The organism is Pseudomonas sp. C2.3V, assembly GCF_058536325.1.
In genome coordinates this window covers 345,214-575,899 of record NZ_JBZUBN010000002.1, presented here as the reverse complement: position 1 = coordinate 575,899, position 230,686 = coordinate 345,214, and the positions used below count along the sequence as shown (strand labels likewise).

The following is a 230,686-nucleotide window of genomic DNA, read 5'->3' as shown; positions in this document are numbered from 1 at the left end:
TTGCCTGCCCGTTCTGATGCGCTTTTACATGGCTCCAAGCCATTTGCTGATAGATACCCGCAGGCCAGACGCCTATGCAATTGTGGGTGAGCCGTCATCAGTTGATAACGATTTCAGCGGTCTCATAACTTTGATATAGGGAGATTTTTCAATGCCTGCGCTCAAACCCCTCGCTCTTGCCGTACTGGCTACCCTCACCCTGCATGCTCATGCAGAAAACAACACGGTAGATCTTAATCAGGACGGCGAAAACAACACCTCCACGATCGAGCAGAGCGGTACGTCCAATAACTTTACGCAAACGCAGACAGGGCAAAACGGTTACGGATTCATTGAGCAATCCGGTACTGAAAACAGCGGCACGGTCTATCAAGAGGGCGTTGGCAACAGGACGCAATTTATCCAGGAAGGCGGAAGCCTCAACGTTGGGCAGATTTACCAGTCGGGCAATGAGAATACGGCTTATATCACTCAAAGTGACTACGAACATCGCGGTATGGGGTTTCGTGGCAAGGCCGATCAAGATACCGCAATCATTGAGCAAAACGGCACGGCAAACAACGCTGGCATCAACCAGACCCTATCGTCTTACAGCAATGCCTCCATACGCCAGAATGGCGACAATAACGATGCTAACAGTGAGCACTACAGCTCCAACTACGGAACTCAAACGACAGTTCAGGAAGGCAGCGGTAACAGAAGTGACATCTTCCAGTCCTTCAGCGAGTACCCAATCGCCTCGGTTTATCAGTACGGTAATAACAACGATGCGCGGGTTTCTCAGCTGATCGATAACAGCGTCGCGCTTGCTACCCAGGAAGGAAATGGAAATAGCATCAGGCTGACGCAGAACAGCATCTTTGGGGAACCCTCTGCAAATAATGCTACTGCACGTGTCGATCAGTCCGGCGACCTCAATAAAGTCGATATTACGCAGGGCGGGACCTACAACGAAGTCAATGTATCGCAAACAGGTAACAGCAACGTTGTAGGCGTGGCAGGAGAGACGTCCTACAACGTGGCCCAGACAGGTAACCGCAACTTCCTGTCATCGGTTCAGGACGGAACGGGTAACGAGCTGTACTTCAACCAGAACGGCGATGACAACGAACTGTATGTATCACAGTCGGGTGATGCCAACACGATTACGGCTACGCAAACCGGCATAGGCTATTCGGCCATTCTCTCTCAGAATGGCTCAGCCAACAGCATGAACGTAACCCAATCTTCTCAGGGCGATATGGCGACCATTACCCAGAGCGGTACGGGTAACACTGCGACACTGACACAGCGTTAACCGCTGACGCTGGCCCGGTTCAGGCGCCTTGCGAAAGGCCTCTGAACCGGGCTCTTATCCTTAAATACAGGTTCCCACAGGGTCTACCGGCGGCGTATTGTCATCCTCCGCAGGCATCTCGTCCGGGTGAGTCTCGTCTGGAACACCGTCATCGAAATGACGATGAGGATCGTTGTCCATCAGCTGTACTCCGGGTCAGTCGGATTCTTTTGAGGAAGACGCTCATCGGGGGCATGCTCACGCTGATCATCACCGATTGGCTCATCCTGTGATGAAGGGGTTGGATCGATTTCCGGGTCGTCCGGTGCCTTTTGGAATTCAACCATCAGTCTTCTCCTGTGCAGTGGGTGCCCTTTTTGTTGGGCAAGTCAATGGCCACTTTGTTCAGGCTGGCTGAGCGCTTGGAGTTATTGCAGCAGGGATTGAAGACGAGGATCCGTACTTTACTGGACTATTACACGTCTCCTGCACCAGCGAGCCGACGTCTGACCCCTAGCGACTTGGCAAACCTTTTCTATGCTTTGGAATATACCGTTCAGGCATCAAGGAGCCTTCATGAATATCGACACCCTGTTCAATGAGATTCACAACCTGCCCAGCGTGCCCAAGGTCGCCCAGGATCTCATCCAGCAATTCGATAACCCTTCCTCCAGCCTGGACAGTGTTGCGCGTAATGTAGAGCGGGATCCCGTTATTGCCGCCAAGGTATTACGCCTCGCCAATTCGGCCCGGTTCAAGGGTGCTCGTGATTCGACCAGCATCGAAGATGCCACCATGCGCCTGGGCTTCAATACGCTTCGTACGTTGGTTCTGGCGTCCGCCATGACAGGCGCGTTCAAGGTGGACTCAGGCTATAACCTAAAAGCGTTCTGGACTCACAGTTTTCGGGTAGCCAGTATCTGTCGACTCCTGGCAAAGCAGCTGGGCAAAGACCCGGACACAGCCTTTACCTGTGGCATGATGCATAACATTGGTGAGCTGCTGATTCAGGCGGGTGCGCCTGACTATGCAGCCACGCTGAACAAGCAACCTAAAAGGGACGCTACGGGACGAGCAGCGGATGAGACCGTGCAACTAGGCTTTGGCTATCCAGAAGTAGGGGCAGAGCTGGCAAAGCGTTGGCAATTACCCAAGGTCATTCAACAAGCGATCGCTTATCAAGGTCGTCCCACCCAGGCACCTGCCGAGGCGGACGATTACCCACGCATTGTGGCGCAAGCAGTAGCGATCAGCGATGTCTACGAAGCCCATGGTGCCACGCCTGAGGCACAGCAGCATCTGACCGGCCCCCTGTTCAACGGACTAGATACAGACAAGCTGTTTGCTGCCTTACCCGACGTGCTTGAAGCCGACAAAGCGTTTGCCGAACTGATCGGCTGAACCCTGCCCGGCAGCCATGTGCTGCCGGGTATCACCTCAGCTTAACGGTCAGGTCGCCGGAACGACAAGATCGCCGCCGGGCCGGCGAAAGCCCAGCATGTTGCCATAACGCATGACCCCCCAGGTTTCCACGACCGGACCGGAGCGCAGCATCATGCGGACTTTGACTTCACTCTGGTAACTGGGAATGACGGTACAGGCCTTGGCCTGCTCGCCAGGGATATGGAAGGTGTTCTGTGGATCCAGAGCGGCCTGCGGGCAACGGTCAAAGCCGAAGACCGGCACTTCTGCACCATTCACCACGATCTTGAAGCCGGGGCCCATCGTGATCACAGGAGGCAGATCAGCCCATGCAAGACCACTTGTTACACCAAGGGCCACGGTTGCCGCCAACATACGGATTGCCTTCATAGACTGGCTCTCCTCTACCTATAAAGCACTACCACTTAAGACTAGAACCGCTAATCACGGAGGGGTTCCCCTAAGTCTTGTAGAGCAGGCCCAACGGTCCTGACGATACGGCGTTCATGTTTCAACTGATCGTGTTACCGGTCAAAACCCAAACGCCGCCTTGTAGTTGAAGGCTATGCTCATCAACTAGACGCTGGATTGAGCTATAGGAGACACAGGAAAAAAGACTTTTTTCAGGAAATCTTGCATGCGTTTGATAGGCAAAGTGACGTGCAAGAAAACAAAGCGGAACGCTCTTTTTGAATAAACGAAAGGCTGAATCGGCTATGTCTATGCCTATCTGACTGCCTGGTTCAGTACCAGAAAGATCGCTCAGGATCGCAGTACAGACATTGGATAATCAGCCCCGCAATGCGTTCTATCCGACCCAAAGGTTGAGCTGTAAGACTAGCGCATTAACCAAACCGGCTGAGCTTGTGCTTTTCATGAGCTAACCATGCGCTTTATGGCTTACGCCGGCGTTCTAGCTCGTTGCCAATAGCATTTCCGCAACGCCAGCTACGGGCTCTCACATCCATACCTGGCGGTGTCAGGAGGGGCTTGCAACCATGCGTACCCCTCCTGAAGGCTGATTACGTCCGAAATCCTCCGATCAATCCATGTAGCTCCTCAGAAAGATGCTCCAGACGTACGGCATCTGTACGAGCCGCTTGAGCCAACCGCTCTACCACCAGGGCGTCGTCATGAATATGCGAAATATGTCGATTGATATCTTCGGCGACCTGATGCTGCTCTTCGGCAGCCGCAGATATCTGTATGTTCTGATCGCGAATATTGTCGACCGAGCAGCGGATCTGCTCAAAGCTAACCCTGGCTAACTGAATGCGCTCGACGCTGTTATGGGACATCGACAAGCTGTTTTGCATCTGTTTCGTGACTTCCTGGGTGCGCCGCGCCAGACCGCCCAAAAGCCCGTCAATCTCTCCGGTTGAATCAGACGTGCGCTTGGCTAACGCTCGAACCTCATCGGCCACTACGGCAAAGCCTCTGCCCTGCTCGCCTGCTCGAGCCGCCTCGATGGCAGCGTTCAGGGCCAGCAGGTTTGTCTGATCGGCAATCGAGCGGATTGTGTCGAGGATGGCATTAATGTTCTTGCTGTCCTGCTCAAGAACAAGCATCGCCTGGGTAGCCTGCGCGAGGTTGTCACTTAGCTGCGAAACACTTCCTGTAGCCTCGTCGATCTGTAGTTGACCATTATGTACCTCGCGGAAACCGGTATCTGCCGATACCGCGGCCTGACTACAAGAGCGCGCCACTTCGTTGGCTGTAGCAACCATCTCATTGAATGCAGTAGAAACAAGCTCTACGGCTTCGCGTTGCCGGCCTGCAGCATCGTTGATCTGATGCGCGACGCGTGTACTGTCGTGGGAGGCTTGCTGCAACCCTGTCGATGCACTGCTGACGCGCTGCACAAGCTGACGGATTGTGTCCAGGAACTGGTTGAACCAACGCGCAAGCAGCGCTGTTTCGTCCTTGCCACGAACGGTCAAACTCCGGCTTAAATCACCCTCACCCTGTGCAATGCCCTCCAGCCCATCGGCTACGCTGCGGATTGGCTTTGCAATCAAACCGGCGAAGCTGGCGCCCACCAGAGCAAAGATAATAACCAAAACCGTAGCGATCAAAGCGATCTGCCAAGTAAGGCTCGACGTTCTAGCCATCACCTCGTCGCGCTGAATCAACCCGATGAAGCGCCAGCCCAGGTCTGGCGAAGACCAGACATTTGCCATGTACTGCACACCATCAAGTTCAACTTGCTGCAGTCCACTCGTAGCGCTCGCCAAGCGAGCGTATTCATTACCTAAATCCTTTAGCGACTTAAAGTTATGCTCTGCATGGCTGGGATCGACCAGTACGTTACCATTGTCTTCGACCAGCATAAGGTAGCCGCTATCACCCAACTTGATCTGTTTAACCAGGTCGGTCAGCTGCTTGAGCGACACATCCAGCCCAAGCACGCCAACTGGCCTGCCCTGAGCATCGTCTATGGTGCGTACGGTTCCCATTAGCACCACATCGTCAGGTGCCCAGTAATACGCTGATGTCCGTACCGTTTTGCCCGGATTATCCATGGCGGTCTTATACCAGGGTCGTACCCGTGGATCGTAATTGCTGAGCTTAGGATCGTCCGGCCATAGTGCATAGCCGCCATCAGCCTGCCCTACTGACAAATAGGCCGTAGCGGGATGCGTAGTGGCAAATCGAGTAAAAAGATCAAGCATTACCGCGTTGCTGCTGGGTGTTGGCAGTTGATCAGCATTGGGCTGCATATAACGTTTGAGTGGCTCTGTATTTGTCACAGCGGGCAGCTTGGCGAGATACTCAACGTTCTGGCTGATGCCGGCAAAAAATTGCTGCATAGCATTGTCGATCTGGCGAATTTCACGACTACTGCTATCAATGAAGTCGTCCTGAGCCTGGCTGCGCAGGTTCATAGCCACAACGACCGCTATCAGAAGCACAGGTGTACAGGCAATGGCCGCAAATGCGCAGGTAAGTTTTTGTTTGATATTCATAACGGCCTTGCTCCAGCGAAAGCAATAGGTGGTATTTGCCAATCAAGGTGGGGCAAAGGAGTAATGAAAGACTCGATTGGTATGAAAGTTATCTGCTGGAAGCTTGATAGCTGTAGGCCTAACAACGTTTTTAAACGTGTGCAAATGCAACCTTGAGGTCAATGAGAAAACCAAGCTATCTCGAGGACAATATCGATAATTAGAAAGATAGCTCTGCAATATTTTTAGTAGTACCCCACTAGTTCAGCCAAATCGTTTTAGTCTGTACATTTAAATATTTGGCGCCAAGGTTACCGCAGAGCGCTAATTACGCAGCGCAAATAGCATCTAACCATGACGGATTGAAATTGAAGCCTGAAAACCGTGTCTATCAACATGCATCTTCTTGAGGACGACCGTATGGATGGGCACGAAAACTATGAAGCACTGACGGGCAAGTCGTGGACGGCAGCTGTGACAGAGTGGAATCAACTTGAGCAACGGGTACAAGAAGCAGCCACTCAATATCTCGAATGCGCAGCACCTCATCAATCGGATGAACGGAAACAGCTCGAAACGGCCTTGAGATCACGACACAGCGAAGCGGACGCGTACTGGAAAAAGATGTGGGAAGATCTTGATCGCTGTTAGCAAAAAGCCCGGTCATATAACCGGGCTTCTATTCGAGTATTCGACTACAAGGGACGATTTACATCGTCATCATCCAAAGTATCGTCTGGCATAGCGGGATCAACCACATCGCCACCAATACCTGTATCGTCTGGTTTAAGCGGATCAGGGCTTTGCGCTGTTAGTGGAGCGTGCTCATACGTAGCCATGGTGCATCTCCTTTCTTATAAGGCCAAAGCGGCCTTATAACTTGGAGTCGTCAAACCAAGAAGTGTTCGCACCACCGTTTCCGCTCGTCTAATTAGCTGAACAATAAAAGCTCGGCATAAAACCGAGCGTTCATCTACGCAGATCAGTCCAGCAGGCTATAGGTAATCGTCGCTAAACATAAAAAGGTCAGAATCCCAATTCCCAGCGCTATAGGCATACACATCATCCCAAAGGACAGGTATTCAAGCAGCCAACCCATAATGCCAAATAAAAGAAAAAGAACAGCTGCACCTACCGCTAATGCGCTTCCTTGTCTTACCAAGAAACCACCGCCTGACCTGACCATAATGATGCCTCTGCAGGAGCAGCGATTGCTGCTGTGCAGAGATATCATGTTGTGACAGGATTCACATCAAATACTGTATTAACAATCCGACCGTTAATCTGATACCTCAAGCCTTGCATTGGCAGGACTTGAGGTAACCCTCTATCAGATGCCACCTTCTTCATCGGCCTCGTCAGGTGCCTGGTCAGGGTCCAGTGGTGCCATCTCGTCATCGTTCGCACCTACTTCATCACCCGGACCTAATGGATCAGAGCCCTGCATCCGCCATGTGTCGATTGGTTGAGTATTCATATACACCTCGAGTGGGGTCCTAAATGACCCTATCGTTGGACAGCACTTGTAGGGCTTCATTGAATCCGTGAAACGCTTTGAATCAAACGGTCTTTATGAATACCCAAGCCTTGGCGGCCTTAATGCTCTGGTTCCGCTACTGGTTGATCCAAAGTATCTAGCGATGCAAAGACCTCTCGGGCTGCGAACAGTCCGTTCAATGCCGCTGGGAAGCCTGCATAGACCGCCATCTGCATGATGGTTTCAATGACTTCTTCACGCGAAACACCTACATTCAGCGCGCCCTGGATATGTACTTTGAGTTGAGGCGCTGCATTCCCCATAGCCGTGAGCGCCGCCACCACTGCAATTTCTCGACTTTTAAGGTCAAGACCGGGACGAGAGTAGATGTCTCCAAACGGAAACTCGATTAGATAGCGTGCAAAGTCCGGAGCGATGTCAGCAAGACTGGCGACGACGCGCTCGCCTATCTCACCATCGATTTCCTTTAACTTCTCAAGTCCGCGTTCATAGCGCGTTGCAGTGTTCATCAGGCGTCTCTCCATGGTAGCTAAGGGTTATGTCAGGAATGCTCCAGCGCCTGGTAGTGCTCGACCTTGGCTTGCAGGGCATCGGCAGACTTTTTCATGGCCTCGATCTGGGCAAGTACCTCCGCCAAGTGATCCTCCAGCAAGCGACGGCGCTCGGATACGGTTGAGTCTCCAACAGCACGCAACTTTGCGAAGGTCAGCATTTTTCCGATAGGCATCTGGGTGGTACGCAGCCTTAGAAGAAAACTGATCCAGGCCATGTCTGATGCTGCGTAACGCCGTTGGCCGCCAGGGGCTCGGCCAACAGGCGCAATCAACCCGATACGCTCGTAGTAGCGCAACGTGTGAGCCGTCAGACCAGTACGCTTGGCAACTTCATCTATCGTTAAATTCGAGTCCATGGAGAGGATCCTAGAGGTTAGAGTGCGCTCTAAGTCAAACACTTTTTTCTGCTCGCCGACACCTCTTCATGTTATGCCGCAATCGTCTGGAGACCGCTTGCTACAGACGCGGCTGCCCTATCCCTCGAAGGACTTGCGAGGCCAGCCACTTAAACTGATTACGGAGGCTGTCGTAGGAGGCGCTGCCGGCCATGTTGCGGGACATCACGACAGTGCAGGTGCGGCGGCAGGATGCGCGGTTGGCCATCACGAGGCCAATAAGAAGGACAAAGCCAAAGATACCCAGTCGGAACAAGAGATCCAGTGCCGCGCAGTCAGGCTCCTCTCAGGCGGCACCGGCTGATAAATAAACAAGATCGCCATAAGAGCACTGCCGGTACAGTAACCGGCAGGCAGCTGAGTGTCTTTTAAAGGTAACGTCTTTGATACCCGCCTGTTGAGCCTGAACGTCTGTCTTTGACAAACGTTCAGATGACTCAAACACTAGCCGGATCGGCTGATAACGATAACCAAGCGTAGCTCAGCAAAACCGAGTCAATCGATTACACGTGCGGTTTACACCAACCTGAACCGACCTACCAGCTTTTGCTGGTGCTCAGCCAGACGCGCCAGCTCCAGACTGGTTGCGGCAGTCTGCTCGGCACCTGCGCTGACTTGGATAGCCACATCGTTGATCTCCACGATGTTGCGGTTGATGTCCTCCGCTACGGCGCTTTGCTCTTCCGCAGCCGCAGCAATTTGCAGGTTTCTATCGTTGATACTGGCTACGCCCTCGGCAATCCTGGTGAGCATATCACCGGCCCGCTCGATGTTGGAGGCGCCTGCGCGAGCCTTGCCTACAGTCTCCTGCATCGATTGAGTAGCGCGATCAGAGCCTGTCTGCAGGTTTGCAATCATCTGCTGAATATTGCCAGTAGACTCTTGTGTCTTTTGAGCCAGCATACGTACTTCGGAAGCCACCACCGCAAAGCCCCGACCGTGGTCGCCGGCCCGCGCCGCTTCGATGGCTGCATTGAGCGCCAGCAAATTGGTCTGGTCCGCAATGCCGCGGATCACATCAAGCACCGTGGAAATGGAGTCGCTTTCTCGCTTCAGGTCGCTGATGATGGCTGCGGTCTGATCGGCCTGCGCAGACAGTTCGCGTATGACACTGATCGTGCTTTCCACTTCACGTCGCCCCTGGCTTGTGCTCTGGTTGACCTCTTGTGACATGCTGGCGGCATCGCTGGTGCTCTGAGCCACCTCCCGCACGGTCGCGCTCATCTGGTTGATCGCGGTGACAACAAGCTCAGTACCCTGGCGCTGGCGCTCAATGCTCTTGCTGGTCTGAAGTGTGACCGCTGAAGACTCTTCCGCGGCCGTCGCAACTTGCGTGGTGGCGTTACCAATCTCTTGAATCACCTGACCCAACTCGTCAGCCATACGATTGAGGTTATGGGTAATCTCGCCAAATTCGTCCTTGCCCTTGTAATCGGATCGCGCAGTAAGATCGCGTTGCGAAAGTGCCAGCAGCGCATTGTTCACCGCTTTTACGGCAACGCTGATGTTGCGAATGATCAGGTAGGACAGCACCGAGACGACCAACAGCGCAAGCACTGCGACACCCAGCGTTGTCCACAGAACGGCTGACGCATGATGCTGCGCCTTGGCCGCCAGGGCGCCCACCTGCTGTCCCAACTCTTCCTCTACTTCACCCATCAGATCGATTCGGCTCGTCGAAGTTTTGAACCATCCTTCGGCCGACACACCCAGTGACTGACCGATCGGCGTCTCGAATGCCAGACGCTGCAGACGTGCGACCTCAAGCGCGCTGGGCTGCTGCATCTTTTCATCAAGCTTGCGCACAAGCGCCTCAGACGCGTTACGTCTGAAGGCCTCGGAGTAGGCGGAAAACTCACCCAGGTTACGGCTGAAAGCTGATAGCAGATCAGAATCGAACCGATCCTGGTTGAACACGACACCTAGCATGGCCCGCTCACGACCTGCCCGCTCCTTCATCTCGATGAATTCATTAAGCGAGGATAACGCTCGGGCAAGCGATGGCTCATTCACATTGTGCTCCAGTGAATGAGTGAATCCAATCAGCGTTTGAATGACTTTGGTAAACCGCGAGCCTGATTCACGGTTGGTGATGCCCAGCGTATCGATCTGGTCACGGGTGGCTTTCAAACCATCCAATCCAGCCATGGCATCGCGAATCTCACTGGCGCTTCCAGAAAGCGCGCGCAAGGCCGCCATAGCTTCATCCGTCTGCTGACGCATGCGAGGCAGCATATCCCGCATTGCATTTCCCTTGCTGCCCAGATAAACACCGCTTGCGCCGCGCTCACGCTGCAGCACAGTAATTAACTGACTTACCTTCTGGGCAACCGTGCTCGCTTCCACCGTTCGATTCATCTCCTGCAAGGTCTGGTAGCTATCAACCACCTTCGCCGTCGCGAGCCATAGGAAGCCGAGAAGTGGGCATATGAGAATCAGCAGAAGCTTGAAACCCAACGGGATGTTTCGGAGCACGATGTTCACCTCAGAGTCTGCTTCGATATCAATGGTACGAAGCTCAGTCGATTACCTGCCGTCGTGCTTTTATGGCTGCACGTTAAGCAGGATGAGCGCAGCCAAAGGCTGCCCTTGCAAGGCATCACATTCTCTATCGAACCGATAGAAAAAATCTTTAGAAAGAATATGTGTCCAAGCCCTATAACGCTCGATGTCTGTATCGGCGGATAATTTGCGCGTCTGGCTCGTGCGCCATAGCCTTCAGCCGGAGCTTGCATTGATGATCGGGGAAAACGATATGCTCCGCATGGCCGCCGACGAGATGACTGACCTGTTTCCCTGGAGTAAACCACCGACGATGTCGAAAGCCAGGAAAGTACTGTTGTTGCTCATGATTGTGAGCGCTGCCCTGGGTTATCTCGGGCTTCGTGCCGCTTCAACTCCGCGCGAGGCTCAAGCGGGAACTACTGATGTCGCTCAGCGGCAGCAACTGATTCATGCACTTGTCTCGAACAAGAAAAGCCCTATCAAGGAAGCCCGCTGGGTTACACCGTCCCTGCTGCAGATAGGTGTTGTCGATGATCATACCTTGCAGTTCCGGCTGGCCGAATCCGTTTGCCTGAGTGCCAAACAGTACGGTACGCCCGCAAAGCTTGTCAGAGTGGTGGATGCAGCAAAACTGAGGCAAGGTGGAAAGCTGGTAGAGCTTGGGCAGGCCGCTTGTCAGTAGATAACCTCGTGAAGGTCGTATAGACGAGAAAGCCAACTCTCAAGCGTGCCCCGATCAACACAATCGGGACACGGCGAATCTGGAATGCTGAGCCGTTTAATATAGCCGTTAATCGGCCTGGTGCCTTCCGGTTGATGTGAGAGATGCCACCTTAATTAACGGTTGATCAGCCCGTATTTACGGAGCTTGCGGTACAACGTATTGCGACTGATACCGAGCCGCTCAGCCACATGCCCCCGATGCCAGTGCTCAGCCTGCAAGGCTGCAACCAGGGCATCACGCTCCGCTGTCCCCAAAGGGTTACATGCATTTTCTGCAGGTGTCTCCAGCGGCAGCACGGCTGCCACATCCCTGAGGCCGATCCAGCACCCTTCGCTCAAGGCTACAAGCGTTCTCAACAGGTTTCTCAGCTGACGAATATTGCCGGGCCATGGCTGCGCCAGTAGCGCCTGCCTGGCTGCCGGTTCCACTCGAATTTCTTTGCCACGAGCCTCTTCTCGGAGCAGATGATCGATCAGCTCAGCCTTGTCGCTTCGTTCTCGCAAAGGCGTCAGGGTGACTTGCAGGCCAGTCAGGCGGTAATAGAGATCTTCCCGAAACTGACCCGCCGCCACCAGCGCCTTGAGGTCTCGATGGCTGGCACTGATCAGGCGAATATCAAGCGGCTGTGGTACGGTACTTCCCAACGGAACGACATGACGCTCCTCTAGAACACGCAGCAGCCGGGTTTGAAGGGCAAGCGGCATATCGCCAATTTCATCAAGGAACAGGACGCCGCCATTGGCATGCTGGAGCTTGCCTGCCATGCCCTCTTTACGTGCACCGGTAAATGTTCCGCCGCAATAACCAAACAGCTCGCTCTCGATCAGCGCCTCGGGAATGGCCGCACAGTTGAGTGCGATAAATGGCTTGCCTGCACGTGAACTGGCACGGTGCAGCGCAGTAGCGAAAGCCTCCTTGCCAGTCCCGGTCTCCCCATAGAGAAGAACCGGCACATCATGCTCCAACACCTTGAGCGCCCGATCGAACGCCGCATGTAGTGCATGATCGGCGAGACATAGCCCCTCGATCTTTGCGCGGCGAACCGGCGGAGGCGTTACAACCGTACGCAGCTGTATGCCCCGTACCTGTGCATGAAGCAGCACGCCACGCAAAGTGCATATCGACCAATAGGTACTGGGTTGTGGCTGCGCATAGGCCAGGAGTTCATCGAGTCTAATGTCGAGCACGCCTTCCAGCGACTGACCCAGTAACGCCTCCCGGCGGGTAGCCAGTAGGTTCAGGGCAGGCTCGTTAACCGCGGTAATCCGGCCCCCTCCATCGAATGCCAAGAGCCCCTCGCTAAGCAGACCGAGAAACTCGGGCTGGGTATGGAAGCGCAGCAGGTAGTCCTGCTTACAGTGCTGCAGGAAAAAGCCATTTTCGATCAGTTTTGCCGAAAGTGTCGTGAGCGCCATCGTATGAAACTGGCTCTGCCGCGATTGCTGCTCGCGAACCGTAGAAACATTGAGTACCGCCTGGAGGCTTCCGGCCGGATCAAAGACGGGCATCGCCGAGCAAGTCAAACCCGTATGGCGACTGCGAAAGTGTTCCTCTCGAAAAATCGTGATGGGTTGGCGCTCAACCAGACAGGTACCCACCCCGTTGGTCCCCTCGATATCTTCGTTCCATACCGCACCAAGCCACAGGCCAGCACGCTCGAGCAGAACTTGCTCTGCCTCATGGAAGACGCTTTCAATCACCACGCCCTGGGCATCGGTCAACAAGATCGTGTGTCCTGCCCCGCCCAGCTGCTGGTAAAGGGTGTTCATCTGCCCACGGGCCAAGCCAAGGAGGTTACACAGCGGCTCTCGGTGATCAACCAAGCGCGGCTGCTCTATGACGCAAGGTGCCTGGGGACTGGCAGGATCCAGCTGGTAGTGCTCAAGGCAGCGCTGCCAGGAGCGTACGACAACCGGGTCTGTAGAGCCTGAAGGCAAGCTGTCTTGTGCTTTTGAAAAAGGAGGTATTGAAGTATGAGGCCTTTGGGACATTCTTGTTGTTCTCCCCTATGCAGGCGGCAAGATGCAACGTTCAGTGTAGGTCATTCAAGCCTCCAAGGCCGGTAGGCCAGAAGCGGTACAAAATGTCACCCCTTAGGCCAGGACCGATACACGGGCTGACCTGGGATAGCCGCAACCGTATCGGCAACACCACAGCAGGTAAGCGTTTTCCAAACCTGGCCTTATCCTTGCTCCACTCTCCTATGTATTCCCCTGCACAACAACAACGATCAGGAGAGTCCATTCATGCGTTACGCCTTTTTCTGCAGCAGGAACGTTTTCGCCCTGCCATACGGTACGCCAAGGCCATCCATTATCGATTCAAGGGAGCAGCACGCTACGCCCGCTGAACAATCCCTCCTACGCCGGCGTGCCTGGTACCGGGAAGCCCTCACCCTCTTACCCGTTGCACGGTTTAACTAACCCCGTCACGACAGACCTGTTTGAGCCGACGCGGACTTGCCGACCCGGGGCGGACTGCGCACAACAACAATTAGTCCGGGAGGAGACACCTATGAATATTCATATTGATCCTACAGCCGTATCGCAAGCGCAATCCCCCACAGCCCAGCTCTCCAACTGGATAGAGCGCTTCGGCAGCCGCCTTGCTGCACGAGACATCGATGGCACACTTGAGCTGTTTGCCGATGACTGCTACTGGCGTGATCTGGTGCTGTTCAGCTGGAACCTGATTACGCTGGAGGGCAAAAACGCGATTCGTGAAATGCTTGAGGAGCGCCTCGAACAGACCCAACCTGATCACTGGACACTGGAGGGCGAGGCGACTCTAACCGACGGTGTACTCGAAGGCTGGATCCGTCTGGAAACAGACGTTGCCCGTGGTAAAGGTTATGTGCGACTCAAAGACGGGCTGTGCTGGACACTCCTCACCACCATGCGTGAACTCAAAGGGTTCGAGGAGCCTTCCGGGCGGCGTCGCCCCATGGGTGCAACGCATGGACATGGTCATACCGACAAGCGCAACTGGCTGGAAAAACGCCGTGACGAGGAGGCAGCCCTAGGTATCACCGAACAACCCTATTGTCTGATCATCGGGGGTGGGCAAGGCGGTCTGGGGCTTGCCGCACGGCTCAAGCGCCTTGGCGTTCCTACCTTGATCGTCGACAAGGCTGAACGACCGGGCGATCAATGGCGTGGTCGCTACAAGTCGCTTTGCCTGCATGATCCCGTCTGGTACGACCACATGCCGTATCTGCCCTTCCCTGATCACTGGCCCGTCTTTACGCCCAAAGATCAGATCGGCGACTGGCTGGAGATGTATTCCAAAGTCATGGAGCTCAATTACTGGGCAAAAACCGAATGCGTCAAAGCCTCTTATGACGAGGCTGCGCGGCAATGGACCGTAGAGGTGGTACGTGACGGCAAACCGATTACGCTTAAACCTACCCAGCTGATTCTGGCAACCGGTATGTCGGGTGTGCCCAATATTCCCGTTTACCCCGGCGCTGAGACGTTTGCCGGGCAGCAGTATCATTCCAGCCAACACCCAGGAGGCGATGCCTGGCGTGGCAAACGAGCAGTCGTTATTGGGGCCAACAACTCGGCCCATGACATCTGCGCCGATCTTGTGGAAAACGGTGCGGACGTCACCATGGTGCAGCGCTCCAGCACCCATATCGTACGCTCCGATTCGTTGATGGAAATCGTCTTCGGCCCCCTCTACTCCGAGGATGCCCTTGAGCAGGGAATCACGGCAGACAAGGCCGACATGCTGTTCGCTTCCCTGCCCTACCGTGTGCTGCCTGAATTTCATCGCAAGGCCTTCGACCGTGTTAAGGAACGAGACAAGGACTTCTATGAGCGGTTAAGCGCAGCCGGTTTCATGTTGGACTTCGGGGACGATGAGTCCGGCCTCTTCCTCAAATATGTTCGCCGCGGCTCAGGCTATTACATTGATGTTGGGGCGTCGGAGCTCATCGCCAATGGCACTATCAAGCTCAAGAGCGGGAAGGGACTGGGCGTCGATCATATCGAGCCAGACGCCGTAGTCCTGACCGATGGTAGCCGATTACCGGCTGATCTCATCGTCTATGCCACCGGCTACGGCTCGATGAATGGATGGGCCGCCAAGCTGATCTCACAGGAAGTGGCTGACAAAGTAGGCCGGTGCTGGGGGCTTGGGTCAGGTACCACCAAGGACCCAGGCCCATACGAGGGAGAGCTGCGTAATATGTGGAAGCCTACCCAGCAAGACAACCTCTGGTTCCATGGGGGCAATCTTCATCAGTCCCGACATTATTCTCTGTATTTGGCTCTCCAACTCAAGGCACGCTTCGAGGGGCTGAATACCTCGGTCTACAAACTTGCGCCAAGCTACCACAAGGGCTGATCGGCTTGCGCCAATCGTTCAACATTGCGGTCTTGCATGCTTTCTCCAGGCAATGTGCAAGACCGTCTCACGATACGCCGGATATCCGTAGGGCGCTTGAAAATGCAGATCAATGCAGGTGTCCCTGTCATGCTCTTGACTAGCAGCTTGTCCGGACTGGTCGGTGCCACTTATATAGGGGGTAGATGATTAGGCCGCAGGGCATAACGCCGCTACAGGCGGGCGTCAAGTAAGACAGGCAGCAAGACGGGCCTTTCCCTGGCCCGCCTTGCTGTTTTGCTATGAGTCGCAGCTCAGTCCTTGATTCAACTCATCGCTATTCGCTTACGCCAGTTGTGTATCGAGGTTGGCACCATCCCCCTTGTAATCTTCATGCTCGACGTCGTCAAAACCGGGCGACGGCAAATGCCCTCCGTCTGCAAAGAACTCATATTCCTCTTCACGGTACTCGAAGATACTGAGATCTTCCGGTGCGTCACGCTGGCCGTAGTTGTACATATATTCATCCAGAAACTCGAAGCGCTGTTTGCCATCGGCGGTGAGCAGGTTCTGATCATTCAGATCGTTGATCAGGCTTTGCAAATCTTCGCGATGAGCATCCATGCGGTTGTTGTGCTTGATGTCCTCGACGATCAGGAAGGGCGTCAGCGCCACCGTCAATGCTGCGCCAACCCATAGGAGCGGCCCCGCCAGGGCACGAGCGGCGTTGGCTCCCATGACCGCGGCCATTTGTGCGCCGCCACCGGCAAAGTTGAAGGCGCCCGCAGCAACAGTAATAGCACCCTGCGCCACGGCGACCTTGTCATTGCTGTTAAGACCTGACTTGATCTTCAAGCCACCCAGCACAATGTCAGCGACCCCGGTGAAGGTATTAGCGCCTGCATCCATGACCCGCAGGAATGCCGAAACGCCACGGCTGGTAGGGGTGCTGCCCTTGAGCCCCGGATTTTTGGCAAAGCCGTCACGGAAGCCTTCGTTCAGCGTTGTCCATTGCTCCGGCGTCAGATCCATTTTTGCTGCCAGCTTCTGCTGATCGGGAACAGGGGCCGCATCAATCGCTGCGTTGAAGCCTTCATAGATCTTTTTCAGATCACCCTCCACAAGGCTCAGGTTTCTGCCAGAACCTTCCGGTACATCCTTACCAAAGATCTGCGGCAAGGACTTGTCCAACCCCATCATCTGGTTGATCTTGGTCCCCCAGATGCTATCGACGATATTACTGCCCAAGTTCACAAAGTGCTGCCCTGCGCCCAAGACACTGACAAAGTCTTTTGCAATCGCCAGGCGCTCCTCTGGAGTATCCGCCAGCGTGCCGCCCTTGCCTGCAATCTGGTAAATCCCGGAAGCCAGGGAAATCAGACCGCCTGCAGACCCCAACGCACCGTTGCTGTTGAGCTCGGTAATGGTTTTGAGCATGCTGCCATGGGCGCCCTCACCCAAGGTCTTGTAGACGTCTTTGCTCATAACCTTGTTGATGTCATCCGCCGTCACGACCCCGTTCTTGCTAAAGGTCGCCCCCAATTCCTTGAGTGCTTCGCCAAATGCTTTTGCAGTCTGCTTGTTACCCAGGAACTCCTGTACGAAGCGCTCGGTTTCCACGGTGCGCCGCGATAGGTCGATGCCGCCTTTTTTCAGTGCGGTCAGGAGCGTCTTGATGGTGTCCTGGGTAGCTAGAACTGTGTTTTCGTCGTTGATTCCCGAGGGATCGGCCAGCAGCTTGTCGAGATCAATTGTCGTGGCGTCAATCATCATGTGCTGGGAAAACTGCGCAGCCTTGTCCGGGTCGAAGGCCGCCAGCGAAGCATAGGTCTTGCCGATGTCAGCCTCCGCCAGTTCATCCTTGCCATTCTTCTTGAGTTCGGCGATATAACGCGAGTACTCCTCGGAGAAGGCCATGGTCTCGAGTTTTTCGCGCACCGCGTCCTTGTTTGGCAGTGCGTCCAGGGCCTTACTTTGTTGAGCCTGGAAATCCTTCTGTACGCTTTCCGAGCCGAAGAGCTTGCCGACCTGTTCGTCCACCTTGGCCTTATCAATGATGGAAGACAGGTCTTTACCGCTCACCTTGGCTGTACCCTGTCCCATCGACATGTCCAGCACGACCATGTCCAACCCGTTCTCGCTGGCGCTCTGAGCACGCAAGGCGTTATAGAGCTTGGCGCGGTCATCGTCCTTGGCAATGCTGCCGTTGTCGATTCCCTTTTTCCAATCGGCGAGCAGGTTCTGCCACGTCAGTTCGCTCACGGTAAGTTTGCGGTTCTTGTCCGCTGGATCAGTTGTGGTGGTTTCCAGGTTGGCGACATCCGTTTCGGTATCTGGTGGCAGGCCTGCACTTTCGCGTGCAAAATCGATTTTCCCTTCTTCGGTAAGCTCTGGCCCCTTGAGATTGGAGAAACCGTACTTGCCAAAATCCTGAAGTCGGCCGGCTTCAGTGCCATTTTCTGCTTCGCCGCCCTTGGTGATGCCATTGATCTTGCCATCGCCAATATCGCTACCAGAAAGAACCTTGCCTTCACCGTCGTAGCGCTCGATGTGTTCGAGCACCTGTGAAGCCCGGTAGGCTGCATCGGCATCTTTTTCAAAATCGCCGACTCGCTCCTTGAGCATATCCTTGATGCCACTCTGGTTTCCCAGATTCTTGAGTAGCGGATCGCTGTCGATAATATGCTGGGCCGAGCGCTTATCGTTCGGAGGCAGCTCCCATACGATGCCTAGCTTCTCGGCCTGCTCACGGGCCTGCTTGTCACCCGCTACCGCTGCAGGGTCCTTGAGCTCACCTTTCAGGCTAGAAAAACCGTACTTACCAAAATCCTGCAGCCGACCGGCTTCAGTGCCGTGCTTCGCCTCACCACTCTTGGTAAAGCCGTTGATACTGCCATTACCCACGTCTTTTCCGGCAATCTTCTCACCAGAGGCGTCCAACGTTTCTACATGCTCCAACACTTGTGCAGCCCGGTAGGCTGCATCGGCGTCCTTTTCAAAATCACCTACCTGCTCCTTGAGCATGTCCTTCACGTTGCTCTGGTTGCCCAGGTTCTTGAGCAAGGGATTGGAATCAATAATGTCTTGCGCGGAGCGATCATCACCTTCCGGCCGCTCCCAGCGGATACCCAGCGCTTCTGCCTGCTCGCGAGCCTTATCGTTATTACCAGCTAAAGAGACCTGATGGAGCTCGCCCTTCAAAAAAGAGAACCCATACTTGCCAAAGTCTTGTAGGCGGCCAGCTTCAGTACCGTGCTTTGCATCGCCCCCTTTGGTGAATCCATCGATTCGATCATTATCGACATTGCTGTCACCGATGATGCGATTGCCGTTTTCATCGATCTTCACTACGTGCTCAAGCACCTGGACAGCCCGGTATGCGGCGTCAGCGTCCTTCTCAAAATCGCCCACCCGCTCCTTGAGTTTGTCCTTCACCCCGCTCTGGTTGCCCAGATGTTTGAGTAGCGGACTGTCATCAATGATTTCCTGCGCCGAACGCGTATCGTCCTTAGGGCGTTCCCAGCGGATGCCGACCTCCTTGGCATCTTCCACTGCCTGATTCCAGGCTTTGTCTGACTCCGAGCCTGCTGGCGGGTTATCGTTATTACTTACAGCCTTGACGGTCATTGCCTATTCCTTCTTATGGTGGACCAGACAAGTCAGTGACTACATGAGCTTACGTAAACAGGCCGCAAAACTCCCTACTGGTTAGACTGGGCATGGATGAGGTATGGCTATAGGGTTCGGCCTCTCACCAGGATGCTATCGTCAATACATAACGAAGCACCCCGAGCCAGATGCCGGCTCCGACAAACCTCGCCTATCAAAAACCTTCACGATGAAAATACAATGACACTGCTGATTGCCGAGCACAGGCAATACCGCAGATAACGGCTAAGTTCCGTCGCTTAGAGAGGATTTTTAGAAGCAGGCCTGTAGGCTGAGCGCTGCAGACAGAGATGTAACAAGCAAATGATGGCCGGGTACTAACAGGCTTATCCTGCGTAACCTCTGGATGGAGCCATAAAGAAGGTTCAGTGCGATACCAGCAAGCGGCGCAGTCAGTGCCACGCCGGGTGGGTTATAGCCGCTATCAACCCAATACCACGTGCGGTAAAAACCGGCTGGAGTCCTTGGTAATAAGGCTGTCATCTTCTCTGATGCCGATACCCGAAGCTACATCGGCAATCACCCAGGAGCCGATTAGGGTGTAACTGTCACCAAAGCGTGGGAGCGGTGAAAAAGCCTGGAGTATGTACGGCGCGTCCGTATAAGGACCATCCTCCCTGACAACCTGATCCTCATCGGTGCGGATTTCAATGTTGGCACCCTCCCGCGAAAAGAAGGGTTTGCGCACCCAACCTTTGGGAACCGGCTTTGCTGGATCAGCATCGACCATGCACGGCAGCAGATTGGGGTGTCCCTCGTTGAATCGCCACAACAGCGGCAGAATACCCTTGTTGCTGATCAAAGACTTCCAGGCGGGCTCCACGAACTGCGTATCACATCGTGGTACGGCCTTGCCAAACTCTTCGTTGAAGATATGCTCCCAGGCATGGAGCTTGAAGAGCCGCTCGATCCAACGTCCTTCAAGGTCTACGAAACGCCCCTCAGCCGTCAGCCCGATATCCTCCACATTAATATGCCGCGCATCGATTCCGGCGTGTGCCGCCATTCGACGCAAGAAATCTGTCGTACCGCGGTCCTCGACCGAGCCCGACATGGCCGAAAAATAGAAAGCCCCACCGACAGGAAATGCAGCAAAGGCACGTACCAGGTCTTCGGCGATGGTATTGAACTGATTTGCCTCAGGCGGCAACACACCACGGGCGATCTGATCTTCAAGCCATAACAGCTGCACGGATCCTGCTTCAAGCAATGAGGTAGGCGTATCCATGTTGGCTTCCAGCAGTTTGGCCGGCCCGCTTCCGTCGTAGGCAAAATCGAATCGCCCATACAAATGCGGGTGGCCTTCCTTCCATGAGCTGCGGACCAGATCGAAAAAGGCCGGGGGAATGGCGAGACCTTCGAGCAGCTCTTCGCTGTCGACAACCCGGTCGACGACATCCAGGCACATCTCATGCAGTTCCCGGGTCGGCTGCTCCAGATCGAGGGTGATCTGGGCCTCGGTGAACTGGTAGTAACCCCGTTCATCCCAATAGCGCTCGCCATCGATCGTGTGAAAGTTGAAGCCTTCACGCTCCAGGGTCTCGCGCCAATCCGGGCGCTCTTCGATGCTGATCTTTTTCATGCTCGAATGTCCTTAGCTACTGCTGTATCCACCGCTGCTCTTGCCACCCCAGCCGCTACGAGCGCTGGCCTGACTGCCAAAGCCTCCGCGAGAGATGGTGGAAGATACGGCTGACCCGGATGTTCCCGAATTTCGACTCAGGCTTCTGCCCAGAGTGGATGAGGTATAGCTGTTGGTAGGACTGGTCCTGGCCTGCGTCGAACGGCTGAATGTCTTACCCTGCTCGATCTGGCGCGAAAGCGTCGAGTTGTAATAATTGCCGCGGTTGTCCCGCGCCTGGTAAATCGGCTGCGAGTAGTAGTGGTTGTTACCCGAGCCACTAAGCATGTTGCCGATCAGGAGTCCCATGAGCAGGCCGTTAAGGTGACTGCCCCCACCACCTCCGCCGCCGCTTTGATTGTTCGCCTGCTCGACAGCCTGCTTGGGCAGGTCTCCGGACATGGCCAGTTCAAAGCCCCCCAGCTTGGGCATGTACCTGCCATCGGATGTCGCCTGGCAATAACCGGGTACGAAGTCGGCATCGCATGACGCCTGATCGTCGTAGGTCGGCGCGATGCGCTTGTGATCAGCCATCGCCTGCATATAGGCATCCGAACAGATATCGACCGGAACCTTGGCCTCGACGCACTGCTGCACGGAGCTGAAGTTCTGGCTGGCGCTGTAGGTGGCGGTATTCTGTGACTTGCCACAGGCGACCAGCGCCAGCGGCAGGGTACTGGCCAATACCAGCTTGACGGAACTGCGTTTTCTCATCGGTTATTCCTCCTGGCTCAGACCGACGGCGTCATGCAGGCGGAATTGATAAAACCGATACTGATTGCGACAGAGGCTGAATACACTGCCGCAGCCGTTTCACCTCGCCCGATACGAGCAGAAAGGTCCTTCACCACCAGGCTGGTGCCAAGGAAGGTCAACAGCTGAACGACCGCAGCGATGACGACCCAGACCACAAAGTCCAGAACGCTTACGCTGTAGGCAATGATGTTGCTTGCTGGCAGGGCAAAGCCGATCAGCGAGCCACCCAAGGCAATGGCAGCCGCAGTGTTGCCCTCGCGAATGAGCGCAAATTCCTTGTGTGGTGTGAGACGGGTATAAATCAGCTGGAACAAGGCAAACAGGATAGCGGCAACAACAATATAAATGATGAAGCCCATTACCGCGCCGGCGTTCAGGGATAGACGAAGTGCTTCAAGCATGGAGATTTCCTTATCAGAGGACCTGAAGGTCTGTAGGTTGTAGCGTTACGCCAACGGCCGTCGACAGCGAGATGACACCCTCATCATCTTCCTCGACCGACAGGAGCAGAAACTCCCGACGATTCACCAGGCCGATTTCACGTGCGTAGAGCATGCAATTATGCCGGATTCGATAAGACTGCTCTGGACTTTTGACGTACTCAAGGAGCGGCGTCAGCTCAGTCTGGCCGTCTTCCGTTCCCCATTGGCGTTCATACTCCTCGCCGTCGAGCTCATAGAGTGGCATACCCAGCTTTGCGCCCGGCCCCGAGAGGCTTAGCAACTCGGCCTTGCTGTTGATCGTGGTGACGCTGTGATAGCCAAAAAGAATGATGTCCTGGATGTCATCATTGCTAGGGCCGTTCATGACTATCTGGAGGAAATAATCCTCATCGTCCAGATAGAAACGCAGCAGTCGCATGGACTGGCCAAGGTCGATATTACCCACCGCCCAGACCTTTTCATCCCCTGGCAGGGTAACGTGCGAGTGCCCGTCGAGCAGCAGCTTCAGGGATTTGTCCAGGCATATCATCCGCTCCCGGGTCAGCCCCAGCGGGCTGGCGTTGGTGATAGGTGCAGAACCTGCCCTTTCCTTGGGGAGCGGCGCCTCCATGCCTAGCGCCCTCTTGATCCAACTCATAAAGCACCTCCTGTTTCCTTATTGTAGAGATTATCTGGCATCGGCCAGCAATGTCTTCGAATGCATGATCCACCCGACCACTATGCCTGCAACGGCACCGGCGATGTGGGACTCGAACGAAATACCCGGCACGGGTAGAAAACCAAAGACTAGCCCGCCGTAACCCAGCAAGGCGGCTGCGGCAATCAACAGACTCAAAAGGCTCCGCTGAAACCACGCGCGGGCCAGAACATAGGACCACAGACCGAAGATAAGCCCACTGGCTCCTACATGAATACTAGGCCGACCCAGCAGCCAGACCAGCAGTCCGCCCAACACAGCAATCAGCACGAGCACCCGAACATAGCGCTCGAGGCCTTCGTTGGAAATAAGCCAGCTGAGCACTACAAAGGGCGCAAGGTTACTGAGCAGATGCCGGATGGAGCCGTGCAGGAAAGGAGCAAACAGGAGACCCTGCAAGCCGCTAAATGTACGAGGGATGATTCCGTGGTGTACCAGGCTGTTCGCCGTCAAGGTATTCACTAGCTGAACCAGCACCATGATCCCAGCCAGCATGAGAATAACCGGCAGGCATTTTCCTGTTCGCATCGATATCTCTCATGACACAAGAGAGTAGCCGGAAGAATCCGGCTACTCTTCTGCCTGCAACGCTTATTGTGCAGAATCTGAAGATTGCTTGGCCTTCAGGCGAGCCAGGACATCAGCACCGCCCCCTGACTTGGACCCGATCCCGGCTTCCTGCAGACGGCGCTCCAGATCACCGCCGTTGGAAGCGCTGGCAAGTTCTTCAGCGGCTTGCAGGCGAGCATCCTGCTCGTCCTGACGGGCCTTGATCCGGGCCAGCGAATCTACAGCCGTTTCCAGGGAACCATTGGCACCACCTGTAGCGGCAGCTGTTGCCACTCGTGCCTTCTGAACGGTTTCCCGCGCCTTGGCCATCTCGACTTGCTGCTTGAGCCCCTTGATCTGCGCTTCGGCCTTGATGACCTGAGCATGCAGGGCTTCTGTCTGCTTGCCGAACTGATCCGCCAGCACCTGCTCCTGATCACGCTGGGCCTCGATCTCGGCTACCTTGTTTGCACACTCAGTCGCCAGACCTTCCTCGCCTTTCTCCAGCGCAGCCATCGCCTTGCCTTCCCAGTTCTGAATGTCCCCCTTGAAGGCATCCAGACGTTGCAGCGATAGCTTGTGCTTGGCCTTGATATCGACCAGGCCGTTACGAGCCCGCAGCAAGGCGGCTTCGGCATCACGGATTTCCTGGTCAAGAATACGGATCGCCTGCTGATCGACAATTGCTTCGCCCACTTCAGAGGCGCCACCGCGAAGCGCGGTTACTACTTTTTTCCAAATGCTCATCTGTGTACTCCAATGCGAATAAAGGGTCAGGCCTTGATATGATCTTCGAATGCTTCAGCAGCACGAATCACGTTTTCCGCCAGGGTGTAGATCTCCTGAACGATGACCGTCAGGGACGAGGCCGCGCTCAAGGCACCAAACATGCAATAAATCTCTGTACCGTCTACCGATTCGATACCTACCGAGGACAGGGGGAACATGTCCCGGCTACGCAGCAGCAGGCTGTTGAACTCAACGGTATCCTTGACTTTGCCTGCCTCGAACAGCGTCGCATCGACTAACACCTGATCACCGGAGACCGCCAGGTAAATCGGCAAGTCGCCATACTCAGTCATGGTAAGCTTGATGCTGGGCACCGCACCTTCAGCAACGGTCAGAACAATCTCGCCCTTCTCAACCACCTCAAGCTCGGCCAGGGCCTTGTGCAGCGAGCTGATACTCCAGTTGGTGTTCTCGGTCATAAAGTCCTCCAGTTTGACTTTCTCGCCCAAAAAGGGCTGCCGTAGCGCTTTCTCGATACCCCGAAGGGCGTTAACGTTTTCAGGAAGAATCCAGAACTCACGCTTTACCAGACCTGCCTCACGTAATCGTGTCCGCATTTCGCGCACATAATCAGCAGTCGTTTTACCCTTGCCGGAGCCTGCCTTGGCCATAGCATCATCCGATGGTTTCTTGCGAGGCATCTGACCTCCCAGACTCATTACATGTAAGAAAATCTACTCCTGAATCCAGGGCAGTGCAATACTTACATGTAAGTATTTTTGACCATTACATGTAATATTATTTTGCCTGAACCTTTTCAGGCCTAGAACAGTGGAAATCTCAGTAAACGCCTTTACCGCCATTACGGCGATAGAACAGGCAACCACGGTGATTGTTCTGAGTCGGTTCTCAAGAAGGGTATCGCGACACGTTAGGCACGCGAACTCCACGCTTCAGGAGCACTCAATTATCTCGTACCCATCATGAGGACTCGCCATGAGAAAGATAACTGCTTTTCTAACAGCCTCACTACTGACTGCCAGTGTAGCCTGGGCTGATCAGCCGGGTGCTGACTGGATCAGCAAAGATCAGGCGGAGGCTGCGCTCAAGGCTGCCGGCTATACAGAGATCACCAAGATCGAAGCGGACGATGGGCATTGGGAAGGAGAAGGCACCAAGCAGGACGGCATGAAGTATGAATTTCATGTAGACCCGCACAGTGGCAAGATCACTAAAGACGAAATGGACCATTAACGCCTACTCGTGTGCCTACCTACGCCGGTAGGCACACACTTCACACCGTGCTTCTGTGACGTGTACGCCTCTGCCCTTTCTTCCGAACTTGAACAGTGGTTTAACCGCTAGGCCGCCTGTACACCACAAATAGGCAGATATGCTTATGATAGGTGTCCCCTTTCAGGAAGACGGCCATGACGCAAAAGACATTATTATTGACGGGCGCGAGCCGTGGCATCGGCCATGCCACGGTCAAGCACTTCAATGCAGCGGGCTGGCGCGTATTTACCGCTTCACGCCAGAACTGGGCGGCAGACTGCCCCTGGTCCGAAGGATTGATGAACCATATCCATCTCGACCTCGAAGACATCGATAGCGTTGAGCAGAACTTGGCGCTGATTCACGACAAACTGGGTGGTCGTCTTGACGCGCTAGTGAATAATGCTGGCATCTCACCCAAAAGCGAGACCGGCTCACGGCTGGGTGTGTTAGAAATGGGCTACGCCGATTGGATCAAGGTATTCAACGTCAACTTATTTTCTACCGCCCTGCTGGCAAAAGGGTTGTTCAACGAGCTCAAGGTCGCCAAGGGTTGCGTCATCAACGTTACCTCCATTGCTGGGTCGCGAGTTCATCCATTCGCCGGCGTAGCCTATGCAACGTCCAAAGCGGCCCTTTCGGCGCTGACCCGGGAAATGGCCTACGACTTCGGCCCGCATGGCATCAGGGTAAATGCCATTGCTCCGGGTGAAATCGATACCTCGATTCTTTCACCCGGAACGGAAGAAATCGTTCAACGCGATATTCCACTTCATCGCCTGGGTAAGCCCGAGGAAGTGGCCTCCTTGATCTATTTTTTATGTACAGGAGGCGCGTCGTACATTAATGGCTCCGAGATCCATGTCAATGGTGGCCAGCATGTTTGAAGCGCAGGAAGGCCGGAGTAAAAGCTGCTACGGCTTTTCTCTGAATCAACCAAGTCGGCTCAACCGAGTGGATCGTTTACCCGAGCGCTCCTTTGGAATGCCTGAAGGGAACGGAGCTGTTGGCCGTCCTCGTTAAAGTTGGCCGGGTCTAACCATCCTGTAAACGCGTTACGCAGTACCGGCCATTCAGTGTCAATGATTGAAAACCAGGCCGTATCCCGGCTCCGTCCCTTGTAAACCAGAGCCTGCCGGAATACCCCTTCAAACTGAAACCCCAAGCGAAGCGCAGCCTGGCGCGAGGGCTCGTTCAGGCTATCGCATTTCCACTCGTAACGCCGATAGCCCAGGTCCTCGAAGGCATGATACATAAGCAGATAATGTGCTTCGGTTGAAAGTATCGAGCGCTTCATGAGTGTGGAGAAAGCAACATGACCAACCTCCATAACGCCATTGGCAGGATCTATCCGCATCAGGGACAACGTCCCAACCGCGCGACCGCTTCGTAGATCGACCACCGCGAAGTGCATCGGGTCCTCACTCGCAGCAGCCTGCTCGGCAAACCGGTAATAGTCCGCTTCATGAGTGAAAGGGCCGGACAGCATATAGGTCCAGTCTCTGCCGTCTTCTGCATGACCATACGCCTCGTACAGGTCGGATGCGTGGATCTCAGCATTGAGTGGCTCAAGGCGACAATAGCGACCCTCCTTTACCGTACGAGACGGCCGCAAACGCTCTGTCCACTCTGCCAGAGGCTGCCCTATGGGTTGTTGATACGCGTTCCGTATTTCTTCCCGATTCATCATCTACCTGACCAACAGTTGAATGAGCTATAACGGTATTCAGGATATGGTTCTGCCAAAAGAGCCACATTTGAGCTTTTTTATAGAGCCAGACACTTAGCTGATGAGTACGATACGTGAAACCCTGTTGCTGTTTGACACACCACTCTCTCGAGCCCCATCAGCGGCGTCGTTGCAGGCACAGCTCTATGAACGACTTCAATCAGCTATTTTGAAGGGACAGCTAGCGGCAGCCACTCGGCTGCCCGGCTCACGTGAACTGGCCAGTGCGTTATCAATTTCACGCAACACGGTTATTGCCGTATATGAGCAACTTTCCACCGAAGGGTATGTTCATGCGAGCCCTACCGGTACCCGAGTCGCGAGATTGTCCGAGAGGCCTGTATCCGCTGTAGATGATACGCCATGCACGGTCGGACTGGCCCGACGCATTGAGCAGATAGGGGATGCCTCAGCGCTCGCCGAATCCAGTGGTGCACTCCGGCCTGGTATCCCGGCACTCTCCTACTTTCCGCTCTCTACCTGGCGACGGGTGTTGGATCAGGAGATCAGCCGTGCAGGCGCTTCGGGTCTGGGCTATGGAGATCCGTTGGGTGAGCCACGTTTACGCGCCTCGCTAGCACGTTATCTCTCGCTTTCACGCGGGGTTAACTGCACGGCAGAGCAGATCATCATTACCGAAGGAACCCAGGAAGCCCTGGCGCTATCTGTTCGCCTGCTGACCAATCCAGGCGATACGGCCTGGATTGAAGATCCCGGCTACCGGGGTGTAAAGACTGCAATGCGTGCAGGTGATCTACATATCGTTCCCAAACGGGTCGATACAGAAGGGTTGGCAGTAGCAGCCGCTGACTGGGTTACTGCTCCACCTCGCCTGATCTACACTACTCCCTCTCATCAATATCCCATGGGGTCAGTGCTTAGCGTAAGCCGGCGTCTGGCATTGATTGAGCAGGCACGAGCGCATGGCGCCTGGATCATTGAAGATGATTATGACAGCGAGTTTCGCCATTTCGGTGAGCCTGTAAAAGCCATGCAAGGCCTCGTCCTGAATGCGCCGGTGGTGTATATCGGCAGCTTCAGCAAAACCATGTTTCCAGCGCTTCGCCTGGGTTTCATGGTACTGCCTCACTCACTGATGGTAGCGACCCGCGCCTCCCTGACAGAAATGCTGCGTGGAGGACATCGTCATGAGCAGTTGGCGATGGCGTCCTTTATCGAGAAGGGACATTTCAGTCGTCATCTAGGCCGCATGCGGCGCCTGTACCGTGAGCGCCAACAGATCTTGCGCACCGCGCTCCAGCAGTTCATCCCTATGCCCTATGAACTCATGGGTGGAAATGCGGGAATGCATCTGACGTTACGTCTACCCGCACATTGTTGTGATCAGAAGGTAGTTGAAGCGGCTAGTCGCTACAATATGGCTCCATCGGCTCTGTCACGTTATACCTTGTCACCGCTGCCCGAGGACAACGGCTTGGTAATTGGATATGGCAATACGGCGACGGAACTGTTTGCTCCGCTGGCCAGCAGACTTGGGCAACTTCTTAAAAGCGCTTGATTACTGATGTTGCTGAAGGGTTCCAGTCACGGCCCAGGCTTAACGTTATCTCTTCCGTATCCATGCAGATCTACCGTACGAACTTGAAAGAGCCCCTTGCACCTTAAAGATAATCTAAGGCTGGCTATAAATTGCCTCACTTCACTAGCATCCGGTCAGGCTAAGGCGTCAGCATGTAGCTATTGAGCTAAACCACTACATTTCGTCTGTTCCGCCTCGCTTTTTTTGCAAAAAAATGAATTTTTTTACTGAATTTGTCCTTCTACGGCCCATGCGGCATGGACAAATCACTATCAGCATTGCACCCTTGGGTCGGAGCTTCTCTAACCGCCCTACCTGAAGGAAAAAGTGATGGCCAAGGCCTCTGATTTGATCGTACGTTGTCTGGAAAACGAAGGTGTGGAATACATCTTTGGTATTCCTGGGGAAGAAAACCTGGACCTGCTGGACTCGCTCTCCCGTTCCAGCCAGATCAAACTGATCCTGACACGTCACGAACAATCCGCCGGATTCATGGCGGCGACCTATGGTCGTCTGACCGGTAAGACCGGCGTGTGTCTGTCGACGTTAGGCCCAGGCGCCACAAACCTTGTGACTGCAGGCGCCTATGCCTACCTGGGCGGCATGCCGATGATGATGATCACCGGGCAGAAGCCAATCAAGAAGTCCAAGCAGGGCCGTTTCCAGATTATCGATGTCTGCGGCATGATGGACCCGATTACCAAGTACACCCACCAGCTGGCTTCTGCCGACAATATCCCTTCGCGTATTCGTGAAGCGATCCGTCTGGCTGAAGAAGAAAAGCCCGGTTCGGTTCACCTGGAGCTTCCAGAAGACATCGCGGCTGAGCAGACTGAAAGCACCCCGATTCCACCCAGCCTGACCCGCCGACCCATCGCTGAATACAAGTCCATCCAGGCGGCCATATCCAAGCTGGAAGGCGCACGCAGCCCAGTCCTGGTCATCGGTGCGGGGGCTAATCGCAAGATGACGGCGCGCGTGCTGCGTCAGTTGATTGAAAAGACGGGTATTCCGTTCATTACCACCCAGATGGGTAAAGGGGTGGTGGATGAGCGTCATCCCCGTTTCCTGGGTAACGCGGCGCTGTCGGCCGGTGACTTCGTGCACCGTGCGCTGGAGTCGGCTGATCTGATCGTCAACATTGGCCACGATGTCATCGAGAAGCCACCGTTCTTCATGGTGCGTGGAGGTACGGAGGTCATCCACATCAACTTCCGTTCGGCCGAAGTCGATCCGGTGTATTTCCCTCAGGTAGAAGTGGTAGGCGATATCGCCAATGCCATCTGGCAAATCAAGGAAGCCATTGAAGTTCAACCAACCTGGGACTTCGACCGCCTGTTGACCATTCGTGAAGCCAACGAGGCTCATGTCTCCGAAGGTTCTACAGATGACCGCTTCCCGATGTACCCGCAGCGTATGGTCGCAGACCTGCGCAAGGTACTGCCGTCGGATGGTATCGTGGCGCTGGATAACGGTATCTACAAGATCTGGTTTGCCCGTAACTATAAGGCCTACATGCCCAACACGGTGTTGCTGGATAACGCACTGGCTACCATGGGTGCGGGACTGCCTTCTGCCATGGCGGCACGCCTGGTTCATCCACAGACGCCTATCGTTGCTGTCTGCGGCGACGGCGGCTTCATGATGAACAGCCAAGAGCTGGAAACTGCAGTACGTCTGAAGATGAACCTTGTGGTCATCATTCTGCGTGATGACGGATACGGCATGATCCGCTGGAAGCAGGCACAGATGGGCTTTGAAGATTATGGTCTGGACTACGGTAACCCGGACTTTGTCCGTTATGCCGAAAGCTATGGCGCTCAGGGCCATCGGGTGGAAAGCGCTGCGGAATTCGCCTCATTGGTTGAGCGCTGCGTGAACACACCAGGCGTACATGTAATCGATTGCCCGGTCGATTACTCCGAAAACGACCGCATTCTGCACCAGGAAATCAAGGAGCGCAGCGCTCAGGTCTAAACAGCACTGTACCCGATGAAACCAAACGCCCCCGTACTAACGGGGGCGTTTGGTTTGAGAGTCTGGAAGGATGGGTATGGCCCCACCTTTTCACCCTATCGCGCCGGCGCCTCATGAATCAAAGCGATCCGGTTACTGCTGGCCGCTGCCCAATCTCAAACTGATCAAAAAATGATCAACTCTGTCCAGCCCTTGCCGTATATGGGCTAGCCGTAATTATCCACAAGCATATTCACTTTATAAGTGGAAAACCTATCAGGCTGAAACACTGAAAATCCGCAGCCCGGCCTGTTAGCTCACTCCCACACCGACGCCTTATTGATTCGGATCAACGTCCTGCACGGCAAAACGCTGAACTTCTGGTCACAAGCGGGTTACTAAATCGTAACCGAAGGACAATGTTATCGATCCCTCTAGAAAGGAGTGCTGATTTGAGCAAGTTAGAGAATGTCCCGAAGCGTAAACGCATTACGGCTACGTATGTCATAACGCTTGCGATCTTGGGAATCCTGTTTGCCATCGTGGTCAACAAGTTCATTCTGCCCAAGTCCGAGACCTTTGATGGCGATGCCGTCAAACCCAGACCTTCAGTCAGCGAATACATTACTCAGGCCCAGCCGGACGTCTGTAAGGATGAGGCAGCAGATGCGCCAAGTCCTAAATGCGTCTCAGACCTTGCTCTTAAGGCCAAAGAGCAGGGCTATGACTTTAATGAAGTGGATACTTACCTGAAGCAGCGCTTCCCTAACGTTCAGCGTTAACGAAGCAGCCTGGAAGCGCCAGTCCTTCTCAGGAACGCTTCCCCAGAACACCAGAGCGCCTGCAGACATCTACCGCAGGCGCTCTGGTTTTAAAACATGAAACAGGACGTAATTGATCAACGATTACGGACGGCACCCAGCCGGATCAGCCGGTTACTGCGGTCAGATGCTCATGCAGAATGACCGAGCCGATACCGATTAGCACTACCCCGCCAATGATCTCGGCCCGCTTGCCGATGACAGCCCCCATCACGCGCCCCAACATGACGCCGATAGTCACCATGATCATGGTCGCTAAGCCGATGGCCAGCGCCGCGCCAATGATATTGACGTTGATGAAAGCAAGCCCCACGCCGACCGCCAGAGCATCGATACTGGTGGCTACCGCCGTAATGGCGAGCAACCAGAACGAGTGCTGAGTGGGCTTTTCCTCGGCCTCTTCTGCTTCTCTCACGCCAGACCAGATCATGCGCAGACCCAGACCTAACAGAAGCGTAAAGGCAATCCAGTGATCCCACTCTTGTACAAACTGAGCAGCTGCAAGGCCGGCAGCCCAGCCAATGACGGGGGTAATGGCCTCGATGGTGCCAAAGATCGCTCCGGTGCGCAGCGCTTCTCGCAAACAAGGCTTATGCAGGCTGGCACCTTTGCCCACCGCAGCGGCGAACGCATCCGTGGACATGGCTAAGGCAAGTAAGACGAGAGCAGCTGGATTCACGATTTCCGTACCGATCGGGCTAACGTCCAATGACATATCCACGCGCCCGATCCTGAACGCAGATATATCAATGGTCTCGCCAACCGGGTGGTCGTTTATGCCACGGCATGCATGCCGAGAATGTTGACATAAACACTTTCGAAGCATTCGAAAGCAGGCTACTCCCCAAAGAAGCCGCCACAATACACAAAGAAATTTATCAAGTCTATCAGATAGATAGAGCTAATCTTTTTAGCCATGGCTATGTTTTGTCGTCACCTTATAGGCTCGAAAGGGCCTCACGCACCTTGAGCCTGTATAACCTCAGCGTATACCTCTCCTTCTGGCACAGGCGTCAACGTACCGCCAGCCGTGCGGCTCGGTGCCATATGCCTGACACACTTGCGCCGTATTGTGCTCAGCACCACTGGAGCAGCTGCCATGGGCTTGCGACCGGTGCACTCACTTCCTGGACGGAGAAGATAACAATGAAAAAAGTACGGCCTCTCTGGGTCGCGCTGGCGGCTGCGCTGTCCACTCATGCGCTGGCGTCTCCCAATAACACGCTGGTAGGCTGGGCTGTCATGCCACCTGATACGTTTTCCGATGGGCCTACTTCTGGCCAGTTCATCAGTCCAAATCCGTATGGCACCTTTGTGCCGCCTTATCAGGGCCGCCAGCCCGTACAGGGGTTTTCCGCGGTGTTGCCAGGCGCTGATGAAAACAGTTTTCTGTTCCTGACAGACAATGGCTTCGGCACTCAGGCCAACTCTGCCGATGCCCTGCTGCGTCTGTATAGCGCACGGGTTGATTTCAAGACCCGCCGCGGCGGTACCGGTACGGTTACCGCAAGCAATGCTCTGACCGGCATGCCTCTGGCTCGCTTTACCGAGCCGTCGCGAATCACGCTCAACGATGTCAACCGTAAACTGACCATGCCTATCCAGGCGGATTACGCTCACTACTACAACAAGAGCACCAATCCCGAAGTGGATCCCGCCATTCAGTTCTCTCGCCTGATCACTGGTGCTGATCTGGACGTCGAGTCCGTGCGCCGAGACAAGAACTGTGCATTGTGGTTTGGCGATGAGTTCGGACCTTATCTGGTCAAGACAGACGGCTCAGGAACCGTATTGCGGAGCGAAATCCCACTTCCGGGCGTTTACGCGCCGGAAAACAAGGACGTTGTGGCAGGAAAGGCCACAGCCAACCTGGGCGGCTCGGGCGGGTTTGAGGGTATGGCTATCAACCCCCGTGGTGACAAATTGTATGCCCTACTGGAAAAACCGGTGACAGGTGATCCGGCCAACCAGCTGCGTATCAACGAATTCGACATCGATCATGAGCGCTTCACTGGCGTTACCTATTTTTATCGTACCCAAGCTGCTGGCAATGCTATTGGGGACATGACAGCCATCGACGATAATCGCTTTCTGGTCATCGAGCGTAACGGCGGCACAGCCACCAATGGCGTCCCGTTCAAGCGGATCTACCTGATCGACACCCGTGCCGTGCCTAATGGCGGCGTGGTACGCAAGACCGAGCTGGTCGATCTGATGCACCTGGACGATCCAGACGACCTGAACGGCGATGGCTCAAATGTATTCACGTTCCCCTATGTCACCATCGAAGATGTGCTGCCGCTGGACGAGCGCACCCTGCTGGTGGTCAACGATAACAACTTTCCGGGCGGTGGTGGTCGCGAGCGGGCAGCAGACGCGACCGAGTTTCTTAAAATCCGTCTGGCCCAGCCTATTCCAGGCATGTGGCCGCCACACTTGTTACAACGCACCAGTAATGCACGGTGCGGTCTGCCTTTGAAAATGGCCAGAAACGGCCAGTAAACCAGAAGCGCTCCGAAGCATTCCTCGGAGCGCCTTTACCAGACTTACAGCTCCGTGTTTCCAGACGAACCACGGGGCCGTTCACGGCAGCTGAAGCTTGCTGCCGACTCGATATCGCCGGTGCCGTTGTACAGGGCAATACGCGGGTAAGGACACAGTGGGCGTGTCCGTGCAGGTGACCAGTCCGCCGGAACGTCAGCATTCACTCCGCCTGCATTACCTATGCCGCGTGCGGTGGCAATGATCTCTTCTGGCGCCCTGCCCTTTTCAACCCAGTTGACCAGAGGCGTCAGCATGTCGAATTGATCGGTGGACGGTCCGCCTTGGCAATGTCCCATGCCCGGTACGGTATACAAGCGGGCAAAGCGCTCTGCTTGACCGCGATTGCTTTTCTGGAGCCCTTCATACCAAGCCACGGTATCGTCGACCGAAAAAATAGGATCGCTGACACCGTGATACACCATGACCTTGGCTCCCCGCTGTCTCAGTAACTCAAGATGGGTAGGATTCGGGGGTGTCATGAATCGCATGGCGGATTCGATGTAGATCGCATTGGAACGTGTGATTCGTGCGAGCAGATCATCAATGGAGCTGTTGAGGGCCAGCGACTTGCCATCGAACGTCGCCGGGCTTACCGGCGGTACGCCAAATACAATACCCACGGCCAATGAGTCACGGCTGATAGGCGACTCGAACTCCCAGGAAGCTACATCCTTGGTCGCAAGACCGCTGTCATAGGGGAAACTCGAATAGAATCGCTTGCCCACCCGCGTTGTAGCTCCCTTGAAAATAGGGTCTATGGCACGCTTCTGCGCAATGCTCAGGCACTGACCGTTGCGCTCACCCCGACAGGTAGGGACATCTCGCCACAGACTGAACGTACGCTGGCAGCGCGGGTAATCCTGCACAAGCCCATCGATAGCACCATCCAAGGCATCGCAACGTGCCAGGACGCGTTTTGCAACCAAAGCACGCTCCTGGGCAGTGAATGCAGTAGACAGGTCATTGGGATCCGTGGCGACCTTGGCATACTGCTGCGCCCCAAAGATACTGGCTACCGCTGCCAGGGGAAGCCGATAGCCCGGTGCGCCGGCCAGGAAGCCATCGTAGTCGTTCGCCAGCCGATTCATGGCTACAAAGGTATGCCGACCGCCATTGGAGCATCCACCGAAGTAGGAGTGTTCAGGCCGCCTGCCATAGGCTATCTGTAACGCCTGCTTGGCCATGGGCGTCAGCCTCAAGGCCGCCTGATAGCCATAGTCGAGACGGGCCTGCGGGTCGATGCCAAATGTCATGTTCTGTTGCGCCGTATGACCGGCATCGGAGCTCAGAACGGCAAAGCCTTTATCGAGGGCATTAGTGACCGGCCCTCCGCCCAGCCCGCCTGTAGCGGTAACTACACTGCCATCCAGCCCGCCATTGGCCTGATAGAAGAACCGTCCGTTCCAGGCCAGGGGCAAGCGCATCTCAAAGCCAACGGCATAATGGGCGCCATCGATACCAGTTCGAGGATTCATGCGCCCCTGAATCAAGCAGTGGGCCGCAATATCATGCCCGCCGACCTTGAGCTCACCGGCATCAATCCGCGTGGCTGTGTCAATCAGAGTGTTATCAAGCCTGGCAAGCTTGCTTGCCAGCGAGGTGCAACTACCTTGCAACGAGAGGGTGGAGTCAGCGCTGGCGAGGGGAATAACAAAAGCTAAAGCACTCAGGCAGCCGGCAACGGCCAGCGTCTTGTGGGTAATGGTTCGCTTCATGGTGCGTCCTTCTTGTGTTTATTGTCGGAGCAGTCAAAGAGCAATCACAGAGGCGACTCCGGATAACAGCAGCGGTTACCTCTGTCTAATAGTTAATATAATTAACTATTAGACGCAAGCGAATCTGCGTAGACAAATGCATTCAGCCATTGACGATCAACCTGATCACCCGCAGAACATCTTCACGGCTCGTCGGCTCTTGCTCAACGGAGCGATGTATGGTCAGCCCTTCGATCAGAGCATCTAGCGTTCTGGCAGTGCGTGCATCGAAATGCTGCGCCAGTGCCCGCTGACTGCGAAACATCCAGTCCTGCATGATCGACTTCATTGCGGGGTTGCGACTCGCGTAGGCGTAGAGTTCGTAGGAAAGCGTCATGACACGACCATTGTCTTCCTGCCAGAAATCGCCACAGATCACATTGGCCACGGCGTCGAGAGCTTGCTCGGGTGTCTTGGCTACGCCCAGGAGAGCATCGAAGCGGGCAGAAATGGACCAGGCAAAACGGGTGAACGCTTCCTTGAGCAAGTGCTCGATGCCGTCAAAGTGATAAGTCATCGAGCCCAGTGGCACATCAGCCACGGCTGCAATGCGGCGGTGGGTAGCGCCTGACACGCCATCACGCGCGATGACCTCCAGAGTGGCATCAATGATGCGACTCCTTCGCTCAGGATCCAGACGTCGTTCAGAGGGCATGCCGTGTCAGTCTCCGAAAACAATGCAACGTAACCGTATAGGTCGGGTGGACGGATGGAACGAACAGGCTACCATGTGTACGAACGTACACATAAGCCCTGATTTTGTTTTATCTAGGATGGAGTAAATCCGTGACTCCCGCGATTCGGCGCAGACGTACCGCTCTGTTTGTACTGTTTTTGATCCCCGGACTCCTATTGGCGTCATGGGTAACCCGGACACCCGATATCCGGGACCTGCTGAGTGCCTCGACCAGTGAAATGGGCATGATCCTGTTCGGCCTGTCATTGGGCGCCATGCTCGGCGTGCTTGCCTCGGGCCGCCTGGTGAGCCGCGTGGGTACCCGACCGGTCATTGGTGGTGGGTTGGTACTGGTATACCTGGGGTTTCTGGCCATTGCTGGAGCCTCCACTGCCTCGCTGGCCATGGGCGTGTTTGCCGGGCTTTTTTTGTTCGGCCTAGGCCTGGGCCTTTCGGACATTGCCATCAATATCGAGGGCGCCGAACTTGAAACCACCACACGCAAACCGCTTCTGCCCGCGCTTCATGGCTGTTTCAGCCTTGGCACATTGGCAGGCTCTCTGATCAGCCTGGGACTGACTCATCTTTCGCTACCGGTCTTCTGGCACCTTATTCTCATGGGCGCGGCAACCCTGCTTCCCTGCGTCTGGGCGTGCCTCGCCATCCCCTCAGGTACCGGGCAGACGCAGACCGCCAAGACAGAGCAGCAGTCGGTCACGCCTTTCAAACCCTGGAAAGACAAGACGCTGATCATGATTGGTCTGATTGTACTGGCGCTTGCCCTGGCGGAAGGCTCCGCCACTGACTGGCTGCCGCTATTAATGGTCGATGGACACGGTTTTGATCCGGCGTCCAGCGCACTCGTGTATGCCGGCTTTACCACCGCCATGACGATAGGGCGCTTCTCAGGAACCTATATCCTCCAGCGATTCAGCCGAGAGGCCGTCATACGGGCCAGTGCCCTGTCCGGTGCGTTGGGTATTGGCCTCGTGTCGTTCTCTGACAACCCCATCTTGGCGGCGGCCTCCGTACTCTTCTGGGGGCTTGGCGCATCGCTGGGTTTTCCGGTGGGGATCTCTGCTGCCGGCGACTCTGGCGAACAGTCGGCCAAGCGGGTAGCGGCCGTTGCAACTGTGGGCTATCTCGCCTTTCTGATCGGTCCGCCCTCGCTGGGCTTCATTGGACAAGCCTACGGGTTACGCATGGCCATGGTGGTCGTGCTGGTATTGGTGGCGGCAACGGTCCTGCTGGCACCTGCCGTACGGGACAGTCGATTGCATCCGGAACGTCGAATCAAGGAAGCCTGCCATGAATGAACGCGAAAAAGCGGCCGCCGGCCTGCTCTATGACGCCAACAATGATGCCGAACTTATCCAGCAGCGCCTGGAGGCCAAGGTTCAGGTTCATGCTTATAACCAACTTGATCCTCGGGACCTTGAGGGCAAAAAGCGTATTTTGAAAACGCTGTTGGGCAAGACAGGGGAGCACGTCCTCATCGAAGCGCCCTTTCATTGCGATTACGGCTATAACATCGAGCTGGGAGAAAATTTCTATTCCAATGTCAATCTGGTGATTCTGGACTGCGCCAAGGTCAGCATTGGCTGCAACGTATTCATAGCGCCCAACGTAGGACTGTACACGGCTGGCCATCCGCTGGATGCAGAACGACGAAACCAGGGTCTGGAATATGCGCATCCCATTACCATCGGCGACAACGTCTGGATTGGTGGGGGCGTTACAGTGTTGCCAGGTGTGACGATTGGCGAAGGCGCTGTCATCGGCGCAGGTAGCGTCGTAACGAAAGATATCCCGGCTCATGTGGTGGCGGTAGGTAATCCCTGCCGGGTGCTGAGAACAATAGACAACGCCGATCGTACCAGCCCTCCTTCGCACTGACCCCTGGAGCCCGGATCATGTGGAATCACTGCAAATGGTTGAACGAGCCCAGCCGCTGGGCACTTGAGAATGATCACCTGCGCGTGATAACGGATGCGCGTACCGACTTCTGGCGCGAGACCTACTATGGCTTTATTCGAGACACCGGGCACTGGTTTCATGTCGCCGCGGGAGCTGACTTTACGGCAATGGTGAAGATAGAGGGTCGGTTCAGCGAACTCTATGATCAGGCAGGACTCATGATCCGTCTGAACAACACCACATGGTGTAAAGCGGGCATAGAGGTCAGTGATGGCCAACGCCTCATCGGTAGTGTGTTGACGCTGGGCCATTCGGACTGGGCTGTAGGTGCACTGCCGGGCGAGCCTGATACCTTCTGGCTCAGGGCGACCCTCAAGGACAACGCCTTGAGAATTCAGTATTCGCTGGATGGGCAAGAGTGGCCATTGCTAAGGCTGACCTATTTTCCAGGCTCCAGCGCCGTTGAAGTCGGACCGTTCTGCTGCACGCCCGAACGCGCTGGCCTGGAAATCGTATTCTCGGACTTTACCGTTGGGCCTGCACTGGACAAGCCGTTGCATGATTTGAGTTGAACGCCCTTATAAAAGGTCAGCCGTGCTTGGCTTCCACGAAGCGGCGAAAGACGTCCAACGTTTCGCTGCTGACATGGTGTTCGATACCTTCCGCGTCACGTCGGGCAACGCTTGGATCCACTCCCAGGGCCAGGAGGAAGGACTCGACAATGTGGTGCCGTTCACGGCTGGCTTGGGCGAGCGCTTCCCCTTCCGGCGTCAGGAAGATGCCCCGGTACGGCTTTTGGACGACATAGCCACAGGTGGCAAGACGCTTGAGCATTTTCGCGACCGTAGGCTGGGCGACGCCAATCCGGGTGGCGATATCAATCTGGCGCGCCTCGCCGTGGGCATGGATCAGGTCTGAAATCAGTTCGACGTAATCCTCAATGAGTTCCTGCCGATGCGCTTCACGCACCTGCTGAAAGCCTTCCATGTGTACGGAAGCCTCTACCAGGGGTTTCATCGATACCGCTTCTCCTCGAACTTTGCTCACCACACATTCTCCAGAATGAATCAAGCGCCCAATACACACTAGTAGGGCCGCCCTATTCTGACCGATCCCCTCTGCAACGCCAAAATGTTTAACCGTCAATCCTTGAAATAGATAAGTTTTATTGCCCGTGCTTGGAAACTTAGCCTAGGCTAAGTTTCATATGTATTACGTTGTACAATCCTTGCGAGCGTTCATTACATGAAAGAGTCGGCCACTTATGCAGCACTTTCCTGGGGTGACAGGGAAGAACCGCGCCCCAGCCTGGGAGGAATGAACGCCAGCGTGCCTGTTCCTGCAACCGGGCACTGGCTGCGTCGTCTCATGGCTTTTATCGGCCCTGGCTACATGGTAGCCGTGGGCTATATGGATCCGGGCAACTGGGCAACCGACCTCGCGGGCGGCTCCAAGTTTGGCTATATGCTGCTATCAGTGATCCTGCTGTCCAACCTCATGGCTATTCTGCTCCAGTCGCTGGCAGCGCGGCTGGGTATCGCATCGGGGTTGGATCTTGCGCAGGCCTGCCGCCATCAATACTCCAGGCCAGTCAATTTCCTTCTCTGGATCGCCTGCGAGGTAGCAATCATTGCCTGCGATCTGGCTGAGGTAATTGGCACCGCCATTGCCTTGAATCTATTGTTTGGCATTCCTTTGGTCTGGGGCGCCATCATTACCGCCGCCGATGTCTTCATCATTCTGCTTTTGATGCGCCGTGGTTTCCGCTGGCTGGAAGCCTTTGTCATCGCCCTTTTGACCATTATCTTTGCCTGCTTTGGCGTTCAGATGATGCTCGCACAACCCGCCGTGGGCGAGATTCTCCAAGGCTTTTTGCCCCAGGCAGAAGTGGTGATGAATCCAGAAGCCCTTTACCTGGCCATCGGTATCATCGGTGCGACCGTGATGCCGCACAATCTGTATCTGCACTCCTCCATCGTGCAGACGCGTGCCTACCCCCGTACGGAAGAAGGTCGCCGTCAGGGTATTCGTTGGGCGGTAACGGACAGTACCATCGCCCTTATGCTGGCCCTGTTCGTCAATGCGGCCATTCTGATTACAGCAGCGGCTGTCTTTCATCAGGCAGGTCGTACAGACGTCGAAGAAATCGATCAGGCGTACCACCTGTTATCACCGATGCTGGGCGTAGGTATCGCCTCGATACTGTTTGCGATAGCGCTATTGGCTTCAGGGATCAACTCCACTGTGACGGCCACCCTGGCGGGCCAGATTGTCATGGAAGGCTTTCTCAACCTGCGTCTGCCAGACTGGGCACGTCGCCTGATCACTCGCGGGCTGGCCATCATTCCAGTCGTGGCGGTTACCATCCTGTACGGGGAAAGCGGCACGGCAAAACTGCTGGTCCTGAGTCAAGTTGTTTTGTCCATGCAGTTGCCATTTGCAGTGATACCGCTGGTACGGTTCGTATCAAATCGCACACTAATGGGCAGTTTTGCCATTAGTCGTAGCGTGGCGGCACTGGCATGGTTTATCGCCCTGCTGATCGTTGCGTTGAACATCAAGCTGCTCTTCGATGTACTTACCGGCCAGGGAGGCGGTATCTTCTAGCCTTACGGCGAGCAGCGGCCAGGTAATACGCCAGGCTGCATACAAAAAAGCCAGGACCGTCTCCGATCCTGGCTTTTTTGTATCAGGTGTTTTTTCTAATCGTCCTTCAGCGCCCCTGAACAGCAGCGGCAGGTACCCGGTTGGCCGCCGCATGGCGTTTGCCCACCAGATTACCGATGGCGACCACGATCAGGGCCAGCAGGCCGGTTGCCATGATTTCCATACGGTGCGCCTCGCTGAACAGCATGACGGTCAATGCGCCAACGATGAAAACAATAACTGCCCAGGTCAGGTAGGGGAACAGCCACATGCGAAACTCGATCGCCTCGCCATGGGCTTCCAACTTGTGACGCAGACGCAGCTGGGAAATGGCGATGACCAGATAAACCAGCAAGGCAACAGCGCCGGAGGTTGCCAGCAGGAAGCCAAAGACGGCTTCAGGCATAGTGTAGTTTGCAATGGTACTCATAAAGCCTACGGCCGTGCTGGCCAATACAGCCGAGCGGGGGACGCCGTTTCCCGAGACACGCCCTGTCATTGCAGGTGCATCGCCACGACGGCTCAGCGAGAACAGCATGCGTGAGGCGGTATACAGGGCCGAGTTCAGACAACTGGCTACTGCCACTAGCACCACAACATCCACGATCAGCTTGGCGTGCGGGATGGACATCACCTCAAGCGCACGCTGATACGAACCTACGATAGGCAGTTGGGGGTCATTCCACGGAACCATGGAAACAACCAGGAAAATCGACACCAGATAGAACAGTGCAATACGCCAGATAACCGAGTTAGTCGCCTTGCTGATTTGTTTGGAAGGATTCTTGGACTCGGCCGCAGCAATGGTCACGATCTCGGTGCCCATGAAGCTGAACATTGTCGTAAGCAAGGCACCCAGCACTGCGCCAAAGCCATGGGGCATAAACCCACCGGTCATTTCCATCAGGCGCCCCAGGCCGCTGACTTCCCGTCCTGGCAGCCCACCGGCCAAGGCAAATGCACCCAGCGCAATGAACGCAACAATAGCCATAACCTTGAGCAGCGCGAACCAGAACTCGAACTCACCGTATTTGGCAACACTAAACAGATTGGTAACGGTAAGAAGCGCAGTGATAGCCAGTGCAAATTGCCACGTAGCCACTACAGGGAACCAGGAGTTCAGAATGGACGCTGCCGCAACGGCTTCAAGGGGGATAACCAATACCCAGAACCACCAGTACAACCAACCGATTGTGAACCCTGCCCAACGTCCAATGCCGCGTTGCGCGTAAGAAGAAAAAGAACCCGTGTCCGGCGAGGCTACCGCCATCTCGCCCAACATGCGCATAACCAGTACGACAAGGGTGCCTGCCAGTGCATAGGCCAGCAGAACAGCGGGACCTGCAGCGGCAATGGCGTGGCCGGATCCTACAAATAAACCGGCACCGATTACCCCAGCGATTGAAAGCATAGTGACATGGCGGGGTTTTAGAGCGGGTGAAAGGCTTTTTTCATTATGTACTTGGCTCATAGGTGCTACCTAAAGCGGAAAAACCCTTCAGCAGCAATATATGAGCCAGCTACCAAACACCTTTGCTAAATGCCATAAATTGGAGCGAACTTCCACCAATGTGCACGATTTTTAAGCTTAATCCTTGCTATAAGCTTGCTGAATGGTTTCACCCATATAAATAGCTCGCACTTTAATTGTGCTTATAACGGTAACAATGTGTGCAACCCGCATCAAAAAGGTGCATAGATTGGTAGCACCCTGGTTGCACCTTTGCAAGACAACTAAAGAAAGCCTCGCCTTAATGGCAAGGCTTTTCCTAAGTCAGATTCTGAAACTTGAAACGAGCTGATCGAGGCGATTGGCCTGTTGTTCCAGGGCATGGCAAGCGCCCAGGGTCGCGTTCAGGTTTTCCACGCCCTGCTGGTTGAGCGAGTTGATCTCGGTAATGTCGACATTAAGCGACTCCACCACCGCGCTCTGCTCTTCCGTAGCGGCCGCCACCGATTGGGTCATGCCATCGATATCGGTAATGCGCTCGGCTACCGAGCCCAACCGCTCGTTGGCTTTTTGCGCGATGGTCATGCTGTCCTCGCTGAAGCGCTGACTTTCGGTCATGGTGGAAACCGCTTCGCTCGCCCCGGTTTGCAGCTCCTGAATCATGCTCTGGATCTCTCGGGCCGAACTCTGGGTACGATGTGCCAGACCACGCACCTCGTCCGCTACCACCGCAAAACCACGCCCGGCATCGCCTGCCCGTGCAGCTTCGATCGCAGCGTTGAGCGCCAGCAGATTGGTCTGCTCGGAAATGCCCTGGATCACTTCCAGGATATGTCCGATGCGGGTGGTCTTCTGGTTCAGCTCATCGATACGGCCGCAGGAGGCGCTGATGTTGGCGGATAGGGTTTCCATTGCCGTCAGGGTCTGGCCCAGTACGCGGCGACCCTCCTCGGCCTGCTGCCGGGCACTGGTAGCCTGTACGGACGCATCGGCAGCGTTGCGAGCGATCTCCTGTGTAGCGGCGCCCAACTGGTTGATGGCTGCCGCCACGCTTCCGGTACGTCCGGCCTGGTTGTCCGAGTTGTGCAGCGAGGAGTTGGAGGCCGCCAACACCTGACGGGAGACCTCGTTGAGCTGACGGGTACTGGCCGATACTTCGCTGATCGAGCCATGGATACGCTCGACAAAGCAGTTGAAGGCAGCGGCCAGCACACCAAACTCGTCCTGGCTATTGATGGCCAGACGCCGGGTCAGGTCGCCCTCTCCTTGTGCGATGTCCTGCATCGCCTGGCTCATGGTCGTGAGCGGACGCATCAGCACACGGATCAGCACACCCAGGAGCAGCATGATCAGCACAACGCCAATCACCATGGCCAGCACGGCCGAGGTTCTGAACTCCTTGAGCGGGGCGTAGGCTTTCTCTTCATCAACCATCAGGCCCAGGTACCAGTTGACCGATGGCAGACCGGTGACCGGCTTGAAGACCATAAGCTGAGGCTTGCCGTCCAGCTCGACCCGCTTGAGCGCGCCATCCAGTGCAGGCGCACCGGCGGGAAACAGCTCAGCGAGGTTTTTCATCACCTCCTCTTTTCTGGGGCTGACCAGTACCTTGCCTTCGCTATTCACCAGAATCGCATGACCGATACCGCCCAGGTCGAGCGAATTGACGATACCCACCATCGTCTGCAGACTCAGATCGCCTCCCAGAACACCCGCCAGTTGCCCCTCATGCATGACGGGTGTGGCAAGGCTCATGATCAATCCGCCCGAAGCGGCATCTACATAAGGCTCGGTCAGAATCGAACCGGCTTTGGTTTGGGCGCCCTGATACCAGGGGCGTGTTCTCGGGTCATAGCCGGCAGGCATACTGATAGAGGGTCGAACTGTAAACGTACCGTCCGCCTGCCCCAGATAGGTCAGGTCAAAGCTTGAGGTATATGCTTTCTGCTCCAGCACTGCAGTGAATGCCTGAGGGGCAAGATTACGCTGTACCGCCTGCGCCTCTCCTTCAAGCAGCGTGATACGCCCACTTACCCAGTTGGCAATATTGCTGGAGGCACTGGTGCCTAGTTCATTGAGGCGAACGGTCAGGTCCCGGGTGATTGCCGTACGTTGCAGATAATCGTTGTACGTCATGAACAACGAGAAGGCAGCAATCAGCACTACCGAGGCCGTTGCCAGGATCTTGTGGCTGAACTTTATTCTACTGAGCATACGACTCGGCCCTACTGAAGGTGGGGATATATAAGGTCTGGCTAACAGATTTCTGTTTGGCTATAGAGGCTATCGGCCAGTCACGTGCGGTCTTCAGCGGCGCGATAATATTTTTCTACAGAGCGACGAGGATTGGCCTACTGTTTTCTTAAAGCCTATGACGACTCGGCCGATGTAGCCTAAGCAGTGGGATGGCCGGTACGGTCGCGGCAGAACCTTGGGCGCTCCGTCCGGTCAGTCATCTAGGATTGACAGAGGCGAGGTTCTCATGACGTATGCAGCAGCACGAGCGCTCAAGGTCGCGGTCTACGGCGCGCAGAGCCCGCTGGGCCAGGCGTTGATCAACGAGTTGCTTAATCGCGAACATAAGGCCGTGCCGCTACAGGCGGATCTCAAGGCATTACCGCCCCGCCCCTATCCCCAATCGACTCCTGGCCATATGTTCAGCGCCTATAAGGTCAGCCAGGGGGTGGCAGGAATGAAGGCAGTCGTCGCGGTACTGGAACCGCCTCGCGTAGTAATTGAGGTCGAAGATCCCAACTACCTGATCGATGCTGTGGCTGCACTCATCAGCGGCCTACGCAAAGGCAAGGTATCCCAGCTCATGCTAGTGGGTGATTTCGCTGCGCTGGAAGATGAGGATGTCGACCCTCGCTGGCGACGTGTCTGCCAGAAGATTCACGAGCAGCTCGATACCAGCCCGCTTCACTGGACGCTGGTCAACTGTCCCATTTTGGATGAACGGGAATCCGACGACTCGACCAGTCTCGAAGAAGATTATGAGCTTCTTCATCTCGCCGCCGAGGTCGCCGATGTACTTGAAAAACCCGGGCATAGCGGTCGCCAGCTGAACCTTGATCCCTGACCGGCTCGTTCGCTGGCCTGAGGCAGCATGGCCGCCTCTATCAAACAGAAAGCTGGACACTTCTTATACGCACCGCTTCACAAATCCATCAGTTGTGATATACCACGCGCCCCGTTACCCATGAGCAGGAAGCAGGAGTCATCATGGACCCGTACTGGAAGCGTTATATCCGCTGCATCAAAAACCCGGACAGCCTGGGAGAGATTCGCTGGAACAAGAACGCGGCCGAATCCTATGCCTGGCAACTGCTGCTGGAAAACCTGATCACGGAGGATCAGTACGCGGCATTTCTGGAACAGGAAAAAGCTGGCCGGTATATCGATGAGGATGTCGTTGAGCCTCAGCAGGGCTCACAAGCGAGCTAAGCCTCGCTCTTAAAAAATTGCTCTTATCAGGCAAATAAGACTATTTATTCTTGATTTTAGCTATTATTTAGCTATTAAATAGCCACTATAATCGAAACCTTGGGATATTTTATTTCCCTGAACTTTGCACACGTTCGCCGTTTCGCTTGTTCCAAATAGCAGTACGTGACTCCCCGCACAGTCACTCCTTATAAATACCGCCTCCTCCTCGCACAATGCGTCCCCGCAAACGCACCAGGATGCCGTTTGCAGCCCACACCTGTTGTTTAACTCTCATAAATATATGGAGGATAGGGTCTTGTTCACCCGTTCCCTGAAGCTTGCCACACTCTTTGCTGGATGCATCGCCAGCGCACATTATGCCGCTGCTGCTCAGAGTTCTGAGGCTTCTTCGTGCACCATTCGCATGTTGTTCGTTGGTAACAGCTACACCTATGCGAACAGTTTGACGACCACCCTAATGGGAATGGCGTCACGCGCCCACGATAGCGCATCATCGTCTTGCACCATCGAGGCGGACTCGATTGCCAAACCCTCATATACCCTTGAGCAGCACTGGAACAGTGGAGCGGTACAAAGCAAGCTGGCAAGCAACACCTATGACTATGTAGTCCTACAGGAGCACGCTGCTCGGCCATTGCTTCAGCCAGAACGACTGGAAGAATACGCACTGAAATTCAATGACCTGATTCGTGCCCACCATGCCAAGCCGATTCTGTTCGAAACCTGGGCCAACGAGAATCAACAGGGTAAGCAACCACAGATCTATAAGGAGTACGTGAGCCTGGCGCGCAAGATGGGCGCCCAACTCTCCCCTTGCGGTGAGTCTTGGAAGGGTACGTTTGCAAGCGATTCAGTGGCCAAGCTGTACATAGCTGACGGGCGCCATGCCTCTTTCTCAGGCGGGTATGCCTGCGCCGCCTCCTTCTACACCTTGCTATTCCGTCAGAAGCCTCTTCAGCCCAGCGCAGAAGAGGCCAATATCCTCGCGTCGGATAAGACATCCGCACCGGAGCTGCACCAGGCGGCTCACCAAGCCGTCGGTAAGCTGGCTCCCGATGTACGCGGCTGGTAAGCGCTTGGTCATCTACTGATCGCGCATACCGCAGGCCAGTCTCTTGCAGACTGGCCTGTTGCAGGAGAGGTGTGCTGACTAATGGACAGTAATGGCAAAACAAGACTGGTTACGTCCTGCGGCCTTGGCCTGGTAAAGCGCTGTGTCAGCCGCTCTGGAATAGTCGACACGCGTATCGTCTGGTCGAGGAAAGCGGCATTCAACGCCAATGCTTACCGTAAAACGCAGCGTTCCGCTGTCCGTCTTGATGCCAAGGGAGGCCATGTCGACTCGAATACATTCGACAAGCGTTGCCATTTCAGTCGGGGTGCGATTCATGAAGAGTAGAATGAATTCCTCTCCACCAAAACCCGCCGCATGATCGCCTGCCCCCTGGGTATGATTCAGCAATACCTGCCCAACCTTGACCAGACACTCGTCACCTGTCGAATGACCATAGGTATCGTTAATTTGCTTGAAGTGATCGATATCGATCATGACAACACTCAGCATTTGCCCAGTTGCCAGGGCCTGTGCAAGCGAGGCGGTAAAGTTTTCTTCAAAAGCACTTCGGTTCTGTAACTGGGTCAGGGCATCCAGTCGGCTCAGGCGTGACAGCTGAAGGTTTGCCTCCTCCAGGGCCAGGGTCCGCTCCTTCACCCGCCGCTCGAGTGCTTCGTTGGTTTCCTGCTGAAAAATCAATAGTTTCTCTTGTGCCTGCAAGGTTGCCAACCGCTCTCGTGCCAGATGCTCGCTGGTTCTTATGGCCTCCTGCTTTGCCTGTATTCGTGCTGCACGCTCACGGTTTATCCGCTCGGCCAAGGCCATCGACAGCAACAGGAACTCAAGCGCGAACCCCAGCATCTGGACATACAACGGATTGACCCACCCTTTGCTCAAGCCGGACATGACCAGCGTCATATATAAGGTGGCTAGATTGAGCACTATCCAGGCGATGGTGAAATAACGGGCCGATACATGGCCTCGCCACCACAAGGCAAGGCCAACCCATAGCCCCGTGAGGCAGCTGAGAAAGACCATGACATCGATACCGAGAAACGGAATGAACGCAGGGTCGATCGCGATAATCAGCGAGGCGCCAAGCCAATAGATCAGGAAGCTTTTACACAAGACTGAAAAGAAGCGGCTGTGGCTGGATAGCTGAAGAAAGTGCTTGATGAACTGGGCGGCACCGGCCATGCAAAGCGAAATGGACAGAACGGTGGCACGCACTGCCAGTTCGGTCCATTCCGGCCACAGATACAACCGTCCAAAGCCGGTCGCACAGACCATATAGAAGATGGCACCAGCCAGATAACCGCTATACCAGAGATAGGCCCGGTCCCGTATGAAGACATAGAGTGATAGGTTGTAAGCCAGCATGATGACTGCTGCGCCCAGAAAGGCGCTCAGGCTCAGGGCTGTTTGCGTATAGATGCGTTCATACGCGGCAGGAGACATGATCTCCATCGGAATGGTCAGCGGCTGGCTCGCCCGCATGCGACCGTACAGAACCATGGCCTGATTGGGCGGCAAGTCAAGCGTAGCGACCGGATAAGGGCCGCGGGTGGCTTGCCTACTCAAGGGTATGCGATTACCAAGCGATTCGACTGAAGACCACCGCTCCAGAACAGGATCGAACAGGCGCAGCTCAAGCTGATCGATCAGAGGGGTTTCGGCCACCAGTAACCATCGGCGAACCTCGGACGAGGGGTTTTCCAGCCTTAATCGGATCCAGCTACCGTCCTGCTGATACCCAAGGCTGATTAATGCCTTTGCGTTCGGCTGCCACGCGCTATCAGGTACAGCGTAGCGAATAGCCTCGAATGTCTCGGCGAAGGGGTGCAACAGATAGTCCGTCTGGTAGCCTGCAGGATAGTTATCCTGATTATCCAGAACCAATACGCGTCCTGGTGCAGCAGGTGCTTCTGCTGCCAACGTGGAGCAAGCGATCAGCACCACGGCGAGCGACGTAATACCTGCTGAACAGGACAGCCTTCGAAGGCAAGCGTGTAATACAAAAAGCAAAGCGCCCATCGAAGAACCTGTCATACATCATCAAGAATAAAGCAGATCGTCAGCCCTACGAGTGGCTTGTCACTATCCGGCTCCATAATGAGCCGGTTACCAGCCAGCTACTTAACGGCGGCTCATTCAACACCCAACCTTTCCAAACGGTGTGCCTGTACCCGAGAAACAAAACCGCCGATCAACATGGCGGATGTTCCACTGACAAGCCCGGCCCCTTCCAGCGCAATCATGAAACCATCAATCTTGGCAGCGGCCAGCTCCAGCTCAGATACATTCCGGGCGGTACGCAAAGCGTCCAGAAAGAAGTAGAAGCTATCGATATTGGCGGCCGGCAGTCGGGCACCGCAAATATTGTCCAGCCGGTTTTGCAGTTGATAGCAATCGAATTCGGTCAAGATCATGGATGTCTGCCCCTACCCAGTCGAACTGCCAGCTGATGTCTAGATGACACTTCGACTACAAGGAACGAAAACGTTTCCACTCGATATGACTGAACACTGCCGCTCTGCTTGCACTACCTGATGTATTGCAACAAGCATAATGGCACTCAGCCATCACCGTAATCATCAATGAGCGCCACTGGATAAATGGAGCAGCAGAGGTGACGGCATGACAACAATAGACTGAACGGCTAGTACCTTTGGCATGTACTGGTGTATCGATTTAACTTTTTCACGCACTCATGCACGTATTGCCTGATATTTCCAACTCGGGATACGCAGGCTGGTAGGTAAAAAAACGGCCCTCCACGGGCCGTTTTAATGTCAGATGCGGTTCAGGCCAACTGATAAGGCTCCCGCTCGGGATGATTGGACAGCGATTCGTTGGGCGTCTGGCTATGAAACGTTTTAAGCGCCTGGAAAACAAATAACAAGGCAGTCATACCCTCCTGATATTCGAAGATACCTTGCAAAGGCCAGATAGAAAGATGGGCCAGGAATACAGCCAAGGTAAAATCCAGACTGGGATTCAGCCGCTTGGCCACTTTGAAATACACCAGGAAGCTGACCGGAATGATCGCGATGGTTAGAAAACCAAAGCGGAACAGCGTACCGATCACACCTACATCCGAAAGGAAGAAGTAGTAACTGAAGTAGTGCTTGAAACCATCATTCCACATCAGGCTCAGACTACCGCTGGGTACCCAGTTGTACTCATGCAGATGATCCATGATCTGGGCGATGGTAGCCTCGCGCACATTATCCGTAGCGCCGTTCTGGGCAGATTGCATGTAGAAATCGATATTAACCCCGAAAAGCTCGAGCAGGTCAGGGTCGATAACGAAGGGGGAAACGAGCAAGCCGCCAATCACCGCCAGCTTTACGGACTTAACCCGCAGACACAGGAACGTAAAGATGATGCACAGGAGAATGACCTGCCGGGTCTGTGTGACGAACACCAGTGTTGCAAGGTAAACGAGCGCCAGCAGTCCATAGCGAAGACTGGAGCGAGGGCTGCCGTCGATAGGTGATTTTCCTTTGCCCCAGAAGTAGATGCTCAGGCAGTAGCCAATGATTAGGGCAAATGCCCCGGTCGAGGCACGGCCCGGTCGGCTGAGGTCCAGGTCCATCCCATCTCGCAGATCTGGCAACACCTCGAAATAGCACAGCCAGGACAGGACAACAGCCCCTAGCGCCACGATCAGAATGCAATTTTCAAACTGTGCCGCCGACACACGTTTGGCCAGGTACAACAAGGGAATGACACTAAAGCAGAGCAGTACCCTGCGTTCTTCGATTACCCCATAGACCAGCGGCTGACCATAAAAGAGCTCGGCAAACAACGCCGGGAGGAAGGTAAAGGTAAAAGCCGAAAACAGACAGAACAGGAACGCAACACTGTAATCTTTTCGCTCAGCTCCAACGGTTCCCACCAGAAACATGGCGCTGAAACCCAAACAGGCGGCCAGATAAAGCTCTGTCAGGTATTTAATACCAATAGGGTTCTGGGGATTCTGCTCAAGCAGCCCGAAATGCAGCACAAACGCCAACCCTAATAAACCACAGTACAACGTATTTGTACTTACTTTCTTCATTGACTACCCGTCCTATTACCTGGACATGACGTGCCGCCTGATGCGGCTACACAACCGATACGCAATCCTTGATTGCACCACTCTGAAACACCAACAACCTACCGCGCTCAAGCCGTGGGGACACACCTGCTACTAAAGTCACTGCTCAAAAGCGCGAACGCAACCGATCGACTTACAGCATCAAATGGTTACATTTGTACATACAAAAAACTTAAATTTACTTGACAGACCTTGATGCAAACAGTCGGACTCCAGGATCTAAAAGAGTTCAATAAGGCGCAATGAAAGCCATCAAGGCGATGCATAAAGGGAGAAGTCGCTAACACTTAGGGCTGAGAGGAAGCGAGAAGATACTGCGCCCAGCAGATACAGGGCGCTACGGAAGAGCCCTATACGTAATAGAGCAGAACAGCGCGCCTGTAATGCCAGGCGGCGAGTTCATTCAACAGTAATGGAGGTGACACAAGTTAACCCTGAATGACAGCGTTGAGCTTTTCCTCCGTGTCGACATCCTCGGCCATGACCAGCTTGCCCTGGGCATGACATGGCAAAACGATAGATGCGAGGCTGCTCAAATAAGGGACATTGCCAGCCGCTTGACGATAGGCATGTCGAGCCTGATGGTGTCGGTAGGAAATTGGCGGACATTAGCCAAAGAACACTACAGCGCTTGCAAGAACAAAGGCAAACAGTCCGATATAGGCCAGAGGCCGATCAAGGCGAACAGTACGTGTCGCCTTATAGCTGCGCCCCATGTGCCCTAGCACAAGCGCTACGATCAACATCCCTGCTGCAATGAACATTCCTGTTAAACCTGTACTCAAACCGCTGCGCTGTTCTATTTCAGCGCTTGCCATTGACAAACGTCCCGAATAACGGGCTCAGATCGCTGTTATCCGACGATTGGGCCGCATTTATCTAGCAATTTTGACTCAGACGTCTATCTGAATGCCAGTACGGAATTGCGCCTAGGCGAAGGAGACCAAGGTCGCCATGTTTGTGGATTTTCTTTCTAATGCCGCTCTACTTCTGGCGCTCTGCTGGCTACGGGACTACCTCTGGCGTACCTGGCCACACAAGGTACTGTCATCGGAACTGATTGTTGGATGTGCAACGGGTCTGATCTGTATTGCCGTCATGATACATCCCGTACCGATTGGCCTCGGGATCTTTGTAGATGCGCGGCTGGCCATACTGTCGGTGACCGCCCTGATGGCAGGCCCCCTGGTTGCCAGTATTGCAGCAGCAATGACGGCACTGTATCGGTTCTGGCTAGGCGGCGTAGGGGCCTACCCCGGCGTATTGAATGCCTTCATGGCGGTGGCGTTAGGTCTCGCTTATCGCATGGCCTACCACCGAGGTTGGATCAGACAAGGCCCTCTTCAGGTACTGTTGCTGGGCGGTGCGGTACATGCCCTCGCCCTGCTCACGCTTACCCTCGTATATGGCCCTTTCGGCCAAGCGGCTCAACGTACCATGCTGGCCATGATGCTGACGATGCCCCCTACAGGCCTGCTCGTCTGGCTTCTGTTTCGTGACCAGGAGAAACGTAACCAGGCTGAACAGGCTCTGGCGCGAAGCGAAGCCCGGCTGAGCGCCATTACCCAGGCGATTCCTGACATCCTGCTGGTTATCGATCAGGACGGTCGCTTTCAGGAGGTCGTCTCGTCCTCCCATGATGCCAAGAAGATCAATGAGCACTTGGCGAAGGTGGGCCAGCGATTGCAGGATGTGCTGCCTTATACCCAGGCGAACTACCTGACCACCTGGGTCAGAAAGGTCCTGAAAAGCCCGACACCTCTCACCCTGGAATACCAGCTCAGCTCTCCTTCGGGGGAACGCTATTTCGAGGGCAAGGCCCAGGCGATCGCTTCGGATGCAGAACATAAGCAGGCGATCGTCATGGTAACTCGTGATGTCACGGCCAGGCATGAGTACGAAGAGCAGATCCGTCGGCTGGCGTTTTACGACACCCTGACCGAACTTCCCAATCGGCGCTTTTTCCTGGAGCGGCTCAAAACGGCCCAGCTTGCCTGCCAGCGACACGGACACAGCGGCGCCCTGCTATTCATCGATCTGGATAACTTCAAAAACATCAATGATCTGTATGGCCACGATGCCGGCGATACCGTCCTCAAGGAAGCAGCACACCGTCTGAAACAGATCGTGCGGGTAACTGATACCGTGGCTCGTCTGGGAGGAGACGAGTTTGTCATCCTGCTGGAAGGCTTGTCGGAAGACGAGCAAGCTGCCGCGCACCAGGCAAGTCACATCGGCCAGCAGGTGCTGTCGGCCCTGGAGCGTCCTTTCGAATTCGAACAAGGTAATCAGACTATTAGCGGTAGCGTAGGCATTGTGTTGTTTGACAGCAGAAGTGCAAGCCACGACTTGCTTCAGCAGGCCGACATCTCTATGTATTCAGCCAAGAGCCACGGCAAGAATGCCATTCGCTTTTACGATCCGAGCATGCAAAGCAGCATTGCTGCCCGCCTGCAACTGGAGCAACAGATCCGGCAAGGGCTGCTCGACAATGAATTCCGCGTTTACTATCAGCTTCAGTGGAGCGATCAGAAAGGGCTTATCGGCCTTGAAGCGCTTCTGCGCTGGCAGCATCCGGATTGGGGCCTGGTAGGCCCTGCCGCCTTTCTGGAAGTCGCAAGCAACACAGGATTACTTACCGAACTGGACCGCTGGCTGCTCGATGAGGTGTGCTCGCAGTTGCTTGCCTGGTCAAAAGAGCCTTCTCTCGCCCACCTACCGGTTTCGGTCAATGTCTGCGCGTCCCATCTACGGCAATCCAGTTTTGCCACTGAGGTCATGGACGTCTTGAAACACAAGCATATCGACCCTGCCCAGATCAAAATCGAGCTGACCGAGGCAACTCTGATACTGGACCTCGACCAGGCCTGTTCGCATATCGAAACACTTAGAGGACAAGGTGTTCGCTTCGCCCTGGATGACTTCGGTACCGGGTACTCATCACTCAACTATCTGCAGAAGCTGCCCATCGATCAGGTCAAGATCGACCAGAGCTTTGTGCAACGGCTGCCAGGGTCGGAGAGTGTTGCCATCATCCAGGCCATTTCCGGTCTGGCTACGACCTTTGGCCTCGATATCGTAGCAGAGGGTGTGGAAAGTGAAGCACAGCGCCAGCTGCTGGCCGAAAATGGTTGCACCACCTATCAGGGCTATCTGTTCGCTAAACCCTTGCCGGCTCGAGACGTAGTCCGTGCGGCGGAGCTGGCCAGCACCTGAAGGGAGTGATTGCCAGGTGTGGCAGACCAGCAGTCAAATCCTGCCGCTGGTCTGCCATAAATATTTAATGATCGTCTGCCTTTCATTAAATCCTGTGGGCGCCGATAAATGAACCAAGCCTCCCCTTTCGGCCGCTTACTTCAAGGATCAATCATGTTCTTCAAACGCCTCAAACAGGAATTGGCCGCCCTGCGGGAAAGCCTCTCGGTTGTACAACAGGTCAAACAAAGCCTCGACACATCGATGATCGGCTTCACCCTGAATTCACGAGGCGTGATTGAACAGGTTAACGATCAATTCATGCTTGAAATGCTCTACAAGAGCCATGAGATCGTCGGCCGCAATATTGATGAGCTGGTTCCGGTGCATATCAAGCAAACCGATATCTATCGCCGGATGAAGGTTGCGCTACAGAAAGGTGAGCATTTCAGTGGCGTTGTTCGTCTGCTCAGGGCAGACGGTAAGGAGGCCTGGCTACGCTGCCTATGGCAACCGATACGCAACGCCTCGGGTCAGGTTGATCAGTTTTATATCTACGCCAACAACCTGACCCGTACGATCGAGACTTCCCGCGAGCACGAAAGCCTGATCAAGGCCCTGTTACGCTCTACCGCCGTCATCGAGTTCAACCTGAACGGCGAAGTGATTACCGCCAACGACCGCTTCCTCAGTGCCATGGGTTATACGCTGGATCAGGTCAAGGGCAAGCATCACCGCCTGTTCTGCGAGCCTGCCGAATACAATTCGTCTGAGTATCAGGATTTCTGGGCCAAGCTCAATCGCAGCGAGTTCGTCAACGGTCGCTTCAAGCGCGTGGACCGATATGGTCATGTCGTCTGGCTTGAGGCCTCCTACAACCCCATCCTCAATGCCGAAGACAAGTTGTGCAAGATCGTGAAGTTCGCAACGGTCGTCACAGATCAGGTCAATCGTGAAAACGCTGTCATCGAGGCAGCCGGTATCGCCTACGGTACGTCGCAACAAACCGATGCTGCAGCCAAGAAGGGCGCAGGCGTAGTCAACCAGACCATCGGTATCATGCAGCAGCTGTCCAGGCAGATGGAACATGCTGCTGAAGGCATTGAGGCATTGGATAAGCAGTCGCTCGTAATCGGCTCAATCGTCAAGACCATCAGTGGCATTGCCGAGCAGACCAACCTGCTAGCACTCAACGCGGCTATTGAAGCCGCCCGCGCAGGTGAGCAGGGCCGTGGATTCGCGGTAGTGGCCGATGAAGTGCGTCAACTGGCAGCCCGAACGAGCAAAGCAACCGAAGAAATCGTTGGCGTCGTGCAGGAGAACCAGGCCCTTGCTCAGGAAGCCGTCTCCCGCATGTCTGAAGGCAAGAACCAGGCAGAACAGGGTCTGGCGCTGGCCTCTGAAGCCGGTGTGGTCATCGTTGATATCCAGGACGGTGCCCAGCGTGTAGTTGATGCAGTGGGCCAGTTCAACCAACTGACAACATAAGCCACACAGCGTCTTCTCGCATAAAAGGGCTCTGCGGGTGACTGTTTGCAGACCGCGTGTTGGGCCGTACCAGGCTCTATGGAGCTTGGTCTGGAGCTGAATGTATACAGTTCGTCCAATAACGTAAAAAGCAACCCAAAAAAATTTAATTTTTTTTGGGTCAGCTAAGTCCATGCCAGCAAAAGATTTTTTTACACGTCAATGCAATATTACGGAAATATTTGCGTGCCATTGGGCAGAACCCCCTAGAGGGAACGAGCGGTCATCATTAGAATGCGCGCCCCTAACCCATGGAACTCGAACCGGTAGCGGCTAAAGTCGTTATCAGGCAGTCCATGTGCGCACGGCGGCCGGCAGTCCACACGATATGTCTTGGCCCTGTGAAGTCGAATTACTCATTGAAATTGACAGATCTCCTGTGAGAAGGCCTCGCGCGTACTGACAGGAGGTAATACGCCATATCGATCTGATTATCCCACGAGGACATGATGGACGTTACCCAATTTGATACGCTTATCCAGCTGCTTGAAACGCTTCCCCTGCATAATCTGACCGAAGCCCAACTGGACCGTCTGCATGCTGCAGCCGATGTCTGTTTCTGTGAAGTTGAAGAAGAGTGGGACAAGCGGGAAAGCACGACGGTAGTCGCCTGATACACCTTGCTTGACTACAGGGAGACGCCTCCCCTGTCTGAATCGCCCGCCGGTTGTTTTTATCTCCATCTCGTGACAAGACGCTCAGTCTGAAAACACAGCGGCTCGAGGATCAAACAAAGCCGCCCCTGGGTCAGGGGCGGCTTTGTCGTTTCTGGGTATACCGATCAACTCTGCCTATCCACTCTCACAAATAACTGCTTCATACGCTGGGCTTTACCGGGTCCACTAAGACATTTGACCCTCAACAGGTGTACGGAGACGTACCGAACCCAACAATTCTGTAATCCCGCCGACGCAGTGCGGCACGCCCTGGCGTACCGCACTGCTGCGTTCAATGCTTCACAGGCACCGGGCACAACCGCAAGCGGCCGGAACTATAGCCAATCGCCAGGACCTGATCATCTTCGCTCCAGGCCATGGAGCTTACACCCGCCTCGTCCAGCAAGCCTGCCAATGGTTCACCACGGGCCAGATCAAAAATAATTGTGAGACCATTGTCTCCACCGGAGGCTAGGCGGCTGTCTGCATGGCTGAACACAATAGAGCTGATTGGTTTGGTATGTACGGGCAGTACTACCGGCTTGCTGCTTTGTGGCCCCCCACCTGAACAATCCCAAATAATCAAAGATGCCGCACCGCCTGTTGCGAAGTAGCGGCTGTCAGCACTCCAATCAAAATGCCTGACCTTGGATGGGTACCCACTCATGCGAAAATCTTCGCCGCTTTTCAGATACCACAGGTGAATAGCATTGTCCTGGCATCCGGCGGCAATGAACCGCTGATCTGGACTGACCGAGAGACTCAGCAAAGAGTCTTTCCAGGGGAAGTGCCGCAGGGGCTGCTCACGCTCCGCAGACCATTGGTTGACCAACCCATAGCAGCTGCTGAGCAGGGTAGCATCGGCCAGCCATAATAACCCTGTGACCGTACTGGCGGTCTGTCCAAAGCTTTGCTCCAGCTTGCCTTCGGCGGTCCAGAGCTGGATCTGCCGGCCGGCAGCCGAAGCCAATCCGCCCTCGGCTGACCAGCATAAAAATTCGACCCAACTACGTCCGCTATCCAGCTGATGTACTTTACTGCCCGTAGCGGGCTCCCACAGGATAATACCGCCCCGCTGCCCACCACTGGCCAAAAGGTTACCGTCAGGTGACCACGCCAGTGCACTGGTCGCCAGCCCATGCACCGCATGACGCCATACTTCGCAACCATTAGCCGTGTCATACACCGCAACCGAACCGTCCGCATAGGCCGTCGCCAGTTGGGTATTGTCTGGCGACCAGACCAGCGTGTTGATGTGCTCGCCACCCTCCACTTGCCAGAGGCTCTGCAGACGTTGTACCGCTGTGGAGTCACTCATGCCAGGCAACCTTTCAGTCCTGCTATCAGCTCTTCGCGGTCCAGATTACGGCCAATGAATACGATTTCGCTCTGGCGTTTCTCATTGGGCTGCCACAACCGATCCGGGCCTCCATCGAGCAACATATGAACGGCTTGGAAGACGAATCGGCGATTCTCCTGTGCGATGTTTAGAATGCCTTTGGTTCGCAGGATGTCCTGCCCCTTTCGAGCCAATAGCGGACCTAGCCATTGATTGACCTTTGCCTCCGACAGCGCCCCTTCCAAGGTAATGCCAACAGAGCTGATTTCTTCATCATGGCTATGGGACGCGGCAAACTCGCGTTGACTGCTCGGCTCAAGGCGAACGCCGGACTGCTCCAGTCGCAGCCCAAACTCTTCAGGCCCATGCTCGGTTATCAGAGCATAGTATCCCGCCGCCGGAATCAGCAGATTTACCGTCTGCTCTGCGTCGTCTTTCGGTACTTTCAAATTGACGGCCTGGCGACTAGGCACCAGCTTGGTACCTGCACGGACCTTTTTGGCCTCTCGATCAAAGGCTCCTTCGGCAATAACAACAGCCCTGTCCAGATCATCCTCACTATTACCATTGACAGGCATCAGCAGCGCGCCAAGGAAAGGATCGGGTCCTGCCCCATAACGGAGCTCGGTAATGCCCGCCGGCAAATGCCAGATTCCAGCCCACTCAAACGGATATTCCTTTTGTAGAAAGTCTGGCCGTTGGTCCAACACCCGTTCCAGATCAAAGCCGCCCACGTTCATGACAGTAGGAATATCGACTTTGGCATTGACGGTCCGATGGATACGAGCCAACGAATTCATCTTGCGGATTCGTGTTTCCAGTTCGTCCAGCCTGGCGGGCTCGACCAGATCCGTCTTGTTCAGCAGGATGACATCGGCAAAGGCAATCTGCTCTCGTACCTCACTGCTGTCCTCCAGGTGCAACCAGACATGGTGAGCATCGACCACGGTAATGATGCCGTCCAGCTGGAGCTGCGCTCGGATTTCGTCATCGACAAAGAACGTTTGCGCCACCGGGCCGGGATCGGCCATGCCCGTGGTCTCCACCAGAATATGATCGAACTTGTCACGGCGGTTCATCAGGTTGCCCAGGATCCGGATGAGGTCACCCCGTACCGTGCAGCAGATACAACCGTTATTCATCTCAAAGACTTCTTCGTCGGCATTAACCACCAAGGCGTCATCAATGCCGATCTCGCCAAACTCATTTTCAATCACAGCAATACGCATACCATGCTGCTTGCTAAGGATGTGATTGAGCAACGTCGTTTTGCCTGAACCCAGAAAGCCGGTCAGCACCGTGACAGGGACGCGTAGATCTGACATAAAGCACTCACTCATAAATGTTATGAGATAACGTAACCTATCAAATAGCTAGCGTCTATATGCGCTTGATGGGGTTGATTAGCTAATTCACTGTCCCTAGTCGGGAAAAACGTCCTGTTTCATCGCATAACATGTAAGTGTCATGTATTCCCTTTCGAGCAAAGGCTTCATGTTTTCTGGATTCATCGTTTCTGCCTCAATATAAGAAAGAACCGCCGCCCAGAACAGCCGTTGCGATACCAATAGGAAGATCGTCGGATGTGAATAAGGTATGCGCGGCCATGTCAATCCATAGCAGAAACAGCCCGCCTAGTAGTGCTGCCACCGGTAAAGGTTGCCGATGTTTGGCCCCGATAAACCGCCTCGTCAGATGTGGGAGCATTAGTCTGACAAATCCAATGGCGCTGCTGACCACCACCATGACGCCTGAAAGCAAAGAGGCGCAGATATAGGCTAGCAAGGGAAACCTGGTTTACTCAGGTATTACTGGCTTACTGAGTAAGGTTGAGCTGATAACTGAACTGCTCTTTCAACTATCCTTCGCCATCAAAGGCCATCTGCCATAGGTCATAGCTGCCGTAGCCCAAACGTAGATGATTTTGGATCGGCTCTTGCAAGGACTGTTTTGACAGGACGTTGTCCACTACACCAGCCGCGACTTCGCCATGAAATAGAGAGGCGAGTCCCCATAGCAGCTCAATCAGCCCAACTGATTACAGGTCCGTTGGAAACGTAGCCATCCCGTAATCGATATAAAGGCTCGTTCCGTCATGGAGCTGAATGACCAAACGTTACTCTGTAAAACCACGACGTTCATGCAGTGCCGTACCACCCCATATCAATAATAAAAGGGCGACCGTGAAACGCGTCTTAACAGATAGATTTACATCCGATGAGCCTCCTCCCCCGTCTATTACCGAAAGGCTGCCAGGCCTCTCCGGAGGCGTAAGACTACTCAAGGGGCTGTTACATTTTCGGTTTTAAGCCTGTCGCCGGGTTGCACTCAAAACCAGGCGCCTACCGTCGCGTCTGGTAATGTTGACGGTGTCTCGGCAGCCATAACTGAAAAATGAAAAGATAACGTTGCCAGGCCATGCAGCACGCTTCATGGGATACGTCCACGGTATAAATTGAGAGGATTAACAATCCAATAAGTCAACTAAATCAGTTACGTTATGACGTATTATTAATGAAGGAGTGTAGGCCCGATCTAAAATTCAGAAGCCTGCTGCCAGCTCCTAGGCAGAGTGTTGTCTCAGCGAGACGCAATCCTTTCGGCTCTGATGATAGTGCAAAACCATAGGTATACTAAGAATTGCCTCGTCTTCTGCATTCCCGAGCCACCTTATCCGTCCAGATAGAATCATTTGCTTGTAAGCCCCTCTTGGACAGCGCTACCTTAGACGGCTATATCCCGGATGTACGACTCATAACAACAACGCACTGATTAACCTATGCCCAGAACAGGTTCCCGTACCACTGGCCGCCCTACGCTGGCTGAAGTAGCCAGACTGGCCGCTGTTTCGCCCATTACTGCATCACGAGCCCTGCGAGGGGTTGCCACGGTTGCGCCCGAGCTGGTCGAAAAAGTCCGCAAGGCCGCCCGTGCCCTGGGTTACGTTGCCAACCCTGCCGCCCGCACCCTGGCCTCCGCACAAAGTCAATCCGTTGTGGTGCTGATCCCTTCGCTGTCAAACCAGCTATTCATTGAGAGTCTGGAAGCTATCCATCAGGTTTTAAGACCTCACGGGCTGGAGGTACTGATTGGCAATTATCACTACTCGCCTGAAGAAGAAGAAAACCTGATTCGCAATTATCTGGCGTATCAGCCCAGGGGAATTCTGCTGACAGGCTTTGACAGAACGGAGCATGCCCGTCAGCTACTGGCTGGTAGTCGCGTTCCTTGCGTACATATGATGGAACTGGATGCGGATACGGCTACGTGCAGCGCTGGTTTCTCCCAATATGCTGCGGGAGCAGCGGCGGCCCGGCACCTGATTGAGCGTGGCCGCCAACGCATTGCCTATATTGCGGCCCAGCTCGATCCACGCGCGCTAAGGCGTGGCGATGGATTCCGGGAAACCCTACAGCAAGCCGGCATGTATGATCCTGCTTTGGAGATACTTGATGTCCGGCCCTCCTCGATCGAATTGGGAGCTACCTTGTTCACCGATCTCATGCACCGGCATCCTGACGTGGATGGGATCTTCTTTTGTAACGATGACCTGGCACACGGAGCGATCTTTCAGGCCCAGCGCCAGGGTATTTCCATTCCCCGCCAGGTTGCCCTGGTCGGCTTCAATGATCTGCCGGCCTCGGCCCACATGGTGCCACGCCTTACGTCCATCCGGACACCCCGGGAAGCCGTAGGTCATCAAGCCGCCATGTTACTCCTGGACCTGATGGCAGAACGTACCGGACCAACCCAGATCGACCTGGGATTTGAATTGGTCGTGCGGGAAAGTAGCTAGACTGGGTGATATAGGGCCATCTGTTGGAATGCATGCTCATACGCAGCGGTTAGTAGGGCTTGTCTGATCCCGCCCCTTGTACGATCGCCACGCCAGAGCTGGTACCAAGGCGGGTAGCACCCGCCTCAATCATGGCAACGGCGGTGGCGTAATCCCGAACACCGCCCGAAGCCTTGACTCCCATATCAGGCCCAACGACCCGGCGCATCAGGCGAACATCTTCAAGGGTTGCGCCCTGATGACTGAAGCCGGTAGACGTCTTTACAAACGCAACGCCCAGCTCCCGACAGATCACACAAGCCTGCTCCTTCTGCAGATCATCCAGCAGGCAGGTTTCCAGAATGACCTTGAGCGGAGCGGAACCGCAGGCAGCAAGTACCTGTGCAATGTCGCTGCGGACCTCTTCCAGCAAACCATCCTTCAACCAACCGATATTCAGCACCATATCGATCTCCTGAGCACCGTTTACAATGGCACGTTCGGCCTCGAACGCCTTGGTTTCGCTTAACCCTGCTCCAAGCGGAAACCCCACTACAGCGCACACACGCGACGGAGTCTCTTTCAGGTATTGAGCCACATAGGGCACATGCGCCGAATTTACGCATACGGAATAAAACCCATACTGCTGCGCCTCTTGGCACAGCTGCCGAAGCTGTTCGCGCGAGGCATTGGCAGCCAGTAACGTGTGGTCGATGTAGTGAGCAAGGCTAGCCGGTTCGATAGTCATGGCGTTACGTCCGTAGCGGTCGCATTAAAGACGCGTACGTTAAATAAAAAACGGCCTGCAAGGCAAACGCCTGCTGCCTGCTCTTTTTCCCCTCACTCTCAAGATGACCGGACAGTCATATAATCCTTGTCTATAGTTGCCTAGGACTGGCGCTGCGCTTGTTCGACATCCTCGCAGGGACGTCGAACAAGCGCAGCGTGCTCCCCTACCTCATAAGAAAAGCAAGAAGGTCCTATGCGCATCACGTTGCTTCGAAACAGCCTGCTTACCCTGTGTGTAAGCCTTTCCACTGCCGTCGCTGCCGATTCGGCTGTTGCACCCGGGGCACCGGGTAAATCGCCCTTTTGGTCGTATTCAGGCAAGACTGGCATCGGAACGTCCTATGAGCAATACCATAACGGGGCTTATTCCAGCGATGCCGCGACAGGACAGGTGTCCAGGGTGTGGTTTTCCCTGGCCAACGGCATCGTGACAGAAACCATGTTCGGCCTGATACATGAGGCACAGCTGCGTGCAATGCAGGTAGTGGTAAAAGGACCTGACTTTGTCGATCTTGAAGAAGCCGATACGACCAGCGAAACGCACTATCTCTCTACCGACAGCGAGGGCAGACCTACGTCCTTGGCCTACCGGCTGATCAATCGCGCCAAAAACGGCCAGTATGAAATCGAAAAGCATGTATTCACTGATCCAGACTCCGACGCATTGGTCATGCGAGTCATCTTTCGCAGTACCAACCCTGCACTCGAGGCTTATCTCCATATTGACCCTGCCATAAATAACAGCGGAAGCGGTGATCATGCCTTTACAGAGCGAAACGCACTGTATGCCCAGGAACAGGAAACCACTCTGGTGATCAAGGCTAGTCGTGATCTGGAGCTACCAACCGTGGGCTTTGCCGGAGTCTCGGATGGGCTTGAGGAGTTGCGCAAGAAAGGATCGCTCGAGTCACGCTATACCACTACCGGCAATACACCCGGCAATGTAGCCATGATGGCCCGGATACCCCGTACGGGGGACTTGACCACCATCGATGTCGTAGTCGGATTCGGTCGTACTCGACAGGCTGCAGACCAGGCAGCCGATAGCACCTTGCAGCGTGGCTACGAACATGTGCTTGCGCACTATAACGGTGAGGGAGATGCTATAGGTTGGCAGGACTATCTGGCCTCGCTGACCAGTCTGCCAACGATGCGGCAACAGACGACAGATAACGGCAAGCTGCTCAATGTCAGTGCGATGGTGCTGAAAGCCCAGGAAGACAAGACTCATGCAGGCGCTCTAATCGCCTCGCTGTCCAACCCCTGGGGTGAAACGGTACCCGCTACCAAAGGCACTACCGGCTACAAGGCCGTCTGGCCACGGGACTTTTACCAATGTGCCATGGCTCTGCTGGCTCTGGGCGATACACAGACCTCCAGGGTAGCGTTTGAATATCTGAAAAAGGTCCAGGTCACAAAAGACACACCTCCCCTGCAGGCAGATGGCTCTGCCTATATCCATGAGCAAAAGCAAGAGAGTGCCCAGAAAAGCGCTGAGTCTGGAGCAACCGGCTGGTTTCTTCAGAAGACCCATGTCGACGGCACGATTGAATGGGTAGGTGTTCAGCTCGATCAAACCGCCATGCCGATCATGCTGGGCTACAAGCTCTGGAAAAATGGCGTGCTTTCTGACAACGACATCACCCGGTGGTATCGGGAGATGCTCAAACCGGCCGCGGACTTCCTGGCTCAAGGTGGGCAGGTCAGGCTGGGCTGGAATGACTGGACCGTAAAACCTCCACAAACACAGCAGGATCGCTGGGAGGAACAATGGGGCTACTCCCCCTCTACCACCGCGGCCGTCATTGCAGGTCTTGTAGCCGCATCGGAACTGGCCACCCAGGCAGGTGACCAGGAAGGAGCCAAATCCTACCTGGATACTGCCAGGCGCTACTCCAGTCGTATCGAATCCAGCATGTTTACACAAAAAGGTGTTTTTGGAGACAAGCGCTATTACCTGCGGATCACACAAAACGATAACCCTGACGACGGCGGGATGCTGCTGGACAACAACAGCCGGCCAGGCCTTCCAGAAAACCAGATACTGGACGCGGGCTTTCTGGAGCTTGTCCGTTACGGTGTTCGTCCTGCCACAGACACCCACATCGTCAATAGCCTGAATGTACTGGACAATCAAGCCATTCCGGAAAACCTCAGGGTCAAGTACACCTTTACTTACCCGGGCGTTTCAGGAGAATTTCCCGGCTGGAGACGCTACGGAAATGATGGCTACGGTGAAAGTGAGACCACGGGTATCAATTATCCCGCGACTGAAGAGCCGGTCATGAACTCAGGGTTGCGTGGCCGTGTCTGGCCTATTTTCACAGGCGAGCGCGGCCATTACGCTCTGGCACTTGCAAAAGCGCAGCAGCCGGGTGGAGAAAAGATCTTATCCGAGGATCAGTTAAAGGGAATCCGTGACACCTACGTCAAGGCCATGGAGCTTTTTGCCAACCAGGGGTTCATGCTTCCCGAACAGGTATGGGACGGCGTGGGTAATAATGAACGTCATCAATATACCAAGGGCAAGGGGACTGACAGCGCAACGCCCCTGGCATGGTCCCATGCCGAGTATGTCAAATTGGTGCGTTCGCTCAGTGATCAGCGTGTGTGGGACCGTTACCCCGTTGTCTCAGAGAAACTCCAGCCATAAGGCCGGAATACGGTATGCTGAGCGGGATACACTTCATCCTGACAGTTCCATTGAACAGAATGAAAAGGAGTTCACGCTGTTGGATGAGAAAAAGACCTTATTGGGCATCAGGTTGTCTGTTGAAGAGCCTTATCTCTTTGGCAGGCTTCCTATACCATCCGGGATGAGAGATAACGCATAATGGAAAGCAAGGCCGCGATTCCATCAAGACAACTGACTACTCTGGAGTATTTGCATGAATAAAGGGGAATTGATCGATCAAGTGGCTGCAGCAGCAGGCCTAACCAAGGCTCAAGCTCAAGCAACTGTGACCGCCATCACCGACACTATCAGCCAGGAATTGGCCAAGGGTAACGATGTTGCTCTGGTTGGTTTTGGTACCTTTACCGTCAAAGAACGCGCCGCCCGTGAAGGCCGCAATCCTCAGACTGGCAAGACCATTAAAATCGCAGCTGCCAAAGTGCCTGGCTTCAAGCCTGGCAAAGGCCTGAAAGACGCTGTGAACTGACAGACGTCCGACGCGGTAACAAAAGGCCTGCTTGAAGCAGGCCTTTTTCATTTCTCAGGGCTTATACCCTGTCCGGGCCCGGTAGGTGCTTTCAACGAATAATGGACTGACCTCCAGGCCAGGACGCGACCTCCCCCACAATTCGTCCTCATCCATATACAGACCGTATTCGGGAAGTACAGGAATTCGCTGGCTGCTCTTGTTGCTGCGCCGTAGTGCAATGCGGTTTTCGATATTGAAATTCTTTAACCCCACCACCTCTGTAGGCTGCTCACCCGCCAAAAAGAACAGGGGTAGGTTGGCGTGCAACATGGCGTCGTAGCGAGAGCGATGACTGAAAAACACATTGACTCTTGGGTGAGGCGCTACCTTCTCGACCTTTACCAGCCGGGCATGATCGGCCAGATTGAAGATCACCCTCAAGGCCGCGCCTGCTGGTGTCCCTTCAATATCGCTCCCCTCACGCTGTGCCTGTAGCTGAGCCAGCTTCTCCAGCCGACGTCTCACCTCCCCCACGGGTACTCGCTTGGTCTTGCCGGTATGGCCTGCCCAGGTAAAGCTCAACAGCCGCGGTGTCGCATCAAAGGCCTGTATATGACGTGTCAGTTGTTTAAGGCTGATACTCGCTCCCAGGGCCTCTCTTACCAAACGGGTACGCGCCGTCTCAGCCAGTCCCTGCTTCAGCCTTACACGCTCAATAGCAGCCTCTACAGCCCCTTTCATTTGATTGACCTGTCGTATCGGCCCCAGCATTGATTCGCTCAGCAGAAACCAGCCTGGCAAACGCCTGACTGTTCCCGGAGCCTGATCGGCTTCCCGTTCGAACTGCTGAAGTACTGCTTGGCTGAGTTCAATGGCCTGCCTACCTCGCACGGACACGGGAGTAATCGCTTTCGGTGCAGCTTGCTCAGTGAGTGTCGGCAATGACCACACCTCACCTGAAACCACACAGGCAGACCATCGCGAATTCAAATCGGCGACAGCCTGCTTAAGGTGCATATAAGCAGTTTCGATACTTTCAGGCATTTCTTTTAATACCACTCCTCATATATACCTCATATTAACATCTGTTTATCGTTGTTACTTTACCTATACCCTGGAATGAAAGCTTTTAAAGTCAATATGAGGTATCTGCAAGCTTAATCGTATAAAGTCCTGTATGGAGTGGTATTATTACGAGTATAATAGGTGCAAGTGATTCCCTTCCTGATAGACAAACATGCTGAAGTCATGGCTCTTTCAAACAGTATGGATTGTCTCGACTGTGCAGGCCGAAACATGGGCCTGTGTAATCAATAATCCCAGGACCGTTTATTAATATTGTCAGCTTGAGGTAGAACGCGACTTCTATAGGAGGTTCTACCCTCTCATTTCACCCACGTTCTGCCTTCTGTACAGACTCATGAGCTTCGCTCAGCACTGTAAACAAATCGCTTTACCCATAAAAATACACTTTAGTGGGTTAAAAGATGGTTATTTAAGGTTAAAGAACGGTTAAGGGCTGTGGATATAACTGCTAACTTATTGATATGTAAGGGTTTTATTGAGTATGCGGAAACGTCAACATGACGTTTATATACGTCAACATGAGGTATGCGTCCGTCAACATGACGTATAGATGCGTCATGTTGACGTATATCGTACCCTAAAGTCCTTCTTAACAACGTAACTCATTGATTTTTAAACACTTTTTTAATGCTCAATACCTAAGTCATTATGAGGTATAGATACGTCATAATGACGTATCATATGTCATTATGAGGTATGGTTTTCCATAAGTTACTGATATTTAAGTACTTTGTTCCATTGCTCAATCGGTCTGACAGACCATTTTGAGGCCATCAAACAAGGGTGAGCCCTCCTTTTTTGGTGATAACTCTCTAATTTTTAAGCGGTTTTTAACTTTTCCCTAGGCTTGCAGTACCTTCGCTCCGTTTACTTAGCTAATACAAAGGCAATGTCAAAATGAGGTATTTTTGAGTAAGTCATTGATTTTTAAGGGCTTTTTATAGAATTGACGTAGAGTAAGTAGTCATTTGCTTAAAATGTCGCCAATATCTTTAGCGCATAGTTGTCAAGCCATGCCCTTTCGCTGCTTAAAAGCTACCTCATCCTGACATGCAGCTTGGAAAACCTTCGGTTTCAGCAGAAAAACTACCTCATCCTGACATTTTCGCCGTCTTTTACTCTTACAAGATCCTAAAATGGGTCCTCGACCGCTATAAAACCCCTGAATTAAATGATTTAGCGGCATGAATCGGTGCTAATAGGCATACAGGATAAAATACTTAATAAAAAAACGGAGCCACTAGGCTCCGTTTTTTGAGAGTTTTACGTTATTCGCTCTTTAGTAAGGGCCTGTTGTTTCGGACTACCCTTACAATATTGTCTTTGCCTATATCCCATTCCTTGAGAAAATCGATGTTCTTTAACTCATCGAGTGCGTCCCGCAACATCTGTTTGAACTTTGCCTCTGTCTTGGCTTTGGATCCACATGATTCCCGGATGGTTTCTACCTTAATGCCATAGGGCTCGCGATGGGTACCATAGAAGCCATGTAACCACTTAGCCAGCGGACGTAGTTCCAGGCGTGACTGCCAATCGAGACGTGTTGTATACACATCGGCTGCAAAGAGAATAGCCATTTCTGGCTCAATTTCGACATGCCACGTGTCGCTCAAATCACCTTCTTCTGTTGTGTACTCAAAACGCCGCAATAGAGAGACGCCCACGCCTTTACCCAGGCGGGTCGATTCGATACGAACAGACGTCGCTTTGAGGCGCTCCAATACATTCAGGAGCTTTTGGGTGTAGTCTTTTCCTCTCGGCCAGCGCAATTCCTTCTTCATTTCCGAAGGGCGGAAACTCACTCGGTTGCCAAGCTTCTCTGTACGAGCCATATGGACAACCTGCAGCCAGACATCCATATCGTCTTCCTGGCGAAGTTCCTGGCCGGTGTAGTAGATTCTTGCGTTACCGTAACAGTGCAATTCACGCCCATTGATGAACTCGCGGGCCTGGTTTCGGTTACCAACCGTAAACAGCGCACTACGCAGCATTTCATTGGGCGCACTGCGTAAATCATCTGCCCATAATGGCAGTTGATTGACCTTTTCCTCGATTACCTTTTCAGCGCGCTGTTGTATGCGAGTAAGTGCTGTTTCTCGGGGGGGCCTGCCTTTACGCTCCGTTTTTTCAGGAGCGGCTGGCTCTTTCTCATCACTCACGAGGTTCTGCTCCCTGTTCAGCCAGATTACTGATCAGAGCTCTTAGCTCTTTGAGTTGGTCATCGCTAAATGTTTTGCGGTCCAGCTCAAATATCACCCTGTCCTTCTTGGTGGAAACGCGTGCGACCTTTCGCTCACCAATAACGATATCTTCACTGGGCGTCGAAGCCTTGGGTGCAGAGACTGATTTGGTCAGCAAGTCTTCACGAATACGTTTGGCCAGCCCAGCTTGTGCCAGTTTTCCGTTGGCCAGATCTCTAAGGGCCTTGTTCAAGGCAGACTCATAATCAAGACCTGCTGCCTGAACTTCCTTGATAACAGGTTTCAACGCATCTACTGCGTTCGCGCCCAGCATTTTGGGGTTGGCTTTGAGCATATTAAGGCTCGACTCTGGCAGAGCGCCAAAAGCCATGATGCGGTAGAGCTGAGATTTGCTGATATCCAGTTTGCGCTGCAAATCATTGACTTGAGTAAACGAGGTGCGCATTCGGGTAATAGCATGGTACTTCTCAAAGTCCGAAAGGTCCTTGCGATGTATATTTTCGAACAGACTGCGCAGTGCGCTTTCGAAATCATCGACGACTTCTACCAGGGCATCGATATATTTCTTGCCAAGCTTTTTGTGAGCACGTAGTCGGCACTCTCCGGCAATGAGCTCATAGCGCTCACCAGCGATTCGAACGTTGATTGGACTTAACAGCCCTTCCTCTTCTATCGATAATGCCAGCTCTTCAATATATTCCTCGTCAAAAACCAGGCGAGGTTGATAGGGGTTAGCGTCAACCAGATCGACAGGAATCGAGCGCGGTACTCGATGGGACTTTAAATTCTCTACCTGCTGAACAGCCGAATGACGAGATATCTGGCTGACCAAGCCTTGAGCGAGAATGGAGCCCAACTTTTGCTTGGGTGCGTTTTGCGAGGAGGTCGATTTCTTTTCCATAATATGCTCTTACGCTGCGGTCTCTTTGTCGATGTACTTGGCCAATTCCTTATATTGCTTGGCCACCTTGTTCGTTGAGTCGAACATCCGCAGGGAGGTTTGAACGGTTGATGACTGGTTGATCTTCGTTGTTGTTCCTATCTTTACTGGAACAAGCTTTCCAAATAGGCCCATCGCTTTTTGTTCAATGTTTTGACAGACCAGCTGACGATCATCATGACGAATCAGCAATGCGCCTAAGTTGATCAATGTCGGGTTGATCCGCGTGATCTGCTGAACTCGTTTGGTCAGATCAGCGAGGCCGTACAAGCCATAAGGCGATCCTGACTCTACGGGAATCAATAAATGGGTCGCCGCGGCCAATGCATTGGAAGTCAGAAGCCTAAGGCTAGGCGGGCAGTCAATGATGATGTAATCCGCTTTACCCAGTAGAGGCTGAAGCCGGTCCCGTAATACTTCATTAGGGCGAGGCTCCATGCGAAGTGCATCGTCTGCATTATCCAGAGCCATGCTTCCATAGATAAGTGCAACGCCATCGATCCTGGTTTCGTCATGAACAAAGTAGGTGAGTGGTAGTTCAGGATTCGTCAGTAATTCGGCTGTTGTATAATTTATCTCAGCAGGGTGAGACATCCCGATATGTTGACTTGCGTTAGCCTGGGGATCCATGTCTACGACACAAACCAGTTTTCCCATTTGTGCCAGGTTATCTGCCAAGTTGATACAGGTTGTCGTCTTGCCAACTCCGCCTTTGTGGTTGGCGATAGCGATTACAACCGTTTTCTTCTCTTCTTTCTGCACAGCCGATCCACTCCGGGCCATTTTCTATCCTCTTCGTTGAGGCCATGTGTTGGAGTAATCGTAACAGACAAACATACTGCTTTTAACGGTTATTTGGCTTTGGTCAGGATGTTTTAGGTCAATATCTCATTAAGAGTCCCTAGTAGGGAAAATACTGAGGTTTGGTATGCCTAGAGGATTAGGAGAGTCCCTAGTAGGGAATTAATGTTATAGGAAGCTACGACCTGTTCTTTGCGTTTATTAAATTCTTTTAAAGTCTATTTATACGATAGGGCAATATGCATAATTATTAAGTCCCTACTAGGGAATCTATTAAGCGTGACTCAGCAGATATGGATAGCTGTTCTATCGACAGGGTAACCAAATAACTTTCCAAATGAACGCTTTGTCTTGCTTAATCTTATTGAGACTCGCAAGCGGCATGCCTTGTTGGACACGGGTAGGTAAGCTAGGGTAGACGTAGTAACCTAGGATAAATAAGGATGCGCTGAAAGACGTGGCGTAGCCGCTGTGTTAAAGCAGACATGGCTTAGGGAGGTCAAGCTATAAAAAAACGCCCTGCAGGCGTTCTTTTATAAGAGGATATGAGGTAACTACACACCTCATACTGACATAGCATTAGCGAGTCCGACTGTTACGTCTGGAGTTCAGTCGCTCAGACCAGTTTCCCAAGTCTTGTAGGGAAACATTGTCATCCCAGGCGTTTAGGGAGAATCCCTTATTGGTAAGCTCTCTTCTTACTTTACATAAGTAAAGACGCAGCGCACGCCGATTGGCGTAAAACAAGGGCACCAGTCGTTCTGACCTGTATACGATGCGACCCGATTCGTCGGATGCAGTAAAGGTCATAAAACCGAGAGTTGTTTTGGGTGTGAAATGACAGACAAGGGGCGCTAACCCTGCGCAAATCATTTCCTGAGCCTGCTCATGATGAGGCACTACCATATCGCTTACCGTCCTTGTGATATGTGAGAACCACTAGACACTTTCGATGGGGTTAAGTTCCTGCTTCTTATAAACCGTAGACCAGGATCGTCAGTATTGACAGGCAGAGCAGGTCGCGGGGGATCAAAGGTCGGAGCATGACGTCATTGCTTGGGGCTGTCATACGGTTTTACCCAAAAGAAATCGAGCTTTCAGCCGATAAATGATTCAACAAACCTAACTGCATAAGTGTGTAGATCCAAGATGACTCTGACAGAACTGCGCTATATCGTAACGCTTGCCCAAGAACAGCATTTTGGCCGTGCCGCTGAGCGCTGCCACGTCAGCCAGCCAACGCTGTCAGTAGGCGTCAAGAAGCTTGAAGACGAGCTTGGTATTCTGATTTTTGAGCGCAGCAAAACCAATGTTCGCCTTACACCTACCGGCGAAAGCATTATTGTTCAGGCGCAAAAAGTCCTGGAGCAGGCGCAAGGTATTCGTGACCTTGCCAAGGCCGGTAAAAATCAACTGAGTGCACCACTTAAAGTGGGTGCTATTTATACGGTAGGCCCGTATCTCTACCCTCATTTGATTCCGCAGCTGAATCGTGTTGCGCCGGAAATGCCCCTCTATATAGAGGAAAACTTTACACCGGTTTTGCGTGACAAGCTGAGAACAGGCGAGCTGGATGCAATCATCGTTGCGTTGCCTTTTAGCGAAGCGGATGTACTGACCAAGCCGCTTTACGATGAGCCGTTCTATGTGATGATGCCGGCGAAGCACCCCTGGACAGAGCTCAAAACCATCGAAAATGCAAAACTGGACGAAATGAGCCTCCTGCTGTTAGGGGAGGGGCATTGTTTCCGAGAACAGGTGTTGGAAGCGTGCCCAACGATCAAGAAACCAGGTGTGGAGTCCAAGCATACCCAGGTCGAGTCCTCATCTCTGGAGACGATTCGTCATATGGTTGCCTCGGGCTTGGGCGTGTCGGTGCTTCCCCTCTCTGCTTTGGAAAGCCACCATTACGCACCAGGAATGATCGAGATTCGACCATTCAGCGCTCCCGTGCCTTTTAGAACAATTGCAATTGCATGGCGTGCAAGTTTTCCACGTCCCCAGGCCATTGATGTGCTTGCCGATTCTATCCGGCTATGCTCGGTTAATAGGGACTAACAACGACGCTCACGTAGCCTGTTTCTCCTACAGGCTACCGCTATTTCAGCCTGTGGGAGCTTGGGGCCTTGCACCTAAACGCTACCTGCTAATTCTTATAGACAGACCTTTTACTTTTGTCTGATCAAGCGGTGGGTCGTAAATTCTACTAATCAAGGTGACTGAGCTAGGTCTTGCCCAAACGAACCGTGCAGCCAGTAAAAAGATTGAGGCGGCTTGTATCAAGTAGTGAAATTAACCTGAAGTATTAGGCCCTCCTTGGTGTTGCCTAAAGGGGAGAGTTATCCGTGATACTTAACGGTATGGCGGATAGGGTATAGCCATGATGTAGCAGCGGACATCAAGCGGGGCACTAAGTGGAATGGCCCATGTTCCACCACAGGACTGTTCTAACCTTCAAGACGGCGCGATTAAATACGACCGGAAACAAACAGGCCGATCTCTTTACCGGCTAGCTATTCGCTTGGTAGCCCCATCTTTATTGACATCGCATGCTTATGTCAGAATGACGTATCAGCCTTCTCTTATAGGTTTGGATAAATAACCCCTTTAGAGAAGCAGGTTAAAAGACATGCGACTCTTGTGCTATAGATGGATCAAATCCTTTCATATTCAAAAAGATAACGATGTTCTGACCCTCAAAAGCGGAAGGTAAAGTGGTTTGTCTGGATATGTTTCACTTTTCTAGGTGTCAGGATGAGGTATCGCCCGAATGAAAAAGCCTATGCTCGGGCTGTTTTAGAAAAATTACTGCATTTTCAATTTCTTCACTCAAGGCAGTAAAGACGTGGGCTCTGGTCAGCGTATGGCCAAACCGGACGTGTTGTACATTACAGAAATGAGCCTGTGATACCACCTGAATGACCAATGTCAGGATGAGGTATAAAGGATAACGCTAGATGGAGTGCGGTTATCTAGACCTTTCTAGTTGGATCTAGATAACCTAGACGTTGACCCTCAGCTTAATCTGTACTCTTGGCTCAGGGCACGGTACATAGTGATTTCCTGGCGTATGCGTTCTGTGATCTGCTCAGGTGACAGCGAGACAGGAGACCTCAGCATTTGGCTTTGAAACGTACTGAGCTCATGAGTACTTTGCAGAAGTGCCATGCTTTAAATGGCGGGACGGATAGGGCGGAGGAGGGCCTTGCGCGGCTCATGCTTAAGGAGCAGCTCAGGAGCAATTCATGACTGATATCTTTACGCTGGAAGCCTGTGCCTTTAATGCCTGGCCTGCACAAAAGACGGTCTTTCACGAGGGGTGGGTGCTGCGTCTGGCAGGCGGCTATACCAAGCGCGCTAATTCGGCCAATGCCTGGCAGCCAACGGCCTCGTTCGATAGCGTACGGTCCTATATCGAGTCGCTGTACCGCCGGCAGGGTTTGCCTGTCATCTTTCGATTGACGCCTCTGGCAGGTGATGCGCTGGGCAGGCAGCTCGAAGCGGCGGGTTATGAGCGGGTCGACCCTACCGAGGTGATGACGCTGGGCTTAGGTAATCTAAAAGAGAGCCAGGGTACGGTCACGCTTGAATCCTTGCGTACACAGGCCTGGGGTAACGGCTTTGCCTTGCTCAGCGGCCTGGATGCGCCCCGTCGCCAACACCATGATACCTTGCTGGACGCTATCGTCTGGCCTGTGGCCTACGCGACGGTTTACAGAGAAGGGCAGCCTGTTGGCTATGGCTTGGCAGTGGCGGAAGGTGACTGGGTGGGCCTGTTTGATCTGGTGGTAGCGCCAGCCTGGCGTGGGCTTGGTCTCGGGCGTCAGCTGGTTAGCGCACTGTTAGCGTGGGGAAAGCGCCAAGGTGCCCGACAGGCATACCTGCAGGTAACAGACTCAAACACCTCTGCAATAGGCCTTTACCACTCGCTCGGCTTTGAGCGTCGCTATGGCTACCACTACCGTGTTTTGATATGAAATGGCAACGTTCCTGAACCTGTGTGGTCGTTTTTAACATGACATCACACAACAGGAAACCCTATGCGTTTACAACCTTCCCGACTTAAGAACGGCATTCTTCTCATGGCTGCGGTGGGCATGGGCGTGTCGCTGGCGGCCTGCAGCAACCGGTCGCCGGACAAGCGGCCCTTGTCCGAACTGGCGATAAGCGGGGCTAAAAGCTCGGTACGTAATGATGCGGACATGCAAAAAGTACTGAATCAGTACGCCCGCTTCGATCCGAAAGCCATCGAGAAGATCACTCCGACTGAGGCGCGTCAGCAGCCAACCATTGCAGACGCGGTAAAGGCGGTGCTTGAAAAGGAAGGGCGCGACAGTGCGCCTGAAGCACTGGTACCCGGGGTCAAGAGCGTGGATACCAGCGTATCCGGCGCCGCAGGTACATTACCGGCTCGCGTGTATACTCCGGAAGGCAAGGGGCCTTTTCCAGTCATCCTGTACTTCCACGGTGGCGGCTGGGTGTATGCGGATCGCAATGTTTATGACGCAGGTGCACGTGGGCTCGCGAAGCAGGCCAATGCTATCGTTGTTTCGATCGACTACCGTCTTGCGCCCGAGCATAAATTCCCGGCTGCCCATGATGATGCCATCGCAGCCTACCGTTGGGTGATCCAGAATGCCGGCTCGCTGGGCGGTGATCCCAAGCGCCTGGCATTGGCGGGCGAAAGCGCCGGTGGTAATTTGGCTGTTGCAACGGCCATTGCCGCAAAGAAGGCCGGCCTGACGGCGCCCAAGCATATTCTGTCGGTTTACCCGGTGGCCCAGACCAACACCCACACCGAATCCTATGACAAGTACGCCGATGCGATGCCGCTCAATCGACCCATGATGCTGTGGTTCGTGGCCCAGGCTACGAAGTCTCCGGTCGACCTGAACGACCCACGTATCGACTTGGTCCATGCCGACCTGAAAGGCTTGCCGCCAGTCACAATTATCAATGCCGAGGTGGATCCGTTGCGGGATGACGGCGCCCAGTTAGAGGCTGCCCTGCGCAATGCGGGCGTAGCGGTCGATCGTCAGTTATATTCAGGGGTTACGCACGAGTTCTTTGGTACGGCAGCGGTCGTTGAGAAGGCCAGACAGGCTCAGCAGTATGCAGGCGAGCAGTTGAAGGCGGACCTTACGCGTTAATTGAAATCCTACGGACAGGCGCCTTGCTGTGCTTGTCCGTAGAGTGCCTAGCGGGCCATGTTCAAAATAGCTGCCGGAATCTGGTCCAGGGGCAGTTCACGCTCCACGGCCCCCAACTTGAAAGCCTCCTTGGGCATTCCATAGACCACACAGCTCTGCTCATCCTGGCCCAGTGTCTTGGCGCCTGCTTCACGCATTTCCCTGAGGCCTCGTGCCCCGTCGTCTCCCATGCCCGTCATGATGATACCCAGGGCATTCTTGCCGGCGCAGCGCGCGGTTGAGCGGAATAGGACATCAACTGAGGGGCGGTGACGGCTTACCGGCGGCCCGTCGACGATTTCTACCTGATACTGCGCGCCATTGCGCTTGAGCAGCATGTGCCGGCCGCCGGGTGCGATCAAGGCGCGACCGGGAATGACGCGATCACCATGCTGGGCCTCGCGTACTTCGATCTGACAGAGTCCGTTCAGGCGCTCGGCGAAGGCGGCCGTAAAGCGCTCAGGCATATGCTGAACGATGACGATGCCCGGACACACCCGTGGCAGGGCGGTCAGAACCACTTCCAGCGCCTGCGTACCGCCAGTAGAGGTGCCAATGCTGACCACTGTATCGGTCGTGCGGGTCATCGCCTGGCCCGGCGGCAGGATGACATCTGCGCTGAGTTTCGGCGGCGGGCTGGCCGGTGGCGCGGACGTTGCGATACGGCGAACGTTGGCGCGGGCCGCTGCCTTGACCGCGGAAATCAACTCCTGGCTACTTTCTACCAGAAACTGTCGGAGCCCAGCCTGTGGCTTGGTGACAAAGCTGACCGCGCCGGATGAGAGAGCCTGCATGGTGGTCGCGGCACCTTTTTCCGTCAGCGTCGAGCAGATCACAACCGGAGTAGGGCGCTCGGCCATGATCTTCTTGAGAAAGGTAATGCCGTCCATGCGGGGCATTTCCACATCAAGGACGATGACATCCGGCCATTGCTTATTCATCTTGTCCATGGCGAAAAGCGGATCAGCCGCCACGCCAATCACTTCGATGGCACTGTCGGCAGACAGCGTCGTGGATAACACCTGACGCACCACGGCGGAGTCGTCGACGATCAGTACTTTAATGCTAGTCATAGGCGATCTCTTTGCCGTGGTAGAGCCTGTACAGGAGGCGATTGCTCAAGCTTGACCTCCCCATCCCAAATGGAAAAGCTAAGGCGTCGATGACCGATACCCTCCACATGGCTGGCGCTACAAACCAGTCCGTGTGCCTGTAGAAGGCGCTTAGCCGCCTTGACGTTCTGCAAGCCTATGTGGTCCTTTTCATTACGCGCGATTCCTGGAAACATGTTGCCGCCACCGAAGACACGCAAGGTAAACTCCGATGGTTGTGTACCTGACATCTGGATAGCCTGGAGCAGTAGCGCCAGCGCCTCGTCACCGTAGTGACCATCGAGTCGGTCCGATACCTTGTGCCCCTTGCTGCGAGTAGGCAGTAGGTAATGGCACATCCCGCCCAGCTGGCGCTGGGGATGCCAGAACACCAGCGCCACACAGGAGCCTAGCAACGTTCGGATGCGTGTATCAGCACCCCCGAAATGCAGCTCCCCAGGCTTAAGATAAACATCTTTAATCTTGGTTGGCTCAGGCATGAGGCTTCTGATAGATAGAGGGTCTAACCATCTTGAGCGCTTCAGTGATGCCATTGAGGCTTTCTGAATGGCTTACCATGAAATAACCTCCTGGACGTAAATGGTTTACAAGACGTTGGACCACCTGGCGCTTGGTGTCGTTGTCAAAGTAAATCATTACATTTCGCAAGAAGATCACTTCAAACTGACCAACATCAGGCAGGGTAGTATTGAGATTGATCTGTCGAAAGGTAATACGTGCCGTCAGATTTGGATCAATCAGGAACGTACCTTCATTTTGACCAATACCCTTGAAGCAGTGTTTGTGCAGTAACGCTTTTGGAATACCTTCGGCATCTTCCAAGGGGTACTGGCCCCGGCGCGCTTTTTCCAGCACCCGAGTACTGATGTCAGATGCAACGATTTCCCACGGGCGGGTGCCGAGCGTATCAGCCAGAGTTAACGCCAGGGTATAAGGTTCCTCACCGGTCGAGCACGCTCCACTCCAGATACGAACGGACGCGCGGTCACGTATCTCTGGTAGTACAACGGTACGGAGGAACTCAAAATGCTTGGGCTCACGGAAAAAATAGGTTTCATTAGTGGTGAGTAAGTCAACCGCTGTTTGAAACTCGCTCCGATCGCGCATCAGGACGTCAAAGTAGGCTCCATAACTGGGAAGGCCCCGCTGACGAACCCGCTTGGCCAGCCGTCCGCTGACCAGGGGCTTTTTGGAGTCTGCCATGCTGATCCCGGCAGCATCGTAAATCATTCCACGAAACTTGCGGAAATCGCTGTCTGAAAGAGCAAGGTTATCCATCGTCATGGCATTTACCGTCAGTTCTGGCTGGCCAGGTAATCAATATCCTCAGCATTGAGGACTTGGTCGATATTGAGCAGGATTACAAAACCATTTTCGCGCTTGGCCATGCCGAGAATGAAGTCGGTACGGACATGGGTGCCAAAGCGCGGCGCTGGTTCAATGGCATCGGCACTGATTTCCAGTACTTCGTTAACGGCATCTACTACGATGCCAAAGATCTGATGTCGACCTTCGACACTTAGCTCCAGCATCACAATGCAACTGCGCCGGTTGACCTCGGTAGGCGCACCACCAAAGTGCACCCCAAGATCGAAAACAGGTACTGCTGCACCACGCAGATTAATTACGCCGCGAATGCTACGAGGCATCATGGGCATGGCTGTAATCGGGCCATACTCGATAATTTCACGTACACACGTCGTGCTGACCGCAAACATCTCTGCATTCAATGAGAAGGTCAGGTATTGCTGTGGCTGCTCGATAGCAGCCACGCGGTTAGCCTTTAGAACACTCATGGGCGTTAATCCTTGAAGCGTACAAAACCGGCCGGTACGCCAGCCAATTGACCGGCGGCAGGGCTGTAGTCACGCGCTGGCGTTGCTGCCTTGCGAGTCGGTACAGCCGCTGGTGGCTGGCTGCGCGGAGCTTCACTGGGAGAGACACTCCCGTTGTGAGCCAGGGTAAAGAACTCCATCAGCTGTTGGAGTTGTTCGGCCTGACCACTCATTTCTTCGGAGGTTGCAGCCAGCTCTTCCGAGGCAGAAGCGTTCTGCTGAGTGATTTGGCTCAATTGACTCATCGCCGTGTTGATCTGGCCTACACCTGAGGTTTGCTCTTCAGATGCGGCCGCAATCTCCTGTACCAGATCAGACGTCTTGCCGATCGAGGGTACGATTTCGTCCAGCAACGTACCGGCACGCTCGGCCAAGGCAACGCTTGTCTTGGCTACATTGCCAATTTCCTGGGCTGCAATCTGGCTACGCTCGGCCAGCTTGCGTACTTCAGCTGCCACAACCGCAAAACCCTTGCCATGCTCACCGGCACGTGCGGCTTCGATCGCCGCGTTCAAGGCCAACAGGTTGGTCTGATAGGCGATGTCGTCCACAATACCAATCTTGTCGGCAATGGTCTTCATGGCTGCAACTGTGTCTTTCACGGCCTTGCCACCTTCGGCTGCTTCCTGGGCGGCCTTGCTGGCCATACTGTCAGTGACCTTGGCGTTCTCGGTATTCTGGCCGATAGAAGCGGACATCTGCTCCATGGACGCGCTGGTTTCCTCAACCGATGCGGCCTGTTCAGAAGACGCTTGACTCATGCTTTGCGCTGTAGCGGAAACCTGCTCTGAGGCACTGGACAGCGCATCGGCAGAGCCCCGCACTTCACTGATAATATAAGCCAGTTTGTCTGTCATGCCTTTGATAGCCGCAAGCATGCTGGTGGTATCACCAGGTTTGGTCACAACATTGACGCTCAGGTCACCTGCAGCAACGCGGCTAACGACTTCAGCAGCATAGGCCGGTTCGCCACCCAGTTGCTTGATAAGGCTGCGGGCGATGATGAAGCCTAGGATCATGGCAATGATAACGGCTGCAATGCCGATGCTGATCATGAGCAGGCGCGCCGACTCGAAAGACTCAGTCGCCTGGACTCCCGCCCTGCTCATTTCATCCTTCATGTACTGATTGAGTGCCGTGAGGGTGTCAACGAAGGCGTTATTGGTTGGAGTAAATTCGTCCAATAGGAAATGAACAGCTTGGTTCTGATCCGATTCAACTAACTTAAAAAATTGCGCATATTTACCTTGTAGTGCATCTCGAGCAGCAATAGCAGCCTTGATACGCTTGATGCCTTCTTCCGAGTAAACGCTCTTTTCGAGACGACTGATGACCTCCGCATTTGCGCTACGGTACTTATTAATCCGATCGACATACTCAGAACGCTTGCTTAAATCATCATTAAGCAAAATATTGCGGAGCAATCGGCCATTATTCAGTGTGTTCTGAATAAGCTCGTTGGTCATTTCCGTTTTTGGGAAACGATCCAAAGACATGGTATCTGCAGACTTCTTCATGGCCGCCATGTTGACGACGCCCACTAGAATCACGATGACAAGCAGAGCGACAACTGTGCCAAAGCCCAAGGCAAGCTTGGTAGTAACGCGCATGTTTCTAAACATGGCTATGACTCCGAAAGGTTACAACGAGCGCTGCGGAAGCGCTGCACGCGCGCTGCCGAAGGCCATAGCGGTTTCTGGGGTTTTGACGAGTCCTGCGATTTCGCTGATGGACAGCACTTGGCTGACGTTCAGCAGGACCACGAACTCGTCCTTGATCTTGGTAATGCCCTGAATGAAGTCAGTCCGGATGCAGCTGCCGAAAGCCGGAGTCGGACGGACATGCTCCAGAGGTATTTCAAGCACTTCACTTACAGCGTCAACCACCACGCCAATGACCTGGGGTTGATCGTCATCTACAGTCTCGAGGATGACGACGCAGGTCCGCGATGTAACAGCCGTACGAGTGCCTCCGAACCGTGCTTCCAGATCAATGACTGGCACGACGGCGCCGCGCAGGTTGATTACTCCGCAGATAAACGCTGGCATCAGCGGAACGACAGTAAGCTGGCCGTATTCAATAATCTCCCGTACGCACAGCGTATCCACGGCAAAGGTCTCACCGTTTACTACAAAGGTCAGGTGTTGACGCTCGGCTTCACCGCTTGAAGAGAGCAACGCAGTAGTCACATCGGTACTCATGTCTTATTCCTCGAACCGGACGAATCCTTCCGGTGACGAGCCTGTACGAAGTGGACGTTGCGCCATGACCCGCTCCCTGCTATGGCTCGGCTTGCTAGAAACCGGCCTTACATGATCAATGGCGCGCTGCAGATCGGCCGCGGCACGATGAGCTGAGAAGAAGCTCATCAGTTGCTGCAGTTTTTCTGCTTGGCTACTCATTTCTTCGGCCGTTGCCGCCAATTCTTCAGAGGCTGAAGCGTTTTGTTGCGTAATTTGATTGAGCTGACCCATCGCGGAGTTGATTTGACCTACACCTGAAGTTTGTTCTTCTGACGCAGCAGCGATTTCCTGTACCAGGTCGGAAGTCTTGGTAATCGACGGAACGATCTGATCCAGCAGCGTGCCTGCCCGCTCGGCCAAGGCAACGCTGCCCTTGGCAACGTTGCCAATTTCCTGAGCGGCAACCTGACTACGCTCGGCCAGCTTGCGCACCTCAGCAGCGACTACCGCAAAGCCCTTGCCATGCTCACCGGCACGTGCGGCTTCAATCGCAGCGTTCAAGGCCAGCAGGTTGGTCTGGTAGGCAATGTCGTCCACAATGCCGATCTTCTCGGCAATGCTTTGCATAGCAGAAGTGGTTTCACGAACCGCCTGACCACCCTCAACGGCTTCTTTAGCAGCCTGGCTGGCCATGCCATCAGTAACCTTGGCGTTTTCGGTATTCTGAGCAATGGAAGCAGACATCTGCTCCATGGACGCGCTGGTCTCTTCAACCGATGCCGCTTGCTCAGAGGACGCCTGGCTCATGCTTTGCGCCGTAGCTGAAATTTCTTCTGACGCACTGGCCAATGCATCGGCCGAATCACGCACATCCATGATGATCTGGGACAGCTTGCTGACGGTGCTGTTGACCGACTGCTTGAGTTCCAAGAGCTGACCTTGGTAATCGCCTTGAATCGTACGGCCTAGGTCGCCGTTTGACAGCGCCCCCATGACGTCCATGGCTTCGCTTAGTGGTGCAACGATGGCGTCCAATGTGCCATTGACGCCTTCGATGATCCGGCGGAAGTCACCCTGGTGCTGGGAAGCGTCGGCTCGCTCATCGAGCTGACCGGCTATTGCCGCCTGACTGAGTTGCTGGGTATCGGTAATCAGTGCCTTGATGTTGGCACGTACCTGCTCGATGTTATCGTTAATGAATGCTTTCTTGCCCGGCAGGCGGGCCAGAGGTGCGTCCAGGTTGCCTTCACCAAAGCCTTTTACGCAGGCCATTGCACTACGCTGGTCATCGATATGGCCCTTGACCATATCGTTCACGCCTTGCGCCATTGTGCGGTAGCTACCCTCGAAGCGATCAGCCGGAATGAAGGTATCGGTCTCGCCCTTGTCGTGCTCGGTGGACATGCGATTCATTTCATTGAGCAGGCCGCGTAAGGTTTCCACCATACGGCTCATGGCTGCCATGAGGCTAGTTGAGTCGCCTTTCTTTAGCGCAATCTCGCTAGGCAGGTCACCGGCCGCAACACGATTGGCCATGGCTGCAACGTCAGCAGGCTCGCCGCCAAGTTGGCGAAGCAGGCTGCGGGTAATCACAAAGCCGATCAGGCCTACGGCTACCAGTGTAGCCAGCGCAATCATGATAGAGATAAGCGTGGCAGTTCCTTTCAGGCTTACTGCGGTCGCGGCGCCTTCTTTACCGAGTTGCTCATTGAATCTGACGTGAGCATCAAGTGCCTGGCTAACTTTTTCAATGACTTGAAGATTTTCCAAGAGCGTTGATTTAGCTTCCTCAGTACGGTTTTCCCGTGACAAGGGCAGCACCTTGCTCTCTAGTTCTTTTAGGCCTTTCAACGCTTCCCGGTCGTTAGCCAGCAACTGGCGGTCCTGATCGTTTGACAGTAGGGTTTCATAGTGCCTCAAGCCCCGGTCAATATCTGTGCGAATAGACGCCAGTGTCTCATCGACTTGCGCCATTTGAGCCGCGTCAGTGCTTAAGATGTGCACGTAAAAATTCTTGATGGAGCTATCAACGCTTTGGCTAATCTCATTGATCGCCAATAGGCTAGGCACTGTATTGTCATTGCCATAGTTAGCCGCCTGGAATACGCGGCCGATCTGGTACTGACCTGTCCCTGCCAATAGCACAATGCCAAACAGGGCTGAGAACACCAGAAGAAGCATTTTCCTTGAAACAGTCATGATCAGCCTCACAGGTAAGCCTCTGGCCAACCTGGGTTAGATATCTAGATAAAAGGGACGCCTGCGGAAGATGCAGGCGCCCTGTATGATCATCAGCCCTGGAAGCGGATGAAGCCTTCCGGTAACGCTCCAGATGCCGTTGCAGCATGCGGATGAGCCTGAGCTTTAGTACGTACCTGCTCCGTGAGTGGACGAGTATGGTCCAACGCACGTTGAAGGTCTGCCGTAGCCGTGTGGCCATTGCTGCTGAAAAAGCTCATCAGACGCTGCAACTGCTCAGCCTGACTGCTCATTTCTTCGGCCGTTGCCGCCAATTCTTCAGAGGCTGAAGCATTTTGTTGCGTAATCTGGCTCAGCTGACCCATGGCCGCGTTGATCTGGCTGACACCTGAGCTCTGCTCCTCCGACGCGGCCGCAATCTCCTGTACCAGATCGGACGTTTTGCCGATCGAGGGCACAATTTCGTCCAGCAACGTACCGGCACGCTCGGCAAGGTCAACACTACCCTTGGCCACGTTGCCAATTTCCTGGGCTGCAATCTGGCTACGCTCGGCCAGCTTGCGCACTTCAGCCGCCACAACCGCAAAGCCCTTGCCATGCTCACCGGCACGTGCCGCTTCGATCGCCGCGTTCAAGGCCAACAGGTTGGTCTGGTAGGCGATGTCGTCCACGATGCCAATCTTGTCGGCAATGGTCTTCATGGCTGCGACCGTGTCCTTCACGGCCTTGCCACCTTCGGATGCTTCCTGGGCAGCCTTGCTGGCCATACTGTCAGTGACCTTGGCGTTCTCGGTATTCTGGCCGATAGAAGCGGACATCTGCTCCATGGACGCGCTGGTTTCCTCAACCGATGCCGCTTGCTCTGTGGAGGCCTGGCTCATGCACTGGGCAGTTGCTGAAATCTCCTCTGACGCACTGGCCAGTGCATCGGCCGAGTCGCGAACGTCCGTGATAATCTGGTTCAGCTTGCCAACGGTGCTGTTAATGGATTGCTTAAGTTCCAAGAGCTGACCCTGGTAATTACCTTGTACCGTGCGGCTGAGGTCACCCTGGGCAAGGCCGGCCATAACGCTCATGGCCTCATTAACGGGGCTGACAATCGCATCGAGCGTCCCGTTGATGCCTTCGACGATACGGCGGAAATCACCCTTATGCTGACCAGCATCGGCGCGGGTCGCCAACTGGCCTGCCATGGCTGCACTGCTGAGCGCGCTGGCATCATCTACCAGCCGCTGGATATTGGCCCGTATCTGCTCGATATTGTCGTTGATTATTGCCTTTTTACCTGGGAAGCGCTCCAGCGGTGCAGAAAGATCACCTTCGCCAAAAGCCTGTACACAAGCCATGGCCTTGCGTTGCACCTCAAGGTGGCCATCGACCATGGTGTTGATGCCTTCCGCCAGCGCCTGATAAGAGCCGCTAAAACGGGCTGCTTCGATGAAGACGTCGATGTCACCTTTGTCATGAGCACGGGACATGCGCTGCATTTCATTGACCAGCTGCATGATGTTTGCACGTACCTGCTCGATGTTATCGTTGATCACCGCCTTCTTGCCGGGGAAGCGCTCAAGAGAGGCGTCCAGATTGCCCTCGCCAAAGGCTTTTACGCATGCCATGGCTTTCTGCTGGACTTCGAGATGGCTGGACACCATGGTGTTTACGCCTTGTGCCATGGTGCGGTAGCTGCCCTCGAAGCGGTCAGCGGGAATGAAAACATCTATTTCCCCTTTGTCGTGCTCCTTGGACATGTGATTCATCTCGTTGAGCAGATTGCGCAACGTACCTACCATGCGACTCATGGCCGCCATGAGGCTAGTTGTATCGCTTGCCTTGACTACAATGTCATCCGGCAGATCGCCCTTAGCCACGCGATTGGCTACGGCTACGACTTTTTGCAGGCTGCGGATGATGACGAAACCAATAAAGCCGATAGCAAGCAGAGTCACCAGGGCGATAACAATGGATGTAATTGTTGCATTGGTCTTAATGCTGGCTGCCAGCTGAGCACTTTGTTCACCCAGGCGCTGATTGAACTCACGATGAGTACCCAAGGCTTCGGCCAGCTTGGTGAAAACCGGACGGTTAGCCATCAGTATTTCCCTGGCTTGATCCAGTTGTCCCTGCTGGGACAGCAGAAGCAATTTATCCTGAAGGGCGAACAGGGCACCGATGGCTTCACGGTCCTGCTCCAGCAAGCGACGATCCTCATCGTTGGCTAGGAAATTTTCATAGTCTTTCAGAGCGTTTTGGACCTTATTCTGCAGGTCATGGACTTCTTGAGCCAGCTGCCCTTTCTCAAGGGCATCGTTGCTCTGTAAGTGAAGGAACATAGCTCTTACAGACTTATTGGTAGGATCGTTGACCGCTGCGATAGCCAATAAGCTCGGCACTGCGTTCTCGTTGCCGAAGTTTGCTGCCTCGAATACTCGGCTGATCTGGTACTGCGCAGCGCCGGCCAGGACCAGGATGCCTAGTAATGCAGAGACTACCAGCAGCACCATTTTTTTCGTTTCGTTCATGATAGCTGTCTCAATCAGGAATTGATGGTCATGGCGGCGCTGGAAGCGGCCTGCCTTTGTGTAATTGTGCCGATCATTCCCGGCACACTGAGGATCAACGCCACGGCACCACTACCCAATATGGTGAAGCCGCCCAAGGCGCGGTTGTTATCGAAAATCTTGCCGAGTGGCTTGATAACGGTCTGAAACTCACCCATGAGTTGATCTACGACCAAGCCGGCACGATTACCTGCGTAGTTCACGACAACCACGTTTTCACGGCGTGGCGGTTCATCTTCAACGGCAAACAATTCACGTAGTCGGATGAAGGGCAGGGCATCGCCCCGTAAATCGATGTAATCGCTCGTACTTTGTCTGGCTGCAGAGGATTGGTCGCTGGTCAGCTCAATGCATTCCTCAACCATGTCCAGTGGAACCACATAGGTGGCTTTGCCAACGCCAATCAGGAAGCCATCAATAATGGCCAGTGTCAGGGGCAAGCGGATGCTAATCGTAGTGCCTATGCCTTCAACGCTGTCCAGATCCACTGTGCCACGTAGAGCCGTGATATTTTTCTTTACCACGTCCATCCCAACGCCACGACCGGACAGGTTGCTGACTTGCTCGGCGGTAGAAAAACCAGGCTCGAAAATCAGGTTGAAGATTTCCTTGTCGGTCAGGCTCTGGTTGTCGCTGACGAGTCCGCGCTCTATGGCTTTGCGTAGGATGCGATCTTTATTGAGACCACCACCGTCGTCCGATACCTCGATGACAATGCTGCTGGACTCGTGATACGCATTCAGGCGCACCGTACCCTGGGCAGGCTTGCCACGCTCGAGGCGAACAGGGGCCGGCTCAATACCATGATCCATGGAGTTGCGAATAAGGTGGGTCAGCGGATCGCCGATCTTCTCGACTACAGTCTTGTCCAGTTCGGTTTCACCACCGCTGATTTCCAGAACGATGTCCTTACCCAGCTCTTTGGACACATCACGCACGACGCGCTGGAAGCGGTTAAATGTCGTGCCGATTTGTACCATTCGCAGGGTCAAGGCTGAATCACGTACCTCTTCCACCAAGCGCGACAGTACGCCAGTAGACTCTACCAGTTGGGCAACGCCACTTTGCTGAGCGGCTAGTTGGGTACCGGCCCCTGCAATAATCAGCTCACCGATCAGGTTAATAAGCTGATCAAGCTTGTTGGCATCCACTCGAATCAGGTTACCTTCAGCTGTCCGGTTGTCCTTGACCTGCTTTTGCTTCTGCAGCGCAGCGGTCACGACTTGTGGTTGGACATTCTTCTCATTGATCAGTACCTGACCAATAGGCGCTGCTTCTGCTTCTGGCTCTGACTGTTTTTGAAGTGCTTTTTCCAGCTCCGATTGTGTCAACGCACCGCAACGTACCAGCATTTCACCCAGGCGCAGATCTTCTTCCGGTAGCTCGTTGATCAACTGGATATAATCGGCCGTCTTGCTGTTCGGTGGAAAGATACGAATTTGACTGTCTTCACGGACAAATTCGAAGGCACCTTCAATCGTTTCCTTATCGGCATCCGTTGCAAACGCCACTTCAAAACCCAGATAGCTGGTTTCCGGGTCCATTTCGTCAGCCGTAGGAACATGTTCAGTTAGCGTGACGATATGAGTGATCTGCCCGAAGGTATTGAGGTACCGTAAAAACGCTAAGGGATCCATGCCATTGCGTAACACATCGGGACCAAAGCGCAGTGACAGATGCCAATGCTCGCCAGGCTTGTCACTGATCTCACGGGCCACGGGCGCAGCCGCTTCCACAATCGAGGTCGGTACGGCATTGCCAGACAGATACTGGCTCAAGGTCTCGACCAGGGCTGTACCCTGCTTGTGCAGTGCCGGCTCCAATTCATCCAGCGAGCCGCCAGCTTCTACATGCGTAATAAGAGCGTTGAGCTGATCACATACCTGCAGGAATAGGGCGGCCAACGCATCGTTGAAGGCAAGCTCGCCACTGCGAATGCGATCCAGAACGCTTTCTGCCACATGGGTAAAACTGACGATACCGTCCAGCCCGAACAGGCCTGCTGAACCCTTGATTGTATGGGCAGCACGGAAAATCGCATTGATCAGGTCTGGATCATGCGGGTTCTGCTCGATCTGCAACAGAGCATCTTCCATCTGCTGGAGAAGCTCTTGGCTTTCGGCAATAAAAATCTTTAACACGTCATCGATATTCACGGCGTGGCCTCAAGCGAGATGCGGCTGAATAAGAAGAGGGTCGCCAAAAAAGCTGACTAGCCCGCTTAGCTCAAGCAACTCCACAACCGCAGGGCTGTGATTGCACAGGCTAAGCGAGCAGCCACGCCTGGCTGCTTCCTGTTTTGCAAGGATGAGCAGCTGCAGGCCAGCCGAATCGAATTCATCTACTCCTGCCAGATCAAATTCGACCTGTGCGCTGGCCTTGAGCGGATCGAGCACCTTGGCCTTGCTCTCAGCTGCTGTATAAATAGTCAACGGGCCATCCAGGGCCACACGGTGATGCAGTTCAATAGCGGCTTCGGTCATGGTGACGATCTCGTAGCAGGGTTACGGCAGAATCAGTTTGGAAACAGCCGCCAGCATCTGAGCGGGCTGGAAAGGCTTGACCATCCAGGCTTTGGCGCCTGCGGCCTGACCGGCTGATTTCTTGTCGGCGCCCGACTCGGTGGTCAGCATGATGACCGGCGTGAACTTGTAGGCCGGCAGCTTCTTGGCTGCTGTAACAAACGCAATGCCGTCCATATTGGGCATGTTCACGTCGCTGATAATCAGGTGGATCTTGCGGCCGTCTAACTTGCCCAATGCGTCCTTGCCATCACAGCCCTCGATCACGTCGTAGCCGGCGCCCTTGAGTGTCATGCCGACGACTTGGCGGATCGAAATGGAGTCATCAACGATAAGAACGGTTTTTTTCGTGCTCATAATGGTCTCGAACAGAAGTGTGGCTTAGAAGAAGGTGATATCGGACGAAGCGGCCGAGGCCGGCGTTTTGCCATGATGGACAGCCAGCTGCTCCGCTGTGGTATACGTCCTGGCCAGCTCATCAAGCCAGGCTTTGGTGTCGATCGGCTTCAACGCCTCGCCCTGCGCGGCCTGAGTACGCCGGTCAAGCAGGCGCTGCTCCAGCTTGTTCAAATCATTGCGGATATGGCTCAGCATCTGGCTGACGCGATCCTGGAATTGCAGGGCTACCAGGACGTCCGAGATTTCAGCGCCCACGGCTTCACTTTGCTCGCGCAAGGTGTTGCTCTGCTGCACCAGATGACTGGCGTTGGCATTGAACTGGGTGATGACGTTTTCGATGACGTTTCCGGAGTTCGCCAGGGTTTCAGCATCCTGACGGGCGTACTGCTCGGACGCCTCCAGGGTGCGGCGAATGGCGGCATTAACGGTATCCACCGTTTCGCTGATCTTTTGTCCGGTGTTGCCTGACAAAGTCGACAAGCTGCGAACTTCATCGGCGACTACCGCAAATCCACGGCCTGCCTCGCCTGCACGTGCAGCTTCGATAGCCGCGTTCAAGGCCAACAGGTTCGTCTGCTTGGCAACATCGGCAACATCCTTGGCCATGGCCTGAAGCTGGCCGGTAAATTCATGTAGTTGCGTGATTTCACGCTGGAGCACTGCCTTGCTTGACAAGGCTTCACGCAGGCCGGTAATGATGCCGTTGAGTTCGTTCTGGCTGGAGGACAGGAGCGCAACAAGCGCCTGAGCACTGCCATCATGGGACCCTTCGACTGACATTTGAATACGGCCTGCCAGCTCAGCAAAGCGATGAGTCAGTTGAGTAACGGCTTCTTCCGTGTGACTACGCGCTGTTTCGATCTGCTGTGCCCACACCGGGAGCACTTCAATACAGATCCCGTCCACAGCACCTTCTTGGGCCTTTTTGCCGGTCATGCCGCGTGCCTCGCTTTGTGAGGCAGAAAGTGCTTTCAGCACCTGCTGCTGGCGCGCCTGGCCCCAGACAGCCAAAAGCCCGGCTGCAACCAGTAGCGCAGCTGCCAGCACCCAGCTCAACGAGGAAGCGTTTCCTGCCCAGACAATTCCGGCTCCGCCAGCTACGCCACACAGCGCAAGCGGAATCCAGACAGTACCTGTCGTTGAGGCGTGGTTGGAAGCTCCAGAAATGGAATGATCGAGAGAAACATCAGAGGAAGGCATCAAGCACCACCATTAAGTCGATTGCGCAGAGAACCGCATTGGAGGGGTTATCGTTTTCTACGCTTGAAACTTAATGGCGGTTATAGGATTTATTTACATGTCAATGATCAGATGATGCTTTAGTGCCATTACTGAGGTTGGATTTTTATAAATGTGATTGGTGTCACGTTGTTTAGGCCTGCTCAGTCTTTTCTTCGGCCTCCGGGTCCCGACGCTTGAGCGCACTGGTCTCTTTCCTATTCCCTTATACTTCTTGTGCAGCGCTTTGCGTTCATTGACGTCGAGATTTTCTAAGTGGAGCAGGCGATCCTGTGCGCCTTGGGTAACGCGCAAGAATTCGTCGAGCTTGATGTGCAGGGCAACGTTGTCATGGTTCTGTGTGTTCTGGATCAGAAACACCATGAGAAACGTAATGATGGTCATGGAGGTGTTGATGATCAGCTGCCACGTATCGTTGTAATGAAAGACAGCCCAGAGAATGATGCCTGTGACAGCCAGCTGAAACGTGCGGGCCTGGCCTGCCCAATTTGAGAGTTTTGCCGAAAGTTCATTGAATGTCATGGTGCACCCTTAAGGTATTACCTGATGTTGCAGACGTAATGCTTAAGGGCTTGGTTTCTGGCCGCCGTATGCGGTGTGCTGCGATAGGGGGATGAGGCGAGGCACGGCGTGTACGCGCAGAACTAATGAGTGTCCCGGCTTTCAACCGTAACAACAGGTCAGGGACGTAAATATGTCAACGCCAGACGATAAGAACGAATTTTCCAGCCGCCAGTATCCGATCCAAGAAGACCTTTGCGTACAGAAACGGATCTGGATGATCGAGCGTATAGGCTGGTACATGCTGTGCGCCATTGTCATCCTGACGTTGCTTGGTCTGTTTTCCAAGGGTCCACTAAGTCATACCGAAATCCAGAGTCCTGATGGCGAACTGATCATTGTCTACGAGCGCTTTGCACGTAATGGTGCATCCATGCCGGTCACCATCAAGGCCAAGGCTGGAGCAGATGGAAAAGCGACCATCCTGCTCGACGGCAGTTTGTTGGACTCATTCAGTGTCGACAGCCTGCAACCCGAGCCAGTCGAATCCCGCAGCTACGGTTCAGGGATGCGCCTTACCTACCTGGCTGATGATCGAGGCTGGGTCCAGACGCACCTGAGTCTTCGGGCACAGGGGGTTGGTCTGTCTCGCAGTGTCGTTTCAACGCTGACTTCAGGGCCCGCCCTGCAACTGACGCAATTCATTTATCCGTAAGGAGCAATCATGGACGCGGTATTACGCGCTGCGGCGGTTTATCTGGTGGTCTTTATTATCTTCAAGATTGCCGGGCGGCGTACCCTGGCTGAAATCACAACGTTTGATTTTGTGCTACTTCTGATTATTGGCGAGGCGACCCAACAGGCGTTGCTGGGCGATGATTTTTCCGTAACCAACGCAGCGCTCATCATCGTGACCCTGGTAGTCATCGATATCGGGTTATCGCTGGTCAAGGAGCGGTCCCCCAAGCTTGCGCGGTTCATAGACGGGATGCCCATGATCATTGTGGAGAATGGACAGGTGCTCAAGGCGAGACTGAACAAGGTACGTCTGGCCGAGGAGGACCTTCTGGAGGCGGCCCGTACCACGCATGGGCTTGAGCGAATGGATCAGATCAAATATGCGATTCTGGAGAAAAATGGTGCCATCTCCATTATTCCGAAGGAGAAGTAACACCAACAGGAATGAAGATGTTGGGTCTGGTCTCAAACTAATGGCATTTATTTCAAACTAATTCCTCGACACAGCGGTCGGAAGATAGGCAAGCCCTGCACAAGCAGGTCACCGTCTCGATTGATAGATGAGGAGTTTATATGAGTCTATTTGGCAATATCCTGTCCAAGCTTGGTATTGGTAAAGAAGCACACGCTGCCGAACCTACCGCGCAGCAGCCGGGCAGCACTGATGCAGCGGCAGGTACGCCCGCTGGTACGTCATCCTCGTCCACGGATACAGCTACCGGAGCCGCACCACAGGCTATCAGTCAGGTGGATGTGGCTGCCAAGCTCGACGGGCTGGCAGCCAACCATGCCGAAAAGCTCAACTGGAAAACGTCCATCGTCGATCTGCTCAAGCTGCTTGACCTGGACAGCAGCCTGTCTGCTCGTCAGGAGCTCGCCAAAGAACTGAACTGCCCAGCAGACAAACTGCAGGACTCCGCGCAGATGAACATGTGGCTGCACAAAGCTGTACTGCAAAAGCTGGCTGAGAACGGCGGCAACGTACCCGCAGATCTACTGGACTAAGCATCACTAGCGAAGCCTTACTGATGAGCGCAGGCAGGTAATGCAGTGATGCTGGGAGTAACCGAACCCAGAAGTATCTAGCCTGCGCTCACTACAGGTACGTAATTGCTCATGCCTGCCATTTACATCCTCCCCAGCCTAAAGGACGGGGATTCCCACAGATGGACGCTCATGCCCGAGCGCAAGAATGTTTCTAGCCGCGTTAGTATCGCGATCGTGAGCGACACCGCACTCACAGCAGGTCCATTCTTTTATACGCAACCCATTGACGCCCTGCGGTCCTACTAAGGAGCCGCAAGCTGAACAGACGCGGGTGGTGTACGCTTCTTGTCAGAAGGAATTTTCCGTAGTGTCAGCGCGGACTTTGAATCTGAACTCATTGAGCTCAATGGCGGGCCTGACCATGTGCATTTGCTATGCACTATCCGTCGAAGGTAGCGCTCTCGCGACTCGTGAATAGCCTCAAGGGCGTCTCCAGCAGGCGACTGCGGCTGATGTACCCGGAACTCGTGGTGGCTGCGTATTTAAATAACGCCCTATGGAGCCCAAGCTATTTCGCGGGCAACGTGGGCGCGGCGTCGATATCGAACATACGCCAGTACATCGAGCAGCAGCACAGGTCGCATTAGGGCCGCTTCGCGTCCCGCGCTATGCTTCCCACACTAAAAGTACGGAGCATGTTGCGCTTTTTGGTCATTGTTTCACCATCGTTAGGCCAGTGTTCATGCAGGACGATGGTCATATCACGCAGTACTTGCCCATTACTTATCAAAGCCAGCGAGAGGTCTAGGGCGTCACCTAAAGCCAGAGCCAGATACTCTGCTGCTTGTCTGTATAAGGTAACGACCCACCTTATTATTGACCTTCAAGAATCTGTATGACCGTCTGTCTGCCACTAGGCTTAAAGGCTGCCGCCAAGCTCAGGTTTTTGAAGGGTTGGTCGATGCTTATGACAATGAACAGACCTGTGATTATGGAGCGAGCTATTTTTATTTCCCTTAGGCCTGCTCTCATAGTTTCTTGGTGAGCGCCTACTCACAAGCTGGCGCTTACCAGAGCAGTACGTTTCTATGGCCCTCTCGTTCCTTTAGGTACGGCTGACTTTGGCTCCGCTCAACCGGATTTGGTAGCAAGGTTAATGTAATGGCGTTCAGAAAGGCTCGGCTCAAGCTTGCTGCCGGCAGCGCTTCAATCATTATGATCCTAACCGCAGCAGTTGCCCCCCTTAGCCTGTTTTGGGTCAACGATACGCGCCAAGAGCGTAATGTTGTCCAGAAGCAAATAGAAAGTCTCCGTATTGTGCAGGAACTGGTGGTCGATGCAGAGACTGGCCAGCGTGGTTATGTCATTACCGGTAATGAGGTATTTTTACGGCCCTACTATGTTTCGCTATCCTCCCTGCCTAACGAACTCAAGAGGCTCAAGAGTGTTTACGCTGGCGACGTTCTGGATCAGACAGAAAAAGTAGATGTGCTTATTAAGCATGCTCAGCTGAAGCTCGAAGATCTGGCCAGAACCATCACCCTCAGGCATGAGCAGGGGTACGCTGCAGTAGAGGCCATTATTCGCACCGGTCACGGCAAGGATTTGATGGAAAACGTTCGTAACGTGGTAGGCGAACTCATATTTGGAGAGCAGCAGGAACTGGCAGCGCTTGATAATAAGCTTGGAGAGAAAAGTATAGCGGCAGTAGGCTTTTCTCTAGTCAGTACACTCCTGACCATGCTGCTTCTATCCTTTATGTTCAGGTCAATGCGTAACGCTATCCTTGCTCAAGAAAACTCAGCCAATGATTCTCAACTCATCAGCCGAAAGCTTGAGGAGAGCGTCAGAGAACTTAGCCAGCGTAACCTTGAAGTATCTCTCTTGGGAGAGATGTCTCGTACGCTTCAGACTGAGATGACGTTGCAAGAGGGACTGGCAATCAGCTCGCTGTATTGCTCAAAACTGCTGCCAGATACAGTAGGTGCGATCTTTCTCTACCGTAATTCAGCAGACATGTTGGAGCGAGGCGCCACATGGGGCAGCGAGGAGGTCGAGCCACGTATGATGGCTCCCCATGACTGCTGGGCTTTGCGCCGGGGACAAGTGCATTACTGCGAGGAAAATCATTCTGCATTGCACTGTAATCACTATATGGCAGAAGACCCGCGTAATCATTACTGCCTACCCTTAACCGCTTACGGTGAAGTGCTGGGCCTTTTGTATATCAGCAAGCCCATTAAGGACGGCGCCCTGGTTGATCAAGCGATGAATCTGGCTGAAGCCATCAGCGAGCAGACAGCGCTGGCACTAACCAATGCGAAGCTGAGACAGGTAATGCGTGACCAGTCCGTCAAGGATGCTCTGACCGGCCTCTACAACCGACGCTTCATGGAGGAAAGTCTGGCTCGTGAACTGGCCCGTTCACAACGTAATGGATCACCTGTTAGCGTAATCATGCTTGATATCGACCATTTCAAGCAGGTAAACGATCTCCATGGGCATGCCGGAGGGGATGCAGCCCTGCGCATGACAGCCCAATTATTGAAAAAATCCTTGCGTGCCTCTGATCTAGCCTGCCGCTATGGCGGTGAAGAACTGGTCATGATTTTGCCGGATTGTACAAAGGAAAATGCCGTGGCTCGCGCTCAGCAGGTATGTGAGGCGCTGCGCCAGCTCAATACTCTAGAAGGTGGCCACTCCATTTCCGTTACAGCCTCCTTTGGTGTAGCCACTGCGCCAGAAAACAGCACAGAGCCGGTAGAGCTAATCGGTATGGCTGATAGTGCGATGTATGTGGCTAAAAGGGCTGGCCGTGACCGTGTAATAGCAGCTCAGTAGGATCCTCGCCCTGCTCGCAATCCAGGCCTGTGCTGACTTATTCAAAGACCAATTATGTTTTTTGAAACAAAGTACTCCTGGTCAATATTCGATATCAGCCATTCTTCTATATCTTGCATGCCTCTGGCTTCACGAAAGAGACTATCCATAAGGCCTGCGGCTGCACTACTTCCTGCGTCTACTGCCGCAAAACTCTAACCACTGATTAACAGGCGATAAAAGTAAATTCATATCGGCTCAGTAGGCTCGCAGATTTTCAGCCGTATCGAATCGAGGGGGAGGAAAACGAGAAATTGCTCTAACGGCTGGGCAAGAGGATGTTAGATAATATTGGGAATAGGATGGACTCTGTTTCGTCCCAGCTCCTTTGCTGTATACAGATTCATGTCAGCAAAGCCCAGCTCATAGGCCGGATTGTATTCAGAACTGTCTGGAATCACTACATGGTATCCGATACTGGCTGTGACGCGACCCAGGGGAGAGTCCATGTGCTCAATGTTTGCCGCCCTGATACCTTCCATGATGGCCGTCGCAATGCCATAAGTACCCGCTTCATCGGTATTAGGCAGCAGGATGACAAGCTCTTCACCACCATAGCGTGCGGCTAAGTCACCTGCGCGGCGAACATTCTGTTTGATGACCTGCGCTACAGCTTGAAGGCACAGATCTCCCATCTGATGGCCATAGCGGTCATTAAATCGTTTGAAATAATCTACGTCGAGCATGATAAGCCCGATCGGGTGAGCCTGACGGCGTCCTCGGTTCAGCTCAACCGGCAGCATGACATCGAAATGGCGTCGGTTGGCTAAACCGGTCAGGCCATCTTCCATTGCCAGCCTTTCAACAGCGTCATAGGCGGCTTTAAGTTCGAGTTGATTTTCCCGGTCCAGTCGCATGTAGCGCAGCACGACCATCGCCAGGGCAAATAAAACAGCGAGCATGACCATTAGCCCGCCGGTGTAAATCACCACCTCGGTCAGCCAGGGGGCTAACACATCTTTTAAGGAAAATCCAACCTGTACCACCAGCGGATAGCGCTCAAGCGCCTGATATCCCTGGATACGCTTTACGCCGTCTACAACTGAAGTAATTCGAGTAACGCCAAAGCGTCCTTGGTGCAGGTACTTGCTGTATACCTCGCCCTTGGAGAGATTAAGCCGTATGTTATTTTCTGAATTGGGCAACCGTGAGATCACTTCACCGCTACGCAAGGCCTGGACAATGATATCCCCGGCACCCAGTCGGAAGTCAGCGTAGTAGGCGTTGAAATACTCGATATTGACGGTAACCAGCACAACGCCGGCAAAACTCTTGTCCGGGTTGTTGATTCGGCGCGAAACAGGGACTACAAGGTCGCCTGTAGATCGGCTGCGCAGGGGTGTACCAATATAAACCCCTCGGTCCCTAAAGGTCTTGTGGTAGATGAAATATTCGCGGTCACTGTTATTGATGCTGGCGGGATAGTCATCCTTATCCGTCACGATCCATTTGCCATCCTTGTCATAAACGAAAATGCCGTGCACCTGGTTCATCTGAGCCACTTGGCGTTTGAAAAAGTGCTTTAAACGCGCCACATTTTCATCCGATAGCCCTGCGCCAAAGTTATCCCACTCCAGCCTCTCGACTATGCCATAGCTGGTCAGATCAAGTTCCTCGTAAGTGTCCTGAGCGTGCTGCGCAATTGATTTCACCAGATTAGCTGCATTCACCTCAGCAGCATTTAAAGTAGCCTCATAGCTTCTAAAAAGCTGAAGTGACACAACGCTGGTAAGCCCCAGGGTAAAGCACAGGGCAAACACGATGAAGACGCGCCGAAGACGATTGGCCTGGTTCATGGAGATCATTTGTTGTGGGTACCAGTTACGCTTTTCCCAGCGGCGCAGCTTAAGGGGTGGTTCTTGTGTATCGACTACACGGGATATTCATTGACGGCTGTATTTGGCGCATGTGTTGCAGCACATGAGCGTACCGGGATATGGACCTCGGACTGCGAGCGTAATTTCAGAAACGACGCAGTCGGCCGTTAAGCTTAGGATCTGAAACCGGGTAACCCTATGCTTACTGGTAGTTATGACCCATTCCTAGTCTTGATCTCTATCATTGTGGCAGTTCTGACCTCCTACACTGCGCTCCAGCTGGCCTCTGCTGTGTTTAATACATCCGGCACTGCTGCGCGGAAATGGCTTGGTTGTGGCTCAGTAGCCATGGGGGTTGGAATCTGGGCAATGCATTTTATTGGCATGCTGGCTTTCAGCCTGCCTATCGAGCTTAGCTACCAAGCCTCGGCCACTGTGCTTTCGTTAGGGCTGGCTATTTTAGCAGCGGCTGTAGCGCTGGGAATCGTCTGCCGTCCAGCACTGGCGACTCGGCATTTTTTCTGGGGTGGTCTGGTCATGGGCGCCGGGATTGCAGCGATGCATTACACCGGCATGGCTGCAATCAATATGCATCCAGCCATCAGCTACGACCCCATATGGCTAGGCGTCTCCCTGGTCATCGCAGTACTTGCCTCAATCTCGGCGCTGTATGTAGCTTTTCATCTAAAGCGGCCTTTGGCGCATGTCTGGATGCTGCGTTTTGCCGCATCCATTTTTCTCGGCTTTGGCATAGCGGCAATGCATTACACCGGAATGGCAAGCGCACGTTTCCACATGGGAAGCTCTAGCGGGAATATAGATGGCAGTATCGATACCTACTGGCTAGGCGCACTCGTAACGCTGGCCAGCGTCTCGCTACTGGCTATGGCATTAGCTGCCGTAGTGCTCGAGCGGCATACGCGGCGCCAGAAGCTTGCAGACAGGCGAGCCGATATCAAACACTACCTTGCCACCCGGCAGGTTGCACAAGACCCCCTAAAAAGACTATCGCGTTGTCCTGAACCAAAAGAGTTACAGCCCCGGGATTGATCACGCTCATGACTGTCGTTTGATTGTTACCGCATCCACCCTAAGCATCAGGGGTATCGCGAAGACAGGATTGGATAGGGTCGTACTTGATGTAATGGAGCGGTAGTAGTATTGCTATCAGCCATAGGGTAACGCCAAAAAAAGCCGCCCCTACGGACGGCTTTTTGATTTATAGAGGCTGAAATCGTTTAGTTAGTTAGGCACGACTACCAGTGTTTTAGGATACCCAACCACCGCGCCGTTAACCGCCGCGCCCTCAAGATACACTGCCATCTTTGCACCGACCTGTGCGGAGCTGATCTTTCTGACCTGGCCATCAGCCAAGCGTACCGACGCTCCTACTTTAAAGGCCGCCTTGTTAGCATCATTGGCCGGAATCGAAAAACCAGGCTTCTTGCGATACACGCCGTTTAGCCAGTCCACGTTAGTGATGTTATTAATCTCACTCACCGTGCCTGCTGAGGCCGGTGTAGAGGCCACAGGAGTAGTCGATGCTGCAGGTGTTGTAGCAACAGCTTTCTTCGGACCAATCTCGGTGCAGCTGCTGCTGTCCATGTACTTCTTAAGGGTAGGCCACTGCGGACGCTCTACACCATTGATAGGCTCAACCGACATGAAATAGTTGCCCCAGCCCGGACCTGCCGCCCAGTAGGACGCCGGTACGCAATTCTCTTTCAGGTAGGCCAGCATATTGTCCATCAGGATGTTCCAGCGCGGGTTGTTATCCGGTACGCCGAACTCACCAATATAGCCACGCTTACCATGCTTTTTCAGCCACTCTACGAACGGCTTGACGCGATTCACGCCATACATCACGTCCAGCTTGTTGACGTCTACGTCACCATAGCTGCCACCGGCGTTCTCATCGAAATACGAGTGCGCCGAGAAAATGATGTTGTTGGACGAATCCTTCAGGTTCAGCAAGGGATCATTCCACTCCGCCCAGCGGGTAGCGCTCGACCAGCCGTTACCTTCCACAATGATCGGGCGGGTCTTGTCCACGGCGCGCACACCGTTGATACCGTATTGTGCAGCGGTTGCCCAGTAGGCCAGGGCCCCGTTGGGCTCGTTCATGATGTCGTAGGCGTACAGGGCGGGTTGATTACTCCACTGCTGGGCAATCTTGGTCATGATCTCCTGGTAGCGCGCATACGGAACGCCACTGGTACCAATCACCTGGCCGCGATAGCGTGCATAGTTATGCAGGTCCAGAATAATCTTGATGTTGTGCTTTTGCGCATAACCAAAGGTGCGGTCTATCAGGGCTACATAGGTAGGATCAAGAGGACCGCCCAGCTTGGGTTGCAGGCGCTCCCAGATAATGGGGAAGCGGAAGGTCTTGATACCCCTGGCGCTCCACTGCTGGAAGTAGGATTCCACCGGGAAGATGTAGTTGGTGCCGTTGATACCTGGCAGCACCTGAGGCGCGAATCCTGCACCGGACAGGTTCAGACTGACCAGATCGACCGGTTCGGCTTGGGCCGCTGCACTGCCAAAAGCCAGGGCAGCGATGAAGGGAAGACTTTTTAAAAGACGCTTGGAGAAACGAACGGACATACTGATATTCACCATACTGCAAGTAGTCAGGTAAAGGCGTCTTCTATCCGTATCCGTGAGGCCAGAACTTGAAAAATAAGTGTTTCAGTCGTGTGGGTTACGACTGAAGCGCTTCCGGGCATGCAGTACCTAATACAACTAGTGTGCCAAGACATGCTCAAGTGAGGCGTCGCAAACTCATTATTTTTTGGGTTCGCTAAGTATTTGCCTGCTAAAGAGTTTTCAATATCTATCGGCTAGCTATTCTTTGTGGCAGCGTGGCGCACCAAAGAAAAAGAGCTGGCTGGCTGGTCAGTCAAATAATTGAGGCCATATATTTGACATTTTCCTCGCCGGCCTATACCTGACGCCTGAAAACCGTCTTATGAATTGATCAGTAACTCCTGCCGGTTAGCAGTGGTCCAACCTGCAGACAAGAGGTTTTTTGCTCCCTTAGAGATCTGCTCATGGCAGATCCGCTTACGCCAGATATTGGTGTTGAATAGATCATCTTGATGTCACTGTCGCGTCAGAGAACCATGTGATGAATAAATCCTTAATGGGTTATCTGGTTAAGCTCCTGTCTGTTCCAGAGCACCACCCAGGGTTACTAAAGGCCCAATACGTTGCGTTAGCCCGGCAGTTACCACTCATGTATTTCGTACTGTTGGTCAACTCTTGGGTCTTGGCTATCACTCACGTTGCGGCTGCGCCCTACTGGCTGACTCTTCTTGTGCCGACACTTCTGACAGTTATATGTGGAATACGGGCCATAAACTGGTGGCGCGTCAAAGCCATCCCCCCAACTGAAGCTATCGTAGCGACGCTCAGGCGAACGAACCGGCTAGCACCTTTGATCGCTGGAGGGTTCACGCTCTGGTCGTTGGCTCTGTATCCCTATGGTGATGCCTACAGCCAGGCACATGTTGCCTTCTTCATGGGTATTACCGTAATTGTCTGTATCTTTTGTCTGATGCATCTGCGCTCCTCAGCGCTCATCGTGACGGCAGTGGTGGATCTTGCTTTCATCATTTTTTTTGCAGCGACCGGTAATCCTACCTTTATTGCCACCTCCATAAACATTCTGCTCGTATCTATAGCCATGTTGGTGGTGCTGCAAAACCATTACCGGGATTTCACCAACCTGATTGATGTTCAGGAAAAGACTGAAGAGCTAAGTAATGAAAATCTGCGCTTGGCCAATAAGGATAGTCTGACCGGACTACCCAATCGCCGTCAGTTTTTCAACACGCTTGAGAGTGCGTTAGCCGAGGCAACCCGTAAGCGGAGATTCCTTGCAGTAGGCATTATCGATCTTGATGGGTTTAAGCCGGTTAATGATCTGTATGGCCACAGTATAGGCGACAGGCTTCTGGCGATGGTTGCACAACGGCTTCAAGGCTTAGCCAGCGAGACGGTACATATTGCGCGTTTGGGAGGGGATGAGTTTGCGGCAGTGATTAATGATCCGCTAAGCGATGAGGAGTTAAACACGTTTGGTCAGAGGGTCTGTCAGGCATTACGCGCCGAGTTCATGCTGGCCGATGTGTCTATCCAGATAGGGGCAACGGTTGGTATCGCCACCTTTCCACGAATGGCTGGTAGCGCAATTCAATTATACGAGTTTGCAGACTATGCGCTGTATCAAGGCAAGCGCCATAGCCCTGGCACGGTATGCCTCTTTTCAGAGAGCCACTATGAAGAGCTGCACTCTGCAGTTGAGGTGGAGCAGGCGTTACGGAGAGCTAATTTCGACCTTGAAATATACGTGCTGTTTCAGCCGATTATCGACTGGTCCACTCGCACGACCGTAGCCTTTGAAGCATTGGCCAGATGGCAAAGTCCAGAACTCGGTTTTGTGCCGCCCAACCGGTTCATTCCAGTTGCTGAGCGCACTGGCTTGATCAACCGTTTGACCCTGGCGCTGTTAAACCAGGCATTGCATAAGGCATGTTCATGGCCTGGTGAGATACGCTTGTCATTCAACCTATCAGCCCATGACTGTGGAACCTGTGAGAGTGTCCAACGCATCATAGATGTAATTAGGGGAAGCGGTTTTAATCCATCCAGACTTGATCTGGAAATTACTGAAACGGCAATCGTGCAGGATGTCGTTCAAATGAAGCAGGCCATTGAGCAGTTTCGCAGATTGGGTTGCGGGATCTCTATGGATGACTTCGGTACAGGCTATTCGAGCCTGAGCCAGCTTCATGCGCTTCCCTTTACGAAGCTGAAGATTGATCGTAGCTTTGTGACCAATATCCAGGACAATCCTGCGGGTTACAAAATAGTGAAATCTCTGATTGGCCTAAGCCAGGATATGCAGCTGGATTGCATTATCGAAGGTGTCGAGACACAAGAGGAGATGGCGGTGCTTGCCGATCTAGGAGGAACCCTGGTGCAGGGCTATCTATTCAGCCGCCCAATTTCTTTTGAAGACTCATTAGAGTGGTTGAAAAAAGAGGAAGCCTAAAAGCAGACTCAGCCGTAAGGGATGATCCTTTGAGGTTAGGGCAAGGCGCGACAATTTCATTAAATACAAACCCACCCAAGGCAGCGCTGGCTAATACGGGCTACTGAGATAAATAAAGGAATCTGAGTTTTGTCAGCAGTACATTGGTTTGTCTGACTACAGTCAACTAACTGCACCAGGACAAGCCCCGGCTCCAGCTAGTGAGGTAATCGAGAGTAGTTTTGCCGCGACTTAACAACCTCATCTCCAAGCGGGCTGCTTACCTTGCAGATAATCGCTTCACGCGCAGCAGCATGAGCATAGATGCAGGCTAGGCTGCGAGCAGAGCTCCTTGGTGCTGAAGCAGCGTAAGCAGGTTTGAGGTGACCGAGTTGGTGACAAGTGTTGGTCAGCACAAACACATCTACGAAGTTCTTGACCTCGCACGTTGCAGCGGGGTTATCTGGAAGATACGGCTGAATGGTTTACCTGGCTTCGCCAGGAGATTTAACTTCTCGGTGCATACACTTCAGCTCCAGCTCTTTTCCCGGTCTGGACCTTTTGGCTCGCGCCACTCAGCGCAGGTTGTACTATTTTGGTTTCAGCACCTCTTTCCCTTCGAAGCAGCCACTGACAGTTATGATGGTGTCAGTAAGTAAAAGAGTCCCTACTACTTTGTTCGTGATCAATCTATTAACAGCCCTTTAATAGGGTGATTCTATGTCTGCAGAACAGTAAGCCTGAAGGAAATATAAAAACGAACCTGTGCCACATCCATGAAGGCTGGCTAATAAGTGGTGACATAAGAGCTCGTGCTTGCAGCTAAGGGCCAAGCCAAGAGAAATCCGTCCAGACGTGTCTGCATGGGTAGGGATGGTTTTTGCGGCTGCTAGTATTGTGGTGGCTGTGACCCAGGCTATGGACCTGCTAATAATAGCGGCACTGGTTGAAGCGTGCCTTATAAAGCCAGTGGCGTGGTGTCCATGCTGTGGCCTCGATTAGGAATAGCCGTTCTCCCCGTCCTTTACAGGGCAAGGAGGACGGCAATTTACCGTCAATAGTCAACCCATGCGCCGTCCTGATCTGCAGACTGTACGCAGCGCTCAACCCAACGCACTCCCTCGACGCCAGCATGGATGTCTGGGTAACGAAGCGTTTTTAATAGCGTGCTATCGTTACGGTCCGTCGCGTCCATGGCCAGGGCGAAGCGGTAGTAGAGATTGGCCCACGCCTCGAAAAGCCCCTCGGGGTGGCCTGCGCCGATGCGGTCGTCGATCAGGGCGTTGGCGTGGAGGTAGGTCATGCCGCGCTCCAGCACTTGAACTGGTTGACCCTGGATTTCGAATGAAAGTTGGTTAGGACGTTCATCCCACCATTCAAGACTGGCCCTGGAGCCGATCACGCGGACCTTCTGACCATGCATGGAACCTGCGTTTACAGCACTGGACCAGACCATGCCCATGGCACCACTGTCATATTCCATGAGGGTATAGGCATTGTCCTCCAGCGGGGCACGGCTCTTGACAAAGCTCTGGCGCGAGCACATCAAGCGCTTGATCTTCAGGTCAGGCAACATAACTTCTGAAATATACAGCGGATGTGTACCTATATCGCCTAGCACGTAGCTAGGGCCCGCTATGCGGGGGTCCATACGCCATAGGGCGGCCCCGTTTTGTAACTCTACGGAGTCACTATGAAAGCCATGGGCAAATTGCATGTGTACCATCCGAATTTCGCCCAGTTCGCCTTGGGCAATCATTTGGCGGGCCTGCTCGATCAGTTGATGGCCGGCGTAACCATAGGTCACGCCTACGATTCTGTTTTTCGCCAAAGCTACTTCACGCAATGTTTCAGCTTCCGCCACTGTAAAGCACAGGGGCTTTTCACAGATTACATGCAAGCCTGCCTCCAGCGCCGCCTTGGTAATGGCGTAATGCGTGACATTGGGTGTGGCGATGGATACCGCCTGAATACCATCCGGTCGCTGGGCCTCCTGTTCAAACAGACTGAGGTAGTCTGGGTAACAGCGTTCAGGATCGACACCTAGTGTTATGCCAAATTCGAGGCCACGTTCAGGATTGATATCGAAAGCTCCAGCTACCAAGGCAAAGTTCTGATCACGCAAGGCGGCCGAACGATGAATGTAGCCGATCTGGCTATCACGACCGCCTCCTACCATGGCCCAGCGGATGGGGTGGGGGATACGCTTGCTGCCATTAATCATTGTTATTGTCCTTTAGCAGAGTGGGTTAGAAACCGATCGTAGAGAGATAGCTGCGGCTGGCCGCAACATCGTGCAGGGTGCCCTTGGCGTTGCGTGGATCGCGCTCCTGTTCGACGGTGATGTAGCCCTGATAACCCAGTGTTTGAATGAGTTCGTATAGGGCAGGGTAGTTGATGACGCCGCGTCCAATTGGGCACATGACCCCTTTGGCACAAGCATCAAAGAAGCTAATGCGTTCATCCATGACCTGATCGAATATCGCCTGGTCGATATCTTTGAAATGCAGGTAGTCAAGGCGACTTCCGTACTGGCGGAGCGTCGTTACCGGGTCCATGCCGGCGTAATACAAATGGCCTGTATCCAGGCACAGACCCGCAACATCGTCGGAAATATCTTCCACCAGCTGCGCCAACTCATCGGCGAACTCGATATAGCCACCGGCGTGCGGGTGAATCACTGTTCGCACGCCGTATTCCTTCCAGCTGAGGTCGGCTATGGTACGGATGTGACTCATCATGTGCTGCCAGTCCTGCTGGGGGAGACGCGGAGCCCGGTCAGAATGGCCGGCGTTATAGTCGCGTTCTTCATGTCCCCAGTCGATTACAACCAGATAGGGCATACGGAAACGTTGGCCGGGCTCCTGCTCGATAATGGGTAGGTGCGTAAGTAAGGAGCAAATAGAGTGCGTCTGCTCCAGAAGAGTTGACAGGTTTCGAGGGTCGACAAGGTTATCGAAGATAGTTCCGGCAACCACATGCAGATCATGTGCGGTCAGAACATCACCGACTGTATGAACGTCTAGCGGAAGATATCCATAAGGACCTAGTTCAATCCCGCGGTAACCGGCCTGCGAGGCTTCGTGCAGTACATGCTGCCAAGAGGGAAGAAAAGGATTGTTGACGTCATCAACACCCCAACAGCAAGGGGCAGTGGATATTTTTATGGCCATGTTGCGCTCCGAGGCTTGTTGTTATGACGGGGCTGTAGCACGTGATCGAAAGGCTAGAAGGCTTAGAAAAGTAAAGCTAGAGAAGGGATGGCGTTATCTGTCAAAACCTTTCAAATAGGTAGAACAGACTTTCATTTTCTGTCAAAAGCGCATGCACGCCACTTAGGAAGACGTTGCAGCGCAGGGCCTCTTTGCTAGTAGCAGGTGCTATAGTCGCGACGGAACCTATCAAAACCTGTCAAACAAGCGGCTTAGGTAATCCACGCATGTCAGAGCCTTCTAGTGTCTCGTCGCGTCGCCCTACTATGGAAGATGTAGCCCGTCTGGCAGGGGTCAGCCTGTCAACAGTGGACCGGGTCATCAATCTGAGAGCCAGAGTGCGTGCAGACACAGCGCGGCGTATCGCCGATGCCGCATCTCAACTGGGTTTTCATGCACGGGGCATTATCGAACAGCATCTGGCAGGGCAGCGGCCCATCGTGCGGCTGGGCTTTCTGCTTATGAAGCAGGGCGTGGCGTTTTACCAAGGGTTAGCCGAAGCGCTGGCCGAGGCAGCCGCCACCACGCTCAAGGCACAGGTAAGGGTTGTGATTACCTATCTGGATGACTTTGACCCTTCTACCACGGCGCAGCGGATTCTAGCGTTGCGTGGTCAGGTAGATGCACTAGGTGTCGTTGCAGCCGATCACCGTGAGGTATGCGAAGCGGTGGCCTCCTTGCGTGCAGAGGGTATGCCTGTAATCGCTCTAGTGTCTGATTTGGCAGCCTCTGCGGGTGCAGGTTATGTAGGGCTTGATAGCCGCCGGGCGGGACGTACAGCCGGCTGGTTCATTACCCAGCTGGCTCGCCAGCCAGGGGCGGTAGCACTATTGATCGGCACTCAGCGCTTCCAGTGTCAGGAGCTGTGTGAAATGAGCTTTCGAAGTTATTTGAGCGAGCGGGCCGAGGAGTGGGAACTTCTGGTGCCCAGGCTTACGCTGGAAGATGAAATGTTCGCTTATGAGAATACCTTGGATTTATTAAGAGGCCAGCCTGATCTGGCAGGGCTGTACGTGGCGGGCGGAGGGATAGAAGGGGTACTGCGTGCGCTCAGGGAGGTACGCAAGCGGCAAGGACGCTTACCCGTAGTGGTCTGTCATGATCTGACGCCTCTTACCCAGGCTGCCTTGAAGGATGGTCTCGTTCAGGCGGTATTGTCGCATCCGCTCGGCGTCATGGCGCAGGATGCTGTGCATGAATTGGTAAAGGCGGCTCTTGCTGCACCGGAGCCACTGCCGATGGGGCGAAATGCGCTTGCGCCGCATATCAGTACACCCGAAAGTGTGTAATCACTCCTTAGGTTAATAACTTCCTGGAGGGCCGAACGTCCTGTGAGAGGACAGCCACATACAGGATGAGCATCGGTCGCGTAACTACATACGCTCGGGAGCTGGTTCATGAAACGGCTTGATCTCCACAACACAGATATAATACTGTAAATGCATACAGTGTTGAGCTATGCGTATGGCTAAGAAAACCACGTCCTCTCCACCTACCCCTAAACCCTATGACTTACTTGCTATGCGTCTTCAGCGGGTTATCAACAGTCCAGCCGTACAGTGCGCAAAAACAGCCCTGCTTGAGCGGCTCGAAAGCGATCCGGATGAGGTATGGGAGCAGATCATGGCGGAGCTTGAGGAAACCGATAACGTAACCTTGGCTTTTCGTGATGATGGGAACGTCCAGATTTTTTGGACCGTTCCGCAGGAGGGCTGATCTGAAGTCTTTTTTGGCTTTTGTGCGGCCCAATAGATACAGAGACCTAACTGTGTACCGTTCACAATGGATCCAGCCATGAGGTTTAGCTCTGGATTACCAGCTAGCTGGCTTTAGAGATGTAGTTCTAAAAGTTCATTTCGATAAGACATTCTGCTCAGTTTATAAATACAACCTTTTCCGCTAACCGGACAGTTCATTGTTGCGTTGCGCCTGGGCAGAAACAATCACTATCGTCATACGGACATCAAGAGCAAAAGGAGACTTTCGTCTTCCAAGCGCCTGAGCGGAGTACTTCTAAATGACTGATATATCAAGGCGTTAAGACTCTTTATTCTATTGGAAAGAGTTCAATAACCTGTTGAGCTTAACTGGCACCACTTTGGCAAATAGTGTTTAACCCGAAACAAGCAGGACGGTGACTGAAAGCAGAGCCGTTTGCTCGCGTGTCGCGTCGGCCATCTGATGGCCGACGCTGCTGGAGATCAGTCCAGATCCGACGCGTCGTGCCGCTCGGGTACTTGGTCGGTCTCTTCACCCCATGTGCGGTTGACCTTACGTCCGCGAATCACGGCGGGGCGTTTGGCAATGTCAGCTGCCCAGCGCTGCACATGAGTGTAGTCCTGCACCGAGAGAAACTCGGCGGCATTGTATAGACCACCCTGTACAAGAACGCCGTACCAGGGCCAAATGGCCATGTCGGCAATGGTGTACTCATCGCCTGTAATATAACGACGTTCGGCCAGCTGCCGATCCAGCACGTCGAGCTGGCGCTTGGTTTCCATGGCATAACGGTTGATAGGATATTCGAGCTTTTCTGGAGCATAGGCATAAAAATGCCCAAAGCCGCCGCCTACGAAAGGGGCCGAACCCATTTGCCAGAACAGCCAGTTCAGGGTTTCGGTACGTGCCAGTGTGTCGGTTGGTAGAAAGGCACCAAACTTTTCGGCCAAATAAACAAGAATGGAGCCCGATTCGAATACTCGAACAGGCGTGTCACCGCCATGATCGGCGAGAGCAGGGATTTTTGAATTAGGGTTGACCTCGACAAAGCCGCTGGAGAACTGGTCGCCCTCGCCAATCTTGATCAGCCAGGCATCGTATTCGGCGCCGGTATGGCCCAAGGCAAGCAATTCCTCCAGCATGATGGTGACTTTTACGCCGTTTGGCGTAGCCAGCGAATACAACTGCAGGGGGTGCTTACCAACCGGAAGAGCCTTTTCATGTGTTGGCCCGGCTACAGGGCGATTGATATTGGCAAAGGTACCACCTGAGGCAGTGGTAGGTTTCCAGATCTTGGGTGGGACGTAAGTGGTATCACTCATGACAGTTTCCTTGGCCGGAGCTAATAAAGTGCGGTCGTCAAATGTGATGATGGGACCGCCTGACCAGCAGTACGTTTCCAGTTGCGCCAGGCTATAGGCTAGCGAAAGAGCAGAGGCACTCGGCATGGCTGGAAATCAACGCCCTGACTGAGGGACAGCCGCGGGTATGACTGCATCAGACTGACTCAACCGCTTTAAAGCGTTTCAACCGAGTATGACAGAACAGTAGCTTTATGATGAAACCGTATCTGCTCTTTCATGATGCAGTAAGCAAGCATAAGTCATCTAAGACCAAGATACCTGCCCATCGGTACTGGATACAACGAATAGACTCGGTATTCGCTTAGGATCATGTATATCGATGTTTAAGGGCATATCTTTTAAGAGCGTATATTCAAGCGCTATAAAACATATAAAGGCTACTGCTTGATATATTCTTGATTTAATAGAATGGCGGCTTTAGTCAACTATTTATACGGGTATGTCGTTGTAATGATTAAACTTGGTTATGCTATAGCGAGACTTGGACCTATTTTAATAAGTAAGGTGACTAGACTATAAAAGTCTCACCGTAATCTGCTGAAATTGACCAGTTAAGCGTCAGGTTGACAGAGAATTATAGTCGCCTACGCTCCATAGATACTGTCTGAAACGGCACTTCTGAGGCATTTTTACAAGGAGAGGGGATGAGATCTTTTATACGGCGACTAGCAGTAACGCTGGGCATACTCGTTACGCTTGTAGGTTCACCATTGATTCAAGCGGACCCATCTAGTAAAAGTCCTAAACGGGGCATTGCATATGATCTAACCTCTGGAAAGGATATGAGTGCGTTATCTTCGGGCATAAGTTGGTGGTACAACTGGAGTCCCCGTCCTAGTGATGCCGTAAGTGCTTATAACTATGCGGACGTATATAAAATGGATTTCATTCCCATGGTATGGAATGAGAACTTTAATGATGGAGAGTTGCAGATGTATCTGACAGCTCATCCCGCTATACGTTATCTGCTTGTGATCAACGAACCCAATCTAGTGGATCAAGCTAATTTGACGCCCCAGGCAGCAGCCGCCCTGTGGCCTCGCCTCGAGGCCATCTCCCGCAACACGGGCGTCAAGCTGGTGGGTCCAGCAATGAATTGGGGCACTCTTTCAGGCTATTCAGACCCGGTTGCGTGGCTCGACGCTTTTTTTGCTGCATACAGTTCGGCCCACGCAGGTCGAGATCCGCAAATTGATTATCTGGCATTTCATTGGTACGACTATGGGCTGTCTGGAATGCTTGATCGCCTTGCCCGCTATGGTCGGCCGTTCTGGGTTACTGAATTTGCGAATTGGCATTCCTTGCCTGACGGAGCGCAGATCGACTCCGTAGAAAAACAGAAGCAGCAGATGACCGAAATGGTCGCCCTGCTAGAATCCCGTTCCGATGTATTTCGTTATGCCTGGTTTTCCGGTCGAGTCGATAATGATGTGCATCACTCGAGTCTCCTGGCCAATGACGGCACGCTGACGGAGCTGGGCCGACACTATATATCGCTTCCATTCAATCAGGGCGCCCAGTAAATATCGTCTTTATAGCCGTTATAACAATGTGTGGACAGGCCGCTTCGACGTTTGCTCGTCCTGTAAGCAGCTAGCTTAATGAGAGCGCTGTTGCGGTTTATTCTGAGCAGCTCCTTCAGCAGGTGCCAGATTGAATGAGGTGACTGACGCAGGGGCCGGACTTGAGAGATAACTATCTTTCAACGTAATAGAAGGTATCTCGGCAAACAATTTTTTGAGTGTCAGGTTGCCTCCTACCATAGTGCTCATACCCACCTGAGCACTCAGCCATGACTCTCTCATCTCTCTTTCATAACGCCAGCATGGGCGCCTTGCTGTCCGGACTGATCCTGTTGTCAGGCTGTGCCACTTCTCAGACGGCTTATCTGCAGGACGGAACAGCTGGATACGCCGTGGAGTGCAACGGCTTGTTAGGTCATTGGTCTTCCTGCCATTCAGAAGCGGCGCTACTGTGTGGAGATGAGAGTTATCGTGTGATCAGCCGCAACCGTCTGGATGGCATCACAGAAGAAGAGGCGGAAACCCTTTCCTCCCGCGAAGCGTATCGTGAGCGCAGCATGCTCGTTCAATGTAATGGTCATCAGATTTCCTGGCGTGTAGGCCTGCTGCCACACAGATCATTCCTGGAGCGCTCCTCTTGAGACCTGACGGCTATTCAAAGCGGCTTTGGTAGAGGAAAGGGTTCGCCTGCCTCATGCGGAGGGAATCTGGAGAGATGGGTCTAGCGCGACTGAACGGTGCGCTATCAGTACCTGCAAACGTCAGGCGTTCATCAGTTCGCCTACCCGGGCAGCAAGCATGTCGATTGCAAAAGGTTTGGTCAGTATCTGCATGCCAGGATCAAGGTGGCCGTTACCAATAGCTGCGTTTTCGGCGTATCCCGTGATGAACAGGGTTTTTAGCGTGGGGCGAACTTCTCGCCCTGCATCGGTAATTGCTGACACAGATAAGGGAGTATTAATTGAATGAATATGAGCATGGCCGTTTTGCTTATGGCCATACTCAGCGGTAGTGACTTGAGCGTCCGCTTGGGCGAATAGCTTATTGAATGACGCGGGCGCTATTGCCAGTTCCTGTCTGGGTCAGCGTCGTGTTACTGCCCGCATAGTGTCGTAACTGTTCCACGTGGGCATCATTAAATGTCCCGGTTTGAGACACGACTGTGTGGCTGGCACCTTCGTACGAGGCCTGGTTTATGAAGGCGGTATTGAAATCGCCCTCTTGGTCCAGCCTTATCGAGCCGTTATATTGCCCGCTTTGCTGGATATCGGCAGCATTACCATTGCCAATCATAGTGCCGGTAATGGTCTCAGATATGGTGGCTTGATCAACATGAACGGTATTGGCATTGCCAATCACATCGTAGTCGATACTGCTTTGTTCGGCACCTTGCTCGATAGTGACGTTGTTGTCATCGCCTTGAGTATCGCTACGTATTGTGGACCCGTATCCATAAATATATTTAGCTGAAGGTATGAGGAGCTGGTTATTAGCGCCTACTTGTGATGCAGTTAAGCGATTGTCAGAGCGGATGTTTTGGATATTGGCCCGGTTGTTATCGCCACTCTGAAGCAGGTCGACCTGACTATAGTAGAACTGCTGTGCCACAATTACGCCTTGATTGCCGTCGCCTTGTAATTGCCGAAGAGTGACAGTGCTATCTGAGCCTTGCTGATAAACAGTGGCTTGGCTGTTGGTTGCCGTTTGTTCGATTGATGCAGAAAGATAATCCCCTTCCTGAGTAAGTTCTGCGGTATTCATTTCCGCTAAAGCACTAAGGCTGACTGAAAACAGGGCAGTGACGACAAGTGGTTTATGGCCAAACATAGCGCGCTCCATCCTTTCCATGACAGTTGACCGGGACGAACTGAATTCTGATTCTCTGCCTGTAGCCAGGATCAGGCTATCGCTCTAAAGGGTGGAAACGATGCGGTTTACTGGTTTAAAGAATTAGCTCTAGGCCTTAATGCAAATGTTTCAATAGCACTTGTGCTGACCGTGAGTGACCATGACGTTCCAAAATCAGGTTTCGACATGACAATAGCCGCAAGACTCGCATGACCAGTCTGTAACAGGCAGGTCGATTGTTTGGCATCTTCTATCTCCCAGGCCATTTTCAGATTGTTGCCCGTGCGCGCTCACCATCGATTCGCTGAAGGCGTAGTAATGGCTCATGGCCGTGTCAACGGCTGTACGATCAAGCTGACACCCTCATGCAAAAAGGGCGGCATCCAGAGACAAGTAATCCTGGCGGCTGCGCCTCACAGTAGCAGGCATCTGTAGGCACATCGTCCTGCAGCGCAGAAGTTAATGCTCAACGCCATGATGCGGAGAGGGTGACACTATGAATTCGAAAAGTGCTTCAGTGCTTGCGAACGCCAATGTTTCTATCGGAACAACAGTACCCATAAGGAAAAAGCTGGGGTTTCTCACCATGATGTCGATCTGCGTCGGTGTGGTCATCGTGCAGGGTTCGATGATTTCAGCGACGCAGGGGATTGGCCTGGGCGGGATGGGGTTCATTGCCGCCATGATCATGGCATTTACGCTTGCGCTATTCAATGCCATGACGTTCTCCGAATTGTCCCTGATGTATCCTCAGGCGGGGACGTTAGCTACGTACACGCAAAAGGCGATTGGTCATTTTCCCGCTATCGTGGCGGTATTTGCTGGTTATGTCGTGGTCGCAATGCTGGCACTGCCTGTGGAGATGTTTCTGGTAGATGCTATTGTCGGTCAATTGCTGCCTGGCCTGTTTCCGCCCAAGGTAGTGCCTATCGCCATTCTGATCATTCTGACGATTACCAATCTGGTGGGGGCCGATGTGTTTGCTCGGGTGCAGAACATGCTGGCCTTTATTTTGGTAGGCGCTCTGGTCCTGATTGGCTTGTCTGCCGTAACGGGGTTTGTGGCACCGCACCCAGATATTACGGAAACCGGAGTGGATTGGAGCTTTGTCTCTATCCGGGATGGAAGCTTTCTGGGATTAGTCGCGCTGGCCATGTGGTTGATGGTAGGCGTCGAATTCATCTGTCCCATGATTGCAGAAGTCCATCGACCTGAACGCAATATTCCTCGTGCAATGTTCCTGTCGCTGCTGGTAATGCTGGCGATCTTTCTGACCTTTGCCGTCGGTGCGTCCTACTATCTCGGCGTGGAGACATTGACTACTTCACCGCTGCCTTATCTTGACTATGCGAATGCGGTATTTGGCAAGGCAGGTCTGCTGATTGCGACAGTCATGGCTTGTGCCGCAACGTGCAGTACCATCAACACGGTTCTTGCCGCGGTTGCACGTATGCTGCAGGGGATGGCTGAGAACGGCCAGGTTTTTCCGCAGTTCAAGTGTGTGAGCAAGCGCTTTGGAACGCCATGGGTGGCGATTCTTTTTCTCTCTGCAATTGTTTCCCTGCCAGTATTGCTCGGCAGCATTGAATCGCTCATCACCCTGGTCATTGCTGCCTCTACCAGTTGGTTGCTGGCTTACATGGTAGCTCATATCAATGTGATCGTTCTTCGCTGGCGCATGCCTGAGCACGCTCGCCCCTACAAGACACCGTTTTACCCATTGCCTCAATTGCTGGGCATTCTGGGGATGGGCTATGTCGCGCTCCATAATTCACCTTCGCCAGAGATAACCGAGCAGGTCTACAAGATTACCGGCGGTATTCTGCTAGTGGTCAGCCTTGTTGCGGCGTTCTGGGTAAAGGTCTACATGAAGCGCAAGCTGTTCGAGCCTGATCTTTCCTGAGCCAGCGATGTAGAAAAGGGCACGGGTGTGCCCTTTTCATCAAGCAGGCCGTTGATTCTTTCATCAACGGCTATTAACGGTCGCTAGAACATGGTGTTTTCGTTGGCAGCCTGCTCAGGGACATCCTGAATGACATCCCAATGCTCGACGATCTTGCCTTTCTCGACCTTGAATATATCTACCACCGCCTGGCCTCGATCATTCGTCCCGTTAGTGGAATGTACGTGCAGATACACCAGATCCCCTTCGGTAGCGCTGCGTACAACCTTGGCCTTTGAATTGGGATTGTCCTTGAAGAAGCCTGTGAAATAGTCCACAAAAGGTGCCTTCCCATCCGGTACTTCAGGGTTGTGCTGCCGGTAGTTATCAGCAATCACTGTGGCGGCCTCGGCTGTTTCATGACGATTGAAGAACTGATCGTAAAATGTAAGGACCAACGTCCGGTTGGCTTCTTCAGCTGTCAGGTCTCGAGGTGGCTGCGCCAACGCAATGCCACTCATGACCAGACCAAGACCCGCAACACTCAGCTTATACATAATGTTCATGGTGATGTCCTTTTGGATGGAACGCTGTTGCTGCTTCGCCTGATGTCAGGTGAAGCTTGAATAACAAGACCCTTTGCTTGCCATGCGACTTCAGTGCGAAGAGGCTTCTTCCATGGCATGACCAGAGCGTATAGATGCGCACAAGACCAGCGCCAGTGCACCGCAGATCCCTATGGTTGCTGGAAGCGAAGTTATGCCGGCGGCTGCAAAACTCACCACATAACCCACACCGGCAGACATGAGATAGTGCATGACGCCCATCAGTGCAGAGGCAATGCCGGCTTGCTTACCTGCATCGGCCATGGTCAGTGCGGTAAGGTTGCCAAATACCAGACCCAGCGCACCGATTGCGAGTGCGAGCAGACTGCCATAGATCTCTAGCGTTGCATGCCCTGCCTGAGCCAGTAAAAACAGCCCGGCTCCTGCCAGCGCATGTAATCCCATACCAGCCAGTGCAATCGCTCGGGCGCTCCATCCACGTTTGAGCAGGCTGTTGCTAATCAGGCCTCCTATGACCAGCGCTATTGAGTTGGCGGCAAATAAATAGCTGAACTGGATTGGGGAAAGGGTGAAATGTTGGGTAAAGATAAAGGCTGATGCACTGATGTACGTAAACAGCGAGCCGAGGATGAATCCTCCAGCCAAGGTATAGACCATGAAAACGGGCCGGCGCATCTGCCGAACGTAAGCAGACATGATTTGGCCAACATTCAGCGGCGCACGTTGAGCTTTGGGCTGAGAGTCGGGTAGAACCGCAAGGCTCCATACAAACCCGGCGAGACCAAGGCCGCATAGGCACCAGAAAATAAGTCGCCAGCTACCGTGCTCAAGAAAGAACCCACCCAAGAGGGGCGCGGTGATTGGAGCGATCATCATCACCTGCATCAGCAGTGAGAAAATGCGTGCGGATTCCTTCACGGTGCAAAGGTCGGCGACGATGGCTCGTGGCGTCACCAGACCAGCCGCTGCGCCCAAGGCCTGCAGAAAACGTGCAGCCATGAGCCACTCTATCGAAGGGGCCAGCGCGGCAAGGGCAGAGCCGGCAACAAATATACCGACACCGATCAGTAAGGGGGTACGTCGGCCAAAGCTGTCGAGCAGCGGACCATAAACGCCCTGACCAACCGCCAGGCCTGCCAGGAAGATGGAGAGTGTTTGTTGAATACGACCCTCTGAGACCTGCAAATCCATTGCCATAGCGGGCATCCCAGGAAGATACATGTCGATAGCCATCGCATCCAGGGCAGTGACCAGCGCGAGCAGGAGCACCAGCGCTAGGCCAATCGTGTTGGCGTCTCGTGTAGCTGATATCCGGCTCATGCCACTGCCCCCGACTTGATTGCAGTTGCCAAGGCGTTCGATAGCATGCGCTCCAGTGCCGTGAGTCGTACGGCTGCATGGGCAGTATCGGTATAGACCAGCTTGACCTGAAGGCTATCGACTATTCCGATATACGCGTGGCTATAGAGCCGAACATCTTCATCTGCCAAAGTGTCTGGGGTGTCGGTCCAGGCTCTCAGGCGACCCGTAAAGGCTTCGTGTAATTGTGCGAGATAAGTCTCATGGCCGCTGTAGATAGGCACTGCCAAAACGGCTGGCGGCATATAGCCTGCACGTAACAGAAACTTAAGGTAATCGGACTCATCGTAGCGCGCGATCAGGTTGGTGCAATAGGTGAGTCCGGGTAGGGTCTTGGATTCTTCCGATACAAAACACTGGTGCGCTATGTCCTGCTCCATGCGTAATGCCTCTGCAAAGATCTGCATATACAGATCGTCCTTGCTATCGAAGTGCGCGTACAGAGAGGCTTTACGAATACCGACCGCTTCAGCGATGTCGGCAAGAGACGAGGCGTCATAACCGCGGTGGGCAAAGTGAGTGACGGCTGCTGAAACAATGCGGTCAGCAGCGGGAGAGCGATTCATAACTGGAGCCTTTAAGAGGGACATTACTGGTTGTTCAAGCCATCATAATACCTACCTACCTACCGGCCGGTAGGTAAAGAGGCGATTATTTCTGTATGTGTGCCCATCAAAAAGGTAACCGGATAAAGGCGTGAGCAGGTATTACGTCAAACAGGGGCAGGATTGCAGTATTAAAACTAGTCTTTAAAAGCATTCCTATGTTATCCGCTTGTCGTCCTCGGCCTAGACGCCTGCAGCTAACGACACGTTGAAGCACTATAGTCGCTGGCTGGCTCCAACGTATCCTTCTGGTCTCAGTACCAACTTCAGCAGCTTTTCTTCTGCGGGTCAGCCTGCTTGACGGATGCGGTAGCGGACGCTTCTGCTTTTTCCTTCTGCATTAGGATGGCTTGCTGATTCTTGGTCAGTAGTTTGTCCTGCATCAGGGATGATTCTTCAGCGGAGGCACCTTGAGCAGCGAGAAGGAGCGTGGTGGTGACAAGGGCAGCTTTCATAATGGTCATTGCGGTGACTCGTTTGGGTTGATGTGTCCATTATGCAATGCTTTGAATTGGGAAATAATTAGGCTGCTAGTGAATGGATTATTTCGATTTTTAAAACTATAAGGCCGATATCGCAACTGCGTGTGCCATGCTGCTCTGATGAAGGTGTCATAGAGGTGAAACACATTCCGATACGCTGGCTGCTGTAAAAGCGTACGGTCTGTTTATGGACTCAAATCTTGCTGGCTCTCACCTTCCCAGGAAGGCGATCGGGAATAATGTTCGACCCATTTCAAGACCTGATCGGCAGGCATGGGCCGGGCGATGCCATATCCCTGGGCCAGCTGGCATCCTATCTCAAGCAGCATTTTGCCTTGAGAGCGCGTCTCGACACCCTCGGCCAGTACCTCTCGGTCAAAGGCCTTGGACAGACCGATAATGGCTTCGGAAAGGGCCAGGTCTTCCTTGTCAGTCAAAATGTCGCGCACGAACGATTGATCAATTTTAATGGTCTGGGCGGGCAAGCGCTTGAGGTAGCTCAGGGAGGAGTAGCCCGTCCCAAAGTCATCCAGTGAGAATGTCACACCCATGGCTTGGCAGGCCATCAGGCAATGCGTGACATGCTCCATGTTCTCGATCGCAGTCGACTCGACGATCTCGATGTCCAGCAGGTTTGGTGAGACCTCCGGATGCCGGTCCAGAATCGTCCGCAGGCGCTCGACAAAGTTGGGTTTCTGAAAGTGCCGGGCAGCGATATTGACACTCACCGGCCAGCTATGACCCAGGAGACTCCACTGCTTGATTTGACGCAGGGCTTGATCGATGACCCATTCACCAATCTCCACGATGAGGTCATTGCGTTCGACGAAAGGCAGGAATTGAAGCGGAGGAACCAATCCCTCATAGGGGCTCTGCCAGCGCAGCAGGGCTTCGAATCCGATAACCTTGCCGGTCTGCAGGTTGACCTTAGGTTGGTAATACAAGCGCAGTTCCTGTCTCATCAGGGCCTGCTCCAGACGTGCCAGCATCAGGGAGGCTGCCCGTGCTTCGTTGTTGGTTGGCACGTCAAAAATTTGAAAGCGGTTTCGTCCGTCTTGCTTGGCCTGATACATGGCCTGGTCGGCATGGCGCAAAAGCGTATCTGGATCCTCGTTATCATTGGGGTAGATAGTAACGCCGATGCTGCCAGCAATCTCCAGACTCTGGCCATCAATCTCATAGGGCTGAGAAAGCGTCTCGAGTAGGCGGCGCAGGCTGATGGGGAGTGTTTGCAGTTGGATGTCGTTGAGGATCAGGACAAACTCGTCGCCCCCCATTCGGGCCAACGTATCCTCCTCACGGAGCGTTTCGTGCAATCGATTGGCCACTTCTACCAGCAGGCGATCCCCGATGGCATGCCCGTAGGTATCATTGATGATTTTGAACCCATCCAGATCAAGCATGCCCAGCGCGAGTAGGCGGTGATGGCGGCGAGCTGAGGAAATAGCCATGCCCAGGCGTTCATGCAGCAATGCCCGATTAGGCAGGCCAGTTAACACGTCATGGGACGCCCGCCACTGCAGTGCTTGAAGCAGCTCCTGATGCTCGGTCACATCGAAGCGGATTGAGATGTATTTGACAACTTCCTGGGTTTCGTCGTCCGTAATCGGCACGATGGTGCTGTTTACCCAGTACAGGGAGCCATCCTTGCGGCGATTGCAGATCTCTCCCTTCCAGATCTCACCCCGCGTGATGGTGGCCCAGATGCTATCGTAGAACTCCTGCGGATGCTGGCCCGAGTTCAGAATACGATGGTTGGAGCCTAGAAGCTCCTCTTTGCTGTAACCCGACACGGCACAGAACTGATCGTTGACGTAGGTAATGGTCCCGTCTGGATCGGTTTCGGAAAAAATGGCAGCCGCGTCTACCGCAGTCCTGTATTTATCGGTCATGTTAGATAGCAACTACCGCAAAGAATGATATTCAAGCAGCTTGATCTATCGAAGCGCTTCCCGCCTACCGAAGCCAGGACTAGAGATTGGAGTACGATCCGGGCTTACAGCGACGTTAGCACTGCCTCGGCGGTTTGTGCCCGCTGCAAGCACACCGTTGATCCGATAATCGCTGTTCTAGGTCGGGCATGGCGGAAGTGCCTGGCTCTATAACATGTGGGACCAGAAGAACACGATTAGTGTTCTTGGTTATGGGTGCTGCTTTGCCAGCTGGAGTTAGAGCCTTTCTAAGGCGGCGTGCCCACCTGAGCCCAAGGCTCCTGGCCCAGCGCAGCGGTCACGTAATCCAGAAAGCATGTGATGCGGGAGGCGAGGGCGGTGTTGCGATAATAAACCGCATGAATCGGTTGTCGCACCTCGACCGTTTCCCGGGTGAGCAGCTCTATCAGCTCACCGGAGACTCGGTCGCGCTGCGTCATGAAGTCGGACAGGCAAGCGATCCCTACGCCTTGCAAGGCCATATGACGGAGCGTCTCGCCGCTGGAGGCCTTGAGCGCAGGGTTAACAGAGAGGCTGTCTCCCAGTGGGTGACGCAGGGGCCACTGATTTAGATTTTCGGGTTGGGTAAAGCCGAGCAGCTGGTGATGATCCAGCTCGTCAACGGAATGAGGCTGGCCGTTCGCTTTCAAGTAAATTGGGCTGGCCAGTACCCGTAACCGGCTGCTGCCAAGCGGTCGAGCATGTAGAGTTGAGTCCTTCAACGTACCAATCCGGATGGCGATGTCCGTACGGTGTTCGATCAGGTCGATGATTTGGTCACTGCTGTGCAGCTCCAGTTCGATTTCGGGATAACGCTTGTGAAACCCTTCTACAAGCGGGACCAGTGCATGCAGCATGAAGGGCGAGGCGGCATTCACGCGCAAACGTCCCGCCGGGCGTTGCCGCCGTATGGCCATCTGCTCTTCGGTTTCTTCAACGGCCGCGAGAATCCTGCGCGCCTGAATCAGCAACGTCTCGCCTTCCTCTGTCAACTCAAGCCGGCGGGTCGTCCGCCTGAGCAGGGTGACGTCGAGCTTTTCCTCGAGTCGGCTGAGAGCCCGGCTGACACCAGAGGCCGTTTGGTCCAAATGGTCGGCGGCTGCGGTAATGGAACCGGTATCCACTACGGTGGTAAACGCAAGTAACTCATCGAGGGTCGTTTTCATTAGTGAATTTTAATCAAAAATAATATGCTTGAAACCCTATTTTTAGGCATGAATAAGACGCGCAGACTGGCTTCATCTACTTCAACGGAGTCTTTTTCATGCCTATTGCCTTGTTGGCGCTAACGCTTAGCGCCTTTGCCATTGGGACCACTGAATTTGTCATTGTCGGTCTTATTCCTACCATTGCGGCTGATCTACAGGTTACGTTGCCATCAGCGGGTCTGCTGGTCAGTCTGTATGCTTTGGGTGTTGCGGTAGGGGCACCTGTATTGACTGCGCTGACCGGCCGGGTTCCACGTAAGTTTCTCCTGCTGGCGCTGATGGTGTTATTCACGCTAGGTAACCTTCTGGCGTGGCGGGCACCTGGATATGAGTCGCTGATTCTGGCTCGTATCGTGACTGGCCTGGCCCACGGGGTGTTCTTCTCCATCGGATCGACCATCGCGACTAGTCTGGTGCCAAAGGAAAAAGCGGCAAGTGCCATTGCCATCATGTTTACCGGCCTTACGGTTGCGCTGGTGACAGGTGTCCCGCTGGGCACATTCATTGGGCAGCATGTGGGCTGGCGAGAAACATTTCTGGCTGTTTCGGCATTGGGAATAATGGCTTTTATTGGGAGCCTGATGTTTGTTCCTTCAGACATCAAGCACAGCAAGCCTGCGTCTTTGCTGCAGCAACTGCAGGTACTGAAAGCCCCTCGGCTACTGCTGGTATATGCCATGACTGCAGTGGGTTACGGTGGCTCCTTTATTGCCTTTACGTTCCTGGCGCCGATACTGCAAGACATCACCGGGCTTGGTGCGAATGCGGTCAGCCTGGTATTGCTGATATACGGTATCTCGGTGGCTATCGGTAATATCTGGGGCGGTAAGCTGGCCGATAAACGTGGTCCTATCCGTGCGCTGATGATTATCTTTGCACTGTTGGCTGCGGTGTTGTTCGTATTGACCTTTACTGCAAGCCATATCTGGTTGGCATTGGCAACCGTACTGGTCTGGGGAGCGGTGGCGTTTGGCAACGTGCCGGGTCTGCAGGTATATGTTGTCCAGCAGGCGGAGCAGCATACGCCGCAGGCGGTGGATGTGGCCTCCGGTCTTAACATTGCCGCGTTCAACCTAGGCATTGCCGGGGGCGCTTGGTTGGGTGGGCATATCGTTGCGCAGGTCGGGCTTATTCATACGGCCTGGATCGGCGGGCTGGTGGTCTTGGTTGCATTGGGGCTGACCCTACTCAGTGGCCGATTGGATCAGCGTAACTCGAGTGCAGCGATGCCATCCCGCACTACACTCACGCCAAGTCACTGATAGGAGTCTTGTATGTCGTCTGCATTGAGAGCATTGACTGCTGAAGGCTTCAGCATTGGGATCGAGCTTCCTCTGGATAATGACTGGACGGCAGCGGGTGGGCTGGCACGGCAGCACTCCGGCCGCCTACCCGGCGAGCCTGACCTTGAGGCGCATGCTGAACTGGCAAGGCTGGCGGATCGGCTAGGATACCGGGCCCTGTGGATACGCGATGTGCCGCTATACGATCCGGAGTTTGGCGATGCCGCCCAGGTATTCGAGGCGTTTAGTTATTTGGGTTATCTGGCCGGTATTACGGAGCGCATTCTGCTTGGTACGGCCGCCATTGTATTGCCGCTGCGTGAGCCGATGCTGACCATGAAGTCCGCCGCAACCATTCACCAACTGAGCAAGGGACGACTGCTATTAGGTGTCGCCAGCGGCGACAGGCCAGTGGAGTATCCGGTGTTTGGCAAAAGCTATGACAGCCGCAGCCATGCGTTTCGAACCCAGATCGGTATGTTCCGCGATTGGGGCGCGACCAAACTGCCTGCGGGTATACGGTTGCTGCCCCGTCCGGCAGAGCCGTTACCGCTGTTAGTCGCCGGTATGGCCCAGCAGCGGCCAGACTGGATCGGTGAGCAGATGGATGGCTTGCTGGCTTATCCTGGAACACCTGTTGAGCATGTACAGCGCAGCGCACTCTGGCGCAGCGTTGCCGGTGACAAGCCATACATAAGCTTTATCCATCTGGACCTGTGGCGGACCCGAACGCCTCCCTGGTGCGACATCGCTTCGGTATTGCGGCGGGGCGTCGGGAGCTGATCAAAGAGCTTGAGGCCATGAAGGCGGCCGGTGTGCAGCATATCGGCCTGCATTTCCGGCGTAATCAGCGTCCTGTAGCCCAGACGATGGAGGAGATTGCAGAGTACGTTCTGCCGGTTTTTCACGCTAAATAAGAAAACCGGGCCGTAAACCGGCCCGGTCACTCCAGATTTAGCCGTGAACATCCGAGGAGTTTTTGGGGCTGTGCGCGTACTGCTCCTTCAGATGACCGTCTGCATTGAGAAGCCAGGCGTCCATGACCTCCCGCACCACAGGGCCTGCTACACGGCCTCCCGCCTCACCGTTCTCGATCATGACCGCCACCACGATCTTCGGATCTTCTGCCGGGGCAAACCCTACAAACAGCGCATTGTCACGGTTACGTTCCTTGACTTTGGTGCGGTCGTACCGTTCACCCTGCCGTATGGCGACCACCTGCGCCGTACCACTCTTGCCGGCGATACGGTACTGCGCCCCCTGAGCAGCCTGTCGTGCGATGCCTCGAGGGGCATGCATCACCATCTGCATGCCTTCGTTCACGGCATCCCACTCGCGCGGGTCATGCAGCTTGATGTTGGGCATCGGGTTTGGGTCCTGTATCGGCGAGTCACCTATGAGCTTGGCCAGGTGAGGTCGATGCCATACGCCTTTGCTGGCAATCAGCGATGTAGCCTGGGCGAGCTGAAGCGGTGTGACCTGCATATAGCCCTGGCCAATTCCCAGGATAAGCGTCTCACCGGGATACCACATCTGCCGGCGTGTGGCGCGCTTCCATTCCCGGGACGGCATCAGGCCGGTCGCCTCGCTATCCATGTCGATGGACACACGCTGTCCTAATCCAAAGTGCGACAGATAGTCGTGCAGGTTATCGATACCCAGACGATGGGCCACCTCATAAAAGTAGGTGTCGTTGGAGCGCATGATGGCGGCATCCAGATCCACCCAGCCATCGCCATTACGGTTCCAGTTCCGATATTTGTGATCGTAATTGGGCAACTCGTAATAACCGGGATCGAAGATGCGCGTGGCCGGTGTGATCACGCCGGTATCCAGCCCTGCGATGGCGACTTCCGGCTTGATGGTCGAGCCGGGAGCATAAAGTCCGCGCAGCACCCGGTTGTAGAGAGGACGGTCGATGGAGTCCCGCAGCTGGGCATAATCCTTGAAGCTGATGCCTTTGACGAACAGGTTGGGGTCGAAGCTGGGCTTGCTCACCATGGCAAGAACCTCGCCTGTGTTCGGGTCGAGGGCCACGATGGCGCCTCGGCGATCACCCAGGGCGTGTTCAGCGGCCTTTTGCAGGTTGATATCCAGACTCAGCGTGATGTCTTTGCCCGGTATCGGATTGGTGCGGCTCAAGGTACGCAGGATGCGACCACGGGCATTGGTTTCGACCTCTTCGTAGCCAACCTGCCCGTGCAGTTCGTCTTCATAGAAGTGTTCTACACCCGTCTTGCCGATGATATCGGTGCCGCTGTAATTGGTCTCGTCGAGTTTCTTCTGCTCTGCATCATTGATGCGCCCGACATAACCAACTACATGAGCAAAGTCATCACCGTAGGGGTAATGGCGAATGAAGTGCGCTTCGACATCCGTACCGGGCAGCATGAACTGATTGACGGCCAGCTTGGCAATCTGCTCCTCCGACAGATCGGAAATCAGCGTGATGGGCTGGTAGGGACGATGAACCTGATGCACAACGTGCTCGAAATCCTCCAGGTCTTCCTCAGAAAGATCCAGCGTCTTGATGACGTTATGCAGGACCTCATCCAACTTTCCGGCACGCTCTTTGGTCAGGGTGAGGTCAAAGCTTGGCTTGTTGTCCGCGATCACGACACCGTTGCGATCATAGATCAAGCCCCGAGCCGGTGGGATAGGAAGAACATGAACACGGTTATTTTCCGATAGGGTCGTGTTGTAGCCATAGGTGATGACCTGCAGGTAATACATTCGGCCCATCAGGACGAGAAACAGAAAGAACGTGATTACCGAAAAAACGAAGACGCGGCGGTTTGCCATCTTGGCGTTGCGCTCGTGATCCTGAAGCGGAATTTTTGAGAACATGAATAAACGCTGAGCTAAAGAATTAAGACCGGCCAGCCACAGAGTGAGAAGATGAAGGCGTACTGGCGTAATAACTGCCCTAGTGTACCGGCGAAACGGCTTTGCGAGCCGATTAATGAAATGACAGGGGTTCAAATGATGCACCTGGATGGGCTTAGTAGAAGAGCGTCAAGTAATGTTTGTTTACCAAGTGTGTCTTAAGTCGTGCCGGCTCAATCTAATAGTCATCTCATTGATCGAGTACTATCGAAGGATCTTCCTATGTGGACACGTGCCTTGTCTGTGGTCGGGATGACGTGGGCGGTCAGCCTGTTTTCAAGTCCGCTTATGGCGCTTGAGTTTCCTCTGCCTCCACCGGGTGAAGACATCATCGGGCAGGTTCAGGTGATCGAGGCCAAGTACGAAGACACGTTCGCTGAACTGGATGACACCTATGATCTGGGCTACAACGCAATGGTTGCTGCCAACCCGGGCGTCGATGCCTGGCTGCCAGGGGCAGGTACCAAGATTGTACTGCCTACCCGTTTCATTCTGCCGCCGGGGCCTCGTGAAGGCATCGTAATAAACCTGGCGGAGTATCGTCTTTACTATTTCCCCAAAGATGGTCATACGGTCTTTACTTATCCTATCGGTATCGGCCGCGAGGGATGGGGATCGCCCGTAACCACAACGAAGATCACCGGCAAGATCAAGGACTCGAGCTGGTATCCGCCCGCATCCATTCGCGCGGAACACGCAGCGGAGGGCGACATCCTGCCTACGGTTGTACCGCCCGGGCCGGACAACCCGCTGGGGCCCTACAAGCTGACCCTGGGCCTGCCGGGCTATCTCATCCATGGTTCCAATCAGAAATTTGGGATTGGCATGCAGGTCAGCCATGGGTGCATTCACTTGCTCAACAAGGACGTAACGGAACTGGTAGGCATGGTTCCTGTAGGAACTCCAGTGCGCTTCATCAATGAGCCCTATGAGTTTGGTGTCAGCGGCGGAAAGCTCTATATCCAAGCCCACCAGCCGTTATCGACAAAAACAGGGCAGCCAGCGGTGATCGATCAGAAAACTGCCTTGGTCAATGCGCTCATTCAGCGTACGGATCTGGGGCCGAACGCCCAAGTGGACTGGACCAGAATCGATGAGGCTGTAAAAGCCTTGAGCGGCGTGCCGGTTGAGATTGCGACGCTAGGCCAGCCTGGTGTATAGACCTCTCAGGTAACAACAGCAACCTCTACTACGTATTAGCAGTAAGCAGTGATAGAGACATCTGGATTGCTAGCGTTAGCAAGGCCTTCCATACCACTCATGCTCGGTTGGGCAATCGATCCGGTTATGGTCTACCCACTGCGGGAGCTGCTTACACAGTGCCCGCAGAAGGAGCTTTGAAACTGGCTGGGTCTGACAGCCGGCACTGCTCTGAACCGTAACTTCTCTTGAATGAAGCACTACGCAGCTCATGCTTAATGGCATGTTGAGCTTGCCATGCCGTGAGGGGCAATCCTACTCAAAGATTTCTCTATGGTTTAAGCACTGTATCCCTTGCCTCACGTCAATGTATCCGTTCGTAAAGGTCACGTAAACGTTGCTTAATAGCAAAGTGCTATGGTTAGAATCAGCGTGTCTTAATTCAGTGAAGTTGTGAAATTAAGGAGCGCAGATGTCCACGGAAAGCGCCAGCGGAGCGGTTGGTGATGTGTTGGAAAAGACGGGTGATATGGAGCGTGCGGACTATCTGGTCTTTGCACGAAAGCTCCATGATGCTGCCGTAGACGCTGCCAGAACGCAGCTATATCAACTTGATGATGCAGACGCCTGTACACGAGAGCTGCATGAGTTGTATGAGCGCTTTCGCAAGCAATATCTGTAATGTATGAACCTGACAGACGAGGCGTCTTGGTTAGAACTTCTGCATTGCAGCCAGAAGAGTATTTAACCCTATACGTGTATTTAAGAGGGTGATGCTAAGGCCGTAAAGAACTGTTTAGCTGATGGTGTCCGTCGCTAGGATGGAACGACAGAGCCTGAATACATCAGGCTCAGCAGTCCTAGTTGTTTCTTTGGCCCATGGAGTTGCCATGCAGGGGAATGGGCTGCTTGGAAGCCTGGGGCGTGCTGTCTTGCCCGACCATCTCTTCGTAGACTGCAGGCTGAACCAGGAATAGCTGAACGTCTCCCTTCAGATTGACCAGTGTTTTTCGGCCTTCTTCGACCGAGGCGATATGCAGCGTTTCACCGTGATCGTTCACAACGGGATGGGATTCATTATTCATTAACGCATGTATGACGAAAGAGCCGCCCTCCATGGAAACGAAATGGATTTCCTTAACATCTCCGTCCTTCACATGCTTGGTCAATTCTGCCACTTTCATGAAGGTTCTCCAGTGCTGGGGTTGTTGTTCAAATAAGCGTTTCGCTATCGTTCTTTGAAACGTGGTGGGTGGGCGAGTTCAATAGAGGAACGTCCGTCTTGTGATATCTGCACGGCCTTGTGGTGCCTATCATCTACCTTGCTACGATGAAAACGATGCGCGGCAACATGACGCGCTGAAGGGGCGACATAAAACGTCTGTTCAGTAGTATGCTAATGAAATGACGATCCGCTGAGTCCTTCGGCTCGACTTTCAGAATCCTTCCTATTGCCGTGGCCATCCCTCCGCTCGTCAGACGTCGAATCTGCTACAGATTTTGTTTATTGCGAGGTTTCAAGTGCCCAGTTCTTTCCCTCTTTCTCGCCCACGCCGTCTTCGCCGGTCCGATCAGCTTCGCTCGATGTTTCAGGAAACTGAGCTGAGCCTCAATGATCTAGTACTGCCGATCTTCGTCGAGGAAGAAATCGATGATTTCGTTCCGATCAAAGCCATGCCGGGTGTCATGCGTATCCCCGAATCCAGGCTGGCCAGCGAAATCGAGCGTTATGCTCGCGCTGGTATCAAGTCGGTCATGACCTTTGGCGTGTCTCATCACCTGTCTCATGATGGAAGCGATACATGGCATGAGGACGGTCTGGTTTCACGTATGACACGCATCTGCAAGGACGCGGTACCGGAAATGATCGTCATGTCCGATACCTGTTTCTGCGAGTACACCACCCATGGTCATTGTGGCATCGTTCATGATGACCACATAGATAACGATGCCACGCTGATCAACCTGGGCAAGCAAGCAGTTGCTGCGGCTCAGGCCGGTGCAGACTTCATTGCGCCGTCGGCAGCCATGGATGGACAGGTGCACGCGATTCGCAGCGCTTTGGATGAGGCAGGCTTTATCAATACCTCGATCATGTCCTACTCCACCAAATTTGCGTCGGCAATGTATGGCCCGTTCCGCGAGGCCGGTGGTAGCGCGCTCAAGGGCAATCGCAATGCCTACCAGATGAATCCCATGAACCGCCGTGAAGCGATCCGTGAATCTTTGATGGATGAGCAGGAAGGCGCGGATGCGCTGATGGTGAAGCCTGCTGGCGCCTACCTGGATATCATTCGAGACATTCGTGAGGCCTCCAGGCTACCGCTGGGCGCCTATCAGGTCAGCGGTGAATACGCCATGATCAAGTTTGCGGCCGCCGCCGGGGCGATTGACGAACACCGTGTGGTACGGGAAAGCCTAGGCTCGATCAAGCGTGCCGGTGCCGATCTGATCTTTACCTATTTCGCCATGGATCTGGCCAAAGACGGTATCTAACACTGCGAGTAGCGAGCCGGCACTCCTTTCGCCGGCTCCGCTCAAGGCTACAGATAGATCACTAGCGGATGGCCATGCACTGGATGCTGCTGAATCAGGACGTCCAGGTCGAACACTGCCTTGAGGCGCTCGGGGCATAAGACTTCTTCAGGGTTGCCCAAGCCCTCCATTTGACCATGCTTGAGCAGAAGCAGCCTGTCGCAGTAGCGGGCCGCCAGGTTCATGTCGTGCAGCACGACGGCTACGGCTAACCCTTGATTGGCCATCTGCCTGATCACCTTCAGAATGCTGTGCTGGTGATGGGGGTCGAGGGCTGACGTCGGCTCATCCAGTAAGAGCACCTTGTCAGAGGTGGCAGGCCATAGCTGCGCGAGTATGCGGGCCAAATGGGTTCGCTGGCGCTCCCCGCCGGACAGGGTCGTATAGTGGCGTTGCGCAAGCTCGGTCAGGTCGCAAAGATCAAGTACCGTATCGACGATTCGGGTATCGGTATGGAGGCCTGTTGCATGGGGTAGTCTGCCGAAACCTGCAACTTGTCTTACCGTAAACGCAAAACTTAACGTCGAGGCTTGAGGCAGTACAGCCAGATTAAGAGCCCTCGCCTCGGGCGACCATGCTGTTAGGGGCGTTGCTCCAAGCATGATATCGCCTGAGGTCGGTCGTATGTCTCCACATAACGCGCCAAAGAGTGTGCTTTTCCCCGCGCCGTTGGGACCGATAACTCCCAGGATTTCGCCGCTGCGCAGCTCCAGATCAATGTCACGAATACGCCACCCGGTAGCATGCTGAACGCTTAATTCTGTTGCCTTGAGCATTACATGGCCCGTCGCAACAGCAGGAACAAAAAGAAGGGCGCCCCGATAAAAGCAGTCACGATCCCTATTGGCAATTCGGCGGGCGCCAGCAGCAGGCGTGCAATGATATCGGCTAGAAGCAACAGGCTGGCGCCACCAAACAGTGCGCTGGGTAAGAGTACCCGATGGTCGGGCCCTGCAATCAAGCGGAGCAGGTGTGGCACGACCAGTCCTACGAAGCCGATCAGGCCTGCTGCTGCGACTGCGGCACCTACACCCAAGGCAGTACACAGGATCAGTTCGCCCTTGAGTCGCTCTACATCGATACCCAAGTGTCGTGCCTCGGACTCTCCAAGAAGCAACGCATTCAGGGCGTCGGCACGCCGGGGCAACCATAGCGCTACGGCCAGACCAATCCCCACCAAGGGCCATAGCCGGGCATAGCTGGCACCGTTCAGGCTCCCCAGGTTCCAGGACGTCAACAGGCGCAGCGTGGTGTCGTCAGCCAAATAGGTGAGCAAGCCTATGGCAGCGCCTGCCATGGCCGTTAACGCAATACCTGCCAGGAGCATGGTGGCGACGTGTGCCTGACCGTGCCGGCAACCCAGCCGGTAAACGATGGCAGTAATCACCAGGCCGCCCATGAAGGCAAACAATGACAGCAGATAAGGCTGGAGCCCAATCGGCAGGATGAAGAGGTACTCGCCACCGACAATTGCCAGGGCTGCGCCCAACGCCGCTCCACTGGACACCCCAATCAGGCCAGGGTCTGCAAGGGGATTGCGGAAAAGCCCCTGCATGGCAACGCCCGTCAATGCCAGCACCGCACCAACCATCAGGCCCATCAGGGTGCGAGGCAAACGAATCTGCCCAACTACCAGTAGAGCCTGGTCACTGGCGGTAACAGGTAGACCGGAAAGATGAGCCAGCGCGCGCAACGTTTCGCCCAGGGAGAGGCGAAGCGGCCCCAGCGCCAGTGACAGCCACAGGCTGAGCAGGGTCAAGCCGATCAGCCCTATAAGCAATAACCGAGGCGACGCGCGCAGGCTCATGGTTGTCCGGCTGCCGGCTCTGGAAGATCTTGCAGGTAAAACTGTCCGGCTAGGTGCTCTGCTACTTCCGGCAGACGAGGTCCCAGTCCGCCTACCAGTACGGTGGCATCAATAGGCAGTAGGTGTCCTTCACGCACGGCCTGACTTTGCTCTAGGGCAGGATTCTGCTTTAACAGCGCCTGCGCAGCAGCAGCGCCCTCAAGGCGGCGGTCGGCAATAATGATATACGCCGGGTCAAGCCCAGCCAGCACTTCGCTGGAGAGCGCCTTGTATCCTGGCTGCGTCGCCAGGTTGATACCTCCTGCCTGCTTGATCAGCCAATCGCCGAGTGTACCGGGCCCTGCGATCAACGGCCGATCTCCCGTGCCTCCAATGAGTAGAAGCACGCCAGGGCTGGCGTGATGCGCCTGAGCTGCGTGAATGCGGGATTCCAGGCTGTGCAACGTATCACTGTAGCGGGTAAATTGCCTTTGGGCCTCTTCCGGTTTCCCCAGCCAGGTACCCAGTGCTTCCAGGGTACGGTGCAGGGTGTCCAGACTGGCGTCGGCCGACAAGGTCTCTACTCGCACTCCTGTTCTGCGCAGTTGATCAAGCACGGGAGGCGGCCCCATCTCTTCGCTGCCTACCAGTATGTCTGGCCGCAAAGTAAGAATGCCTTCAGCGCTGAGCTGGCGTTGATAACCTATCCTGGGCAGTGCTTGAAGCGATTCGGGGTGCTGGCTTGTAGTGTCTACGCCAACCAGTCGGGATTGACCGCCCAGTACGGCGATCCATTCAGTCAGCGAGCCGCCTGCACTGACCCAGCGTTGGGGCTGCTCGGCAGATAAAACGACCACGGCGGTAGCCCAGAGCAGAAGTCCGATGGCAAGACGAATCTTTTTCACTGAGCAGACTCCGCCAGGGCTGTCCATTGTGCACGTTCGGGTTGGCCAGGTTTACGTGCGCCAAACATCTGCATGATCAGTTCTCCGTTGTGGTCATACACCTCAAGGCTGGTAATGATGCCGTCCACACTCGGTTTACGCACGCGCCAGAGTGTATGGATACCCGACGTTTGCAGGTGCAGATTGAAGGCACTGTCCAATACATTGAACCAGGTGTCTACCCACTTGAGTGTTGTGAGGGTTCCGGTATGGATCTGAATACAGTGCTGGTTGCCCACAAATATCATGATGGGTAATTGCTGTGCCGCGGCAGCGTTCATGACCTGGGGCAGCGCGTCCACATTCAATGATTCAGCCCACTCCTTGCCCGCCAGTCGTAAGGCCTGGGTTCTGGCGATGCCCAGTCGCTGCAGGAGCGCATGGAAGTGGTGGGTATCCTTTAGCTCCGCCCACCCTGAGCGCAGGGCCTCGATATCAACCTTCTGATCGGAACAGGGCGGTACGCGCGCTTTCAACGGTACCCGTGTCAGTTCGCAGCTTTGCTCAGTTTCCTTAAAGCGTGTCTTCAGCGCTTCCCAGGCATCCTTATGACTGTTCTCAGTCAGATAGACTTTATGAATCGCCATCCCTTGTGCATCAAAGACCTGAAGGCTATGTAACAGGCCGCGCGAAGTCACTTCGTCTACCGCAAACGCAAATGTCCAGCCTGAGAGAAACAGCCGTAAATCGATGTCGGGCGAGACGACCAACCCCATACGACCATTTCCTGATATGGCCAGTTCGCGGTAAGGCCCCTGGCGCTCATGGACGCAGTATTCATTGCGCGTAAGCGCCATGACAGGTCCCAAGTTGGCAAGCTCACCCAGTAGCGCTTTCCATTCAGGACGCAGGCGGATCACATCGTTCCCAATTCGACTGGCTACAAGCTCCGCCTCGCTGACCTTCAGCTGTTGGGCGGCATCACGTGCACGTATAGAGGGTTTTTCCAGGCGCAGACGTTGCCACTCCTTAAAGAGATCGCACGCAACGGCAGGCTCTAACGTAGACAGGCTCATAGGGGATTTCCTTGAAGGTTAGGGTAGAGCGGCATGGCTAGACATCCGTCTAGCGAACCAGTGCGAGTATATTAAAACGATAATCATTTACAATAGAGATGATATTAATTCTCATCTTTGGCTTTACAGATATCGCTCGGATAGTAATGATTATCAAATGCATTAAACAACACCGAGCCCTCTATGAATATGTCTCCGCCGTTTCCGCTTCGCCCGTGGATTGTCCTGTTGTGCCTGACACCTGGCTTTACAGCCGCCGCCGAAAGCGCCAGCGCTCTTCCAGTCACTACCATTACTGCAACCTTTACCGAACAGCCGATTACCGCCGTTCCCACTACCGTCACGGTCAAGGAACAGACGGATATAGACCGGGAAAATATCAATACCATCAGGGATCTGGTGCGGCATGAGCCGGGTGTCAGTGTAGGAGGTACAGGGCACGCAGCTGGCATTAACGGTTTCAATATCCGGGGGATCGACGGCAACCGAGTCTTGACCCAGATTGATGGCGTGACGGTACCGGACGCGTATGCGTTTGGTCCTTATGCCAATACCCGGCGAAATTATGTTGATCCCGACCTTGTCAAGCGGGTAGAGATTCTGCGTGGCCCGGCTTCTGCTCTGTATGGAAGTGATGCCATCGGTGGTGCTGTCAGCTACTTCACGCTTGATCCAGAAGATCTGCTCAGAGAGGGTAGGAACTATGGTGCCCGGTTCAAGACAGGATACAGCTCCGCTGATCGTAGTTGGTTGACCTCCGGTACAGTGGCAGGCCGGACCGGCGATTTCGATGCGCTGGTGCATTATGGCAAGCGCAGTGGGCACGAAACGGAGTCGTATGGGGGCCATCATGGACTCGGTAGCAGCCGTACCGCAGCCAACCCGGAGGATCACGACAGCTACAACGTGCTGGCGAAACTAGGCTATCACTACGGTGACGGCAGCCGTTTGCAATTGACCTATGAGCATTATCGCTCACGTTTGGACGGTGATATCAAAAGTGCACCGACCCGTATTTTCGGCGTACAGACGCGCAGTTATCTGGGACGTAATGTCGTTGATGTAGAGGAACGAGAGCGCTTCAGTCTGGAAAACGCACTGAGCCTGACTACCGGCTTCGCTGATCGTTGGACCACGTTGCTCAGCTACCAAAACGGTGGGACGGATCAGCGCACTTACCAGCCCAATAGCAGCGCCAGCTATTACCGTAAGACCACGTATGAAGAGCATACTTGGGCATTCGATAACAAACTCGACAAGCATTTCGCCATGGGCGAGAGCGAGCATCTGGTAACTTATGGACTGCGTTATGAGCACCAGGAGGTCAACGGCTTGCGGACAGGGACATCCAACCGTGGTGTGGCTAATCTTTATGCCAGCGATTTTCCATCGCCTGCGGTGGACACCTGGGGAACGTTTGTTCAGGCCCAGATCGATATAGGGGCCTGGACCTTTCTGCCAGCGTTACGCTATGACCATACGACGCTGAAGCCGGATGCCAATACAGCCTATCTCGCCGGGTTGGCCAGCGGTACGGCTTTCGATGATAGCGAAAAGAGCTGGCACCACGTTTCACCAAAACTAGGCGTGACCTATCGCTTCAATGATCATTACAGTGCCTTCGGCCAGTACGCCGAGGGCTTCCGCACACCAACACCCAAAGCGTTATATGGCAACTTCACCAATGAAAGCGCAGGTTACCAAGTGGTGGGCAATACCGACCTTGATCCGGAAACCAGCCGTGGCGTTGAGTTGGGGTTTAGAGGACACTTCGATCAGGGCAATTTCAGTGTCGCGGTGTTCTATAACAAATATCGCGATTTTATTGAAGAGGATGCCTTGGGCGGAGGGGGCAGTTATGCTGTTTTCCAGTCCAGCAATATCAGTCATGCCACGATCAAAGGCGCCGAAGCCAAAGGGCATCTGGAACTGGACACCGTTGGCCTGCCTGAGGGCGCCTACAGCGAAGGCACCATCGCCTACGCCTGGGGCCGCAACGATGACACTGGTCAGCCGCTCAATAGCGTGAGTCCGCTGACAGGGGTCTTCAGCCTCGGATACGACGATCGTGCAGGTCAATATGGCGGTCGTCTCGACTGGACACTGGTACAACGCAAGAAGCGTGTCGATGACGCGCGCTATCACGCTGCCGACGGTAGTACGCAGTTTCGCACGCCGGGGTTTGGCGTACTGGATCTTACGGCTTACTACAAGCTCACCCGCGATCTCACGGTCAACGCTGGACTCTACAACCTCACCGACAGGAAATACTGGCTGTGGGATGACCTACGAGGTTATGACACAACCGGAGAGGGAGGAATGCTGGCGCCAGCCAATATCGAACGCCTGAGTCAACCTGGCCGCAATGTATCGATGAATATTGTCTGGGAAATTTGAGCATTTGGGGTAAGGGGCGTCAGTCAAAACAGGAGCTGACCGCCTCTACCTTCGAATTGGAGGCGGGTCTACAAATATCTTTGGACATAGGTCTCACTTTAGGGAAAAATCCGCTCGCCTTGTTGCTTATGGCCTCGAAGTCCACTTTGGTGAGGAAGTCATTATGCGTTACTACGTTATTATCTGGCTGGGTATCGCCGCCTGCTTTGCCTTTATGCAAGCGGATCATGCGCTTCCTGCCGTTCTAAGTCTCATGGCCAGCTGGTTGGTTGCCTTGTTCCTCAAGCCAGCGCCGACACGAGTGCGTGGATTCTCTCCCGTGATTGATACGACGCCCCCTCGTGCGGTTGCTGATACGCCGGCAGGGCAAGTCTGAGCGCCTATGACAAGCCTGACAGTGTTATCGGCTGGTAGCTTGTTTACAGAATAAGCCGCTTATCCAAGGTTAGGGGTAAGGTTCGAATCCGCTGTCCCGTTGCATGGAAAATGGCGTTGGCGACAGCAGCGGCTACGCCAACGACAGCAATCTCGCCAAGACCCTTGATGCCAAGGGGATGGCCGCGGCGGTCATCTTCTTCAATCATGATGATATCCAGATCCGGCACATCTGCCTGAGTGGGAATCAAAGCCTCGGAGAGGTCTGCATTCATCCAGCGGCCGTTGTGCCGGTCAAGACGCGTCTCTTCCATCAATGCCTGTCCCAGCCCCCATACCATTCCGCCCAAGAGCTGACTATGGGCAAGGGTTGGATTCACGATGCGACCACAGCCAAAGGCGCCTACCAGACGCTCAACCCTGAGAGTACCCAGTTGCGGATCTACCAGCACTTTGACGAATTGTGCGCCAAATGCAGCGCGTCCTACCTCGGGTGGATTGATCTGATCTGCGGTACCGGCCTCGGCTTCAAGGTAATCCAGTTGGTGACGCGTCAGTAACGATACGAATGACTCCTGGCGACCTGTCTGTGAAACAAGGCCGCTTTCCTGGAGCTTCAGTTCTGCCGGGTTTGTCATATGAAGCGGCGAGGCGGGATCTGTACTGGCCAGCGTACCCAGCTTCAGGCGCAACGCATCGGCTGCGGCGTGAAGCGCTGCGCCAAGACTCAGGGTTGTCGACGAGCTGGCCGTCAATGAGCTGTAGGGCAGTCGTGTGTCTCCCCATTCCAGTGTGACACTGCCCAACGGCAGCCCCAGCGCTTCGGCGGCAAGTTGTGACAGGGCCGTGGCGCTGCCCTGACCGATCTCATGGGTTGACGAGGAGGCGACCGCTGTTCCGTCTGCCCTTATCCGCATACGGGCGCAAGCGGCCATCTGCGCGACATGGTAAATGGACGTCGCCATGCCGTAGCCGACCTTGAATCGGCCCTCCTGCTGTGCACCCAGACGAGGATCGCGTGATTGCCAGCCAATACGTTCAGCCGCCGCCTGATAGCAGTCCTTGAGGGATTTGCTTGACCATTCATGACCGCTCTGCGGTTCCTGGTCAGCATAATTACGTAGGCGGGCCTCCAGAGGATCGATACCCTGCTGATAAGCCCATTCATCCATAGCGCTTTCGATCGCGAACTGGCTTACCGCCACGCCAGGCGCACGCATCCAGCTGGGGGCATTAACGTCGAGCCGCGCGGTTTTATGCTGCGTGCGCAGATGCTTAGAGGCGTAGAGCTTGGGCGTCATTTCGCCAACGGGCTCGATGAAGTTAGATGTAGTGGAGTTCTGGATCAAGGCGTCCTGCATCAGTACCTGTAATCGGCCATCCTTCCCGCCGCCCAGACGGACCCGCTGCCGCGTGGCCCCGCGATAGGGCATCATGGAAAAGGTCTGGCGTCGTGTCAGGGCAAGCTTGACGGGTCGCCCGGTCCGCTTTGCCGCCATGGCCGCCAAGAGCGGGTGAACATTACCCTTTTTGCCTCCAAAGGCGCCACCCACGAAGGGCACGATTATCCGGACCTTGTCGCGTAATGCCTCTTCAGGTGAGCCGGTTTTCATGACCTCCATGAAATCCTTTTGCAGGCCCATGTCAAAGGCCTGAGCCAAGCCATATGCATCGCCATAGGAATATTGCGTGCCAAGGTACAGTGTCAGTCGCCCATGGCTATCCCACGCAGCGATTGCGGCGCCAGGCTCCAGGGCGTTGTGATGGTGAGAAGCCGTCTCGTAGACCTGCTCGAATGTCTGCTCGGCCATTGCAAAGGCGGTATCCGGATCGCCTCGCTCCGTTGTGCCAGGCTCTCCGACCCCCACCATTTGTGGCCGTTCGGCCTTTTGTTCATCCAAAACCAGTAAGGGCGGCTGCTCGGGGGCTGCATAACGTATTGTTACACAGGCAGCGGCGCGCTGTGCCTGCTCAGCAGTGTCAGCGATCACCAGCGCAACAGGCTGCCCGTTGTAATGCAGCCGGCTATCCTGGAGCGGCTGAAAACGCGTCAGCTCTCCACCTGGCAGGGTATGAACGGGTTTGAGTCTTGGCGCGTCCAGGTGCGTCATCACACAGTGCACCCCTTCCAGTGCAAGCGCGGCGGCCGTATCGATAGCCTCAATGCGTCCTGTTGCTTGCGTACTTTGAACCACGGCTGCATGAGCCAGTGGTCCGTCTACCGGCCCATGGGCAAGATCCGCCGTGTAGCAGGCCTTGCCGGTGACTTTGTCATACGCTTCGAGACGGTGGGGCGCTTTCATTGCAGAAACCTCATAACAGAAGCCAGCCTCTCTCTAATGGGGACACCATGGTCAAAATGGCGGTTCCAGTAGGTGCCTTGTTCCTTTGCCTGACGAGTGGGGCAGTAGAGGTGGGATACACACGGTCCATCGTAATAGCCGTGAGGGTATGGCCCTCATACATCTCAACCCACCCATAAGGAGACGATATGAGCAAGCTGGCAGGTAAAATCGCAGTTATAACCGGTGCTGATTCGGGTATGGGAAAGGCCATGGCAGCCGTGTTCGCGCGGGAAGGTGCTCATGTGGCGATCACGTATCACTCCGATCAGCAGGGTGCTCAGGACACCCTCGAGCAAGTCCGCAACGCAGGGGGCCGCGGTCTGGTAAGGCAAGTGGATGTCAGAGACGAACACAGTGTGTCGGCCCTGTTCAAGGCAGTGGACGAGGAGCTGGGGACACCCGATATTCTGGTTAATAACGCCGGTACGGGCAAAAGCAAACCCATTACCGAACTGACTACTGAGGAATTCGATCTGGTGATCAAAACCGATTTATACGGGCCGTTTTTCTGTGCCCGTGAGTTCATCCGGCGCCGCCAGCAGGTCGGTGGGCAGGGAAAGATCCTCAATATCACGTCTGTTCATGACTCAATCCCCAGCCCCAACAATGTGCCTTATGGCGCTGCCAAAGGTGGGCTTCTTACCATGACGCGCAGCCTTGCGCTGGAACTTGCGCCGCTCAAGATCAATGTGAACGCTATTGCGCCAGGGCTTATCCGAACCCCGATGACAGAGGCTCGAGTCGACGATCCCCAGAAGCGCGAGGAAGAGCTGCCCAATATTCCCTGGAAGCGTCCCGGCTATCCTGAGGAGATTGCCGAGCTGGCGCTATATCTGGTCAGCCCTGAGTCCGACTACGTCACCGGTCAGAACTTTACGATTGATGGCGGGCTGGAAATGAATTGGGGGCAGGGTGCTTAGTGGCGTACTTGGTGTTGGAATACCTACGGATCTGGTTGGCGATGCTGTACCAACCAGATCTGGTGTTATCTTGAAGACGCAAACCCTAGCCTCATACCTATTAGCTAGCGCCTTTCGTCAGTTACAAGCATTACCTGCTGAATAATGCGTCAGTGTCCAGCTCAGCGATCGGTTGAACATCGCGCCATGGCCTAGCCCCTCAAACTCACGGTATTGACCGCTCACCCCCGGGGTCTGAACCAGCCGCATAGTAAGTGCTTCTGCTGTGGAAGTGGTTACCCGAGATGCCGATTCCGCCGGCAGCCTGGACGGATAGGCGGGTTCGTCTTTACCACGCAAGACAAAGAGGCATACAGAGGTATCTGCGAGGCGTTTGTCAAAGCCGGCTTCTTCTTGCAAGAGCTGGCCGTTACCCCACCACAGCGAAGGACTGGCCGCATAGTAGGACCGGAAGTTGCCGGGACGCGTTAACAGGGCATGCAGTACCAAGAGCCCACCATACGAATGGCCCCAGATCGCTTTATGGTTGGCGTCAAGCATGACCCGCTTTGCCAGTTCAGGCGCCAGCGTAAGGTCCAGCCAGTCTAGAAAATGGTCAGCTCCGCCAGTTGGCGAGCCGGTCAGGCTATCGTGGGTCGGTCCAAGCGCCTGGGTAGGCAGAGTAAAATCGTAGCTTCGCGTGTCCGGGTCGAATCGCAGAGGCGTGTCGTGTCCAATAATCACCAGAACAGGCGAACTACCTTCTGCCAGTTGCTTCAAGTTATCCTCGCTCAATGCTCCGAGGGCAGCATTACCGTCCAGCAGAAACAGGGACGGATAGCCGGACGCGGGAACAGGCCGATGCGGCGTAGCGATCCAGATATGGTAGCCGCGCTTTCCATCCTGACTTCGTAGGTGGAAGTCGCTGAATCCGTAGGGAAGGCTAGACTGCGACAGGATATGGCTGTCCATGGGTTCTTCAAGATTAGGCCGGGCCAGTGAGGGCAGGCTGACAAGGCATGCCAGCACCGCCGCCAGTATGATTGGGATACGCATAAGGTCAATCCTGGCCCCGCTGCGGAGCTATTACGCGGCGGGGCTGACGGTCAGAACGAAACGGTTACGCTGGAGAAGAAGGTGCGGCCTGGCTCGTTATAGGTAGCAGCCCCTGCACCTGCAATGTTATTGACGCCTTGGGCATTACCCTCACGGAACAAGCGCTTGTCGAACAGATTCTCTATACCTGCCGTCACGCTGACGTTCTTTGTTAGCGCATAGGTGCCATTGAGACCTGCAAGGGCATAGGGCGAGAGCTGGTTGTTGGACGAGCCTGTTACGCGATTACCCTGATAATCGTACTTCTTGGGTTTTTGTTTGCCATACCAGGTCACGTTGAGCTGAAGTGAAAGGTCTTCCTGCACCTGCCAGTCCAAGGTGGAGTTAAGGGTGTACTTGGGTGTCACTGACAGTACGTCCCCGGTCTCCTTGTTTTTGGATCTCAGCATATAGGTGAAGTTATTACGCCAGGTCACGTCCTCGGACAGCGGCAGCGTAAGCGTACCTTCAAGGCCTTCTACCAATGCCTTAGGGATGTTTTCCCACTGATAAATATTAGAGTTGGCGTAGCTGCCGGTACCACCGTTCGCACGCCCTGTAGGGTTCAGGCCGGACTCGATTTTGTTTTTGTAGTCGTTACGAAAGTAGGTCAAACCGGCGACAACGCCGTCATGCTGGTATTCAAGTCCCAGCTCCTTGTTGATGCTGGTCTCGGCCTTAAGGTCTTGATTACCTTGTAGATAGCAGCTTGTGCTCTGTCCATAGCAACCCTGACCACGGCTATAGAGCAGGTAGTTGGGATTGAGCTGGTAGAGGTTCGGCGCCTTGTAGGCGCGGGCGATACCTGCCTTGAGCGTGACGGTATCCGTCAGTGTTTGTGAGAGGTTGAGTGCGGGACTCCAGTTGTCGCCAACTACATCATGATGATCGAAGCGCAGTCCGGGTGTCAGAATCGTGCCTGGCCTGAGTTCAATATTGTCCTCGGCGAACAGTGAGAAGATTTCTGCCGATGCGGTACTGTTGCGGTTGCTACCCGAAAGGCCGGGGACACTGCCACCTTCACTAACGCTCTGACTGGTGGATGTGGCGTCGTCAAGCTCCTGGCGGATCCATTCGCTGCCCAGCGTTAGCACATGATCGACCTCCGACGTCTGCAATGGCATATTCACCTCGGCATGGGCGGTGATATCTCGCAGCACGGAAGTGTTTACATTATTTCCGGAAAAGATACCTTCTGTACCGCCGGCCAGACCTTCCTGAATGCGGCTGTTACGGGTCTTGGCATATTGCAGATAGGCCAGGCTGCTTCCAAAGTCCCAGTTACCCTTATGGGTAACAGCGTAGGTCTCACGGTAGAGCCGGTTGGTTTCGTGGCCCATCAGGTTTTTTACGTAACTGTTGCTGTTGGTATTTTGCGTGTCGCCCGTATAGATATTGCCTTGACGGCTGAATCCCGCCTCGAATTCCAGCGTCTGATCAGGTGTAAGCTGCCAGCTGAGCAGCCCATTGATATCCCTGTTGCGTACACCCTCTCGGCCTGCCGGTAGTGTGCCAACCTGGTTACCGGTACGGGTAGACTCATGGCCCGAATTGATGTCCCAATCATCCGAGTCCGTCTTGGCGACGTTGCCATAGACGCGATAGCTCAACGTCTCGGTAAGAGGGCCGCTAAGACCAAAGTCGGCCCGTTCGGTTGCGCCCTCATCGCTGTGCTGGGGAAAGCTGTGGTAAAGCGTGGCTGAACCATGAGTCTCCTGGGTCGTGCCCTTGGTGATGATATTGACCACACCGCCGGCCGCACCATTGCCGTACCGTGCGGCAGCCGGTCCGCGAATGACCTCGATGCGCTCGACCTGATCCGCAGGCACCCAATTGGTGTCACCCCGAGTATCACGTTCGCCTCGCCATCCATAACGCACGGCGTTGCGGCTGGCGACAGGCTTACCGTCTACCAGGATCAACGTGTTTTCCGGACCCATGCCACGGATATCGATCTGGCGGTTGTTACCGCGCTGGCCGCTGCTGGAATTGCCGGTTAGGTTGACGCCTGGCATGGTTCGAATGATCTGTGAGAGGTCGTTGACGGGAGGGCGCTTTTTGATGTCCTCAGCGGTTATGATCGAAACCCCTGGCGCTTGCTTGAGCTCCTGTTCGGCGGTACCGAGGACCACCTCATCGTTTAACTGCGTGATATTTTCCTCAGCGTGAAGAGCGGTAACATGAGCGTACAGACAGCTCAGAACGGCTAGACCAAGGCGGGTTCGGCGGACGGGAATCGAGGGCATACGCAAACTCCTGTAGAAACGACTTCCGTATCACGCCAGCAGCAAAATGCCTGCCATTGGGCGTTTGGCGCTGATGGGATAAGAACGCAGTCGGTGTGTTTGCGCAAATGATAGTCATTGCTATTTGCCAGTAAAGCGCATTAACAATCTAAACACTTTGCCCAGCAGGAAGGCGCAACGTCATGCGCAGGCCACGACCTGTATTTCGGGCCCAAAGGTCGCCGCCTTGAAGACGAACGTTTCGCTGCGCGATGGCCAGCCCCAGGCCAAAGCCGCTGCGGGAGGAGTGTTCTTCTGCGAGCCGGTAAAAGGGTTGAAAGATGTTTTCCAGTTCATGTTCAGGAACGCCAGGTCCCTGATCATCAAGATGAATCAACCAGTAAGCGCCTTCACGTGCTCCGGTCAGTTGCACGCGTCCGCTCGAAGGGGAGTGTCGGATAGCATTACGCAAAAGGTTTTCCAGCGCTTGCATGATGCCATTGATATGTACACGGACTACACAGGTCGGGTCCACCGTGTACATCAAACGGTCTGGTGCCCAGCCGCTTTCAAAGCAGGCGTTTTCAACCAGCGCCTCCCAGATCCCGAGAAGCGATACGTCCTCCTGATGAAAGCGGGGGCGCTCGGTATCCAGCCAAGCGAGGTCAAGTGTGTCATTTACGAGTTGCTGCATATCTTGCACATCACTTTCGAGGCGACGTTTGAGTTGAGGCAAGGCTAGATGACTGTCGCTGGCCACCCGCAGGCGAGCCAGCGGCGTACGTAACTCGTGGGAAAGGTCGCGAAGCAGTCGGCGCTGCTGTTCTATCTGATCCAGTAGCCGGTGCGTCAGGTGATCGAAGGCGCGGGCCAACTCGCCCAATTCATCGTGCCGTCTGCTCAGCGGCGCACCTAATGGGACCTCAAGGTCATCTGCTTCAAGGGCTGCAGCACGCTCGCGCAATCTTGAGAGCGGTACGATTAGATGCCAATACAGAAGCAGGCCAAGAGCGAGCGCCAACAATACCGGCATTACACCGTGAGTCACGACATGGGTCCAAGGGGTGAGCCCTGTGGGCAAGAAGCGCTGCGGTAGTTGAAGAACCAGGCGACCCTGCTCGGGATGGAGAGGGAACTCGATGCTGACGTAGGGGAGCTCATCCTGCAGCCGGCGACTCATGGGCCAGTCCAGCTTGCGCATAAAGGTAAGGCGAGCATATTCCTGGGGTGTCAGTGGTGTCTCACCAAGTGCTCGGAGGTCCGGCCCTATCACCCGTGCCCAGGTGTTTTCCTGAGTTTCGAGCTGACGTTGCCAGGTTTCTATCGCCTCGGCATTCTGATCTCGCAGCCATAGTTGCTCTGCCTCGGCAGCATAACGGGATAGCAGTGCCCGAGCGGAAGTGTCGAGAAAATAACTGCTTCGCTCAACCTGCAATCCCCACGTCCACACCAGCCATACCAATAGCAGGCAGAAGGCGGCCAGCATTAGACCCAGTTTCCAGAAAAGCGAATGACGCAGGCGCATCAGGGCTGTATCCGTGCCACGTAACCTTTTCCCCAGACAGACTGGATCACCACGCGCTGGCAATGGATACGCTGGAGTTTGCGGCGCAGGTTACAAACATGCACATCAAGTCCGCGATCAAGTCGGGTATAGCTGCGACTGAAGACCTCTTGGTAAAGATAGGCCTTGCTGAGTGTTTCATCCTGATGCCTTAGCAGCGTTGTAAACAGTCGGTATTCAGAGTGTGTGAGCTCAGCCCATTGGCCCGCCAGACGGATATCCTGTCGCTGATCATCGGTGTGTGGCAGCCCGGGAGCCGCCACGGGTGGGTTAATATTTCGCTGCCGCTCCAGGGAGACTCGACGCAAAAGCGCATCTACACGGGCATCCAGCTCGGCAAGGCTGAACGGCTTGGGGAGGTAATCATCCGCACCCCGTGTAAAACCAGTGATTCGATCTTGTTCAGCGCCCAGCGCGGACATAAGTATGACCGGAGCAGCACTTTGAGTTCTAAGCCTTTCTAGCGCTGTTAGACCATTGAGTCCTGGCAGCAGGATATCCAGCAGTACCAGATCGAAGCGCTGTGTACAGGCCATGTCCAGACCATTGTCACCACGGCTTTCGTGGACAAGGGTAAAGCCCCGGGACAACAAGTGCTGCTGGATGCCTTCGGCCAGAGCCGGGTCATCTTCAACCAATAAAACGTGAGGCTGTGCAGACATAAATGCAGATGAGAGTCATTAACGGATACCTAGTATCCGAACGTCTACATCCGAAAGCAAATGCCGATTACCTCTACAGGTCTTTTGACTGCGGAATCAGCACGGCCTGTCCCTGATAACGCCCCTCCGCATCATGGAGCTGCCAGAGCGTTGCGTTCTGTATCAGAAAGCATTGGCCGCTCTTCATGACCCGAACACCGCTATAACCGCTGGAATAACCGTCGCGCTTCACCTGATCGATGAAGCGCTGCCGCTCCTCGCGATCCTGTGGACCGGCAGACAGGCGTGAGGGGAGCTGGGTAATTTCCTCCCAGCTATAGCCAAAGCGCTGTTGCGCCGCTTGGTTGGCGTACATGAACACAGGGTCATTTTCGGCGTTATGGGCCAGGACGCAGAAAGGGGCGGAGTAGTACAACCAATCGGCTGCAGCTTGCCCAGAGAGCGGCTCTGGCACGAGGCGTTTGCCCACGTGTTGCTCATAGGAGGTAGCCAGTAACGTAAACAGCAGGACATCAGTCTTCATAGGAGTTGCTTCTTTCATAAAGGCGTCGTGCATGAACCCTGAAGGAAGTGCCAACGTACAAAAGCCGCCCTCATGTGAAAAGAGCTAGCCCTGTCAATCTGTTCAATACCAGAAGGCTGCCTCTTTTTCCCGGGACATGATCACCTCCCTTGGGCGAGCCATACCGTGTATCGATGTTTAAGTTTGCTTACCGCTACCCAGCAGTACCTGAAATAGCAAGGCAGATATGTTCGTTTATCGAACATAAACTAACCAGTGAGTACAAAATAATTTATAAAAGGAGCACTATGAAGGTGAAAGCTATCCAGAGTTAATACCTATCACCGCTGTAGGCGCAAAGAAAACCGATCCGGGCAGCCGAGCGGCCTGGGTCCTACAATATGCCTGCCAAGAGGGACTGATTATGCAGCGCTCGATCGCCACGGTTTCCTTGAGTGGAACCCTGCCTGAAAAACTGGAAGCCATTGCTGCCGCAGGCTTCGACGGTGTGGAGATTTTTGAAAACGATCTGCTCACTTACGGCGGAACGCCGCGAGAAATCCGTCGATTATGCGCTGACCTGGGACTCGCTATCACATTGTTCCAACCTTTCCGCGATTTCGAGGGGTGTCCGCGTGACCGTTTGCCCCGTAACCTGGACCGGGCCGAGCGCAAGTTTGACCTGATGCAGGAGCTCGGTACGGATCTGATGCTGGTGTGCAGCAACGTAGCGGTCGACTCGATAGGCGAGGAGGCTATTCTGGTGGATGACCTTCGCCTGCTGGGTGAGCGAGCGGATGCACGCGGCATGCGCATAGGATACGAAGCCCTCGCATGGGGGCGGCACGTCAAGACATGGCATCAGGTCTGGTCGATTGTGCAACAGATCGATCACCCCCGCGTGGGCGTATTGCTGGACAGTTTTCATACCCTGTCATTGAAGGATGATCCTGCCGGTATCGCCAGTATTCCGGGTGACAAGATCTTTTTTGTGCAAATGGCTGATGCGCCGATTCTCAATATGGATGTACTGGAGTGGAGCCGGCACTTCCGTTGCTTCCCGGGGCAAGGCGAATTTGATCTGGCCGGTTTCCTGGCGCCGATCCTGCGCTCGGGGTATACCGGTCCGCTCTCACTTGAAGTATTCAACGATGGTTTTCGCGCAGCACCTCCACGGGCCAATGCGGCTGATGGTTTCCGTTCCTTGCTTTACCTGGAGGAACAAACCCGCAACCGCCTGGCCAATGAACCGCCTGCCGATCCGGTTGCGCCGGAGCTGTTGTTCGATCCGGTGCCGCCGCTCGAGTTTGACGGTATCGAATTTCTGGAGTTTGCCGTAGACGAGCCACTTCGTGCAGAGCTTACGCAATGGCTAACCCGTCTGGGTTTTGCTCAGGCCGGGCAGCATCGCTCTAAGAACGTTACCTTGCTCAGGCAAGGCAGCACCAATCTCGTACTCAATGCCGAGCCTTATTCGTTTGCCCATAACTTTTTCGAAGTTCATGGACCTTCGCTGTGTGCCAAGGCCCTGCGGGTCAGTGATAGCGCAAAGGCCATGGAACGTGCCTGCCAGTATGGTGCGCAGCCATATCGCGGCCTGGTAGGCCCGAACGAGCGTGAGATTCCTGCGGTACGTGCACCGGATGGAGGCCTGATCTACTTTGTGGCCTCTGGCGCTGGTGGGCGTTCGATCTATGAAACAGACTTCAACCTGAGCGCAGCCTCGTCCACGGACGATGTGCTCAATACCATTGACCATGTGGCCATGGCTCTACCCGCAGACAGCCTCGACACCTGGGTACTGTTCTACAAGAGCCTGCTTAATTTCAAGGCTGACGATGAAGTTGTGCTGCCGGATCCCTATGGTCTGGTGAAAAGCCGTGCGCTGCGCAGTCCCTGCGGGTCGATACGGATGGCGCTCAATATCTCGGAAAACCGTAATACGGCCATCTCCCGAGCCTTGTCGAGCTACCGTGGATCAGGCGTCCACCATATCGCATTCGAATGTGATGACATCTTTGCGGCCGCTGCCCAGGCCAAGGAGGCCGGAGTGCCGTTATTGGAGATTCCGTATAACTACTACGACGACCTCTCAGCGCGGTACGGCTTTGACGATGACTACCTGAGCCGGTTGGCCTATTACAATGTGCTCTATGATCGGGACGCACAGGGAGGCGAGCTGTTCCATGTTTATACGGAGCCGTTCGCGGATCGCTTCTTTTTCGAAGTTCTACAACGCAAAAACAGTTACAGTGGCTATGGTGCTGCCAATACGCCGGTCCGCCTGGCGGCCATGGCTCAGGCGCGCACCCGAAAGACGGCCGGACGTCTTTGAAGGTAGGGCTGTGCCCTACGTGGCATAGCCCTACCTTAATCCAATAACAACAACTACCATAAGGTTTTTGAACCTGCCAATGACACAACCAATAATGGCTGCCGAATCCCTTAGCCCCGATGCTGTAAAAACGCAGTCTGTTCCCCGACTGCCACGAAAGAACAACCCCGAAGAAACCAAGCAGGAAATCCTCTTGGCGGCGGTTGCCGAGTTTGCGGAAAACGGCCTGAGCGGGGCGAGAGTCGATGCCATTGCCGAGCGCACCCGAACATCGAAGCGCATGATCTATTACTACTTCGAGAGCAAGGATCAGCTCTACTCTGCGGTGCTGGAAAAGCTCTACGGGGAGATCCGCTCGACCGAGTCCCAGATGCATCTGGATGCGCTCGAACCGGTAGAAGCGATTCGGCGACTGGTCGAGTTCACGTTTGACTACCACGATCTGAATGTCGATTTCGTTCGGATCGTGTGTATCGAGAATATCCATCAGGGAAATTACATTCGCCAGTCACAGGCCATTACCTCAGTCAACTCGTCGATTGTTCAGACCATCTCTAGGATTCTGGTGCGTGGCGTAGAACAGGGCGTTTTTCGGGAGGGGCTGGATCCGCTTGAGTTGCACATGATGATGAGCTCGTTCTGCTTCTATCGGGTGTCCAACCGCTATACCTTTTCATCGATCCACCAGATCGACCTGACGGATGCAGATAACCGGGAGCGGCACAAGGAACTCATTTGCGATGTGGTGCTGCGCTATGTCTGCAAATGACTGATTGGAACGTAAATACCGCTGCATCAATTCATGCAGCGGTATCGAGAGACGGGCTTACCGTGACTTCCGCGCTTTTTGTATTTCGTCATCCAGCATCTTGACCAGAGCGGGGTCGACATCCTTCGCCAGTTTTTCGATGACCGGCTTCGTTTTCTCCCGGAATCGATCCATCTCTTCCGGCGTAATTTCATTGACGGCCATGTGGCCTTTTAAGGTTTGATAGGCACTGTCCTGAGCCTGCCCGGAGACCATGCGCTGATAGGCCTGAGCCTCAGCGGCGGCCTCGGTAATGACCTTGCGCTCGTCCTCGTTCAGCTTGTTCCATGACTTTTCGCCTATGATGAACGATTGCGGGTTGTACACGTGGCGTGTCACCGACAGGTATTTCTGCACCTCGTAGAACTTGCTGCCCAGAATCACGGTATTAGGGTTTTCCTGCCCATCAACGGTTCGCTGCTCAAGGCCCGTATACACTTCGGGGAAGGGCATCGGTACGGGGTTGGCGCCCAATGCGGAAAATGTCTCCAGATAGCTGGGTGACTGTATGACACGGATCTTCAAGCCTTGCAGATCCTCCCAGCGGGCGATGGGCTTCTTGCTGTTGGTTATGTTGCGAAAGCCCAGGTCCCAATACCCCAGGGTATGCAGGCCCTTGCCTTCCAAGCGTGAGGCCAATGCCTGGCCCACCGGACCATCCATGACCTGCTGAGCCTCCTGAGCATCATTGAAGAGGAAGGGGAAATCCAGAATCGCGAAATCCTTTACCTGGGCCGACAGGATACCGGCATTGAGGACGGTCAGGTCCAGTGTGCCGCCCTGAATGGCCGATACGGTTTGCAGATCACCGCCGAGCGTGCCGCCTGGAAAGAGCCGCACCTTGATCTTGCCCTCGCTCTTTTCCTTCACCAGATCTGCAAATTTCTGTGCGCCCTGACCCTGAGGATGTTCCTTCACATTCTGGAAGGCAAACCGTAAGGTCTGGTTACGTACCTCGGCAGCTACCGTGCTGGCATACAACACACCGATTGCGCAGGCGGTAGCCAAAGCAGTTTTGATCATCGTCATCTTGAAAGCTCCATCTTGTTTTTGTTGTTTGCGAAACGGGGTGCAGTGACTTAGCCCGCCAGGAATTTCATTGGACCTGTCACTAGCACCGGGAAAATGACCAGCAGGAGCAGTACCAGCAACTGCGCCAGGAGAAACGGCCAGACACCGCGGATGATTTCATTCATCTGGATCCCGGAGACGCCACATACGACGTTCAGGACGGTTCCGACCGGAGGTGTGATGAGTCCTATGGCGGTGTTGATCAAAAAGAGCACGCCAAAATACACAGGGTCGATACCCGCTTGAACAACGGTTGGCATCAGCACAGGCGTCAGGATCAGGATGGTGGGCGTCATGTCCATGACGGTGCCGACAATAATAATCAGCAGCATGATCATCAGCAGCAGTACGGTGGGGTTGTCCATGAACGGATCGAGCAGGTCAACCAGCTGGCCGGGGAGGTCGGCTATGGTCACCAACCAGGACGAAACCATGGCGGCAGCGACCAATAGCATGACGACCGAGGTGGTTTTTGCCGCACTCAGGATGAGCTCATACAGATCGCTGAGCTTCAGTTCCTTGTAGATCACCGTTGCCACGAATAGCGCATAGACCGCAGCAACCACAGCGGCCTCGGTCGGTGTAAAGACGCCGAACTTCAAGCCAAATACGATGATCAGCGGCAGCCCCAATGCCCAGCTGCCTTCGATGAGCGCCTGCGCAATTTCCCGGCCGGAACGCTTGGGTGAGGTTTCCACGACCTCCTTGCGAGCGATCCACCACCAGGCAACCGCCAGAGCCGCACCGAGCATGAGCCCTGGCACAATACCGGCCAGAAACAGCTTGGAAATGGAGACACCGGAGGCGACACCGAAAATGATGAAACCAATGCTAGGAGGAATGATGGGTGCAATGATGCCCCCTGCTGCGATCAGGCCTGCCGACCGTTCGCGGCTGTGTCCAGCCGAGACCATCATCGGTACCAGAAGGGCGGCAAGGGCGGCGGCATCGGCGACGGCAGAACCGGACAGCGAAGCCAGAAGGCACGAGGCGATAATCGCCACGTAGCCAAGTCCACCTCGCTTGTGCCCTACCATTGACATCGCAATGTTCACGATCCGGCGAGACAGGCCACCTGCATTCATGATCTCGCCTGCGAGCATGAAAAAAGGTACCGCCATCAATGGAAAACTGTCGGCACCGTTAAGCAGGTTTTGCGCAATGATCTGAGCGTCAAACAGATCCAGGTAATACATCATGGCGGCGCTTGCGACGAGCAGCGCAAAGGCGATCGGCATGCCGATGACCATACTGCCGACCAGAGAGCCCAGGAAAACGGAAAGAATCATCAGCTGCGCTCCCCTGAGGCTGTCTTGGGCGGGGTTACGAACGGTGTCTGCTTGTCCTTGGAGGAGGGCGAGAATACAGACGGCAGGGGAAGGAACAGTGCGGCATAGAGTTCGTACACCATGATGCCGACCGAGGTGATCCCAAAGACGAGCCCAGCCGAATAGAACACTGCCATGGACAGTCCCGATGCCGGCGCCAGTACGTCTTTATTGATGACTGCCTGTTGCCAGCTGCCCTGGATTATCAGCCACAGCATGTACAGCACGATCAGGTGAGAAAGGGTGAGACACAGGCGCTTGCCGCGGGCTGGCAGGGCTGCGAGCAGGCTACCCATGCCGATATGCGAGCGCTCCTTGAGGCCGATGATAGCCCCAAGGAACACCATGAATACAAACAGCCAGCGCGACAGTTCTTCCGATACGGTGATGCCGGAATTGAAGACGTATCTCAAGACAACGTTGCCGAACACCAGAGCCACCATGCCAAGCATGCACAGCACCAGTAGAAGTTTGATGAAGCGAAAGTACAGGTCGATTATTGTTTTCATGACCATGCCTTTAGGTTTCTCTGCGTGTGTTGTGTTTGTTATGAATCACGAGAAACAACGACAGCCAGGCCCCACGCGTCCCTGCGCCGGGCCTTTTAAAGTTCTATACGCTTCACCTCTCCTAAAATGAAGATGTACGAAAACGCGCCGATTAGGGCAAGAACACCGATAAACAGCAGTGCTCCCACAAACGAACCCGTGGTGGCTACGATAAAGCCGACCACCAGCGGCGTAATGATGCCGGCCAGATTGGCCGCCAGATTGAAGATGCCGCCGGTAAGGCCCATGAACCTCTTGGGCGCGATGTCAGAAATGACTGCCCACCCCAGGCCCACCATGCCTTGTCCAAAGAAGGCGATGGAGAGAATCGCGATGACCAACGTGTCATTATCGACATAGTTCGCCGCGATGATGGTAGAAGCCAGCAATAGCCCACTGATGATGGGTAGCTTGCGGCCTACGCTGGCGTTACCGGTGCGCTTGATGATCCAGTCGGACAACCAGCCACCAAACATCACACCTACGGCTGCGGCAATGAACGGCAGTACCGCAAAGAACCCCATCTTTACCCAACCCATATGGCGCTCGGTGGCCAGATAGGTGGGGAACCAGGTCAGAAAGAAAACCAGGGTGGCGTTACCGGCAAACTGACCGATGCACGCTCCCCAGATCTGCCGGTACTTGAGCAACTGGCTGACATTGCTCCACGTAAAGGGAACGCGTTCCTGCGAGGGGGCTGACAAGCCACCGCCAGCCTGGATGTGCTCCCGCTCCGCCTGATTCATGGCAGGGTCTTCATGGGGCTCACGGTAGCGCTTCCACCAGAGCAGGCCGAAGGCGATGCCAATGGCTCCGATGATCATGAACAGCGCGCGCCAGCCAAAGTGCGCGAGAATCATGAACAGTACCGGACTGAGAAAGGCCAAGCCGATGTATTCACCCACGGTATAAATACTCGTGGCGCGGGCACGCTCTTGCTGAGGGAACCAGGTACTGACCACTCGGCTGTTGGTGGGAAAGCACGGTGCTTCGGCAAACCCCAGCATCAGGCGCAATCCCAGCAGGGTATAGAAGCCTGAAGCAAATCCGTGCATCAGCGTAGCGAACGACCAGGAGGTGATCGAGGCAAAATAGGTGAATTTCGATCCGAACCGATCGAGAAACACGCCACCGGGTACCTGAGCCAGCACATACGTCCAGGAAAAAGCAGAGAAGATCAGACCCATAACCGCCGCATCAATCCCAAGCTCTTGGGTCATGACCGGCGCCGAGATACCCAGAATGGTCCGGTCCAGGTAATTGATCATGGTTCCGACCGCTAGCAGGGCAAGAATCACGAAGCGTGCCCGGGTTGGCTTTTGGGATGTGGTTCCAGCGTGAGAAGGGGCTTGCGCTATCTGGCCTAGTTTACTTTCGGCATGCATTGTTATTGTCCTGTGTCGCTTGGCACAAAATAGAAGGCTTGTCAGTCACCCAGGCTGGCGAAATGCGCCTGCATTCTCTGGGAATCAGCGTGCTGCCCGGTAAAGAGCTCAAACGCCTTCACAGCCTGGAAGACCGCCATGCGGCTACCGTCCAGCGTCTGGCAACCGATCTCGCGGGCGTGCTTGAGCAGTTCGGTTTCCAGTGGAAAATAAATGATCTCAGCTACCCACATCTCGGGCCTGAGCAATTCGGCCGGTAGCGGCATGCCTGGCAGCTTGGCCATACCCACCGGTGTCGTGTTGACCAGCCCTTGAGTCGCCTGCATGGCGGCGGTCAGGTCTGTTCCCACGCACGCACGATCAAGACCGAAAATAGCCTTGAGGTTGTCGACGAGCGCGTGGGCTTTGTCCTTATCGACATCGAAGACCGTCAATTCAGCTGCCCCCTCGCGGAGTAAGGCATGAGCAACGGCTGCCCCGGCACCGCCAGCTCCCATCTGCACAACGCGCTCGCGTGAGACGTCTGGCAGCCCTTGGCGAAATCCTTCCGCAAACCCGAGACAATCGGTGTTATGACCTATCCGCTTGCCCGCTTTGAGCACTACGGTATTGACGGCGCTAATACCCAAGGCCTCCTCTGAAAGCTCATCCAGCAGTGGGATAATGGCCTGCTTGCAGGGAAAGGTGACATTCAGACCTGTGAATCCCATGCGCTCGGCTGCTGTGAGAAGTTCAGGCAGAGCGGACGCCTCAAGGCCAAGCGCATCGAGGTCGATCAGCCGATAGAGGTAGCGAATGCCTTGCGCATCACCCTCATGCTCATGCATGGAAGGCGTACGGGAGGATTGAATACCTGAGCCAATCAGACCGGCCAGGACAGAAGGAGAAAATAGAGTGGACATAATGGTCACTTCTTGTTCGTGAAGACGTGAGCGAAGTACTCGATGGCCATGCGATAGCCCGCCATACCAAAGCCGCATAGGACCCCTACGGCAATGGGTGAGACAAAGGAGTGATGCCTGAAGGCTTCGCGCTGATGAACGTTGGAGAGATGGACTTCCACCACGGGCAGCGCTACCGCTGTCAGCGCATCTCGGATCGCAACGGAAGTATGAGTCCAGGCCGCGGGATTGATGATGATTCCAGCATGGGCGGTTCGCGCCTGGTGAATCCAGTCGATCAGCTCACCTTCGTGGTTGGTTTGGCGGAAATCGATCTGTAGGCCGAGCGTATCGGCTGCTTCATGACAAAGCTGAGCGACATCGTTGAGGGTCTCGTAACCATAGATCTGTGGTTCACGGGTTCCCAGCAGGTTAAGGTTTGGGCCGTTGAGGATGAGAAGAGAGCAGGTCATCCAGAGCACTCCGTGTTGTTCTTATGATGTTTGGACACGCTGAATAACAAAGTGTACTAACTGGTTAATACAGTCAATCCGCCTAGAAGGTGCTTTTTATCTATTGCCTGGGGGAATCGACTTACCAATGACAGCATCATCAAAAGAGGTCGGAAAAAAGCCTGGAAGATCAAAAGGTTATTGATGGAACGCGAATTTCTCTGTCGAGAAGGAGATAGTGTGCTGAGATACAAAAACGTGCGGTTATCGTCCATGATGAGGAAAGAGGGAAGCCTGCCCTAGGCGCTTACCCAACGAACAAGCATCCCTATAACTCTAGGGAAGGAGGAGCGGATGGCAGAAGGCATCACTCAGGACACCTCCTGCCAGTTTGTCAGGTACGCTCCTCCACTGGATCAGCCCGGGGCGAACATTCCTGTATCCGATTACTCTGGTAGATCATCGCCAGAGCGCCAAACAGCAGTGCGATAGCAACCAGTCGAGACACATCCAAGGGTCGCTCGGCATTCCCCAGCCAAGCAAAGTGATCGATGAGAAGACTCATCAGCAGCTGACCAGTAATGACGGCTACCGTAGCGGCAGCGGTGCCAACGCGAGGGATGGAAAACACCATCGCGAGCATATACACAACGCCAAACAGCGCACCGATCAGCTGCCATTTTGGAGCAGTGAAAAGTGTCATGGGATGAGGGGGTTCGAAGAAAAACACCAGCAAAAATGTAAGCAGGGCACCGCTGGTAAAAGTCAGCCAGGCGCTTTCCAGCACGCCTACCTGCGCGCCAAGCCGGCCGTTGATAGAGGACTGGGCACTGAGTACGGCGCCACTACCCAATACGGCAAAAAGAACCAGAAACTGGAGCATAGGATATACCTCAGTGAATCAGCCAGAGAGCGACCAAGATCAATAGGAACGCCATTACGCGATACCGGTCGACGGGACGGCGTGTGCTGCCTAGCAGACCAAAATGATCGATAACCAGACTGGCTCCTACCTGGCCGCACAGGATGCCCACCATGGTCATCCCGACACCAATCAGCGGCGTGGCAATGGTCAGTACGACGACATAGATAGGACCCAGAATGCCGCCCACCAGCAGCCAGCGTGGCTGACTGAATAATTGGGCCATTTTCGGGCGCGCAAAAATCAGTGCAAATGTGAGCAGTGCGGCGCCAACGAGAAAAATCGACAAGGTAGCGGAGAAGTGACCTATTTCCCCTCCCAGCGGCCCTAACAGGCCCGCCTCCATCGACAGACCCATGCCGGCAATCAGCACAACTAACAGAATCAGAGCGTGTTGCATGTTTATCCTCAAGAAAAAACAATGCGCTACGCTAGTAAGTTGTCATAATTGGAACAATCGGCTTTCAGACAAATAACTATTGTTTTATGAGCAACTCGCCTTCCATGCTGGCCTTGCGGCTGTTCGTCAGGGTCGCGTCGGTCAAGAGCTTTACGCAGGCAGGTGCAGAGTTCAATTTGCCTGCCTCATCCGTTTCGCGCCATATCTCTGCGTTGGAGGCGACGTTGGGGCAGCGGCTCTTGTATCGCCACACTCGGGCAGTCCGATTGACCGAGGCAGGGGAGCGCTATTACCAGCATGTCCGGGACGCCCTGCTTCAGCTGGATATGGCGGCGGAGCAGATTGGTGGAGACACTTCAGAGCCACAGGGAACACTTCGGCTCAATGCTGCCGTCGCGCTGGGGCGTCTGCATCTGGTTCCATTGCTGGTAGAGTTTCAAAAGCGATATCCAAAAATAGACGTTGAGCTGACATTAACGGATGCGTTTATTGATCCTGTGCAGGAAGGGGCTGACATTACTTTCCGAGTAGGACGCCTGGAAGATTCCAGCCTGGTGGCGCGCAGTTTAGGAGAGCAACGGTTCGTGGTGTGTGCTGCGCCGGTGTATCTGGAGCGGCAGGGTATACCGCAAAGTCCCGGGGCGCTTGAGCATCATAACTGCCTGGTCTACAAGGGGATGCGCGGTGTGCGTCAGTGGTATTTCCGCTCTACAAGCCAGACACCCTTTCAGGCCTATCAGGCCAAAGGTAGCTTTAGAAGCAATAATGCCGAATGCCTGCTTGAGGCGGCGGTGCTTGGGGAGGGGATCGTACTGTTCCCGACATGGCTCGTGCATCAAGCGCTAAGCAGCGGTGCACTGGTAGCAGTGTTGACGGACTGGGAAGCGTCAGAAGATCTCGAAACCCATGCAGTGCATGTGATCTATCCGGAAAACCGCATGCGCTCAGCCAAGGTGAAGGTTTTTCTGGATTTCCTGTTTCATCACGTCGGTCAGCCACCCTACTGGGACAATGGCTTGCCCGTTCAGCGTTGAGAGCGCTTAATCCTCGATGCCTGTACCCGCACGACTGACTTTGGGATGCGCGTGAAAAGCTAGGCAGACGTTGGCTATGTGGGAGAACGCGATACTGTTAATCTGCTTCACGACTATTTACCGCTTCAGTCGCGTTACAAGTATCTGATCCTGTACCAGTAGTCTGATATAGACGCTCTACAACGCTCTTTCAGTCTAAAAGCCCGTTCGCAGGCGAACTCATTCATCTTTCGTCTTACCAAGCTTGTATCTGCATCTCGTTAAAGGCTTCAAGTAAGGTTTTCAAGATGAGCGAAGACGATATCGAGTTCATTGCTTCCTGGCTGGGACTCATTCTTTTTGCGCGGATTGTAATATTCAGTCTGGGCTATGGTTGATGGCCCTAACGCTAGGCGGGATGCCCCATGAAGGCGCTTGCAGACGGACATAAAAAACGGCACCCGAAGGTGCCGTCTTAACCAAGGTAAACGAGCTGTTTAAAGCGCAGCCGTTTTTGCCTCAGTCGGCTGATTTTCTTCAGCCTTGTTCTCAGACGCTGCTTGCTGGGTAGCGGTAGCATCTTTAAGCTGGAGTACACCAGCCGTGTAGCTGCGGACTTCCTTGATCAATGGAGCATTGTTATCCAGCGACTGACCGTAGGACGGAATGATTTCCTTAAGCTTGCCCTGCCATTCTGACGTCGCAACCTTGTCCTTGAACACTTTTTCTAACAGATGAAGCATAATAGGGGCGGCAGTTGAAGCGCCAGGCGAGGCACCCAGCAGCGCAGCAACGGAGCCGTCCTGTGAGGAAACCACTTCGGTACCAAACTGCAATTTGCCATTGCCGTTCGCATCTTTCTTAATGATCTGTACGCGCTGGCCGGCGGTCCAGAGCTTCCAGTCTTCCTTGCGAGCGTTCGGATAGTAGTCCTTCAGCGCAGCGAAGCGGTCTTCATCAGACTGCATCAACTGACCAACCAGGTATTTGACCAGATCGAAGTTGTCCATTCCCACCTGCATCATGGGCCAGGTGTTGTTGCTGGTCATGGAATGCATGAGGTCCATCAGCGAGCCGTTCTTCAGAAACTTGGTCGAGAAGGTTGCGAACGGTCCGAACAGAATAACGCGCTTGCCATCCAGCGTACGACTATCAATGTGCGGCACGGACATGGGCGGCGCGCCCACAGATGCCAGGCCGTAGGCTTTTACCCCGTGACGTTTGGCGATTTCCTGATTTTCAGTTACCAGGAACTGGCCTCCAACCGGGAAACCAGCATAGCCATCGGCTTCAGGAATACCTGTTTTCTGCAGCAGCATCAGAGAAGCGCCGCCTGCACCAATGAAGACGAAGCGGGTGTTCACCGAAGTTTCCTTGCCGCCGTTGGCCAAGTCTGCAACGGTTACTTTCCAGGTGTTATCGGGGTTGCGCTTGATATCACGAACTTCGCTGTTCACTGAAAGCTTGAACTGCGAATGATTTTCCAGCGAACCTACCAGCTGGCGAGTGATTTCACCAAAGTTTACGTCAGTCCCTGCTGGCATCCAGGTCGCTGCCACTTTCTGCGCAGGGTCACGACCTTCCATGATCAGCGGTGCCCACTGCTTGATCTGGCTGTGGTCTTCCGAGTACTGCATGCCCGCATACAGCGCGTTTTTCTGCATGGTTTCATAACGCTTGTGCAGGTAGTTGACGTTGTCGTCACCCCAGACAAAGCTCATGTGCGGCGTGGTATTGATGAACGATCTGGGGTTCTTCAATACACCGTTCTTGACCTGGAAAGACCAGAACTGACGGGAAATCTCAAAGCCTTCAGTAATCTTCGGAGGCTTGGTGACATCGATGGTGCCGTCCTTGAGTTCGGGCGTATAGTTCATTTCCGCGAAGGCAGAATGGCCCGTTCCGGCATTGTTCCAGCCGTTGGAACTTTCTTCAGCTACCTTGTCCAGACGCTCGTACATGTTGATCGTCCAGGTGGGCTCAAGCTCTTCCAGGTAGGTAGCCAGGGTAGCGCTCATGATACCGCCGCCGATCAGTACAACATCGACAGGGGCATTATCGTCGGCCCAGCTGTGTCCGGACATCGCGAACATGCTGGAGCACAGAGCAGCGAGAACACGCTTTTTCATGCAGATTTTCTCTAGTTAGGCATACAAGCAAATGAAATCAGATAGCGCTGTCTTATCGGCCATCTACGCATTTGCTTGAGTAGGCAAGGCACACTTATTTTTGAATCTGTAACGCATCAAGTCGAATGAAAGGTCGGGTCGGGTCGATTCGACATGAAACACGCGTACAGCCAAAAAAATTCAAGGTCCGGATCAAGAGGTGGCAGGACATCCACTCGAAAATGTCACTACATTGCGTTGGGTGTAGCGGATACATCATGAGAGGTTTATCTGGGCGCTCAGTGAAACGTGTCCAGTAGAATATCGCGAAAAAGCCGCGACGGAAAGTCACACCTTAAAGTTCCGGTCAATAAGACCAAAGTTTAATGTCTGGCAGGGAGTCGGCAGGACATTATCATCGACACGTGCAGGTCGTCCGGTATTGCTCTGCTCGTTCTGTCCTCCCTCCTGTACCAGCCTGCAATCAACACCTAGGCTTTTTATCCTTGCGTGGTAAGACGACTATGTTGTCTTTTGAAGAAGAAGCTGACCGGTCAGTCATCACTTTTTCAGATTTGAAAAAATAAATTACTTGATCTGCTTATAAGCTTGCTGAGGTTACATCTCCGCCAGAATTCGCTTTTTAGAGCCTATTTAGCGTCATTTTTCAATTCTATTAAAGTCTCAAGCTGGAGCTGTAGCCTCCTTGACAAAATAGCGCGCAAGAAAAATACTGTGTCACGTGGTATGACGACATACCGGAAATTGCTCCAAAAAGAACAATAGTCATGGACAGCCTTCCTCTTATGAATATCTCCCGTGTCAGTGTCGATGTGTTTTCCTATCCCACTCGCCGTGCTGTCGATAGCGCAGGGCATTCCCATCCGGGAGATGAAGTCCAGGCCCGTATGGCATTGTTGAAGATCACCACGGAGGACGGTTGCGAAGGTTATGCCTTTGGCGCTCCGGAATTGCTTCGCCCACATATCATTGACAATTTTGTACGCAAGGTACTGGTTGGACAGAACGCGCTTGATCGTGAGCGACTCTGGCAGGATCTGGCGCATTGGCAGCGGGGAAGTGCAGGTCAACTTACCGACCGCAGCCTGGCCCTGGTGGAGCAAGCGCTCTGGGATTGGGCTGGCCGCAAGTTCCAGGTCCCAGTCTACAAGCTGTTGGGTGGCTACCGAGACAAGGTCTTGGCCTATGGTTCTACCATGTGTGGCGATGATTTGCCGGATGGCCTGTCAACACCTGACGAATATGCGCGTTTTGCCGAAAAGCTCGTAGCCCGTGGTTACAAGGGTATCAAGCTGCATACCTGGATGCCGCCCATCTCCTTCGCACCCGATGCCAAGATGGACGTAAAAGCTTGTGCCGCTGTACGTGAAGCAGTAGGCCCGGATATTGCCCTGATGCTTGATGGCTACCACTGGTACAACCGTACTGATGCCCTCTACATCGGACGTGAAATTGAAAAGCTGGGTTTTGCCTGGTTTGAAGAGCCTATGATGGAGGAGTCCGCAGAGTCGTATGCCTGGCTGGCTGAAAACCTCACCATTCCTGTATTGGGGCCTGAAAGCCTGGGCGGCAAGTATCACAGCCGCGCGGGATGGGTGAGTGGAAAGTCCTGTGACATTCTACGCGCCGGGGTAGCTGGCGTAGGCGGTATTGGCCCATGCGTCAAAGTCGCTCACCTGGCTGAGGCGTTCGGATTGGATTGTGAAGTTCATGGTAATGGTGCACCCAATCTGGCTGTCGTGGGTGGAATCAAGAACTGCTCCTGGTACGAGCGCGGGCTATTGCATCCGTTCTTGGAGTATGACGACGTACCTGCCTATCTCAACAGTATCGTCGACCCCATGGACAAGGACGGTTACGTCCACCTGCCTGACCGTCCTGGCCTGGGTGAGGACATCAACTTTGCCTATATCGAAGCCCATATCGTGAGCCAGCACTGATCCACGGTTGTGCCTGGGCTAATCATGCCCAGGCAGGTCTTGAACAATTATAAAAAAGGACTGAGCTATGAACCTGAACACCTTTCGCCTCTCGCATGTCTTCTTCGAGTGCCTGGCCCGTATCTCCAGGCGAGTACCGGAACTGTATAACCTGGGGCTGGCTGGTACAGCGCACATTCATGCTCAGTCCTCCTCGTGCATCGCCTCGATACCCTGCCGTATCAACCGGCTACAGGCTTTCCGCTCCTGTTCTCTTGTTGCTCTGCCATTACCTCTGGCGATGACCGGCCGATGTAATGGTCGGCGCGGCCGGGCCAAAAGTCCTGCCTAAGCGCCGCTGGCAGGCCTGGCTTGCCGTTCGCGTGTTAACCATCTGAACCAATCGTGCCGCCGAATAGATCGGGAGCCGTACACCCCTGAATGCCGGGCTGTTACCGCTTAAGCCTATTCAATCTCTCTGTACGTTATTAACAAGAATAAGATCATGAAGATAACAATAAAGACGCTAGCTGTTGCGACCTCTCTGGGAATCACCGTTTTGGCAGGCAATGCTCAGGCTGCCGATTCGGGTTATATCAACTATCGGCACCAGTATCTGGGAGACTCGAAGCTTCACTCTGATCGCGTTCTGATCGGTATACGTCTGGACAATGGACTCGGTTTCGAAGGGGAACTGAAGTACAAGACCGGAGGCAGCCGTAAGGACGTCGCGTTCGATAACACTGTGGGCGATGGTCATGAGTTTACAGCGGATTATCGATACTCCCTTACTCCCCAATGGACGATTGCACCCTTTATCAGCCTGGTTGCAGTAGAAAACGCAACGACGTATCGAACCGGCGCGCGTCTGGGGTACAAGGTAAACAACCAGTGGACGATCAGCGGGCGCTATCGCTACGAGGCTCGCAAGCTGGATCGCAACCAGATCGACGAGTCCGTGCCTGATAGAGCCAAGCGTGACCAGCACGTTCACCGCTTCGATGGGTGGCTGGGCTACGCTCCGGGCGGGAAATTATCGTACGAATATAACCTGGTCTATTTCAAGGCGGACTATACCCGTTACGACGGCAAGAAAACCGACTACGAACAAAACCTTGCCTTTAAATACAAGTGGGACAAGCGTTGGCAGCCCTTTGTTGAGTTGGGTGATGTGAAAGTTAATTCCACCGACAGTGATCGCCAGCTACGTATGCGCGTAGGTGTGCATTACAGTTTTTAACATGCAGTAAATATCCTGCAATGAAGTACAGATGAAGTTATTGGAAAGTACTTTATAAACTTTAAAGATTCTCACTTCATCTGTCTTCATTCTTGTTTCTGAAACAACAAGAACATCATTTCAGAACAACGAAGTCATGTTCTCTTTTATTCGGTGAATAATATGAGAATCATCAAGGTAAACATAACAGAGAGCACGCTTCGCTCTGTCCCTAATACCTCAAAGTTCATACCAGAGACTTTCCATAGTTCTTTCCGATGGGCGCGAAACAGGTTGCTTTAACATTTTCTATATCCCTCTGATTTGTTTTCGGCCAGTGGCGCCAATATTGTGAGAGAACGCTATGAACATAGATATGTTGGTGGTGGCAGGCTATTTTTTGCTGATGATCATCATTAGCCTTGCCTTCAAGAAAATGGCCAATAAGTCGGCAAGCGACTATTTCCGGGGCGGCGGTCGTATGCTGTGGTGGATGGTAGGCGCTACTGCATTCATGACACAGTTTTCGGCCTGGACCTTTACCGGGGCGGCGGGCAAGGCGTTTAACGACGGTCTGGCGGTAACGTTTGTTTTCTTGGGAAATATCTTTGCCTATGCTATTTCCTATTGGTGGTTCAGCCACCGCTTTCGCCAGATGCGTGTTGATACGCCTACCGAGGGTATCAAGATGCGTTTCGGTAAGACGAACGAGCAGTTCTTTACCTGGGCCATTATTCCTTTAAGCGTGCTCAACGGTGGTGTGTGGCTAAATGGTCTGGCGATCTTTGTCGGAGCCGTCTTTGGCTATGACATGGCGACCACTATTTGGATCACAGGTATCTCCGTACTGCTTATCTCGCTCTTGAGCGGAGCATGGGGGGTGGTCGCCAGCGACTTCGTTCAGACGTTGGTCGTTGCCGTCATCTCTGTGGCCAGTGCCATTGTCGCCTTGGTCGCCGTTGGTGGGCCTTCTGAAATGATTGCCCGGTTCCCGACCAATTTCGTGATGGGACCCGATATGAACTACGGCCTGCTGTTAATAGGCTCGTTCCTGTTCTTTCTGGTCAAGCAGCTGCAAAGCATCAACAACATGCAGGACTCCTATCGTTTTCTCAATGCGAAAGACTCTGACAACGCACGCAAGGCGTCCCTGCTTGCTCTGGCATTAATGGTCGGGGGAACGCTGATCTGGTTCATTCCACCCTGGGCCACAGCCGTCCTGTATCCAGATGCTCCGCTGGCACATGCTGAATTGGGAAATAAGGCCAGTGATGCAGTTTATCTGGTCTTTGCAGAACGCTTGATGCCGGTAGGAACGATAGGACTCCTGGTTGCCGGGCTATTTGCTGCCACCATGTCGTCGATGGACTCTGCCCTGTGCCGTAACGCCGGTATTTTTGTACGCAGTTTCTGGGCGCCTGTAGTGTGCCGTAACAAGCCTCTCAGCGAGAAAAAGCTGCTGCACGTCAGCCAGATCGCCACGATCGTAAACGGTATTCTGGTTATCCTTATTGCTCAACTCTTTGCTCAACTCAAAGGTCTGAGCCTATTCGAGCTGATGATGCGGGTTGCCACACTGCTTCAATCTCCCATTCTGGTGCCACTGTTCTTCGGCATGTTTATTCGTAAAACGCCAAAATGGGCGGCCTGGGGTACCGTTGCCTTTGGCATGTTTGTGTCCTGGTTGGTCATGAATGTATTCACCGCTCAATGGTGTGCCGGCTTGTTTGGAGTGACCCTGACCGCACGTGAACTTTCTGAGCTGACGACTACTATTACCGTGGCAGCTCATCTGGTGCTGACGGGCGGTTTCTTCTGCGCCACTACCTTGTTCTACAAGGAAGAGACATTTACTGCAGAGGAAAAACAGCAAACGGCCCAGTTCTTTAAGGACATCGAAACGCCTGTAATTGCTGAAGGTGATCAGGACGTGTATGACCGCCTACAGCGCAGCAAGCTAGGGCAGATTACCTTGATGATGGGGGCTGGCTTGATGTTGATGGTACTGGTACCCAACCCGCTCTGGGGACGGCTCCTGTTTGCAGCATGTGCCATCTCCATCCTACTCTGTGGCTACCTGCTCAAGCGCAGCGCTCATGTAGAAAAAAGTATAGAGACACTCCAGGCTCGATTGACTACCGAGCGTGCGTCCTGAGAAAGCGCTGAAAGATGCCGGCATCCGAAAGGGTGCCGGCTTACGCATGACCTGGCGTTTTCCAGACTGTTTGTTTCAGTATGCCTCAGCCCGCCTGCTTCAGCGTCACGTTGGCATAAGGCTCAAAGAATGACCTCACTCGATCTGTTGGTGGTTGCGGTATACCTCGTTTTTATCATTGTGGCAGCCTGGTGCTTTCGTCGTTACGCACAGAGCAGCAGTCAGTTCATCAATGGCGGTGGTTCCATGCCCTGGTGGATGGCCGGGGCGACTGCCTTTATGACGCAGTTCAGCGCCTGGACGTTTACCGGCGCCGCAGGAAAGGCCTTTACCGATGGCTTTCCCGTTCTGGTCCTGTTCTGGGGCAATGCTCTGGGATTTTTCATCGCCTGTCTGTTCTTTGCGGCACGCTACCGCAAGCTTCGGGTTGAAACCTCGATGCAGGTGATTGCCCTGCGTTTTGGCAAGCCGACCGAGCAACTCTTTACCTGGTTGCAGTTCCCGCTCTCAACCCTCACGGCCGCCATCTGGCTTAATGGGTTGGCCTATATCCTCGCGTCGATGACCGGCTTTGGCATGGTACCGACCCTGCTCATCACCGGTACGGTCATTACCTTCATTTCCGCCAGTGGCGGTGCCTGGACAGTCAACGCAACCAACGTCATCCAGCTGGTTCTGATCTTGGCAATTACCCTGGTAACCGGTTGCTTTGCGCTATACACAGGCGGTGGACCAGGCAATATCATCGAGCGCTTTCCCGTGGATTTTTGGCAGGGGCACGACATGAATCTGTGGCAGATCCTGTTGTTCTGGATTGCCATGATCCTAATGCAGCAAGTGCTGTCGACCAACAACGCGATTACCTGCTATCGCTTTCTGGTTACTCGAAACGAGCATGAGGCTCGGCGGGCAGCCTTTCTGGCCGGGGTTCTTTTTGTGGTCGGCCCTGTCCTATGGTTTATTCCGCCGTGGGTAGCCGCCACGCAAGGTGCTGACCTTGTGGGGCAGTACCCTCAACTGGGCGAGCAGGCAGGAAACGCGGCCTATCTCTACTTTGTTCAACAGGCAATGCCAGCCGGTACGGTCGGGCTTACATTAGCCGCGATGGTGGCTGCGACCATTGCTCCCATGAGCACTGCGCTCAATCGCAATGCGGGGATCTTTATTCGTAACGTTTATCAGCGTCCTGCCCATGGGGAGGCCCACTTGCTTGCCATGGGCCGCTGGGTGACGCTGCTCAATGGCGCCCTGGCCACCCTGACAGCGTGGTGGATGGCCGAGCAGGAAGGCATAGGGTTCTTCGAGCTGGCAATGATGGTCAGCTCCCTGTTTCTTCTGCCCCTTTCCATTCCTGCTCTGTTGGCCGTGGTCGTACGACAGACCCCGGATTGGGCGGGTTGGAGTACGGTGCTGGTCGGCGCAGCGGTATCGCTGATCTTTTATATTGGCTTCAACCCCGTGGCGCTTCCTGCGTGGTTGGGTGGGTATACGCTCACCGAACGTGAGGCGAGCGATCTGAAGTTTGGGGTGACGGTTCTGGCGCATGTGGTTTTCACGGGTGGTTTTTTTATCGGGACCCGCGCCTGGTATAGCCCTACCCGTAACACCGAGAGGCGGCAACAGCTCACGCTATTCTTCCGCAATATGTATCGCCCCCTGCAGCCCGATGAGATTGCCTGCGTCGATCCTTCCCAAGCCAGGAGGCTAGGCGCCCTGGTAACAGGTATGGGGCTGCTTTTACTTCCGCTTCTGCTATTGGCTGAGGCTCCCCAGGGGCGCTGGTTGCATGCCGCTATTGTAGGAACGGTACTGATATCAGGATTGGCCCTGCGACATTGGGCAGGCAGTAGTAGAACATAAGCAGATAATAAGTGTTTAACGCTCAGGATTAAGACTTCGTTATCAATAGCGAAGAAGGCGAATCCATGTTGTTGAGCAGCTCATAAACAGTCCAATAGAGCATCATTGAAAACAACAGAGGTGTGTTATGGCAAAGGGTTCCCATATTGAACTGGATTACCATACGTATAGTGATGAAGGTACTGGTGCTGAAGTAACACGCCTTACGCCCACCGATACCGTGTGTCACCGAAACTATTTTTATCAGAAATGTTTTACCAATGATGGTACCAAGCTGTTATTTGCAGCCGAGTTTGATAATAACCGTAATTATTATCTACTCGATATTCAGAAAAAACAGGCGGTACAGCTAACGGAAGGCGCTGGTGATAATACTTTTGGCGGCTTTTTATCTCAAGATGACCGTTATCTCTATTATGTGAAAAACGAGCGTCAGTTACGTCGTGTGGAGTTGGCAACGCTGGAGGAAACAACGGTCTATCAGGTAGCCGATGATTGGGTTGGGTATGGTACATGGGTAGCGAACAGTGCCTGCACCAGCCTGGTTGGAATCGAGATCGCCCGCTCGGACTGGACGCCGCTGACCGACTGGGAAGTGTTCCGGACATTCTTTACCAGTAACCCCCATTGCCGACTGATTCGCGTCGATTTGGGCACAGGAGAGGCTCGTGTCGTTCACGAAAACACGATCTGGCTCGGGCATCCCATTTATCGCCCCTATCACGATCATACTGTTGCGTTCTGCCATGAAGGTCCTCATGACATGGTGGATGCCCGGATGTGGCTGGTCGATGAGGACGGCTCCAATGTACGCAAGGTGCGGGAGCAGAAGCCGGGGGAGAGTTGTACCCACGAGTTCTGGGTGCCGGATGGCTCCGCCATGATCTATGTCATCTATCCAAAGGGCCAGCAGGCGCGGCAGATCTGGCGATTTGATCCCGACACCGAAACCAATGAGATGCTGATGGAGATGCCGGCCTGCTCGCACCTGATGAGCAATGAAGACGGCACGATGCTGGTAGGTGACGGTTCCGGTACGCCTGTCGATGTAAAGGACACTCAGGGGTATACAATCGAGAACGACCCCTGGCTTTATGTCTTCGACGTGAAACGCCAGCAAACTGCGCGCCTGGCTGCGCACAATAGCTCCTGGCGGGTACTGGATGGCGACAGACAGGTGACCCATCCACATCCATCGTTCACGCCGGATAATCGCAAGGTCTTATTCAGCTCCGATTTCGAAGGCAAGCCCGCCGTGTATCTGGCAACGCTGCCCGACACGTTGCTTACCTGATTGACATGTCATGCCCAGCCAGTGGCTGGGCATGAGCGCCCTTACTCGTAAAGTGTATGGCGAGCCTCGTGAGCCTGATAGAGGCGTACACGACTGTTGCTTAAATGCAGGTACATGGCCGCCCGTGCCGAATCAGGGCTCTGCAGCGCAATGGCGCTATAGATCTTTTCATGTTCGCGATACACCAGATCAAGATACGCGACGCGATCCTTCTGAGCGGCATAGGCCGAATTCATCTTGGTACGTGGAATGAGCTTTGTACCCAGATGCTTCATGATGTCGAACATATAGGCGTTGCCGGATGCCTTGGCAATGCGCAGATGAAACTGTGAGTCCGCATGGATGGCAATGCCTGTTTTCGGGCCACTGTCTTTCATGGAAAGCAGGGCCAGCTCGATCTCCTTGAGCTCCTGCGGGCTGCGATTCTGCGCTGCCAGCCCAGCCGCCTCGACTTCCAGGCTCATGCGTAACTCCAGCAGGCTCAACACATCCTGCAGCGTGGAAATGGTCTCCGGTCCCAATTGCAGAGTAGGCGGGGGCGGCATATCAACAATAAAGGTGCCGACACTGCGGCGTGTTTCGACCAGACCCGCCGCTTGCAGACGCAGCAGCGCCTCTCGCACCACGCTGCGACTGAATCCTTCGGAACTGGAGATTTCCAGTTCCGAAGGCAATTTTTCTCCCCGCTTGAAAACCCCATCGCGAATGTACTGCGACAAACGGGCAACCAGTTCTTCAGCTAGACGTTTTGGCTTTTGGGAAGGCCTGTCGATCATAAAGGGCTCATTTATTTTTCTGGGCTCGATGACTTCCGCAGCAAGCATACACATTTCGGCTGATCCGCTCAGAAGAAAAGCATGGCAAACCGAACACCTTTGTGTGCCGTTGTGCAAGGAAGATGGCTTTCGATGCCATTGAGCTTTGATGCCTGAAACATGCCTGAAGGCACGTTGGTATCAGAGCGATCTGCGTCACATGAAAGTTGACGGTCTCGGTTACTGACTGATCAGTCAGGCTGCTCGGACCGTAAGGCAGAGCAGGGTATAAACCTACCGGGTTGTTTTGTTATGGTCAGGTACAAGCCATAGCCATAAGCGAGACAACAAGAATGAAACGTTCCGCCCTTGCCACCCTGGCGGTACTTGGAAGTCTGGTGGCAGTTGCCCAGGCCCAGGAGCACTCGGATATTCCCGCGCGCCAGGAGTTTTATGCCTATGCCTCCCAGACCCTGAGTGATACCCAATTTCTTACCGGGCAGTCAGGCAGGCCTGTCACCTTAACTGCCGGATTGAGCCTGCCAGCTGGGGAGGGGCCGTTTTCGGCGGTCATTCTCCAACATGGCTCCGGTGGTATTGGCGATAACATTACCTATTGGCAGCGTACCCTTAACCAGCAGGGAATCGCCACGTTTGTGCTCGATGGATTCACCGGCCGCGAGCTGATCAGTACCGGTAAGGACCAAGCTCAGCTGGGACGGCTCAATTTCATTCTGGATGAATACCGAGCCTTGGCGCTGTTGGCCAGTCAGCCTCGTATCGATGCCTCCCGTATCGTATTGATGGGCTTCTCTCGAGGCGGCCAGGCGTCGCTTTATGCCAGCCTTGCTCGCTTCCAGAAGGAATGGATGGCGGGAGACGCCCGCTTCGCGGCCTATATTGCCTTCTATCCTGACTGCTCCATTTCCTTCAAGGATGAAGACAAGGTGGTAAACAAACCCATTCGGGTCTTTCATGGCGAGGCAGATGACTACGATCCCTTGTCCCGGTGCACTCCTTACCTGGATCGCCTAGCCAAGGCAGGCGCCGATGTAAAGGTGTTTCGCTATCCTGAGGCCCACCATGGTTTCGACAGTCCTGCCTCGCAGCCTGTACGTGTAGCACAAGGCAGTCAGACGGTACGGGCATGCCAGATTGTCGAGGGTGAGCAGGGCGCGCTGATCAATCAGGAAACGGGGGAGCCGTTCCGCTATACCGACGCCTGCGTCGCGCATGAACCCCATGTAGGGCCCAATGCCGATGCCACACGGCAAGCCACAGAGGATGTATTGGCGTTTCTGAAAAACGTATTGGATAAACCGTAAAACAAATTACCCAGCCTCTTGCCAAGGCTGGGTGACAGGATCAGGCGTGGCGACGCCGGCGGACGAACCAGATTGCGGCAACGATAGCCAGTAAGGTGGCGGCTATTCCTGCCAGCCATAGTCCGGCATGTGGCTGGGTTGCAAAAAGCCGTTGCACGAACTCTCCCACACCGTAGCCAATACTGACCATGATGGTTGCCCAGAGAAAGGCGCCAACGATATTCAGTGGTACGAAGCGTCTGGCAGGGATGCCGCTGGTGCCGATGATGATTGGGCCAATGGTTCTGAAGCCATACGCAAACCGCGTCCCGATCACCCATAGCGATGGGTAGCGCTGAATCAGTTGGCGTGCTCGCTCGATTCGATGCTGATGACGGTGAAACTTCTTCAGGACGGGATCGCCATATCGCCTTCCGATGAAGAAGAGGAACTGATCACTGATCATTGCGCCAATGGCCGTCATCAGGATGGTCAGGAAAAAATTCAAATAACCATGGCGGGCAGCCACACCTGCCAACATGGCCAAGCCGTCGCCTTCGATAAGCGGCCCGACCATGACGGCCAGGTAGCCGTAGTGGGTTATCCATTCGTTCGGTTCAAGCATGTTGCGGTCCTGATAATCCAGGTATTGTCTCAAAAACAATACCGTCCAGGCGTTGGTCGCGCGTACCAGGCCTCGTTAAGATAGCGATCCGGGAATTTTGGCATAACCGCCTTTCGAAAGGGCAAATGAACCCTCTGCGTATCGCTATACGAAAGGATTTCGCAAACGGATCGCCATTTTGCCAAGCTAGCTAGAGAGTTACTGGCACCTGATCAAGGGAAGCACCGTTGATGATCACTTAGCGAGATCCTTGATGGCTTACAGGTATGATTCACCGATACTGCCGATAGCGCCAAAGCGGTTCATGGGATAAACCGCTCTGGCGCTAGGCTGTTGAGTTAGACTGCCCGCAGCACCACGAAATTGCGTACGCTGAAGTAGCCATCGTCACGGCTCCACGGAAGCGCCTGCAGGTTCGAAGCACCTTCTTCCCAATGAATATTGTCACTGAGTGCCTCAAAGCGGTGCTCCTGGTTATAGTTGCAGAAGAACGTACGAAACCAGTGGGTGTTGCCTTTCAACGGCATGTTTTGAATGGTGGTATGAATCGACGGCACCAGATTCTCCGGCAGCTCGCTGGTGCTTCCTTTGGCGGCGCGGATTCCGAGGTTGCCTACATAGGCCCGGTAGCGGCGCTCATTGATCAGCCAGTTTTCAACCGAAACGTGTTCGGCTGCATCGACTTCCCAGAACGCTGCCAACAAGACATGCAATGAGTTGGCGATAAAGTTTTCGAAGGCATTTGCCAGCCCCTCATCACCCTCACCGATACCTGCAAAAATCTCTTCGACCAGCACGCCCTCTTCGACCATCACATGAATATCCAGGCGCCCGCTGCCTTCGCCGGGATACCAGCGGGCACGTATGGCCGGGAGCTGATTGTTGGGCGCTACCCAGCCATCATATACAGCACCGGTCAGGCCGTGTTTTTCCAGAATCAGTTTGAGTGCGTCGGTTGGGTTCAAGGTCGTCATAGGAGTAGCCGTCAGTAAATAAGGAAGAGCATGCCGAGTTTGCCGGGGCTCAGAACTGACGAGAGTCAATAGGCCGGGCCGCAGAGTAAAACCTGCCGGCGATCACGCGTGGCTCATAAAGGCGCGGATCATAGGCAGCGCAGCGGCAATGAGCAATCCAAATGCCTTTACATTATTGGATCTGAGTTCTCGCTCATCTTTTGAAACATTCAAGTTCACCACACGGTGTGCGTGGTGAACTTTTTTGCACAGCGGCGCTAGCGCAACAGATTGGTACGTGCCAGCTCCAGGACTTCATCGCCACGGCCATTCATAACCGCCCGAAACAGATAAAGGCTGAAGCCTTTGGCCTGCTCGAGCTTGATGGCGGGCGGCATGGCAAGCTCCTGCGTAGCCGTCACGACATCGACCAGTACCGGGCCGTCATGGGCCAGGGCCTCCCGTAAAGCAGGTTCCAGCTGTTCGTCGCTGTCGACACGAATTCCCTTGACGCCCATCGCATTGGCCATCGCAGCAAAATCCGGGTTCTGCAACTGGGTACCAGTATCCAGATAACCGCTGGCTTTCATTTCCATGGCGACAAAGCCCAATGTGGCATTGTCATAAACCACCACTTTGACCGGTAGACCCAGTTGGGCCAGCGAGATGAAATCACCCATGAGCATGGCGAAACCACCGTCACCGGACATCGAGATAACCTGGCGCGTGGGATAAGCTGCCTGAGCCCCTATCGCCTGAGGCATGGCATTGGCCATGGAGCCATGATTGAACGAGCCGATCAGGCGGCGTTTGCCGTTCATTTTCAGATATCGGGCAGCCCATACCGTTGGGGTTCCGACGTCTGTCGTGAAAATGGCATCCTCATCTGCCAGCTCACTCAGGACCTGGGTCAGATACTGCGGATGAATAGGTCGACCGGGTTGGGAGGGTTTGGCCAGATCATCCAGGCCCTCACGGGCCTTGGCGTAGTGCTTGAGCGAATCCTCGAGGAAGTGCCGATCGGTACGACGCTTCAGTTGTGGCAAAAGCTCACGAATGGTTTCGCCTACATCGGCGGCGATTCCCAAGTCCAGGGCGGTTCGGCGGCCTAATGCCTGAGGGTTGATGTCGACCTGTACAATCTTGGCATTGGTTGGGTAGAACTGACGATAGGGAAAATCAGTGCCGAGCAAAATCAGCGTGTCACAATTGAGCATCGCATGGTAGCCGGAACTGAAGCCGATAAGGCCCGTCATGCCAACGTCGAACGGATTATCCCATTCGACATGCTCTTTACCTCGTAACGCATGAACGACAGGTGCACCGAGCGTATCGGCCAGCGCAACGACTTCGTCGTGGTAGCCCGCACAGCCGCTACCGCACATCAATGTCACGGCTTTGCTATCCGCGAGCAGGGTGGCGAGTCTGTTGATATCCTGCTCCGAAGGCATCAGGCGAGGCGGATTGAGAACCGGCCAGGCGGTCTTCCCGACGTCCACTTCCAGCAGCGCCACATCGCCGGGAATCACGATGACCGCAACGCCGCGCTGGAGGATGGCGGCCCGCATGGCACGATGCAGGACTTCGGGCATTTGTGCCGGGTTACTGACGAGCTCAACGAAATGACTGCATTCCTTGAAAAGCTCCTGAGGATGGGTTTCCTGAAAATAGGACAGACCAATTTCCGATGAGGGAATGTGCGCAGCGATTGCCAGGACCGGTACGTGGTTTCGGTGGCAATCATAAAGTCCGTTGATCAGGTGCAGGTTGCCTGGCCCACAACTGCCTGCACATACCGCCAGCTTGCCCGTAGCTGCTGCTTCCGCCCCGGCCGCAAAGGCTGCGGTTTCCTCGTGGCGTACATGCATCCAGTCGACGGTTTCCATCTTGCGCAAGGCATCGTTCAGGCCATTCAGACTGTCTCCGGTGACGCCCCAGATACGCTGTACGCCTGCCTGCTCCAGTGTGGTAGCCAACTGCTGGGCAATGGTGATCTTAGCCATAACGATTCGTCCTTTGACAAAGTAAATGATCGATGGCTCAAGGCAGCATAGGACGTGGCTGGGTTCGGTTTAACGCCAGGGATTGCAGCCATCCAGATGATGAGATAGCGATGCTGCAAACAAGTACGCTCTAGATCAGCCTGCCATCGAAGCTCTTTCGAAGCAGGCGTTCCAGGCTAAGTTCAATCGATTTCTGGAGGAAGATAGGGCAGGACTAACCCTTGGCGGATTGAATGGCGTCCAGCAGGGCTTGGTCAGACGTCTTGTCAATCCATGCTTCAGGCAAGCTCACGCGTACTGACTGCTCACCACCACTAGGCGTACATACCACGGTAACGTTGCCTTCGGCATCTTTGGTAAGACTCTTGGCCGCTTTGGCCGTTTTCTGGCTTCCTCCCGAGAAAGCCTCTACACAGGTCCACGTGGTATTGCCTTCGTCCTGAACGGTGCGTTGTTTCATGGTGTCACTCTATCGACTGCCTGCACGGCGTTACGCTATAGACGTAGCGCGCATGGTTAGAGTTCTTGACCTCAACGCCTTGCAGGCTTTCGGCAATCCAGAGTCATGCCCGACCCTCACTCTTCAAGCAGCTCCAGCAAGTCATTCGAGGGTGCCGTGGGGGTTTCAGGCTGACCTGATGGAGTGGGCGTGTCAGCCGACGCTGGCGAAGCGGCGGGCTCGGTTGTGGGAGAGGCTGGAGCGGCGGCTGGCGCAGTAAATTGCTCGAAGGCTGACGTGTCGATAGGTGTAATGGGCGGCGCTTGGGGCGGCAATGGTACGGGTACAGAAGAAAACCCCGCATCATGATCCGGGCGTGTCTCAGGAGCAGGTGCCGCCGAGGCTGGCTTCGGTGCCAGCGCCTGTGCAGGTTGGCTGGGCTGTGCAGAAGAGGGCGTGCTGGCGAGTGGGCTCGGCGCGGGCGCTGCTTTTGTTTGATGTATTCCTTTGTTGGCCTTTTGGGCCTGAGCCGGCAAGAAGCTTTCTACCAGGGAAAAATAGCGGCTATAGAACTTGCCTGACGTAACCGTCTCGCTGGCGACCTTGACCATGGAGTCGTTTGTCGAGCCGATAGGCATCGAGACCGAGCCGAGCACACCTACTCCCAGGCTCGCCGAGTTATTGAGCTTTTTCAGCGCATAACGGTCCTGAAGCGCGTTGGCAAAGATGGTTGAACCATGATCGTTGGGGGTATTGGCCGTGCAGACAACATTAAAGCTGATTTCGAGGTGGTTCTCTCCGGTCTGCTGAAAGCTCTTACGGCCACTGACGAGCTTTGGATCATTGCTGGTAATGATATAGCCCTGACTGAGCAGCGCACGTCGAGCTGCTTCGCAGGCAGCCGTATCGTTTACCGGATAGCTACGCGAAAACGTACCCGAGTCATCGAAATTTTCGTGTTCGTACACGGCAGGCTTGTTGTTCGAGCAGCCAGCCAGGCCGGTCAGCATAGTGGCCAGTGCCAGTGCGCCGATACCAATCGATTTTGACATTGCAGATCCTGAAAGCAGCCAACGCCAGACAAGAAGCGCATGGCGTACAACGGGCATGAAGAGAACGCATTAAACAGAATGCAATGCTACTACGGAAGAGTAAGGCTAAAAAGATATCAATTAGGCGCTAGGTGACCGGATGTGTCCTCTTATCAAGCCGGGCTGACAGGCTGGCGTGACCGCTTGCCATTACCTGGTGCCGTCTTGGTTGAGGCCTTGCGCGGGGCCGCCTTGCGCTTCTTCTTGAACGGCGTGGACTTACGTCCCGCTGGAATAGCCGGCCCGCTAAAGGTCAGGTTCAGCCCCATGCAGCGCTCGACCTGTTTGCTCATCCAGGCGGATTGCTTGGTCACGAACTCTTCAAGGCTCATCTCTCCGGTTTGAACCATATCCAGCGCTTGCTCCCAGATAGCGGTTGTACCGGGATCGGCAATAGCCCGAGGCATAGCGTCGATCAGGCTGAAGGCAGCAGGCGTGGCGACCAACGCCTTACCCTGCTTGGTCAGATAACCACGGTCCAGCAGCCCCTGAATGATCCCGGCGCGTGTCGCCTCCGTCCCAATACCTGTGGTGTCCTTCAGTTTTTGCTTGAGCTTGGGGTCGTCCACCAGTTTGGCTACATTCTTCATGGCCTTGATCAGGTCACCTTCTGTGAAGGGCTTGGGCGGTTGTGTCCAAAGGTCTTTAAGCTGAACATCCACCACAGCGCATAACTGGTCTTTGGAAAGCATGGGCAGCGGCTGTGGTGCTGGCGCTTCCTTTCCCTTTGCTGGCGTAAGTGCTTCCGGCAGGGCTCGCTTCCAGCCTGGCTCGACGATGCGCTTGCCTACAGCCCTGAGCAACTGTCCTGCGCAGTCGAAATCGGCTTGAGTACGGTCGTACTCATGGTTTGGGAGAAATTGCGCCAGGTAGCGGGCGCGGATCAAGGTATAGACTGCCTTGTGCTTGCCCGTCAGTCGATCCAGGCTGCTGATAGCTGCGGTTGGAATGATGCCGTGGTGTGCGCTGACCTTTGCATCATTCCAAGCCCGCGAGCGGCGCCTCAGGTCCAGGTGCGCCTTGAGAGGCAGAAGGGAGGAGTCGGAGCGCTCAAGCGCCGCCATGATGGCAGGGGCTTCGCCATGCTGGCTCAAGGGAAGATAGCCGCAATCGCTGCGCGGATAGGTAATGACCTTATGGGTTTCGTATAGCGCCTGGGCAATATCCAGCGTTTCCTGGGCGCCCAGGCCAAGCTTTTTCGAGCACACCTCTTGCAGCGTGCCCAGATCAAACGGCAATGGAGCAAGCTCACGCATGCGTTCGGTCTGTACCTTCACCACCTGAGCAGTGTCTGTCTGGCGCATCGCCTCTGCTGCACTCTGGGCGATATCCTGGCGCAGGCAGCGGCCCTGATCGTCGCAGACATCCTCAGGAGCCTTCCATTGGGCCGTAAACTGATGGCCCTCGGCAGATAACAGCACATCGATTGCCCAGAACGGTACAGGCACAAAGTTGGCAATGCTGCGATCACGGTCGACTACCAGTCGCAGGGTAGGGGTTTGCACACGTCCTACGGGCAGGACGCCCTGGTACCCTGACCGTTGGCCCAGTAATGTAAACAGACGGCTCATGTTCATGCCGATCAGCCAGTCGGCACGCGAGCGACCCAACGCCGAATGATAGAGGCTGAAGGTATCAGCGCCGGGTTTTAGCGTAGCCAGCGCTTTACGAATGGAAGCATCATCCAGCGCCGACAACCACAGACGCTGGATAGGTCCCTTGTAGCGACAATGTTCGACCAATTCGCGGGCAATCATCTCGCCTTCGCGATCAGCGTCTGTTGCAATGATCAATTCTCGGGCTTCGCCAAGCAGCCTTTTGACCGCCTTGAATTGGCTTGCGGTCTTGGGCTTGACGAGCATTTTCCACTTTTCCGGGATGATCGGCAGATCTTGCAGATTCCACCGCTTATACCGATCGTCATAGGCATCTGGCGGGGCTGTTTCAAGCAGGTGGCCAATGCACCAGGTTACAGTGGCCTGCGGGCCTGTCCAGCAGCCTTCGTCACGGCGAGTAGCGCCCAGCACCTTGGCAATGTCTTTGGCTTGGGAAGGTTTTTCGCACAGGAAGAGCCGCATAGCTATCGTCATTCAAATCAACAATAGCGTAAGCATGCTTAAACCGCAGCGCAGAGGCAATCGAAATATGTATATGCATACAGATAATGCACGCTGCCAGCTTTATCTGGCGGGACGAATCGATATAACACGAGGTGGGCCGTCGATCATACAGTCATTCGGCCCAACCGGTTCTGCATTAGAACTTCAAGAGATCCACCATGTTGAGAATGGCAGTAGAGAACATCAGGGTAAAAAGGCATACCAGCGAGAGTTTAAGCTTTTTCAAGCCTGACTCCTGACGCTGGCGCTTGGCCTTTGTTAACGCCTTGATGGCTGCAGAGGGGCGAATACCGTTGTTCAGCATCCAACCCAGAATTTCATTTTCAGGCCGTCCTCTCATTACCGCTGAGGTAGCCAGTCGCGTTAGCCCTTCTGAGCACGCTTCGTCACGCATGAGTTAATCCAGTGATTTCGACCATCTGAGCGTAATGCGATATGCATGACGATTCAATGATGGCCGTATTACAAAAACGCATATTTATCGCTTACTTCGTCGGAAGTTGAGCCAGGTCAACCCGGCAAGTCAGCAGTCCCTTGGATCTACCTTGAAGGTAATCGACTCATGTGACCAGAACTTGACGACTATGTTGCAAGGCAGGGTGATATTCCTGGCTGAATGTAAACGCTATATGCACCTTGACGATCCGACCCCTGGCAGTAGACTCTAAAATGAAACGTCGTTTCACAATGGCGAAACCTTTGATAATCACAACAATGAAAGGATCCCTATGAAAGCTCTCATGATCGAACAGGAGTTGCAGTGCCGCTTCCATGATGTCGAGGCCATCGAGCCGGGACCGGGAGAGGTTCAGGTAGCGGTTCGCCATATAGGACTCTGCGGTAGCGATCTCAACACCTATAAAGGGTTGAATCCGTTAGTGGCACTGCCTCGTATTCCTGGTCATGAGATCGGTGGAGAAATCATCAAGGCGGGACGGGGCGTACCGCTGGACTATCGTGCAGGGCGGCGCGTCATTGTGGTGCCCTACACTGCATGTGGTCACTGCACCTCGTGCCGTCAGGGACGCGTGAATGCCTGCAAGACGAACCGGACACTCGGCGTTCAGCAGAACGGCGGGTTGGCCGAGCAGATCGTACTGCCCTACGAGAAGCTCATCCTGAACGATACCTTGCCAGCACGGCACCTGGCGCTGGTTGAACCCCTATCGGTAGGTTTCCATGCCGCGAGACGCGGGCGGGTTGCCAAGGGGGACAGAGTGGTGATCATTGGCTGTGGAATGATAGGCATGGGCGCCGTGGCCGGAGCTGTGTCACGGGGTGCAACAGTCATCGCGATGGATGTCTCCGAGACCAAGACCGAAATGGCGCGTAAATACGGTGCTTCACACACTATCGTGGCCTCGTCTGGTCATGTGGACAAGCAGATCGAAGCACTGACTGACGGTGACGGGGCTGATGTCGTCATCGAATGTGTGGGCCTGCCGGCCACGTTTACCCAGGCGATCGATATCGTGTCCTTTTCTGGACGTGTGGTGTACGTGGGGTACGCCAAGGAGCCGGTTTCCTACAAGACGCAACTGTTCAATCTGAAGGAGCTGGACATCATGGGCTCCCGTAATGCAACAGCCGAAGACTTTACAGCCGTCGTTCGCTATCTGGAGACCTTGGATCACTCTCCAGATGATCTGATTTCCAAGGTGTTTCCCTTCGAGGATGCCGAGCAGGCCCTGCCGTACTGGGATGCGGAGCGCGCTTCAACCTTGAAGATTTTGATCGAGCGATAACCTTTCCGATACCACGACGCCGTATCGCTTCTGCTTTACGGCCTCGCTTGCGCCTGCGTCAATTATTCATCCGGCGGTGGTATATGTTTCTAGAATTTAAATCGATTACACTAACGCACCAGCCATAGGCTGTTTTTGATTCATTTATCGTGCTGACAAGTAGGTCGGCTCAACATACGCTAGGGAAAGCATATGCGTCGTGTCTTATTCATAACGGGTCTTTCGTTTTCGCTTTTTCTTACTGGCTGCCAGGTAGTCAATACAACCAGTGGCGGAGCAGTAGGGGTCGAGCGTAAGCAATACATGTTCAGCATGCTGTCTGCCCAGCAGGTTGATCAGATGTACGCAGAGTCGTATTCCAGTTCAGTCAACAAGGCCAAATCATCCGGTGCGCTCGCCAACGAGACAGCAGAGGGCAAGCGTGTCCGTACGATTGCCAAGCGGCTGATCGATAGGGTTAGCTACTTCCGTCCCGATGCTGCTGCCTGGGATTGGCAGGTCAACCTGGTCAAAAATGATGAACTCAATGCCAACTGCGGTCCGGGCGGCAAGATCTTTGTTTATACCGGTCTGATCCAACAGCTAAAACTTACCGATGATGAGCTTGCAGCGGTAATGGGGCATGAAATTGCTCATGCGCTCCGTGAGCACAGCAGGGAAAAAATGTCTCGGGCGTATGCATTGCAATTAGGCCAAAGCCTTGGTGGCGCCTTGCTAGGCCTTAACCAATCGTCAATGCAAATTGCGAATAAGGTAACGGAAGTTGGTTTATCTCTCCCGTTCAGTCGATCAAATGAAAACGAAGCAGATCTGATTGGCCTGGAGTTGGCTGCCCGGGCGGGCTATAACCCCAATGCGGCGTTGAGCCTCTGGCAGAAATTTGCACAAGCCTCAGCCAGGATGGGCAATAAGACACCTGAGCTTCTGAGCACGCACCCCTCTGATGAGAGCCGCATGGCCTCGATTCAAGCAGCCGTCCCCAAGGTGATGCCCTTGTACCAAGCCAGCCGCAAGTCTTGAGTTCGATCTTTATCCATGGCTTATATGGATAAGGATATGCACTGCGATATCCTTATCCAGGCGATTTTAAGACATTAATTAAGATCCGCCCGGGTATCTTAACGAGCAGCAATACCCTTCTTCTGCTTTCGAGTTAACATCAGTGTTAACACCTGTCTACGTGAAAAAAGCCTCGGACGGGTACTTTTGAAACCCTTTGGCTGTTCCCCAAACGCTATGAATTCCTTTGTTTCCCTGCTCAATATTCTTGTCGTTGAAGACGATCCGGTGTTGGGTATGCACCTGCAGGCTCAGCTATCGGCGAGGGGATATGCGGTAGTGCTATGCAGTGATGTCTGTCGAGTCGCCACACTGTTGAAAGAACAGGTGTTCGATCTGGTAGTACTGGATATTCTGTTACCCAATGGCAATGGGCTTCACCTACTGGAGCAGATTCGTTCCTATAGTGCCGTGCCGGTTATCCTGGTCTCGGCGCTGGGTAGCGAGTCTGATCGTATCGTCGGCTTTCAAAAGGGAGCAGATGATTATCTACCCAAGCCCTTTAGCATGGCGGAGCTGGATGTGCGAATCGGAGCGCTGCTCCGGCGCATCGCGTTTGAGCGCTCGGCCATGGAGACAGCGCCAACCGTGCAGGGAGAGCTGTACTTCGATCTTATCCGGACCGATGTGGTTTATAAGGGGCAATGGGCGGAACTGACCACAACGGAATTTCGTATTCTCGAGCTATTGAACCGGCACGCTGGAGAGGTACTCAGCAAACCAGTGTTGTATCAGGAAGCTCTGCAACGTGCCTACTCACGCTACGATCGTAGTCTTGACATGCATGTCAGCCATATTCGCCGCAAGCTCCAGAGCATTGATTACTCGGCTTGCGAAGTTCGTACAGCCTGGGGGAAAGGCTACGTGCTGGTGTGTTCGTCTTCATGATACGACTCCCGTATCGGCATTCCCTGTTCTGGAAGCTGTCTGGTCTTACCATCGCCGCCTGTCTGGTCATCGTCTGGCTGAGCTTAAGCTGGGGACGCAGCATGGAGCACAGTCATTACGAACTGGCACAAGCCGATAAAGAGGAACTGCTGAATTATGCTGCTTCCGTTGAGCAGGCATGGAGGACACAAGGCAAGGAGGGCGTTGAAACTGCATTACGACGTATCCGAGAGGGAGAACAGGTTTGGGCTGTAGCAGTTGATCGTCTTTATCAGCCGTTAGGTCAGCGCGCCCTGACGCCTGGTGATGCCGATCGGTTCAGCTTTATGCGCCGTCTGGATTGGCCGTTGAGTGGCCGTGCTACTGAATTGCCTGTAATGGATATTCCATTTCCTCAACATCCTGAAGCGGGCCGTTTGGCAATGGAATTGCCCGAGCGCATGTGGTCCGGCAAGCCTTCCGTTCTGGGCCGTCTGGTGATCCATGGGCTGTTTCCCATGGCTACCATGTTTCTGTTATGTGTTCTGCTCTATCGTCAGCTCATGGTGCCTTTGAGATGGCTCCAAGAGCAGGCATCCTCTGCTTGTCGCTCAGGCAGAAAGCCTACAATTGGCGTAAGCGCTCGCAGCGATGAGCTGGGTGAGCTGGGACGCGCCTTTGATCACATGGCGGAGCGGCTGGAAGGTCATGTCGACTACCAGCAACGACTTCTGCGAGATATGTCCCATGAGCTGCGCACACCGCTGTCACGGCTGCGTGTGCTGTGCGAGTCCTCCGAGGATGCGAATACGTTGCGTGCCCGCCTTGAGCGTGAGTTAGCCGGTATGCAGGAGCTGGTCGAGACCACACTGGAGCTGGCCTGGCTGGATACGGATAGACCCTCGCTGCTATGCGAGCCGATCAGCATGCAGTCGCTCTGGAATATCCTCATTGAGGATGCCTGTTTCGAGACGGGTTGGTCACGAGACGCTTTTGTATATCGCTTACCAGACAATTGCTGTGTACAAGCTCATTTGAATAGTCTGGCCCGTGCCCTGGAAAACCTCTTGCGCAACGCGATTCGTTACTCACCGGAAGGAGGATATGTGATTCTGGGGGGGCATTGTGAGGGCAGCGAGTGGTTGCTGTGGATACAAGACCAAGGTCCGGGGGTTGCAGAAGGTGCGCTCGACTACATCTTCGAGCCGTTTACCCGGCTCAATGGTGCCCGGCCTGGCGGTGACGGATTCGGCCTGGGTCTTTCCATCGCCCGATCGGCACTGATGATCCAGGGCGGCGCTATCTGGGCTGAAAACTGCAATCCAGGGCTTCGTGTGACCGTACGCTTGCCTGCTGCTGAAATTGTATAGATTGTAAAAAAGCTTTCTTCTCAAATGGGAATGAATAGCATTTGCACCAGCTTTGGAGCGGTCTCGTTTCGAGATTTGTAGAACAGGAGTTGGTCATGCTGCGTATTCCTCATTCATCCACGCGACTGAGCATCGTACTGTGTGGGGTTCTTGCCAGCCATTCCGGCCTTGCGCTTGCCCAGTATGGCTCCAGCGAGCCGGTTGAGATGGAAGCTACCACGGTTATGGGTACCGCCGAGGAAGAGGCCAGGCAGGCCTTGGGTTACTCAGTGATTACCGCAGAGGATATTGCCAGGCAACCACCGGCCAATGATCTGTCGGAGATTATCCGGCGCCAGCCCGGTGTCAATCTCACAGGCAACAGTGCCAGTGGCGCGCGCGGTAACAATCGGCAAATCGACTTGCGAGGTATGGGGCCTGAGAACACGCTGATTCTGATCGATGGCCTGCCCAGTACCTCCCGAAATGCCGTCCGCTATGGTTGGGACGGTGACCGTGATACGCGGGGTGAGACGAACTGGGTTCCAGCTGAAGAAGTCGAGCGTATCGAAATCCTGCGTGGCCCGGCGGCGGCCCGTTATGGCTCCGGTGCCATGGGTGGGGTCATCAACATCATTACCAAGCGTCCTACGGAGCAATGGCATGGCTCGATGACGTTTTATGCCCTGGAACCCGAAAGCGGCGACGAAGGCAACGGACGCCGTGCCAATTTCAACCTGAGCGGTCCGTTGACGGAAGCTTTGGCATTTCGAGTCTATGGCAATATCGCCAGGACTGATGCAGATGCTTTGAGCATCAATGAAGGACATCAGGCCTCGGAAGGCAGTGTCACGGCGGGTCGGGAAGGCGTACGCAACAAGGACATCAATGCGCTACTCAGTTGGCAACTTGATCCGCAGCAAGTCCTCGATTTTGAAACTTCCTACAGCCGCCAGGGCAACATTTATGCCGGCGATACGATGCTCAATAACTCCGGCGGCAACGATGCCTTTGTTCGAAGTCTGTATGGCCATGAAACCAATGTATTGCAGCGCTCCAGCTTTACGTTGAAGCATAAGGGAACGTGGGATTGGGGTAATTCCACACTGGGCCTTTCCTATGATTACACCCGCAACTGGCGTCTGAACGAGGGACTTTCAGGCCGTACAGAGGGTGGGCCAAGTGAGGGGGATGGCGCGTTTATGTCGCGCCTGCGCAATACCCGCGCCTTTGGCAATCTTGATCTGCCTATCGACAGCGCAATGCCGCAGGTCTTAACCATTGGCGCCGAGTATTTACACGAGTCGCTAAGTGACCCTGGTTCTCTGCGCGCTCAGTCTTCTGATCCTGAGCCTGGCCAGATAGCAGGTTTTGATCGCACCCAGACCAAGACGACAGCCAACAGCTACGCCTTTTATGTCGAAGATAATGTGCAGGTTACAGACCGGACGGTGCTGACCCCTGGACTACGCTTCGATGACCATCAGACCTATGGTGATAATTGGAGCCCAAGTCTTAACTTGTCCCATGAGATCACGGACCGACTGACGTTCAAGGGTGGGATCGCGCGTGCCTACAAAACACCGAATCTGTATCAGAGCAATCCAAACTATCTCCTGTACAGTCGTGGTAATGGCTGTACAGCGATTACGTCTGGCAACGGAGGCTGTTATCTGGTCGGTAATGAAAGCTTAAGGCCTGAGATCAGCATTAACAAGGAGCTGGGTCTGGCTTATGACGCCGGAACATGGAGAGCCAGTGCGACCTATTTCCGTAACGATTACAAAAACAAAATCGTGGGCGGAAACGAATTTATCTATCGATTGGGCGACACCGGGCCTCGTGTACTGGAGTGGGAGAACACCGGTAAGGCGGTTGTCCAAGGGGTTGAAGGCAACCTGTTCATTCCGCTGACTGATACCGTGGATTGGAACACTAACTTCACCTATATGATCGAATCCAAGGATAAGCAGACAGGCGACCCCTTGAGCATTATTCCCAAATACACCATCAACAGTACGCTGGACTGGTACGTCACTGAAAAACTCTCTGCACAGCTTAATGTTACCCATTATGGAAAGCAGGAGGCTCCTTCATACTCTCGGCGTACCAATACGGATTATGAGGCTGCTGCCCAGAAGGACATTGATCCGTATACGTTGGTAGGCGTCAGCAGTGGTTATGAGTTTAACGAGCATTACAAAGTGCGTTTTGGTGTGAATAATCTGTTCGACAAGCGCATCTATCGAGAGGGCAACGCTTCGAGCGCCGGTGCGGTTACATACAACGAGCCGGGTCGTGCGTATTTTGCTTCCTTTACCGCCTCGTTTTAATGTTATTAAATCGGGCCGCCTGGCTAACCCGCTGCCCGTGCCGTATTTCTATTGTGGAGTTGTGTCATGAAGCGTGTTGATTCCAGTATTTTCCGTCTTAGTGTTCTTTTGTGCAGTCTCGTGCTAACTACCACAGCAGGTTCGGCTTTGGCGGCTACTGTTTCCACTGCCCACGGCGAGCTGAAAACCCCGGATACACCTAAGCGGGTCGTGGTGCTGGATGAGGCGGCTATGGATACCGCGCTGGCAGTAGGTATTAAACCAGTCGCTACGCTGGCGAGTCGTGGTGGCACCAGCGTATCAAACTATCTGCAGGATCAGGCGGGGCAGCCCGCTATCGTGGGTACGGCTCGTGAAATTAATCTGGAGGCAGTTTTCAACCAGAAGCCGGACCTTATCCTGGCGCGACAGGATTTACCGCAAGAACAATATGCCAAACTTAGCCTGATTGCTCCGACGGTAGTACCAAAAGGAGGGGAGTCGTTAGCTGACTGGCGAGCCAACGCAGAGCTTTATGCCCAGGCGCTCAACCGTAGTGATGAATTGAAAAAGCAGTTCGATCAGATAGACCAGCGTGTTGCCAAATTGAAGACGCAAGTCAAACCAGGGCAAGTGTTGTCGGTTGTTCGTTGGAATCCTCAGGGACCGATGGTCATGTCGAGCCATCTCTTTGCAGGCCAGTTACTGGAGCAACTAGGCTTTGCCAGTACGCAACTGGCCTCAGAGCTCAAAGATCGTCCTCATAGCGATATCTTGAGCCTTGAGAACCTGTCAAGCGCTGATGGAGACTGGATTTTCCTGGCTACCTTGAATGAGAAGGGTGACGAGGCCTTGGAGGCTGCTCGCAAGCAGCCTGCCTTTACTCGCTTGAAGGCCGTTCAGGCGAAGCAGGTGGCCACGGTTGATGGGCAGGTGTGGAGCAGCGGGTCAGGTCCGCTGGCTGCTGAGCATGTACTGGATGACGTGGAGCGTATCGTTCTTAAATGAAGGTGTCCGCTTCGCCTCGTTTGGGTGTTCCGTTCATTGCCTGTTGTCTAACGCTGCTGGTGATTCTGCTCACCAGCTTGCTGCTTGGTGCTGGGGAAGTTTCCGTGCTCCGTAGCATCAATGTCTTGCTTGGGGGTGGGGACGATGAAGCTCGCTTTGTTGTCCTCGAGCTGCGTGGGGCGCGCACGTTACTGGGACTTCTGGTGGGTATGGCCCTTGGCGTTGGTGGAGCCGTTTTGCAAACGGCAACCCGCAATCCGCTTGCGGAGCCCGGACTCCTGGGTGTTAGCGCTGGTGCATCCTTTGCCATGGTGGTTGCCATTGCGCTCGGCGCCAGCGCAGCTACTGTCAATCTTGGCATGGCCATTACTGGAGCCATGCTTGGATGTCTGCTCGTTGTGGCGGTGACTCAAGTGCGCGGATTTGACGCCGACCCTGTTCGCTTGATCCTGGCGGGAATGGCGCTCACAGGAATTCTGGGCGCCGCCAGTACCTTACTGCTCCTGTATGACCAGCGTACTGCCGATGAAATTCGGTTTTGGGTCATTGGCGCCTTGGCAGGCAGGCCCGCAGATACCCTGTCCTGGGCGCTGCCGGGCACACTGGCAGGCCTGTTGGTCGTGGCCCCTTTGGTCAGACCCCTGGCCGCCTTGAGCTTGGGAGAGCGTATGGCCATTGGATTAGGGCATCACCCTCAATTGACCCGATTGATCGCACTACTAGGCGTTGCCATTTTAGTAGGGACTGCCACTGCAGTAGCTGGGCCTATTGGCTTTGTCGGATTGGTTGTGCCGTTCTTGGCGCGGCGAATGGTCGGGCCTGATGTCCGCCGTGTCCTTCCATTATCACTAGTCCTGGGGCCCGCGGTGCTGCTATTGGCTGATATCTTGTCGCGCCTTTTGGTCAAACCTTACGAGCTTCCCATTGGTGTTGTGACTGCCTTTATCGGTGCGCCAATTCTGATGATAGTCGTCCGTCAACATCGCCTGCCTTCATTATGACTAAACCTTTTTCATCTCCGGTAACAGCTCGGTTTTGGTGGCTACAGGCAGGCCGTCAGGTGAGTGTACTGGTATCACGGAGAGGCAGTGTCGTTGCGCTGTGCCTGACAGTGCTGTTGATCCTCATGAGCGGTATCAGCCTGGCGTATGGCGTAACCGGGCTTAATCCCTGGCTGGCGCTGAAGGCTGTCATCGGGCACGGCGATCCCATGCATTTATTTTTGATTCAAGAGCTTCGCTTTCCCCGGCTTCTGGCTGGACTTTTGACAGGGGCCGCATTCGGGTTGGGAGGGTGCATGTTACAAACCCTGGCACGTAATCGGCTTGCAACGCCCGGGGTTATTGGTATCGACAATGGTGCAACGGCCTTTGCTGTCGCTTCCATCGTTGCTGTCACGACAAGCCTTGCGCCATCAGCCCTTGCCTTGAGTGGTGCGGCAACCGCAGCGGCCATGGCGTTTGCCTTGGGTGGCGGTGCAGGCGCACGTGGGTATCGCTTCATTGTTGTTGGAATCGGAATTGGTGCATTGTTTGGCGCCTTGACCAATCTGATGCTGGCACGTTCGTCCATCGATGCGGCCAACCAGGCCTATCCCTGGACGGTTGGCAGTCTTAACGCGCGCTCTCCAGCCTCGATTCAATTGTTGGCTATTGGTTTGCTGATAGGTTTACCGCTAGCCAAGATCCTGGGGCGCACCTTAGAGGTTCTTAGATTTTCCGATTCGGTCGCAATTGGGCTAGGCGTACGGATACGCCTGGCCCGGGTACAGATCCTTATGCTAACTGTTCTGCTCACGGCGTTAGCGGTCGCGGTTGCCGGTCCTGTTGGGCTTATCGCCTTGCTGGCACCCGAAGCGGCCCGCTATCTGGTCGGACAACGCGGTGTCCCTATCGTGACCTCTGCATTAGCAGGAGCCCTTCTGATGATCCTGGCAGACTGGGTGGGAAGAACCTGGTTTGCTCCTATCGAAATTCCAGTAGGTGTAGTGACTGCTGTTATCGGCGGACCTTACCTGCTCTGGATTTTATTGCGTCAACCTGTCCGGAAGTCGTTATGAGTAGTACTGTTTCACCGTTGCTGATGGCGACTAACGAGCATTCGGTTATTTTGGAGACCCGTCTTCTCGAGCTTTCTCATGGTCAGACGACCATTATCAATGGGCTTAATCTTAGAATCCAGCCGGGGCGGGTCACCGCTATTGTAGGGCCCAATGGATGCGGGAAGTCTACGCTTCTGGCGGGTCTTGCTCGCCTGCTCAAGCCGCGTGCGGGTGCGGTTCTACTCGATGGGAAGGCCATCGGTGAGCTGCCTTCCCGGCAGGTCGCCCGACAGCTTGCACTGCTGCCCCAAGATGCCAGCGCACCGGATGGATTGACCGTATCTGACCTCATCCGCTTTGGACGGCAGCCTCATCAGGGCTTGCTAAGGCAATGGTCTACAGATGACGAAGCTGTTGTTGATGCGGCATTAAAAGCAGCGGATCTGATTGAACTGGCCGAGCGGCCGCTTGACTCGATATCGGGTGGGCAGCGCCAGCGTGCCTGGATTGCCATGGCCATTGCTCAGCAGACGCCGCTACTCCTGCTTGATGAGCCAACCTCTGCATTGGACCTTGGGCATCAACTGGAGGTATTTGAGCTGATTCGCATGCTGGCCAATGCGGGCAAGACGGTGGTCATGGTGGTACATGACCTCTCTCAGGCCTGCCGCTACGCTGATCATCTGGTCGCCATGCAGTCTGGTCGTATTATTGCTGAAGGTGTCCCGGCCGACATTGTCACCCCTGAGCTTGTTGAGACCTTATACGGCGTCCGCTGTGTTCTATTGAAGGATCCGGTTAGCGGAACACCTTTGATCGCCGGGGTCAGCCCGCGCTAATAGGACGCTCAATAGTCGTTTCTTTTCCTGAAGGCCCAGCGCCCTGCCAATAAGGTAAAGCTGGCAACCAGGATGACCAATATCCAGAAGCCGTGAGGCGCATCGGCGAGGGGGATGCCGCCCACGTTCATTCCAAAGAAACCTGCCACGATATTGATTGGCAAGGCCAGCACCGTGACCAGTGTCAGGGTGAAAAGGGTGCGGCTGGTTTGTTCATTGATCTGTGCGGCGATTTCTTCCTGAATGAGTTTGATCCGCTCAATCAGCACGGCCAAGTCGCTGATAACCAGTGAAAACTCGTCGGTCGCTGCCCGCAGCTCCCTTACATCCTCCTCCATGAGAAAGCGCGGCGGGCGATTGAGCAGCCGCATCAGGGAGTTGGGCTCTAGGGCCAGCAGGCGTTGGATTCGCACCAGGGTACGACGCATGTTGCCAAGCTCGGCGCGGTTGTCGGCAAGGCGGGTAGAAAGTAGGCGGTCTTCGATACGATCGACACTCAGGTTGGTTTCTCGAACGATCTGGGTAAGTACCTCTTCTTGGTCACGCAGCAGGTGGATTAGGAGTTCTAGCGGGGAGCGAAAACCCTCGCCCTTCTTGACCGCCGCGCGCAGGCGGTCCACCGAACGAAGCGGTTGATGCCGTACGCTGATCAGCATGCGCCGGTTGGCACAGACATACAGCGTGGCTACATCATAGGAAGCCTGTCCGAAGTTCAGGACGACATCGTTGACAACCGCGAGCAGGGTTGCATCGACATGTTCAAGACGAGTAGAGCGTGACCCTTCACTCAGGATTTCAAAAAAGTAGTCGGGCAGATCCAGGTGGGTCATCATCCAGCGTTTGCAAGCGGCATGGGCCAGGTTCAGATGCAACCAGACAAACTCGTCTCGCTCCTCTAGTCGCTCAAGTGCCTCCGTTACTCGAAGTGTGTCGATCTGTTCGCCAGGCTCGCCGGGGCGGAATATGAATCCATACAGGATTCCGGAAAGGTCAGAGTATTGCACGCCTGAAAGCAGCGATTGATCCATGCCAGCCCAAAACGGAGGAGTAATAAATCGCTGAGTAAAGCCAAAGAATATGACAAAAGGATGACGGGTGAGCGGACGTGGAACATCCTGTTGTTCGAGGGCTGGGAGAGCATGGGCTGCTCTCCCAGATCTGGCTCAGGTGACGACACGGTAGCAGGGTACATAGGGCGCGCCACCGGGCAGCTTCATCCGATGCTGGTCCACAAAGGCCTGCAACAGATGATCCAGCGGTTTCATGATGGCCGGGTCACCATGAATTGTGTAGGGACCGTATTGCTCGATCAACCGGATACCCTTGTCCTTGACGTTACCTGCCACAATGCCTGAGAACGCCCGACGCAGATTGGCGGCCAGCTCATGGGGCGGTATCTCGCGGCTCAAGGTGAGGCTCGCCATATTTTCATGGGTTGGATCGAAGGGGCGCTGGAAGCCCTCTTCAATCTTGAGCATCCAGTTGAAGTGAAAGGCATCGTTACGCTCGCGACGGAACTGTTTGACGGCTTTGAGACCTTTGGCCATTTCACGCGCCACTTCAGAGGGATCATCGATGATGATCTTGTAATGCTTTTGCGCCGCTTCGCCCAATGTGGCGCCAATGAAGGCATGTAGCTGTTCCAGGTACGGTGCAGCGCTGCTTGGGCCGGTCAGGATCACCGGAAATGGTAGGCCGGCATTTTCGGGATGCATGAGAATACCGAGCAGGTAGAGAAACTCTTCCGCCGTGCCTGCTCCACCTGGAAAGATGATGATGCCGTGGCCAACCCGTACGAAAGCCTCCAGACGCTTTTCAATGTCCGGCAGGATCACGAGTTCGTTAACGATCGGGTTGGGGGCTTCGGCGGCAATGATGCCTGGCTCGGTCAGACCCAGATAGCGACCGCCCGAGATCCGCTGCTTGGCATGGGCAATCGTGGCGCCTTTCATTGGGCCTTTCATCACGCCCGGGCCGCAACCGGTACAGATATCGAGGCTGCGTAGGCCCAATTCATGACCGACCCGCTTGGTGTACTTATATTCCTCGGTGCTGATTGAATGGCCGCCCCAACAGACAACCATCTTAGGCTCTACACCGGGTCGCAGGGTGCGGGCATTACGTAGCAGGTGGAATACGTAATCGGTAATGCCTTGCGAGGTATTCAGGTCGATCCGAACGCTTTCCAGCTCGCTTTCGGTGTAGACGATATCCCGTAGTGCACTGAACAGCATCTCACGAGTGCTGGCAATCATTTCGCCGTCGACGAAGGCATCTGCCGGTGCGTTGATCAGCTCCAGCCGTACGCCTCGATCCTGCTGATGGATGCGAACCTCAAAATCCTGATAAGCCTCAAGAATGGTCTTGGCATTATCGCTATGGGCGCCTGTGTTGAGGATCGCCAAGGCGCATTGGCGGAACAGGGTGTAGACGCTTCCTGAACCGGCAGCACTCAGTTGTTGTACTTCGCGTTGCGAAAGTGTTTCCAGGCTCCCCTTGGGGCTGACGGAGGCATTGATAACGTGTCTTGGAGCCATGCTTGATTCCTTATGACGAATACCACCACGCTAACGCGTGTAACATCAGGATGATGATCGCCGAGGCGATCGTGTAGTGCAGGGTGTTCTCTTCGGTACTGACCACCGGCGAGCTATGAAATCACAGCAATTTGTATCATTGGCTTCTCCCTGACGCGAAAAGATTCCCAACGCAAGTGGCGCATGTATCCAACTCTATCCCTTGTTCACGTGAGTTACCAATACAGGCATGACGCGGCAACTGGGTAGAATGCGGCGGTTAGTACTGAGGAAGTAGCGGTGGATCTACAACAGGGTTTCGTCCTGACCCGCCATTGGCGTGATACAGCGGCCGGTACGGAAGTAGAGTTCTGGTTGGCGACCGATCAGGGACCACGGCGGGTACGCCTGGCCATGCAGCGTTCCGTGGCATTTGTGCCGCTGGAACAGGTTGAGCCGATTCGTCGACTGATTGAGCACGAGCGGGAGGTGGAACTACGCCCGCTGGCGCTGTCCGATTTTCGTCATCGGCCAGTCCTGGGGCTTTATTGCCACCAGCATCGACAGCTGATCCAGCTTGCCAGACAGATCAAGGACGCCGGGCTGGATATCTACGAAGCGGACATCCGGCCACCCGAGCGATATCTGATGGAGCGCTTCATTACAGCACCTGTCTGGTTCACCGGTACTCCTGACGCGCACGGCGCAGTCCTGCAGGCCCAGCTCAAGCCCGCGCCTGACTACCGACCGCATTTAAAACTGGTCTCCCTGGATATCGAAACCAACGAACGAGGCGATCTGTATTGCATAGGTCTGCACGGGTGTGGCCAGCGGCAGGTCTATATGCTCGGACCCGCCAACGGTGACACCGAGGCCGTTGATTTCTGTCTGGAATACTGCCAGACACGTGCCGAGCTGATTGAGCGGCTCAATGGCTGGCTCACCTTGCATGATCCCGACGCCATTATTGGGTGGAACCTCGTACAGTTCGACCTACGCATCCTGCGGGAACATGCGCAACGCTTCGGAATGCCGCTCATGCTGGGGCGTGGTGACGAGGCCGTCGAATGGAGGGAGCAAGGGAGCGAGCATAGGCACTATTTCGTATCAGCACCGGGACGGTTGATACTCGATGGAATTGAAGCGTTGCGTTCAGCTACGTGGTCCTTTTCCTCATTCAGCCTGGAGAATGTTGCCCAGAGCCTCTTGGGCGAAGGCAAGGCCATCGATAATCCCTATCAACGGATGGCATCGATCAATCGCATGTTCGCGCAGGATAAACCTTCGCTTGCACGCTACAACCTCAAGGACTGCGAGCTGGTTACCCGCATCTTTGAAAAGACGGAGCTTCTGCCTTTCCTGTTGGAGCGAGCCAGCGTAACGGGCCTGCCGGTAGACCGTAGCGGGGGTTCGGTGGCAGCCTTTACGCACCTTTACCTGCCACTCATGCACCGGCAGGGTTTCGTGGCGCCCAATCTGGGCGAAAAGGTGCCGGAGGCGAGCCCGGGAGGGTTCGTCATGAACTCGCGGCCCGGGCTGTATGATTCTGTGCTCGTACTGGATTATAAAAGCCTGTATCCGTCGATTATTCGGACCTTTCTGATTGACCCGGTGGGGCTGGTCGAGGGGCTGCGCCAACCCGGCGATGATTACGCTGTTCCTGGTTTCAAGGGTGCGCACTTTTCCCGCACCCGGCATTGTCTGCCCGCGATGGTGGAGCGTGTGTGGGAAGGGCGTGAGGCGGCCAAGCGGGAACAGAACAAGGCGCTTTCCCAAGCGCTGAAGATCATCATGAATGCGTTTTACGGTGTATTGGGATCAAGCGGCTGTCGATTCTTCGATACCCGCCTTGCGTCATCAATCACGATGCGCGGGCATGAAATCATGCACCAGACGCGCGAGCTGATCGAGGCTCAGGGGTATACCGTCATCTACGGCGATACCGATTCGACCTTTGTCTGGCTCGGTCGTCCCCATGCCGAGGCCGAGGCTCAGCAGATAGGTCGGTCTCTTGTCCAACTCATCAATCGTTGGTGGCGCGAGCATCTACAGGAGACCTACGGCCTGGCCAGCGCCCTTGAGCTGCAGTTCGAGTCGCACTTCCATCGGTTTCTCATGCCCACCATTCGCGGTGCTGAAGAGGGCAGTAAAAAACGCTATGCGGGGTTGGTAAAAGGCGCTGACGGTACGGACGAGATGGTCTTTAAAGGGCTCGAAACGGTACGCACCGACTGGTCGCCATTGGCCCAGCGCTTTCAGCGGGAGCTTTATCTACGCATCTTCAATGCCGAGCCCTACCAGGATTACGTCCAGCGCTATGTCAGCCAGACCCTCTCAGGCGAACTGGACGAGCTGCTGGTCTATCGTAAGCGCCTGCGCCGTCGCCTGGATGACTACCAGCGCAATGTGCCACCGCATGTACGAGCGGCCCGCATGGCAGATGCTTACAACGACGAAAAAGGTCGACCGAGGCAGTACCAGAACGGCGGATGGATCAGTTACCTGATGACGAAAGCCGGCCCGGAACCGCTCGAAGCGCGTCGATCACCGGTGGATTATGACCATTACATCGAGCGCCAGCTCAAGCCCATCGCTGACGCTATCCTGCCTTTCGTGAATGACCGGTTCGCCAGGTTGATCGATGTTCAGCTGGCTCTCTTTTGATAGTAGACGCATCCATCAAGCGCTCTTTCAGGCTACCGATACGGCAAGAGGCCATAAGGTGTTTATATGAAGAGGTGAAGTGATAGGCTTGTGGTCCCGCCGCTTAACTGATCCGATAAGGAAGCATGTGATGACTGCTCAGGCACCAACGCTCTATGTGATCCGGCATGGAGAGACCGACTGGAACGTTGAGAGTCGCATGCAGGGCCGCCGAGACATACCGCTCAACGCCAAGGGTCGAGAGCAGGCACAGGCGGTGGGGGTTCTGCTCGATTGGCTGTTACCCAGTCCTGGTGCGCTGGACTTCGCTTCAAGTCCTCTGATTCGCGCCCGTGAAACAATGGAGATCGTTCGGGCCCAGCTCACGTTGCCACCCGAGCAGTATCGTGCCGACGAACGCCTTGCTGAGATTTCGTTTGGTACATGGGAGGGGCTTCGTTGGGATGAGATTGAGGGCTGCTATCCTGAGGCCTTTACCCACTGGAGAAAGGACGCCTTTAACTTCCAGTTCGAAGAGGGCGAAAGTTATGCCCAGGCCCTGCTTCGACTGGCTTATTTCCGAGAAGATCTGAAGCAAGACACCGTGCTGGTTGCCCATGCAGGCATTATCCGAACGTTGATGGCGCTATATGGGTGTATTCCATACGAACAGGCGCCACACCTGCTGATTCCGCAAGGGCAGGTACTCATGCTTCGCCCTGAATCCTTCTGCTGGCTAAAGGGAAGTCAGGCTCCCAGCGGCAACTGAGCTCTGCCATCTGCCAATGCTGAGACTAGGGGTTTTAGAACCGTGTCAGCCTATTTCCCGCTCGGTATAGCAAAAGGCTTACACGCTGTGTGCAGGGTTGGCGCTATGGCGTTCCTGTATTGCTCTGTATTCTATGCGCATCACTTGAGCACAGGATGTGCTGCATCAGATCACGGATGATTGATTAGCCAGGATGGCTGCTCTGCAGGATGCAGAGAGAGTGAGTAAAAAACCCCGCTTCGGCGGGGTTTTTGTTTTTGCGCTGAAAACATCTAGTTTTCACCAGGGCAGGCCGCCTGTAGCAGACCGCCCTGTGTGAGTGATTTAGATAAACAAGGCGAACAGCACTGCGCCAAGCACGAGGCGATAGATCACAAATGGAAGCATGCCGATTTTGTCGAGGGCCTTCAGGAACAGCTTGATGCACAGCAATGCTGAGATGAACGACAGCCCGACACCCCAGGCAATATCGACCCATTGTGCATCGGTGCCCGTCTGGATCAGTTCAACGGTCTTGAGTCCCCCGGCAGCCAGGATGAGCGGAATCGACAGTAGGAAGGAAAAACGGGCTGCTGCCTGACGCGTAAAACCAAGCAGTAGCGCTGCGGTCATGGTGATACCGGAGCGTGATGTGCCGGGAATCAGCGCTAGTGCTTGCGCCAGACCAATCACCAGGGCTGATTGCCAACTCAGGCTATCCATGTCCCGGGTACGGCTGCCTTTGGCGTCCGCCCACCACAGGATCAAGCCGAAAACGATGGTGGAGGTCGCGATTACCAAGGCTGCACGGGCATAGCTTTCGATGTAATGCTCCAGCATGAGGCCTGCCAGTGCTGCTGGAATAGTACCGATAATGATCGCCCAGCCAAGCCGGCTTTCCGGGCTCGACTGGCGCGTTACGACTTGGCGGGTCCAGCCCATGGCTGTCGCCAGAACCTCATGACGAAAGGCCAGAACCACCGCAAGAAGGGTTCCTACATGTACGGCCACATCAAAGGCGAGCCCCTGGTCCGGCCAGCCAAAGAGCTGGGAGGGTAGAATCAGGTGTGCGGAGGAGGAGACAGGTAGAAACTCGGTAATCCCTTGAATGAGTGAAAGGATTAATACGTGGAACCATTCCATTAGGTGTCCTTACTGCATAGCGGTAGCTGAGTTAAAGCTGGACACTGCTAGCCTTGCGATGCAAACACAGCAGGCAGTTGCCCAAACATGAATTGCATTGGGGGACAAAAATGGGGTTAGTTCCTTTTAAAGCTAATATGCTTTTGAGAGTGTGATTCCTTTCACTCAAAAGATCCTGTTTTTAGAATCATCCACAAAGATTAAACATTTTTTTCACGTAATTTTTACAAGTGATCTAGTAAGGCAGCATTGCCGAGTGGGTTGGCGATGGTGACGGTACTGGCTGTATCAGTCGGATAGAGAAGAAAACCAGAGGGCGAGATGGCTGTTCAAATTAGCTATGGTTGGGGCTGACAGGCAGGCGTTATTCCGGCCCGTCGATACTTGAGACGCGCCGCGATTCATATCAGGTATTGAATATGAAGTCTTCCGTGATAGGCGGAGGGGGCTACCTCTGCTCTGACGCCATATACCGAATGGATAAGCTCTGCCGTAAGCACCTCTTGCGGCCGTCCCGAGGCAATGCAGCGGCCTTTGTGTAGAACGGCCAGCGTATCGCAAAACATAGCCGCCAGGTTCAGATCATGGATGGCCAGGACGCAGGTCAGTGGAAGGCGGTGAATCAGTGAAAGCAGCTCGAGCTGATGCTGGATATCCAGATGGTTGGTCGGCTCGTCCAGCAACAGTTCGGTTGGCTCCTGGGCCAGGGCGCGCGCAATCTGTACCCGCTGGCGCTCACCACCGGAAAGCGTGTGCCAACGCTGATGCCGGCTGTTGTGCATGCCAACATGCTGTAGCGCTTGCTCCACCACTTGGTCATCCCTGGCTGTCCAGGGCGAGAGTACCGTTCGGTGAGGCGTTCTGCCCAGGCGTACCGTTTCCAGGACCGATAGGTCAGCCTCGGTCGAAGCGTGCTGCTCGACCATGGCAATTCGCCGCGCCACCGTACGGCGAGGCAGGCGGCTTACCGGGTCGTTATCCAGTGTGACGCTGCCGTCCGTAGGGGTGCGCAAGCCTGCCAGCAACCGGAGCAGCGAAGATTTTCCCGACCCATTAGGGCCGATCAGACCTATGACGCCTCCCTTGGGAATTTCCAGCGTTACGCCATCCACCAGCAGGCGACGACTCACCGACCAGGAGACGCGATGTGCAGCCAGGGTCATGGTGAGGTCCTCGTACGATACAGGATCAGCGCAAAGGCCGGCGCACCTACCAGCGCGGTCACGACCCCGATAGGCAGGACCTGATGGGGAACCAGTATGCGAGAGACGATATCCGCCAGCACGAGAAAATTGGCACCCAGCAAAATGGATGCGGGCAGAAGTCGAGTGTGCGACGGACCTACCAGAAAGCGTGCGGCATGGGGAATGACCAGGCCTACAAACCCTACCGCGCCTACAAGGCTGACCATCGTAGCGGTAATCAGTGCTGTCAGCGCAAAAAGAATCAGGCGCACGGCGATTACCGGAACACCCAGAGAGGCTGCGGTTTCTTCACCAAACGAGAACGCATCCAGCGTACGGGCAAAAAACAGACAGGCTACCAGGCCAATGCCGACCGCACCCACGGCTAGGGTGACGTCCGGCCAGCGGATACCGCCCAGACTCCCCAGGAGCCAGAACATCACGCTTCGAGCCTGCTCGGCGTTGGCGGACGTCGACACGATATACGCCGTCAGGGCGTTGAAAAGCTGGGAGCCTGCTACGCCTGCCAGCAAAATGCGGGTCGGTCCACTGTTGAGCTTTGCTGCCAGAAGCAGAACCAGTACGAAGGCCAGCACTGCACCTAGGAATGCCCCAACTGAGAGACTTAGGGTGCCGGCACCTATGCCCAGCAACATAACGACAACCGCTCCGGTAGACGCACCCGCCGAAATGCCCAGCACGTAGGGTTCGGCCAGCGCATTGCGTAGGAGAGCTTGCAGAATCGCACCGCATAATGCCAATCCGGCACCGCAAGATGCAGCGACCAGAGCGCGGCTCAGTCGATATTCCCAGACAATGCCCTGCTGAATTGGGTTAAGTGCATAGTCTCCCCAGCCCAGCCCATTGAGGATGGCCTTCAACGTAATATCGAAGGGAATCTGCATTTCTCCCAGCGATGCCGCCATTAATATCGAAACGCCCAGCGAAACCAGTGACAGCAACGCAAACAGCAGGCGCCAGGGCCTGCCGCGATCATTGGACAGCGGTTGTATCATTGGACTGGCCTGGAGTGAGACGTTTCCAGAGCATTGGAAATCGCCTCGATACCGTCCAGAACGCGCATCGAAGGATTAAGTGACTGCGCATCCACAACGATAATCTGATTATTCCGGACGGCCTTGAGCTGACGTGTTACGGGATCGCTGCGAAGAAAGGCAAGTTTTTTCTCCACATCGTCTGCCGGATAGAGGCGTCTCTCCATCCGCGTGATGACAAGCAGATCCGGATCCTGGGCGGCAATCTGCTCCCAGCTGACGCTGGGCCATTCATCGTTGCTCTGGATAACGTTATTCAGGCCGAGCACCTCTGAAATATACGCCGGGACACCCTGCTGACCGGCTACCCATGGATCACCTTCCAGGCGTGAGCTGGAAAACCAGTACACGACCGACTGAGGCATATGCTTGTGTTGCCCGGCTTGGGCAATAGCCTGCTTCAAGCGCTCATCCAACTGATGGGCCAGGGCATCCCCGCGCGCCTGGACATCAAAAATACGTGCAAGCTCGTGGATTTCCTGGGCTATTAGATCGAGCGTGAACGGTTTGGTGCGGCTACCGTCGGCATTGGACGTAGCCGTTACCTCTTTCCCCTCGCAATCGCTCGGCGCTATATAGGCAGGGATACCCAGTGACGCCAGCTGTTCGAACGTGGCCACTTCGCCATTCGGACCAACATGGTAGGTGTATTGCGCAGCGACGAAATCCGGCGATGTGTTGGCGACCGCTTCAAAGCTGGGTGCGTTATCAGCAAGCCGAGGGATCTTATCGTTATCGGCCTTGAGGCTGGTCTGAACCGGACCGAACCAGATGCCTGTTCCCACCATTCGATCAGCCAGACCCAGTGAGAGCAACAACTCTGTACTGGCCTGTCCCAGCGTAACGGCTCGCTTGGGCGAATCCGCAAAGGTCAGTGTATGTCTGCAATTTGTCACGGTAAGCGGATAGGTCGTATGGTTTTCAGCCAAGGCAACGCTGGTAAATGAGGTGACTGATACCAGAAGTAATCCCAGCAGTGGAATGAGTCGACGAGCAGGCATCGCCGATTTAACGCAAGCAAACCGCATGATATTCCTTGTAAGGGATGACACGTCCCATTAAACGCCCATGATAACCCTCAAGCCGCTATCCATGCTTGAGCCTGAATAACGTAAAGGGTTTAAGGCAGGTTCTACACTCATTCACAACGGTGCGACCAAGTAATGCTCGGCATGAAAGAGCGAAGCACGCTTCTACAATCTACTGTGGTGTCCGATCAGTTGGTTGCCTGATCGTCTGTCCAGTCCCCAAAAGGATCGGGCCAAGTACGCCAGACGTGCGACCTTAGTGCAAACTCCTGATCGGTTAGCAGGCAACAGTCAAGCTCATTCTTCAATAGGTTGAAGTCCACATTCTGACCGATAAACACGAGTTCCTGGCGGCAGTCACCTACCTCCGGGTTCCAGCAAGCCATGATGCTCGCCAGGCTTTCTTCATCCTGAGGCCAGGACGTTTTAGGGACGAAGCGCCACCATTGGCCCGCCGGGCCATGGCGCATAAGCCCTCCCGCCTGAGACCAGCTACCGGCTTCTTCTGGCTTGGAGGCCAGCCAGAAGTATCCTTTGGAGCGAAGCAGTCGCCCGTTATGCCAATCCTGATTCAGAAAGTCGAAGAAACGTTGGGGATGAAAGGGGCGGCGTGCCTTATAGGACGTAGAGGCAATGCCATACTCCTGCGTTTCAGGAATATGCTCGCCACGCATTTCCTTGAGCCAGCCCGGCGCATGTGCGGCGCGTTCAAAATCGAAAAGGCCGGTGTTGAGAATCATATCCAGTGGGACGTCACCCATTACCATTGAATGAATACGGGCATGCGTATTGAGTCGCTTCAGAATCGCAACGAGTTCTTCACGTTCGGCCTGGCTGATCAGGTCTATCTTGCTGATCAGAATGACGTCTGCAAACTCTACCTGCTCAATCAGCAAGTCGGTAATGGAGCGCTCATCATCGTCACCCAACGTCTCACCGCGCGAAGCCAGGCTGTCGGCATTCTGGTAATCCTGCAGAAAGTTGACACCATCTACAACGGTGACCAATGTGTCGAGCCGTGCGAGATCGGCAAGGCTGGTACCCTGTTCGTCTCGGAAGGTAAACGTCTCGGCAACCGGAAGCGGCTCGGAAATGCCAGTCGACTCGATGAGCAGGTAGTCGAAGCGGCCTTCGCGTGCCAAGCGGCTGACCTCTTCAAGCAGGTCTTCACGCAGCGTACAACAGATGCAGCCGTTGCTCATTTCGATCAGTTTTTCTTCCGCGCGATTGAGGCTGACGTCACGTTGCACTTCGCTTCCGTCGATATTGACTTCGCTCATGTCGTTAACGATGACCGCAACCCGCCGGTTTTTACGGTTTTTAAGGATATGGTTCAGCAAGGTGCTCTTGCCGGCACCCAGAAAGCCGGACAGTACCGTTACAGGCAGTGAAGAAAGATAAGGGGAGGGATCAATCCTGGCGGACATGGCGTTCACGTTGTTCCTGTCGTTGCTTGGCTTCGATACAAAGGGTGGCCGTCGGGCGTAGCAGGAGCCGGCCAAGGCCTATAGGCTCACCCGTTTCCTCGCACCAGCCGTAGGTACCTTGAGCCAAGCGATCGAGAGCGGCGTCGATCTTGTCGATCAGCTTTTTCTGGCGCTCCAGTTGGCGTAGCTGCCACTGCTGCTGCTCTTCCCGGGTGGCGATGTCTGCGGCATCTGCAGAATACTCAAACGTTCGTAGTGCCTGGAATTCGGCATCGATCTGGCGAGACAACTCTTTCCGTTCGGTCTCCAGCCGCTGTTTGAAAAAAGCCTGTTGGGCTTCACTCATATAGGCTTCTACAGGTTGTGCCATGAGCTCATGCTCGTTCATAAGAAATAACCTATAAATGTTATAACATAACAATACAATATCGTTTAGGACGAATCAATGCTTCTCCAGCTGTGCCTTTTACAGTAGCGAGATCAGTTAGGCCGAGCTACGCAGCCAGTCTATAAGTGTAACCACGCACCTGAAGGGGATTAAAAGTCAACGTGCCCCAACCGATCCGTTGGGGCAGTGAGGGATTCAGTTGAAATGAACAGGCTTTGTGTCTGCCTGAGGCTCCTCAGGCGCCCATAGTTCGGTAGCCCATTGAGCGCATATCTGACGGGTGAATGGCTGAGGGTGGGAGACGGCATAACCCTGTACATAATCCACCTCGAGCACTTTCAAGGCCTCGATAATGGCGGAAGTCTCTGCAAATTCGGCAATGGTGCGTTTGCCGGTGAGATGACCCAAACGATTGATCACATCAACAGTGGCTCGGTCGACCGGATCTTCCAGCAGGTTTTTCACAAAGCTGCCATCGATCTTGAGGTAGTCCACCGGCAAATGTTTGAGGTATGTGAACGAAGACATCCCTGCGCCAAAATCATCCAGAGAGAAGCGAAAACCCAACTCTCTTAGGGTCTCGATAAACGTACGTGCGGCATTGAGGTTGGCTATGGCGTGGGTTTCGGTAATTTCAAAGCAGATCCGGTTGGGCGTAACTGCGTGCAGGGCCAAACGATCCTGAATGTAATCGATCAGGGACATATCGCCCAATGACGAGCCTGACAGGTTAATGGCGCATACGCTTAACAGCTTCGGCGGCAAGGTGGCGCAGATAGCAAAGGCCTCGTTGATGACCCAACGATCCAATAACCCCATGAGGCCGTAGCGTTCGGCAGCAGGAATGAACGCGAACGGGCCTATCAGCGTGCCTTGTTCATCGTGAAGCCGGAGCAGGACCTCGACATGGCGATCATGTGCAGTCTGTGGGCCAACTCCATAGATAGCCTGGGCGTACAGACAGAAGCGATCCTCGTCCAGCGCCTTGTGAATTCGCTGCACCCAGGTCATTTCGCCCTGACGCTGGGTCATTTCCTTATCATCATAGGTGTAGACCTGGATCCGGTTGCGGCCTTTGTCCTTGGCGGCATAGCAGGCAAGATCCGCCATGCGCAGGGCATCTTCACTACTGAGTTCCCGGCCACCCAGATGGACGATACCGATGCTCAGGCCCACCTTGAAGGATTGGCCTGCTGCCTGGAAGTCCTGACTGCGGGCCAGCAGCCGCAAGCGCTCGGCAAGGGACTCGGCAGCCTCAGGGGTGCAGTTTTCCAGCAGTACACCAAACTCATCGCCCCCCAGTCTTGCCAACGTGTCGTTGGCATCCAAGAGGCTTTGAAGGGAGGTGCAGAGCTGCAGCAGCAGGCGGTCGCCCTGAAAGTGGCCGGTGGTGTCATTGACGATCTTGAACTGGTCTACATCGAAAAAAAGCAGAGACGCGTGCTTGTCCTGTGTGTTTTTCAGCAGCAGTGTTAGTCGCCGCTCGAACTCGCGTCGGTTAAGCAACCCTGTCAAAGGGTCGTGAGCGGCCTGCCATGCCAGCTGATCAAGGTATTCCCGTTCGCGAGTCCGGTCATGCAACACCAGGACAGCGCCCGCCTGTCCATTCACCTGTCCCAATGGAGCGCTGGCAAGGGCAACGGGAAGTGACTTGCCGTTACTGCAGCGCAAGGTGTAGTGCGTGGTTACGTCGCTGGATTGCCATTCGCCTGCAAATAGCCGAGTGCTGACAGGCGCTGGGACTAAGGAGCCACTGTCTTCAGTCTGGATATCCAGTAGCTCATCGACAGACTTTCCTACAGCTGCTTCCGCTGTATGACCAATCAGGCGCGCCGCGGCCGGATTGAGATATTCCAGACGCCCATTGGCATTGACTGCCATAACGGCATCGACGATAGAGGCGAGGATAATCTGTGCCCGTTCTTTCTCTTTTTGAAGTGCCCGCTCGAACGCGCGGCGCTGCATGACCAGCGTATGCATCCGCCAGGTCGTCAGGCCCACCAGCAGCAGCGCAGTTCCCAAATTGATAAGGAGCAGGACGTGAATGAAGTGACGTGAGGCTTCCCCTAGCACACGAGAAAAGGCAATGGTTTCCGGCAGCATACGGTTATGCAGCATGAGCAATTGTTGCTTCCAGTGCTCACGGTTCCGCAGCGACGCGTCCGCTGAGCGGGCGTACACCGTTTGAGCCAAAGCCTGAAGCTCATCCATATGAGGGTCGGTCACATGCCAGTGATTGATAACTTGCCGAAGTGGATCGACAGTATGAGCCCAGCGAAACAGGCGGATCATACCCGGCATATCAGCAGGGTGATTGCCCGCCGCAACCAGCAGTCTATAAGCCTCTTCAGGATTGCCACGTGCCGCTAGCAGGTCACGCGCCTGCCGATCGAGCTGATTGACCTTGAAGTAGTCCAGAAACATCTGGTAGTGGCTCGGCTCGCCCGTATCGATGTAAGTGTTTAACGCCAGCATGGCGTTGCCCAGGCTTTTGCTCCATAAGCTCTCAGCCGTCACATAGCCTCTGACAGTCGACAGCAGATTCAGACTGGCAACAGCCACCAGCGCCTGCAGGCAGACGATGAAGATAAAGGGCCATACGACTCGATGAGTACGTTGGCTGGTGGCTTTCGAACGTTTGAACATGAAACCTTTCCAGCAATGCCATAAGTGGCAGTTTGATGAAAAGGTATCGGCGGAAGGTGCGTTTAACTGTTGCCGGATTTACGGGTTTTTACAAAAAAAAGCGAACCGCTGGAGGACGGCTCGCTAAAGAAAACAGCAGGAACAGGTGTGTCAGTTCAATACACGTTGCCGCGGTGCAAACAGACGGCCACCAAACACATTGACTGCTAGGCCCCCCATGACCAGCAGGGCACCGACCAGTTGGAACGGCGTGAGCTGCTCATCCAGAAATACAGCTGCCGAAGCGATACCGATAATTGGCACCAGCAGCGAAAACGGTGCAACCTGGCTTGCCGGATAACGCGAGAGCAGACGGCTCCACAGGCAGTAGCCCAGCAAAGTAGCAACGAAGGCCAGATAAACGACCGCCAGAATCGATGACGTGCTGATCCCTTGCAGGGCGCTTACTATCCGGTCAGGACCTTCAAGCCAGTACGACAGTAGGTAAAAGGGGATCGGTGGAACAATGCTGCCCCATACGACCAGTCCCAGCATATCGACCTGACCAATACGCTTGGTGACGATATTTCCCATCCCCCACATGGCGGCCGCGCAGAGGGTGAGGACAAATCCCAATACGCTCAGGTTACCGCCACTTTCCATCCCAATGAAAATCAGCCCACCTGCAGCAATGATAAGGCCGATGAGGTTCTGGGGGCGGAAGCGCTCGCCCAGAAAAAGAACGGCCATCAGCAACGTAAAAAATGCCTGAGCTTGAAGTACCAGAGAGGCAAGACCTGCGGGCATACCCACATACATGGCCGAAAACAAGAAGGAAAACTGGCCCAATGAAATGGTAGCGCCGTAGGCCAATAACCATTTCCATGAAATGGCGGGTCGCTTGACGAAGAAAACTACCGGTAAGGCAGCCAGGGTAAAGCGCAGCGCGCCAAGCAGCATGGGAGGTACGCCATGCAGTCCGATCTTGATAACCACGAAATTAAGACCCCACGCCACGATGACGACCAGGGCTAGAAGCAGATCCTTAGGGGACATGTGCAACCCGTTATCCAGATGAGGCAGCCGCAGGCTGCGAAATAAAGCCGGTCTGGCATCCCTGACTGGCCCCATGGTTTGTACCTTAGGCGGTAACACCTTGTAACTATAGATACAGCTGGATGAATTTCAGGGCGAACAGTAAGGGGAGAGCGCCTGGTATTCGTGTCGTTGCACGCCGTGCTCTGGCTGATTGCGTCCAATACCCGTTTCGTTTTATTGGTGTGTTCGACACGCTGCGCATGGCTAGGCGAAACTTTGACCCTGCGAGCTGCGTATGCCTACACCTTCCCGCATTATTTGCTTTGAGCTTATCTGATTTAAAAACCGGGTAGCGGCGCTAAGCGAGACTTGATAACTACTTCTAGGCCATTAGAAGTCAATAATACCAGCCTATTTAAGAGTGCTACTGACGAAGACAGTATCGGTGCTAAAAACAGGTAATCAGCTTTAAGGGTAGTGTCTGATGTGGCCCGCCGTTTGGGCGGGCCATCTTCTTTCTATCGTATAACAGTACTGGATTGACTGCTCGCAGCGTTGGATGTCTGCAGCAGACCTTGAGGCACCTTGAACGGATTGCCATAAGCCGTGATGTATTTGCGCCCAATGAGTGAGGAGCCGACCGTGTTCAAGTGGTCCCCATCCATATAGAGCGGTACATTCTCGAGCGACGAGTAGCAGCGTTCGGTATCACAGATCACCCTTTTCGGGTCGATCACAACAATGCCTGGATGTACCTTGCTCAGGTTATCGATAATCGTGTCGAAGTCCTTTTGCCGCTCATTCACCGCAACGACTGGAATAGAGCAGTCGCCATCCAGTTCGAAGGCCAGCTTCTTGATATCGCAGCGGTGCAGGTCTTCGCCCATTTCTGGAACGTCCTCAATAATGACAGGCGTAGCACCAGACGCCACAATCTTGGCCACTGCGTTTTGAAGACCGGTCTGCAGCGTGTTCATGGCGATAAAGTCGTCACTAGGCGCGTCGGGGCGGATACGGTAGAAATCCGTCATCCCCGGCTCGTTCAAGCCATACAGATACATGGCCCAACGCCCGGACAGAATGACGTACTTGAACTGACTCTTTTCAATCAGGTTACTGATGACTGGGGAGGTCAGCTCAATCGACTTGTCGACGTGATTGCGACGTGGGTTCACATGAACACCCGCCACACCTGGCAGGTAGATAGTATTGGAGCGGGTTATATCGTATCCGCGGAGGTTGGCCTCCTTGAGCATGACATCGATCATGCCGGTAATTGCCCCGGCGTGCGAATCACCTACCAGCAGAACATCTACTTCTTTCTTGTCCTGAACACCGAGTTTGCACTGATCTGCAGATAATGGATTCAACAGGTCCGCGCCGTTGAAACAGCCTGCCCTTAGCTTGGGGAAAACTTCCTTGACGTTTTTATCCATTGTCAGCAGCGTACTGTCGTACCTGGACGCAAAGCCTTCCAGCTTGGCAGCTATCACCAGAAATGACGTTGTCATCAGGACCGGCAAGAGATAAAGAAACGCGAAGGTGTTTTGCGGCTTGAATTTGATCTGAGTACGGAAAGGCTGCTCCACGAAGCGCCAGCTGAGGTATGCCAGCGCAAGGGAAACGCTGACCAGCATGATCTGATCTGTCGCCGTAATCTTTCCATGAACATAGTTATGAAAAGCGATCAGCGGCCAGTGCCATAGATACAAGGAATACGAAATCAGGCCAATGAACACCAGTGGCCGCAACGACAACAACTGAGACGCTACGGTACGATGATGACCGCCGGACCAGATAAGCAATGCTGCTCCCAGGCATGGCCAGAGTGCATTCAGCCCTGGGAAAGGACTTGCCTTGTCCAGTACCAACGCCGGTATCAGGATCAGAGCAAGACCTGCCAGACCTGCAAGGGTAGACAAGTGTTTGCCGGGACTACCCAGTGTTCTCCAGTGCATGGCCAAAGCGCTTCCAATCAGCAGCTCAAAGGCCCGTGTCGGCAAGAGATAGTAGGCGGACAATGGCTTGTATAGCGCGCCTAGCTCGGAGATGACAATGGCAACGACCAGTACGGCAAGGATCGCCCAGTTGAACAGTTGTTTACCTAACAGGCGATAGCCGAGCAGAAATAGCAACGGCCAGACAAAATAGTACTGCTCTTCAACCGCCAGTGACCAGGTATGCAGCAGGGGAACCTCGTGACTGCTGGATGAAAAGTAGCCATCCGTATCTTTCCAGAAGTAAAAATTCGAAAGTCCGAAGTAGGAAAACAATGCACTTCGGCTAAAGCCAATCAAATCGTTTGGTAATAAAACAAAAAAAGCGGCAATGCTTGTGCAGAAAATGACTACTGTCAGTGCAGGCATTAAACGCTTGATGCGGTTTAAATAAAAACGGGTAAAGCTGAAACTGCTCCTTTCGGCCTGAGCGGCAATGTTTTGTGTAATAAGAAAACCTGAAATCACAAAAAAGACATCGACCCCTATAAATCCACCCCCAAAACCAGAAACCCCAACGTGGTTAAGTAATACAAGCAGCACAGCTATTGCTCTTAGACCATCTATGTCACTTCTGTAATCCCTTTCCATGAATAAACATGCTCCGATGAGATGAGAACTTTCACGGCTGCTAAGTTAGTTCATGGCAAAAAAAGAGTAGAAGTTTTTTTGAGAATTAGATCAATTATTCGACATGTACTACGTGGTTAATTTATAAAGTAAACTACAAATAATGTGCGCTTAATATCTAGGACTATGTGATGTCAATATGGGTTGTAACGATTTTAATGAGTTATCAAATTGCCACTATATAAGGCGCAGCAGTTGATTGGTTCTCGTTGGTTTGGCTTTTAAAAAAAGAGTAAGAGGATAGGGTGAGGGAGCGGGCTGCTTCATCTTTGCGGCATACAAGATGTATTGGTCAAATGGCTATCATTGTTTAAGCAGGGTGAGTTTCTTTACGATGAAGGGCTCTATCGCACTGCTTTCATGGTGCGCGTCTGGTTAAAACTGAAGTCAGATGAGCCGTAGTGGCTGTCATGGCGTTTATCTGACCGATCATAAATGGAATTATTGAAAGAGAACTCAACCAAATGACGATGACCTTTGGAATTATATCGCTGTATATAATTTCGCTCTTCGTACTTGACCATGTCTTCAGCAAGACCACTATCCTGTCAAGTCAAGCGCTTTCACGATCTTCTCCGCTGGATGCACTCAGGGGCTTGCTGGCGACATCGGTCGTATGTTCCCACTTTTTTGTTACCTATAACTGGAAGGCAACGGGAGAGTGGGGCAGGTCTGATAATACCATCATGAACAATATGGGCGCGGTTCCCGTATCTATGTTCTTTATGATCACCGGATTCCTGTTTTTCGGAAAAATTTATAACAAAAGTAGTATTGACTGGAAAAGGGTTTTTAGCTCTCGAGTCAAAAGAATAATGCCTTTGTACGTTTTTGCTGTTCTAGTCGTAGCGGCTGTCAGTTTTTATCAGACTCAATTCCACTTGGTCAGTTTGCCTCAACTGGTGAAAGAAATAATACGATGGGGAATATTCAAGGGATCCTCCTTTAATGGATTTGAAGACAGCTGGTTGATCACGGCAGGTGTTCAATGGACACTAAAATACGAGTGGTTTTTCTATTTACTGTTACCGGTATTGGCAGCTCTTTTGAATCGCCAAGGCTATGGTTGGTATCTGGCTGGTTCTCTGCTTGTCGCCCTTGCTGTAATACCTGCACATTATTTTCACTTTATTGATGCGTCATTAGGCATTCTGTTTCTGGCCGGTTTCCTACCGGTGCTTGTTAAAAACCACCGTCCTCATTGGATTTCCAAGCTCAGGAGCAAACCTGCGGCGGTGCTTGCCGTGGTATTGATTGGTATCAGCATGGGGTTGGATGACTATTTTTCGTTGTTGCAAGTAAGCATGTTGGGCATAGCTTTCCTGATCATGGCGTTGGGAAACGATCTGTTTGGCCTGCTTAGTCGGCGCGGCCTCAAGACTTTGGGCGAGATCAGCTACAGCATCTATTTGCTGCATGGCATCGTTCTGTACGTTGTCTTTACGCTGTGCAATGGCTTTGCCGTAACCGGCGGAAGCGTTACCAGCTACCTTGCGTTTTTACCTTTTATCCTGTTGCTGGTGTGCGGTATTTCGACGATCACGTTTCTTATGATTGAAAAGCCATTTATCCTTAAGCCCAAGCAAGGCATTGAAGCATTGGCACCGCCTCCTTGATGAATTGTTAGTCGCTACGCGGCCTTGTGGGAGGTTGCTTTTTTGCGATCGGATCACAGCATAAAAAACCAGGGCATGCCCTGGTTTTTGTATGTAAGAAGGGCAGCCGCAAGGGCTGCCCGAATAGTCTTAGAAGTATTTTTCTATGTATTGAACACGTGGGCTGCTTTGAGCCTTCGACCATTGTTCGAGAAGCGTGCGGTACATACGTGACATGAACGTCTCGTCAGCCGCAGCGGTCTTGCCAACATAGCCTTTGCCACGATGATAGGTCTTGAAGCGAACCTTCATGTTCGGTTTTTCCTTCTCGAAGGCTTCCGGGTCGACGTTTGCCGGAAGCCGATCGATATGCACCTTGCCGGATGAGCAAATCCACAGGATGTGGTGATCATTTTTGTCCTTGCAGGAGGCATAAAGTTGTTTTAAGTCATCAAGGGTTGGGTTGTTGAGATCCATGATAGGGCTCCTCGTGAGACAGCTTCCGGTGGCACTCGGAAGGAAACGGTAAACAAGTCACTTACGGTAAAATCGGCCCGGATGGGCCGGAATAACGTTACTCGTCAATGGAACTGGTTCATGGTGTTGTCCTTGCCGCTCGCCTTGAGGGCTGCCTCGCCTGCGAAATATTCCTTGTGATCGTCCCCGATATCGGAGCCGGCCATGTTCTGGTGCTTCACACAGGCGATTCCCTGGCGAATCTCCTGGCGTTGAACGCCTTTTACATAGGCCAGCATGCCTTCATCAGCGAAGTAACCCTTCGCCAGGTTATCCGTCGACAGCGCCGCCGTGTGGTAGGTTGGCAAGGTAATGAGGTGATGGAATATCCCTGCCTCCCGGGAGCCGTCCCGCTGGAAGGTCCGAATTTTCTCATCGGCGATACGGGCCAGTTCGGTCTCGTCGTACTCTGCGCTCATCAACTTGGTACGGTCATAAGCCGATACGTCCTTGCCTTCGGCTTGCAGACTGTCAAAGACCTGCTGTCTGAAGTTCAGCGTCCAGTTGAAGGAAGGACTGTTGTTGTAGACCAGCTTGGCATTTGGAACGACCTCGCGGATGCGGTCAACCATGCTTTTGATCTGGCCAACGTGGGGCTTTTCCGTTTCAATCCATAGCAGGTCTGCCCCATTTTGCAGCGATGTGATGCAGTCCAGTACAACGCGATCCTGCCCGCTGCCCTGACGGAACTGGAACAGGCCGCTTGCCAGACGTTTGGGACGCAGCAGCTTTCCATCACGGTTGAGAATGACGTCTCCGTTCTTCAGTTCGACAGGGCTGATCTCTTCACAATCGAGAAAACTGTTGTATTGATCGCCCAGGTCGCCCGGTTGCTTACTGACGGCAATCTGCTTGGTCAGCCCGGCGCCCAGGGAGTCTGTGCGAGCGACGATAACGCCGTCATCTACTCCCAACTCGAGGAATGCGTAGCGAACCGCATTGATCTTGGCCAGAAAATCTTCGTGGGGTACCGTGACCTTTCCATCCTGGTGACCGCACTGCTTTTCATCCGAGACCTGGTTTTCCAGCTGGATACAGCAGGCTCCGGCCTCGATCATCTTTTTGGCCAGCAAATAGGTGGCTTCCGCATTACCAAAGCCCGCATCGATATCGGCAATGATCGGTACGATATGGGTTTCATAGCTGTCGATCTGTTGCTGGATTGCTGCAGCCTTGGCGTTTTCATCGGCTGCACGGGCAGCATCCAGCTCACGGAACAGGCCACCCAGCTCGCGTGCATCTGCCTGACGCAAAAAGGTATACAGCTCCTCGATCAAAGCCGGAACAGCCGTCTTCTCGTGCATGGACTGGTCCGGTAGTGGGCCGAACTCCGAGCGCAACGCCGCAATCATCCAGCCTGACAGGTACAGGTAGCGCTTGTTGGTGGTCTTCAGATGCTTCTTGATGGAGATAAGCTTCTGTTGGCCGATAAAGCCGTGCCAGCAGCCCAGGGACTGGGTATATGCCGAGGAGTCGGCATCGTACTCAGCCATGTCTTTGCGCATGATGGCCGCGGTATAGCGCGCAATATCCAGTCCGGTCCTGAAGCGGTTTTGTATCCGCATCCGGGCGGCATATTCGGGGTTGATAGCGTTCCAACTCTTGCCTGCTGTTTCTCTCAAGGCTGCGATGGCATTGATTTCATTTTGATAAACGGACATGGGGTCAATCCTTCTCGGCTGAAAATGACTTTCGAACAGTTTTTCCTACCGTGACCTGCGTGCCGCGTATAAGCGCAGCACTGGGCTCAACGTCGAGTGCGACTGAAGGAAGCGAAACAGCAGACAAGACATCTCTAGTGATACACCCTGCAGGGATACCGCTAAAGACGAATACCCTGGATCAGGTCGTTCACCTGATGCTGACCGAACCGCTGGGGTCATCTAACCGTTTCCGTACAGTTACAACTCTATGTAGTGCTTTATGGGCAGTTACTACAAAGGATGGCCCGAGGGTTACCCGGAGCGCAGCCAGAAGGCCTTTTTGGCCTCTTTCTAGCGAAAGCAGGGTTAGATTGCATGACCTTAAAAGGGTCGTCAATGCTTTTTTGTAGTGAAATTATATTTGTACTACAAAAGTAGTAGTGATCAGACGATGCGGCTACAACCCAGCGTTCATGCACCTTTTAGGGTGAAGGGGTATCCTGCTTTTGACTGATAAGTCACCTGGATGCATGGAGTTTTGTGCCGCTGAAGGAGAAAACAAAGAGGGAAGGCTCTAGGGTGAGGGCGGGCACTTTACAAGTAACGCCGCAGGCGATGGTCTAGTTTGCTCATTTCAACCCTTGCAACATGGTGACCGAGGTTGTCTGCCGTCCTTTGATTCAGTGGACGATGCTATCGGAACGATGTCAGGGCAAAGCGGTTCTTAACGTCATACCTTTGAACACTGCTGGAGCGTTCACTATGCAAGAGGTTGCAGTCACTCATCACAAGAGGCGTGCAAATGGCATTCTCCAGCATTATGTGGATGCCGGTAGCGGGGCGCCCGTCGTGCTGTTGCACGGCTTTCCTGAAACTTCCTACGCTTGGCGCCAACAGATCCCGGTGCTGGCGCAGCACTATCGCGTGATTGCGCCTGATCTAAGAGGTTATGGTGAGACTGAAAAGCCGTCGACAGGCTATGACAAGCGCACCATGGCCAATGACCTGTGTGCCCTGTTGGATAGTCTTGGGATAGAGCGTATAGCTCTGGTAGGCCATGACCGCGGTGCACGTGTTGCTACGCGCTTTGCCAAGGATCATCCACAGCGGCTCGAACGTCTGGTCGTTATGGACAATGTGCCAACACGAACGGTTTCCACCCAGATGAATGCAATCATTGCAAAGCACTATTGGTTCTTCATGTTTCATCTGGTGCCTGATCTTCCAGAACGTCTCATTTCAGGCAAGGAGGACATATGGCTTCGACATTTCTTTTCCGATTGGTGCTACGACCCCACGTCGATTACGGGCGAAGCCTTTGACCATTATGTCCGGGCTTATCAAATGCCAGGTGCGGTCCGAGGTGCCATGGCCGATTACCGTGCTAATGCTGAAGACCTGGCGCAGGATAATGAAGATGCGGACGTGAAAATCAGCTGTCCGACATTGTCACTCTGGGGCGCTAATTTCGAAGCAGTAGGCAAGTTGTTCGATATGCCGTCCGTATGGGCAGAGCTGGCCATAGACCTAAAGACCGTTGCCATCGACCAGTGTGGTCATTTACCCCATGAGGAGAGACCCGAGCGCGTTAATGAGCTATTGCTGGAATTCCTGAAGCCTTGGAAGGGCTAGCCCTGATGACCTCATGAGAAAGGTTAGACTGCGAACCGCCTTGAAAAAAGGCACCTCGTCTCATTTCTTCCAAAACGTGCCGCACATGGCGCCTGTGACTGCCTGCACATGGGCTAAATAAAGTTTCTGGCATGAACTAAATAGCATTGATTTGTCTACATGGCACATTGATGCTATTTCGTGAAGTAGATCTTCGTAACGAGGTATTGCATCTGCTGACGCAGGCGTGCCGTTACAAGACGCTTCATCATCCCCTTGGAGAAGGGTCATATCTGAACAAGAGGAGGCTCGACGTAAAGCCCAGCAGTAGTACCTGCATGGTAAGGAAGAAATCTGGCAGTTAAAGAAGTCGCTGGAATGCAGCGTGGGATAGGCATACGCAACTTAAAAGGATTAAGGCGATGCAGGAAACAATCGTACAACCTGAGTCATTTGTTCAGGGATTAAGTGATTACGTCAGCAAAGAAGACGCAGTCAATACCCAGAAGACCATTCATCAAGACGCCTTTATCCGGGGACTTAAAGAGCGGCTACCCGCCGAGACGCGGGACACCTTTACCGCCGAGCAACTGGCCTCATTGAAGCTGGCCTTCGGTACTCGCCCCTGGAGCAAACACCCGGTCGATGTCCGGACTACGTTCAAATTCTTTCGTAGTCGTTACTACTTTGTAATGGTGGCTGGCAAAGGTCATGCAGACGAGCAAAAAAGAACATCGGAGCTTTCGTTATTTGCCAAGGCCTTTGTCAAAGGCTCGTTGATGCTGATCTGGTTCACCGTCGCCTCCATTCTGCTGACTTTCTGCCTTTACATTCTCAAGTCAGCTCTGAATATCGACTTTTTCCCGGACTTTTCCTTTGGTATCTGGGACTGGTTTCAAAGTCTGTTTGATCGTTGAGCCCGGGGCACGTCAGCCAGTGTCAGTCACCTGCTGGCGGGCCCGAAAGCCCACGAATCGCCTGCTCGTGCTACAGAGCAGGCGGAGGGTCATTGCCTAACGAAAATCGGAAGGGGATTTCCGGACGATCTTAATGGAGTGGGTAAACGTCGGCTTGCGGGTTACGCTGATTGGGCGCCGCGTCACGACATCAAGCGTAATGTTCCAGAAGCCTGTGCTTGGAACCTTGATCTTGGCGGGGAACCGGTCAAACGCGCCGCCGTGATAGGTATGCCGACCGCCGTTTTTGAAACTGCGAAAGTTGGCGTCGTTCATGAGGCGAATATTGCAGGTCTGCGAGCAGTCGATAACGACCATATCACCTTCGTTAAGGTGCTCGCGCTGGTGTACGAATTTCATTGCAGCTCCACAGCGCTGTCTTTCAAAGGTGAACGATACCATAGCCCGGGCGTGGCTATCCTATGTGATTGGTCGTGTGCTGAGTCAGTAGTCGGTCTCACCTCTTCAACACAGGTGCCTATCTCCCGATCATCCTTGCGCGTGCAGTGCACTTACCCTTGCGTTGCTCTCTAATGCATCCACAGGCGAGCCATTTAATGGCGAACGTTAAGGGGATGAGGGTTCAATGACTATACGCTCGAAGATATCGTTTCTGCTTCTAGCTGGCCTGCTGGCTTGCGGCTCTGCATCAGCCATGTCCAGCTCAGTACCAATCGGCACGACGTTTTATGATCCCCAAAAGGCGTATGGCAGCTTTGTGCTGTTTGATGGCAGCGACCAGCATACTCACCTGATCGACATGAATGGCAATGAGGTAAAACAGTGGCGTTATCCTGGCTTTCCGTCGATTGCGCTGACGCCGGAGCAGGCTGGTGGAGAAAAAGGGCACGTACTTGTGCAGTTGGGAAACCTGGACAAACCGGTTTCCCTGGCATCATCAGGGAATGGACTCTACAACCAGGTAGTAGGGGAAGTGAGCTGGGATGGACAGGTGCGCTGGCAGTGGGGAAGCCGTGAAGCCCCAGCCTATCAACATCATGACATACGCCGTCTGGCGAATGGCGATACCTTGATGCTGACCAGTGAACTGACCCCGTTGGCCGGTTTTTCGGCGCCGCAAGTGATTGATAATCTGATCCGACAAATTGATCAAACTGGAAAACAGGTCTGGCAATGGCGGGTATCGGATCACCTGGATGAGCTGGGATTTACACCCGAGCAGATCTCACTGATTCGTGAGTCGGATGATCCGGATTTTCTGCATCTCAATACGGCAGCACCCCTTGGCGCCAACCATTGGCACCAGCAGAGCGATTCTCGCTTTGCGCCTGACAACATCATGGTTAGCGCTCGCAACGCCAATGTGGTCTTTATCGTAGAGCGCAAGACCGGCAAGGTCGTATGGCGGCTTGGGCCTGATTATCCTGAAGTAAAGCTGGCCGGTCCGGTGCCACGACCTGTAGACCAGATCGTAGGCCAGCACGACACCCACCTCATTCCTGAAGGTTTGCCTGGTGCTGGCAACCTCCTGCTGTTCGATAATCAGGGCAGTGCCGGTTTTCCTCCTGCACGCAAGGGCATTTTTTCAGCGTCCCGTATTCTCGAGATCGATCCCGTGACCCGCAAAATCGTATGGCAATATACAGCCGTACAGTCTGGCCGCGCACCCTGGACCTTTTTCAGTGCATTTATCAGTAATGCCCGCCGCCTGCCTAACGGCAACACTCTTATCAATGAAGGTCAGAATGGCCGTCTCTTCCAGATCACGCCCGCGGGGGAGATCGTCTGGGAATATATCAGCCCGTACACTGGCAAGTCGGCCCCAACGGATCGCTATGTGACCAACCGCGTGTACCGGGCAGAGGCGGTAAACTACGACTGGGCCCCATCCGGCACTCCGCATAAGGAAAATGCCGTAACGGCTGATTGCGAGCGTTATCCAATGGCACCCCAATGCGTAAAAGTCGAGGTGGATTCAGGGCAATAGCCTGGCAGGAAACAAGTGCCAGCGTAGCCCGGTTGCGACGTGAAACAATGGGACCATCCCTGTCAACGAACGATAAGGCGTTTCATGGCGATCGATGAAGAACTGACTCTGAAGAAGCTGGAGATCTTTCTGGCATTCATGCGCAGCGGCAACCTGGGGCGGGCCGCAGCCGAGCTCGGAACGAGCAATGTCAGTGTCCACCGGGCTATCCATTCGCTGGAGAGTGCGCTGCGCTGCCCACTGTTCAAGCATGAAGGGCGCAACCTCACGCCACTGGATGGGGCCTTCGTTCTGGAAGCACGGGCACAACAGCTCATGCAGGATCTGACCGAGACCATACGGCTGACGCGTCTGGCAGCCGGTTTCTCATCCGACCGTTTCCGCCTAGGTGCGTTGTACTCGCTTACAGTCAAGACCGTGCCCCAGCTGATCATGGGGCTCAAGCTTCGACGTAGCGAACTCAATATCGACCTGATTCTGGGCTCCAATGCCGACCTGACCTACCAGCTCAAGAACATGAAGCTGGATGCCATGCTCATCGCATTGGATGACGGAATGGCTGACCCCGATTGCGAGAGCGTTGAACTCTTTCGCGATGACATTTATCTGGCCGCGCCTGCAGACTCACCATTCACTCATCAGGATGTGGTCGATCTGCGTGATCTGCATGGAGTGCCTTTCGTGACGTTAACCGAAGGCTTCGCCACCTTCAGGGATGGACGCCAAGTGTTTCACCAGGCCGGGTTCGAGCCGGAGGTCATCATGCAGGTCAACGATATCTTCTCGCTCATGAGTATGGTCAGTTCGGGCGTGGGCTACGCGTTACTGCCGGGGCGGGTCGAGGCGGTGTATGAAAACCGCATTCGTCTGGTGCCGCTAGCCCCTCAGTACCGCTTGCAACAACGAATTGGCGTAGTGTTCTTGCGTAGCAAGGAGCGTGACCCAAACCTGCTGGCATTTCTTGCCGAATGCCGGATGTATGCACGCAAGATGAATGCGGAGCCATAAGGCTCCGCATCACGCTCAGCCAAAGATTGCACGTGTGACGAGAAAGAGTAACGAAGGTCCAAGCAGGCAACCGATCGCTGTATAAAACGCGGCCGTCAGACAGCCATAAGGCACCAGTTTCGGGTCGGTTGCAGCCAGTCCCCCAGCCACGCCGCTAGACGTTCCGACAAGCCCACCAAAGATGACAGCCGTGCGTGGGTTGTCCAGGCCAATATAGCGCGCCACAAACGGGGTCGCGACCATGGCCACGATGGCCTTGACCAGGCCTGCCGCAATGGAGAGCGCCATGACTTCCGAGCTGGCACCAATCGCGGCTCCGGTGACAGGGCCAACGATATAAGTGACGGCACCAGCGCCAATTGTGGTCAGGCTTACGGCGTCGGTGTAGCCAAAGGCAAGCGCCACGGCAACCCCTGCAATGAACGACGTGCCTACTCCTACAAACAGTGACAGCACGCCAGCAAGACCTGCCTCCTTGAGCTCGTCCACGTTAACGCCAAAGGCGGTGGCGGCAATGGCAAAATCCCTGAGCATAGCGCCGCCCAGTATGCCCAGACCGGAAAGCAGCGGAATATCTACCAATCCCTTCTGGCCGCCCGTCGTGACCCCGCCGATATAAGCCAAGAGCAATCCAAAAAAGATTGCAATGGCGGAGCCGTGCAGGCGGCCCTTGGTCAGCTTGGCGCTGAGCCAATAAGAAACCCACATGGTAACGCCTATCAGGGCAAAGGCGCTGATCATGCCGTACGCCTGGGTGACCTTGGTCAGTGATTCAATAATCATGTCAGTCACCGTTGTACGCTGGCCAGCTGATCAAGGGCAGGTGCTACCGTTTTTTTTCGGCCCACTTTGTTCAGTACTGGCACCAGGGCAAACGCGATGGCAATGGCTAGAAAGCCGGCAAGAATAGCCGCCGGGCCGCCCTTGAGTGCACCAGCCACATTTTGCTGGGCCGCCATGGCCACGACGATGGGAATGTAGATCGCGCTCCAGAACTCTACGCCTTGTTCGGTCTTGGGATGAAACTTGCCGTGCTTGCCGATCCAGCTACTTAGAAAGATGAGCATCAGCATGGCGATGCCAACACCGCCCACGTTTGCAGGGACACCGATTAGTTTGCCGAGCACTTCACCGATAAAGATGCCGGTCAGCGTGCAGATGGAGAGTAGAGCCACACCGTAGATAATCATTGTTATTGTCCTCTGGGTCGAAGTTCTTGTTCTTGTGCTTCGAAACGCTAGGCGATCTCTCTATCGGTCGCGATTGGCCTCCTCGCGCAGCAGCGCAGTAATGGTGTCGGTCCGTGTACCTTGAAACGCCACCGCAGTTCCGGGGTTGATGACGCGTTTGGCAAGCGTGGTCAGCACCGTACCGGGCACCAACTCAACGGTCAGGCGAACGCCGCGTTCCTGAGCATTCTGCAAGGTCGCATGCCATTCCACGGTGCGGGACATATTAAAGGCCAAATCATCGGCAAGCCGCGCTGGGTCCATGATGAGCCGGGCAGAGCTACCACTCAGGTAGCGTATCTGGGGACGACGCAAGGTTATCGGCTGGAAGGCGGCGGCGAGCCGATTGGCCGGCTCGGTCAATAAAGCGCAATGGGAGGGTACGCTGACGGCCAGGCGGCGTGTAACGCCGGTACCGCCTGAGCGAACCTTCTCGGCCAGGGCTGCCAGCGCAACGTTCGAACCGGACGCGATGAACTGTTGTTCGGCATTGCTGTTGGCCAGGAAAACAGGCGCATTGGTAGTCGAGGTAGCCTCTATCAGGTATTCAGCCTCATGACGTTGTAGCCCCAGCATCGCCAGCATTCCATACCCGTTGGGAAACGCCTCTTGCATCAGCTTGCCGCGCAGATCCACCAGCCTTAACGCATCGGTATAGTCGAGCGCGTTTGCTGTCACGGCGGCTGGGTAGGCGCCAATGGAAAGGCCGGCGACATAGTCCGGGGCAGGGGCCTGTTCCAACAACAGACGTGCACTGGCAACGCCTGCAATCAACAAGCAGAGCTGAACGGCATGTGTCGATTGCAAGGCCTCAGCGGTATCCAGCATGTCTAGCGACACGTTGAGGATGGCTTCAGCTTCCTGCAAGGCGTCTCGCACAACCGGCTCGTCTGGCAGCGCGTGTAGCATGCCTGGCTGCTGCGCGCCTTGGCCGGGGAACAGGAAAAGGCTGCTCACGCAGCGATCTCCGCCAAGTGCCAGGGATCAGTGACCAGACAGGCTCCACTGGCTCGCTTGAGCAGGACACGGCTGCTTGACTGCGCCCACTCACGCAAGGCAACGCCTCCCTGGGGGGTTTCCAGTTGAATGTCCAGGCGGCACGGTGCCTTGTCCAGCTTATTCAGCAGGGCTAATGCTTGTGACCGAGAAAGAGGTGCGGGTGCACGTATGAGCAGATCGAGATCGCTTTCAGCGTGTAACGTGCGGATACCCGTCGCAAGCTGGAAACCCGCACTGCCGGTCACCCCCCAGACGAGACCGGTAGCATCCAGGCAAGGTTTGGCCCATACCAGGGCTGTCATGGCAGGTAGATCAATCGGGTGACTGCTGACGGCCGCAACCAGTTGTTCGGGTGACCGGCTACGAACGACATGGTCCAAAGCCATCCAGGTGCCGAAACGCTCTTCGCGCCCACGGCCGCGTATACCTATGGCCACAACGCCGGGTTTGCCCTCGGCTCGACGAACAACGACTGGCTCCCCACCCGCGACTGCCGCGAAGGCCCATTGCGGTGCTGTGGTAGGCAGCTGCTCCGGGGTAAATCCCCAGAGCAGATCATGTGGGCGAGGGGCTGGCTTCATAAAGCCTCCATAATCAATTAGAGTTACCATTGCTCCAGCAGCTTTTCCCGCACCTGTCGTGATGCACTGCGGTTTAGGGCTTCCAGGCGGCCACGCAGATCATGCGATCCTGCCGCAATATCGGCCACGGCCTGTTGCAGGCATTCGCTTACCCGGTTGATATCGCCTTCGGTAGGACGTTCGATGCGCTCGACCGATAGCGTCTCCCACAAAAGGCCCAGCGAGGCATAGTTATCGAGGTCGTATGCCATGGGAGGAATATTTGCCGCCAACGCTTCCAGCTCGTCGACGCTGCGCAGGGTGATGCGTGCTGCTGATGCTTTGCCCATTGCATGCACCTCAACACCGGGATCGCGCAGCGCAATAAGGCGGTTGGCCTGATAGCCATGGGCAAGAAACGCACCGGACATTGCCTTGCCCACAATCAGACCCACCACCGGATGACCTGCGAGCCGAGCGCGTGCATACGCATCCACTGCACCTGCTAGGGCCTGGTGGATACCCAGTGCTTCCTCACGGCGGCCATACGCCTGGCTTGGTACGTCAATGATGGCGACCAGTGCGCGTTTGGTGACGTGATCGCAATCGGCCTCTATAACTTCATCAATGATCCGGCCCAGGCCCCAGCCTTCGAGCAACCCCACCTCACCTCGGCGAGCGCGGGGAAAGGGGTTTTGCTCATCAGGGACCACTGCAATCACGCGAGCCGGTAAGCTACCTAGTGTTGTATCGCAGACCTTTAGCGAGGCGGGCAAACCCTCAAAGGGTTTCGCATTAGGTGAAAGTGCGTTGAACCAGATCAGTCCACGTGTAGAGAGGTTCATTTCACACCTCCTTCATCGCCCGCGGCATATAGGTTGCGGACGGTTACCGCATCGATGGGTTGTTTGGGTTCAAGACGGCCGAGGCGGTCAAGAAACCAGGCGTACCGCCGGCTACGCTCGAGCGCAGGCTTACCTTGTCTAAAACAAGTACGAATCTGCGCATGAATCGTCTCGGTATCATCGGGCACATAGGCGTCGACAAGACCCGTCCCGTGGCGCTGCTCACCCCCGGTCAGGCTCCAGATGAAGGGGCGATCCCGAGAGTCATATTCTTCGATTCCCGCTTCCTGCTCGATGACTTGAGGACCATTAAGGCCCAGCCGTGCCTCTTGCGTCACGATCAGATAGCTGCACAGTCCGGCAGCGATGGACATACCACCAAAACAACCAACGGGGCCGGCGATAACGGCCACGACCGGTTGATACTCTCGGAGATCGACGATAGCCGCCTGGATTTCAGCAATAGCGGCCAGTCCCAGGTTGGCTTCCTGCAGACGTACGCCACCGGTCTCCAGCAAAAGCACGGCGCGGGTTGGGATACCGTTACGGTTGTCTTCAGCCGCCAGCTCCAGAGCGCCGGCAATCTTGGCTCCGCCCACTTCACCCATGCTTCCACCCTGGAAAGCGCCTTCAATGGCTGCAATCACAGCAGGCTGGCCGTCAATCGTACCCTTGGCAATGACTACGCCATCATCCGCTTGCGTCACGATGCCCTGCTTGGGTAACCAAGGCGACATCATGCGTTCAAACGGGCCGATCAATTCGCGGAAGCTGCCCTGATCAAGCAGGGCGCGAGCCCGCTGCCGGGCACCTAATTCAATGAAACTGCGAGGTTGGAGTAGGCGTGCGGTATCAGTCATGGCGCGCTCCTTCCAGCTGTAGTTCTTCCAAGCCCTGCTCAAGACGCAAGCGCACGACGCCGGGCGTAGCGCCAAAGTCGTGGATTTCGATATTTAACGCCGGTGGCGTCTGCTCACGAAACATCCGCTCGAACAGGTTTTGCCAACGTGCCGCACTGCCATTTACCGATGTCACGACATTCAACGTGAGCGTGCCAGCCTCACCGGGCTCCAGCAGCACCTCTAGGTCTCCCGAGCCAACACAGCCCACTAGGGCTTTACCCTGAGAGGGCTGGCCGGCCGGAAATTCAAACGTTAAGGTTTCCATGAGATAGCGCTCCTCTGCAGGCGGAATTCCAGGCGATCAAGAAACAGTGTGGCGGCCAGCAGATCGGCCGCGCCACCGGGGGACGCATTCAGGCGTAGTAACGCGTCGTCCAGCTGGCGCAACGCGCGTCTCCCAGCCAGGGTTGCGCTGCCACCTTGTGCGAGGACTACCTGCGCGCCTTGTTGAAGTGCATCCAAGCCCTCAAGGCCCGCCCGATGCAGGACGCAGGTATCCGGTAAAACGACCATGATGGCGATAAGGGCATCCAGCCGCGCATTCTGCTCTCCGGCGCCTTTCGCCCGGCTTTTCAACAGCTGTGGCAAACCGTGCCCTACCACAGCGGGAAAGCCCGCTTGCGCCTGTTCACGGGCGCCGGGAAGACCGTATCGGGCGCAGGCTCTGAGACCATGACTGTTCTGTACCTCAGGCGCAAACCGATCAGGCAGCCGCGCCAGCAGAGCAGCGCGGTGAGCCACGTCCGCAGGAGAACAGTGTTCCGGCTTAAATGCCGCAGCAGCAGTCAGCAGGCCCAGGGCCCAGATCGCGCCACGGTGCGTATTGACTCCACCAGTGGTTTCCAGCATGACACTTTCGCCCTTGCGGCCCAGCTGACCCAGCGTCTCGCGCAAGGACTGGTCCAAGTCCTTCGCAGCACTGGCGGCTTCCGCCATGTCTTGAAAGGTTTGCCGCAATGCATAGGCCGAGCTGTGCATCAACCCCAGGTTCAGGTCTGTATGGGCACCATTGCTGCGTCGATCAACCAGACCGGGCTTGGGCGAGAGGTCTGCCTCGTCGATAAGGACGTGCACAGCCAGATCCGCCAGCTGCCCGGCGATAGAAGAAGGAAGGGGTACCGCGATCAAGGCACGCATTACCAACTCCTGAATTTGGCTGGAGGGTTGTAGAGGCCGCCTGACCACTCGACAAGATCGGCAATACTCTTGGCTGCCAGGAGTTCACGTGTAGCGTCGGTACGGCGAATACCCAAGTCTTCCGGCAGAGCCAGCAGGCCGTCACGGCGCATCTGCTCGGTTCGTTTAGGATCGTGGCGTAAACCGATATCAGTCACGCCCGCAACCGCTGCAATCAATGCCCGACGCTCCTCTTGAGAGCGGGCCTTGTAGAGGTAGGCAATACCTTCCTCCGTCAACAGGTGAGTAACGTCGTCACCGTAGATCATCACCGGTGCCAGCGGCATGCCGCTTTTTTTGGCAACATCGACGGCATCGAGCGTATCGACGAACGTGGGTTTGCCACCCTCCTGGAAGGTCTCGACCATCTGCACCACCAGCTTACGGCCACGCTCAAGCATGGCGGTCGGACCTTCTTCCACCCGCATATCGAGCCATGCGGGTGTGCCGTGGCGACGGCCATGAGGATCATGTCCCATGTTGGGTGCGCCTCCAAACCCAGCCAGGCGCCCACGTGTTACGGTGGATGAATTTCCATCGCCATCCACTTGTAGCGTTGCGCCAATGAACAGGTCAACGGCGTATTGCCCTGCCAGCTGGCACATCATTCGATTAGAGCGCATGGAGCCGTCACGTCCGGTGAAAAACACGTCCGGTCGGGCTGCGATGTAGTTTTCCATGCCCAGTTCGGTGCCGAAGCAATGCACGCTTTCCACCCAGCCACTTTCAATCGCTGGAATAAGCGTGGGATGCGGATTGAGCGTCCAGTTACGACAGATCTTACCCTTGAGGCCCAGGCGTTCACCGTATGTAGGCAGGATCAGTTCAATCGCAGCCGTATTGAAGCCAATCCCGTGATTGAGCGATTGCACGTTATGCTTCTCGTAGATCCCACGGATTGCCATCATTGCCATGAGCACATGGACGGGCTTGATATGGCGAGGGTCTCGGGTAAACAAAGGTTCTATGTAAAAGGGCTTGTCTGCCACCACTACAAAGTCAACCCACGAGGCAGGGATATCCACGCGGGGCAGCTCACTTGTGTCGTCCACCAGTTCGTTGACCTGGACGATGACGATCCCATCGCTAAAGGCACCTGCTTCGATAAGGGCGGGTGTGTCCTCGGTGCTGGCGCCGGTATAAATATTCCCGTGGCGATCTGCTTTGAAGCCAGCGGACAACACAACGTTGGGAATCAAGTCCACCAACAGCCGTGAGTAGAGCTCGATATAGGTATGGATAGCGCCAACTTCCAACAGTCCGTCTTCGAGCAGCTGACTGATACGCAGACTCTGTGTGCCGGCAAAGGAGAAGTCCAGTTTATGGGCGATACCGCGCTCAAACAGATCCAGGTGTTCGGCGCGCCCTACGCTTGGCATGATCATGTGCAGATCATGGAGCTTGCCAGGATCGGCCTTTACCAATGAGCGAGACAGAAAGTCAGCCTGTTTCTGATTATTGCCTTCCAGCACCACGCGATCACCGGGAGCAATCAGCGCTTCAAGGGCTTCAACGATCCGATCGGTTCGGATGACCGCGCCTTCGGCATAGGCACCTGCCTGGGCAACTCGCCGCTGCTTTTCGGTGCGCCGCCGCGACCATTGAGGTGGAGGAGAGGTTATTGTCATGATGACTCCACGAAGTCCGCTGTCGTGGTCTCACGCTAGACCTCCTCAGGCGGACCTTCAATCAACCTCACCGTCAGATCGTTAACCTGAGCGTAACGATTTGAGGCGTGAGCCATGTGGTGGTGGTGCCCCTACCGAACGCTGAGCAGTGATGACTTTCTTCGCGATGCCCAGGCTGCTAAAACATACATACCTGATTTCGGCTAAATCCCTGACTGGCTACTGCGCAGGAGAACCGCAAGATAACGAGCCTTGCAAGCGAGTACGCTGAAGCGTTGGACTCTATGACGTCCCGTCGCGTTGAGCTGGCCCGTATCGTTGAGCGCTTTGCTCCTGACTTTGGTGTTCATCCAACTGCCATTCAGCCACTGCATCTGATTCGTAGCGATCAGCCGACACAAACCATCCATACTGTTCATAAGCCAGGTCTTTGCATCATTGTGCAAGGAGCAAAAGAAGTTCAGCTGGCGGAAGAATGCTACCGCTATGATCCGCTTCACTACTTGGTGGTTTCCGTTACCCTGCCGCTGGCAGGCAAGGTGATCGAAGCGACCAGCGATAAACCGTATCTGTGTCTTCGTCTCGATCTCGACCCTTGCGAAATCGCTCAGCTGGTTTCAGATGCCAGCCCGATCGGCGTCCCTGATCGCCCGGCGGAGCGCGGGTTGTTTCTGGACCAGATTGATCCGTCCATTCTGGACACCATGCTGCGCCTGTTGCGGTTGCTGGAGTCTCCAGATGACATTCCTATGCTTGCGCCCATGGCGATAAAGGAAGTCTACTATCGATTGCTTAAAGGTAAGCACGGGCATCGTCTGTATGAAGTGGCGTTTGGGGATAGCCAGGCCCAGCGGGTGGCGCGTGCGATTGATTGGTTGAATAACCACTTTTGCGAGCCGCTCAGTATTGATGCCTTAGCCAAGCACGTAAACCTCAGTACATCTGCGTTTCACCATCGTTTCAAGGCGGTTACCGCCATGAGTCCCTTGCAGTATCAGAAGCAGTTACGCTTGAACGAGGCGCATCGGCTGATGATGTCCGAAGGTCTGGATGTGACCAGCACCTGTTACAGAGTGGGCTATGAGAGCCCCTCGCAGTTCAGCCGGGAATACAGCCGCTTTTTTGGTGTATCGCCGGCCAAGCACATTGGGCAATTCAGGCGAAAGGCATAATCTGGTTTGGTATCAATATGATGCTATCCCGACTAGGGACTTTTGGGCCTGGAAAGCCAGTTAAACATTTCGGCATCATGCTCTGAAGGAAGCTAGTGACTTCAGAACATGATGCCTTTTTAATAGTGCTTACTTGCCCCATTCAGGCCCACCATCGGTGGCGGTTTGTCCTCCATCCACAGGTAGCGTTACGCCTGTAATGTAAGCGGCCTCTTCGCTGACCAGGAAGGCAATGGCGGCGGCAATTTCTTCCGGTTTCGCTGCACGGCGTAAGGGAATACGCTCCCACGCCTTTTCAAGCAAGGCCTCGTCATCCATGATCTTTTCTACCATGCCGGTAAGGGTAAGACCGGGACATATCGTGTTAGCCCGGACTCCATATTTGCCATAATCACAGGCGATGGAGCGTGTCAGGTTGGCTACGGCTGCTTTGGCTGCACAATAAGCAGCGTGCGACCAGCCGCCACCCAGTGAAGAAACTGACCCAACATTGATTATGACTCCCTTTGCGCGAGCCAGATGTGGCACTGCACGACGGCTGATATAAAACACGCTATCCAGATCCGTACCCATACAGGCTCGCCAATGATAATCACTGGTTTCGCTGATGCTGCCGACCATATTCATACCTGCCGCATTAATAACTGCGTCTAACTGACCAAACCGTTCAACAGTATGATCGACCAGCCGGTCGCACGCTTCGCGTTGCGACACATCTGCCACCTCGGTCATTACCCGGTCAGAAGAAAATCCATCGGCTACTGCTTCAAGGCGTTCAGCGTTTCGTCCAGAGAGAACAACCGAAGCGCCCTCTAAAAGAAAGCGGCGGGCCGCTGCTTCGCCGATGCCAGAGCCTCCGCCTGTAATAACAATGACTTTTTTGTCAAATCGATTCATGGTTCATTCCTCGCAAGGTGAACAAACAAAAGGTCATCTATCAGCCGGGATAGTCGGCACCGCGCGAAACGGCTTCCCAGTCTCCAAAATCTCGCGCAAGTTCATCTAACTTGCCTAAGGCGCACTCGAATGCGCTATTGCCCAGCAGTAGGCGTGCCGGTTTTTCCTGGCTTTCAACTGCTTTAAAAATGGCTGCGGCGGCTCGGGCGGGATCGCCAGGTTGCCTGCCAATCGACTGGTGATAGGCTTCGATAGCTGCACCGGCTGTCGGTGCATAGTCTTCATGGGTGTGCGGCGTTTCATGCGCTGACCCTGCCCACTCCGTACGAAACGCACTGGGCTCTACCGTCATGACATGAATGCCTAACGGCGCCACTTCCTGGCGGAGTGTTTCTGATAATCCCTCAACGGCGAATTTGCTGGCGCAGTAGTACCCTACCGCAGGAAAGCCGCAGAGCCCGCCGATGGAGGTCAGATTGACGATGATGCCCTGCCGCCGTTGGCGCATACCAGGCAAAACGGCTTGAAGCATATTCGCAACACCATAAAAGTTAACATCCATCATCTGGCGTACCTGGTTGAGGTCGCTTTCCTCCACTGAAGCGAAATACCCAACGCCGGCATTATTCACCAGCACATCTACAGCGCCGAAAGCAGCTTCGGCTGACTCGATGGCGATCTTTGCCTGACGCGGGTCTGTAACATCCAGCGGCAGTACCAGCGCCTCACCTTTATTCTGAAGGTCCTTTAACTGCTCGGGCTTGCGTGCCGTTACCACTACGCGGTAACCCTGCGCCAGTACGTATTCCGCAATGTGACGGCCAAACCCAGTGGAGCAGCCTGTTACAAACCATACGGGGGAGTGTGCTGTCTGATTCATAGGATCTCTCCTGTCATGTTGATAACGGGGTTATGCAGGCTCCAGATCGATCAACTGAAAAGCCCGCATGTCAATCTCACCGTCCATAAGTGCTGGGAGCTGCGCCAGAAAGGCCTTTACATAAGGCCGCTCAAGGTGAGCGGCGAGGTCTTCTGGAGAGCGCCAGACCTCGTGGATAAACCACTCGTTCGGCTCGTCGCGACCTTGATGAACCGTATAGGCGAGGCAACCCGGTTCATTGCGTGAGGGTGCTATTAATGACATCAGCTGCTGGCCCAGCACCTCTGTCTTACCCGACCGGGCGCGAATGAAAGCGATATTAGTAAACTGAGACATAGGGAGGTCTCCGTAGTCATCCGGGGTCTGCTGCCCTGATAGAGCAGCAGGAGTACGAAAGGACTCAAACGGTGGTGTAGCCACCGTCTGCCATGACAACCGAGCCGGTCATGAAGCTGGCGCGATCGGAGGCCACAAAGGCAATTACTTCAGCGATTTCTCTCGGCTGGGCAACACGGCCAATCGGGGCGTTAGTGGCATGCTCACGCAGGAAGGCGCGACCGTCGGGCATGATGTCATCCAGAATGCCGGTTTCAACATCGCCAGGCGCGACGACATTCGCGCGAATGTTATGCGGCGCGCCTTCAAGCGCGAGAACCTTGGTGAGCTGAGCAGCCGCACCTTTAGACGCGGCATAGGCGCCAATGGTAGGAAACGCTACCTGACAGGCATAGGAGCCTACATTGACGATGGCGCCGCGCTTGTTATCGATCATGACGCGCATCGCCTCACGAGCATGCAGGAACATGCCGCGTGCGTTGACGTTCATGACCTTGTCCCACTGCTCGACGGACATATCGGTAACGTTTATGTTGAGGATAATCGCAGCGTTATTGACCAGAATATCAACCTTGCCAAAGCGCTCCATGGCAAGGGCAACGGCGTGTTGCGCAGTTGCTTCTTCCGCTACATCACCGACCAGCGCAGCGATGCGCTCTGATTTTTGTTCAAGCTCGACAACGGATGGCTTGATGTCCTCGGCAACAACAAATGCGCCACGCTCAGCAAACAGTGTGGCTACAGCTTCGCCGATTCCACCCGCTGCACCGGTGACGATGGCGACTTTACCTTCAAGCTCTTGTACGGGAGTTGTAGTCATCATGTCTCTCCTCAAGTATCAAACGCCGCAAGCGGCTGTGGTTGAAGTCGAGATCACGATATCGAGTTTGCCCGGCATGATAATCGCCTCGTTTCTTCATGCCTTATGAAGGAGGGCTAAATAATCGAGAGGTAGATGGGGTAGGAATGAAAGGGCCGCAGAGGACGGCCACTTCTACGGCAGACATAACAAGTGTTAGTGTCGGTTAGCTAAATCCAAATGCTGATAAGGGCTTTACTGGCCGCGAATTATATGTGTTGGCTCGTCAACGCCTGCGCGCGGAGTCTTTTTTCAGAAAATCGATAAATGCCCGTAGCGAGGCCAGCTGTTGACGCTGACGAGGGTAGCTCAGATAAAAACCATCAAACGGCGCGCACCATTCCTGCAGTAGCGGGACCAATGTTCCAGCTTGGATAAAGGGCTCCATCTGGTCTTCCAACCAGAAGGCGATGCCTACACCATTGACGGCAGCCTCAATGGCAACACGCTGATCGTTGACAATGAGCGGACCTTTGACGGCTATCGCGAACCACTCAGTATCACGCTTGAACTCCCAGCGATAAGGATGAATCTGGCCCGGCCAGCGCCAGTTGATACAGCGGTGATTTTCCAGGTCATACGGCGTTTCCGGATACCCGTACCGCTCAAGATAACTCGGCGAGGCGGCTGGAATCTGCCGGAGTTCTGGCCCCAGCTTGATCCCCACCATGTCCTGCTCGATCAGCTCGCCCAGGCGCAAGGTAGCATCGAATCCCTCTGCGACGATGTCCACGGGTCGATCGTCCAGCACGACATCCAGCTCTATCTCGGGATAGGCCTCGGAGAAAGGTTGGAAGATAGGTTCGAGGAATACACGCGAGGCTAGCCGTAACGCATGAATACGCAAGCGGCCGGCAGACCTTTCGCCAAACAAGCACGCGTGCTCTACCGCGTTGGCCACCTCCTGCAATGCCGGTCTAAGCCGCTCAAGCAGGTGCTCGCCGGCAATGGTCAGACTTACGCTGCGTGTCGTGCGATTGAAGAGGCGCACCCCCATGCGCTCTTCCAAACTACGTATCGTCTGGCTAAGTGCAGAAGGGGATACCTGCAACTCTTCAGCAGCCCGAACGAAACTGCCACGTTCAGCAATCGCCACGAATGCCTGGAGTTCCGCATAATTCTGACCACGCATGGTAAGCATCCTGTGTACTCGTCTGTCTGAAACGCGCAGCGTGCCGATTCTGCATGAGCGCGAGCGCCTTCAAACAGAGCTGATCGCCTCAAAGCCCGGTATAGGGGCCTCAAGTGCAAGTGCGGCTTTGACCGGATCAAAATATTCACGAATGAACGCAATCTTTCCATCCTTCACGCGAACGAACAGCACATAGTCCTGACGATACGTCCTACCTGTTGCCGTAATAATGCCTTCCGCCCTTACTTCGGCACTGGCCTCATCAGGGTTATTGGACGCATGGATCCTAAGATCATAAAAGCGAAACTGTTCCACGGCGCCCACAAACCAGCCTACATGATGCAGGACTGCCTCACGCCCCGCCAGTTGTGCGGGATGCCCTAGTGACGGGGCAAAGGGAAGCTCCCATAAAAGATTATCCGCAATCAAGGTTTGCCATTGGGGCTGATTGGCTACGAATGTGTCGAAGTGTTGTTGCAGCAGTTCGGTTGCAGTGCGCATTGCGGTCTCCTGAGTTGTGGTGTGCAGGTAATAAGAGAAATTATTAGCCGAACAACTTGATAGCTGTTTTTGCCGTCAGCTCGCCCTGGTGGCGCGCGCCCTCAAGTTCTGTTGCGCTAGGCAGGCGTGAGCCGTCCCCAGCTGTAATGGTGGTAGCCCCATAAGGCGCACCGCCTACCACTTCCGTTACACTCATCTGCCCTTGATGGCTGTAAGGCAGCCCCACAATCGTCATGCCAAAGTGCAATAAATTGGTGATGATCGAGAAAAGGGTCGTTTCCTGGCCGCCATGCTGTGTAGCAGAGGCCGTAAAGGCACCGCCCACTTTGCCATTCAATACACCGCGTGCCCATAAGCCGCCTGCCTGATCCAGAAATGCGGCCATCTGGCTGCTCATCCGGCCAAAGCGGGTTCCTGTGCCCACAATGATCGCATCGTAATGCTCAAGATCGGCAATGGTCGCTACCGGTGCTGTTTGGCCAAGCTTGAAATGGGCACTCCTAGCGATCTCTTCCGGTACCGTTTCAGGGACACGTTTGATATCTACGTCAGCCCCTGCCGCCCGCGCGCCTTCTGCTACAGCTTCAGCCATGGTCTCGATATGACCGTAAGAGGAGTAATACAGAACCAGAACCTTAGCCATGTGATGTCTCCTGAGTGAAATAAGCGGCCAGTGCCGCAGTGGAGAAACTTTCGCATGGCTCAAGATTCGAAAATAGCCAGCTAATATCGACCGCTTCGTTCGATAAAATCGAACGGTAGCGATCAAAGGTTTTGTGCGGCCTGTGCCTTGAAGCGATCTATCAACCATGTGGCAGCTGGGCCAGGCGGTGAATCTGTACGATAAATCACGGTAAAGTCGTACGTGCCACCAGGACAATCTGGCAAATCCAGTAATACCAGCCTATTTTCGGTAATATCACTCTCTACCATGGGCTGCGGCATATTTCCCCAGCCAATACCTTCCTTGAGTAGCATGTGTTTGGAACCAAGGTCAGCCAGACGCCAGGTGCGGGCGCTCATAACCGCGTATTCCTGTCCCTCGGTCAGTGTGGAGCGGTCCGTCAGGACCAATTGCACATGCTCACGGGTAGCGCCAGGAGCGTTGGCGCTGGCTGAGGCCAACGGATGGCTGGGTGCTGCAACCGGCACTAAATCAACGCTGCCCACTGCAATCCGCTCCAGACCGTCAAGGTTAGTAATCAAAGGACCGCTGACACCCAACGCAGCGCCTCGATTCAGTACCCGTTGCGTGACGGCGCCTAATGCTTCTATATGAAGATGGAGGGAAACCGTGGGAAAGGTTTCTCGAAATACCTTCAAGGCATCCACTACCCGCGCACTGGGCAACATGACATCCAGCACCAGATGGATCTCAGCTTCAAGACCTTGCAGGAGCCCCTTTACTTTGGCACGCAGTCCGTTGATGCCGCTATATACCATGCGCGCTTCGGCTAATACTGTTCGCCCCGCGTCTGTCAGCTGAGGTTTACGAGTAGTTTTGCGATCAAAAAGAGTCACGCCCAACTGCATCTCAAGGTTAGCAATGGTATAGCTGATAACAGACGTAGCCCGGTGTAGCTTACGAGCAGCCCCGGCAAAACTCCCCACCTCGACAACGGTAAGAAAGACACGCAACTGGTCCAGCGTAGGCGTACCGGGATCAGACATCATTTCGAATTCCTCGAACGTTTTAATGCATATTATCTGGATTTTGCTGAACGCCCATCTGTTTTAGTCTGGCCTGGTAGTCACTTCCGAGTGAAGTCTTTTGCCTGCAATTCGCCGATTGCACCTATGCCCTGCGAGGCCCGCAACCATGACGTTATCGAATTCTGCATCCGCTATTGAGCATCTCATCCTGCCAACCGTAAGAGATTTGGGTGATGGCTTTAAAGTACGCCGCGCCTTACCTTCTGCACAGCGACGTACCGTAGGCCCCTTCATTTTTCTGGACAGCTTTGGGCCAACCGTTTTCAAGGCAGGCGAGGGGCTTGATACACGGCCCCATCCGCATATTGGTTTGTCGACCATGACTTACCTGCTGGAGGGCGAGATGCTGCATCGCGACAGCGAGCACTATGTCCAGACCATACGGCCGGGCGAAATCAACCTGATGACGGCAGGTAAAGGAATTGTTCACTCCGAGCGCAGCACCGAGTCAGCCCGGCAAGCAGGTGGTACGGTATTTGGCTTTCAGTCATGGCTAGCGCTACCGGTTGCCCATGAAGAAGCCGACCCAGGCTTTCAACATGTCAGTGCAGCAGAGATTCCTGTAATAGAGGACGAGGGGGTTACCGTCAGGGTACTAGCTGGCGCGTTGCATGATAAACAGGCACCTACACGCACGTTTTCTGATCTGTTCTATGCCAACGTGGTACTGGAGGCCGGGGCGCGCTATCGCATCCATAAAGAACATGTCGAAAGGGCCATCTACGTCGTAAGCGGTGAGGTTACGGTGAGTGGGCAGGATGGCCGCTTCGGTCGGGACCAGCTGGTTGTCTTCAAACCAGAAACCGAGATTGTACTAAGTGCAACGGGACTGACTCGGTTGATCTTGCTGGGAGGGGAGCCGCTTCCTGAAAAGAGACATATCTTCTGGAATTTTGTATCGAGCCGCCGTGAGCGCATCGAGCAGGCTGCCGAAGACTGGCGTTTACAGCGTTTTCCAGGCGTACCTGGAGAGCATGAGTTCATCCCGTTACCGGAAACACGAATCAGTTTAAAAGCCACTGTGTAAACATCATCGCGTTATCCTGATGCCCGCCCGGATGCTATTCGGAGCGGGCATTGTCTTTTCTGCACCTACCCAGAGACTACTAGCCGCCGCTATCTCCTGAGCTTCACACCTTGAAGCTCAGGAGAGTTAGGCCTATAGGTTATGTTCGATTAAATCGAATCTAATGGTCTAAATTAGTCGGCTATTGCGAATAGCAAACCACAGGCAGACTTCTCCCCATCGAGACACATCATGGTGATGCGTCCTAAATGAGGATCTACTCATGTCACAGTCAGCCAACCTTGTTCAAACTGCTCCGCATACAGCCGCTTCCAATGCTTCAGCAGCTACAACTGCATTGCTGGGCCGGATACTGATCAGTACGATCTTCATTCTTTCAGGCATTTCCAAAATTACTGCGCCCGCCATGATCATGGGTTATATCGAGTCGGTCGGTTTGCCGTTTCCTGCCATTGCCCTCGGAGTTGCCGTGTTGGTTGAGGTGGTAGGCGGTATAGCGTTGGTCCTCGGTTATCAGACACGAGCGGTGGCTGCGTTCCTGGCCTTGTTTAGCGTAGTGACCGCACTGGCCTTCCATAGCAATCTGGCTGATCAAAATCAGTTCATTCATTTCTTCAAGAATATCGCCATGGCCGGTGGGCTTCTTCAAGTAGTGGTTCTTGGGGCTGGCCAGTACAGCCTGGACGCCCGTCGTAGCTGATAGCAGATGCCAGGCTAGCGGCCTGGCATAACTTGCAAACCCTTCGCTAGAGAAATCATCATGAAAGCCATACGTGCACAGCAATATGGGAACCCCGACGTACTCCGCCTTGAAGAAGTAGCTGATCTGACGCCGGGTAAAGGACAAGTATTGATCCAGGTGGCCGGCAGCGGAATAAATCCAATCGACTGGAAAGTCCTCTCCGGTGCCATGAAGCAGTTTATCCCCTTACCGTTACCCTATACGCCAGGGGTTGAAGTCGCAGGAACGGTTATCGCATTAGGTGAGGGCGTAGACACATTCAGCCTGGGCGACGAGGTTTTTGGCTTCATCGGTATTACAGGTGGGTACGCCACCCAGGCCGTAGCGGATGCCGACCGTTTGGTCTTAAAGCCCAACAACCTTTCATTGCTAGAGGCAAGCGGCGTGCCGGCGGCAGCCTTGACGGCTTGGCAAGCCTTGCATGAGCATGCCGCCATTAAGGCAGGCCAACGTGTCCTGATCCAGGGAGCGGCGGGCGGGGTTGGCAGCATGGCCGTACAGTTGGCTCGTATAGCTGGCGCTGAAGTCATCGCGACGGCATCTGCCCATAATCATGATTACCTACATGCACTAGGCGCTACGCAACTCATTGATTACCGCCATGAAGCCTTTGAGAAAGTTGTTTCGGATGTAGATATCGTAATCGACCTTGTAGGCGGCGAAACTCAAGCCCGCTCCTGGTCAGTGTTAAAAAAGGGCGGTGTGCTGGTGTCACCCGTCAGCGCGCCGAGTGAAGAAGCTGCTCGTAGCATAGGAGCAACAGGTAAACGCTTCGCTACCCGTTCAGATGGCAAGCAACTAGCACAGATTGTCGACTTATTTAACCGGGGAGCACTTAAGGTCGAAGTAGAAACCATGCCCTTGTCCAAGGCAGCTGATGCGCTACAGAGAAGCCTGGCAGGCCATACGCGAGGCAAGATTGTGCTGGATGCTCGGGAATAGCAAGATTCTAAATGTTAAGCGGATGAATACTTAATGGCCGGTTCTCTAGAATCGGTCATTAGTTTCGGCCGATTTTTGAAAATTTATTATTGCCCTGTCCAGCAGCCCTATGGGGTCTTGCACTGTAGAGAGTCCCACCACCGGATCGTAATAACGAAACGTGTTGTAGTGCAGACCCGTTTCGGCGTCGTAG

Annotated in this window: 195 protein-coding genes, 12 pseudogenes and 1 riboswitch (1 of these 208 cut by a window edge); of the genes and pseudogenes, 79 read left to right on the top strand and 128 right to left on the bottom strand. The window is 54.3% G+C overall.

The features are described from left to right. Positions 1–151: 151 nt before the first annotated feature. On the top strand, positions 152–1,297 hold the full coding sequence (locus AC4LF3_RS22415; RefSeq protein ID WP_491836770.1) for a hypothetical protein: 1,146 nt from the start codon (positions 152–154) through the stop codon (positions 1,295–1,297). A 179-nt stretch (positions 1,298–1,476) separates the two neighbouring features. Here the strand turns inward: AC4LF3_RS22415 and AC4LF3_RS22410 are convergent, their stop codons facing one another. Next, a complete protein-coding gene (locus AC4LF3_RS22410; protein WP_404628026.1) occupies positions 1,477–1,623 on the bottom strand; it encodes a hypothetical protein in 147 nt (48 codons plus the stop codon). Between the two features lie 229 nt (positions 1,624–1,852). Between AC4LF3_RS22410 and AC4LF3_RS22405 the strand changes: the two genes are divergently transcribed. After that, entirely contained in the window at positions 1,853–2,677 is an 825-nt protein-coding gene (locus tag AC4LF3_RS22405; protein ID WP_074829070.1) for an HDOD domain-containing protein, read from the top strand. Positions 2,678–2,725: 48 nt separating this feature from the next. On the opposite strand, the gene AC4LF3_RS22400 is transcribed toward AC4LF3_RS22405, so the two are convergent. The 3 genes and pseudogenes from AC4LF3_RS22400 to AC4LF3_RS22390 all read right to left on the bottom strand — a co-directional run. Beyond that, positions 2,726–3,088 (bottom strand): hypothetical protein, encoded by a 363-nt coding sequence (locus AC4LF3_RS22400; RefSeq protein WP_010798781.1) that lies wholly within the window; start codon positions 3,086–3,088, stop codon positions 2,726–2,728. 632 nt (positions 3,089–3,720) lie between these two features. Further along, the gene (locus tag AC4LF3_RS22395) at positions 3,721–4,560 is read right to left on the bottom strand and encodes a methyl-accepting chemotaxis protein (protein WP_425281450.1); all 840 of its coding nucleotides are present in this window, start codon (positions 4,558–4,560) and stop codon (positions 3,721–3,723) included. A 15-nt stretch (positions 4,561–4,575) separates the two neighbouring features. Then, positions 4,576–5,583: pseudogene (locus tag AC4LF3_RS22390) on the bottom strand (cache domain-containing protein); the annotation flags it as partial. A 480-nt stretch (positions 5,584–6,063) separates the two neighbouring features. Here AC4LF3_RS22390 and AC4LF3_RS22385 point away from each other — a divergent pair. Beyond that, positions 6,064–6,294 carry a hypothetical protein gene (locus AC4LF3_RS22385; RefSeq protein WP_491836769.1) on the top strand — a complete coding sequence of 77 codons (231 nt, stop codon included), beginning with the start codon at positions 6,064–6,066 and terminating at the stop codon, positions 6,292–6,294. A 44-nt stretch (positions 6,295–6,338) separates the two neighbouring features. Here the strand turns inward: AC4LF3_RS22385 and AC4LF3_RS22380 are convergent, their stop codons facing one another. From AC4LF3_RS22380 to AC4LF3_RS22365, 4 genes are all read right to left on the bottom strand, one after another. Then, complete coding sequence (locus AC4LF3_RS22380; protein ID WP_010798784.1) at positions 6,339–6,482, bottom strand: hypothetical protein; 144 nt, start codon at positions 6,480–6,482, stop codon at positions 6,339–6,341. A gap of 491 nt (positions 6,483–6,973) precedes the next feature. Continuing rightward, on the bottom strand, positions 6,974–7,120 hold the full coding sequence (locus AC4LF3_RS22375; protein WP_010798786.1) for a hypothetical protein: 147 nt from the start codon (positions 7,118–7,120) through the stop codon (positions 6,974–6,976). Between the two features lie 119 nt (positions 7,121–7,239). Continuing rightward, positions 7,240–7,650, bottom strand: coding sequence for a carboxymuconolactone decarboxylase family protein (locus AC4LF3_RS22370; protein WP_019364671.1), 411 nt, complete (start codon positions 7,648–7,650; stop codon positions 7,240–7,242). Between the two features lie 32 nt (positions 7,651–7,682). After that, positions 7,683–8,051 carry a MerR family transcriptional regulator gene (locus tag AC4LF3_RS22365; RefSeq protein WP_150346282.1) on the bottom strand — a complete coding sequence of 123 codons (369 nt, stop codon included), beginning with the start codon at positions 8,049–8,051 and terminating at the stop codon, positions 7,683–7,685. A 97-nt stretch (positions 8,052–8,148) separates the two neighbouring features. Here AC4LF3_RS22365 and AC4LF3_RS22360 point away from each other — a divergent pair, with 97 nt between their 5' ends. Then, the gene (locus AC4LF3_RS22360) at positions 8,149–8,394 is read left to right on the top strand and encodes a hypothetical protein (RefSeq protein WP_491836768.1); all 246 of its coding nucleotides are present in this window, start codon (positions 8,149–8,151) and stop codon (positions 8,392–8,394) included. A gap of 212 nt (positions 8,395–8,606) precedes the next feature. On the opposite strand, the gene AC4LF3_RS22355 is transcribed toward AC4LF3_RS22360, so the two are convergent. After that, complete coding sequence (locus tag AC4LF3_RS22355; protein ID WP_491836767.1) at positions 8,607–10,565, bottom strand: methyl-accepting chemotaxis protein; 1,959 nt, start codon at positions 10,563–10,565, stop codon at positions 8,607–8,609. A 214-nt stretch (positions 10,566–10,779) separates the two neighbouring features. Here AC4LF3_RS22355 and AC4LF3_RS22350 point away from each other — a divergent pair, with 214 nt between their 5' ends. After that, positions 10,780–11,277: a hypothetical protein gene (locus AC4LF3_RS22350; protein WP_491836766.1), complete on the top strand. Its 498-nt coding sequence runs from the start codon at positions 10,780–10,782 to the stop codon at positions 11,275–11,277. A gap of 155 nt (positions 11,278–11,432) precedes the next feature. Here the strand turns inward: AC4LF3_RS22350 and AC4LF3_RS22345 are convergent, their stop codons facing one another. Beyond that, positions 11,433–13,310: a sigma-54-dependent Fis family transcriptional regulator gene (locus AC4LF3_RS22345; protein WP_491836765.1), complete on the bottom strand. Its 1,878-nt coding sequence runs from the start codon at positions 13,308–13,310 to the stop codon at positions 11,433–11,435. A gap of 523 nt (positions 13,311–13,833) precedes the next feature. On the opposite strand from AC4LF3_RS22345, the gene AC4LF3_RS22340 reads away from it, so the two are divergent. Further along, a complete protein-coding gene (locus AC4LF3_RS22340; protein WP_491836764.1) occupies positions 13,834–15,669 on the top strand; it encodes an NAD(P)-binding domain-containing protein in 1,836 nt (611 codons plus the stop codon). Positions 15,670–15,993: 324 nt separating this feature from the next. Here the strand turns inward: AC4LF3_RS22340 and AC4LF3_RS22335 are convergent, their stop codons facing one another. The 8 genes from AC4LF3_RS22335 to AC4LF3_RS22300 form a co-directional block, all read right to left on the bottom strand. Then, positions 15,994–19,275 carry a type III effector HrpK domain-containing protein gene (locus tag AC4LF3_RS22335; RefSeq protein ID WP_491836763.1) on the bottom strand — a complete coding sequence of 1,094 codons (3,282 nt, stop codon included), beginning with the start codon at positions 19,273–19,275 and terminating at the stop codon, positions 15,994–15,996. A gap of 466 nt (positions 19,276–19,741) precedes the next feature. Further along, entirely contained in the window at positions 19,742–20,899 is a 1,158-nt protein-coding gene (locus AC4LF3_RS22330) for a glutathionylspermidine synthase family protein (RefSeq protein ID WP_491836762.1), read from the bottom strand. 12 nt (positions 20,900–20,911) lie between these two features. Continuing rightward, positions 20,912–21,652 (bottom strand): DUF1190 domain-containing protein, encoded by a 741-nt coding sequence (locus AC4LF3_RS22325; protein ID WP_491836761.1) that lies wholly within the window; start codon positions 21,650–21,652, stop codon positions 20,912–20,914. A gap of 17 nt (positions 21,653–21,669) precedes the next feature. Beyond that, a complete protein-coding gene (locus tag AC4LF3_RS22320; RefSeq protein WP_019364662.1) occupies positions 21,670–22,095 on the bottom strand; it encodes a DUF350 domain-containing protein in 426 nt (141 codons plus the stop codon). A gap of 13 nt (positions 22,096–22,108) precedes the next feature. Continuing rightward, positions 22,109–22,774, bottom strand: a complete 666-nt coding sequence (locus tag AC4LF3_RS22315) for a DUF2491 family protein (RefSeq protein ID WP_010798798.1) — start codon at positions 22,772–22,774, stop codon at positions 22,109–22,111. 30 nt (positions 22,775–22,804) lie between these two features. Beyond that, on the bottom strand, positions 22,805–23,362 hold the full coding sequence (locus tag AC4LF3_RS22310) for a rhomboid family intramembrane serine protease (RefSeq protein WP_125889131.1): 558 nt from the start codon (positions 23,360–23,362) through the stop codon (positions 22,805–22,807). A 63-nt stretch (positions 23,363–23,425) separates the two neighbouring features. Beyond that, complete coding sequence (locus tag AC4LF3_RS22305) at positions 23,426–24,130, bottom strand: PspA/IM30 family protein (RefSeq protein WP_150346276.1); 705 nt, start codon at positions 24,128–24,130, stop codon at positions 23,426–23,428. A 26-nt stretch (positions 24,131–24,156) separates the two neighbouring features. Next, positions 24,157–24,813 (bottom strand): YjfI family protein, encoded by a 657-nt coding sequence (locus AC4LF3_RS22300; RefSeq protein WP_197873578.1) that lies wholly within the window; start codon positions 24,811–24,813, stop codon positions 24,157–24,159. 295 nt (positions 24,814–25,108) lie between these two features. Between AC4LF3_RS22300 and AC4LF3_RS22295 the strand changes: the two genes are divergently transcribed. Further along, the gene (locus tag AC4LF3_RS22295; RefSeq protein ID WP_010798802.1) at positions 25,109–25,366 is read left to right on the top strand and encodes a PepSY domain-containing protein; all 258 of its coding nucleotides are present in this window, start codon (positions 25,109–25,111) and stop codon (positions 25,364–25,366) included. 176 nt (positions 25,367–25,542) lie between these two features. Then, a complete protein-coding gene (locus AC4LF3_RS22290) occupies positions 25,543–26,274 on the top strand; it encodes an SDR family NAD(P)-dependent oxidoreductase (RefSeq protein WP_010798803.1) in 732 nt (243 codons plus the stop codon). 59 nt (positions 26,275–26,333) lie between these two features. Here the strand turns inward: AC4LF3_RS22290 and AC4LF3_RS22285 are convergent, their stop codons facing one another. Continuing rightward, entirely contained in the window at positions 26,334–27,077 is a 744-nt protein-coding gene (locus AC4LF3_RS22285; protein WP_491836760.1) for a GNAT family N-acetyltransferase, read from the bottom strand. 100 nt (positions 27,078–27,177) lie between these two features. On the opposite strand from AC4LF3_RS22285, the gene pdxR reads away from it, so the two are divergent. The 3 genes from pdxR (at position 27,178) to AC4LF3_RS22270 (ending at position 31,394) form a co-directional block, all read left to right on the top strand. Continuing rightward, the gene (pdxR, locus tag AC4LF3_RS22280) at positions 27,178–28,635 is read left to right on the top strand and encodes a MocR-like pyridoxine biosynthesis transcription factor PdxR (RefSeq protein WP_434155182.1); all 1,458 of its coding nucleotides are present in this window, start codon (positions 27,178–27,180) and stop codon (positions 28,633–28,635) included. A gap of 351 nt (positions 28,636–28,986) precedes the next feature. Continuing rightward, a complete protein-coding gene (locus AC4LF3_RS22275; protein WP_010798806.1) occupies positions 28,987–30,633 on the top strand; it encodes an acetolactate synthase large subunit in 1,647 nt (548 codons plus the stop codon). A 431-nt stretch (positions 30,634–31,064) separates the two neighbouring features. Next, positions 31,065–31,394 (top strand): hypothetical protein, encoded by a 330-nt coding sequence (locus AC4LF3_RS22270; RefSeq protein ID WP_491836759.1) that lies wholly within the window; start codon positions 31,065–31,067, stop codon positions 31,392–31,394. 145 nt (positions 31,395–31,539) lie between these two features. Here the strand turns inward: AC4LF3_RS22270 and mntP are convergent, their stop codons facing one another. Beyond that, positions 31,540–32,112, bottom strand: a complete 573-nt coding sequence (gene mntP / locus AC4LF3_RS22265; RefSeq protein ID WP_491836859.1) for a manganese efflux pump MntP — start codon at positions 32,110–32,112, stop codon at positions 31,540–31,542. Positions 32,113–32,121: 9 nt separating this feature from the next. After that, positions 32,122–32,286: riboswitch (yybP-ykoY riboswitch) on the bottom strand. Positions 32,287–32,579: 293 nt separating this feature from the next. On the opposite strand from mntP, the gene AC4LF3_RS22260 reads away from it, so the two are divergent. After that, positions 32,580–33,935: an esterase-like activity of phytase family protein gene (locus tag AC4LF3_RS22260; protein ID WP_491836758.1), complete on the top strand. Its 1,356-nt coding sequence runs from the start codon at positions 32,580–32,582 to the stop codon at positions 33,933–33,935. 44 nt (positions 33,936–33,979) lie between these two features. Here AC4LF3_RS22260 and AC4LF3_RS22255 read toward each other — a convergent pair whose 3' ends face one another. Together AC4LF3_RS22255 and AC4LF3_RS22250 are read right to left on the bottom strand one after the other, a co-directional pair. Continuing rightward, on the bottom strand, positions 33,980–35,692 hold the full coding sequence (locus AC4LF3_RS22255) for a tannase/feruloyl esterase family alpha/beta hydrolase (protein ID WP_491836757.1): 1,713 nt from the start codon (positions 35,690–35,692) through the stop codon (positions 33,980–33,982). Positions 35,693–35,834: 142 nt separating this feature from the next. Beyond that, positions 35,835–36,386 carry a TetR/AcrR family transcriptional regulator gene (locus AC4LF3_RS22250; RefSeq protein ID WP_181123536.1) on the bottom strand — a complete coding sequence of 184 codons (552 nt, stop codon included), beginning with the start codon at positions 36,384–36,386 and terminating at the stop codon, positions 35,835–35,837. Positions 36,387–36,517: 131 nt separating this feature from the next. Between AC4LF3_RS22250 and AC4LF3_RS22245 the strand changes: the two genes are divergently transcribed. The 3 genes from AC4LF3_RS22245 to AC4LF3_RS22235 are packed head-to-tail and all read left to right on the top strand — an operon-like array spanning position 36,518 to position 38,896. Continuing rightward, complete coding sequence (locus AC4LF3_RS22245; protein WP_434155191.1) at positions 36,518–37,723, top strand: MFS transporter; 1,206 nt, start codon at positions 36,518–36,520, stop codon at positions 37,721–37,723. Beyond that, positions 37,716–38,303, top strand: a complete 588-nt coding sequence (locus AC4LF3_RS22240; protein ID WP_181123534.1) for a sugar O-acetyltransferase — start codon at positions 37,716–37,718, stop codon at positions 38,301–38,303. The genes AC4LF3_RS22245 and AC4LF3_RS22240 overlap by 8 nt, the downstream gene beginning before the upstream one ends. A 17-nt stretch (positions 38,304–38,320) precedes the next feature. Continuing rightward, positions 38,321–38,896 carry a DUF1349 domain-containing protein gene (locus tag AC4LF3_RS22235; RefSeq protein ID WP_181123533.1) on the top strand — a complete coding sequence of 192 codons (576 nt, stop codon included), beginning with the start codon at positions 38,321–38,323 and terminating at the stop codon, positions 38,894–38,896. A gap of 16 nt (positions 38,897–38,912) precedes the next feature. Here the strand turns inward: AC4LF3_RS22235 and mntR are convergent, their stop codons facing one another. Continuing rightward, positions 38,913–39,371 carry a manganese-binding transcriptional regulator MntR gene (gene mntR, locus AC4LF3_RS22230; protein ID WP_244294457.1) on the bottom strand — a complete coding sequence of 153 codons (459 nt, stop codon included), beginning with the start codon at positions 39,369–39,371 and terminating at the stop codon, positions 38,913–38,915. A gap of 198 nt (positions 39,372–39,569) precedes the next feature. Here mntR and AC4LF3_RS22225 point away from each other — a divergent pair, with 198 nt between their 5' ends. After that, a complete protein-coding gene (locus AC4LF3_RS22225; protein WP_491836756.1) occupies positions 39,570–40,931 on the top strand; it encodes an Nramp family divalent metal transporter in 1,362 nt (453 codons plus the stop codon). Between the two features lie 106 nt (positions 40,932–41,037). On the opposite strand, the gene gabP is transcribed toward AC4LF3_RS22225, so the two are convergent. From gabP to AC4LF3_RS22210, 3 genes and pseudogenes are all read right to left on the bottom strand, one after another. Then, the gene (gene gabP / locus AC4LF3_RS22220) at positions 41,038–42,441 is read right to left on the bottom strand and encodes a GABA permease (protein ID WP_491836755.1); all 1,404 of its coding nucleotides are present in this window, start codon (positions 42,439–42,441) and stop codon (positions 41,038–41,040) included. Between the two features lie 303 nt (positions 42,442–42,744). Next, positions 42,745–43,470 (bottom strand): methyl-accepting chemotaxis protein, encoded by a 726-nt coding sequence (locus AC4LF3_RS22215; protein ID WP_371106381.1) that lies wholly within the window; start codon positions 43,468–43,470, stop codon positions 42,745–42,747. A 132-nt stretch (positions 43,471–43,602) separates the two neighbouring features. After that, positions 43,603–44,556 (bottom strand): annotated as a pseudogene (locus tag AC4LF3_RS22210) (HAMP domain-containing protein); the annotation flags it as partial. A gap of 346 nt (positions 44,557–44,902) precedes the next feature. Here AC4LF3_RS22210 and AC4LF3_RS22205 point away from each other — a divergent pair. From AC4LF3_RS22205 to AC4LF3_RS22195, 3 genes are all read left to right on the top strand, one after another. Further along, positions 44,903–45,499: an NAD(P)H-binding protein gene (locus AC4LF3_RS22205; RefSeq protein WP_491836754.1), complete on the top strand. Its 597-nt coding sequence runs from the start codon at positions 44,903–44,905 to the stop codon at positions 45,497–45,499. 143 nt (positions 45,500–45,642) lie between these two features. Beyond that, the gene (locus AC4LF3_RS22200; RefSeq protein ID WP_491836753.1) at positions 45,643–45,864 is read left to right on the top strand and encodes a hypothetical protein; all 222 of its coding nucleotides are present in this window, start codon (positions 45,643–45,645) and stop codon (positions 45,862–45,864) included. A 298-nt stretch (positions 45,865–46,162) separates the two neighbouring features. Then, positions 46,163–46,939: a hypothetical protein gene (locus AC4LF3_RS22195; protein ID WP_019366715.1), complete on the top strand. Its 777-nt coding sequence runs from the start codon at positions 46,163–46,165 to the stop codon at positions 46,937–46,939. A 78-nt stretch (positions 46,940–47,017) separates the two neighbouring features. Here AC4LF3_RS22195 and AC4LF3_RS22190 read toward each other — a convergent pair whose 3' ends face one another. From AC4LF3_RS22190 to AC4LF3_RS22175, 4 genes are all read right to left on the bottom strand, one after another. Then, complete coding sequence (locus tag AC4LF3_RS22190; protein ID WP_491836752.1) at positions 47,018–48,955, bottom strand: sensor domain-containing diguanylate cyclase; 1,938 nt, start codon at positions 48,953–48,955, stop codon at positions 47,018–47,020. 113 nt (positions 48,956–49,068) lie between these two features. Continuing rightward, entirely contained in the window at positions 49,069–49,350 is a 282-nt protein-coding gene (locus tag AC4LF3_RS22185; RefSeq protein ID WP_010798824.1) for a hypothetical protein, read from the bottom strand. 374 nt (positions 49,351–49,724) lie between these two features. Beyond that, positions 49,725–50,984: a hypothetical protein gene (locus tag AC4LF3_RS22180; protein WP_491836751.1), complete on the bottom strand. Its 1,260-nt coding sequence runs from the start codon at positions 50,982–50,984 to the stop codon at positions 49,725–49,727. Positions 50,985–51,631: 647 nt separating this feature from the next. Continuing rightward, a complete protein-coding gene (locus tag AC4LF3_RS22175) occupies positions 51,632–51,787 on the bottom strand; it encodes a hypothetical protein (RefSeq protein WP_019366710.1) in 156 nt (51 codons plus the stop codon). Positions 51,788–51,977: 190 nt separating this feature from the next. On the opposite strand from AC4LF3_RS22175, the gene AC4LF3_RS22170 reads away from it, so the two are divergent. From AC4LF3_RS22170 to AC4LF3_RS22155, 4 genes and pseudogenes are all read left to right on the top strand, one after another. After that, entirely contained in the window at positions 51,978–54,239 is a 2,262-nt protein-coding gene (locus AC4LF3_RS22170; RefSeq protein WP_407363619.1) for a putative bifunctional diguanylate cyclase/phosphodiesterase, read from the top strand. A gap of 108 nt (positions 54,240–54,347) precedes the next feature. After that, positions 54,348–55,166 (top strand): annotated as a pseudogene (locus tag AC4LF3_RS22165) (PAS domain-containing protein); the annotation flags it as partial. An 18-nt stretch (positions 55,167–55,184) separates the two neighbouring features. Continuing rightward, complete coding sequence (locus AC4LF3_RS22160) at positions 55,185–55,706, top strand: methyl-accepting chemotaxis protein (protein ID WP_374940342.1); 522 nt, start codon at positions 55,185–55,187, stop codon at positions 55,704–55,706. Positions 55,707–56,194: 488 nt separating this feature from the next. After that, positions 56,195–56,359 (top strand): hypothetical protein, encoded by a 165-nt coding sequence (locus tag AC4LF3_RS22155; protein WP_010798829.1) that lies wholly within the window; start codon positions 56,195–56,197, stop codon positions 56,357–56,359. A gap of 334 nt (positions 56,360–56,693) precedes the next feature. Here AC4LF3_RS22155 and AC4LF3_RS22150 read toward each other — a convergent pair whose 3' ends face one another. The 3 genes from AC4LF3_RS22150 to AC4LF3_RS22140 all read right to left on the bottom strand — a co-directional run bounded on the left by AC4LF3_RS22150 (position 56,694) and on the right by AC4LF3_RS22140 (position 59,486). Next, a complete protein-coding gene (locus tag AC4LF3_RS22150) occupies positions 56,694–57,719 on the bottom strand; it encodes a WD40 repeat domain-containing protein (RefSeq protein WP_491836750.1) in 1,026 nt (341 codons plus the stop codon). Continuing rightward, entirely contained in the window at positions 57,716–59,065 is a 1,350-nt protein-coding gene (locus AC4LF3_RS22145) for a CobW family GTP-binding protein (protein ID WP_491836749.1), read from the bottom strand. Before AC4LF3_RS22145 ends, AC4LF3_RS22150 begins: the two co-directional genes overlap by 4 nt. 196 nt (positions 59,066–59,261) lie before the next feature. Next, positions 59,262–59,486 carry an iron chelate uptake ABC transporter family permease subunit gene (locus AC4LF3_RS22140; protein WP_491836858.1) on the bottom strand — a complete coding sequence of 75 codons (225 nt, stop codon included), beginning with the start codon at positions 59,484–59,486 and terminating at the stop codon, positions 59,262–59,264. A 1,033-nt stretch (positions 59,487–60,519) separates the two neighbouring features. On the opposite strand from AC4LF3_RS22140, the gene gntR reads away from it, so the two are divergent. Further along, the gene (gene gntR, locus AC4LF3_RS22135; protein ID WP_491836748.1) at positions 60,520–61,536 is read left to right on the top strand and encodes an HTH-type transcriptional regulator GntR; all 1,017 of its coding nucleotides are present in this window, start codon (positions 60,520–60,522) and stop codon (positions 61,534–61,536) included. Between the two features lie 49 nt (positions 61,537–61,585). Here the strand turns inward: gntR and deoC are convergent, their stop codons facing one another. Further along, positions 61,586–62,263, bottom strand: a complete 678-nt coding sequence (gene deoC / locus AC4LF3_RS22130; RefSeq protein WP_491836747.1) for a deoxyribose-phosphate aldolase — start codon at positions 62,261–62,263, stop codon at positions 61,586–61,588. Between the two features lie 234 nt (positions 62,264–62,497). On the opposite strand from deoC, the gene AC4LF3_RS22125 reads away from it, so the two are divergent. Then, the gene (locus tag AC4LF3_RS22125; protein ID WP_150346255.1) at positions 62,498–64,957 is read left to right on the top strand and encodes a glucan 1,4-alpha-glucosidase; all 2,460 of its coding nucleotides are present in this window, start codon (positions 62,498–62,500) and stop codon (positions 64,955–64,957) included. Between the two features lie 235 nt (positions 64,958–65,192). Next, complete coding sequence (locus AC4LF3_RS22120; protein WP_010798836.1) at positions 65,193–65,465, top strand: HU family DNA-binding protein; 273 nt, start codon at positions 65,193–65,195, stop codon at positions 65,463–65,465. A 54-nt stretch (positions 65,466–65,519) separates the two neighbouring features. Here the strand turns inward: AC4LF3_RS22120 and AC4LF3_RS22115 are convergent, their stop codons facing one another. The 4 genes from AC4LF3_RS22115 to AC4LF3_RS22100 form a co-directional block, all read right to left on the bottom strand. Further along, entirely contained in the window at positions 65,520–66,464 is a 945-nt protein-coding gene (locus AC4LF3_RS22115) for a DNA replication terminus site-binding protein (protein ID WP_491836857.1), read from the bottom strand. Positions 66,465–67,801: 1,337 nt separating this feature from the next. After that, complete coding sequence (gene trfA / locus AC4LF3_RS22110) at positions 67,802–68,692, bottom strand: plasmid replication initiator TrfA (protein ID WP_010798838.1); 891 nt, start codon at positions 68,690–68,692, stop codon at positions 67,802–67,804. Then, positions 68,685–69,635 carry a ParB/RepB/Spo0J family partition protein gene (locus tag AC4LF3_RS22105; protein WP_010798839.1) on the bottom strand — a complete coding sequence of 317 codons (951 nt, stop codon included), beginning with the start codon at positions 69,633–69,635 and terminating at the stop codon, positions 68,685–68,687. Before AC4LF3_RS22105 ends, trfA begins: the two co-directional genes overlap by 8 nt. Positions 69,636–69,644: 9 nt before the next feature. After that, entirely contained in the window at positions 69,645–70,436 is a 792-nt protein-coding gene (locus AC4LF3_RS22100; RefSeq protein ID WP_026004067.1) for a ParA family protein, read from the bottom strand. 1,188 nt (positions 70,437–71,624) lie between these two features. On the opposite strand from AC4LF3_RS22100, the gene AC4LF3_RS22095 reads away from it, so the two are divergent. From AC4LF3_RS22095 to AC4LF3_RS22085, 3 genes are all read left to right on the top strand, one after another. Then, the gene (locus AC4LF3_RS22095; RefSeq protein WP_010798842.1) at positions 71,625–72,533 is read left to right on the top strand and encodes a hydrogen peroxide-inducible genes activator; all 909 of its coding nucleotides are present in this window, start codon (positions 71,625–71,627) and stop codon (positions 72,531–72,533) included. Between the two features lie 1,187 nt (positions 72,534–73,720). Next, the gene (locus AC4LF3_RS22090; protein ID WP_491836746.1) at positions 73,721–74,452 is read left to right on the top strand and encodes a GNAT family N-acetyltransferase; all 732 of its coding nucleotides are present in this window, start codon (positions 73,721–73,723) and stop codon (positions 74,450–74,452) included. A 63-nt stretch (positions 74,453–74,515) separates the two neighbouring features. Next, positions 74,516–75,625: an alpha/beta hydrolase gene (locus AC4LF3_RS22085; protein WP_491836745.1), complete on the top strand. Its 1,110-nt coding sequence runs from the start codon at positions 74,516–74,518 to the stop codon at positions 75,623–75,625. A 47-nt stretch (positions 75,626–75,672) separates the two neighbouring features. On the opposite strand, the gene AC4LF3_RS22080 is transcribed toward AC4LF3_RS22085, so the two are convergent. From AC4LF3_RS22080 to AC4LF3_RS22010, 15 genes and pseudogenes are all read right to left on the bottom strand, one after another. Continuing rightward, a complete protein-coding gene (locus tag AC4LF3_RS22080) occupies positions 75,673–76,737 on the bottom strand; it encodes a protein-glutamate methylesterase/protein-glutamine glutaminase (RefSeq protein ID WP_010798846.1) in 1,065 nt (354 codons plus the stop codon). Continuing rightward, positions 76,734–77,255, bottom strand: a complete 522-nt coding sequence (locus AC4LF3_RS22075) for a chemotaxis protein CheD (protein ID WP_288657622.1) — start codon at positions 77,253–77,255, stop codon at positions 76,734–76,736. Before AC4LF3_RS22075 ends, AC4LF3_RS22080 begins: the two co-directional genes overlap by 4 nt. Beyond that, positions 77,248–78,060 (bottom strand): CheR family methyltransferase, encoded by an 813-nt coding sequence (locus AC4LF3_RS22070; RefSeq protein WP_122043936.1) that lies wholly within the window; start codon positions 78,058–78,060, stop codon positions 77,248–77,250. Before AC4LF3_RS22070 ends, AC4LF3_RS22075 begins: the two co-directional genes overlap by 8 nt. Positions 78,061–78,071: 11 nt before the next feature. Further along, on the bottom strand, positions 78,072–78,572 hold the full coding sequence (locus AC4LF3_RS22065; RefSeq protein WP_197873438.1) for a chemotaxis protein CheW: 501 nt from the start codon (positions 78,570–78,572) through the stop codon (positions 78,072–78,074). Between the two features lie 5 nt (positions 78,573–78,577). Continuing rightward, positions 78,578–80,233, bottom strand: a complete 1,656-nt coding sequence (locus AC4LF3_RS22060; protein ID WP_312270716.1) for a methyl-accepting chemotaxis protein — start codon at positions 80,231–80,233, stop codon at positions 78,578–78,580. Positions 80,234–80,251: 18 nt separating this feature from the next. Further along, positions 80,252–80,812, bottom strand: coding sequence for a chemotaxis protein CheW (locus tag AC4LF3_RS22055; RefSeq protein WP_491836744.1), 561 nt, complete (start codon positions 80,810–80,812; stop codon positions 80,252–80,254). Between the two features lie 3 nt (positions 80,813–80,815). Beyond that, positions 80,816–81,688 (bottom strand): annotated as a pseudogene (locus AC4LF3_RS22050) (methyl-accepting chemotaxis protein); the annotation flags it as partial. A gap of 57 nt (positions 81,689–81,745) precedes the next feature. Next, positions 81,746–82,993, bottom strand: a pseudogene (locus AC4LF3_RS22045) (MCP four helix bundle domain-containing protein); the annotation flags it as partial. Positions 82,994–83,085: 92 nt separating this feature from the next. Further along, positions 83,086–83,958, bottom strand: a pseudogene (locus AC4LF3_RS22040) (methyl-accepting chemotaxis protein); the annotation flags it as partial. Positions 83,959–84,012: 54 nt separating this feature from the next. Next, positions 84,013–85,494: pseudogene (locus AC4LF3_RS22035) on the bottom strand (MCP four helix bundle domain-containing protein); the annotation flags it as partial. A gap of 32 nt (positions 85,495–85,526) precedes the next feature. Further along, the gene (locus AC4LF3_RS22030) at positions 85,527–87,707 is read right to left on the bottom strand and encodes a chemotaxis protein CheA (RefSeq protein WP_150346246.1); all 2,181 of its coding nucleotides are present in this window, start codon (positions 87,705–87,707) and stop codon (positions 85,527–85,529) included. Positions 87,708–87,716: 9 nt separating this feature from the next. Then, a complete protein-coding gene (locus AC4LF3_RS22025; protein WP_010798855.1) occupies positions 87,717–88,034 on the bottom strand; it encodes an STAS domain-containing protein in 318 nt (105 codons plus the stop codon). A 21-nt stretch (positions 88,035–88,055) separates the two neighbouring features. After that, positions 88,056–88,430: a response regulator gene (locus AC4LF3_RS22020; protein ID WP_019366686.1), complete on the bottom strand. Its 375-nt coding sequence runs from the start codon at positions 88,428–88,430 to the stop codon at positions 88,056–88,058. A gap of 24 nt (positions 88,431–88,454) precedes the next feature. Then, positions 88,455–89,252 (bottom strand): methyl-accepting chemotaxis protein, encoded by a 798-nt coding sequence (locus tag AC4LF3_RS22015; protein ID WP_491836856.1) that lies wholly within the window; start codon positions 89,250–89,252, stop codon positions 88,455–88,457. Positions 89,253–89,765: 513 nt separating this feature from the next. Then, positions 89,766–90,233: a low affinity iron permease family protein gene (locus tag AC4LF3_RS22010; RefSeq protein WP_491836743.1), complete on the bottom strand. Its 468-nt coding sequence runs from the start codon at positions 90,231–90,233 to the stop codon at positions 89,766–89,768. A 172-nt stretch (positions 90,234–90,405) separates the two neighbouring features. Between AC4LF3_RS22010 and AC4LF3_RS22005 the strand changes: the two genes are divergently transcribed. The 3 genes from AC4LF3_RS22005 (at position 90,406) to AC4LF3_RS21995 (ending at position 91,955) form a co-directional block, all read left to right on the top strand. Next, positions 90,406–90,927: a hypothetical protein gene (locus AC4LF3_RS22005; RefSeq protein WP_019366683.1), complete on the top strand. Its 522-nt coding sequence runs from the start codon at positions 90,406–90,408 to the stop codon at positions 90,925–90,927. A 9-nt stretch (positions 90,928–90,936) separates the two neighbouring features. After that, on the top strand, positions 90,937–91,383 hold the full coding sequence (locus AC4LF3_RS22000) for a DUF421 domain-containing protein (RefSeq protein WP_197873443.1): 447 nt from the start codon (positions 90,937–90,939) through the stop codon (positions 91,381–91,383). A 140-nt stretch (positions 91,384–91,523) separates the two neighbouring features. Further along, positions 91,524–91,955, top strand: coding sequence for a DUF3597 domain-containing protein (locus tag AC4LF3_RS21995; protein WP_010798861.1), 432 nt, complete (start codon positions 91,524–91,526; stop codon positions 91,953–91,955). Between the two features lie 138 nt (positions 91,956–92,093). Here the strand turns inward: AC4LF3_RS21995 and AC4LF3_RS21990 are convergent. Then, a pseudogene (locus tag AC4LF3_RS21990) lies at positions 92,094–92,270 on the bottom strand (zinc ribbon domain-containing protein); the annotation flags it as partial. Between the two features lie 27 nt (positions 92,271–92,297). Between AC4LF3_RS21990 and tnpA the strand changes: the two are divergent. Both tnpA and AC4LF3_RS21980 read left to right on the top strand, forming a co-directional pair. Then, a pseudogene (gene tnpA, locus AC4LF3_RS21985) lies at positions 92,298–92,584 on the top strand (IS200/IS605 family transposase); the annotation flags it as partial. 514 nt (positions 92,585–93,098) lie between these two features. After that, positions 93,099–94,778, top strand: coding sequence for a diguanylate cyclase (locus tag AC4LF3_RS21980; protein WP_475258087.1), 1,680 nt, complete (start codon positions 93,099–93,101; stop codon positions 94,776–94,778). 320 nt (positions 94,779–95,098) lie between these two features. Here the strand turns inward: AC4LF3_RS21980 and AC4LF3_RS21975 are convergent, their stop codons facing one another. Then, positions 95,099–96,613, bottom strand: a complete 1,515-nt coding sequence (locus AC4LF3_RS21975) for a sensor domain-containing diguanylate cyclase (protein WP_491836742.1) — start codon at positions 96,611–96,613, stop codon at positions 95,099–95,101. Positions 96,614–96,832: 219 nt separating this feature from the next. On the opposite strand from AC4LF3_RS21975, the gene AC4LF3_RS21970 reads away from it, so the two are divergent. After that, on the top strand, positions 96,833–97,684 hold the full coding sequence (locus AC4LF3_RS21970; RefSeq protein ID WP_312799861.1) for an MHYT domain-containing protein: 852 nt from the start codon (positions 96,833–96,835) through the stop codon (positions 97,682–97,684). Between the two features lie 204 nt (positions 97,685–97,888). On the opposite strand, the pseudogene AC4LF3_RS21965 reads toward AC4LF3_RS21970, so the two are convergent. After that, positions 97,889–99,241: pseudogene (locus AC4LF3_RS21965) on the bottom strand (glycoside hydrolase family 5 protein); the annotation flags it as partial. A gap of 523 nt (positions 99,242–99,764) precedes the next feature. Between AC4LF3_RS21965 and AC4LF3_RS21960 the strand changes: the two are divergent. Then, positions 99,765–101,693, top strand: a complete 1,929-nt coding sequence (locus AC4LF3_RS21960) for a putative bifunctional diguanylate cyclase/phosphodiesterase (protein ID WP_491836741.1) — start codon at positions 99,765–99,767, stop codon at positions 101,691–101,693. Positions 101,694–102,726: 1,033 nt separating this feature from the next. On the opposite strand, the gene AC4LF3_RS21955 is transcribed toward AC4LF3_RS21960, so the two are convergent. Then, the gene (locus AC4LF3_RS21955) at positions 102,727–103,896 is read right to left on the bottom strand and encodes a Gfo/Idh/MocA family protein (protein WP_491836740.1); all 1,170 of its coding nucleotides are present in this window, start codon (positions 103,894–103,896) and stop codon (positions 102,727–102,729) included. A 25-nt stretch (positions 103,897–103,921) separates the two neighbouring features. Next, complete coding sequence (locus AC4LF3_RS21950) at positions 103,922–104,845, bottom strand: TIM barrel protein (RefSeq protein ID WP_491836739.1); 924 nt, start codon at positions 104,843–104,845, stop codon at positions 103,922–103,924. A gap of 266 nt (positions 104,846–105,111) precedes the next feature. Here AC4LF3_RS21950 and AC4LF3_RS21945 point away from each other — a divergent pair, with 266 nt between their 5' ends. Next, positions 105,112–106,173, top strand: coding sequence for a LacI family DNA-binding transcriptional regulator (locus AC4LF3_RS21945; RefSeq protein WP_491836738.1), 1,062 nt, complete (start codon positions 105,112–105,114; stop codon positions 106,171–106,173). Between the two features lie 175 nt (positions 106,174–106,348). Next, positions 106,349–106,600: a DUF1654 domain-containing protein gene (locus tag AC4LF3_RS21940; RefSeq protein ID WP_491836737.1), complete on the top strand. Its 252-nt coding sequence runs from the start codon at positions 106,349–106,351 to the stop codon at positions 106,598–106,600. Between the two features lie 485 nt (positions 106,601–107,085). On the opposite strand, the gene yghU is transcribed toward AC4LF3_RS21940, so the two are convergent. Next, on the bottom strand, positions 107,086–107,925 hold the full coding sequence (gene yghU / locus AC4LF3_RS21935; protein WP_491836736.1) for a glutathione-dependent disulfide-bond oxidoreductase: 840 nt from the start codon (positions 107,923–107,925) through the stop codon (positions 107,086–107,088). 686 nt (positions 107,926–108,611) lie between these two features. Here yghU and AC4LF3_RS21930 point away from each other — a divergent pair. Continuing rightward, positions 108,612–109,490 (top strand): glycoside hydrolase family protein, encoded by an 879-nt coding sequence (locus AC4LF3_RS21930; RefSeq protein ID WP_491836735.1) that lies wholly within the window; start codon positions 108,612–108,614, stop codon positions 109,488–109,490. Positions 109,491–109,759: 269 nt separating this feature from the next. Continuing rightward, entirely contained in the window at positions 109,760–110,131 is a 372-nt protein-coding gene (locus tag AC4LF3_RS21925; RefSeq protein ID WP_010798873.1) for a hypothetical protein, read from the top strand. 120 nt (positions 110,132–110,251) lie between these two features. On the opposite strand, the pseudogene AC4LF3_RS21920 reads toward AC4LF3_RS21925, so the two are convergent. Next, a pseudogene (locus AC4LF3_RS21920) lies at positions 110,252–110,425 on the bottom strand (response regulator); the annotation flags it as partial. Between the two features lie 106 nt (positions 110,426–110,531). Then, a complete protein-coding gene (locus AC4LF3_RS21915) occupies positions 110,532–111,317 on the bottom strand; it encodes a hypothetical protein (RefSeq protein ID WP_491836734.1) in 786 nt (261 codons plus the stop codon). Between the two features lie 517 nt (positions 111,318–111,834). On the opposite strand from AC4LF3_RS21915, the gene AC4LF3_RS21910 reads away from it, so the two are divergent. Continuing rightward, positions 111,835–113,241, top strand: coding sequence for an APC family permease (locus AC4LF3_RS21910; protein WP_491836733.1), 1,407 nt, complete (start codon positions 111,835–111,837; stop codon positions 113,239–113,241). 83 nt (positions 113,242–113,324) lie between these two features. Here AC4LF3_RS21910 and AC4LF3_RS21905 read toward each other — a convergent pair whose 3' ends face one another. The 6 genes from AC4LF3_RS21905 to AC4LF3_RS21880 form a co-directional block, all read right to left on the bottom strand. Continuing rightward, entirely contained in the window at positions 113,325–113,786 is a 462-nt protein-coding gene (locus tag AC4LF3_RS21905) for a nuclear transport factor 2 family protein (RefSeq protein WP_074828481.1), read from the bottom strand. Positions 113,787–113,876: 90 nt separating this feature from the next. Beyond that, positions 113,877–115,106 carry a multidrug effflux MFS transporter gene (locus AC4LF3_RS21900; RefSeq protein WP_125888879.1) on the bottom strand — a complete coding sequence of 410 codons (1,230 nt, stop codon included), beginning with the start codon at positions 115,104–115,106 and terminating at the stop codon, positions 113,877–113,879. After that, a complete protein-coding gene (locus AC4LF3_RS21895; RefSeq protein WP_491836732.1) occupies positions 115,103–115,711 on the bottom strand; it encodes a TetR/AcrR family transcriptional regulator in 609 nt (202 codons plus the stop codon). Before AC4LF3_RS21895 ends, AC4LF3_RS21900 begins: the two co-directional genes overlap by 4 nt. A gap of 305 nt (positions 115,712–116,016) precedes the next feature. After that, the gene (locus tag AC4LF3_RS21890) at positions 116,017–116,214 is read right to left on the bottom strand and encodes a hypothetical protein (RefSeq protein ID WP_491836731.1); all 198 of its coding nucleotides are present in this window, start codon (positions 116,212–116,214) and stop codon (positions 116,017–116,019) included. A 203-nt stretch (positions 116,215–116,417) separates the two neighbouring features. Further along, positions 116,418–118,124 carry a putative bifunctional diguanylate cyclase/phosphodiesterase gene (locus tag AC4LF3_RS21885; RefSeq protein WP_286786747.1) on the bottom strand — a complete coding sequence of 569 codons (1,707 nt, stop codon included), beginning with the start codon at positions 118,122–118,124 and terminating at the stop codon, positions 116,418–116,420. Positions 118,125–118,411: 287 nt separating this feature from the next. After that, on the bottom strand, positions 118,412–119,329 hold the full coding sequence (locus AC4LF3_RS21880) for a LysR substrate-binding domain-containing protein (RefSeq protein WP_491836730.1): 918 nt from the start codon (positions 119,327–119,329) through the stop codon (positions 118,412–118,414). 98 nt (positions 119,330–119,427) lie between these two features. Here AC4LF3_RS21880 and AC4LF3_RS21875 point away from each other — a divergent pair, with 98 nt between their 5' ends. Together AC4LF3_RS21875 and AC4LF3_RS21870 are read left to right on the top strand one after the other, a co-directional pair. Continuing rightward, a complete protein-coding gene (locus tag AC4LF3_RS21875) occupies positions 119,428–120,633 on the top strand; it encodes an MFS transporter (RefSeq protein ID WP_125888876.1) in 1,206 nt (401 codons plus the stop codon). Positions 120,634–120,645: 12 nt separating this feature from the next. After that, complete coding sequence (locus AC4LF3_RS21870) at positions 120,646–121,437, top strand: LLM class flavin-dependent oxidoreductase (RefSeq protein ID WP_491836729.1); 792 nt, start codon at positions 120,646–120,648, stop codon at positions 121,435–121,437. A gap of 171 nt (positions 121,438–121,608) precedes the next feature. Here the strand turns inward: AC4LF3_RS21870 and mrdA are convergent, their stop codons facing one another. Next, a complete protein-coding gene (mrdA, locus tag AC4LF3_RS21865) occupies positions 121,609–123,456 on the bottom strand; it encodes a penicillin-binding protein 2 (RefSeq protein WP_376748348.1) in 1,848 nt (615 codons plus the stop codon). Positions 123,457–123,762: 306 nt separating this feature from the next. Between mrdA and AC4LF3_RS21860 the strand changes: the two genes are divergently transcribed. Together AC4LF3_RS21860 and AC4LF3_RS21855 are read left to right on the top strand one after the other, a co-directional pair. After that, complete coding sequence (locus AC4LF3_RS21860; protein WP_491836728.1) at positions 123,763–124,701, top strand: L,D-transpeptidase family protein; 939 nt, start codon at positions 123,763–123,765, stop codon at positions 124,699–124,701. A gap of 451 nt (positions 124,702–125,152) precedes the next feature. Further along, the gene (locus AC4LF3_RS21855) at positions 125,153–125,362 is read left to right on the top strand and encodes a hypothetical protein (protein ID WP_312270683.1); all 210 of its coding nucleotides are present in this window, start codon (positions 125,153–125,155) and stop codon (positions 125,360–125,362) included. A gap of 178 nt (positions 125,363–125,540) precedes the next feature. On the opposite strand, the gene AC4LF3_RS21850 is transcribed toward AC4LF3_RS21855, so the two are convergent. After that, entirely contained in the window at positions 125,541–125,864 is a 324-nt protein-coding gene (locus AC4LF3_RS21850; protein WP_010798896.1) for a DUF6482 family protein, read from the bottom strand. Between the two features lie 337 nt (positions 125,865–126,201). On the opposite strand from AC4LF3_RS21850, the gene hemB reads away from it, so the two are divergent. Beyond that, entirely contained in the window at positions 126,202–127,176 is a 975-nt protein-coding gene (hemB, locus tag AC4LF3_RS21845) for a porphobilinogen synthase (protein WP_491836727.1), read from the top strand. Between the two features lie 47 nt (positions 127,177–127,223). Here hemB and AC4LF3_RS21840 read toward each other — a convergent pair whose 3' ends face one another. Genes AC4LF3_RS21840 through AC4LF3_RS21825 form a run of 4 tightly spaced genes read right to left on the bottom strand, consistent with a single transcriptional unit; the run spans position 127,224 to position 130,961 of the window. After that, a complete protein-coding gene (locus tag AC4LF3_RS21840; protein WP_491836726.1) occupies positions 127,224–127,991 on the bottom strand; it encodes a heme ABC transporter ATP-binding protein in 768 nt (255 codons plus the stop codon). Continuing rightward, positions 127,991–128,968, bottom strand: coding sequence for a FecCD family ABC transporter permease (locus AC4LF3_RS21835; protein ID WP_312270769.1), 978 nt, complete (start codon positions 128,966–128,968; stop codon positions 127,991–127,993). Before AC4LF3_RS21835 ends, AC4LF3_RS21840 begins: the two co-directional genes overlap by 1 nt. A gap of 50 nt (positions 128,969–129,018) precedes the next feature. After that, a complete protein-coding gene (locus AC4LF3_RS21830; protein WP_434136459.1) occupies positions 129,019–129,933 on the bottom strand; it encodes a heme/hemin ABC transporter substrate-binding protein in 915 nt (304 codons plus the stop codon). Then, entirely contained in the window at positions 129,903–130,961 is a 1,059-nt protein-coding gene (locus AC4LF3_RS21825; protein ID WP_010798901.1) for a hemin-degrading factor, read from the bottom strand. Before AC4LF3_RS21825 ends, AC4LF3_RS21830 begins: the two co-directional genes overlap by 31 nt. Before the next feature lie 183 nt (positions 130,962–131,144). On the opposite strand from AC4LF3_RS21825, the gene AC4LF3_RS21820 reads away from it, so the two are divergent. Both AC4LF3_RS21820 and AC4LF3_RS21815 read left to right on the top strand, forming a co-directional pair. Beyond that, positions 131,145–133,358: a TonB-dependent hemoglobin/transferrin/lactoferrin family receptor gene (locus tag AC4LF3_RS21820; protein WP_491836725.1), complete on the top strand. Its 2,214-nt coding sequence runs from the start codon at positions 131,145–131,147 to the stop codon at positions 133,356–133,358. 163 nt (positions 133,359–133,521) lie between these two features. Next, positions 133,522–133,734 carry a hypothetical protein gene (locus AC4LF3_RS21815; RefSeq protein ID WP_010798903.1) on the top strand — a complete coding sequence of 71 codons (213 nt, stop codon included), beginning with the start codon at positions 133,522–133,524 and terminating at the stop codon, positions 133,732–133,734. A 43-nt stretch (positions 133,735–133,777) separates the two neighbouring features. Here the strand turns inward: AC4LF3_RS21815 and AC4LF3_RS21810 are convergent, their stop codons facing one another. Beyond that, a complete protein-coding gene (locus tag AC4LF3_RS21810) occupies positions 133,778–136,036 on the bottom strand; it encodes a xanthine dehydrogenase family protein molybdopterin-binding subunit (RefSeq protein ID WP_491836724.1) in 2,259 nt (752 codons plus the stop codon). A gap of 188 nt (positions 136,037–136,224) precedes the next feature. Here AC4LF3_RS21810 and AC4LF3_RS21805 point away from each other — a divergent pair, with 188 nt between their 5' ends. Continuing rightward, the gene (locus tag AC4LF3_RS21805) at positions 136,225–136,998 is read left to right on the top strand and encodes an SDR family NAD(P)-dependent oxidoreductase (protein WP_010798905.1); all 774 of its coding nucleotides are present in this window, start codon (positions 136,225–136,227) and stop codon (positions 136,996–136,998) included. A 117-nt stretch (positions 136,999–137,115) separates the two neighbouring features. Here AC4LF3_RS21805 and AC4LF3_RS21800 read toward each other — a convergent pair whose 3' ends face one another. The 5 genes from AC4LF3_RS21800 to AC4LF3_RS21780 all read right to left on the bottom strand — a co-directional run bounded on the left by AC4LF3_RS21800 (position 137,116) and on the right by AC4LF3_RS21780 (position 143,064). After that, positions 137,116–138,033, bottom strand: coding sequence for an alpha/beta hydrolase (locus AC4LF3_RS21800; RefSeq protein ID WP_491836723.1), 918 nt, complete (start codon positions 138,031–138,033; stop codon positions 137,116–137,118). A 50-nt stretch (positions 138,034–138,083) separates the two neighbouring features. Then, positions 138,084–140,318 (bottom strand): TonB-dependent siderophore receptor, encoded by a 2,235-nt coding sequence (locus AC4LF3_RS21795; protein ID WP_010798907.1) that lies wholly within the window; start codon positions 140,316–140,318, stop codon positions 138,084–138,086. A gap of 148 nt (positions 140,319–140,466) precedes the next feature. Next, on the bottom strand, positions 140,467–141,822 hold the full coding sequence (locus tag AC4LF3_RS21790; RefSeq protein ID WP_491836722.1) for a histidine kinase sensor domain-containing protein: 1,356 nt from the start codon (positions 141,820–141,822) through the stop codon (positions 140,467–140,469). Continuing rightward, the gene (locus tag AC4LF3_RS21785; protein WP_010798909.1) at positions 141,822–142,523 is read right to left on the bottom strand and encodes a response regulator transcription factor; all 702 of its coding nucleotides are present in this window, start codon (positions 142,521–142,523) and stop codon (positions 141,822–141,824) included. The genes AC4LF3_RS21790 and AC4LF3_RS21785 overlap by 1 nt, the downstream gene beginning before the upstream one ends. 73 nt (positions 142,524–142,596) lie before the next feature. Next, on the bottom strand, positions 142,597–143,064 hold the full coding sequence (locus AC4LF3_RS21780) for an MEKHLA domain-containing protein (protein WP_083603107.1): 468 nt from the start codon (positions 143,062–143,064) through the stop codon (positions 142,597–142,599). A gap of 385 nt (positions 143,065–143,449) precedes the next feature. On the opposite strand from AC4LF3_RS21780, the gene quiC reads away from it, so the two are divergent. Both quiC and AC4LF3_RS21770 read left to right on the top strand, forming a co-directional pair. Continuing rightward, complete coding sequence (gene quiC / locus AC4LF3_RS21775) at positions 143,450–145,360, top strand: 3-dehydroshikimate dehydratase QuiC (protein ID WP_491836721.1); 1,911 nt, start codon at positions 143,450–143,452, stop codon at positions 145,358–145,360. A gap of 94 nt (positions 145,361–145,454) precedes the next feature. After that, positions 145,455–146,129, top strand: coding sequence for a TetR/AcrR family transcriptional regulator (locus AC4LF3_RS21770; protein WP_019364568.1), 675 nt, complete (start codon positions 145,455–145,457; stop codon positions 146,127–146,129). 57 nt (positions 146,130–146,186) lie between these two features. On the opposite strand, the gene AC4LF3_RS21765 is transcribed toward AC4LF3_RS21770, so the two are convergent. The 8 genes from AC4LF3_RS21765 to AC4LF3_RS21730 all read right to left on the bottom strand — a co-directional run bounded on the left by AC4LF3_RS21765 (position 146,187) and on the right by AC4LF3_RS21730 (position 153,155). Next, the gene (locus tag AC4LF3_RS21765; RefSeq protein ID WP_491836720.1) at positions 146,187–147,197 is read right to left on the bottom strand and encodes a TRAP transporter substrate-binding protein; all 1,011 of its coding nucleotides are present in this window, start codon (positions 147,195–147,197) and stop codon (positions 146,187–146,189) included. Between the two features lie 50 nt (positions 147,198–147,247). Further along, the gene (locus AC4LF3_RS21760; protein WP_010798914.1) at positions 147,248–148,528 is read right to left on the bottom strand and encodes a TRAP transporter large permease subunit; all 1,281 of its coding nucleotides are present in this window, start codon (positions 148,526–148,528) and stop codon (positions 147,248–147,250) included. After that, positions 148,528–149,076 carry a TRAP transporter small permease gene (locus tag AC4LF3_RS21755; protein ID WP_491836719.1) on the bottom strand — a complete coding sequence of 183 codons (549 nt, stop codon included), beginning with the start codon at positions 149,074–149,076 and terminating at the stop codon, positions 148,528–148,530. Before AC4LF3_RS21755 ends, AC4LF3_RS21760 begins: the two co-directional genes overlap by 1 nt. 95 nt (positions 149,077–149,171) lie before the next feature. Continuing rightward, positions 149,172–150,500, bottom strand: coding sequence for an MFS transporter (locus tag AC4LF3_RS21750; protein WP_491836718.1), 1,329 nt, complete (start codon positions 150,498–150,500; stop codon positions 149,172–149,174). A gap of 41 nt (positions 150,501–150,541) precedes the next feature. Then, complete coding sequence (locus AC4LF3_RS21745) at positions 150,542–151,402, bottom strand: shikimate dehydrogenase (protein ID WP_491836717.1); 861 nt, start codon at positions 151,400–151,402, stop codon at positions 150,542–150,544. 5 nt (positions 151,403–151,407) lie between these two features. After that, positions 151,408–151,854, bottom strand: coding sequence for a type II 3-dehydroquinate dehydratase (gene aroQ / locus AC4LF3_RS21740; protein ID WP_491836716.1), 447 nt, complete (start codon positions 151,852–151,854; stop codon positions 151,408–151,410). Between the two features lie 373 nt (positions 151,855–152,227). Continuing rightward, positions 152,228–152,716 (bottom strand): DMT family transporter, encoded by a 489-nt coding sequence (locus tag AC4LF3_RS21735; RefSeq protein WP_491836715.1) that lies wholly within the window; start codon positions 152,714–152,716, stop codon positions 152,228–152,230. A 10-nt stretch (positions 152,717–152,726) separates the two neighbouring features. Next, a complete protein-coding gene (locus AC4LF3_RS21730) occupies positions 152,727–153,155 on the bottom strand; it encodes a DMT family transporter (protein ID WP_074828379.1) in 429 nt (142 codons plus the stop codon). Between the two features lie 86 nt (positions 153,156–153,241). Here AC4LF3_RS21730 and AC4LF3_RS21725 point away from each other — a divergent pair, with 86 nt between their 5' ends. Next, on the top strand, positions 153,242–154,189 hold the full coding sequence (locus AC4LF3_RS21725; protein ID WP_150346204.1) for a LysR family transcriptional regulator: 948 nt from the start codon (positions 153,242–153,244) through the stop codon (positions 154,187–154,189). A 476-nt stretch (positions 154,190–154,665) separates the two neighbouring features. Here AC4LF3_RS21725 and mqo read toward each other — a convergent pair whose 3' ends face one another. Continuing rightward, complete coding sequence (mqo, locus tag AC4LF3_RS21720) at positions 154,666–156,297, bottom strand: malate dehydrogenase (quinone) (protein ID WP_491836714.1); 1,632 nt, start codon at positions 156,295–156,297, stop codon at positions 154,666–154,668. Between the two features lie 785 nt (positions 156,298–157,082). On the opposite strand from mqo, the gene AC4LF3_RS21715 reads away from it, so the two are divergent. The 6 genes from AC4LF3_RS21715 (at position 157,083) to AC4LF3_RS21690 (ending at position 164,744) form a co-directional block, all read left to right on the top strand. Further along, positions 157,083–158,237, top strand: a complete 1,155-nt coding sequence (locus tag AC4LF3_RS21715; protein WP_491836855.1) for a mandelate racemase family protein — start codon at positions 157,083–157,085, stop codon at positions 158,235–158,237. A gap of 67 nt (positions 158,238–158,304) precedes the next feature. Further along, positions 158,305–158,568: a hypothetical protein gene (locus AC4LF3_RS21710; protein WP_074828370.1), complete on the top strand. Its 264-nt coding sequence runs from the start codon at positions 158,305–158,307 to the stop codon at positions 158,566–158,568. A 153-nt stretch (positions 158,569–158,721) separates the two neighbouring features. After that, entirely contained in the window at positions 158,722–159,456 is a 735-nt protein-coding gene (locus AC4LF3_RS21705) for an oligogalacturonate-specific porin KdgM family protein (RefSeq protein ID WP_491836713.1), read from the top strand. Positions 159,457–159,799: 343 nt separating this feature from the next. Then, complete coding sequence (locus AC4LF3_RS21700) at positions 159,800–161,590, top strand: sodium:solute symporter family protein (RefSeq protein ID WP_219653155.1); 1,791 nt, start codon at positions 159,800–159,802, stop codon at positions 161,588–161,590. A gap of 129 nt (positions 161,591–161,719) precedes the next feature. Continuing rightward, a complete protein-coding gene (locus AC4LF3_RS21695) occupies positions 161,720–163,450 on the top strand; it encodes a sodium:solute symporter family transporter (RefSeq protein ID WP_491836712.1) in 1,731 nt (576 codons plus the stop codon). A gap of 127 nt (positions 163,451–163,577) precedes the next feature. Further along, positions 163,578–164,744: an oligogalacturonate lyase family protein gene (locus AC4LF3_RS21690; RefSeq protein ID WP_491836711.1), complete on the top strand. Its 1,167-nt coding sequence runs from the start codon at positions 163,578–163,580 to the stop codon at positions 164,742–164,744. 41 nt (positions 164,745–164,785) lie between these two features. On the opposite strand, the gene AC4LF3_RS21685 is transcribed toward AC4LF3_RS21690, so the two are convergent. Continuing rightward, positions 164,786–165,520 (bottom strand): FadR/GntR family transcriptional regulator, encoded by a 735-nt coding sequence (locus AC4LF3_RS21685; protein WP_019364554.1) that lies wholly within the window; start codon positions 165,518–165,520, stop codon positions 164,786–164,788. Between the two features lie 332 nt (positions 165,521–165,852). Here AC4LF3_RS21685 and AC4LF3_RS21680 point away from each other — a divergent pair, with 332 nt between their 5' ends. Further along, positions 165,853–166,824, top strand: coding sequence for a dienelactone hydrolase family protein (locus tag AC4LF3_RS21680; protein ID WP_491836710.1), 972 nt, complete (start codon positions 165,853–165,855; stop codon positions 166,822–166,824). Between the two features lie 40 nt (positions 166,825–166,864). Here AC4LF3_RS21680 and AC4LF3_RS21675 read toward each other — a convergent pair whose 3' ends face one another. The 7 genes from AC4LF3_RS21675 to AC4LF3_RS21645 all read right to left on the bottom strand — a co-directional run bounded on the left by AC4LF3_RS21675 (position 166,865) and on the right by AC4LF3_RS21645 (position 174,428). Continuing rightward, a complete protein-coding gene (locus AC4LF3_RS21675; RefSeq protein ID WP_491836709.1) occupies positions 166,865–167,428 on the bottom strand; it encodes a DedA family protein in 564 nt (187 codons plus the stop codon). Between the two features lie 338 nt (positions 167,429–167,766). Then, positions 167,767–168,402 (bottom strand): DUF6348 family protein, encoded by a 636-nt coding sequence (locus tag AC4LF3_RS21670; RefSeq protein ID WP_010798933.1) that lies wholly within the window; start codon positions 168,400–168,402, stop codon positions 167,767–167,769. Positions 168,403–168,659: 257 nt separating this feature from the next. Beyond that, positions 168,660–170,384 carry a ubiquinone-dependent pyruvate dehydrogenase gene (gene poxB / locus AC4LF3_RS21665; protein WP_491836708.1) on the bottom strand — a complete coding sequence of 575 codons (1,725 nt, stop codon included), beginning with the start codon at positions 170,382–170,384 and terminating at the stop codon, positions 168,660–168,662. 214 nt (positions 170,385–170,598) lie between these two features. Further along, positions 170,599–170,844, bottom strand: coding sequence for a hypothetical protein (locus tag AC4LF3_RS21660; protein ID WP_010798935.1), 246 nt, complete (start codon positions 170,842–170,844; stop codon positions 170,599–170,601). Positions 170,845–170,960: 116 nt separating this feature from the next. Continuing rightward, a complete protein-coding gene (locus AC4LF3_RS21655; protein ID WP_491836707.1) occupies positions 170,961–171,875 on the bottom strand; it encodes a DUF2242 domain-containing protein in 915 nt (304 codons plus the stop codon). A gap of 152 nt (positions 171,876–172,027) precedes the next feature. Beyond that, complete coding sequence (locus AC4LF3_RS21650) at positions 172,028–173,992, bottom strand: DNA topoisomerase III (RefSeq protein WP_491836854.1); 1,965 nt, start codon at positions 173,990–173,992, stop codon at positions 172,028–172,030. A gap of 178 nt (positions 173,993–174,170) precedes the next feature. Continuing rightward, positions 174,171–174,428, bottom strand: a complete 258-nt coding sequence (locus AC4LF3_RS21645) for a hypothetical protein (RefSeq protein WP_010798938.1) — start codon at positions 174,426–174,428, stop codon at positions 174,171–174,173. A 334-nt stretch (positions 174,429–174,762) separates the two neighbouring features. On the opposite strand from AC4LF3_RS21645, the gene AC4LF3_RS21640 reads away from it, so the two are divergent. The 9 genes from AC4LF3_RS21640 (at position 174,763) to AC4LF3_RS21600 (ending at position 185,254) form a co-directional block, all read left to right on the top strand. Further along, a complete protein-coding gene (locus AC4LF3_RS21640) occupies positions 174,763–175,779 on the top strand; it encodes a zinc-binding alcohol dehydrogenase family protein (protein ID WP_491836706.1) in 1,017 nt (338 codons plus the stop codon). Between the two features lie 192 nt (positions 175,780–175,971). After that, complete coding sequence (locus AC4LF3_RS21635; protein WP_010798940.1) at positions 175,972–176,799, top strand: M48 family metallopeptidase; 828 nt, start codon at positions 175,972–175,974, stop codon at positions 176,797–176,799. A gap of 216 nt (positions 176,800–177,015) precedes the next feature. Beyond that, positions 177,016–177,726, top strand: a complete 711-nt coding sequence (locus AC4LF3_RS21630; RefSeq protein WP_491836705.1) for a response regulator transcription factor — start codon at positions 177,016–177,018, stop codon at positions 177,724–177,726. Beyond that, positions 177,723–179,075 (top strand): sensor histidine kinase, encoded by a 1,353-nt coding sequence (locus tag AC4LF3_RS21625; protein ID WP_150346192.1) that lies wholly within the window; start codon positions 177,723–177,725, stop codon positions 179,073–179,075. Before AC4LF3_RS21630 ends, AC4LF3_RS21625 begins: the two co-directional genes overlap by 4 nt. Positions 179,076–179,170: 95 nt before the next feature. Further along, on the top strand, positions 179,171–181,387 hold the full coding sequence (locus AC4LF3_RS21620) for a TonB-dependent siderophore receptor (RefSeq protein WP_286786775.1): 2,217 nt from the start codon (positions 179,171–179,173) through the stop codon (positions 181,385–181,387). Between the two features lie 66 nt (positions 181,388–181,453). Further along, on the top strand, positions 181,454–182,374 hold the full coding sequence (locus AC4LF3_RS21615) for an ABC transporter substrate-binding protein (RefSeq protein ID WP_019364542.1): 921 nt from the start codon (positions 181,454–181,456) through the stop codon (positions 182,372–182,374). Beyond that, the gene (locus tag AC4LF3_RS21610) at positions 182,371–183,375 is read left to right on the top strand and encodes a FecCD family ABC transporter permease (protein WP_010798945.1); all 1,005 of its coding nucleotides are present in this window, start codon (positions 182,371–182,373) and stop codon (positions 183,373–183,375) included. The genes AC4LF3_RS21615 and AC4LF3_RS21610 overlap by 4 nt, the downstream gene beginning before the upstream one ends. After that, on the top strand, positions 183,372–184,433 hold the full coding sequence (locus tag AC4LF3_RS21605) for a FecCD family ABC transporter permease (protein ID WP_286786777.1): 1,062 nt from the start codon (positions 183,372–183,374) through the stop codon (positions 184,431–184,433). Before AC4LF3_RS21610 ends, AC4LF3_RS21605 begins: the two co-directional genes overlap by 4 nt. After that, positions 184,430–185,254, top strand: a complete 825-nt coding sequence (locus AC4LF3_RS21600) for an ABC transporter ATP-binding protein (protein WP_491836704.1) — start codon at positions 184,430–184,432, stop codon at positions 185,252–185,254. Before AC4LF3_RS21605 ends, AC4LF3_RS21600 begins: the two co-directional genes overlap by 4 nt. A gap of 8 nt (positions 185,255–185,262) precedes the next feature. On the opposite strand, the gene AC4LF3_RS21595 is transcribed toward AC4LF3_RS21600, so the two are convergent. After that, entirely contained in the window at positions 185,263–186,282 is a 1,020-nt protein-coding gene (locus tag AC4LF3_RS21595) for a transporter (protein ID WP_010798948.1), read from the bottom strand. A 135-nt stretch (positions 186,283–186,417) separates the two neighbouring features. After that, a complete protein-coding gene (gene ppnN / locus AC4LF3_RS21590) occupies positions 186,418–187,791 on the bottom strand; it encodes a nucleotide 5'-monophosphate nucleosidase PpnN (RefSeq protein WP_010798949.1) in 1,374 nt (457 codons plus the stop codon). Between the two features lie 279 nt (positions 187,792–188,070). On the opposite strand from ppnN, the gene AC4LF3_RS21585 reads away from it, so the two are divergent. Both AC4LF3_RS21585 and AC4LF3_RS21580 read left to right on the top strand, forming a co-directional pair. After that, positions 188,071–190,434 carry a DNA polymerase II gene (locus AC4LF3_RS21585; RefSeq protein ID WP_491836703.1) on the top strand — a complete coding sequence of 788 codons (2,364 nt, stop codon included), beginning with the start codon at positions 188,071–188,073 and terminating at the stop codon, positions 190,432–190,434. A 130-nt stretch (positions 190,435–190,564) separates the two neighbouring features. Continuing rightward, positions 190,565–191,182, top strand: coding sequence for a histidine phosphatase family protein (locus tag AC4LF3_RS21580; protein ID WP_289926393.1), 618 nt, complete (start codon positions 190,565–190,567; stop codon positions 191,180–191,182). Between the two features lie 324 nt (positions 191,183–191,506). Here the strand turns inward: AC4LF3_RS21580 and AC4LF3_RS21575 are convergent, their stop codons facing one another. The 9 genes from AC4LF3_RS21575 to AC4LF3_RS21535 form a co-directional block, all read right to left on the bottom strand. Further along, the gene (locus tag AC4LF3_RS21575; protein WP_074828313.1) at positions 191,507–192,304 is read right to left on the bottom strand and encodes an undecaprenyl-diphosphate phosphatase; all 798 of its coding nucleotides are present in this window, start codon (positions 192,302–192,304) and stop codon (positions 191,507–191,509) included. 401 nt (positions 192,305–192,705) lie between these two features. Beyond that, a complete protein-coding gene (locus tag AC4LF3_RS21570) occupies positions 192,706–193,467 on the bottom strand; it encodes an ABC transporter ATP-binding protein (protein WP_010798953.1) in 762 nt (253 codons plus the stop codon). Further along, a complete protein-coding gene (locus AC4LF3_RS21565; protein WP_010798954.1) occupies positions 193,464–194,504 on the bottom strand; it encodes a FecCD family ABC transporter permease in 1,041 nt (346 codons plus the stop codon). Before AC4LF3_RS21565 ends, AC4LF3_RS21570 begins: the two co-directional genes overlap by 4 nt. Beyond that, the gene (locus AC4LF3_RS21560) at positions 194,501–195,571 is read right to left on the bottom strand and encodes an ABC transporter substrate-binding protein (protein ID WP_409438661.1); all 1,071 of its coding nucleotides are present in this window, start codon (positions 195,569–195,571) and stop codon (positions 194,501–194,503) included. The genes AC4LF3_RS21565 and AC4LF3_RS21560 overlap by 4 nt, the downstream gene beginning before the upstream one ends. Before the next feature lie 188 nt (positions 195,572–195,759). After that, on the bottom strand, positions 195,760–196,998 hold the full coding sequence (zigA, locus tag AC4LF3_RS21555; protein WP_491836702.1) for a zinc metallochaperone GTPase ZigA: 1,239 nt from the start codon (positions 196,996–196,998) through the stop codon (positions 195,760–195,762). Next, entirely contained in the window at positions 196,982–197,386 is a 405-nt protein-coding gene (dksA, locus tag AC4LF3_RS21550) for an RNA polymerase-binding protein DksA (RefSeq protein WP_404628458.1), read from the bottom strand. The genes zigA and dksA overlap by 17 nt, the downstream gene beginning before the upstream one ends. 195 nt (positions 197,387–197,581) lie before the next feature. Further along, positions 197,582–200,032 (bottom strand): EAL domain-containing protein, encoded by a 2,451-nt coding sequence (locus AC4LF3_RS21545; protein WP_491836701.1) that lies wholly within the window; start codon positions 200,030–200,032, stop codon positions 197,582–197,584. A gap of 150 nt (positions 200,033–200,182) precedes the next feature. Further along, positions 200,183–201,067: an EamA family transporter gene (locus AC4LF3_RS21540; protein ID WP_491836853.1), complete on the bottom strand. Its 885-nt coding sequence runs from the start codon at positions 201,065–201,067 to the stop codon at positions 200,183–200,185. 500 nt (positions 201,068–201,567) lie between these two features. Continuing rightward, positions 201,568–203,637, bottom strand: a complete 2,070-nt coding sequence (locus AC4LF3_RS21535; protein WP_491836700.1) for an acyltransferase family protein — start codon at positions 203,635–203,637, stop codon at positions 201,568–201,570. A 503-nt stretch (positions 203,638–204,140) separates the two neighbouring features. Here AC4LF3_RS21535 and AC4LF3_RS21530 point away from each other — a divergent pair. Next, positions 204,141–205,292 (top strand): acyltransferase family protein, encoded by a 1,152-nt coding sequence (locus tag AC4LF3_RS21530; RefSeq protein ID WP_181123519.1) that lies wholly within the window; start codon positions 204,141–204,143, stop codon positions 205,290–205,292. Between the two features lie 129 nt (positions 205,293–205,421). Here AC4LF3_RS21530 and AC4LF3_RS21525 read toward each other — a convergent pair whose 3' ends face one another. After that, a complete protein-coding gene (locus AC4LF3_RS21525; protein ID WP_010798964.1) occupies positions 205,422–205,748 on the bottom strand; it encodes a hypothetical protein in 327 nt (108 codons plus the stop codon). Between the two features lie 104 nt (positions 205,749–205,852). Beyond that, entirely contained in the window at positions 205,853–207,448 is a 1,596-nt protein-coding gene (locus AC4LF3_RS21520; protein WP_491836699.1) for an isocitrate lyase, read from the bottom strand. 744 nt (positions 207,449–208,192) lie between these two features. On the opposite strand from AC4LF3_RS21520, the gene AC4LF3_RS21515 reads away from it, so the two are divergent. Both AC4LF3_RS21515 and AC4LF3_RS21510 read left to right on the top strand, forming a co-directional pair. Beyond that, a complete protein-coding gene (locus AC4LF3_RS21515) occupies positions 208,193–209,062 on the top strand; it encodes an alpha/beta fold hydrolase (RefSeq protein ID WP_491836698.1) in 870 nt (289 codons plus the stop codon). Positions 209,063–209,463: 401 nt separating this feature from the next. Beyond that, complete coding sequence (locus AC4LF3_RS21510) at positions 209,464–209,958, top strand: hypothetical protein (RefSeq protein WP_010798967.1); 495 nt, start codon at positions 209,464–209,466, stop codon at positions 209,956–209,958. Positions 209,959–210,054: 96 nt separating this feature from the next. Here AC4LF3_RS21510 and AC4LF3_RS21505 read toward each other — a convergent pair whose 3' ends face one another. After that, positions 210,055–210,357 (bottom strand): DUF1883 domain-containing protein, encoded by a 303-nt coding sequence (locus AC4LF3_RS21505; RefSeq protein ID WP_010798968.1) that lies wholly within the window; start codon positions 210,355–210,357, stop codon positions 210,055–210,057. A gap of 226 nt (positions 210,358–210,583) precedes the next feature. On the opposite strand from AC4LF3_RS21505, the gene AC4LF3_RS21500 reads away from it, so the two are divergent. Both AC4LF3_RS21500 and AC4LF3_RS21495 read left to right on the top strand, forming a co-directional pair. Then, positions 210,584–211,945, top strand: a complete 1,362-nt coding sequence (locus tag AC4LF3_RS21500) for an aryl-sulfate sulfotransferase (protein ID WP_491836697.1) — start codon at positions 210,584–210,586, stop codon at positions 211,943–211,945. Positions 211,946–212,029: 84 nt separating this feature from the next. Next, positions 212,030–212,953 (top strand): LysR family transcriptional regulator, encoded by a 924-nt coding sequence (locus tag AC4LF3_RS21495; RefSeq protein ID WP_312270646.1) that lies wholly within the window; start codon positions 212,030–212,032, stop codon positions 212,951–212,953. A 15-nt stretch (positions 212,954–212,968) separates the two neighbouring features. On the opposite strand, the gene madM is transcribed toward AC4LF3_RS21495, so the two are convergent. The 9 genes from madM to mdcA are packed head-to-tail and all read right to left on the bottom strand — an operon-like array spanning position 212,969 to position 220,295. Beyond that, positions 212,969–213,733 carry a malonate transporter subunit MadM gene (gene madM / locus AC4LF3_RS21490; protein ID WP_026003682.1) on the bottom strand — a complete coding sequence of 255 codons (765 nt, stop codon included), beginning with the start codon at positions 213,731–213,733 and terminating at the stop codon, positions 212,969–212,971. Positions 213,734–213,741: 8 nt separating this feature from the next. Next, a complete protein-coding gene (madL, locus tag AC4LF3_RS21485) occupies positions 213,742–214,143 on the bottom strand; it encodes a malonate transporter subunit MadL (RefSeq protein ID WP_010798972.1) in 402 nt (133 codons plus the stop codon). 60 nt (positions 214,144–214,203) lie between these two features. Next, complete coding sequence (mdcH, locus tag AC4LF3_RS21480) at positions 214,204–215,139, bottom strand: malonate decarboxylase subunit epsilon (RefSeq protein ID WP_491836696.1); 936 nt, start codon at positions 215,137–215,139, stop codon at positions 214,204–214,206. Beyond that, a complete protein-coding gene (locus AC4LF3_RS21475) occupies positions 215,136–215,762 on the bottom strand; it encodes a malonate decarboxylase holo-ACP synthase (RefSeq protein WP_286787986.1) in 627 nt (208 codons plus the stop codon). The genes mdcH and AC4LF3_RS21475 overlap by 4 nt, the downstream gene beginning before the upstream one ends. Positions 215,763–215,785: 23 nt before the next feature. Then, positions 215,786–216,586, bottom strand: coding sequence for a biotin-independent malonate decarboxylase subunit gamma (gene mdcE, locus AC4LF3_RS21470; protein WP_491836695.1), 801 nt, complete (start codon positions 216,584–216,586; stop codon positions 215,786–215,788). Then, positions 216,583–217,446 (bottom strand): biotin-independent malonate decarboxylase subunit beta, encoded by an 864-nt coding sequence (locus AC4LF3_RS21465; protein ID WP_491836694.1) that lies wholly within the window; start codon positions 217,444–217,446, stop codon positions 216,583–216,585. The genes mdcE and AC4LF3_RS21465 overlap by 4 nt, the downstream gene beginning before the upstream one ends. After that, complete coding sequence (locus AC4LF3_RS21460; protein WP_010798977.1) at positions 217,439–217,753, bottom strand: malonate decarboxylase subunit delta; 315 nt, start codon at positions 217,751–217,753, stop codon at positions 217,439–217,441. Before AC4LF3_RS21460 ends, AC4LF3_RS21465 begins: the two co-directional genes overlap by 8 nt. Beyond that, positions 217,741–218,625, bottom strand: a complete 885-nt coding sequence (locus AC4LF3_RS21455) for a triphosphoribosyl-dephospho-CoA synthase (RefSeq protein WP_491836693.1) — start codon at positions 218,623–218,625, stop codon at positions 217,741–217,743. Before AC4LF3_RS21455 ends, AC4LF3_RS21460 begins: the two co-directional genes overlap by 13 nt. Next, on the bottom strand, positions 218,625–220,295 hold the full coding sequence (gene mdcA, locus AC4LF3_RS21450; RefSeq protein ID WP_491836852.1) for a malonate decarboxylase subunit alpha: 1,671 nt from the start codon (positions 220,293–220,295) through the stop codon (positions 218,625–218,627). The genes AC4LF3_RS21455 and mdcA overlap by 1 nt, the downstream gene beginning before the upstream one ends. 281 nt (positions 220,296–220,576) lie before the next feature. On the opposite strand from mdcA, the gene AC4LF3_RS21445 reads away from it, so the two are divergent. Further along, on the top strand, positions 220,577–221,464 hold the full coding sequence (locus AC4LF3_RS21445) for an AraC family transcriptional regulator (protein WP_491836692.1): 888 nt from the start codon (positions 220,577–220,579) through the stop codon (positions 221,462–221,464). A gap of 129 nt (positions 221,465–221,593) precedes the next feature. Here AC4LF3_RS21445 and budC read toward each other — a convergent pair whose 3' ends face one another. From budC to AC4LF3_RS21405, 8 genes are all read right to left on the bottom strand, one after another. Beyond that, a complete protein-coding gene (gene budC, locus AC4LF3_RS21440) occupies positions 221,594–222,361 on the bottom strand; it encodes a meso-2,3-butanediol dehydrogenase (RefSeq protein ID WP_491836691.1) in 768 nt (255 codons plus the stop codon). Positions 222,362–222,401: 40 nt separating this feature from the next. Further along, positions 222,402–223,241, bottom strand: coding sequence for an oxidoreductase (locus AC4LF3_RS21435; protein ID WP_491836690.1), 840 nt, complete (start codon positions 223,239–223,241; stop codon positions 222,402–222,404). 30 nt (positions 223,242–223,271) lie between these two features. Then, a complete protein-coding gene (locus AC4LF3_RS21430) occupies positions 223,272–223,577 on the bottom strand; it encodes a putative quinol monooxygenase (RefSeq protein ID WP_197871615.1) in 306 nt (101 codons plus the stop codon). 64 nt (positions 223,578–223,641) lie between these two features. Further along, entirely contained in the window at positions 223,642–224,400 is a 759-nt protein-coding gene (locus AC4LF3_RS21425; RefSeq protein WP_491836689.1) for an SDR family NAD(P)-dependent oxidoreductase, read from the bottom strand. 262 nt (positions 224,401–224,662) lie between these two features. Further along, positions 224,663–225,568, bottom strand: a complete 906-nt coding sequence (locus AC4LF3_RS21420) for a LysR family transcriptional regulator (protein WP_491836688.1) — start codon at positions 225,566–225,568, stop codon at positions 224,663–224,665. A 69-nt stretch (positions 225,569–225,637) separates the two neighbouring features. Then, positions 225,638–226,069: a nuclear transport factor 2 family protein gene (locus tag AC4LF3_RS21415; protein ID WP_491836687.1), complete on the bottom strand. Its 432-nt coding sequence runs from the start codon at positions 226,067–226,069 to the stop codon at positions 225,638–225,640. Between the two features lie 43 nt (positions 226,070–226,112). Beyond that, on the bottom strand, positions 226,113–226,712 hold the full coding sequence (gene wrbA / locus AC4LF3_RS21410) for an NAD(P)H:quinone oxidoreductase (RefSeq protein WP_188866789.1): 600 nt from the start codon (positions 226,710–226,712) through the stop codon (positions 226,113–226,115). A 122-nt stretch (positions 226,713–226,834) separates the two neighbouring features. Beyond that, the gene (locus AC4LF3_RS21405) at positions 226,835–227,743 is read right to left on the bottom strand and encodes a LysR family transcriptional regulator (RefSeq protein ID WP_074828233.1); all 909 of its coding nucleotides are present in this window, start codon (positions 227,741–227,743) and stop codon (positions 226,835–226,837) included. A 145-nt stretch (positions 227,744–227,888) separates the two neighbouring features. Here AC4LF3_RS21405 and AC4LF3_RS21400 point away from each other — a divergent pair, with 145 nt between their 5' ends. The 3 genes from AC4LF3_RS21400 to AC4LF3_RS21390 all read left to right on the top strand — a co-directional run bounded on the left by AC4LF3_RS21400 (position 227,889) and on the right by AC4LF3_RS21390 (position 230,493). Beyond that, positions 227,889–228,809 (top strand): pirin family protein, encoded by a 921-nt coding sequence (locus tag AC4LF3_RS21400; protein ID WP_074828230.1) that lies wholly within the window; start codon positions 227,889–227,891, stop codon positions 228,807–228,809. A 262-nt stretch (positions 228,810–229,071) separates the two neighbouring features. Beyond that, a complete protein-coding gene (locus AC4LF3_RS21395) occupies positions 229,072–229,509 on the top strand; it encodes a DoxX family protein (RefSeq protein ID WP_074828227.1) in 438 nt (145 codons plus the stop codon). Between the two features lie 60 nt (positions 229,510–229,569). Beyond that, on the top strand, positions 229,570–230,493 hold the full coding sequence (locus tag AC4LF3_RS21390; RefSeq protein WP_491836686.1) for an NADP-dependent oxidoreductase: 924 nt from the start codon (positions 229,570–229,572) through the stop codon (positions 230,491–230,493). 102 nt (positions 230,494–230,595) lie between these two features. On the opposite strand, the pseudogene AC4LF3_RS21385 reads toward AC4LF3_RS21390, so the two are convergent. Further along, positions 230,596–230,686: pseudogene (locus AC4LF3_RS21385) on the bottom strand (RHS repeat domain-containing protein); its annotated part runs 357 nt beyond the window's last position; the annotation flags it as partial.

Bases quoted from the DNA above. Each gene is read 5' to 3' on its own strand.
- AC4LF3_RS21520 (WP_491836699.1), bottom strand. From the start codon at position 207,448: ATGTCCGTTTATCAAAATGAAATCAATGCCATCGCAGCCTTGAGAGAA.
- AC4LF3_RS21675 (WP_491836709.1), bottom strand. From the start codon at position 167,428: ATGCTTGAACCGAACGAATGGATAACCCACTACGGCTACCTGGCCGTC.
- AC4LF3_RS21850 (WP_010798896.1), bottom strand. From the start codon at position 125,864: ATGAAAGTGGCAGAATTGACCAAGCATGTGAAGGACGGAGATGTTAAG.
- AC4LF3_RS21940 (WP_491836737.1), top strand. From the start codon at position 106,349: ATGGCTAAGAAAACCACGTCCTCTCCACCTACCCCTAAACCCTATGAC.
- AC4LF3_RS21735 (WP_491836715.1), bottom strand. From the start codon at position 152,716: ATGCTCCAGTTTCTGGTTCTTTTTGCCGTATTGGGTAGTGGCGCCGTA.
- AC4LF3_RS22255 (WP_491836757.1), bottom strand. From the start codon at position 35,692: ATGAAGCGAACCATTACCCACAAGACGCTGGCCGTTGCCGGCTGCCTG.
- AC4LF3_RS22185 (WP_010798824.1), bottom strand. From the start codon at position 49,350: ATGATCTTGACCGAATTCGATTGCTATCAACTGCAAAACCGGCTGGAC.
- AC4LF3_RS22020 (WP_019366686.1), bottom strand. From the start codon at position 88,430: ATGAGCACGAAAAAAACCGTTCTTATCGTTGATGACTCCATTTCGATC.
- AC4LF3_RS22225 (WP_491836756.1), top strand. From the start codon at position 39,570: ATGAAAGAGTCGGCCACTTATGCAGCACTTTCCTGGGGTGACAGGGAA.
- AC4LF3_RS21900 (WP_125888879.1), bottom strand. From the start codon at position 115,106: ATGAGCCGGATATCAGCTACACGAGACGCCAACACGATTGGCCTAGCG.
- AC4LF3_RS21975 (WP_491836742.1), bottom strand. From the start codon at position 96,613: ATGAACCAGGCCAATCGTCTTCGGCGCGTCTTCATCGTGTTTGCCCTG.
- AC4LF3_RS22080 (WP_010798846.1), bottom strand. From the start codon at position 76,737: ATGACTAGCATTAAAGTACTGATCGTCGACGACTCCGCCGTGGTGCGT.
- AC4LF3_RS21445 (WP_491836692.1), top strand. From the start codon at position 220,577: ATGACGTCCCGTCGCGTTGAGCTGGCCCGTATCGTTGAGCGCTTTGCT.
- AC4LF3_RS21915 (WP_491836734.1), bottom strand. From the start codon at position 111,317: ATGTTTGGCCATAAACCACTTGTCGTCACTGCCCTGTTTTCAGTCAGC.
- AC4LF3_RS22125 (WP_150346255.1), top strand. From the start codon at position 62,498: ATGCGCATCACGTTGCTTCGAAACAGCCTGCTTACCCTGTGTGTAAGC.
- AC4LF3_RS22205 (WP_491836754.1), top strand. From the start codon at position 44,903: ATGACGTATGCAGCAGCACGAGCGCTCAAGGTCGCGGTCTACGGCGCG.
- zigA (WP_491836702.1), bottom strand. From the start codon at position 196,998: ATGTCCGCCAGGATTGATCCCTCCCCTTATCTTTCTTCACTGCCTGTA.
- AC4LF3_RS22385 (WP_491836769.1), top strand. From the start codon at position 6,064: ATGGATGGGCACGAAAACTATGAAGCACTGACGGGCAAGTCGTGGACG.
- AC4LF3_RS22115 (WP_491836857.1), bottom strand. From the start codon at position 66,464: ATGCACCTTAAGCAGGCTGTCGCCGATTTGAATTCGCGATGGTCTGCC.
- AC4LF3_RS22200 (WP_491836753.1), top strand. From the start codon at position 45,643: ATGGACCCGTACTGGAAGCGTTATATCCGCTGCATCAAAAACCCGGAC.
- AC4LF3_RS21880 (WP_491836730.1), bottom strand. From the start codon at position 119,329: ATGAAAACGACCCTCGATGAGTTACTTGCGTTTACCACCGTAGTGGAT.
- AC4LF3_RS21790 (WP_491836722.1), bottom strand. From the start codon at position 141,822: ATGCGCCTGCGTCATTCGCTTTTCTGGAAACTGGGTCTAATGCTGGCC.
- AC4LF3_RS21435 (WP_491836690.1), bottom strand. From the start codon at position 223,241: ATGAATCAGACAGCACACTCCCCCGTATGGTTTGTAACAGGCTGCTCC.
- AC4LF3_RS21615 (WP_019364542.1), top strand. From the start codon at position 181,454: ATGAAGCGTGTTGATTCCAGTATTTTCCGTCTTAGTGTTCTTTTGTGC.
- AC4LF3_RS22365 (WP_150346282.1), bottom strand. From the start codon at position 8,051: ATGGACTCGAATTTAACGATAGATGAAGTTGCCAAGCGTACTGGTCTG.
- pdxR (WP_434155182.1), top strand. From the start codon at position 27,178: ATGAGTACGATACGTGAAACCCTGTTGCTGTTTGACACACCACTCTCT.
- AC4LF3_RS21705 (WP_491836713.1), top strand. From the start codon at position 158,722: ATGAAGATAACAATAAAGACGCTAGCTGTTGCGACCTCTCTGGGAATC.
- gntR (WP_491836748.1), top strand. From the start codon at position 60,520: ATGCCCAGAACAGGTTCCCGTACCACTGGCCGCCCTACGCTGGCTGAA.
- mqo (WP_491836714.1), bottom strand. From the start codon at position 156,297: ATGAAAAAGCGTGTTCTCGCTGCTCTGTGCTCCAGCATGTTCGCGATG.
- AC4LF3_RS21950 (WP_491836739.1), bottom strand. From the start codon at position 104,845: ATGGCCATAAAAATATCCACTGCCCCTTGCTGTTGGGGTGTTGATGAC.
- AC4LF3_RS22155 (WP_010798829.1), top strand. From the start codon at position 56,195: ATGGACGTTACCCAATTTGATACGCTTATCCAGCTGCTTGAAACGCTT.
- AC4LF3_RS22370 (WP_019364671.1), bottom strand. From the start codon at position 7,650: ATGAACACTGCAACGCGCTATGAACGCGGACTTGAGAAGTTAAAGGAA.
- AC4LF3_RS22010 (WP_491836743.1), bottom strand. From the start codon at position 90,233: ATGACATTCAATGAACTTTCGGCAAAACTCTCAAATTGGGCAGGCCAG.
- AC4LF3_RS22260 (WP_491836758.1), top strand. From the start codon at position 32,580: ATGAAAAAAGTACGGCCTCTCTGGGTCGCGCTGGCGGCTGCGCTGTCC.
- AC4LF3_RS21505 (WP_010798968.1), bottom strand. From the start codon at position 210,357: ATGAAATTCGTACACCAGCGCGAGCACCTTAACGAAGGTGATATGGTC.
- AC4LF3_RS21655 (WP_491836707.1), bottom strand. From the start codon at position 171,875: ATGTCAAAATCGATTGGTATCGGCGCACTGGCACTGGCCACTATGCTG.
- AC4LF3_RS21980 (WP_475258087.1), top strand. From the start codon at position 93,099: ATGGCGTTCAGAAAGGCTCGGCTCAAGCTTGCTGCCGGCAGCGCTTCA.
- AC4LF3_RS22320 (WP_019364662.1), bottom strand. From the start codon at position 22,095: ATGCTTGAAGCACTTCGTCTATCCCTGAACGCCGGCGCGGTAATGGGC.
- AC4LF3_RS21905 (WP_074828481.1), bottom strand. From the start codon at position 113,786: ATGAACATTATGTATAAGCTGAGTGTTGCGGGTCTTGGTCTGGTCATG.
- yghU (WP_491836736.1), bottom strand. From the start codon at position 107,925: ATGAGTGATACCACTTACGTCCCACCCAAGATCTGGAAACCTACCACT.
- AC4LF3_RS21510 (WP_010798967.1), top strand. From the start codon at position 209,464: ATGCAGGAAACAATCGTACAACCTGAGTCATTTGTTCAGGGATTAAGT.
- AC4LF3_RS21745 (WP_491836717.1), bottom strand. From the start codon at position 151,402: ATGTCCACTCTATTTTCTCCTTCTGTCCTGGCCGGTCTGATTGGCTCA.
- AC4LF3_RS22235 (WP_181123533.1), top strand. From the start codon at position 38,321: ATGTGGAATCACTGCAAATGGTTGAACGAGCCCAGCCGCTGGGCACTT.
- mrdA (WP_376748348.1), bottom strand. From the start codon at position 123,456: ATGGCAAACCGCCGCGTCTTCGTTTTTTCGGTAATCACGTTCTTTCTG.
- AC4LF3_RS22085 (WP_491836745.1), top strand. From the start codon at position 74,516: ATGCGTTTACAACCTTCCCGACTTAAGAACGGCATTCTTCTCATGGCT.
- AC4LF3_RS22120 (WP_010798836.1), top strand. From the start codon at position 65,193: ATGAATAAAGGGGAATTGATCGATCAAGTGGCTGCAGCAGCAGGCCTA.
- AC4LF3_RS22295 (WP_010798802.1), top strand. From the start codon at position 25,109: ATGAGAAAGATAACTGCTTTTCTAACAGCCTCACTACTGACTGCCAGT.
- dksA (WP_404628458.1), bottom strand. From the start codon at position 197,386: ATGAACGAGCATGAGCTCATGGCACAACCTGTAGAAGCCTATATGAGT.
- AC4LF3_RS21540 (WP_491836853.1), bottom strand. From the start codon at position 201,067: ATGTCCCCTAAGGATCTGCTTCTAGCCCTGGTCGTCATCGTGGCGTGG.
- AC4LF3_RS21680 (WP_491836710.1), top strand. From the start codon at position 165,853: ATGAAACGTTCCGCCCTTGCCACCCTGGCGGTACTTGGAAGTCTGGTG.
- AC4LF3_RS22075 (WP_288657622.1), bottom strand. From the start codon at position 77,255: ATGCCTGAGCCAACCAAGATTAAAGATGTTTATCTTAAGCCTGGGGAG.
- AC4LF3_RS21620 (WP_286786775.1), top strand. From the start codon at position 179,171: ATGCTGCGTATTCCTCATTCATCCACGCGACTGAGCATCGTACTGTGT.
- AC4LF3_RS22015 (WP_491836856.1), bottom strand. From the start codon at position 89,252: ATGTCAGTCGAAGGGTCCCATGATGGCAGTGCTCAGGCGCTTGTTGCG.
- AC4LF3_RS22330 (WP_491836762.1), bottom strand. From the start codon at position 20,899: ATGAAAAAGATCAGCATCGAAGAGCGCCCGGATTGGCGCGAGACCCTG.
- AC4LF3_RS21910 (WP_491836733.1), top strand. From the start codon at position 111,835: ATGAATTCGAAAAGTGCTTCAGTGCTTGCGAACGCCAATGTTTCTATC.
- AC4LF3_RS21780 (WP_083603107.1), bottom strand. From the start codon at position 143,064: ATGAAAGAAGCAACTCCTATGAAGACTGATGTCCTGCTGTTTACGTTA.
- AC4LF3_RS21455 (WP_491836693.1), bottom strand. From the start codon at position 218,625: ATGCGTGCCTTGATCGCGGTACCCCTTCCTTCTTCTATCGCCGGGCAG.
- AC4LF3_RS22095 (WP_010798842.1), top strand. From the start codon at position 71,625: ATGACTCTGACAGAACTGCGCTATATCGTAACGCTTGCCCAAGAACAG.
- AC4LF3_RS22285 (WP_491836760.1), bottom strand. From the start codon at position 27,077: ATGATGAATCGGGAAGAAATACGGAACGCGTATCAACAACCCATAGGG.
- AC4LF3_RS22070 (WP_122043936.1), bottom strand. From the start codon at position 78,060: ATGACGATGGATAACCTTGCTCTTTCAGACAGCGATTTCCGCAAGTTT.
- AC4LF3_RS21400 (WP_074828230.1), top strand. From the start codon at position 227,889: ATGACGTTATCGAATTCTGCATCCGCTATTGAGCATCTCATCCTGCCA.
- AC4LF3_RS21750 (WP_491836718.1), bottom strand. From the start codon at position 150,500: ATGCATGCCGAAAGTAAACTAGGCCAGATAGCGCAAGCCCCTTCTCAC.
- AC4LF3_RS21465 (WP_491836694.1), bottom strand. From the start codon at position 217,446: ATGACTGATACCGCACGCCTACTCCAACCTCGCAGTTTCATTGAATTA.
- AC4LF3_RS21765 (WP_491836720.1), bottom strand. From the start codon at position 147,197: ATGACGATGATCAAAACTGCTTTGGCTACCGCCTGCGCAATCGGTGTG.
- AC4LF3_RS21725 (WP_150346204.1), top strand. From the start codon at position 153,242: ATGAGCAACTCGCCTTCCATGCTGGCCTTGCGGCTGTTCGTCAGGGTC.
- AC4LF3_RS21685 (WP_019364554.1), bottom strand. From the start codon at position 165,520: ATGATCGACAGGCCTTCCCAAAAGCCAAAACGTCTAGCTGAAGAACTG.
- AC4LF3_RS21610 (WP_010798945.1), top strand. From the start codon at position 182,371: ATGAAGGTGTCCGCTTCGCCTCGTTTGGGTGTTCCGTTCATTGCCTGT.
- AC4LF3_RS21575 (WP_074828313.1), bottom strand. From the start codon at position 192,304: ATGGAATGGTTCCACGTATTAATCCTTTCACTCATTCAAGGGATTACC.
- AC4LF3_RS22275 (WP_010798806.1), top strand. From the start codon at position 28,987: ATGGCCAAGGCCTCTGATTTGATCGTACGTTGTCTGGAAAACGAAGGT.
- AC4LF3_RS21770 (WP_019364568.1), top strand. From the start codon at position 145,455: ATGGCTGCCGAATCCCTTAGCCCCGATGCTGTAAAAACGCAGTCTGTT.
- AC4LF3_RS21970 (WP_312799861.1), top strand. From the start codon at position 96,833: ATGCTTACTGGTAGTTATGACCCATTCCTAGTCTTGATCTCTATCATT.
- AC4LF3_RS22105 (WP_010798839.1), bottom strand. From the start codon at position 69,635: ATGGAAAAGAAATCGACCTCCTCGCAAAACGCACCCAAGCAAAAGTTG.
- AC4LF3_RS21425 (WP_491836689.1), bottom strand. From the start codon at position 224,400: ATGATGACTACAACTCCCGTACAAGAGCTTGAAGGTAAAGTCGCCATC.
- AC4LF3_RS21805 (WP_010798905.1), top strand. From the start codon at position 136,225: ATGAGCAAGCTGGCAGGTAAAATCGCAGTTATAACCGGTGCTGATTCG.
- AC4LF3_RS21640 (WP_491836706.1), top strand. From the start codon at position 174,763: ATGAAAGCTCTCATGATCGAACAGGAGTTGCAGTGCCGCTTCCATGAT.
- madL (WP_010798972.1), bottom strand. From the start codon at position 214,143: ATGATTATCTACGGTGTGGCTCTACTCTCCATCTGCACGCTGACCGGC.
- AC4LF3_RS21695 (WP_491836712.1), top strand. From the start codon at position 161,720: ATGACCTCACTCGATCTGTTGGTGGTTGCGGTATACCTCGTTTTTATC.
- AC4LF3_RS21755 (WP_491836719.1), bottom strand. From the start codon at position 149,076: ATGAAAACAATAATCGACCTGTACTTTCGCTTCATCAAACTTCTACTG.
- AC4LF3_RS22090 (WP_491836746.1), top strand. From the start codon at position 73,721: ATGACTGATATCTTTACGCTGGAAGCCTGTGCCTTTAATGCCTGGCCT.
- AC4LF3_RS21595 (WP_010798948.1), bottom strand. From the start codon at position 186,282: ATGGATCAATCGCTGCTTTCAGGCGTGCAATACTCTGACCTTTCCGGA.
- AC4LF3_RS22150 (WP_491836750.1), bottom strand. From the start codon at position 57,719: ATGAGTGACTCCACAGCGGTACAACGTCTGCAGAGCCTCTGGCAAGTG.
- AC4LF3_RS21810 (WP_491836724.1), bottom strand. From the start codon at position 136,036: ATGAAAGCGCCCCACCGTCTCGAAGCGTATGACAAAGTCACCGGCAAG.
- AC4LF3_RS21800 (WP_491836723.1), bottom strand. From the start codon at position 138,033: ATGCGTATCCCAATCATACTGGCGGCGGTGCTGGCATGCCTTGTCAGC.
- AC4LF3_RS21815 (WP_010798903.1), top strand. From the start codon at position 133,522: ATGCGTTACTACGTTATTATCTGGCTGGGTATCGCCGCCTGCTTTGCC.
- AC4LF3_RS21670 (WP_010798933.1), bottom strand. From the start codon at position 168,402: ATGACGACCTTGAACCCAACCGACGCACTCAAACTGATTCTGGAAAAA.
- AC4LF3_RS21390 (WP_491836686.1), top strand. From the start codon at position 229,570: ATGAAAGCCATACGTGCACAGCAATATGGGAACCCCGACGTACTCCGC.
- AC4LF3_RS21420 (WP_491836688.1), bottom strand. From the start codon at position 225,568: ATGCGTGGTCAGAATTATGCGGAACTCCAGGCATTCGTGGCGATTGCT.
- AC4LF3_RS21535 (WP_491836700.1), bottom strand. From the start codon at position 203,637: ATGGAAAGGGATTACAGAAGTGACATAGATGGTCTAAGAGCAATAGCT.
- AC4LF3_RS21405 (WP_074828233.1), bottom strand. From the start codon at position 227,743: ATGATGTCTGATCCCGGTACGCCTACGCTGGACCAGTTGCGTGTCTTT.
- AC4LF3_RS22290 (WP_010798803.1), top strand. From the start codon at position 25,543: ATGACGCAAAAGACATTATTATTGACGGGCGCGAGCCGTGGCATCGGC.
- AC4LF3_RS21945 (WP_491836738.1), top strand. From the start codon at position 105,112: ATGTCAGAGCCTTCTAGTGTCTCGTCGCGTCGCCCTACTATGGAAGAT.
- AC4LF3_RS21600 (WP_491836704.1), top strand. From the start codon at position 184,430: ATGAGTAGTACTGTTTCACCGTTGCTGATGGCGACTAACGAGCATTCG.
- AC4LF3_RS21955 (WP_491836740.1), bottom strand. From the start codon at position 103,896: ATGATTAATGGCAGCAAGCGTATCCCCCACCCCATCCGCTGGGCCATG.
- AC4LF3_RS21870 (WP_491836729.1), top strand. From the start codon at position 120,646: ATGTCGTCTGCATTGAGAGCATTGACTGCTGAAGGCTTCAGCATTGGG.
- AC4LF3_RS21690 (WP_491836711.1), top strand. From the start codon at position 163,578: ATGGCAAAGGGTTCCCATATTGAACTGGATTACCATACGTATAGTGAT.
- AC4LF3_RS21820 (WP_491836725.1), top strand. From the start codon at position 131,145: ATGAATATGTCTCCGCCGTTTCCGCTTCGCCCGTGGATTGTCCTGTTG.
- AC4LF3_RS21875 (WP_125888876.1), top strand. From the start codon at position 119,428: ATGCCTATTGCCTTGTTGGCGCTAACGCTTAGCGCCTTTGCCATTGGG.
- AC4LF3_RS22340 (WP_491836764.1), top strand. From the start codon at position 13,834: ATGAATATTCATATTGATCCTACAGCCGTATCGCAAGCGCAATCCCCC.
- AC4LF3_RS22375 (WP_010798786.1), bottom strand. From the start codon at position 7,120: ATGAATACTCAACCAATCGACACATGGCGGATGCAGGGCTCTGATCCA.
- AC4LF3_RS22055 (WP_491836744.1), bottom strand. From the start codon at position 80,812: ATGAGTACCGATGTGACTACTGCGTTGCTCTCTTCAAGCGGTGAAGCC.
- AC4LF3_RS22140 (WP_491836858.1), bottom strand. From the start codon at position 59,486: ATGGTGGTGGTCAGCAGCGCCATTGGATTTGTCAGACTAATGCTCCCA.
- AC4LF3_RS22180 (WP_491836751.1), bottom strand. From the start codon at position 50,984: ATGAAGAAAGTAAGTACAAATACGTTGTACTGTGGTTTATTAGGGTTG.
- quiC (WP_491836721.1), top strand. From the start codon at position 143,450: ATGCAGCGCTCGATCGCCACGGTTTCCTTGAGTGGAACCCTGCCTGAA.
- AC4LF3_RS21715 (WP_491836855.1), top strand. From the start codon at position 157,083: ATGAATATCTCCCGTGTCAGTGTCGATGTGTTTTCCTATCCCACTCGC.
- AC4LF3_RS21430 (WP_197871615.1), bottom strand. From the start codon at position 223,577: ATGTCTCAGTTTACTAATATCGCTTTCATTCGCGCCCGGTCGGGTAAG.
- AC4LF3_RS22315 (WP_010798798.1), bottom strand. From the start codon at position 22,774: ATGAGTTGGATCAAGAGGGCGCTAGGCATGGAGGCGCCGCTCCCCAAG.
- budC (WP_491836691.1), bottom strand. From the start codon at position 222,361: ATGAATCGATTTGACAAAAAAGTCATTGTTATTACAGGCGGAGGCTCT.
- AC4LF3_RS21415 (WP_491836687.1), bottom strand. From the start codon at position 226,069: ATGCGCACTGCAACCGAACTGCTGCAACAACACTTCGACACATTCGTA.
- AC4LF3_RS21630 (WP_491836705.1), top strand. From the start codon at position 177,016: ATGAATTCCTTTGTTTCCCTGCTCAATATTCTTGTCGTTGAAGACGAT.
- AC4LF3_RS22305 (WP_150346276.1), bottom strand. From the start codon at position 24,130: ATGAGCATTTGGAAAAAAGTAGTAACCGCGCTTCGCGGTGGCGCCTCT.
- AC4LF3_RS22300 (WP_197873578.1), bottom strand. From the start codon at position 24,813: ATGCCTCGCAAGAAACCATCGGATGATGCTATGGCCAAGGCAGGCTCC.
- AC4LF3_RS21650 (WP_491836854.1), bottom strand. From the start codon at position 173,992: ATGCGGCTCTTCCTGTGCGAAAAACCTTCCCAAGCCAAAGACATTGCC.
- AC4LF3_RS21700 (WP_219653155.1), top strand. From the start codon at position 159,800: ATGAACATAGATATGTTGGTGGTGGCAGGCTATTTTTTGCTGATGATC.
- AC4LF3_RS21545 (WP_491836701.1), bottom strand. From the start codon at position 200,032: ATGTTCAAACGTTCGAAAGCCACCAGCCAACGTACTCATCGAGTCGTA.
- AC4LF3_RS22400 (WP_010798781.1), bottom strand. From the start codon at position 3,088: ATGAAGGCAATCCGTATGTTGGCGGCAACCGTGGCCCTTGGTGTAACA.
- AC4LF3_RS22170 (WP_407363619.1), top strand. From the start codon at position 51,978: ATGTTTGTGGATTTTCTTTCTAATGCCGCTCTACTTCTGGCGCTCTGC.
- AC4LF3_RS21515 (WP_491836698.1), top strand. From the start codon at position 208,193: ATGCAAGAGGTTGCAGTCACTCATCACAAGAGGCGTGCAAATGGCATT.
- AC4LF3_RS21830 (WP_434136459.1), bottom strand. From the start codon at position 129,933: ATGGACAGCCCTGGCGGAGTCTGCTCAGTGAAAAAGATTCGTCTTGCC.
- AC4LF3_RS21890 (WP_491836731.1), bottom strand. From the start codon at position 116,214: ATGACCATTATGAAAGCTGCCCTTGTCACCACCACGCTCCTTCTCGCT.
- AC4LF3_RS22145 (WP_491836749.1), bottom strand. From the start codon at position 59,065: ATGTCAGATCTACGCGTCCCTGTCACGGTGCTGACCGGCTTTCTGGGT.
- AC4LF3_RS21825 (WP_010798901.1), bottom strand. From the start codon at position 130,961: ATGAGCCTGTCTACGTTAGAGCCTGCCGTTGCGTGCGATCTCTTTAAG.
- AC4LF3_RS21760 (WP_010798914.1), bottom strand. From the start codon at position 148,528: ATGATTCTTTCCGTTTTCCTGGGCTCTCTGGTCGGCAGTATGGTCATC.
- AC4LF3_RS21995 (WP_010798861.1), top strand. From the start codon at position 91,524: ATGAGTCTATTTGGCAATATCCTGTCCAAGCTTGGTATTGGTAAAGAA.
- AC4LF3_RS21730 (WP_074828379.1), bottom strand. From the start codon at position 153,155: ATGCAACACGCTCTGATTCTGTTAGTTGTGCTGATTGCCGGCATGGGT.
- AC4LF3_RS22410 (WP_404628026.1), bottom strand. From the start codon at position 1,623: ATGGTTGAATTCCAAAAGGCACCGGACGACCCGGAAATCGATCCAACC.
- AC4LF3_RS22380 (WP_010798784.1), bottom strand. From the start codon at position 6,482: ATGGCTACGTATGAGCACGCTCCACTAACAGCGCAAAGCCCTGATCCG.
- AC4LF3_RS21960 (WP_491836741.1), top strand. From the start codon at position 99,765: ATGAATAAATCCTTAATGGGTTATCTGGTTAAGCTCCTGTCTGTTCCA.
- AC4LF3_RS21500 (WP_491836697.1), top strand. From the start codon at position 210,584: ATGACTATACGCTCGAAGATATCGTTTCTGCTTCTAGCTGGCCTGCTG.
- AC4LF3_RS21710 (WP_074828370.1), top strand. From the start codon at position 158,305: ATGAACCTGAACACCTTTCGCCTCTCGCATGTCTTCTTCGAGTGCCTG.
- mdcE (WP_491836695.1), bottom strand. From the start codon at position 216,586: ATGAACCTCTCTACACGTGGACTGATCTGGTTCAACGCACTTTCACCT.
- AC4LF3_RS21635 (WP_010798940.1), top strand. From the start codon at position 175,972: ATGCGTCGTGTCTTATTCATAACGGGTCTTTCGTTTTCGCTTTTTCTT.
- AC4LF3_RS22000 (WP_197873443.1), top strand. From the start codon at position 90,937: ATGGACGCGGTATTACGCGCTGCGGCGGTTTATCTGGTGGTCTTTATT.
- AC4LF3_RS22405 (WP_074829070.1), top strand. From the start codon at position 1,853: ATGAATATCGACACCCTGTTCAATGAGATTCACAACCTGCCCAGCGTG.
- gabP (WP_491836755.1), bottom strand. From the start codon at position 42,441: ATGAGCCAAGTACATAATGAAAAAAGCCTTTCACCCGCTCTAAAACCC.
- AC4LF3_RS21475 (WP_286787986.1), bottom strand. From the start codon at position 215,762: ATGAAGCCAGCCCCTCGCCCACATGATCTGCTCTGGGGATTTACCCCG.
- AC4LF3_RS21855 (WP_312270683.1), top strand. From the start codon at position 125,153: ATGTCCACGGAAAGCGCCAGCGGAGCGGTTGGTGATGTGTTGGAAAAG.
- AC4LF3_RS21895 (WP_491836732.1), bottom strand. From the start codon at position 115,711: ATGAATCGCTCTCCCGCTGCTGACCGCATTGTTTCAGCAGCCGTCACT.
- AC4LF3_RS21580 (WP_289926393.1), top strand. From the start codon at position 190,565: ATGACTGCTCAGGCACCAACGCTCTATGTGATCCGGCATGGAGAGACC.
- AC4LF3_RS21525 (WP_010798964.1), bottom strand. From the start codon at position 205,748: ATGGATCTCAACAACCCAACCCTTGATGACTTAAAACAACTTTATGCC.
- AC4LF3_RS22345 (WP_491836765.1), bottom strand. From the start codon at position 13,310: ATGTCCCAAAGGCCTCATACTTCAATACCTCCTTTTTCAAAAGCACAA.
- AC4LF3_RS22240 (WP_181123534.1), top strand. From the start codon at position 37,716: ATGAATGAACGCGAAAAAGCGGCCGCCGGCCTGCTCTATGACGCCAAC.
- AC4LF3_RS22025 (WP_010798855.1), bottom strand. From the start codon at position 88,034: ATGACCGAAGCCGCTATTGAACTGCATCACCGTGTGGCCCTGGATGGC.
- AC4LF3_RS21495 (WP_312270646.1), top strand. From the start codon at position 212,030: ATGGCGATCGATGAAGAACTGACTCTGAAGAAGCTGGAGATCTTTCTG.
- AC4LF3_RS21840 (WP_491836726.1), bottom strand. From the start codon at position 127,991: ATGCTCAAGGCAACAGAATTAAGCGTTCAGCATGCTACCGGGTGGCGT.
- AC4LF3_RS21570 (WP_010798953.1), bottom strand. From the start codon at position 193,467: ATGACCCTGGCTGCACATCGCGTCTCCTGGTCGGTGAGTCGTCGCCTG.
- AC4LF3_RS22065 (WP_197873438.1), bottom strand. From the start codon at position 78,572: ATGAGTGTTCTAAAGGCTAACCGCGTGGCTGCTATCGAGCAGCCACAG.
- AC4LF3_RS21625 (WP_150346192.1), top strand. From the start codon at position 177,723: ATGATACGACTCCCGTATCGGCATTCCCTGTTCTGGAAGCTGTCTGGT.
- AC4LF3_RS22005 (WP_019366683.1), top strand. From the start codon at position 90,406: ATGTCAACGCCAGACGATAAGAACGAATTTTCCAGCCGCCAGTATCCG.
- AC4LF3_RS22190 (WP_491836752.1), bottom strand. From the start codon at position 48,955: ATGGGCGCTTTGCTTTTTGTATTACACGCTTGCCTTCGAAGGCTGTCC.
- AC4LF3_RS22175 (WP_019366710.1), bottom strand. From the start codon at position 51,787: ATGTTCATTGCAGCAGGGATGTTGATCGTAGCGCTTGTGCTAGGGCAC.
- AC4LF3_RS21795 (WP_010798907.1), bottom strand. From the start codon at position 140,318: ATGCCCTCGATTCCCGTCCGCCGAACCCGCCTTGGTCTAGCCGTTCTG.
- AC4LF3_RS22335 (WP_491836763.1), bottom strand. From the start codon at position 19,275: ATGACCGTCAAGGCTGTAAGTAATAACGATAACCCGCCAGCAGGCTCG.
- AC4LF3_RS21460 (WP_010798977.1), bottom strand. From the start codon at position 217,753: ATGGAAACCTTAACGTTTGAATTTCCGGCCGGCCAGCCCTCTCAGGGT.
- aroQ (WP_491836716.1), bottom strand. From the start codon at position 151,854: ATGACCTGCTCTCTTCTCATCCTCAACGGCCCAAACCTTAACCTGCTG.
- AC4LF3_RS21395 (WP_074828227.1), top strand. From the start codon at position 229,072: ATGTCACAGTCAGCCAACCTTGTTCAAACTGCTCCGCATACAGCCGCT.
- AC4LF3_RS21660 (WP_010798935.1), bottom strand. From the start codon at position 170,844: ATGAAACAACGCACCGTTCAGGACGAAGGCAATACCACGTGGACCTGT.
- AC4LF3_RS22415 (WP_491836770.1), top strand. From the start codon at position 152: ATGCCTGCGCTCAAACCCCTCGCTCTTGCCGTACTGGCTACCCTCACC.
- AC4LF3_RS22325 (WP_491836761.1), bottom strand. From the start codon at position 21,652: ATGAGAAAACGCAGTTCCGTCAAGCTGGTATTGGCCAGTACCCTGCCG.
- AC4LF3_RS21530 (WP_181123519.1), top strand. From the start codon at position 204,141: ATGACGATGACCTTTGGAATTATATCGCTGTATATAATTTCGCTCTTC.
- wrbA (WP_188866789.1), bottom strand. From the start codon at position 226,712: ATGGCTAAGGTTCTGGTTCTGTATTACTCCTCTTACGGTCATATCGAG.
- poxB (WP_491836708.1), bottom strand. From the start codon at position 170,384: ATGGCTAAGATCACCATTGCCCAGCAGTTGGCTACCACACTGGAGCAG.
- AC4LF3_RS21885 (WP_286786747.1), bottom strand. From the start codon at position 118,124: ATGACCGATAAATACAGGACTGCGGTAGACGCGGCTGCCATTTTTTCC.
- AC4LF3_RS21785 (WP_010798909.1), bottom strand. From the start codon at position 142,523: ATGTCTGCACAGCCTCACGTTTTATTGGTTGAAGATGACCCGGCTCTG.
- AC4LF3_RS21930 (WP_491836735.1), top strand. From the start codon at position 108,612: ATGAGATCTTTTATACGGCGACTAGCAGTAACGCTGGGCATACTCGTT.
- AC4LF3_RS22060 (WP_312270716.1), bottom strand. From the start codon at position 80,233: ATGTTTAGAAACATGCGCGTTACTACCAAGCTTGCCTTGGGCTTTGGC.
- AC4LF3_RS21860 (WP_491836728.1), top strand. From the start codon at position 123,763: ATGTGGACACGTGCCTTGTCTGTGGTCGGGATGACGTGGGCGGTCAGC.
- ppnN (WP_010798949.1), bottom strand. From the start codon at position 187,791: ATGGCTCCAAGACACGTTATCAATGCCTCCGTCAGCCCCAAGGGGAGC.
- AC4LF3_RS21925 (WP_010798873.1), top strand. From the start codon at position 109,760: ATGACTCTCTCATCTCTCTTTCATAACGCCAGCATGGGCGCCTTGCTG.
- deoC (WP_491836747.1), bottom strand. From the start codon at position 62,263: ATGACTATCGAACCGGCTAGCCTTGCTCACTACATCGACCACACGTTA.
- AC4LF3_RS22310 (WP_125889131.1), bottom strand. From the start codon at position 23,362: ATGCGAACAGGAAAATGCCTGCCGGTTATTCTCATGCTGGCTGGGATC.
- AC4LF3_RS21605 (WP_286786777.1), top strand. From the start codon at position 183,372: ATGACTAAACCTTTTTCATCTCCGGTAACAGCTCGGTTTTGGTGGCTA.
- AC4LF3_RS21645 (WP_010798938.1), bottom strand. From the start codon at position 174,428: ATGCGTGACGAAGCGTGCTCAGAAGGGCTAACGCGACTGGCTACCTCA.
- AC4LF3_RS21565 (WP_010798954.1), bottom strand. From the start codon at position 194,504: ATGATACAACCGCTGTCCAATGATCGCGGCAGGCCCTGGCGCCTGCTG.
- AC4LF3_RS21560 (WP_409438661.1), bottom strand. From the start codon at position 195,571: ATGCGGTTTGCTTGCGTTAAATCGGCGATGCCTGCTCGTCGACTCATT.
- AC4LF3_RS22250 (WP_181123536.1), bottom strand. From the start codon at position 36,386: ATGCCCTCTGAACGACGTCTGGATCCTGAGCGAAGGAGTCGCATCATT.